Genomic DNA, 229,117 nt, shown 5'->3' with positions numbered 1-229,117 from the left:
TCATCTGCACCAGCGCCGCCTTGCACTGGCGATAGAAGGCCTCGCCGGTCTGGCTCAGGCCCAGGCGGCGGGTACTGCGTTCCACCAGGCGCGCGCCCAGGCGCTCTTCCAGTGCCGCCAGACTGCGGCTGGCCGCAGCATTGGACAGGCCCAGCGCCTCGGCCGCGCGCGAGAGACTGCCCAGCTCGGCGACCTGCACGAAGAGTTCGAATTGTGTCCAGCGGTCCATGGTGGCGGCCTTTCCGGGGAGGGGGACGGTTCCGGGTGGAAAACAGTTTTCCACTTTGGTCATATATCTGCCTGCAGATACGACCTATATTACCGCTCAGCGAAAAAATCAGATCCATACAATTCCCATCGCGAGGAGACCATGCTCAATCTCAACGAAGACACCATCACCCAGGCCGTCCTGGCGCGCCACGGCGGCATGCCCGACGAACGCCTGAGGCAGATCATGACCAGCCTGGTGCAGCACCTGCACGCCTTCGCGCGCGAGGTCAAGCTGACCGAGGCGGAATGGTTCGAGGGCATCCGCTTCCTGACCGAGACCGGCCAGCTGTGCTCGGACAAGCGTCAGGAATTCATCCTCCTCTCCGACACCCTGGGCCTGTCGACCCTGGTGATGGCACAGCAGAACCACAAGCCGGCCGGCTGTACCGAGGCCACCGTGTTCGGTCCTTTCCACGTCGAGAATTCGCCGCTCTATCCGCTGGGGGCAGACATCGCCAACGGCGCCAAGGGCCAGCCCTGCTTCGTCAGCGGCTGTGTGCGCGGGCTGGATGGTCAGCCCGTGCCGCACGCGCGACTGGAGGTGTGGCAGGCCGATGAAGACGGTTTTTATGACGTGCAATATCCCGACCTCGCGCAGTTGCAGGCGCGCGGTACGCTGCATGCCGATGCGCAAGGGCGCTACCACTTTCGCAGCATCCTCGCCAATTCCTATCCGATCCCGCATGACGGCCCGGTGGGCAAGATGCTGGAGACCCTGGGCCGCCATCCCTGGCGTCCGGCGCACCTGCATTTCCGCATCCAGGCCGAGGGTTACGAAACCCTGATCACGCACGTCTTCCGCCGCGGCGATCCCTACCTGGAGTCCGATGCCGTCTTCGGCGTACGCTCCACGCTCATCGCCGACTGGCCGTACCATGCGCCCGGCGTTGCGCCCGATGGCACGCAGTGCGACCAGCCTTTCTACACGCTGGATTATGATTTCATCCTCAATCCCCAGCGCCAATAACGCCACTGAACGCCACTGAACGCTACCGAGCCTGTCATGTCCCTGTCCATTCCAGCACACGGCTTTACCTATACCAGCGCTGCGGCCCGCGTGATCTTCGGTACCGGCAGCCTGCAACATCTGGCGCGCGAGACCGAACTGCTGGGCGCGCGCCGCGCCCTGGTGCTGTGTACGCCCGGCCAGCGTGCCGAGGCCGAGCGCATCGCCGCGCTGATCGGCGAGCGCTGTACCGGGCTGTTCGACCAGGCCGTCATGCACCTGCCCATCGAGACCGTGCGCCACGCCCGCGAGGTGGCGCGTGAACTGGGTGCGGACTGCGCCATCGCCATCGGCGGCGGTTCCACGATGGGACTGGGCAAGGCCATCGCGCTGGAGTCCGACCTGCCCATCCTGGCCATTCCGACCACCTATGCCGGCAGCGAGATGACGCCCATCTACGGCATCACCGAAGCAGGTCTGAAGAAGACCGGGCGCGATGCGCGTGTGCTGCCGCGCACGGTCATCTACGATCCCGAACTGAGCCTGGGCCTGCCGTTGAAGCTGTCGGTGACCAGCGGCATCAATGCCATGGCACACGCGGCCGAAGGGCTCTATGCGCCCGATGCCAACCCCATCATGTCGATGCTGGCCGAAGAGGGCCTGCGCGCCCTCGCCGGGGGACTGCCGCAACTGCAGGTGCGCGCGGATGACCTCGCGGCCCGCAGCCAGTGCCTGTACGGCGCCTGGCTGTGTGGCACGGTGCTGGGCAATGTGGGCATGTCGCTGCATCACAAGCTGTGCCATACGCTGGGCGGCAGCTACAACCTGCCGCACGCGCAGACGCATACGGTGATCCTGCCGCACGCGCTGGCCTACAATGCGCCGGCCGCGCCACAGGCCATGCAGCGCATCGCGCGTGCGCTCGGTGTGGAGGAGGCTGCGCAGGGCGTGCATGCACTGGCGCGTTCGCTGCAGGCACCGCTGTCCTTGCGCGAGCTGGGCATGCCGTATGGCGAGCTGGATCGCTGTACCGACATTGCCTTGCAGAATGCCTATGCCAATCCGCGTCCGCTGGAGCGCACGGCGCTGCGGGCCTTGCTGGAGAATGCCTGGCACGGGCACCCGCCGGGGTGACGTATAGTGTAGCGGTACGCGCGTGAGGCAGAAGACATTCAAACCACGAGGAGACCGCCATGCCAGCAACACCCGTCAGGCCATTGCTACATTCGTTGCATCCGGCCTTGTTTGTCCTATCCCTCATCGCGCTGCTGGCGGCCTGCAGCAGCCTGCCCGACAGCGCGGCGCAGGCGCCACAAAGCTGCACCCAATTGCGCGAGATGAGCATCCCCGCTGCGACCATCGGCTTGCCCACGCGCGGCGCGCGCGTGACCGCCACCGATATGGTGGCCGCCAGCGGTGAGGGGGCCAAGGCGGTCGGCGCCTATTGCAAGCTCAGCGGCGAGATCAGTCCGGTGGATCCGGCCGCACCGGCGATCCGCTTCCAGGTCGATCTGCCGGTGCAGTGGAATGGCCGGGCCCTGATGTTCGGCGGTGGCGGCTATGACGGCAGCATTCCCGACGTGGCCGCCAATGTCCCGGCCGGTGCGGCCACCCAGCCCGGTCCGCTGGGGCGCGGCTATGCCACCTTCGCCAGTGATTCCGGCCACCAGGCCAATGCCACGGGCTCGCGCGATGGTTCTTTCGGCAGCAATGACGAAGCCCTGAGCAATTTCGCCGGAGATGCCCTCAAGAAAACCCGCGACACTGCGCTGGCCATCATCACCGCGCATTACGGGCAGCGACCCGCGCGGACGTATTTTGCCGGCGGCTCCACGGGCGGACGCGAGGCGCTGGCCATGGCCAGCCGCTGGCCGGCCGACGTGGATGGCGTCATCGCGTTGTATCCTGCCTGGAATGCGGTGGCGCTGGACCTGCAGTTCGGCCGCATGACGCAGGCCATGGCGCAGCCCGGTGCCTATCCGGATGCCGCCAGACGCAAGCTGCTGTTCGATGCCGCCATGGCCGCCTGCGACCGGCTCGATGGCGTGGCCGATGGGGTCATCAGCAACATCGATGCCTGCAATGCCAGCTTCGATCCGGCCACTGCCCGCCTCAATGGCAAGCCGCTGCGTTGCGAAGGCGGTGGTGAGGGGGGAGAGGGTGGTGATACTTGCCTGTCGGATGCGCAGATCGCCACCTTCAAGGTCTTCAGTACGCCGCTGGTGTTGAGTTATCCACTGGCCAGCGGCGAGACAAGCTATCCCGGCTTCAATACCTGGGGTACCGATTGGGGAACCGCGACCGGCAGCCCGTTCCAGGCCACCATCCTGACCCTGGGGCTGGGTACGGAGCAGCCCGCTCACCCGATGCCGCCCGTCAGCAACAAGGGCAGCCCGCCGTATCACAGTACCTTCTGGGATCAATGGGTGCGCTACTTCGTCACGCGCGATGTCAGTTTCAATCCGCTTGCGCTCGACCCCGCCAGGCCGGGCATCTACCAGGCGCGTGTGGTGCAGCTCAATGGCTTGCAGGATGTGAACGAGACCGACCTTTCGGCGTTCCGCAACAAGGGTGGCAAGATACTCATCGCTCATGGCACGGCCGATGCGCTGGTCAGCACGCAGGCCACGCGTCAGTATCTGGCGCGGCTGCAAAAGGCTATGGGCGCCGAGAAGCTGGAGAGTTTCGTGCGCTATTACGAGATCCCCGGTTATGGTCACGTGTTCGGCACGGCCTTCAATGCTTCCTGGGATTCGCTCACGGCGCTGGAGCAATGGGTGGAGCAGGGACGGGCCCCGGTGAACCAGATCGTCGTTGATACCACGGCGGTACCGGGCCGCAGCCGGCCCTTGTGCCGCTATCCGGCGTGGCCGCAGTACCGCGGCAGCGGGCCGGTGAATGAGGCGGGGAGTTTTGATTGTGTGATGCGTTAGGGTCTGCCTTGCCGGAGCGCTTTCACGCGCCCAGCAGGCGGCGAGCCAGCACGGATTGCATGTCACGGCGTCCATCTGCAATCAGGTAGATGGTGACCTGATTGCCTGAAACGCGATAGATCACGCGGTATGGCTTGAAAAAGGTCTGACGATATTCTTTGATGCCAAGGCCAACCAGCTCCTTTGGAAAGCTGCCCCGTTCAGGCAAGCTCGACAGGCTTTCCACGACGATCATCAACTGATCCAGGACATGGTTGGCATTGGCCACACAGTCGAATTCACAGAGGTAGTCGTGAAGGGCCTCAAGGTCCTGTTCGGCACCCTCGGTCAGCAGGACTTCGAACTTGCCGGACTTGCGCGTCATCAGTCTGCAGCTCGCTTGGCACGAAGCCGGGCAACGACGTCGGCCACGGGTTTGACCTTGCCTGCAGCCACATCCTGCTGGCCGAGGGCCAGGATCTTCAGCAGGGCCAGGGTTTCTTGCGTTTCCTCGAAGGACGCAACGTCTTGCAGGACAGCCTTCGCTTCGCCATGTTGAGTGATGACCATCGGCTGACGCTGCTCAGCAAGGTGCGTCAACACGTCGGCGGCATTGGCCTTCAGATAGCTGATGGGTTTGACTTGTGACGAGTAGCGCATGACGATGCTCCTGATTGGGCGAGACTTAATATAGTCTTTTTATAGTCTTGTGGCAAGGCGTACGCATTCGCTGCTTGAGCGCTCCGCAGTGAAAGCCGAGTCGTCGCCCAGATGGATGAAGATGCGCCCCTGCGCCTCATCGCCCGTTACCTCCAGCCAACCGCGTCCACTCACCGGATCATTTTCATCTACGCCGGACCAGGAGAATTCAATACGCACCGTGCTTCCATGCTCATGGACACGGGCATCGATGTCGCCTTGTACCAGACCGAACTGGAGTGTACCTGTCAGATCATTCTTGATCGTGATGTGTGCAGGAACCTCCATGTCGAAGTAATCGACATCCCACAGTTCCATGCTGGTGATGCGCCAACTGCCCAGTGCCGCCTTTTCAAGCCTCTTCATTTCTCTTCTTGTCGCCATGTTTTTTAGTCCTTCCCTGCGGCTTGCAGATCCTCGTGATCCATCGCTCAGATGAGCGCTACTCGGCGTCAACCATCAACTTATTCAAGCGAGCCAGTGCGTCCGCGACGATGCGTCCTTGGGTCGAGATATTCTGAATGATTTCATCTGGTGTTCGCTCATCGACTACCGCCAAGACATTGGGGTTGACTGCTTTCAGATCGAACACTGCTGCATCAATGGCAGCGGCCTCGGCCTCAAGGTCACGAATTTCTCTCTCTCGTTGGCGAACAGTTGCTTCCAGCGTCTCGATCTGCTGTTCGTCGGCCTTGTCTTTTTTAAGTTGTTTGAGACGTTCTTTCAGATCAACGACGGCGGCCTTGATGCCCGTCGCCTTTTCCTGGAGTGGCCGCATTTGCTCGCGTGCTTGTTCACGGCGGACGGCGAAATCCATTGTCCAGGAGTAGCGGCTCGCACCTTCAGCTTGGCCGTGGTGTTGCAGCATGCGGGCGTAGCTGGGGAAAGGCTTGCCTGCGTTTTCTTCATCGGCCAGCCAGTCGCTGGTGAGCATGGCGGGCAAGGCATCATCATTGAGCACTTCGCCATCTTTGCCAAAGCCAAAGTGCGCCAGCGTCAGCGGGGTTTTCTTGCCCACCTTTACCCACGACAGATCGTAGTACCAGATGTGTTTGGTCTTCTTGCCCTTGGTGAAGAACAGCAAGTTGGTCTTCACGCCCGCCCCTGCCGTAGAGAACACCCCGCCCGGCAGGCTGACAATTGCCCAGAGATCGCATTCATCGGTGAGCTTGCGCTTGGTTTCCACGAAAGCGCTCTCGTTGGTACGGAACAGCAAGCCCTCGTCCAACACGACGGCGCAGGTGCCACCCGGCGCGAGTTCGGAGAGGATGTCCTGCATGAACAGCACCTGGGTAGAGCTGGTCTCAAACGCAAAATTCTTCTGCGCGTCGCGCCCCTCTTTACCGCCAAACGGCGGATTGGTCAGGATCACATCGAACTGCGCGGGTGCATGGCGGAATAACTCGGCGTAAGTGGCGCGGCGCGTCAGCGAATTGCCGTGCCACAGATTGGGCTGGTCGATGCCGTGCAATACCAGATTGGCCAGGGCGATCGGGAACACCAGGTTCTCTTTTTCGCGCCCGAAAAACGTATCGTGCTTGAGTTTTTCAATGTCGGTAGACGCGGGGGCTTTGCCCAGCTTGCGCTCAATGTGCTCATACGCCACAGCCAAAAAACCACCCGTGCCACAGCAGGGGTCGTACACCGTGTTGCCCAGTGAAGGATTCACGGTATGGACCATGGCGCGAATTACCTCGCGCGGGGTAAAGAACTGTCCGCCGTCCGAATTCTTCTCGCCCATCTTCAACAGCAGGTCTTCATACACCTGCGACAAGGTAAAGAAGTGCTGGTCGTCGATGTGATCGATGCTGATTTCATGCACCCGGTCGAGAATGTCACGCAGGTTGGCCTCATCATCCACGCGCACGCGTTCCACCGCCGTCATGATGCGACCGATGATGCGTTGCTTTGGACTGGCGGCCGGGTTGGGCAGATTCGTGCGCGGGTCTACGTCCAGCGCGTGCAGAGCGGGCAGCAGTTCTTTGTTGATGAAGTCGAACAGCCGGCCATCGCCAGCGGCGAACAACTCCTGGCGCTTCCAGCCTTGTGCTTTGCCATCTGAAGTGGTCGGGTGACCGGTCTTGTCTGACCAGGGCGCGGCCCAATCCTGCCAGCGGAAAGGGCTATGCAGTGCGGGCGAAAAGTCTGCGCCCAGTACCTCGGCTTGTTCCGCCTCGCGCGCCTCCTGCGCATCCAGGATACGCAGGAACAGAATCCAGGTCAGCTCCGGCACGTATTGCAGGGCGCTGGCGCAATTGGAGCGACGCATCACATCGCAGATGCCCTTGACGAAGGCTGAGAGCGACTGGGTGGAGGCAATGGCCTTGGGGGCTTTGTCGGTTTTCTTGGTACGGGCCATGTTCAGGTGTCGAATGCTTTTGCGAGGATGCGTTGCGGCAAGGCATCCAGATCGCGTAATTGTTGTTCCAGTGCGGTACGCAGGGTATCTGCTTCGGCTAATCGTTGTCTCAACTGGGTAGCGATACAGCGTTGCTCGTCAAGCGGCAGTATTGGTATTTCGATAGCCTCAACCTGACCGGGAGAAATATGAGGCACCCCTAGACTCTGGTCATGACCTGAAATGGCATCAATAAATCGCGACGACTGTAAAAATGCATACAAGAAGTCAGCATCAATTTCGGTTGGTTCCAATAAAAATCGTCCAACTCGTTGCAGCAACAGTGCCGGTAAGTCTGATTTGCCAACGCGGGCCACCTTGATGCCGCTTGAGATCAGAGGACGGTCTAGACTGATCAGGATGTCTCTCTCTTTAAGCACATAACTTTGGTATCGACTGGCGTCGTTGGGATCGATATATACGACGTCATCCCAATAAATTTTCCCAGGCAGAATATTGGCATTTCGAAGAAGGCGAATTCCCGAAGGTTTGAAACTCTCACTTTTAAATGCATAGCCAGACTGTACTTTTGCGACTTCGCCAATGGGTTGCCACTCATCAAACTGATTGAACATCGAGTCAACTATTTTTGTACTGAGCAGGCGGGCCTCACGCAACTGCACCTGCGCCGCCTGCCGTGCGGTTTCCACTTCAGCCAGTTGGGATTTCAGGCGAGCGGCGATTTGGCGTTGCAAATTAGGATCAGGTACAGGAATATCCAAGTCTTCCAAGAAGGTCGATGGAACACGTTGCTGACCAACCGAACCGGTGAAAGTCTTTAGCGCTGCATCCAGTGTTTGCTTACGTCGCAGATAATAGTGAATCCACTCTGGAACGATTTGTTCAGAGGCACGAATCACATGAAACTCTGTTGAACCAAATCCGAAGCCATCAATGAGGTTATTCACCACAGCATGCTTTCCATTTTGCATGCAAGGGGTAATCTTAGCGAAGATTACGTCCCCGTTTTCAAAATAGGTGTAACCCTTCTTAACTTTGGAGTAAGGCTGAGTAACTGCTTGCGAAATCTCCCCAAGGATTTCATCTACTGCCTCCATAGGCACGAACGAGGTAGAGACTGAATCGCCCCGTTCGATTGACACCCGCCGAGGATTGATTTGCGTAACCGCTGATAGTTTCTTTGTTGGCCAGTTCATACGCCAAATAACCTCATCTTCGCATCCTGCATAACTTGCGTCGGCGCACCCACCGCGCGCAGCGCATTAATCCCACCGGCCAATTTGATTTCCGGCACTTCCCAAAGCGCATTACTCTCTACTGCCTCAGTGCCATCCAATGCAAACTGACGCCCCAGGCCCCTAAGCACAATGGCCGACTTGGCATCCATGCCCTCAAACCAGGCGCTATTGGTGTTCAGGTATTCCATTGCGCGCTGTTGTCGGGTCAGTGCTCTAGCGTGATAGCCGTGCTTGCTAAAGAAGTCGTAAAGGTCAAAGTCGTTCATGTGTTCGGCATCACGGATCACTTCCGGGCTCAGGTGATCACCCAGCAAGTGGTCGATGAGTTGACGACGCTTTTTCGCTTCCACCCACAGGGCCCGGAAGTCATCAAGGTTATGCGCTTCGGAAAGCACGCGGGACATGACTTCGCGCCGGTATTCATCCACCGGAATCGGCGTGGCCACACCACCCCGGTTGACGAGGATGAAACTACCTTGTGCATTGACTACCACCTTTTGTCCACCGATCACCGGCACGACCGTACCGCCATCATCGCCACCGCCCTCATCTTCTCCGCCGCTTTCCCCACCACTGCCGCCGCCACCCGTTCGAGGCGGATTGGTGATGAAATCCACGCCAAACAGATCGGTGACGCCGGTGTAGTCGTATAGCCAGAATTTATATTTCTGCGTTTCTTCATGGATGCGGGTACCACGCCCGACCATCTGATAAAACTTGATGGCCGATTGCAGGTAGCGGAAGAACACCACCGCATTCAGGCGTTCGATGTCCACCCCCGCCTCCAGCAAGTCCACCGTGCAGGCGATGAAGGCGCGCTCGCCACTGCCACGCATGATGTCGATCTTGTCCGCACCACCATTGGCGGTGCACTTGAATGCGTAATTATCTTTGCGTGTCTTGCCATTCTCCTTACACCAACGCGCATAGAGGTTGTTCATCTGCATGGCTACGCGGTCGGCATGGAGGTCGCGGGTGCAAAAGATGATGACTTTCTGCTCCGGCCCGCCGTTGTTGCACAAGAGCTGGAACAGGTCTTCGCACATCTTGGGCGTGCGCAGGTCGATGAACAGTTCGTCGTCGAAGTCCTTGCCGGTATATTCGGCTTTGGTCAGATCTTCCTCGATCAACGGCTTACCGGTTTTGATGTCCCTGACACCGGCCTTGAGAATTTCTTCGCGCGTGAAAACACGAGCATCGATGTCTGCCTTGCGCTTGATGATTTCGCAGGCAGCGAGGTATCCGTCTTCTTGTGCCTGTGCCAGCGTGTATTCATAGACCGGCTCGCCGAAGTATTCGACATTGTGTGCAGTGATGGCATCGTCTGCGGCAATGGCAGCCTCGACATCCCTGGATTTCTTGTCATGCTTGGGCGGCTTCAGCTTGCGCGGTGTGGCCGTCAGGCCGAGGTGAATGGCGTTGGGGTTGCGGGTGAGCACCTGCGACCATCTGCCCCAGGCCGAACGGTGGCATTCGTCGATGATGATGACGCTGAAGGCATCCTCGCTATAGTGCTCGGTGAGAAAACTGCCGTCGCCGTTTTCGTCGATGCCCAAGGTCTGATAGGTGGCGATGTGGATACGCGCATTCGCAGCGGCGTTCTGGCCGCGCACGGTTTCCACAATGCGCGCGTTACCGCCAAAGGCAGCCTTGAGCTTGGTGTAGGCTTGTTCGCGCAGTTCGTCACGATCACACAAGAACAACGCGGGCTTGGGTAACAGGCCCGCTTGCGCCATGCGCCAGAGCAGGTTGGTAGCGATGACGGTTTTCCCGGCGCCGGTAGCCAGCGTGAGCAGCACGCGCGCAGGATTGCCGGCTTGCCGTTGCAGAATGATCTTTTCGAAGGCGGCGCGGATGGCGGCATCCTGGTAGTAGCGTGTGGCAGACCACGCCGGGCTGTCGGCCTGAAACAGCAGCGCGGCTTCAGGCGAACGCAGATCAATGCCTTTGTCCCGTGCATAACGCGCGCACAGGTCCGGATGCGGCGGGAAATCTTCCAGCGGATGCGGACCAGTCTGGATACCGCTGGGCTTGTCGTAGTCGCCATAAAGATAGCCGTTGGTGGCAAACACATACTGCACGTCAAAGCGCTTGCAGTCCGCGTAACCTTTGGCTTGTTCCATACCCGCGAGCGGGTGGTCGTCCGAGCGCTTGGCTTCCAGCACCGCGACGGGGAGCGGCTTGGGCATGTTGCCGACCTGTACGCACAACAGGTAATCAGTTCGGCCCCCGCGTTTGCTGCGGCGGCCCTTTGGTCCGGTCGGCTCCACCGGGGCAGGTGTTTCCAGGCGAATGCGCTGGGGGTCGTCATAGCCCTTTTTGCGCAGCATCGGATCAATCAGGTGGAAGCGAGTTTCTTCTTCGTTAAATGTCACCGTTACTCCCCTTTTGTTTGATCTTTTTCTTCGGCCGCGCCTCCCGCGCGTACCCAATCGTCGACCTCGGAAAGCTGGAATTTCCACAGTCGCCCAACCCGATGGGCAGGGAGACCCTTGCGCTCGCGCCACCGATAAACGGTGTCCTTGGCCACGCCCAGGTGATGGGCGACATGCTCGGCAGTGACCCACGGTTCGGTATTCATGGCGTTGGCAATCAAGTGGTGTGGTTGACAGTCGATGAAGATCGCCGAGAGTCTATCAGATGAGCATTCTGTCGACTAATTTGCTGCCGCTGCCGTCGGTTTGACCTTAATGGGTGATAATTTGCATGTACACCCAATCCTGGCCATTTTTACCAGCAGGTTGACATTTGCACCTTTAAGGACGCACCCCGCCGAACCACAAAGTCCGCAGGCATCCGCGTGAACCCTCGCAGAAGCGCGAGGGGGCAAGAAAAATGCCCAACTGCATACACAGTTGGGCATCGGTATTGGTGGAGCCGGCGGGAATTGAACCCGCGTCCAGAAGCACTCTACAGACAGTTCTACATGCGTAGTGCAGCCAATTGGTTTTAATCCTGGCGACGCGGACGCACACGCTTCGACAGGACGAGTTACCTTGGATTTAATGACGTATGAAGTAACCCCATACGCCACGATTCCCTGTAAATGACTCTACCGCTGTTGCCAGCACACCCCAGGGAAGAAGTGCTGTAGAGCTAGAAGTTTCTTAGGTTTCTAGGTGCGATTTACGCTGCGAGAGCGTAAGATTCGTCGTTTGCATTTAAGCAGTTCCGGATGGATTAACGAGGTAACCAGTCCTCGGCATGCCCTGTTCCGCTTTGCAACCCCTGTCGAAACCAAGTCGGCCCCGTGGTGTTGAAGCTTCGCAAATCCTGCTGGGCGCATGGACTTGCGTATTACGCTTGCCTCTTGCAACGCTTCCTGAAGAGGCTCCCGCTTTTTCGGCGGGAAGTCGATTATAACCTACTCCCTACTGTATGGGCAGCGCCAGGCTTTTCAAGGCCGGATTGCGCAGCCTCTTCCTCACTGCTCACTGTATCCTCAGATCGACCCGCGCCTTGGGCTCCTTGTCCGGGATGCCGGCGCCATCCAGCCTGGGGGCGATCAGGAAGATGCGTGCCGGTTCGATCACGCTCTGTTCCTGTAAATAATTTCGCACCTGGTCGGCACGGCGCTGGGCCAGCTTGCGCAAGTCATCTTGCGTCACCTCGGTATGCTCCAGGATCATCTTTTCCATGTCGGCATCAGGCATCGCCTTGGTCAGGCCGATCATGTTGCGCGGCTTGTCGAACTTGCCGTCCTTGTAGACGCGCTCCAGATACTTGCTGCGTTCGGCCGCACTGATGCGCACCGGTCCGTCGGGCTGACCCTCCCTGGCGATCAGGTCGGCGCGTTTGAGCGCGCGCATCGCGCGCTCCAGCGCTTCGCGGCGCAGGCCCTGGTCATCCACCTGCGGATCGACCCGGCCGGTGATGTCGAGCTTGATGCCGGGACGCTCATGCAGCACATAGCCCAGCGCATCGAGCTTCTTGCGTACCTCATCGGTTACTTCCGAGGAGCCGGGGGCGAACTCGATATAGCGCAGTTCGCCGATGTGCTCGTCAGGTCGGAACATCGAGCCGATCAGTGCGAACGGTGAGGTGACGGCCTTGACGATCAGGTTCACGAACACGCGCACGATGATGCCGCCCACCGAAAACTGCGGGTCCGACAACGACCCGGAAATCGGCAGGTTCAGGTTGATGTTGCCATCGCGATCCTTGAGCAGCGAGACCGCCAGCATCACCGGCAGATTCGTGGCATCGGGGCTGTCGACGCGTTCGCCGAAGCTCAGTTGTTCGATGCGCAGATCGTTCTGGGCCACCAGCTCATCGTTCTCGATCTTGTAGTGCACATCCATCGACAGCTTGCCCTTGGTGATCGGATAGCCGGCGTACTTGGCCGAGTAGGGCGTCAGGCGCGGCAGTTGCACGCCGTTGGCGCTGGCCTTGAGATCCAGATACATGGGCTTGAAGAGCGGATTGAGGGCGCCCGAGATCTGCAGCGGCGCATCGTTGTCGATCTTGCCGGTGATGTTGACCGGTGCCGGTTGCGGCTTCTCCGAGGAGATCTGGCCGATGCTGCCGGCCAGTCCGGTCATGTTGGCGGTGTAGTTGGGTTTGACGAAGTTGTCGGTGTAGTTGATGTTGCCACCTTCGAGCACCACCTGGCCCACGCGCACCACGGCGGCATCGGCGGCCGGTGCGGTAGGGGTGATGGGCGCGGTGGAGGCCGTCTTGCGGGCGTTGACGGTGTTGGACGGCGCGCTATCCTTGCCGCCCTTCTTGCTGTCGTCGGTGATCGAGCCCTGCTCCTGTGCATCGGCGACCACGATGTCCTGCAGGTTCAGGCGGCCCTTCTCGGAAAGGATGGCACGTGCGTAGAAATTGGACAGCGTGACTTTTTCCAGCGTCACTTGCGGACGTCCACCCAGCTTGGCCTGGATGCCCGCCAGGTCCAGCGTGCGCCAGCGCAGGAAATCGGTGGAGGTCTGCTTGTCCTGCATGCGCAGGTTGGTGATGGCGGCGTTGCCCTTGTAGTCCAGCGCCAGCTTGCGATCCTCAAGCGGCAGGGTCACGTCCAGCTTGCCTTTGGCGCTGGCCAGGCCGCTGCTGATGGTGACATTGAGCACATCGGTGAAATAGTGCTGGAAGGGCATGATGGGCAGATCCTTCACCTCAAGCTCCAGCGCCACGCTCTTGAAGTGCGGTGCAGCCTGGCCGGACAGTTCGGCGCTGCCATTCTTGTCGAAGCGCGCCTGCAGCTTGAAGGGGACCGGCTGGTCCAGCGTATCGGTGAGCGTGGCCGCCTGCAGCGACAGCGATTGCAGGGCCAGTGGCTGGGCGCCCTTGCCCGGCGGCGTCAAACGCAGCTCGGCCAGTTGCAACTTGCTGTCGTCGAGCTTGAGATGGCCATCGCGCAGCTGCAGCGTGGTCTGGCCGGAGAGCTTGCCCGCCACTTCGCTGATGGGGGCGCGCGCCAGGTAGTTCTGGAAGCCTGCGAGGTCGATGTTCTCCAGCGTGATCTTGCCCGTTACCGTCGGCTTGAGCGGCTGGATCTGTCCATTGAAGCCCAGCTTGCCATGGTCGTTTTCCACGGCTGACAGCAGCAGGTGGGCGGGCTTGGCATCGGCGGCGGTGGAGAGTTGGGTGGCGTTGACGTCGATCTTGCCCAGCCTGATGAGCTGGGCAGGTGCGGCGTTGGCTTCGTCGCGCCAGTTGACTTCGCCGCCGTGCACGGTCAGTTGCTGCAGTGTGATGACCGGCACCGGCTGGGCTGCAGTGGCCGCCGGTGTGGCGACCGGCCTGGCGGGCGCGCGGCTGGCGCTCTTGCTTGCAGCGTTGCTGCTACCGGCCAGCGCACGCTGCCAGTTGATCTCACCACGCGCATTCATGCTGGCCCAGACCTGCGGCTGCTCCAGCGTGAGCTGGCTGAGTTCACCGCTGGCCGCCAGCACGTCGAATTGCTTCACCTGCAGCGCCAGCGATCTGGCCTTGAGCAGCGGTGCGCGGGCCTTGTCCTGCAGGGCGAGGTCATCCAGGCGAAGCTCGCCTGCGAGGGTCACGGCCGGTTTGTCATCCTTGCGGGTGAAACCCAGGTCCAGCCTGGTGCTGAGCTTGGCGCTCTGGATCGCCACCGGCAATTCGAGCGGGACGAAGGGCAGGTAGCTCACCAGGTCGAGCTGGTCGATGTCGATGGCGAAGGCCGATTCCTGCGTCGAGGCGAAAGGCTTGCTGCGGCCCTTCAGGTGCAGCGGCGTGCCATTGATGGTGGCCGACAGTTGCGGCTGCACGAAGCTGTCGATATTGCCGGGCAGGTTGGAGATGAAGGGCAGGCCGAGCTGCAGCGCGGCGATGTCGATGTTCTTGCCGGTCACCTTGTCTTCGAAGCGGATCTGGCCATCCTGCAGTTGCACATTGGCCAGCGAGAAGCGCGCCTGCCCTTCGCTCTTGGGCTGGGCCGCCAGCTTGTCGAGGATGTCGGAGAAGTTGTAGTGGCCGATGCCCTGCGCATCCACCCGCACCACGTGCAGTTGCGGCGCGCTTAGTTTGATCTCATCCAGCACCGGTGCCAGGCGCAGCAGCGAAGCGGCGGACAGGTCGGCCAGCAAGCCCTTGGCGCTGAAGAAAGGATGCGTGCCGTCGGCTTCATAGAGCGTGATGTCGGAAGCGCGCAGGGCCAGCTTGAAGGGATTGAAGGCGATCTCCCCAATCTCCAGCTTGCGGCCGGTCTGGGCCTGGGTCTGGTCGATGGCGATCTTGCGCACCAGCGCCGGCAGGGCGGCCCTGCTCAGTGCGGCCAGCGCCAGCAGTACGGCCACGGTCCAGCCGGCCCAGCGCAGCGGACGTTGCAGGCGTTGCCAGTAAGCGTGCTGAGTGAGAGAGGCGCGGTCCGGCTTGCTCATGGGGTTTCCCTTGTCGGTGCCGGTCCGTCCTGGCGCGGTGAATGCGCAGGTGGCCGGTTCTGGTTGTGATTGGGGGTGGTGCTGCGGCGGGTGCCGGCTTGTCGTCATTCTAATGCGAGGCGACATGGCACTGCTAGGAGAGGAAAGATGCGCTCAAGTTTCCGGGAGCGCATCAACAGCAGGGCGGGAGGAGCGAATCAGTCCAGCAGGGTCAGGATCTCCAGCGGCGCATGCAGCAGCGCATCGGCTTGCCAGGCGGCGGGCTCGGTGTGGCCGCAATAGCCCCAGGCGGCGGCAATGGTGGGCATGTTGGCGGCGCGCCCGGCCTGGATGTCGCGCAGGTCGTCGCCGACGTACCAGCAATCCTCGGGCGCCAGCTGCAGGCGCCGGGCCGCTTCCAGCAAGGGGGCCGGATGCGGTTTGGGATGCGGGGTGGTATCGCCCGAAACAATGCAGCCGGCATGGCCCAGACCGATCTGCGGCGCCAGCACGTCGGTGAAACGCGCCGCTTTGTTGGTGACGATGCCCCAGGCGATGCCGCGTGCTTCCAGTTGCGCCAGCAGTGCCGGGATGCCGTCGAAGAGACGGCTGTGGGTGGTCATGTTGGCCTGGTAGCGGTCCAGGAAAATTACGCGCAACTCTTCATATTCAGCATCGCCTGGATGGATGCCCAATGCTGCACCGATGAGCCCGCGGGCACCGGCCGAGGCGACCGGGCGCAAACTTTCATAGGGGGCATTTTCCATGCCTTTTTGGTGACGCAGGAAGTTGGCAGCGGCCGCCAGGTCGGGAGCCGTATCGGCAAGGGTGCCGTCGAGGTCGAACAGGATCGCGCGCGGAGGGCGTAGTGGCATGGTCGTCAGGGCAAGAGAGAAAAACGCCGCAGCGTGAGGGCTGCGGCGGTCAGGTGTGGTCGGACAGTGTGGCTACTCAGGCCAGCTTGGTACAGGCCACCAGATAGTTCACGCTGGTATCTTCGTTGAGTGAATAGATCTTGGTCAGCGGGTTGTAACCCATGCCCTTGAAGGCATCGATCTGCAGGCCGGCTGCGCGCGTGTACTGCGCCAGCTCGGCCGGGGTGATGAACTTGGCGTAGTCGTGCGTGCCTTTGGGCAGCAGGCGCAGCACGTATTCGGCGCCGATGATGGCCATCACGTAGGACTTCATGTTGCGGTTCAGGGTGGAGAAGAACAGCTTGCCGCCCGGTTTGGCCAGGGTGGCGGCGGCGCGCACGATGGCGGCCGGATCGGGCACGTGTTCCAGCATTTCCATGCAGGTCACCACGTCATACTGGCCGGCTTCGCGGGCGGCCATGTCTTCGGCGGCGATCTTTTCGTAGCGCACTTGCACGCCGGATTCCATGCTGTGCAGATCGGCCACTTTCAGGGCCTTGTCGGAGAGGTCGATGCCGCTGACGTCAGCGCCTTTCCTGGCCATCGATTCGGCCAGGATGCCGCCACCGCAGCCGATGTCGATCACCTTCTTGCCGGCCAGCGGGGCGCGGGCGTTGATCCACTCCAGGCGCAGCGGGTTGATTTCGTGCAGGGGACGGAATTCGGAACCCGGGTCCCACCAGCGATGGGCCAGTTCACTGAATTTCTGGATCTCTTGGGGATCGGCGTTCATGGTCGCATTGGTCGTATTCATGGGGCCTAATGATAGCCCAATCCGACGCGGCGGGTGGCCTGTGCCAGGTCAAGATGCGCCGCAATGACGGGACAAGTGCACGCCAAAACGTGCATGACCAGCAAATGAAACAGGAATAAAAAAACCCCGCCGAAGCGGGGTTTTCATCAGAGCCTTGTAGCAGCAATCGATTACTTGCGGGTGCCCACAACTTCGATTTCCACGCGACGGTTCTTGGCGCGGCCGGCAGCGGTCTTGTTGTCGGCGACCGGTTGCGACTTGCCCTTGCCTTCGGTGTAGACGCGGTTGGCTTCAACGCCCTTGGAAACCAGGTAGGCCTTGACGGATTCAGCACGGCGAACCGACAGCTTCTGGTTGTAGGCGACGGAACCGATCGAGTCGGTGTGGCCGACGGCGATGATGACTTCCAGGTTGATCGACTTCAGGTTGCCAACCAGTTCGTCCAGCTTGGCCTTGCCAGCCGGCTTCAGGGTTGCCTTGTCGAAATCGAAGAAGGCGTCAGCAGCGTAGGTGACCTTTTCCGAGGTCGGAGCAGCGGCAGGTGCCGGAGCAGGAGCAGGAGCAGCAGCGGCAACCGGAGCCGGTGCGGGCGGTTCTTCGCACGGACCGTTCACGTAAGCGGTTTGCCAGCACAGACCGAAACCGCTGCGGGTCACGACGTCACGGCCATCTTGCAGGTACAGGCTGCCGGGACGAACCTTGATGTCCTTGGTTTCCTGAGCGGTGGCAGACAGTGCGATGGCTGCGGACGCAGCAGCGAAGACGAGTTTTGCTAATTTGTTCATGTTTCTCCTCTCGGGTGAGATATCCGCAGATAAACTGCGCTACAAGATTACGACATCAAAAAAATGAATAATATCATGTGTTCAGGTCGTCACAGGCCCTTGTTCCATGGGGCTAGTAATGAACTTAGCCGCCATTCTGCCACACGGATTGACCTTCAGCGATGCTTGCCAATTGGTCCAGACAACGTTTTTGGGACTGTGTTGTTTCTTCGCAACGCGATATTTTTGGCCCGTTTTTGTTCCTTTCAGGCCGAAAAAAGCCGGATTTTTTAGAGAAAATCCTTATTTTTCATACAGTTCGCGCATTTTCGCTTGAGCAAGTAGTTGTCATTTTCTCTCGCCCGTCGCCATTCTTGCGGCGTAGGATTTCGCCCGATGGCGCGGACGGCAGAAGTGAGTTTCGGAAATTTTTTCCCGCATTGACGTGCGACGGGCTTGTCGCCATGTCACCCGTCATGGTTCCTGCAGGCAATTGCGGCCGCATTCCGGCGCGGCAGTGATCCGCGCTGGCAGCGCCACTCTAATATATATAGAGAGTCGAGCCAGCAATGGCCGGCCCTGCAGCGGCGAAGCGAGCCGTTGCAGGGGTGAAGAGGGCGGTTGAGGGGCTTTTGACCCTCCCGGCGTGCTAGAATGCACTGTTCTGATCAGTCCAAGGGCCACGCCCGCCCGGCACGATTTTCTGGCCGGGAAACATCTTTCGACTCTCCAATGGATCAATTCGCTAAAGAAACCATCCCCATTTCCCTCGAAGAAGAGATGCGCAAGAGTTACCTCGATTACGCCATGAGCGTGATCGTGGGTCGGGCACTGCCGGATGTGCGCGATGGCTTGAAGCCCGTGCACCGCCGCGTGCTGTATGCGATGCACGAGATGAACAACGTCTGGAACCGCCCGTTCGTGAAGTGCGCGCGCGTGGTCGGCGAAGTCATGGGTAAATACCACCCGCACGGCGACGCCTCCATCTATGACACCCTGGTGCGCATGGCCCAGGACTTCTCGCTGCGCTACACCCTGGTCGACGGCCAGGGCAACTTCGGTTCCATCGACGGCGACGGTGCGGCCGCGATGCGTTACACCGAGTGCCGCCTGGACAAGATCTCCAACGAATTGCTGGCCGATATCGAAAAGGAAACCGTCGATTTCGTGCCCAACTACGACGGCAAGGAAAAGGAACCCTCGGTCCTGCCCACGCGCATTCCCAACCTGCTGGTCAACGGCTCCTCCGGCATCGCCGTGGGCATGGCCACCAACATCCCGCCGCACAACATCACCGAAGTGATCAACGGCGCGCTGCACCTGCTGGCCAACGAACATTGCACCATCGATGAACTGATCGAGCTGGTGCCGGCACCGGACTTCCCGACCGGCGGCATCATCTATGGCGTCTCCGGCGTGCGCGATGGTTACCGCACCGGTCGTGGCCGCGTGGTCATGCGCGCCAAGACCCACTTCGAAGAGTATGGCCGCGAAGGCCGCATCGCCATCATCGTCGATGAGCTGCCCTACCAGGTCAACAAGAAGGCGCTGCTCGAACGCATCGCCGAGCTGGTGCGCGACAAGAAGCTCGAAGGCATCTCCGACCTGCGCGACGAGTCCGACAAGTCGGGCATGCGCGTGGTGATCGAACTCAAGCGCGGTGAAGTGCCGGAAGTGGTGCTGAACAATCTGTACAAACAGACCCAGCTGCAAGACACCTTCGGCATGAACATGGTGGCGCTGGTCGATGGCCAGCCGCGCCTCTTGAACCTGAAGCAATTGCTGGAATGCTTCCTGTCGCACCGCCGCGAAGTGGTCACCCGCCGTACCGTGTTCGAGCTGTGCAAGGCGCGCGAACGTGGTCACGTGCTGGAAGGCCTGGCCGTGGCGCTGGCCAACATCGATGACTTCATCGCCATCATCCGCGCCGCACCGACCCCGCCGATCGCCAAGGCCGAACTGATGACGCGCGCCTGGGATTCGTCCATGGTGCGCGAGATGCTGGCCCGTGCCGGCGAAGCCAACGAAGGCGGCATCGAAGCCTTCCGTCCGGAAAGCCTGCCGGCCCATTACGGCATCCAGTCCGATGGCCTCTACAAGCTCTCCGACGAACAGGCCCAGGAAATCCTGCAGATGCGTCTGCAACGCCTGACCGGTCTGGAGCAGGACAAGATCGTCAACGAATACAAGGACGTGATGGCGCAGATCGCCGACCTGCTGGATATCCTCTCCAAGCCGGCCCGCGTGACCGCCATCATCACCGACGAACTCAACGCCGCCAAGAACGACTTCGGCATCGGCGCCAAGGACGAGCGCCGCTCCACCATCGAGCACAACGCCACCGACCTGGCCACCGAAGACCTGATCACCCCGCAGGACATGGTGGTCACGCTCTCGCACACCGGTTACATGAAGTCGCAGCCGGTCTCCGAGTACCGCGCGCAAAAGCGCGGCGGACGCGGCAAGCAGGCCATGGCGACCAAGGATGACGACTGGATCGACCAGCTCTTCATCGCCAATACGCACGACTACATCCTCTGCTTCTCCAACCGTGGCCGCCTGTACTGGCTGAAGGTATGGGAAGTGCCGCAGGGTTCGCGCAATTCGCGCGGCAAGCCCATCGTCAACATGTTCCCGCTGCAGGATGGCGAGAAGATCACGGTGATCCTGCCGGTGTCGGGCGCCAACCGCAGCTTCCCGGATGACCGTTACGTCTTCATGGCGACCAGCCTGGGCACGGTCAAGAAGACCCCGCTGTCGGACTTCTCCAATCCGCGCAAGGCCGGCATCATCGCGGTCGACCTGGATGAGGGCGACTTCCTGATCGGTGCTGCCCTGACCGATGGCGCGCATGACGTGATGCTGTTCTCCGACGGCGGCAAGGCCGTGCGTTTCGACGAAAACGATGTGCGTCCGATGGGCCGTACCGCCCGTGGCGTGCGCGGCATGAACCTGGAAGAAACGCAGCAGGTCATCGCCCTGCTGGTGGCCGAGAACGAACAGCAGTCCGTGCTCACCGCCACCGAAAATGGCTTCGGCAAGCGTACCCCGATCACCGAGTACACCCGTCACGGCCGTGGCACCAAGGGCATGATCGCCATCCAGACCAGCGAGCGCAACGGCAAGGTCGTGGCCGCCACGCTGGTCGATTCCAGCGATGAGATCATGCTCATCACCACCGGTGGCGTGCTGATCCGCACCCGCGTTTCCGAGATCCGCGAGATGGGCCGCGCCACCCAGGGCGTGACCCTGATTGCAGTGGAAGACGGCACCAAGCTGTCCGGCCTGCAGCGCGTGGTCGAGTCCGATGTGGAAGACGTGATCGGCAGCGAAGGCACCGAGGCCGCCGGCGGCGAGACACCTGCCGCAGGCGAGTAAAGCAAGTCCAGGGCGGCGGGCAACGCGCCTGCCGCCTTTTTTGATGGCGAACGCAGAAATGGTCTATAACTTTTCCGCCGGTCCGGCGGTATTGCCCAAGGAAGTGCTGCAACAGGCAGCCGATGAGATGCTGGACTGGCATGGCAGTGGCATGTCGGTCATGGAGATGAGCCATCGCGGCAAGGAATACATGTCCATCATCGAAGCCGCGCTGGCTGACGTGCGCGCGCTGATGAACATTCCTTCCAACTACAAGGTGCTGTTCCTGCAGGGCGGGGCCATCGCCGAGAACGCCATCATCCCGATGAACCTGGCCGCGCTGCGTTCGCCGGCCGGCAAGCACGAAGCGGGCGTGGCCGACTACATCAACACGGGCTCCTGGTCCACCAAGTCGATCAAGGAAGCGGGACGCTACTGCACCGTGAACGTGGCCGCCTCCTCGGCCGACCGCAAGTTTGCCAGCATCCCTGCGCGTGCCGACTGGAAGCTCTCGCGCAATGCCGCCTACGTGCACATCTGCAGCAACGAGACCATCGATGGCGTCGAGTACCAGTACACGCCGGAAGTTGCGGCCGATACCGATGGCGCACCGCTGGTGGCCGACATGTCCTCGCACATCCTCTCGCGCGAGGTGGATGTGTCGAAATACGGCGTCATCTATGGAGGCGCCCAGAAGAACATCGGCCCGGCCGGCGTGACCATCGTCATCGTGCGCGAAGACCTGCTGGGACACGCGCTGCCGTTCTGCCCCTCGGCCTTCGACTGGAAGATCGTGGCCGACAACGATTCCATGTACAACACCCCGCCGACCTACGCGATCTACATCGCCGGCCTGGTGTTCCAGTGGATCAAGCGCCAGGGTGGTGTGGCCGCGCTGGAAGCGCGCAACATCGCCAAGGCCGAACTGCTCTACGGCTACCTGGACAGCACCGATTTCTACAGCAACCGTATCGCAGCGGATTGCCGTTCCCGCATGAACGTGCCGTTCTTCCTGCGCGACGAGTCGCTCAATGACACCTTCCTGGCCGGCGCCAAAGAGCGCGGCCTGCTGCAGCTGAAAGGCCACAAGTCGGTCGGCGGCATGCGTGCATCGATCTACAACGCGATGCCGATCGAGGGCGTACAAGCCCTGGTCGATTATCTGAAAGACTTCGAACAGCGGCACGGCTGAGGCCGCACCTCCCCGGGCGCGTTGCCCGTGCGGTGCTGGTCTTCTGCCACGCCCTGCCAACGCCACGCCAAACAGCGCCGCAGGCCGGTCTTCGCGCCGGCATGCGGCCTGCAGACACTGAAAGAGCAAGATGAGTGACGACAAGTTGCTGCCCCTGCGCCAGAAGATCGATGCCATCGATGCGCAGATCCTCGACCTGCTGAACCAGCGCGCGCGCGTCGCGCAGGAAGTGGGCCACGTCAAGGCCGAGACCAACGCCCCGGTGTTCCGCCCCGAGCGCGAAGCCCAGGTGCTGCGCCGCGCCGCCGACCGCAATCCCGGTCCCTTGCTGGGTACCGATATCCAGACCATTTTCCGCGAAGTGATGTCGGCCTGCCGCGCGCTGGAAAAGCGCGTGACGGTGGCCTACCTCGGCCCCGAAGGCACCTTCAGCGAACAGGCGGTGTACCAGCAGTTCGGCCATGCCATCGAGGGTTTGCCGTGTGTGTCGATTGATGAAGTGTTCCGCGATGCCGAAGCCGGTACCGCCGATTTCGGCGTGGTGCCCATCGAGAATTCGTCCGAAGGCGTGATCAATCGCACCCTCGATCTGCTGCTGCAAACCACCCTGACCATCAGCGGTGAAGTGGCCATTCCCGTGCATCACAGCCTGATGACGGCCAGCGGCAACATGGACGGCATCACCCGCATCTGCGCCCACTCGCAGGCCCTCGCCCAGTGCAATGCCTGGCTCAATATGAACTATCCTGCCATCGAGCGCCAGGCGGTGGCCTCCAACGCCGAGGCCGCGCGCATGGCAGGTGAAGATAAAAGCGTGGCGGCCATCGCCGGTGAAATCGCCGGCCAGAAGTACAGCCTGCAAACCGTCAATGCCCACATTCAGGACGATCCGCACAACCGTACCCGCTTTGCCGTGATCGGCCGTTTGCGCACGGCGCCGTCGGGCCGTGACCAGACTTCCATCGTGCTGTCGGTGCCCAACAAGGCCGGTGCGGTCTACAACCTGCTGGCGCCGCTGGCGCGTCATGGCGTGTCGATGACGCGCTTCGAGTCGCGTCCGGCCCGCATGGGGGCGTGGGAATATTATTTCTACGTCGATCTGGAAGGTCACGAGCAGGATGAAAAGGTTGCCAAGGCGCTGGAAGAACTGCGCCAGAATGCCGCCTTCTTCAAGCTGCTGGGCTCCTATCCGCTGGGCCTGTGAGCGCCTGTCGTCCTGCCACTCTTCAAGGCTGAATTCAACGTGTTCAAGAAAGTCGTCATCTTCGGCGTGGGTTTGATCGGCGGCTCGTTCGCCCTGGCCCTGCGTCGTGCCGGCCAGGCCGCGCACATCGTCGGCGTGGGCCGCTCGCTGGCCAGCCTGGAGCGTGCGCGCGCGCTGGGCATCATCGATGCCATCGCCACCGATGCGGCCGCTGCCGTCCCCGGCGCCGACCTGATCCTGGTGGCCGCGCCGGTGGCGCAGACCGAAGCCATCCTCGCTTCCATCAAGCCGCATCTGGATGCCCGGGCCATCGTCACCGACGCCGGCAGTACCAAGAGCGATGTGGTGGCTGCCGCCCGCAAGGCGCTGGGGGAGCGCATTGCGCAGTTCGTCCCGGCGCATCCGATTGCGGGCCGTGAAAAACATGGTCCGGAAGCCGCGCTGGCCGAACTGTATGAAGGCAAGAAGGTGGTCATCACCGCCTTGCCCGAGAACCGCGATGCTGACGTCGAGACTGTGGCGCAAGCCTGGCGTGCCTGTGGCGCGATCATCCATCGTCTCTCGCCGCAGGAGCATGATGCGGTGTTCGCTTCAGTGAGCCATCTGCCGCACGTGCTGGCCTTCGCGCTGGTGGACGACATCGCCGCCAAGCCGCATGCCGACACGCTGTTCCAGTACGCTGCCAGCGGTTTCCGCGATTTCACCCGGATTGCCGCTTCCTCGCCGGAGATGTGGCGCGACATCACGCTGGCCAACCGCGATGCGCTGCTCACCGAAGTCGATGCCTACCTGGTGCAATTGCAGGGCATCCGGGAGATGATTGCGGCAGGCGATGGTGCTGCCATCGAGCGGGTCTATGCCAATGCCCAGCATGCGCGGCTGCAGTGGGCGGCGGCCATCGAAGCGGCCGAACGCAAGGCTTCCTGAATCATTCTTCCCGGCAACGATGTGACGGCCGCCCGGGCGGCCGGATTGCTCCACCGACTCATCCACAGAAAAGCAACCAAGATGAAACAAGCTTCCTATCCCCGTCATATCGACCTGGCCCCGGTGCATCACGTGCAAGGCACGGTCAAGCTGCCCGGCTCCAAGAGCATCTCCAACCGCATCCTGCTGCTGGCGGCCCTCTCGGGCGGGACCACCCGCATCTTCGACCTGCTGGCCTCCGACGATACCCTGGTCATGCTGATGGCCCTGCAGACCCTGGGCGTGAAGTGGGAGCAGATCGAAGGCACCCAGGATTACATCGTCCATGGCGTCAACGGCGTGCTGCCGGTGCACCAGGCCGATCTCTTCATGGGCAATGCCGGCACCGCGATCCGCCCGCTGACGGCGGCCCTGGCCGTGCTGGGCGGTGACTACACCCTGCATGGCGTGCCGCGCATGCATGAGCGTCCCATCGGCGATCTGGTGGATGCCTTGAACGCGGTGGGCATGCACATCGACTACACCGGCAATCCGGGCTACCCGCCGCTGCACATCCGCCGTGGCCAGCTGACATCGGCGCGCATGAAGGTGCGCGGCAACGTCTCCAGCCAGTTCCTGACGGCCTTGCTGATGGCGGCTCCCCTGATGGCGCGCGAAGAGGCGATGCAAATCGAGGTGGTTGGCGAACTCATCTCCAAGCCCTACATCGAGATCACCCTGAACCTGATGCGCCGCTTCGGCGTGGAAGTCGAGCGTGACGGCTGGCAACAATTCACCGTCAAGCCGGGCCAGCATTATCGCAGCCCCGGTAGCATCCACGTCGAGGGCGATGCGTCGTCGGCCTCGTATTTCCTGGCGGCGGGTGCCATCACGGGCGGCCCGATCCGGGTCGAGGGCGTGGGTCGCGACAGCATCCAGGGCGACGTGCGCTTCGTCGAAGCGCTGCAACAGATGGGCGCCACCATCACCATGGGCGAGAACTGGATCGAGGCGTCTTCCAATGGCCCGCTGAAGGCCATCGATGCCGACTTCAACCACATTCCGGATGCGGCCATGACCATCGCCGTGGCTGCGCTGTATGCCGACGGTCCCAGCACACTGCGCAACATCGCCAGCTGGCGCGTCAAGGAAACCGACCGCCTTTCGGCTATGGCGACCGAATTGCGCAAGCTGGGCGCGCAGGTGGAGGAGGGCCCTGACTACCTGACGGTGACGCCTCCAGCCGAGATCGGCACGGCCGCCATCGACACCTATGACGACCACCGCATGGCCATGTGCTTCTCGCTGGCGGCGCTGGATGGTGCATTGCGGCAAGGCGCCCGTATCCGCATCAACGACCCCAAGTGTGTGGCCAAGACCTTCCCCGATTACTTCGAGGTCTTCAAAAAGATTGCCGAACAAACCTTGATCTGATAAACCCTGTGTTTAACGGAATTAAGCTAAATTATTCACAGATAAGGGGTTCAGGCTATGGAAAAAGCAAAGATACCGGTCATCACCATCGATGGCCCGACCGCCTCCGGCAAGGGCACGGTGGCACAGAAGGTGGCCCGGGAACTGGGCTTCCATTACCTGGATTCGGGCGCGCTGTACCGCTTGACGGCGCTGTCCGTGTTGCGGCGCGGCGTAGCCCTGGATGATGAACACGCCCTGGCCAAGGCGGCCGAGCACCTGCACTGCCATTTCGATGGCGCCCATATCTTCCTGGCCAATGAAGACGTGACCCAGGCCATCCGCGCAGAAAAGGTCGGCAATACCGCCTCCAAGATCGCCGCGCTGATCACCGTGCGCCAGGCTTTGTATGGCCTGCAGTTGTCATTCAGGAAGCCTCCCGGGCTGGTCGCCGATGGCCGGGATATGGGCACCGTCATCTTTCCGGGCGCCCGTCTGAAGGTATTTTTGACCGCCAGTGTAGAGGCGCGCGCCACAAGGCGCTATAAGCAATTGATTGACAAGGGTTTTTCTGCTAATATCGAAGACCTCTCCAGAGATTTGAAGGAGCGCGACGAACGCGACATGAATCGCTCGTCGGCCCCCTTGAAGGCTGCGGAGGGCGCATATCACCTGGATACATCCGACATGACCGCTGACGAAGCGGTGCAGCAGGTACTCAGCTGGTACGCTGCCCTGGGGCACTGAAGGCCGTTGCAAGCTGCTTGAAACGGTACTTTGCGGCCCCATAACGGGCAAGTCCTTGTTGTACCCGTAGTGCCATTGGTGCCCGGCAGATGCAAAGTCTGACGGGTGTTGATAAACCTAACCCAGTACCCATGTCGTCGGCGGCAACGAAGACGGCAGTGCAAGTCAGCCTGATTGCATCACACGGATACCGGCCAATCTTTCTTACTTTCTTTTATGTCTACCACTACCGTTATCGCTGCAGGTGTTGATACCTCCAGCGAATTTGCTGCTCTGTTCGAAGAATCGCTGTCGCGTCAGGACATGCGTTCGGGTGAAGTCATCTCGGCAGAAGTCGTGCGCCTGGATCACAACTTCGTGATCGTCAACGCCGGCCTGAAGTCCGAAGCGTTCATCCCTGTTGAAGAATTCAAGAACGACAACGGCGAAGTCGAAGTCAACGTCGGCGACTTCATCTCCGTTGCGATCGAATCCCTGGAAAACGGTTTCGGCGACACCATCCTGTCGCGCGACAAGGCCAAGCGTCTGGCATCGTGGCTCTCGCTGGAAAAGGCGATGGAGTCCGGCGAGATCGTCACTGGTACCGTCAATGGCAAGGTCAAGGGCGGCCTGACCGTTCTGACCAACGGCATCCGTGCCTTCCTGCCGGGTTCGCTGGTCGACACCCGTCCGGTCAAGGACACCACCCCGTTCGAAGGCAAGACCCTGGAATTCAAGGTCATCAAGCTGGACCGCAAGCGCAACAACGTCGTTCTGTCGCGCCGTGCCGTGATCGAAGCCTCGATGGGCGAAGAGCGCGCCAAGCTGATGGAAACCCTGAAGGAAGGCACCGTCGTCACCGGTATCGTCAAGAACATCACCGACTACGGTGCGTTCGTTGACCTGGGTGGCATCGACGGCCTGCTGCACATCACCGACCTGGCATGGCGTCGCGTGCGTCACCCGTCGGAAGTGCTGTCGGTTGGCCAGGAAATCACCGCCAAGGTCCTCAAGTACGATCAAGAGAAGAACCGCGTCTCCCTGGGCGTGAAGCAACTGGGCGACGATCCGTGGACCGGCCTGTCGCGTCGCTACCCGCAAGGCACCCGCCTGTTCGGCAAGGTCACCAACCTGACCGACTACGGTGCATTCGTGGAAGTCGAACAAGGCATCGAAGGCCTGGTGCACGTCTCCGAAATGGACTGGACCAACAAGAACGTGGCCCCGAACAAGGTTGTCCAGCTGGGCGACGAAGTGGAAGTCATGGTTCTGGAAATCGACGAAGAGCGTCGTCGTATCTCCCTGGGCATGAAGCAGTGCAAGCCGAACCCGTGGGACGACTTCGCCATGAGCCACAAGAAGGGCGACAAGGTCAAGGGTTCGATCAAGTCGATCACCGACTTCGGCGTGTTCATCGGCCTGCCGGGCAATATCGACGGCCTGGTGCACCTGTCCGACCTGTCCTGGACCGAAGCTGGCGAAGAAGCCGTGCGCAAGTTCAAGAAGGGCGACGAGCTGGAAGCCGTTGTGCTGGCCATCGACGTGGAACGCGAGCGCGTCTCCCTGGGCGTGAAGCAACTGGAAGGCGATCCGTTCAACAACTTCGCCGCCCTGAACGACAAGGGTGCGATCGTGACCGGTACCGTCAAGTCGGTTGAGCCCAAGGGCGCCGTGATCCAGCTGACCGACGAAGTCGAAGGCTACCTGCGCGCTTCCGAAATCTCCCGCGACCGCGTGGAAGATGCCGGTACCCACCTGAAGGTTGGCGATTCCGTCGAAGCCCTGGTCATCAACATCGACCGCAAGGCTCGCAGCATCCAGCTGTCGATCAAGGCCAAGGACAACGCCGAGACCCAGGAAGCCATGCAGAAGATGTCGGCTGACTCCAACGCTGCTTCGGGCACCACCAGCCTGGGCGCGCTGCTGAAGGCCAAGCTCGACAACAAGAACTGATCTTCCGGTCACGATGACGAAGTCGGAGCTGATCGCCCGTCTGGCTGAGCGTTATCCGCAACTTGTCGCCAAGGATGCGGATTACGCGGTCAAAACCATCCTCGATGCCATGGTCGACGCACTCGCGACCGGCCAGCGCATCGAGATCCGTGGCTTTGGCAGCTTCGCGCTCAACCGCCGTCCGCCGCGTATCGGCCGCAATCCCAAGTCCGGCGACAAGGTGATGGTCCCCGAAAAACGGGTCCCCCACTTCAAGCCGGGCAAGGAATTGCGCGAACGCGTCGATGCGATGGTCGGCCAGCCAATCCGCGAGGATTGACCCGGCTGGGCCTGTGACCAGGCAGTTCTTGCGGTGCGCAGATGAAGTTTTCTGCGCCCGCGAGCAGTAACATCGGTTGAAAGCTGCACACTCGCACACTGCGAGGTGAACGGGTGTAAAGGCAGATCAACAAAATGAACGGCATCTTTGGATGCCGTTTTTTTTCACGTACAATCCCGATTTGCCCTGGATTGCCCGGGAATGCGCGTGAAACAGGCGCCATTTTTCCGGCCAGCGTAATAATGCTGCGGAGCGATCGTCCCGCTCGTTCATGCTCAGCGGCAATACCACGACCCGCCAGAAAGGATTACGCCATGAAAATACTGTCCCGATTGATCGCGGCCATCCTGTTCGTGTTCTTCTTTTTCTTCGCGCTGCGCAATACCCAGGAAGTGACCCTGCATTTCTTCCTCGGCTATGAACGTACCGACCCGCTGGTGCTGGTGCTGCTGGCCTTCTTCGTGGTGGGTGCGGTGCTGGGCGTATTGGCCATGGCGCCGCTGGCGCTGCGTCACCGCCGCGAAGCTGCGCGCTACAAGAAGGCGCTGTCGCAAGTCCAGAAGCAGCAGGAAGAGATCGCCCAGGTGCAGGCCCAGCCGCCGCAACCTGACAGCGTGATCACCGCGCAGCACATCCTCTAATTGCCCCTCACTGTTTATGGAATTTGAATTTTGGTGGTTGCTTGGCATCCCGGTCTTCTTCGGCCTGGGATGGATTGCCGCGCGGGTGGATATCAACCAGCTGCTGTCGGAATCCCGCACCCTGCCGCGCGGCTACTTCAAGGGTCTCAATTTCCTGCTCAACGAGCAACCCGACAAGGCTATCGATGCCTTCATCGAAATCGTCAAGCTGGACCCTGAAACGGTGGAACTGCACTTCGCCCTGGGCAATCTGTTCCGCCGCCGCGGCGAAACCGAGCGCGCCATCCGCGTGCACCAGAACCTGCTGGCGCGGCCTGATCTGCCGGCCGAGCACCAGGGCCATGCGCTTTACGAACTGGGCCAGGATTACCTGAAGGCGGGGCTGCTGGACCGCGCCGAAGAAACCTTCAACAAGCTCATCGACACCTCCTTCAGCGCCCAGGCGGGCCGCGCCCTGCTGGAAATCTACCAGCGCGAGAAGGAGTGGGAACGCGCCATCTCCGCCGCCGAAATCCTGCAGGCTACCGGCGCCGGCGGCCGCCAGCGCGAGATCGCCCAGTTCTACTGCGAACTGGCCGCCGACGAACTGGTGCGCACCAATACCGAAGCCGCCATGGCCCTGCTGGACAAGGCCCTGGCCGCCGACCGCAAGAGCGTGCGCGCTACCATGCTGATGGGCGACGCCTTGCGCGCCAAGGGCGACATCGAAGGCGCGCTGGAAACCTGGCGCCGCGTCGAGCACCAGAGCGTGCCGCACACTGCCCTGGTGGCGCAGCGCCTGATGGATGGCTATATCGCCGTAGGCCGTCCCCAGGAGGGTATCAACCTGCTGCGTGCCTACCTCGCCGAGGCGCCCTCGATCGACCTGCTGGAAGTGGTCTTCAAGGCCGTACTGGATGCCGATGGCATCGATCCCGCCAACGTGCTGGTGAGTGACGAATTGCGTCGCACCCCCACGCTGCTGGGTCTGGACAAGTTCCTGGAGGCGCGCATGATGAGTGCGCCCCAGACGGTGCAGCCCGAGCTGGCCGTGGTCAAGACCCTGGTGCATGGCTATACGCAGAAGCTGGCGCGCTACCAGTGCAGCCATTGCGGCTTCAAGGCGCGCCAGTTCTACTGGCAATGCCCGGGCTGCAGCCAGTGGGAGACTTACCCGCCGCGTCGTACCGAAGAATTGAACGTCATGAATTGAGGCCCTTGCGGGCCGTATTTGAACTCTGGATCTACCATGAAAATCACCATCATCGGCACGGGCTATGTCGGCCTCGTGACCGGCGCCTGCCTGGCTGAACTGGGCAACGACGTGTTCTGCCTGGACGTCGACCAGCGCAAGGTCGACATCCTCAACAACGGTGGCATCCCCATCCATGAACCTGGCCTGGAAGAAGTGGTGGCGCGCAACCGCGCCGCCGGCCGCCTGCAGTTCTCCACCGATGTAGCCGCCAGCGTGGCGCATGGCGACATCCAGTTCATCGCCGTCGGTACGCCGCCCGATGAAGATGGCTCGGCCGATCTGCAATACGTGCTGGCCGCAGCCCGCAACATTGGCCGTTACATGGAAGGCTTCAAGGTGGTGGTCGACAAGTCCACCGTGCCGGTCGGTACCGCTGACCGGGTGACGGCGGCGATCAAGGAGGAACTGCTTCAGCGCGGCAAGACCGAGCTGAGTTTTTCGGTCGTCTCCAATCCCGAATTCCTGAAGGAAGGCGCAGCCGTCGAAGACTTCATGCGCCCCGACCGTATCGTCATCGGTCACGACCAGACCGCCGAAGGCTTGCGCGCGCAGACCCTGATGAAGAAGCTCTACGCCCCCTTCAACCGCAATCATGAACGTACCTACTGGATGGACGTGCGCTCGGCCGAGTTCACCAAGTACGCCGCCAACGCCATGTTGGCCACGCGCATTTCCTTCATGAACGAACTGGCCAACCTGGCCGATCGTGTCGGCGCCGACATCGAATCGGTACGCCACGGTATCGGCTCGGACCCGCGTATCGGCCACAGCTTCCTCTATGCCGGCTGCGGCTACGGTGGCTCCTGCTTCCCCAAGGATGTGCAGGCACTGGAACGCACCGCGCGCGACTACGATCAGTCGCTGCTGATCCTGCGTGCCGTCGAGCAGGTCAACGATCTGCAAAAGCACGTGCTGGGCAAGAAGGTCGTCAAGCGTTTCGGCGACGATCTCTCCGGCAAGCACTTCGCCATCTGGGGTCTGGCCTTCAAGCCCAATACCGACGACATGCGTGAGGCTTCCTCGCGCGTGCTCATTGGTGAACTGGTGCGCCGTGGCGCCACCGTGGCAGTCTATGATCCGGTCGCCATGAAGGAAGCTGCGCGCGTGCTGGAGCTGGATTTCGCCGATGACAGCGCCCGCCTGCAGCAGATCCGCTTTGCCGCCTCGCCCATGGATGCCTTGCAAGGTGCCGACGCGCTGGCCATCGTCACCGAATGGAAAGCCTTCCGTAGCCCCGATCTGGAACGCGTCAAGGCGGCGCTGAACAGCCCGGTCATCTTCGACGGCCGCAATCTGTTCGATCCGCAGCTCATGGCCGACAGCGGTATCGAGTACTACGGCATTGGCCGTTCACTGCAAGCCCGCGTGCAATAAGGCGCACGCCAATCTGAACAAGAAGGTAGATAACATCGTGGACAAGAACCTTGCAGCTGCCTGGAATTCGGCGCGCATTCTCATCGTCGGCGACGTCATGCTGGACCGCTACTGGTTCGGTGAAGTCAACCGCATTTCGCCCGAAGCGCCGGTCCCGGTGGTGCGGGTCGAGCGCAAGGAAGAGCGCCTCGGCGGCGCCGCCAACGTTGCCCGCAATACCGCCAGCCTGGGCGCGCAGACGGCCCTGCTGGGCGTGACCGGCGACGATGAGCCGGCGCGCGTGATGCAGAGCATGCTCGGCGAGATGGGCATCCGCAGCCATCTCAACCGCGACGCCAGCATCTCCACCATCGTCAAGCTGCGCGTGATCGGCCGCCAGCAACAGCTGGTGCGCATCGATTTCGAAGAAGCCCCCACCGATACCGTATTGCGCGACAAGCTCACGCAATTCAATTCACTCGTGGCGGACTACGATGTGATCATCTTTTCCGATTATGCCAAGGGCAGTCTGGTCAACGTGGCCGAGATGATTGCCACCGCCAAGAAGCTCGGCAAGCGCATCCTGGTCGATCCCAAGGGGGATGACTTCGCCCGCTATGCCGGTGCCTCCGTCCTCACCCCCAACAAGTCCGAGCTGGTGCGTATCGTCGGCCAGTGGAAGAACGAGGAAGATCTCACCGCCCGGGCCCAGAAGCTGCGTGCCGAGCTGAACCTGGAAGCGCTGCTGCTGACCCGTTCGGAAGAAGGCATGAGCCTGTACCGCGAGGGCGAAGTCACGCACTTCCCGACCATGGCGCGCGAAGTGTATGACGTCTCCGGCGCCGGCGATACCGTCATCGGTACCCTGGCCGTGATGCTGGGCGCGGGCGCTTCGCTGGTCGATGCGGTGACCATGGCCAATCGTGCTGGCGGTATCGTGGTCGGCAAGCTGGGCACGGCGACCGTTACTTGCGAGGAGTTGCTGGCGGGCTGATTTGCAGGGTATTTCTAGCTGGATTTCGGTCAACAGGCTGGTTCGGTTTTCGTTGAGCAAGGGCAGTCCACTTCCGGGGGCTGCCCTTTGTTTTTCCTCCAACCGAACGTTGAAAGTCGAAAGGAAGCATCATGTTGAAGAAAACCCTGTTGTTCATTCTCAGCTTCTTCGCCGCGACCGCCCTGGCCTGGGCCGAAGTGGACGTCAACAAGGCCGACCAGGCCGCCCTGGATGGCGTGCGCGGGATCGGTCCGGCCATGTCCAAACGCATTCTTGAAGAACGCCAGAAGGGCGGCGCCTTCAAGGACTGGAGCGATCTGGAAAAGCGCGTCAAGGGCATCAAGGACAAGGCCGCAGTGAAGCTTTCTGCCAATGGCCTGACGGTCAACGGCCAGCCCAAGGTGGGTGCGGCAGCACCGGTGGCCAAGGAAGGCAAGCCAGCCAAAGCCCCACGCGCTGAGAACAAGGCCGAGGAGAAGGCAGCAGACAAGCCGGCGGCCGGCAAGTGAGCCAAGGCAGGCCAGGGAGCGGGGGAGCCTGCCGTTTTCAATATCGAAAAGACAGGGACAAGCTGGATTTGGGCTTCACATTTTGATACGAAGTTGTGAACAACTTATTCTTGTTTCTCCAAAAAATTGGGATTAAAGTGGGCCGCAGCCTGTCGTTAACGTCGGTAACAATGTCCATTCCGTGCTGATGACCATGAGAATTGCTGAGCTACCCGCCAATGAAGCCGCCCGTATCGACGCCCTGCATTCGCTGCGCATCCTCGATACTCCCCGTGAAGAGCGATTTGACCGGCTGACCCGCCTGGCGCGGCGGCTGTTCGATGTGCCCATGGCGGTGGTGACGCTCATTGACGTGCATCGTCAATGGTTCAAATCCTGCGTGGGAATGGGGGACGCCACCGAGACCTCGCGCGATATTTCCTTCTGTGCCCACGCCATCCTGCATGAAGACTTGACCATCGTGCCCGATGCCCGGCTCGATGCACGCTTTGCCGGGAACCCGCAAGTGACGGGCGAACCCTTCATCCGTTTCTATGCAGGTTGCCCCATCAGGAGCGAAAGCGGCTTCATGCTCGGCACCTTGTGCCTGGTCGATACCGTGCCACGCAGTTTCGATGCCGATGAGCAGTGCCTGTTGAAGGATCTGGCGGCGATGGTCGAGCAAGAAATGGCCGCCGTGAGGCTGGCCTCCATGGATGAGCTTACTGGCATATCCAACCGGCGCGGTTTCGAATCGCTGGTCCGGCATGCCATGGCGGTCAGCAAGCGTACGGGGCGCCCGGCCTGCATGCTGGGTTTCGATCTCAATCATTTCAAACAGATCAACGACCGTTTCGGTCATGCCGCAGGCGACCTGGCATTGCGCGACTTCGCCGGCCTGCTGATGAGCAATCTGCGCGAATCGGATGTCATCGGCCGCCTGGGCGGTGACGAATTCGCGGCGTTCCTGACCAATACCGCCAAGGCTGATGCGGCCATCGTTCTGCAACATCTGCAGCAGGCCGTGGCGGCCTTCAACCAGCGCGGCCAGCGTCAATATCAGCTGGAGTACAGTGTGGGCGTCGCCCAGTACGATGAGGCGCGCCATCCTGATCTGGCCACCCTGATGGGGCAAGCCGATGAGGCGATTTACGAATGCAAGAAGGCGCGCAGCGCGCCAGCCTGACCGGGGCAGAGCAGGGTGGATGCAGGCAAAGGCGTTGGCGGCGGCGAAATAGCTTAAAATGCCCCCCTGAGCCAAAAAGCCGACAGCAGCCACTCCATGTCTTATCAAGTTCTCGCCCGTAAATACCGTCCCCGCAGCTTCGACACCCTGGTCGGCCAGGAGCATGTCGTGCGCGCGCTGACGCACGCGCTTGAACAGCAGCGGCTGCACCACGCCTATCTCTTCACCGGCACCCGTGGCGTGGGCAAGACCACGCTCTCGCGCATCCTGGCCAAGTCGCTCAATTGCGTCGGCCCCGATGGCAGCGGCGGCATCACCGCCGCGCCCTGTGGCGTATGCGAAGCCTGCGTGGCCATCGATGCCGGGCGCTTCGTCGACTACATCGAGATGGACGCCGCCTCCAACCGCGGCGTGGACGAGATGGCGCAACTGCTGGAGCAGGCCATCTATGCGCCCTCAAACGCGCGCTTCAAGGTCTACATGATCGACGAAGTGCACATGCTCACCAACCACGCCTTCAACGCCATGCTGAAGACGCTGGAAGAGCCGCCCGAGCACATCAAGTTCATCCTGGCGACCACCGATCCGCAAAAGATTCCCGTGACCGTGCTCTCGCGCTGCCTGCAGTTCAACCTCAAGCAGATGCCGCCCGGCCACATCATCGGCCATCTCGACAACATCCTGAACCAGGAAGGCATCGAGTTCGATCCGCCCGCGCTGCGCCTGCTGGCGCAGGGCGCTTCCGGTTCCATGCGCGATGCGCTCTCGCTGACCGACCAGGCCATCGCCTATGCCGCCGGCAAGGTCACGCTGGAAGCCGTGCAGGGCATGCTGGGTGCACTCGACCAGTCCTACCTGATCCGCATCCTCGATGCACTGGCGGCGCAGGATGGCGCCGCCTTGCTGGGCGTGGCCGATGACATGGCTACCCGCAGCCTGTCTTACAACGCCGCTTTGCAGGATCTCGGCACCTTGCTGCACCAGATCGCCCTGGCCCAGGCCGTGCCGGCCGCACTCGCCGATGATTTGCCCCACCGCGAAGATATCCTGCGCCTGGCTGGCCAGTTCAGTGCGGAACATGTGCAGTTGTTCTACCAGATCGCCGTGCATGGCCGCAATGAATTGGGCCTGGCCCCTGACGAATATGCAGGTTTCAGCATGACGCTCTTGCGCATGCTGGCCTTCCGCCCGGTCAGTGCCAGCGCCACTGCGCCGGTGCCTGCAGCCCCCGCGCCGGGCGGCGGCCGTGCGGCCACGCCGCGCCAGGCCGCTCCCTTGCTGGCTCCGCAGGCCGCCGTGACCAGCGCACCGGTCAGCCGCGCGCAACCGTCGGCGGTTCCCGCGTCAGCAGCGCCACCGGCCAGAGCCGAAACGGCAGCGCTGGCACCTGCCCCTGCGGCGCCGTCCGCCGCGGATCAACCCGCCGCGCCTGCGGCTCCCACCTCGGCCCGCGAAGCGGCGCTGATGGCCTTGCGCGGTGGCAAGGGCGGCAAGGCAGCAGCGCGGCCCGCAGCGGCTGCGCCTGCCTCTGCACCCTCCGTTGCGTCGGCCATCCCGGCAGCTACGCCCAGCGCGCCCGCCGTGTCAGCCCCGGCAGCAGCACCCGCCAGGACGGGCCGTGCCGCCGCGCCGATGCCCCCCGATATGCCCGAGCCGCCGCCCTTCGACGCCATCCCGCCGTGGGAAGACGACACAGGCTCGGCAGCGATGCCGCCGTCCGCGCCGATGCCCGAGCTGGCTGAAGAAAGAAGAGACACCGTTCCCGCACCTGCCGCCGCCGCAGAGCCGCCCGCTCCCCAGCGCCCGGCCGCCACCCCGGCGCAGCAGCAGGAAACCGCACGCATCGCCGCCGAACTGGGGTGGGATGGTCACTGGCCGACGCTGGCCGCCAGCCTCACCGCGCTGCGCGGCGTGGCGCATCAGATGGCCTTCCAGAGTGAACTGGTGCGCTGCGAAGCACTCAATGGCGGCAATGTCTGCTTCCACCTGCGTATCCCGCTGGAAACCCTGCGTTCTTCCGGCAGCGTGGAAAAACTGGTGGCGGCGCTGTCCGAGCGTTTCGGTAAGGAAATCCGCGTCGAGACCGAGATCGGTGCCGTAGCCGATACCGCCAATGCAGTGGCCGAGGCCCAACGTGCCGAGCGCCAGCGCCGGGCCGAACAGAAGATGAAGAGCGATCCCTTCGTCATGAGCATGATGCGCGAGTTCGGCGCCACCATCGTGCCGGGGTCGATCCAGGCGTTGTGAGACGTGCACGCGAGCGCCGGCCGGCTTGTCGGCAGCTTGCCCAAACGCGATAGAATTCCGTGAATTGAAACAAGGAGCAATGAGCATGATGAAAGGTCAACTGGCAGGTCTGATGAAGCAAGCACAGGCCATGCAGGACAACATGAAGAAGGCCCAGGAGCAACTGGCCAGCATCGAAGTCGAGGGCCAGTCCGGCGCCGGCCTGGTGAAGGTCGTGATGACCTGCAAGAACGATGTCAAGCGCGTCTCCATCGACCCGTCGCTGCTGGCTGACGACAAGGACATGCTGGAAGATCTGGTCGCCGCCGCCTTCAACGACGCCGTGCGCAAGGCCGAAGCCACCGCTCAGGAAAAGATGTCGGGCGTCACCGCCGGCATGCCGCTGCCCCCGGGCTTCAAGATGCCGTTCTGATGCCGTGCGCGCCCGGTGGCCTCGGCCCCGGGCGCGGGCAGCATCGCGCAGGATAGTCTGATTCTGATGGAATGCAGGATTGCTTAGTGGAGGCACCATGTTCATCGTCTCGATCACGTACACCAGGCCGGCAGGCGAAATCGATGCCTTGCTGACCGCGCACAAGAAATTCCTCAACCAGCAATATGCCGAAGGCGTATTCCTGATGTCCGGCCGCAAGGTGCCGCGCACCGGTGGCATCATCATCGCCGACTGTGCCGACCGTGCCGAGATCGAAGCCATCATGGAATCCGATCCCTTCTTCATCGGCGGCGTGGCCGAATACGAGATCATCGAATTCGTCCCCTCCATGACGGCCGAGGCGCTCGAAGCCTTCCGCTATTCCGTAGACCGCAATTGAAAACGCCCTCCAGTCTCACCCTCCTGACCGAATCGCTGCGCCGGCTTCCCGGCATCGGCCCCAAGACCGCGCAGCGCATGGCTTACCACCTGCTGCAGCATGACCGCGACGCCGCCGCTGACCTGAGCCAGTCGCTGGCCAAGGCGCTCGACACCATCCGCCACTGTGCCCTGTGCAATACCTTCACCGAGCAGGTCATCTGCGAGACCTGCCAGGACAGCCAGCGCGACCACACCCAGCTGTGCGTGGTGGAGTCGCCCTCGGACCAGGTGATGATCGAGCAGACCCTGACCTTCAAGGGGTTGTATTTCGTGCTCATGGGCAGGCTCTCGCCGCTGGACGGCATCGGCCCGCGCGACATCCATCTCGAAAAGCTCATCACCCGCGCCACCGATGGCGTGGTCAGCGAAGTGGTCCTGGCCACCAATTTCACCAACGAAGGCGAAGCCACCGCCCACTACATCAGCGAAACCCTCAAGGCCCGTGGCCTGAAGGTCAGCCGCCTGGCGCGGGGCGTGCCGGTCGGCGGTGAACTGGAATACGTCGACGCCGGCACCATCGCCCGTGCCATGCTGGATCGCCGCACCACCTGATCCCGCGCCGGGATCGTTTTCAGATGAAAAACTCGCAGGCAAGGCGTCGCCGATGAAGGTCAAAATGCGCGACATCGCGCGCATGCTGCAATAGAATGTCGGCTGCCGGCTTGCACGTATGACGTCAGGCGAGGGATTGCAAGGTGTCTACCGACCCGCGCAACGTTCATCCCCACAGCCCGCCGCGCAGCATTACCCGAATCCATCGCATTCCAGGACACTGGCCCGTCCACCCACAAGAGCCAGGTCCCGCACCATCGATCAAGAGGAGAACACCGGACTGCCCGCGCAGGCCGCGCCTGCCAGGCATCCGGTGCAAGCACGATGAGCACAGCCACATCCAAGCCCGGCCCGCTGGCCGGCATCAAGGTACTCGAACTGGGCACGCTGATTGCCGGGCCCTTCTGCTCGCGCATGCTGGCCGAGTTCGGGGCCGAGGTCATCAAGATCGAAGCGCCCGGCAATGGCGATCCGCTGCGCCAGTGGCGCGTGCTCAAGGACGGCACGTCGCTGTGGTGGTCGGTCCAGGCGCGCAACAAGAAGAGCATCACCCTGAACATGAAGGATGACCGCGCCCAGGAGATCGCCCGCAAGCTCGCCCTGGAGGCCGACGTCATCATCGAGAATTACCGCCCCGGCGTGCTGGAGAAGTGGAAGCTCGGCTACGAAGACCTCAAGCCGCTGAACCCCGCCACCATCATGGTGCGCCTGTCCGGCTACGGCCAGACCGGCCCGCTGCGCGACTTGCCCGGCTTTGGCGCCATCGGCGAATCGATGGGCGGTATCCGCTACGTCTCCGGCCATCCGGACCGTCCGCCGGTGCGCATCGGCATTTCGATTGGCGACTCCATCGCCGCGCTGCATGGCGTGATCGGCGCCATGATGGCTTTACGCCATCGTGACGCAACAGGCGGGCGCTGGAACGGCAAGGCCGGCGCAGACTGCGTGGCAGGGCAGGGGCAGATGGTGGACGTGGCGTTATATGAAGCTGTTTTCAATATGATGGAATCAATGGTGCCCGAGTTCGATTTCGCCGGCGTGGTCCGCGAACGCACCGGTGGCGCCCTGCCGGGCATCGTGCCTTCCAACACCTATACCACTGGCGATGGCATGAACATCGTCATCGCCGGCAATGGCGATGCCATCTTCAAGCGCCTGATGAGCGCCATCGGCCGCGATGACATGGCCAATGATCCGGGCCTGGCGCGCAATGACGGCCGCGTGCCGCGTACCCAGGAAATCGACGATGCCATCCAGCAGTGGTGCCACACCCAGACCATCGATTCGGCCCTGGCCGCATTGCAGGGGGCCGACGTCCCGGTCGGCAAGATCTATTCGGTCAAGGACATGATGAGCGATCCCCAGTTCCTGGCCCGCGGCATGTTCGAGCAGCATCAGTTTGCCGATGGCACGCCGGTCAAGCTGCCCGGCATCACGCCCAAGCTCTCGGAGACTCCCGGCCAGACCAAATGGCTGGGCCCCGAGCTGGGCGCCCACAGCGATGAAATCCTGCAATCGCTGGGGTATGATGAGGCCCACATCAAGAAGCTGCGGGACGAAGGCGTGGTCTGAAGCAGCATGACAAAGGCAGGCACCTGCACGGGGTCGCCTGCACAAGCTGGACAACAAGCAGTAAGCCCCCATCCATCCACGGAGGAGACATAATGAAATTGAGCTGGAAGCAATTGCTGATCGCCGCAGGCCTGTTCCTGGCCGGCTACTTTTCCTTCAACGGCAGCGCCGGCGCGCAGGCGCTGGAAAAACCCAAGGTCTCCATCGCCGTAGGCGGCAAGAACCTCTTCTACTATCTGCCCCTGACCATTGCCGAGCAGCTCGGCTATTTCAAGGATGAGGGCCTGCAGGTCGAGATCTCCGACTTTGCCGGTGGCGCCAAGGCGCTGCAGGCGATGGTGGGCGGCAGCGCCGATGTGGTCTCCGGCGCCTACGAACACACCATCAACATGCAGGCCAAGAACCAGCCCATCGTGGCCTTCGTGCTGCAGGGCCGGGCGCCGCAGATCGTGCTGGCGGTCAACAACAAGACCATGCCCAACTACAAGACCGTGAGCGACCTCAAGGGCAAGAAGATCGGCGTGACCGCACCGGGCTCCTCCACCAGCATCATGGCCAGCTACGTGCTGGCCAAGGCGGGCCTGAAGCCCACCGATGTTTCCTTCATCGGCGTGGGTGCCGCAGCGGGTGCTATCTCGGCGATCCGCTCGGGCCAGATCGATGCGATTGCCAATCTCGATCCGGTGATCTCCATGCTGGAGCAGCACAACGAGATCAAGACCATCGCCGATACCCGCACCCTGAAGGACACCAATGATGTCTTCGGTGGCCCCATGCCGGCCGCGACCCTGTATGCCCCGGCCGCCTTCGTGCAGAAGTATCCCAACACCACGCAAGCCCTGACCAACGCCATGGTGCGCGCGCTGAAGTGGATCCAGAAGGCCGGTCCCTCCGACATCATCAAGGCCGTCCCGGAAAGCTACCTGCTGGGCGACCGCTCGCTCTACATCGATGCCTTCATGAAGGTGCGCCAGGCCATCTCGCCGGACGGCTACTTCCCGCCGGGCGGTCCGGATACCGCGCTGCGCACCCTGAAGGCCTTCGAGCCCTCGCTGGCCGACAAGCAGATCGACCTGTCCAAGACCTTCACCAATGACTTCGTGCAGAAGGCCAACGCCAAGTACAAGTAATCGCAGCAAGCGCGGCGCTCCCAGCCGATGCGAACGCACCGCAAATGCCCGGCAACGGGCATTTGCGCATCTGGGGGCTGCCATCTTCATCCCGATGATCCATCAGGGCCCCACCGGCCCGCATTGCCATGACGCCAGCCCTCCAGTTCGATAACATCACCTGCACCTTCGTCTCCAAGGACGACCGTTCCCAGCGCTACACCGCCGTGGCCAATACCGATCTCTCCATCGCACCCGGCGAATTCGTCTCCGTGGTCGGCCCCACCGGCTGCGGCAAGTCCACGCTCCTGAACGTCGGTGCCGGCCTGCTGCAACCGTCCTCGGGCAGCGTCAGGGTCTTCGGCGAAGAACTCAAGGGCATCAACCGGCGCGCCGGCTACATGTTCCAGGCCGAGGCGCTGATGCCCTGGCGCAGCGCCTTGCAGAACGTGATCGCCGGCCTGCAGTATCGCGGCCATGACGAGAAGTCGGCAGAAGAACTGGGCGAACAGTGGCTGGCGCGCGTGGGCCTGCAAGGCTTCGGCGACCGCTATCCGCACCAGCTCTCCGGTGGCATGCGCAAGCGCGTGGCGCTGGCGCAGACGCTGATCCTGGACCCCGACATCATCCTGATGGACGAACCTTTTTCGGCCCTCGACATCCAGACCCGCCAGCTGATGGAAAACGAAGTGCTGGACCTGTGGAACGCCAAGAAGAAGGCGGTCCTTTTCATCACCCACGATCTCGATGAAGCCATCGCCATGTCCGATCGCGTGATCGTGCTCGCGGCCGGCCCGGGCACGCACCCCATCGGTGAATTCGGGATCGACCTGCCGCGTCCGCGCGACGTGGCCGAGATTCGCATGCATCCGCGCTTCGTCGAACTGCACCAGCAGATCTGGGATGTGCTGCGCGATGAAGTGCTCAAGGGTTACCAACAACAAAAGCGCGCAGCATAAGCGCTGCACAAGCCGACCGGAAAAGATCAGGGAAGAGAATCAGCACCATGTGGAAATTATTGAAACCGAGTCACAAGAACATCCGTTTCTGGCAACTGATGGTATTGCTCATCGTGCTGCTGGTCTGGCACGTCGCCACACGCAACCCGCAGACCGCCTTCTTCTTTGGCGAACCGCTGAAGGTTGCGCAACGCATCTGGGAATGGTTCACGGTGGGTAGCGGTACGCTGGAGGTGGGCGTGGGCGACACCACCTTCTTCACGCTCAACTTCCCGGCGGAGATTTATTCACACCTGTTGATCACGCTGACCGAAACCGTGCTGGCCTTCCTCATCGGCACCGTCTTCGGCCTGGCCATCGGCCTGTGGCTGGCGCTCTCGCCGACCGCCTCGGCCATCCTCGATCCGTACGTGAAGGCGGCCAACTCCATGCCGCGCGTGATCCTGGCACCGATCTTCGCGATGTGGTTCGGCCTGGGCATCTGGTCCAAGGTGGCGCTGGCGGTGACGCTGGTGTTCTTCATCGTCTTCTTCAACGTCTACCAGGGCGTCAAGGAAGTCAGCCCGGTGGTGCTGGCCAATGCCCGCATGCTGGGCGCCAATGCACGCCAGCTGCTGCGCACGGTCTATCTGCCCTCGGCGACCTCGTGGGTGTTTTCCAGTCTGCACACTTCCATCGGCCTGGCCTTCGTCGGTGCGGTGGTGGGTGAATACCTGGGCTCGGCGCGCGGCGTGGGCTACCTGATCTTGCAGGCAGAGGGCAGCTTCGACATCAACACCGTCTTCGCCGGCATCGTCGTGCTGACCGTCTTCGCGCTGGTACTCGACCTTGCCGTGGGCGTGATCGAAAAGCGCCTGATGAAGTGGCAGCCCAAGAGCGGCGAGACCGAAAAACTCTGACCGCGCTTGCTTACGACACCGCCATCAGTTCTTCCTTGCGTGGTGCGAAGAAGGTGGCAATGAGACGTTCCACATCGATCACCTGGATGGTACTGCCCGGGTTGGCTGTGCGGATCAGGTTGCAGATGTAATGCGGCCCGCTGCCCGACATCCTGAATGCATCATCGATATGGATCTCGCCGAATTCCATCACGTCATGCAGGCTGTCGACCAGCAGGCCGATCGTTCTTCCCGCATGGCGCACGATAACGATTTCCTTGCCCGCGTTGTCTGACGAGCGGCTGCCCAGCAATAGCTGGCGCATGTCCACCACCGGCACGAAGACCGAAGACGCCGTGCTGCCGTCCTGATAATCGAGGGCACCGGCCAGCACCTGCCTGAAGGTCGAGGTCGAGAGCATGCGCTCGGCCCCGATCGATTCCACCACCTGGCTGGCCGCCAGTGCGAAGGTCTCGCCATCGAGCCGGATGCTGGCAAATTCCCGCTTCGCTCCCGTGAAGGGGGCCGCTTCCACACTCAGACTTTCCACCGGTAGTTCCGCATCGGTCTTCTTGCCGATCGGTACGAAGACGCAGGCGATCACGTCGTTGGTGTATTGCCCGTCATTCTTGTATTCGCGATAGCCGGACGAGGTGGTGTATCCCACCACCATATAGGTGTCATCATGAATGCGGATATCCGCCGTGCTGCTGCCATTGGCGGCGGCACTGGCCTTGGCGCCCGGCAGCAGGGTGCTGCCGGGCGGGTAGTCCTTGTGGGTGCTGGCAATGACTTTGCCCTGGCGATCCGTATAGGCGGCGAACGCACCGGGCTGTTCCGGCAGCGCCCCCGTGAGCATGTTGGCGAACTCCGGGGTGGCATCGAAGACCAGCGCGATCCCCCCGGTGACTTGTGCGCGATCCGGATGGAACAGGGCGCTGCAATAGACATAGGTGGCTGCGCCGTCATACAGCGGCGTAGCCGCGAAGGGCGACACGCAATATTGGCTGGCATCGGAAAGACGCAGCGTATCGCGCAGCAATTGCTCATCCACGGAGGAGCCGACCAGTTCGCTGCCATCGGCCAGCGGCGCACTGGTCGCCACGATGCGGCCCTGTGCATCAAATACCACCAGCCTGGCGTAGACCGTGTAGAGCGCATTGATGGCGCTGAGGATGCCGGTCATCTCGGCCAGATCGGCGCTGCTGCGCACCTCCCTGGCCATGATCTGCCGCAGGCGCGGCGTGAGTGACCACCAGCGGCAATCATTGGCGCGTTCATACAGATTGCGGTCCATGATATCGACCATCAGGCGCGAGATGTATTGCCCATCCTGCAGATTGGACGACAGCGCTGTGGCGTACAGGTCGAGGATCGATTTGCGGAACACGTCATTGGTTTCGTCACCGGTCTGGCTGATCTCCTGCAGGATGGCCTTGAGCCGCAACAGGTCGCCGGACTCTCCCGAGGCCATGATCTTGCCGTTCCACACCACGCGCCGCAGCGAATGATTGATGGCGTCGGCCATGGTAGTGACGTCGTGCAGTGGCGGACAAAATGATTTGGCATGGGACATCACCCCCGCCAGCAGCTGCGGATCAAATTGCGCCAGCATCTCCTGGGTCTGCTGACGGAACGCCAGGTCGCACGGCACCATCACATGGCCAAACCAGCCCGGGCCGCTGTAGCCCTGGTAATTGCGGGCCGCACAGGTGCGCGCCAGGTATTGGCGGCCGGCATGGCTGACGATCTGATAGGCGCCTTCCAGCGCCAGCGGAACCGTGCGTCCTACCGGCACGTGTTCGGCATCGCTGCTGGCAATGACACAGCCTTCGCGGTCGAGCATGAGCATGACGGTGTGGTCATGCGGTTTGCGCAGTCCGCTGAAGATGTCATTCATTTCCACCGCCACCGGGAAACACAGGCACAGCACTCCGATGGCCTGGCCATCCGCAGGATCGACGATCTTGTGGGAATAGATCAGCGAACGCTCGCCGCCGCGCAGATCGGACACCTCGAAGCTTTCCACATAGCCGGAAGCGGCCAGGGTCTGCGCCACCAGAGGGTCGCGACAGTACTGGACGTCGTTGTCCTGATCCAGATGCGCCAGCACCCGCCCTTGCGTATCGAGGATGAAGATTTCGTCGTAGACGGTATATTTTTCCCGATAGGCCTGCAGGCGCGCGACGATACCGCGCGCGTCCGCATCCGGTCCCTCCAGGATGAAGGACCGGATGGCTTCATCCATGGAAAGAAAACCGACATCGGCGGTGCGCTCGAACAGGTTGCGCACCACGATGTCGATGATGACCCGGGCCTTGAAATCGAATTCCTGAACTAGCTTGGCAAGGTTCTGCTGTACCAGATTGGCAATGAGCTGCTTTTCCAGCTGGTTGAAGCCTTCCCGCGTGACCTTGATGGTCGGCAGGATGCTCTTGGCTTCTGCCGGACACACCATCTTGGTGGTCGATTCGATCAGGCGCCAGGCGATGCTGAGTTCTCGTAGTGCGCGTTCGCAGTCGACGATGGCCGGCATATAGCGCAGAAAATCATGGTGCTGTTTATCTTTGTTCATTATGGTGTGCAGAGCTGTCTGACGTGTGGATTCCCCATGCTTACACTAGAACCCATTTCATAAATAGGCGTGAGATGCGTTCTGTCCAGAAAGGGCGCTGGCAAGGCGCGCGACGCGTCGTGTGGCGGTGCCACACGCAAGGAGTGCAACGCGGCCAGCGCCCTTTCTGGACAGAACCCGGAGGGAGCGGCCCGTTTGGGCGAATTGCTGCGTTACGAATTTGGGTCAAGACGCCCAGTCTTGACCCAAATTCGCGCCTTGCACTTCATCCCAAACGGGACTCGCTCGCACTCACGCCTATTTATGAAATGGGTTCTAGCAAAGACCAAGCCAGTACTGGCTCGCAGGCTGAAACGATTTCATTCCCGCGAGATGAGGCAATCGCCCGCCCCGATGCTCGCATCACAAACACGACGCACCGCATCGGCACCTTGATGAGACGCATGCCCGGGCCCGTGCCCCGAACAGGGGCCGGGCCGCACCAACATTTACGCGACTACGAACACATCCACCACACTGCTGAGCTTGTGCGCCTGTTCCTGCAGCGCTTGCGATGCCGCAGCTGCCTGTTCCACCAACGCTGCATTCTGCTGGGTCACCTGATCCATCTGCGAAATGGCGTTGTTGATTTCTTCCAGTCCCTTGCTCTGCTCGTTGCTGGCGGCACTGATGGAACTGATCACCGAGACCACGCGCTCCACGCTGGTGACGACCTCACCCATGGTCTGGCCGGCGCGGTTCACCAGGGTGCTGCCGGAAGAGACCTTTTCCACCGAGTCATCAATGAGCGCCTTGATTTCGCGGGCAGCGGTGGAGCTGCGCTGCGCCAGACTGCGCACCTCCGAGGCGACCACCGCGAAGCCCCGGCCTTGTTCACCCGCCCGCGCCGCTTCCACTGCCGCATTCAGGGCCAGGATATTGGTCTGGAAGGAAATGCCGTCGATGACGCTGATGATGTCCACGATCTTCCTGGAGGACTCGTCGATGGCGGTCATGGTCGCCACCACATCCTGCACCAGCTTGCCGCTTTCGGAGGCCACCGCTGAGGCTTGCGCGGCCAGGCGATTGGCCTCGCCGGCGCTGTCGGCGTTGTTCTTGACGGTGGAGGTCAACTGCTCCATGGCCGAGGCAGTTTCTTCCAGCGAGCTGGCCTGTTGCTCGGTGCGGGAGGACAGATCGAGGTTGCCCGCAGCGATCTCGCTGCTGGCCGTGTTGATGGCGTCGGTGCCCGCGCGCACTTCACGCACGATCTGCCTGAGTCCTTCGTTCATGCTCTTCATCGACATCATCAGGCTATCCGGATTGCTGCCGGCGACCCGCACCTCCTTGCGCAGATCGCCCCTGGCGATCAGGGCGGCCAGCTCGGCCGCCTCCGCCGGTTCGCCGCCGAGTTGATGCGATACGCTCCTGATGATGAAGGTGGCGCTGAGCAGTCCCAGCAGGATGGCCAGCACGCCCAGCGTGATGAGCTGACGCTGCGCAGCGTTATAGACCTCCTTGGCTTCCTGCGTAGCATCATGATTGAGCTTGTCCTCGAACTTCGACAGATCGGCGATCATCTGCCGGCGCTGTGCTTGCAGTTTGGCCAGATCACCGAAGGCCAGGGTCTGGATCTCGTTGGCCTTGTTCTGCTTGGCCAGATCGAGTAGCTTCTGCAAGTCGGGAGTCAGCGCTTGCGTCTGCTTCTTGATGCGCACAATCTCCTTCTTTTCGGTGTCTGTAGTGTCCGGTACTTCTGCGAAGATCTTGTCGAGCGCATTTTCTGCTTCGGTGTAGATGCCAATCTGCCGTTGGAGCATGTCGGCATATTGATTGAACTCGGTAGGCGTAGAGGCCATAGCCAAGCTGCGCGAAGCCAGGGACTGTTCATAGCCCGCAGCGCGCATGACGGACAGATGGTAGATCTCAAGGTTGTTGACGTCCGTGATGGCAAGCAATTGCTGATGGACGCTGCTCATCTTGTCCAGTGCTGTGCCGATGGTCAGCAACAGCAATACGAGTACCGTCCCGAAGCCCAGCATGAGCCTGGACGATACTTTGATACGACTGCCCTTCATTACTTGCTCCCCTGTATAAAACGCGGTATTGGCTGATGAACGAGTTCAGCAATGGCGCCATGCGGACTCGCTCCGGGTGCAGAGGCAAGCGCTGCCTGCTCTGTATGGATGCCCCCGTTGACGCTTCCGGTTTTTGGGGCAGAGACGCACTCTAGAGGAATATCGTTTTCTTGATTAGCTTGTCTTCATTAATGAATTCATTCATGAAAACGGCGTAATGAGACTGCTGCCGCACGGATCTACGCTCGTCGCCAGACCTGAAAAACCTTTTCCCGCAAGGGGAAGAGGGCAGGCAGAGTATTAAAAATCCTTGCCCGGTCGGTACGGCGCTGCGCCTAAAAAAATGCTCCTTCGTGAAGGAGCATTGACAACCGTGCCAAGATTTTTTTGATTGATTCCCAGCTGACCGTGGCGTGCAAACCACGTACCCGGCAACCCTCACACGGCAGCGCTTTTTCGCGTCAGTGCTGCATCAGGAAAACGTCAGCAATACGTCAGCAATGTTTTCTTGCCGGGTGCGAAAAGTACCTTGCGTGCTGCGCCAGTCATTGCAACTTTCCGGATAACGCCGGCGCAGCACTGCGACAAGGTGATGCATCCTTGCATCATGTGGTGTGACACTGATGCAGGAATGCATCGCCTCCTCAACGCTTCAATGCAGGTTGCGAACCCTTGCCCAGGATCAGGTTGGCAATGACCGCCACCACCACGTTGAGGGTCAGCGCGATCAGGCCGGTGTAGAGCGTATAGGTGTCGCCACCGATGACGAAGCTGTGCACCGGCTTGATGCCATCGGCAAAGGCCATCCAGCTACCGCCGATGATGCCCACGGCCCAGCCGCACAAGAGCGCGCGTGCGCCGAACCAGCCCACGAAGAGGCCGAACACCAACGCCGGGAAAGTCTGCAGAATCCATACGCCACCCAGCAATTGCAGGTCCAGCGCGAACTTGGTCGGCAGGAACAGGATGAACACCAGCGCGCCGAACTTGACCACCAGCGACACCACCTTGGCCACCTTGGCTTCGCCCTCATGGCTGATGCCAGGATTGACGTAAGGCTTCCAGAAGTTGCGGGTGAAGAGGTTGGAGGCACCGATGGACATCACCGCCGCCGGCACCAGTGCACCGATGGCGATGGCCGCGAAGGCAAAACCGGCGAACCAGCCCGGGAAGAGGCCATTGAACAGCGCCGGCACCACGTCATTGTTGGCCTGCACCTTGATGCCCGCCGCATAGGCCATGTAGCCCAGCAGCGCGATCAGTCCCAGCAGCACCGTATAGGCGGGCAGGAACACGGCGTTCTTGCGGATGGTGTTGGCATCCTTGGCCGCGAAGATGCCGGTCAGGGTATGCGGATACATGAAGGCGGCCATGGCCGAACCCAGCGCCAGCGTGGCGAAGGGCAGGAACTGCGTGGGCTTCAGTGTCAGGCCGGTCGCGCCACCCTTGAGTGCGAAGGCTTCGCGCGCCGAGTTGAACACGGCACCGTAGCCGCCCAGCTTGGCCGGCACCACCACCACTGCCACCAGCACCACGATGTAGATCATGATGTCCTTGACGAAGGCGATCAGTGCCGGTGCCCGCAGGCCGGCCGAGTAGGTGTACAGCGCCAGGATCACGAAGGCCGCCAGCAGCGGCAGCTCACCTGTCAGCCCGAGGGCTTTGATGACCACTTCCATGCCGATCAGCTGCAGCGCGATGTAGGGCATGGTGGCCACTACGCCGGTGAGCGCAATGGCGAACTCCAGCGGACGCGACTGATAGCGGCCCCACACCACGTCGGCTGCCGTGACGTGACCGGCCTTGTGCGCGGCATGCCACAGCCTGGGCATGATCACGAACACGATGGGATAGACCAGGATGGTATAGGGCAGGGCGAAGAAGCCATAAGCCCCGACGGCATACACCAGTGCCGGCACTGCGATGACGGTATAGGCGGTATAGAAGTCGCCGCCCACCAGGAACCAGGTGATCCAGGTTCCGAAGTTGCGGCCACCCAGGCCCCACTCATCGAGGTGGGCGCCCTTGTGGCTGCCGCCGGCCATCCATTTGGAGGCCAGGAACCCCATCACGGTGACCAGGGCGAAGAAGAACAGGAAGACCCAGAGTGCGGTCCAGTGGATGTTGGACGCCTCCATTATTCGACTCCCTTTTTCAGTCCGTCACGATAGACCAGCCAGATGATCAGCGAGGTCAGCGGCACCCAGGCGAACTGGTACCAGTAGAAGAAGGGGAAACCGAACAGGCTGGGCAATTCGGCGTTGTAGAACGGGACCCAGAGCAGGCCGATGAAAGGCAGCAGAAGTAATAGCCGCATGATTGATGCTCCTCGAACTTTTGGCGGAAGAATTTTTATATCGACGCTGGCCCGGCCTTGCGGGCCGGGGGCGCCTTGAAAGTTGCCCGCAGATTATAGGGATAATCCGGCCATCGCGTCCGCCGCGATACTTCAACAGGCGCGCCCGTCGCCACTGCAAGCTCGGCCAAATTCGCGTAGTCTGCCGCATGTGATCTTCCCGCCGAGTTCCGCCATGAGCCAGATCCTGCCCGTTTCGAATGATGTCCTTGCCGCCCCCGACGCCGCTGCAGACCTGTTACCCGCGCTGGCGCAATGGCTGTGCTCGCATCGTCAGGTGCTGGTGCTGACCGGTGCGGGCATCAGCACCGCCTCCGGCATTCCCGATTATCGTGACGACAGCGGCGTGCGGCGCGGCCGCCTGCCCATCCAGGGCAGCGAGTTCCGCCAGTCCGAAGCCGCCCGCAAACGCTACTGGGCGCGCAGCATGCTGGGCTGGCCCCGTCTGGCGCGCGCCACGCCCAATGCGGCGCATCGCGCGCTGGCGCAATTGCAGCAGGCCGGCTACGTGGGGGCCATCCTCACGCAGAACGTCGATGGTCTGCATCAGCAGGCCGGCAGCCGCTCGGTCATTGAACTGCACGGCAGCATTCATGCGGTGCGTTGCCTTTCGTGCGGCACCGTCTGTGCGCGCGCCGACATCCAACAGGAACTGGCGCGCTGCAATCCCGCTTTCGTCCACCTGCAGGCCGAAGCCTTGCCCGACGGTGATGCCCGCCTGGAGCCCGATGCCGACGCGGCCTTTCACGTGCCCGTCTGCATGGCCTGCGGCGGCATGCTGCAACCGGATGTGGTGTTCTTCGGCGACGGCGTGCCCGCCGAGCGCAGCGCCCAGGCCGAGGCGGCGACCCGGGCCTGCGATGCCATGCTGGTGATCGGTTCCTCGCTGATGGTGCTGTCCGGTTTCCGCTTCCCGCGCATGGCGGCAGCAGCGGGCAAACCGGTGGTGGCGATCAATCGTGGCATCACCCGTGCCGATGACTTGCTGGCCTTCAAATTGCGCGACGATGCCGAATCGGTGTTGCCGCGCCTGGCGGCCCTGCTGGGCGCGGGCGCATCCGACCAGAGAATGTAGCGATGTTCTTTCTTCATGTAGCGCCGTTGATCGTGCTGGCCCTGCTCACGGTGGGGCTGGCGGTCTGGGGCGGGTTTGCCCTGTGGTATCAGTTGCCGGTGACCACCTGGCTGCGCATCGCGGTCATCGTGCTGTGGTGCCTGCCGCCGGCAGCGACGCTGGCGCAGGCGGCCGGTCTGTCCCTGTCCTGGGGCTGGAGCCCGCTGGTCTTCGTGCTGGCCGGCATTGTCATGGCGGGCTGGTGGTGCAGCATCCGCCCGCGCCATGACCGTGACTGGGCTGACGATGTGGCGCACATGCTGGTGCCGCAGGTGCAGGGCGATCTCGTGCAGCTGGGCAACGTGCGCAACTTCGCCTGGCGCACCGAGACCGACTACGACATCCGCTGGGAATCGCGCCAGTATGATCTGGCGCAACTGGTCTCGGCCGACCTGCTGCTGTCCTACTGGATGGGGCCGGCCATTGCCCATACGCTGGTGTCGTTCGGGTTCGCCGATGGCCGGCGCCTGGTGTTCTCGCTGGAAATCCGGCGTGAACGTGGCGAAGCCTTCTCGGCGTTGGGCGGCTTCTTTCGCAAGTTCGAGACCGTCATCGTCGCCGCCGACGAGAACGACATCATCCGCACCCGCACCCATGCGCGCGGCGAGGATGTGTATCTGTATCGTCTGCAATTGCGTCCGGACCAGTTGCGCAAGGTCTTCCTCGGTTACCTTGAACGGGCAGCGCAATTACGCGAGCGCCCGCGCTTCTACAACACCCTCACCAGCAACTGCACCACCATCGTCTTCGAACTGGCACGCCGCCTCTCGCCCGCGCTGCCACTGGATTATCGCCTGCTGCTTTCGGGCTATTTCGCCGATTACGTGTTCGACCACGGTGTGCTCACGCCCGGTTACTCCTTCGCGCAATTGCGCCAAAGCGGGCGGATCACGCAACGCGCCTTGCAGAACGACATGCAGGACGACTACAGCAAGCGCATCCGGCAGGGTGTGCCGGGCGTGGACGCGGCCGAGTTGCGCTGAGTCCAAATCCGTTTATCGGATATCCAAACACAAAATCATTCGTATTCCCTCGCCGCGAAGCTGATTACGATTTCCCTCTCTGCGTGACCCGATGCATGCCGGGCGCGCCCACGCTTGACCAGAGAAGGAAATCCCATGCATGAAGCGGTCCATCACTTCCCTCTATCTTCGGCAGCAGCCGAGCTTGTCGCCACGCCCGCCCCGGTGCGCCGCCGCAGCCTGCGCGCGGCGGGTCCGCGTGCGCTGTTGCTGATCTCCTGGGCTGCGCCGCTGCTGTTGCTGCTGGCCTGGGAAGCGCTGGCACGTACCGGCACGCTGTCGCCGCAAGTGCTGCCGGCCCCGAGCAAGGTCTCGCAGACGGCGCTGAACCTGATCGCCCAGGGGCGCCTGCTGTCGGACCTCGGGGCGAGCTTGCTGCGCGCAGCGGCCGGGTTTGTCATTGGCGGCAGTATCGGTTTCGTGCTCGGCACGCTGGTGGGCTTCTCGCGCCTGGCCGAGGCGCTGGTGGACCGCAGTGTCCAGATGGTGCGCGCCGTGCCTTTCCTGGCGGCGCTGCCGCTGGTGATCGTGTGGTTCGGCGTGGGCGAGGGCGGCAAGGTGTTCCTCGTTTCTCTGGGCGTGCTGTTCCCGATCTATATCAACACCGTGCTGGGCATCCGCCAGGTCGATCCCAAGCTGCTGGAGCTGGGCCGCGTGACCGGCTTGTCGAACTGGACCCTGATCCGCCGCATCATCCTGCCGGGTGCCTTGCCCTCGATTCTGGCCGGCGTGCGCTATGCGCTGGCGGTGGCGTGGCTGGCGCTGGTGATCGCCGAAACCATCGCCGCCAATACCGGCATCGGCTCGCTGGCCATGGATGCGCGTGAATTCCTGCAGACCGACGTGATCGTGCTGACCATCGTCATCTATGCCGGCATCGGCGTGGTCTCCGATGGCATCGCCCGCCTGCTGGAGCGCCGCCTGCTGGCCTGGCATCCCAACTACGCCGGCAAGGGGAAATGATGACTCACGCACTGCACGACAGACACACCCTGCACCCGGCCAGCGCCCATGAGCTGGCCGTGAACGTGACAGGCCTCAAGCGCAGTTACGGCCAGCGCGCCGTGATCCACGGCCTGGACCTGCGCATTGCGCGCGGTGAATTCGTGGCGTTGCTGGGCGAGAGCGGCTGCGGCAAGACCACCTTGCTGCGTGCCCTGGCCGGGCTGGACAGTATCGACGGCGGACGCATCGCCGGACCGGCGCAGCCCGCCGTGGTGTTCCAGGAACCGCGCCTGATCCCGTGGGAGCCGCTCTGGCGCAACGTTGCGCTGGGGCTGGATGATCGCCGTGGAAAACCGCTCGCGCAAGCGGCGCTGGCAGAAGTGGGACTGGGCGAACGCCTGCATGACTGGCCGCGCAATCTCTCCGGTGGCCAGGCCCAGCGTGTGGCGCTGGCGCGTGCGCTGGTGCGCGAGCCGCGCCTCTTGCTGCTCGATGAACCCTTTGCCGCCCTCGATGCGCTCACCCGCATCCGCATGCATGCGCTGGTGCGGCAACTGCTGGCGCGGCACCGTCCGGGCGTGTTGCTGGTCACGCACGACGTGGACGAGGCCATCGTGTTGGCCGACCGCATCCTGGTCATGCGCAACGGTGTCATCGCCAGCGATTACCGCGTCGCGCCCGAAGCCGCCCATGACCGCAGCCATCCCGCCGCCGAAGCGCTGCGCGCGCAGTTGCTGGCCGAGCTTGGGGTGGTGGCCTCCGCAGCACCCGTGCTGCAGAGCACGCATTAAATTTTCCTGAATGCTCTTTCCATTCTCATTAAATCCAGATTAATGCCCATGCACCACGATTCCAAGCCTGACAGTCTCCATCGCCGTCAACTGTTGCAAGCTGCGCTGGGAAGCGCGGCCCTCACTGCCAGCGGCCTGCCGCTGCTGTCCCGCGCCGCCGGCAGGTCGCGCAATACCGACACCGTGCGCCTGGCCTGGGGCAAGGGCGGCCTGCCCGGCATTGCGCGCACGCGCGGCGAGTTTGAAAAGATCCTGGCCCGCGATGGCATCAAGGTGCAATGGATCGGCCCCTTCCCCAACCATGCGCCCTCGCTGCAGGCGGTCACCGGCGGCAGTGCCGACTTCGGTTTCGGCGGCAGTACCACCCCGGCACTGGCGGCCATGATCGCCGGCTCGCCGCTGGTGTTTACGCAGTTCGCCGTGGTCGAGCCGCGCAGCACGGCCATCATCGCCAGGGATGGTTCCGGCATCGACAAGGTGAGCGATCTGGTAGGCAAGACCGTGGCGGTCAATCGCTCCGGCCTGGGGGAATTCCTGCTGGTGGCCGCGCTGGAGAAGCACGGCATCGCGCGCGAGAAGGTCAGGTTCGTCTACCTCAATCCACCGGATGCGGGGCCGGCCTTTGCACAGGGCAAGGTCGATGCCTGGTCGATGTGGAGCCCCGGCGTGGATATCGCTCGGGTGGAGTACAAGGCGCATGACGTCTTTTTCGAAGGACGCGACCTGGAATTCCTGATCGACTTCAATTCCTACGTCACCCATCGCAAGTTCGCCGAAGAGAACGCCGACATCGTACGCGCCGTCAATGCGGCCTATCGCGCCGAGGGCGAGTGGATCAGCAAGAACCCGCGTGAAGCCGAACTGCTGGTGCAGAAGGACGCGGGCTATGCGGACGCGGTGCGCGATTCGCTCATCAGGCTGGCGCGCCGCTGGGAGTTTCATGGTGCCGACGACGCCAGATTCATCGCTACCTTCCAGAGCGCGGCGGACTGGCTGGCGGCGCGCAAGATCCTGCCGCAGAAGGTGCAAGTGAGCGATTACATCGTCAAGGTCTGATTCATCTACCGTCTGCCACGGCAGGCCATCAGGAGAGCACACATGAGCGTCAATTTCATCGGCATGGTCACCACCCACAAGAACTCCGAGATCCACCCCTCGGTGGGACCGGCCATCGATACCGACTACCTGCTGCGCTTTGCGCGCGCGCATGAAGAAGCCGGTTTCGACCGGATACTGGTGCCGTATCACTCCAACGGTCCCGATGCCATCCTCACCATCGCGCAGGTGGCTGCGGCCACCCGGCACATCCAGCTGATGCTGGCGCATCGTCCCGGCTTCGTGGCGCCCACGCTGGCGGCGCGCCAGCTGGCCACGCTGGATCATTTCAGCGGCGGGCGGCTGGGCGTGCACATCATCTCCGGCGGTTCCGACATCGAGCAGCGTCGCGATGGCGACTATCTCGATCACGACCAGCGCTATGCCCGCACGGACGAATACCTGCAGATTCTGCGTCAGGTGTGGACGGCGCAGAAGCCTTTCGATCACCAGGGTGCGCACTATCGTTTCGAGCAGGCTTATTCGGAGGTCAAGCCACTGCAGCAGCCACACATTCCCATCTTCTTTGGCGGTGCTTCTGAGGCCGCCATCCCGGTGGCGGGACGGCATGCCGATGTCTATGCGCTGTGGGGCGAATCGCTGGAGCAGGTGCGCGAGCTGACCGGGCGCGTGCGCGCCGAGGCGGCGCGGCATGGACGCGAGATCAGTTTCTCGGTCTCCTTCCGTCCTATCCTGGCGGCCACCGAAGAGCAGGCCTGGGCGCGTGCCGAACGCATCCTCGATGAAACGCGCCGTCTGCGCTCGGGCAATGGCACACGCCATCCGGCCTACACCGGTCCGCAGGAAAGCGAAGGCGCACGCCGCCTGCTGGCCGCCGCCGAAAAAGGCGACCGCGTGGACAAGCGACTGTGGACGGCGATTGCAAAGGAGACCGGTGCGCGCTACAACTCCACCGCGCTGGTCGGTACGCCCGAACAGGTGGCCGAGGCACTGCTGGATTACTACGATCTGGGCGTGACCACTTTCCTCATCCGTGGTTTTGATCCTCTGGAAGATGCCATCGACTATGGCCGTGAACTGATCCCGCGCACGCGCGCGCTGGTGGCGCAGCGGCTGCAGCAACGGGCCGCGCAGAAGCAGGCTGCCTGATTTTTCCACCGCCTGAAACGAAAATGGCTCCGCATGCGGAGCCATCAGGTTGATGACGAACCCCGTGTTTTCGAACACGGGGTTTTGTTTTTCAGGCGCAGGTAATTTGCAGATGGTCGATGGCGCAGAAGCCAAGCAATGCGCTCATTTTTCTCTGTAGCCACTTTTGTACGCTGGCATAGGCGTTCAAGCCCGGTAAAAGCGCGCGCAAGCGCGCCACCAGCAGGGCAATCTTCTTCATGTTCTGGGCCGCCGCCGCCAACAAGCACTGCTCGGCGACCTTGCGCAAGCCGCGCATGCGGGCATAGCGATGTCCGTGCAATTGCTTGGCGTCGGCGAAGCTGCGTTCTACCGTTTCCTTGCGTCGGGCATAGATGCGCTTGCCCCATTCGGTACGACGCCGATCATCCACCTTCTCCTTGGAACGCTCCCACACATGGCGCGTCACCACCTTGACCGCATTGGCGCTATTGGTGCATTGCTCGCGTACCTTGCAGCCCCGGCATTGTTCAGGCTTGGATTTGTATTCCCGATACCCCTGCCGATTGGTGGTGCTGTAGTGCAAGGGCTGGCCCTGCGGGCAGATGTATTCGTCACGGTAGGCGTCGTACTCATACTCCCTTTTAAAGAATGTCCCCGGCTTGTGGTTGGGCGTGCGGTAGCCCATCACGCCGCTGATCTCGCGATTCTCCAGTCCCTGGCAGACGGCCGGTGTGAAATAGCCAGCATCCAGGCCAACGGCCTGCACATCAAATCCGAACGTCTGGCGCTGACGATCCAGGCGTGCCAGATAAGGTTGACTGTCATGGACTGAGGCGGGCGTGACATGGGTATCGGTAATGATGCAATGCTTGGCATCGACGGTGCGGTGATCCAGGTAGAAGAAGCCCTTGGGCTTGTCGTCGCGCACCATGTAGCCGCTCTCGGGATCGGTGCGACTAACCTTGATCTCTTTGGTGGGCGGCTCATCATCATCGTCACGTTTGAGCGGCTTCTTGCCATGCTCGGCACGGTCGATATCCACAGCCGCATCCAGTTCGGCCAGATAGGCCGAGGGTGTCTGGGCAACTTGAACGTAGTCGAACTTGTTCTTGTTGGCGTTGGCCTTGAGGTGGGTGCTGTCGCTGTAGAGCACACGGCCATCGACCATGCCGCGTCCAATGGCCTGGCGCACGATCTCGTCGAAGATGTCTTGATAGACGGTGGTATCAATGAAGCGGCGGCGCCGGTTCTGGGAGAAGGTGGAGGAGTCCGGCACCTTGTCGGTCAGACGGAATCCGGCAAACCAGCGATAGGCCACGTTGACCTGGACCTCGCGGATGAGCTGGCGCTCGCTGCGGATACCGAAGAGGTAGCCGATGAACAAGAGCTTGAAGAGTACCACCGGGTCCAGTGCCGGGCGGCCATTGTCGGCGCAATACAGATGCGCCACCTTCTCGCGGATGAACTCGAAATCCACCGCCGCGTCGATCTTGCGCAGCAGGTGGTCCTTGGGCACGAGCATCTCGATGGTCACCATCTCTAACTCGTGCTGGGCGGCTGTCGGTTTTTTGAGCATGACCGATTAAACAACAAAGCCTTGGCTCTCGCCAGGGCTTTGTCATCAATCTGATGGCTCCGCATGCGGAGCCATTTTCTTGAGCACCAATCAGATCACGCCGACTGCAAGGCCTGTTCCAGATCGGCCAGCAGATCATCGATATGTTCGATGCCGATGGACAGCCGCACCGTGTCTTCGGTCACGCCGGCCTTCTCCAGTTCGGCTGGCGACAACTGCCGGTGCGTAGTGGAAGCGGGATGTGTGGCCAGGGACTTGGCATCACCGATGTTGACCAGCCGCGTGAACAGTTGCAGCGCATCCTGGAAGCGCGCACCGCCCTCGCGGCCATTGGCCACACCGAAGGTCAGCACACCCGAGGCACGGCCCTTGAAATACTTCTGCGCCAGTGCATGGTCGGGATGATCCTCCAGCCCGGCATAGTTGACCCAGCGCACCTTGGGATGGCGCTTCAGGTATTGCGCCACCGCCAGCGTATTGGCGGTGATGCGGTCCAGACGCAGGGCCAGGGTCTCGATACCCTGCAGGATCTGGAAGGCATTGAAGGGGGAGAGCGCAGCGCCCGTATTGCGCAGCGGCACCACGCGCGCGCGGCCGATGTAGGCCGCTTCGCCCAGGGCTTCGGTGTAGACCACGCCGTGATAGCTGACGTCGGGTTCGTTGAGGCGCTTGAAGCGTTCCTTGTGTCTGGCCCAGGGGAACTTGCCCGAGTCCACGATGGCGCCGCCCAGCGTGGTGCCATGACCACCCAGGTACTTGGTCAGCGAGTGCACCACGATGTCGGCACCGTGCTCGAAGGGACGCAGCAGATAGGGCGTGGCCACGGTGTTGTCGACGATGAGCGGGACGCCGTGGCGATGCGCGATCGCGGCCACGGCGGCGATGTCGGTGACGTTGCCCAGCGGGTTGCCGATGGATTCGATATAGACGGCCTTGGTGCGCGCGTCGATCAGCGGCTCGAAGGAAGCCGGCTGGCGCGGATCGGCAAAGCGGGTCTGGATGCCGAACTGCGGCAGCGTGTGGGCGAAGAGATTGTAGGTACCGCCATAGAGGGTGGAGGCCGAGACGATGTTGTCGCCGGCTTCGGCAATGGTCTGGATCGCGTAGGTCACTGCCGCTTGTCCCGAGGCCAGTGCCAGTGCGGCGATGCCGCCTTCGAGCGCGGCCAGACGTTTTTCCAGCACGTCCTGGGTCGGGTTCATGATGCGCGAATAGATGTTGCCCTGGACCTTCAGGTCGAACAGGTCGGCGCCGTGCTGGGTATCGTCGAAGGCAAAGGCCACGGTCTGGTAGATCGGCACGGCCACGGCGCGCGTGGTCGGGTCGGGATCATAACCACCGTGGACGGATACGGTTTCGAATTTCCATTGGGGTTGGTCTGGCATGTCGTCTCTCTTCTTTTCGTGGATGGGATGCGTGAACACTGTCGCATCCCCGACGCTAGCGCGAGCAGACAGGGCGAGCCAAGAAATGATTTCGCATAAGCATATGCACCCCGTGCCGATGAAGACGCACGGATGGATGGCACCGTATCGATACCATTGCCAGGCCAGCCGCAGCGGATTTCGGGTCGAAAGGAGATCAGCGTGCCATACTGCGCGTCTGCTTGGGCAATTCGCCAAACCGCTCGCGATAGTAAGCTGAGAACCGCCCCAGATGCCCGAAGCCGAATTCGAAAGCGGTATCGGTGATGTTGGCACCGGGATGCGTTAGCAGGCGCTCGCGCACGGCATCGAGCCGGATATTGCGCAGCAGGTCCATGGGAGCCACGCCATATTGCTGGTGGCACAGCGCATTGAGCGCACGCACGCTCACTCCGGCCGCACCGGCCAGGTCGGCCAGGGCCAGCGGCGCGCACAGGCGGCTGCGGATGTAGCGCTCCAGCATGTCCAGGCGCTGCAGCTTGCCGGCACCGACCAGGCTGTCGGCCGATTCATTGGCAGCACGTTGACCAGCACTGCAGGCAAGTACGGGTTCCACCGTGGTCGTCAGTTGCGAGAGCAGGAATTGCACAGCACTGCGTTCGAAGTGCTGCACCCATTCACCCTGTCCTGCGCCCTGGCCGGGCAGGGCCAGTACGCGCAGCAGCGACTGGATCAGCAGGTCCCAATAGGGTGCGGCCTGCTGTGGAAGCAGGAACACCGAGGGCACATCCATCGGGCCGCGCTGGCCGAGCGCGCGCAATTGGTCGAACAGGGCCAGCGGCACCTTCAGGATCAGTTGTTCGGAACCCGCCTGCCACCACAGGCGCAGATTCCGTTTTGGTGCGATCAGTGCGGTGTGTCCTTGCGGGATGCACACCTTGCGGCCATCGGATTCGATCTCGGCACTGCCCGAGAGCGTCATGTGGACCAGCGCAAAACCGTTGAACAGGCGCGGACGCACGACGACCTCGGCGCCATACTTGAGCATGAAGATCTGCAACTGCTGGATCGCCGCCTTGAAGAGCACGGTATCGACATCGTCGCCCTTCCAGAACAGGTCATGTTCCGAGAGTTCGTTGGCGACTTGCGCGTGGCAGTCGACCTTGCGGGTGGACTGGAAAACGCGGCGGCGATACAAGGGCTCCAGACTGAGCGCGTGGACAGTGTTGATCATGTTAACCTCTTAACGCTGCCCTTCCGCACGGTGCCGGTGACGGAAGGACGGTGAGACCGGGTAGGGTGCTGCTACGTGCAGACGGCGGCGCTGCCGGTCTGCCCTGCACCTTCATGGACGATGCGAACGGGCTGTGCGCTGGCTGCTTTCCCTCAGCCAGTGCAAGCTGCGTTTGCTAACGCGAAGTTGCAAGTTTCATGCCCGCCAGCGGGCATCGTCGGACGTGGGTGGGGCAGGGCAGGCCTGCACGGGCGGGTGGGTGCATGTTGGTCTCCTCTACGGTCTTCTGGACGGGCCCTGCTGTCGTGGACGCGGACCTCGTTGCTTCGGGGCACGGCTCTGCGGCCGGCTGATCGTCGATTCTATGCGGTCGGCCGATGAACGTACAATATCAAATCAGCATCAAGGTATGCCTCGGAGGTATAGTGGAACTGCGTCATCTCAAGTATTTCAATGCCGTCGCCAGCACGCTCAGTTTCAGCCGTGCGGCCGAACTGCTGCACATCGCCCAGCCGCCCCTGAGCCGGCAGATCCGCCAGCTCGAGGAAATGCTCGGGGCCGAGCTGATCGACCGCGCCTCGCGTCCGATTGCGCTCACCATGGCGGGCAAGTTTTTCTATGAACAGACCTTGCAGGTATTGTCCCGGCTGGAACAGATCGAGGAAGGCACGCGCGTCATCGCCCGTGGGCAGCAGCACTGGTTCAACATCGGTTTCGTGCCCTCGGCGCTGTATGGTTTGCTGCCGGAGATGATCAAGCGTTTTCGCACCGACATGCCGGAAATCGAAATCGGATTTTCCGAGATCGTGACCATGGAACAGATCGAGGCACTCAAGTCAGGACGCATCGATGTGGGCTTCGGACGCCTGCCCATCAGCGACCCCGACATCCTCTGCGAGACCATCGTGGAAGAGCCTCTGGTAGCGGTGTTCCCGCTGGGCCATGCGCTGCTGGCACGCAACAAGGTGACGCTGGCGCAGCTGGCCGAGGAACGTTTCATTCTCTATCCGGCAAAGCCCCGTCCCAGCTACGCGGACCAGGTACTGGACATTTTTTCCAGCCGCGCCCTGCGACCGGCCATCGTCAAGGAAGCCAACGAGATGCAGACCGCCATCGGCCTGGTGGCCGCCGGCGTGGGCGTGACCCTGGTGCCGCGCTCGGTGCAGGGGTTGCATCGCTCGGATGTGGTGTACCGGCCTTTGTCGAACAAGGGCGTGCATTCACCGGTGATCATGAATTTCCGCGCCAATGACCGCTCGCTGCTACTGGAAAAATTGCGTGATACGGCAGCGGCGATTGCGCGCATGCATGCCGAGGAATACACCTGATCGCGGGCCTCCAAAGGGCGAGGTGCAATGAAGACGGGCCATGCAGTCGCATGGCCCGTCGTCGTTCAGATCAGCGCAGGATCAGGCCGCCAGACGCGGACGATTGATGTCGGCCTTGGGCAGGTCGTTCTGTTCCGGCAGCAGGTTGAAGTTGAACTCGATGGCATAGAAGGGTGCGTCGACTTCGTGCTTGCGGATCTCGGCCGGATCGGTGACGTGCTTCAGTTCCGGGACCAGGCCTTCGCGGGTGGCGAAGGCGAAGTCATCCCACAGGTACGGATCGCCGGCGATGTTGATCTGCGTGGTCAGCTTGCGATAGCCCGGTACGGTGACGAAGAAGTGGATGTGCGCAGGACGGCTGCCGTGACGGCCCAGCTTGTTGAGCAGGCGGTCGGTGGCGCCACCCGGCGGCACGCTGTAGCCGACCGGCACGCGGCTGCGGAAGCGATAGCGGCCTTGCTCGTCGGTGCGGATGGAGCAGCGCAGGTTGAACGGGCTCTGCTCCGGATCGAAGAAGGAATAACGGCCCAGGTGGTTGGCGTGCCAGACTTCCACCAGTGCATTGGCCAGCGGCTTGCCGTGTTCGTCGAAGACCTGGCCTTGCATGAAGAGGGTATCGCCCGGTTGCGGATCCTTGTCCATGCGCGCAAAGCCCTTCTGCTCGGGTGCGCCCGAGACGTACAGCGGTCCTTCGATGGTGCGCGGGGTGCCGCCCTGCAAGCCGCGGCGTGCCTCGGCTTCATCCATGCGCAGGTCGAGGAAGTGCTCGAAGCCCAGTCCGGCGGCGATCAGCCCGAACTCGCCCGATTTGCCGGCCGAGGTCAGATAATCCACGGCAGCCCAAAATTCTTCCGGCTGCACATCCAGGTCTTCAATCGTATAAAACATGTCGCGCACGAGGCGGTTGACGATGGTCTTGACACGCTGGTTGCCCTCCGCGATTTCGGTGCTTTCGATTTTTTGCAGTACGGCGTCGATGGCTTTCTTGTCCACGTTGTCTCTCCTGTCTCTGGTTGGATATGTATGGGGGTGGGTGCAGTCGGTCCGGGCCGATGGGTCAGGCTACGGAGACCAGCGGGGTCTTACGGTCGCGCCGCAGCGCGTTGACGCGATCTTCGTCCAGGCTGATGCCCAGACCAGGGCCGCTGGGTAGTTCCAGGGTGAAGTCACGGTAACGCAGCGGCGTGGCCAGGATTTCTTCGGTCAGCAGCAGCGGGCCGAACAGTTCAGTGCCCCAGGCCAGCGTGCCGAAGGTGGCAAACAACTGGGCCGAGGCCATGGTGCCGATGGCGCCTTCCAACATGGTGCCGCCATATAGTTCGACCTGGGCGGCAGCAGCGATGGCGGCCACCTGCTGCGCACCGGCCAGTCCGCCGGACTGATTGATCTTCACGGCGAACACATCGGCTGCGCCGACGCGGGCCAGTTGATAGGCATCCTGCGGGCCATGCAGGCTTTCATCGGCCATGATGGCGATGCGGTTCTTCTGGCGCAGGCGGCCCAGGCCGTCGTGGTTGCCGGCGGCGATGGGCTGCTCCACCAGGTCCACGCCGGCATCGGCCAGCAGCTGCATGCCCAGCATGGCCTCGGTCTCGGTCCAGGCCTGGTTCACGTCCACCCGCACGCTACCGCGATCACCGAGTGCGCGCTTGATGGCGGCCACGTGGGCGCAATCCTGCTGCACGGTGCGTGCGCCGATCTTGAGCTTGAAGATGTTGTGGCGGCGCTGGGCCAGCATTTTCTCGGCCTCCTCGATGTCGCGCGCGGTGTCGCCGCTGGCCAGGGTCCAGGCAATCGGCAGGCTCTCGCGCACCCGGCCGCCGAAGAGCGTGGACAGGGGCACGCCCAGGCGGCGTGCCAGCGCATCCGATAGTGCCGTCTCGATGGCGCATTTGGCGAAGCGGTTGCCTTGTACGTGCTCGGCAATGTGATGCATGCGCGCGGCTACCTGGTTGGCATCGGCACCCAGCAGCAGCGGCGTGATGTAGGTGTCGATGTTGACCTTGATGCTTTCCGGGCTTTCTTCGCCATAGGCCAGGCCGCCGATGGTGGTGGCCTCGCCCCAGCCGGCTACGCCGTCATTGCCGGTGATGCGTACCAGCACCAGGGTCTGGCGGTGCATGGTGGTCATGGACAGGCGGTGTGGGCGGATGGTGGGAACGTCCAGCAGCAAGACCTCGACGGTTTCGATGGAGGTGGCGGGGAGGGTGGAATTCAAGATGCAGTCCGTAGAAAAGAAGAAGGCGAAAGCTGACGATGTCTGACTTGGGAAGGATGATAGGAACAAAGCCGCCCGGGTGTCCAAGACCGATTTAGGCATGCTGCATACCTTTTGGGTATAACGTCGATGTATGCAAAAAACGGACAATACTGCCCCGCAACTATGCAAATGGCGGATATTCGTCCTTGCGCAGCCTGCCTAAGATGGCTCATCGTCCAGGCCCCACCTGGCATTCAACGATGAGGACTTCGCATGAGCACATCCACCCGACTCGAACAGCAAGGCTATGCACCGCTGGTGCAATTCCCCCGCACCGATGGTGCGCGCACGCCCTACAAGGTATTCAGCTCCAGGGAGGTCTATGACCTGGAGCAGGAACGCATCTACCGGGGCGAGACCTGGAGCTTCCTGGCGCTGGAGGCCGAGATTCCCAATAACGGCGATTACAAAAGTACCTTCGTCGGCGACACCCCGGTGGTGGTCACCCGCACCGAAGACGGCGCCCTGGCCGCCTGGGTCAACAAGTGCTCGCACCGTGGCGCCATCGTCTGCCGCACTCCGCGCGGCAATGCCAGTTCGCACAGCTGTGCTTATCACCAGTGGAGTTTCGACGCGCGCGGCAACCTGCTGGGCGTTCCCTTCCGTCGTGGCCAGAAGGGCGCCACCGGCATGGCCAGGGACTTCGATCCCAAATGCCACGGCCTGCGCCAGTTGCGCGTGGACAGCTACAAGGGCCTGGTCTTCGCCACCTTCAGCGAGACCGTGGAATCGCTGCCGGACTACATCGGTCCCGAGATGCGTCCGTGGATCGATCGCATCTTCCACAAGCCCATCGTCTACCTCGGCTGCACGCGCCAGTATTCCAAGTCGAACTGGAAGCTCTACCTGGAAAACGTCAAGGACCCGTATCACGCCAGCCTGCTGCACCTGTTCCATACCACCTTCAACATCTTCCGCGTGGGCATGAAGGCGCGCTCGCTGGCCGACAAACATCACGGCCTGCACAGCATCATCACCGCCACCAAGAATGAAGTGGAGACGGCGGACGCCTACAAGCAGCAGGAGATCCGCTCCTTCGATGAGGGCTTCTCGCTACAGGACCCGTCGGTGCTGGGCCAGATCAAGGAATTCGAGGAACTGACCACCAACCACATTCAGCCCATCTTCCCGCAGCTGGTGGTGCAGCAGATCCATAACACTCTGGTGGCACGCCAGTTGCTGCCCAAGGGCCCGAGCAACTTCGAGCTGGTCTTCCACTTCTTCGGCTACGAGGATGACACCCCCGAGCTGCGCGCCCTGCGCATCAAACAGGCCAACCTGGTGGGCCCGGCCGGTTACATCTCGATGGAAGACACCGAGGCGACCGAACTGGTGCAGCGTGGCACCGCGCGCGATCCCGACCATTGCTCGGTGATAGACATGGCGCGCGACAACCCCGACCAGGACGACACGTTGATTACCGAAAGCCTGATCCGCAAGTTCTGGATGGGCTACCAGAAACTGATGGGTTTCCCGTCCATCGAGAAGGCATGAGCGAGGCAAAGCAGATGCAAAACATGGAACAGATAAGCTTGTGGTTCGAGCTGCACCAACTGCAGGAGCGCTATGTGCATGCGCTCGACAACGACCGCCTGGAACAGTGGCCGGATTTCTTCACCGACGACTGCCTGTATGAAATCGTGCCGCGCGAGAACGCCGATGCCGGCCTGCCCATCGGCATCATCTATTGCGACAGCAAGAAGATGCTGCAGGATCGCGTGCTCTCGCTGCGCCACGCCAACATCTACGAGGCGCACACCTATCGCCACATGACCTCGGGGCTGGTGTTCACGCAGAACGCCGATGGATCGGTGGATGCGCAATCGAGCTATGTGGTGGTGCAGACCTTGCAGAACGGCGAGTCCTTCGTCTACCAGGCCGGCCGCTATGAGGATCGCGTGGTCAGGACCGAGGCTGGCTGGCGTTATGCCCGCCGCCGCGTGGTCTACGACACGCTGCGCGTGTCGACCCTGTTGGCCACTCCGATCTGAGGCGGCCATGAGCGAGTGGTTCGATGTCGGCCATGCCGATGATTTCGCCGAGGGTGAAGTGGCCGCAGCCCGCGCGGGCGGCCAGGCGGTGGCGGTGTTCCGCCTGGGCGAGGAAATCTTTGCGCTCAGGGACTTGTGCACCCATGGCAATGCCAAGCTCTCCGATGGCTATGTGGAGGATGGTTGCGTCGAGTGTCCGTTGCACCAGGGCCTGTTCGACATTCGCAGCGGTGCACCGCGCTGTGCACCGGTGACCGAAGCGGTGCGCAGCTTCCCGGTGCGCGTGGTGGCAGGCCGGGTCGAGATCGGCGTGAGCGGGGAGGGCGATACCGCTGTTGCAGCGAGTACCGCGCCGACATTGCAGCAGGTGCAGGCCACGCTGGAGGGCATCACGCGCGCCGCCCCGGACGTGGCGATCCTGCGCCTGCGCTGCGACGCGCCGCTGTCCTATCGCGCCGGCCAGTACATCGACCTGCTGCTGGAAGACGGCCAGCGCCGCAGCTATTCCATGGCGACCTATGTCGGTGACGGCAGCGATCTGCTGGAACTGCACGTGCGCCACCTGCCCGGCGGACTCTTCACGGACCGCCTCTTCAACGGCATGCAGGCGGGGCAGCAGTTCTCGCTCGAAGGACCTGCCGGCAGCTTCTTCATGCGCGAGGGCAGGCAGCCGGTGATCCTGCTGGCCAGTGGCACAGGATTTGCTCCGGTCAAGGCACTGGTGGAAGAGGCCATCGCCACCGGCAGCACCCGTTCGATGCGCCTTTACTGGGGAGGCCGCCGTGCCGCCGACCTGTATCTGGATGCACTGTGCCGCGACTGGGCGGCGAGCCTGCCGTGGTTCGAGTATGTACCGGTGCTCTCGGAGACCGATGCGGCCAGCGGCTGGAGCGGACGCACCGGCCTGGTCCACCAGGCCGTGATGCAGGATGTACCGGCGATGCAGTCATGCCAGGTCTATGCCTGCGGCGCGCCGGTCGTTGTAGAGTCAGCGCGGCGCGATTTCACGGCCATCTGCGGCCTGCCCGGGACGGCGTTCTTTGCCGATGCCTTCGTCTCGACAGCAGACCTGCGGAAATAGTCGTTCCAGCCGGGGCGCGTGGTGAAATCTGGATTTCACGCGCCGCTGCGTGTTCAGCGTCACACCGAATTCAAACCAAAGAATCTAGAGGGGAATCCAGGCATGAATCGACTCACTCAAGTGGCAGGTGCGGTAATGATGGCGATGGCGGCGGGTGCAAGCTTGTCCGCGCAGGCGTCCGAGGTGGTGAAGGTGGGCTTCCTGACCACCCTGAGCGGCCCGGCCAGCGCACCCGGCGTGGATCAACGCGAAGGTTTCATGCTGGCCATGAAGATGCTGGGCAACAAGCTCGGCGGCGTGCCCGCCGAAGTCATCGTGGTCGATGACCAGTTCAGCCCCGATGCCGCCAAGCAGGGTGCGGACCGCCTCATCAAGCGCGAGAAGGTCGATATCGTGAGCGGCTTCGTCTATTCCAACATCCTGCTGGCCGTGGCACCGGCCGCCTTCGTCAGCAAGACCGTGGTGGTCAGCGCCAATGCCGGCCCGGCGCAACTGGCCGGTGCGGGATGCAATCCGTATTTCTTCAGCGCCAGTTACCAGAACGATGCGACCCACGAGGCAGCGGGCAAGCTGATGGCCGACAAGGGTTACCAGCGCGTGGCCATCATTGCCCCCAATTATCCGGCGGGCAAGGATGCCTCGGCAGGCTTCAAGCGCTTCCTGAAGAAAGACCCTGCGGTCGAACTCTTCCCCAAGCTGGGCCAGCTCGATTTCGCTACTGAAATTGCGCAGTTGCGCGCCGCCAATATCGATGCCCTGTATTTCTTCCTGCCGGGCGGCATGGGCGTCAATTTCGTCAAGCAATATGCGGCCGCCGGCATGGACCCCAAGATCGTGCGCGTGATGCCCGCCTATGATGCGGACCAGCAGATGCTCTCCAACGGCGACCTGATCGCGGGCGTGGCCAACACCGGCCAGTGGTCGGCCGACCTACCCAACGAACAGAACCGCGCCTTCGTGGCCGCCTATGTCAAGGAGTACGGTCATCAGCCTTCGATGTTCGCCTCCCAGGCCTATGACGCGGCCATGCTCATCGACAGCGCCGTCAAGACCATCGGCGGCAAGGTCGAGAATCGCGAGGCCCTCATTGCGGCTATCAAGGCGGCCAACTTCAAATCGGTGCGCGGTGGCTTCAAGTTCGCTGCCAATCACTTCCCGATCCAGAATCAATATGCGCGCGTGGTGACCAAGGGTGCCGACGGCAAGTACGTCAACAACATGACCCAGACGCTCTTGCCCGATCACGTCGACGCCTACGTCAGTCAATGCAAGATGCCTTGAGGACGGTGCATCTTGGGTAATCTGATCTTCGAGCAGGTGCTCAACAGCCTGCAATTCGGCGTCATGCTGTTCCTGATCGCATCGGGATTGACGCTGATCTTTGGCGTGATGAACTTCGTGAACCTGGCGCACGGCAGTTTCTTCATGATCGGCGCCTACGTGGCGGCGGTGGCGGCCGGGGCCAGCGGTTCCTTCTGGCTGGGCCTGCTGGTGGCCCTGCCGGCCACGGCGGCGCTGGGCTTCCTGCTGGAGTGGCTGGTGTTCCGGCGGCTCTACAAGAAGGACCACATGGTGCACGTGCTGGCCACCTTCGCCTTCATCCTGATCTTCAACGATGGCGTGCGCATGATCTGGGGCCCGCAGCCGCTGCCGCTGAACATGCCGGCCGCCTTTGCCGGGCCGGTCAACCTGTTCGGGCTGCCGTATTCCAGCTATCGCCTGCTGGTCATGGCGGTGGGCATGGTGGTGGCCGTGGCGCTGTACTTGCTCATCAATCGCACGCGCATCGGCATGTGGGTGCGCGCCGGGGCCAACAACCTGGAGATGGTCACGGCCATGGGCATCAACATCGGCCTGCTTTTCCGGCTGGTGTTCAGCTTCGGGCTGCTGCTGGCGGCGCTGGCCGGCATCATGCTGGGACCGCTGGTGGCGGTGCAGGCCGGTATGGGCGATGACGTACTGATCCTGGCCTTCGTGGTGGTGGTCATCGGCGGCATCGGCTCGGTGCCGGGCGCGGCCATCGGCGCGCTCATCGTGGGCGTGGTCGATACGCTGGGTCGCAGCCTGCTCCCGCAACTCTTCGCGCTCTTCCTCAGTGCCGATGCGGCCGCCTCGGTCGGTCCGGCGCTGGGCTCGATGATGATCTACCTGGTGATGATCGCGGTGCTGTTCTGGCGCCCCAGCGGTCTGTTCCCTGCGCGTACCTGAGGAGTCTCATGCAACGACTGTTCGTTCCCCTGCTGCTCGTCCTGGCGGTGCTGCTGCCGTTGCTGGCGCAGGCCAGCGGGATGGAGTACTACATCGGCGTGCTCACCCGCATCCTGATCTTCGCGATGGTGGCGGCCAGCCTCAATTTCATTCTTGGCTACGGCGGCATGGTCAGCTTTGGTCATGCGGTGTTCTTCGGGCTGGGCGCGTATGTCACGGCCATCGCCAGTTTCCATGGCGTGACCAGCGCCTGGCTGATCTGGCTGCTGGCCGCGCTGGTGACGGCCCTGGTCGGTCTGGTCATTGGCTTGATTGCACTGCGCACGCGGGCGGTGTATTTCATCATGATCACCATGGCGCTGGCGCAATTGTTCTATTACTTCTTCGTCGGCTTCCGGTATTACGGTGGCGATGATGGCTTGCAGGTGACGGCGCGTCCGCTGCTGGGGCTGGGTCTGGACATGAGCGGCGACAACGCCTTCTACTGGGTCGTGCTGGCCTGGCTGATGGCCAGCTTGGTGCTGCTGCAGCGGCTCCTGAGCTCGCGCTTCGGACTGGCCTTGAATGCGATCCGGCAGAATGAGCGGCGCGCCCAGGCCATCGGCTATCCGGCGCTGCGCTACAAGCTCGCAGCCTTCGTGATCGCTGCCGTCATCGCGGGACTGGCAGGCAGCCTCATCGGCATGAGCAATCTCTTTGCCAGCCCCAAGCTGCTGCACTGGTCGCAGTCCGGCATCCTGCTGGTGATGGTGGCGCTGGGCGGGGTCGGGTATTTTTACGGCGGCCTGCTCGGTGCGGCAGCCTTCCTGTTGCTGGAAGAAGTGCTGTCCACCCATTTCGAATACTGGCAGATCTATGTCGGGCTGATCCTCTTGCTGGTGATCATGGTGGCGCCGCGCGGCGTGAGCTCGCTGGCCACCATCGGCAAGACACTCAGGCAGGGAGAGCAGCATGGGGCGTGAATTGGCGGCGCTGGCCCTCTCGGTCAAGGGCCTGAAGAAAAACTACGGCGGCCTGGCGGCCACGCGCGATGTCGATCTGGAGATCGCGGTCGGCCATGTGCACGCCATCATCGGTCCCAATGGCGCGGGCAAGACGACGTTGCTCTCATTGCTTTCCGGGGCGCTGGCTGCGGATGCGGGCGAGGTCCATCTGTTCGGCCAGCCCATGCATGGCCACGCTGAACAGGCACGCGTGGCAGCGGGGCTGGTGCGCTCGTTCCAGATCACCAGCGTCTTCGATGAATTGAGCGTGCTGGAAAACCTGCAGGTGGCCGTGCAGCGCGGGCAGCATCGCAGCTATGGCTTCTTCCATGCCAGCGCGAGTGATCGCGGCGCACGCGAAGCGGCCATGACGGTGGCGCGCCGCGTCGGACTGGAGAAGCTCGTGCATCAGTTGTCGTCGCAGCTCTCGCATGGTGCGCGGCGCAGACTGGATGTGGGCCTGGCCATCGCCTGCGGCCCGCGCGTACTGTTGATGGATGAACCGATGGCGGGCATGGGCCATGAGGAATCCGGCGACATGATCGCGCTGATCCGGTCGCTCAAAGAGGAACTGACGGTGGTGCTGGTGGAACATGACATGGAGGCCGTCTTCGCCCTGGCCGACCGCATGACGGTGCTGGTGCAGGGGGCGGTGCTGGCCACCGGCAGCGTGGACGAGATCCGCGCCAATGCCGAGGTCAAGCTGGCCTACCTCGGCGAGGAGGAAACGCAATGAGTGCTTTGCTGGAAGTGGAAGGCCTGACCGGTGGCTATGGCGCGAGCCAGGTCCTGTTCGGGATCGACATGCAGGTCAGGGAAGGTGAAGTGGTGACCTTGCTGGGCCGCAATGGCATGGGCAAGACTACTACGCTGCGCACTATCCTGGGATTGAATCGTCCCACCGGCGGCGTGGTGCGCTTTCGTGGCGAAGCCATCCACAGCGCCAGTGCCGATGCAATTGCCCGGCGCGGCATCGCCATCGTGCCGGAGGGGCGGCAGATCTTCAAGAACCTGAGCGTGGAAGAAAACCTTTCCGCCTTCGCGGCGCGCCGCAACGGCCGCGACAATCCGTGGACGCTGGAAAAGATTTACCAGCAGTTCCCGCGCCTGAAGGAGCGGCGCCACAATGGCGGTGGCCAGCTCTCCGGCGGCGAGCAGCAGATGCTGGCCATCGGCCGTGCGCTGATGACCAATCCGCATCTGCTGATCCTCGATGAAGCCACCGAAGGCCTGGCGCCGCTGGTACGGGAAGAGATCTGGACTTGCCTGAAAACCTTGCGCGAGTACGGGCTGACCATCATCGTCATCGACAAGTACATCAAGCGCCTGATCGGCTTTGCCGACCAGCACACCATCCTCGAAAAGGGCAAGGTGGTCTGGCAGGGCGATTCGGCGCAGCTGTCGGTGCAGACGGAATTGTGGGATCAGTATCTGAGCGTGTGAGGCGCTTGCTGCGCGGATATTGATCCATTAACGCAGGTTTAATGCTGTTGCAAATAGCGTTAAGGAAAAGTGAATGCTCCCCGATCAAGTCAAGACCGACGCTCGCCGTGTTCTTTGCCCCATCGCCGAATGCGAAGCGGGCTACAACCTCAAGGCCGCCTTTCCGGATTTTCCGCAGGTGCTGCAGCAGTGGCAGCACGCGACGGCCGCCATTGCCGATACCTTGCTCACCGAAACCGACATCGCCTACGGTGATGCACCGCTGCAGCGTTTTGATTTCTATCGTGCAGCGGGGGCGCAGCGGCCTTTGCTGGTGTTCATCCACGGGGGGTACTGGCAGGGCGGGGACAAGCGCGACATCGGCTTCATCGCCGCGCCCTACGTCAAGGCCGGGATCAGCGTGGCGGTGATCAATTATTCGCTGGCACCCCAGGCGCGCATCGAGGACATGGTGGCAGAGGTACAGGCGTTTCTGGCAACCATTGCGCAGCAGGCGCAGCGGCTGGGCGTCGATCTCAACCGTGTCTCGCTGATGGGGCATTCGGCGGGCGGTCATCTGGCGGCCTTCGTGGCCGCGCAGGCGAGTGCGTTGCAGGTGCAGGCGGTCTTTGCCATCAGCGGAGTGTTCGATCTGATGCCGCTGATCCCGACCTCGCTAAACAAGGCATTGATGCTGGATGAGCAGCGTGCGGATGCACTCTCGCCGGTGCTGCAGGCCGGGCCCGCGGTCACGCGCGTGCGCACCATCATCGGTGAAATGGAGACCGCGCAGTTCCACCTGCAGGCGGCGGTGATGGCCAATTGCTGGCCGCAGGTGGTGGCGCATCACGTGGTGCCGCAGACGCATCACTACACGGTGCTGTTCCCGCTGGCCGATGGGGACAGTCCGGTGTGTCGTGCGGTGATCGCGGAGATCCTGCGCTAAGACTGCTGTCGCGTCATCCCCTTCATCGACCGGTGTACCGGCAAGCTGGCTTGAGTCCGGCTCAGGCAGTGGCGGGCGAAGCCTGGGGCGAGGACAGCATGCGCTCCACATACCGCGCAATCAGATCAATCTCCAGATTGACCTTGCTGCCCGCCTTCAGATGCTTGAGCGTGGTCACTTCCACGGTATGCGGAATGAGGTTGATGGAGAAGCGGCAGGCGTCGGGCAGGTCTTCCACCCGGTTGACCGTCAGCGACACGCCATTGACCACAATCGACCCCTTGTAGGCCAGGTACTTGCCCAGTGACTTGGGGGCATCGATGATCAGTTCGCGCGATTCGCCCACCGGCTCGAAGGAATGCACCTGTCCCAGGCCATCCACGTGGCCGGAGACCAGGTGGCCGCCCAGGCGTTCGGCCAGGGTCAGGGCCTTTTCCAGGTTGACTTCACCGGGGACGTCCAGGCCGGCGGTCAGCCGCAGGCTTTCGCGCGAGACGTCGACGGTGAAGCCGCGCTCGGTCTTGTCGACCACGGTCATGCAGGCGCCATTGAGCGCGATCGAATCGCCCAGGGCAACGTCGGCCATCGGCAGGGTGCCGGCGTCGATGTTCAGGCGCACGCCGGCCTCAGGCCCGGCTGCCAGGGGGGTGACGGAGGTGATGGTGCCGACGGCGGCAACGATTCCAGTAAACATGATTCAGTCCTGATACGAAAATCTGAAAGAAAAAACCAAAAGACGCCTAGGCGAACCGGGCAAGGATACGCAAATCCGGCCCGACCTGCTTGACCTCATGGAAGTGGATGCCGATCTTGCCCGAGAGATCTTCCAGCGGCGGCAATTCGAACATGCTGCGGCCATCGCCGATCAGCGCCGGGGCCAGGTAGACCAGCAGCTCATCCACGCAGCCTTCGCGGATGAGCGCGCCGTTGAGTCTGGCGCCGGCTTCGACGTGCAATTCGTTGATCTGGCGCTGGCCCAGTTCGCGTATCAGGCCGGGCAGGTCGACCTTGCCTTCGGCGTTGGCCAGCAGGATCACCTCGGCGCCTTCGGCCTCCAGAGCGGCACGTTTCTCGCGGTCGTCGGTGGCGGTGAAGACCCAGGTATTGCCGCCCTGGATCACGCGCGCCTCCGGCGAGACGATCAGCTTGCTGTCGACCACGATGCGGCGCGGCTGGCGCGGGGTTTCGATGGCGCGCACGGTCAGTTGCGCGTCGTCCTTCTGGATGGTGCCGATGCCGGCCATGATGGCGCAGGCGCGGGCGCGCCAGATGTGGCCATCGTCACGCGCGGCCTGGCTGGTGATCCACTGGCTCACCCCATTGTGCAGGGCGGTCTTGCCATCCAGGCTGGCGGCGCTCTTCATGCGCACCCAGGGGCGGCCGGTACGCATGCGGTGCAGGAAGCCGATGTTGATCTCCCGCGCCTCTTCTTCCAGCAAGCCGCAGGCCACCTCGATGCCGGCCGCCTGCAGGCGCGCCAGGCCCTGGCCGGCCACCAGCGGGTTGGGGTCGGCGATGGCCGACACCACGCGCGCCACGCCAGCGCGGATGAGCGCATCGGCGCAGGGCGGGGTGCGGCCGAAATGGCTGCAGGGTTCCAGGGTGACGTAGACGGTGGCGCCGCGTACGTCCGCACCGCGTGCGGCGGCATCTGCCATGGCCTGGATCTCGGCATGGTTGCCGCCGGGCGGCTGGGTGAAACCGGCGCCGATGATGCGCCGCTCCTTGACGATGACGCAGCCCACGCGCGGGTTGGGCGTGGTGTCGAGCATGCCGAAGCCGGCCTGCAGCAAGGCCAGGGCCATGGCCTGCTGGTCATTCTCGATGTCGAACTGGTAGAGCGGATCTGCAGTGGAAGTCATGGTGTGCAAAGACGGTAAAGGCGGCAAGGCCTGCCAGGGGCGAGGCCGGATGCCCGTCAATATACACGGCTTTGCGGCATTGCCCGCAAGGCCGGAAGCGCCCGCGCCTCACTCGATGGCGGCCTGGCTGCACTGGCTGTCGATGATCGGGTTGCAGATCCGCACCCGCCCCAGGAAATTGACCACCACCGCCCGCGAGTTGCTGCCGCTGCTGAAATACCAGGTACCGCGCGTGAGCGGTTGCCCGTCCGGCTGATATCCCACCAGTTCACCGCCGGTGGTATAGGCCACGGCAATGCCGTGGTCCAGCGAAGGATGGCGGGAGACCACCTGCTGGCCGACGCGGATTTCCCAGCCGCTTTGCCAGTCGCGGCCGTCGCTGGGCCGCAGTTCGGCGCGGCGGCCGGCCCGCAGCGCTTCGGAACGTGTCAGTTGTACGCTGTGGAAGAAATCGCTGCCGGCCGCCGCCAGCTGGTGCTCGCTGGACAGGTTCTGCAAGGCCGGGATGCCCGCTGCCAGCACCAGCGCCGCAATCAGCAAGACCACCATCAGCTCGATGAGGGTAAATCCTTTTGATTCCATGGGTTCACCAGCAGTCCTTGCCGTCGGCGCGGCGATTGCCACGGCTGTCGGCCTGCAGGACGCCGCACCGGGCATCCTCATAGGCGGTATTGACGCCGCTGCCGCCGGGCGTGGCCGTGACCAGCACGCAACTGGAGAGGTCTTCGTCGTCACACGCACGGGCGGCCAGGGCATAGGCGCTGGCCTGCGGGGTGGCGCCGGAATACCACTTGAAGCCATGCGCCGCGCTGCCCGGCTGGAACGCCTTGTAGCGGTGCTGGTAGGCGTGGTGGCGCTCCTGCTGCATCAACACGTGCAGGAGCGCTGCACGCCCTTCGGCGCGGGCCGCTTTCTGGACGATGTGGCGGTAGCCGTTCCAGCCGAGACCGGCCAGGAGGATCACGATGGCCAGGCTGACCAGAATTTCCAGCAACGTGAAGCCACGTGCCGGCGCGGGCAGAGAGTGGGGAGACATGTTCATTCCTGAGTAGGCAGATAAAGAGGACGCCAGGCCCGCAGCGGGCAACTGGCTGCTGCGCTGTCTGCGGGCGCCGGCAACTGCACCAGCGCCTGCAGCGCGACGATGGCGCCGTGGCGGCCGTAGCCGACGGCGCTGAGGCGATAGAGCGTGGGCGTTGCTTCATCGGCAGCCGTCTTGATGGCCTCCTTGCCGGACCGGGGCGGCAGGCGCTCGATCAGATAACGCGGCACGGCCATGCCGGTCACGCTGCGAAAGCGCCGCCCCGTGAACTGGCCATACGTGGCGGAGATGGCCTGCGCTCCATGCAGTTGCGCAGGCTCCCAGCCGGCACGCTCCTGCTGGCCCAGGCACAGACCGGCACCCGCGGCATCGCTGCGGCATTGCAGCGCGGCGCTGAATTGCTCCGGCTCGATACGGCGCCGATGGCGGATGTCATCGCAGGCATCTTCCAGTGCAGCCTGCGCGGCCAGACGGGCTTGAACATGTTCCCGATGATTGCGGGCGGCGCGTTCTTCCAGCAGGAGCAGCGAGGTGGTGGCGGCCCCCAGCAGCAGCATCAGGCTCAGCAGCATGAGCGCGATCATCAGGGTGGCCCCGCGCTGGCGCGCAGTCAGGATCCTCATGGGCGGGCCTCCGCTACGGCAAGGTTGCGCAACATCACCGTGCCCTGGAATACCGCACGGCGCCGTTGTTCCTGCTCTGGCTCGGTGAAGCGCCAGGCCGGGTCGCTACGTCGTGCGGGCAGGAAGAGATCGTAGCTGCGCGGTATCGCTTCATTGCCGGCAGGGCGCCGCTGAAGTCCCCTGACCAGCAACGCAATACGCACCAGCACCACCTGGCGCCACGCGTGGGCCGGCATGGCCGAGGCATCCGACCAGCGGTCCGGGCGGCCATCGCCATCGCTGTCGATGGCGTAGCGCAGCTGCAGGGCTTCGACGCCACGGGCGATGGCATCCGAGGTCCAGTTGCCGTTCTTGCCCTGGTAGCGGCAGCGCAGTTCCGGTTCACCGCCGCTGCCGGGCGCAATGAAATAGATCACCCACGGCCGCGCCGCTTCCTCCGGCGGGCCTGTCACCGCCTCGGCGCCGCTGCAGTTGCTGACCTGGGCACGGCTGCCGGGCGGGGCGCCGAAGAAACCCAGCATCAGCACATCACTGTGATTGACGCCATCGCCCGTGCTGCTGCCGAAGTTGCCGCTGGCGGGATCGAGCAGCTCGGCCTGGCGGCTGTCATCGAGTCCGCGCAGGCCCGGCACAAGCGAGGGCGCAGCGCCATGTGCGAGCGTTTCCATCGGCAGATGACCGGCCTGGCGCAGCGCCTGCTGCAGGTGATCGAGGGCCAGGCGGCCGGTTTCCTCGACGCGGGCAGCATCGTCCATCTCCTGATAGGCCGCGCGCGCCTGCTGCAACAGCGTGCCGGCCACCAGCACCACCAGCAAGCCCACGGCCAGCGCGATCATCAGCTCGACCATCTTCAGCCCGGTTTGACCAGACCGACGCACGGGGCGAGGGGAACGGGACCGTGCGCGCATCGTCAATGCCCGAGGACCAGGCTAAGCAGCGGGCCTGCTGCGCTCGTGGATGGGCTGGCTGCGCCGAGGCGGCGCCAGCCCAGCTTGAGCATCACCGGGCTGCTGGCCTGGCCATCGCAGGTCCAGTCCACTTGCGGTGTGCGCTGAGCATCACGGCAGACGATCACGCGGGCCTGGGGGAAGTCGCGCACCAGCCGGCCGTTCCAGTCCGCCAGTGCGGACTGGATGAAATCAGACGGATTGCAGGCGGCGGATTCGCAATCGGCCGGGGCCACCGGCGGCCGCTCGGCAGTGAAGGAAAACAGGGTGGGATCGCTGGCGCCGGGCGCTGGCGGCAGGCTGGCCCGCAGTTCGGTCAGCTCTTGCGCCATCAGCGTGGCGCGGGCGTGCAGGCTGCTGTCCTGACTGCTGCGCAGCGCATGCAACTGCAGCATGGCGATGGCCAGGGCGCCGGTGCCGATGACCAGCATGGCCACCAGCACTTCCATCATCGAGAAACCACAGGAGCGAGCACGCATGGCGAATCCTGAAAAGGAAAGCCCGCGAGTCTATGGCAAAAGAAAATGCGTCTCCAGCAAAAGCCGCAATCAGGTTGCCGCTATCGAAAACTTCAGAAGGACGAGCCCGGCTGCTTGAGGAATTCGACTTCTTCCGGCGTGCTGTCGCGCCCGAGGATGCGGTTGCGATGCGGGAAGCGGCCGAAGCGTTCGATCACGGCATGGTGTCGTCGTGCATAGTCGGCATAGCCATCGAAGGCCGGCTTGTCTTCACCGCTGGCCGCCTTGGCCAGGCCACGCATGAGTTGTACGACGTACTCCTGATCGTCCAGGTCTTCGGCGTGTTCCAGCGGCAGGTAGACGAACACCCGGGCCAGCGGCGGCAACTCCGCATCCAGCCCCATGGCCAGCGCCAGGTGGCTGCACTGGCGCGCCAGCTCATCGAAGGCGAAGGCTTGCGGGGTATCGCGGTAGATGTTGCGCGGCATCTGGTCCAGCAGCAGGATCAGGGCCAGCATGCTGCGCGGGGATTCGGTCCAGTCGTCGAGTTCGTTGGCGGCGGCCTGTTGCACCAGCGGCTCGAAGCGGGTGCGGCATTGGGCGTCAACGTCGGGGTGTTTGCTCCACCAGAGTTTTTTCTGGCGCTCCGCGACCTGGTGCGCGGGCAGCGTGTCCCAATCGGGGCCGAACCAGAAGTCCAGTACCTCTTCGGCGCTGGCGTGCGGACTCATTCGGCCAGCACCGTGATCTGTACGTCGCCCAGCGTCACTTTCTGGCCGACGGTGATCTTGCAGGTCTTGCGGGTCTCCAGCTTGCCGTCGACCTTGACCTGGCCATCGGCCACCAGTTGCTTGCCGGCGCCGCCGCTGTCGCACAGGCCGCAGAGTTTGAGCAACTGGTTCAGCTCGACGTAGGGATGGCCTTGCAGCGGGAAGGTGATCTTTTGCATGTTTTCTCTCGGAAATGCCGCCCGCAACAGGCGCGGGGGAGCGGTACGGTACGCCGCTCAGGGCGTTTTGTCCAGACCGTGTTCCACAGCATACACGGCAATCTGCACCCGGCTGCTCAGGTTGAGCTTCTTGAGGATGTTCTGGACATGAATCTTCACCGTGCTTTCGGCCACGTCCAGGCTGCGGGCGATCTCCTTGTTGCTCTGGCCCCGTGCGACGCAGCTCATGGTTTCGCGTTCGCGCGCGGTCAGCTTTTCCTTCATATCGCCTGAAACCGCCGGCCTGGCGGCCCGGAACTGCATCACCAGCTTGGCCGTCATCGCCTCCGAAATCACCGGCTCGCCGGCCGCAGCGCGCTTGATGGCCTGCACCAGATAATCGGCTTCGATGTTCTTGAGCAGGTAACCGGCCGCGCCATTGTGCAGGGCGGTGCTGAGGTCTTCCGCTTCTTCGGAGACCGACAGCATCAACACGGCCGTCTCCGGCAAATCCTCCACGATCAGTTGCATCGCTTCCAGGCCGGACAGGCCGGGCATGTTCAAGTCCATCAGCACCACATCGGGACGCAGCTGGCGGGCGCGCTTGACGCCATCGAGGCCATCGACGGCCTCGCCCACGACCTCGAATTCGGGATGGCGTTGCAGCAGCAGGCGGATACCGCTGCGAAAGAGGGTATGGTCATCGACCAGGAGAATGCGGATGCTCATGCGGCGACTGCTCCATTGAAAATGCGATACGGCGTTCAGGCTACCAGTCGTTCTTCGCGCATCAGCCTGACGGTGATGCGGGTACCGGCACCGGGCTGGCTGGCGATGTCCAGGTGCGCGCCCAGCCGTTCGGCGCGCTCCTGCATGATGCGCAGGCCCACGTGCTGGCTGCCCTTGGCGCGCGCCTGGTCGAGCTGGAAGCCGTGGCCGTCGTCGCTGACCGTGAGGCAGAAGTCGCTGCCATTGTCGACCTCGATCCTGACGTGGCTGGCCTGGGCGTGCTTGCGGATGTTGGAGAGCGCTTCCTGCAGGATGAACAAGACCTGCAGTTGTTGTTCCGGCGCCAGCAGCGGGCCATCCCCGGTGATGTCGAGATGGCCCTGCAAGCCGCTCTGGCGCTGCAGTTTCTCGACGGCCTTGCGCATTTCGGATTCGAGATCACTGTCCTGCAGGCGGCTGCGGAAGTTCAGCAGCAGCTCGCGCACATCTTCGTAATTTTCCTGCACCCCGGCGCGCAGCAGGGGCGCGATGTCGCGGATTTCCCCCAGGTCTTCGCGGGCAAGCGAATCTTCCAGCATCTGCACCTGCAGGTTCAGGAAGTTCAGGCCCTGGGCAATGCTGTCGTGCAGGCCTTGTGCCATCAGGTTGCGTTCGTGGGCGACCGCGAATTCCTTTTCGCGTGCGATCAGGCGCTGGTTTTCGATGGCCGAACCCAGGTGCCGGCCCAGGGTTTCCAGCAGGCGGCGTTCTTCTTCGCTGATCTGGCGTTCGCGCGAGAAATGCAGCGAGAAGCTGCCGATGACCTGTTCGCGCACCTGGATCTGGAAGATGCCCAGCGATACCGCGCCTTCTTCCTGGCAGCGATAGCGGCGCTGCTGGTCCAGTTCGCGGAAGTCGCGGACCAGGATGATGCCCTGCGAGGTCGCGGTGCCGCAGAGGCAATCGCCGACCTTGAGACAGCGTTCTTCATCGATGATGCGTTCGGAAATACCTTCATGCACCGCGATATACAGGTTGCCGCGTTCATCGAGGATGCGCACCGTGCCGCCATCGGCCTGGATGCGTTGCATGATGCGGCGCAGGAAGCCGCTGCACAGCGCCTCGATGGTGTGCGCGCCGGAGAGGAAGTCGGTGATTTCATAGAGCGTGCCGACTTCTTCATTCTGCTCGCGCAGGCGTGCGGTTTTGTCCGCCACCCGGTCTTCCAGCGTGCGGTGCACGCCCTGCACGTGATCGGCCATCTGGTTGAATCCGCGTGCCAGTTGACCGAACTCATCTTCGCTGTCGATGGCCAGCCGCACGTCCAGGTCGTTTTGCGACATGCGCGCAATCCCCGCCTGCAAGCGCCGCACCGGGCCGACGATCCACAGGTAGAGCAGGTACAGCACAGCGATGCTGGCCGCCAGCGCCAGGAAGATCAGCGCGGTCTGGCACAGCCGCAGCCAGGTGGTCTTGCCGGCCAGGTCGGCTTCCACCAGGGCCACCAGCAGGTTGATCTCGTCCACGAAATCCGGCAGTTCCTGCAGGTATTGCGTCAGCGCCTGCTGGCGTTGCCGGTCATCCTCCGCCTGCAACACCTCCCTGGCATGGACTTGCATACGCTGCTGCCACTGGCCTCGTACCTGCAGCAACTGCTCATGGATGGGGCCGCGCGGCGGCACGAAGCTGGGCTGTCCTGCCTGCCCGGTCTGCAGTACGTCGAGGATTTCGCTGAAGCGCTCGATCTCGTGCTGCACGGTGTCGCGCGCCTGCTGGTGTTCCAGCGCCAGACCGAGCTGGTAGGAGCGCATGCGCAGGCTGCCGGCTTCATTGATGACGGTGCCGCCGCCTTCCAGTTGCCAGGACAGCAGCAGGGTATAGCCGATGGCTGTCATGGTCAGGCCCAGGCCGACCAGGGTCATCAGCAGGATGCGGAAGGTCAGCCGCTTGTGCGGCGGCAGGGGCGGCAGGGGCAGCAGCGGGGCGGCAGGAGAGGGCATGGTGGTTCCGGGCGGCAGGCGAGCAGGCAGTCTATGCCTTCGCCGGATGAAAATCACGGGGGCGAAGTCAACTTTCCTTCACTTATCCCTTTGTTCTTGTGCGGTCTTGCTACAGCACGTCAGCCCCCCGTCTGCGACATGAAACGGATGATCTTGTGCGGCTGCTCCTGGAATTCATGGCGTTCCGGCTTCAGTTCGATGGCCAGCCGGATGGCCTCCTCCAGGCCCGCATCATCGATGCCGGCACGCAGCAGCGGACGCAGCTCGACGCGCGCCTCCTGGCCCAGGCACAGGTAGAGCGTGCCATCCACCGACAGGCGCACGCGGTTGCAGGTGGCGCAGAAATGCTGGCTGATGGGCGAGATGAAACCGATGGTGCCGTCGCCATCGGCGCGCTGCCAGTAGCGCGCCGGTCCGCCCCCCAGCTCGGCGGCCAGTGGTTGCAGGCCGAAGCGCGCCACCAGTTGCTCGCGGATAGGGCCGATGGCGACGGTGCCGCTGTCGCGACCGGTCTGGCCCATCGGCATGGCTTCGATCAGGCGCAGGATGAATCCCTGTTTGAAGCAGAACTCGGCCATGCGCGGGATTTCATCTTCATTGACGCCGCGCAGCACCACCATGTTGACCTTGATGGGCGCAAAGCCCGCCGCTTTGGCTGCGGCCAGCCCGGTCATGACGCTCTCCAGGCTGTCGCGCCCGGTGATGCGGGTGACGCAGGCGCGCTCCAGGCTGTCCAGGCTGACGTTGATGCGTGTCACGCCGGCCGCGCGCAAGGCCGCAGCGTGCTTGTGCATCTGCGTGGCATTGGTGGACAGGGACAATTCCTCCACCCCCGGCAATGCCGACAGCTGTGCCGCCAGGACCGGCAGGTGCCGCCGCAACAGCGGCTCGCCGCCGGTCAGCCGCACCCTGCCCACGCCCAGCCGGGCGAAGGCAGCGATGACGCGGCTGATCTCATCGAAACTGAGCCAGTTGGCCGGCTCCTCGAAGCCCTTGAAACTGTTGGGCATGCAGTAGCTGCAGCGCAGGTCGCAGCGGTCGGTGACCGACAGCCGCACATAGCTGATGCGGCGACCGAAGCGGTCCTGCAGGACCGGACGATCGAAAGGCGCGAAGGGGAAGGGCATAGGGTTGAGCCAGTCAGTGTCATTGCACCAGCGGCGTGACCGCGCCCGGCAGATCGATGCCGGAGATGCAGGCACGGCCGACCAGCAATTGCAGGTACTGGCGCACGGCACGGTCGAAGCTGGCGCGCTGCAGGGCCCGGGCGATGTTCTCGCGCACGGCGTCGAAGGGCAGGAGTTCGCCGTCGAACTTGCGGCCGAGCCGGACGATGTGCAAGCCGAAGCGGCTTTCCACCAGGCGCGGCAGGATGGCGTCGGCCTGGGCGGCAAAGACGGCCTTCTCGAACTCGGGCACGCAGGTGCCGCGTGTGATCTGACCCAGGCTGCCGCCCTGGGCACCGGAAGGACAGTTGGAGGCGATCTCTGCCACTTCCGCGAAGCGCTGCGGATGCACCAGCAGCTCGGCCAGGACCGCTTCGGCGTGCAGGCGCAATGCCGCCAGGTCCACCCCTTCCGTGACCTGGAAGAGGATATGGCTGACCTCGGCCAGCGCACCGACACGGAAGCGTTCCGGCGCGGCCTGGTAGTGGCGCCGGCATTGTTCCTCATCAGGCAGGGGGACGTGGACTTCGTGTTGCAGCAGGGCTTCGATGCGGGCGTCTTCGCCGGTTTCTTGCAGGCCCAGTTGCTGCGCCTGTTCCAGCAGCAGCCGGCGTAGTACCAGGGTGGTCATGGCCGCTTGCAGATCCGGCTCCTGCTCATCGCGGGCGGCCAGTTCCTGCGCCATCTCGGCGTCGGTGAGTTCGTAGTCGTTGACGATCACGGGCATGGTGATTCTCCTCGTTCAGCGGGTACGTACCAGTTGCCAGGCGCGGCTCAGGTAGGTGACCGAAGCGAAGCCGCTCCAGACGTGCACCAGCCGGGTGAAGGGGAAGATCACGAACAGCGTCAGTCCCATGAAGAGGTGGAGCTTGAACAGCAGCGGCGCGCCCTCGATGAAGCCGGCGGCGTCGCCCCGCAGGGTGATGATGTGCTGGGCCCAGGTCATCAGCAGCACCATCATGTGACCATCGCGATGCTGGGCCGATTCGGCGATGGTGGACAAGCCCAGTCCCAGCGTGACCAGCAGCCACAGCAACAGGAGCTTGTCGGACGGGCGGGTGACGGCGGCGATACGCGCATCGGTCCAGCGGCGATGGATCAGGATCAGCAGGCCCAGCAGGCAGAGCGTGCCGAACACGCCGCCGGCGCCCATGGCCACGGCCTGCTTGAAGCTGTGCGTCACGCCGAGGGCATCCCACACCGCCACTGGCGTGAGCAAGCCTACCAGGTGACCGAAGAACAGCCCCAGCACACCTGCATGGAACAGGATATTGCCCAGCCGCAGACGGCCGGCGTGCAGCAGTTGCGAGGAATCGCTCTTCCAGGTGTACTGCTCGCGCTCGAAGCGCACCAGGCTGCCCAGCAGGAACACGACCAGCGCGATGTAGGGATAGATCCCGTAGAGGAATTGATGCAGGTAGTTCATGGTGATCTCTCTATGCAGGCGAATCGATGGGCCGGGCTCAGCGGCCGGTCGGGCTGGCCGGGCTGGCTTGGCTGGCCGGTGGCCGGGGATGGAAATGCAGCGGCTGCACCCCGCCCATGGCCGGTCTGAGCAGGGGTTCCACGCCATCGGCACCGGGGCCGAAGACTTCCATGGCTTCATCCATGTCGCGCACCGGTGGTTCATCCTGTTCGCGTGGTTCGACTGCGGTCAGGGTGGTCAGCAGCAGGAACAGCGGGGCGTAGGGATGGTCCCGCTTCTGCAGCCGCATGCCGATGGCGGCCAGCACGTGGATGGCGTCGCCCAGCAGTTTCGCGGCCGTGGCCGGGTCCAGCAGGCTCAGGAATTCCAGGAACAGCGGCACGTAGTCGGGCAGTTCGGTCTCGGCCGGTTCCACGCCATGGGCGCGGTATTCGTCCAGCAGGTCGACCATGGCCTGACCGCGATCGCGGCTTTCGCCATGGATGTGTTCGAACAGGTGCAGCGAGAGCGCATGGCTGCGGTCGAAGGTATCGACGTAGGCTTCCTGCAGTGCAATCAGGGGCGTGCCGGCCAGGTGATCCAGCAGCGGCTGCAAGGCGCTCAGGTGGGCCGGTTCGGCTTGCAGTGCGGCGCCGATCTCGGGCAGTGCCGCGATCAGGTCCGGCTGCGGATAGCTCATCAGCGCCGAGACGATGCGGTAGAGCGGCACGGCCGCAGCGGCAGGGTGAAGGTCATTGGACATGCTGTGGGCTCCGTTCATTCGGTGAGGGCGGTCTTCTTGCGCGACTTGGGCATGTCCACGAAGATCACGCTGCCTTGCGGCTTCTTGCCGAACAGGCTGCCCTCGGAGACGCCGCCCGAGCAGCCATTGCCGAAGGTGAAGCCGCAACTGCCCTTGTCGTTGAAGCTGTCTTCCACCATTTCCTTGTGCGAGGACGGCACCACGAAGCGGTCTTCATAGTTGGCGATGGCCAGGGTCTGGTACATGTCCTCGACCTCGGCCGGGGTCAGGCCGACCTGCTGCAGCACGGCGTCATCTCGCTGGCCGTGCACGGTCTCGGCACGCTTGTGGGCGCGCATGGCCAGCAGGCGTTCGAGGGCGCTCAGGATGGGCGCTTCCTTGCCGGCGGTCAGCAGGTTGGCGAGATAACGCACCGGAATGCGCAGCGACTTCACATCGGGGATGATGCCGGTCATGCCCATGTGACCGGCTTCGGCGGCCTTCTGGATGGGTGACAGCGGTGGTACGTACCAGACCATCGGCAGGGTGCGGTATTCCGGGTGCAGCGGGAAGGCGATCTTCCATTGCATCGCCATCTTGTACACCGGCGATCTGCGGGCCGATTCCAGCCAGCTCTGTGCAATGCCCTGACGTCGTGCCTCGGCCATCACCTCAGGATCGTGCGGATCGAGGAAGCAGTCCAGTTGCGCCTGGTACAGGTCCTGTTCATCGGCCACCGAGGCGGCGGCTTCGATCTTGTCGGCATCGTAGAGCAGCACGCCGAGGTAGCGGATACGGCCCACGCAGGTTTCCGAGCACACGGTGGGCTGACCGGCTTCGATGCGCGGATAGCAGAAGGTGCATTTCTCGGCCTTGCCCGAGCTCCAGTTGTAATAAATTTTCTTGTAGGGGCAACCGGAGATGCACATGCGCCATCCCCGGCACTTGTCCTGGTCCACCAGCACGATGCCGTCATCCTCGCGCTTGTAGATCGAGCCCGAGGGGCAGGACGCCACGCAGGCCGGGTTCAGGCAGTGTTCGCACAGGCGCGGCAGGTACATCATGAAGGTCGATTCAAAGCTGCTGTACATTTCCTTCTGCACGCCTTCGAAGAGCGCATCCTTGCTGCGCGCGCTGAATTCACCACCGAGGTCGTCTTCCCAGTTGGGGCCCCAGGTGATCTTGTCCATCTTCTTGCCGGTCAGCACCGACACCGGTCGCGCCGTCGGCGGCGTCGCCATCAGCGGGGCTTTTTGCAGGTGCTCGTAGTCGTAGGTGAAGGGCTCGTAGTAATCGTCGATGGAGGGCAGGTTGGGGTTGGCAAACAGGTTGGCCAGGATGCGCACGCGCCCGCCCTGTTTCGGTTCCAGCTTGCCGCTGGCATTGCGCAGCCAGCCACCGTTCCACTTCTTCTGGTTTTCCCATTGCTTCGGGTAACCGATGCCGGGCTTGGTTTCGACATTGTTGAACCAGGCGTATTCCACGCCGTCGCGGCTGGTCCAGACGTTCTTGCAGGTCACCGAACAGGTGTGGCAGCCGATGCACTTGTCCAGGTTGAGCACCATGCCCACTTGTGCGCGAATTCTCATGATGCAGTCCTTTCTTGCTTGCGGCCATCGAGCCAGTCCACCTTGTTCATCTTGCGCAGGATGATGAATTCATCGCGGTTGCTGCCGACCGTGCCGTAGTAATTGAAGCCATACGACAGTTGCGCATAGCCGCCGATCATGTGGGTGGGTTTGAGTACCGCCCGCGTGACCGAGTTGTGGATGCCGCCGCGCTTGCCGCTCAACTCGGCGCCGGGGGTGTTCACGATCTTTTCCTGCGCGTGATACATCAGGCACATGCCGCCCGCAATGCGCTGGCTCACCACCACGCGCGCGGTCAGCGTGCCGTTGCTGTTGAAGACTTCCACCCAGTCGTTGTCCACCAGGCCGGCCGTACGGGCGTCGTCTTCCGAGATCCACACGTGCGGCCCGCCGCGACTCAGGGTCAACATGCGCAGGTTGTCCGAATAGGTGGAGTGGATGCCCCACTTCTGGTGCGGTGTCAGGAAATTGAGCACGATTTCCTTTTCGCCATTGGGCTGGCGGTTGAGCATCGGCGCTACCGTCTTGGTATCGACGGCCGGTTTGTAGACGCACAGGCCTTCGCCGAAATCCAGCATCCAGCGGTGATCCTGATAGAACTGCTGGCGGCCGGTGAGGGTGCGCCAGGGGATCAGTTCATGCACGTTGGTATAGCCGGCGTTGTAGCTGACTTCTTCCGATTCCAGTCCGGACCAGGTGGGCGCCGAGATGATCTTGCGCGGCTGCGCCTGCACGTCGCGAAAACGGATCTTGTCGTGTTCGCGGCCTTGCGCCAGGTGGGCGTGATCGCGCCCGGTGATCTTGCCCAGTGCCTCCCAGGCCTTGACGGCGACGTGGCCATTGGTTTCCGGCGCGAAGGACAGGATCATCTCGCAGGCATCGATGGCGCTGTCCAGGCGCGGACGGCCCTGGCTCACGCCGGGTTCGGTGACGCGCTTGTTCAGGGCAGCCAGTTCGTCCACTTCATGGCCGGTCTGCCAGTTGATGCCCTTGCCGCCGTTGCCCAGCTTGTCCAGCAGCGGGCCGACCGAGGTGAACTTCTTGTAGATGTCCTTGTAGTTGCGTTCCACCACCACGAAGTTGGGCGCGGTCTTGCCGGGGATGAGATCGCATTCGCCCTTCTTCCAGTCCTTGGGTTCGAAGGGCTGACCCAGTTCACCCGGGGTGTCATGCATCAGCGGTTGCAGCACGATGTCGCTGCGGGTGCCGAGATAGTCGCCACCGATCTCGCTGAATTTTTTGGCGATGCCCTTGTAGATTTCCCAGTCGGTCTTGCTCTCCCACAGCGGCTGCACGGCTTCGGACAGCGGATGGATGAAGGGATGCATGTCAGAGGTGTTCAGGTCATCCTTTTCATACCAGGTGGCGGTGGGCAGCACGATGTCGGCATACAGGCAGGTGGTGCTCATGCGGAAGTCCAGCGTCACCAGCAGGTCCAGCTTGCCTTCGGCGGCTTGCTCGCGGTACTTCACCTCGCTGGGCCTGATGGCTTGGTCGGGGTTGTCGAACAGGGCGTTCTGGGTGCCCAGCAGGTACTTCAGGAAATACTCATGCCCCTTGCCGGAACTGCCCAGGATGTTGGAGCGCCAGACGAACATGTTGCGCGGGAAGTTCTTCGGGTTGTCGGGGTCGTCGCAGCTCATGTTGACGGTGCCCGACTTGAGCGCCTCCTTCAGATAATCCTGCGGCGTCTGACCCCTGGCTCGGGCGCTGTCGCAGATGTCCAGCGGATTGGTTTCCAGTTGCGGGGCCGAGGGCAGCCAGCCCATGCGTTCTGACCTGGCGTTCATGTCGATCATGCTCATGGAGGACAGCTTGTCCTTGTCCGCCGTGGGCGCGACGATCTCATGGATGCCCAGCTTTTCATGGCGCCACTGGCTGGTATGGGCATAGAAGAAACTGGTGCCATTCATCTGGCGCGGCGGGCGTACCCAGTCGGTGGCGAAGGCCAGCGGAGCCCAGCCGAATTGCGGACGCAGCTTTTCCTGCCCGACGTAATGCGCCCAGCCGCCGCCGGACTTGCCGATGCAGCCGCACATCATCAGCAAATTGATGATGCCGCGATAGATCATGTCGTTGTGGTACCAGTGGTTCAGCGCCGCACCGACGATGACCATGCTCTTGCCTTCGGTGTCGTGGGCATTGCGCGCGAATTCGCGCGCCACCTGGATCACCAGTTCGCGTTTGACGCCGGTATGCTTTTCCTGCCAGGCCGGGGTGTAGGGCACATCGTCATCGTAGCTGTGGGCGATCTCGCCGCCCAGGCCCTGATCGACGCCGTAGTTGGCCATCATCAGGTCGTGCACCGTGGCCACCAGCGCGGTGCTGCCATTGGCCAGGCGCACGTGGCGCACCGGTACCCGGCGCAGCGCCAGCGGCTGCGCATCGTCGCCGCCGAAATAGTTGAAGGCGACCGTGACCACTTCATCGTGCTGCGCCACCAGCGAGAGCAGCGGATCGATCTCGCGGCCGGAATGGCCGTCGCGGCTTTCCAGATTCCAGCGGCCGACCTTGGCGCCGTCATTGACCTGGCCTTCGCCCCAGCGGTAGCCGATGGAACCGTTGGGGGCGACGATCTGGCCGGTGCCGGCATCGATGGCCAGCGACTTCCAGTCGGCATTGTTGGCTTCTTCCAGCTGGCCCGGCAACTGCGAGGCGCGCAGCAGGTGGTCCGGCAGGTAGTGGCCATCACGTTGCACCAGCCGCACCAGCATGGGCATGTCGGTGTATTGCTTGACGTAGGAACGGAAGTAGGCCGAGGGCTGGGCCTGGTGGAATTCCTTGAGCACCACGTGGCCCATGGCCATGGCCAGGGCAGCGTCGGTGCCTTGCCTGGGTGCCAGCCAGATGTCGCCGAACTTGACCATCTCGCCGAAGTCCGAGGACACCGCCACCGTCTTGGTCCCCTTGTAGCGCACCTCGGTATAGAAGTGGGCGTCGGGTGTGCGGGTCTGGGGCACGTTGGAGCCCCATACCATCAGGTAGGTGGAGTTGTACCAGTCGGCCGATTCCGGCACGTCGGTCTGCTCGCCCCAGATCTGCGGACTGGCCGGTGGCAGGTCGCAGTACCAGTCGTAGAAGGACAGCGGCACGCCGCCGATCAGGCTGAGATAACGCGCACCGGCCGCATAGGACACCATCGACATGGCCGGGATGGGCGAGAAGCCGATGATGCGGTCCGGACCATATTGCCTGATGGTGTAGGCATTGGCGGCGGCGATGATCTCGTTGGCGGTATCCCAGTCGGCACGCACGAAGCCGCCCAGGCCGCGTATCGACTTGTAGCTGGCGGCCTTGGCGGCGTCGCTGGTGATGGCGGCCCAGGCCTCGACCGGGCTCAGGGTGCGGCGTGCTTCCTGCCACAACTGCATGAGGCGGCCGCGGATCATCGGGTATTTCACGCGCTGCGCCGAGTAGACGTACCAGCTATAGGACGCTCCACGCGGGCAACCGCGCGGCTCATGGTTGGGCAGGTCGGGGCGGGTGCGCGGATAGTCGGTCTGCTGGGTTTCCCAGGTGATCAGCCCGTTCTTGACGTAGACCTTCCACGAGCAGGAACCGGTGCAGTTGACCCCGTGGGTGGAACGTACCACTTTGTCATGCTGCCAGCGGCTGCGGTAGGCGTTTTCCCATTGGCGGTCTTCGTTGACCACCGCGCCATGTCCATCGGCGAAGGTGGACTTCACCCGCGACATGAACTTCAATCGGTCCAGAAAATGACTCATCGTGAATCCTCGGTTGCGTGGGTGGACATTCCACCTGCGTTGACTGTAGAAAAGTGTAGGCAAGCCGCCCCGCTGCGCCTATTGGCCAGCTTGTACGCCTGCCCCCTGCAGGCGGACTAGTCCGACTAGTTCGAAAGAACTAGACCGGTTCTCAGCAAGGCATCTCCGCACCCCGGCGCGCGTAGTACCACCAGGTGATCAGCATGCAGCTGGCATAGAAGCCCACGAAGATGAACATGGCCATGTCGGGCGCGCCGGTCATGCGAATGGAAGTACCGAAGCTCTGCGGGATGAAGAAACCGCCATAGGCCCCGATGGCCCCCGAGAAGCCCAGCACGGCGGCCGATTCTCTGGCGGCATCCAGGCGCGCCTGCTGCAGGGCGGCTTCGCCCTGACCCTGCACGGCGCGTTCGCGCTCGGTCTGGAAAATCAGCGGGATCATGCAGAAGGTCGAACCATTGCCCAGGCCGGTCAGGATGAACATGACGATGAAGGACACCAGGAACAGCATGAACTGGTGCGTATGCAAGGCCGGCAGGATGCCCAGCAGGATCGCCAGGCCCATGGCCAGGAACACCCACAAGGTCACGCGCGCGCCGCCGATGCGGTCCGACAGCATGCCGCCCAGCGGACGCGCCAGAGCCCCGGCCAGCGGGCCGAGGAAGGCGTATTGCGCCACTGCGATCTCGGGGAATTCGGCCTTGATCAGCATCGCAAAGGCCGCCGAGAAACCGATAAAGGAGCCGAAGGTGCCCACATACAGCCAGCACATGAGCCAGTTGTGCTTGCGCTTGAAGATCACCGCCTGGTCGGCCAGCGAGGCGTGCGCCGAGGCGATGTCATTCATGCCGAACCAGGCCGCCAGCGTGGCCGCGACGATGAAGGGCACCCAGATGAAGCCGGCATTGGCCAGCCAGAAGGTGCTCTGCATGCCGCTCTTGGGATCAAGGAAGACGAAACCCTGACCTGAGATCGAGGCGGCGAACACGGCCGAGGAAATCACCATCGGTGTAACGAACTGCACCACCGACACGCCCAGATTGCCGATGCCGGCATTCATGCCGGTGGCGTAGCCCTTGCGCGCCTTGGGGAAGAAAAAGCTGATGTTGGCCATGCTGGAACTGAAGTTGCCGCCGCCCAGCCCGCACAGCAGCGCCAGTCCCAGCAGGGTGGAATAGCTGGTGCCCGGGTCCTGCAGGGCCAGGCCCATGCCGATGGCCGGGATCAGGAGGCTGGCGGTGGAAATGGCGGTCCACTTGCGGCCGCCGAAGACCGGTACCAGAAAGGAGTAGAAGATGCGCAGCGTGGCGCCCGAGAGGGCCGGCAATGCGGTCAGGAAGAACAGCTGGTCCTTGCTGAAATGAAAGCCCGCCTTGTCCAGGTTGGCCGCCACCACGCTCCACAGCATCCAGACCGCGAAGGCCAGCATCAGGCAGGGGATGGAGATCCACAGATTGCGGCGGGCCACGGCCTGGCCCTGCTTGCGCCAGAACTCGGGGTTTTCCGGTTCCCAGCGTTGTAGTACGTGATTCATGATGAGTCCTTGTCAGAGGAAGGGATCAGTGGGCTTGCGGCGCACTGGCAGTCGTGGTCGCCTCGCGGCGGAACTGGAAATGCATCCACACCAGGGCGCAGCAGACCGTGCCGTAGAGCAGCATGAAGCAGGAGCTGCGCACGCCCGTCACGTCCAGCGCGATGCCAAAGAGGATGGGCAGGATGAAGCCGCCCAGCCCGCCGGCCAGACCGACGATGCCGGAGACGGCGCCGATGTTGCTGCTGTAGTCATCCGAGATGAACTTGAAGACCGAAGCCTTGCCCACCGCCATGGCCACGCCGACCACGAACAGCAGCACCGTGAAGAGCACCGGGTTCAGGCCGAGGTGGAAGCGTTGCGGGCCGTTCACGGTCTGGATGGTGAAGTCGGTCTGCGGATAAGAGAGCAGGAAGAAGGCCACCCAACAGATCCACATCACCCACCAGGTGACCTTGTAGGCGCCGTACTTGTCGGAGAGCCAGCCGCCCATGGCGCGCAGCACGCCGCCCGGCAGCGAGAAGCAGGCGGCCAGCAGGGCGGCGTGCCTGATGTCGAAACCGTATTCGGTGACGTAGTACTTGACCATCCACAGGCTCAGGCCGACGTAGCCGCCGAACACCACCGAGTAATACTGGCAGTAGCGCCACACCCTGGGCTCCTTGAGCATGCGGATCTGATCGATGAAGCGGGTATCGGACGCCACCTGGTGGCCGGGATCGGTGGCGGAGCAGAACCAGAAGATCACGGCGGCCGCCAGCATCAGGCCGGCATAGACCTGTGGCACCAGAGCCCAGCCGCCGGCGGCGATGAGGGCCGGGGCGATGAACTTGTTGACTGCCGCCCCCGAGTTGCCAGCGCCGAACACGCCCATGGCCAGGCCCTGACGCTCCTTCTTGAACCAGCGCGCCACATAGGGTGTACCGACCGAGAAGGAACCGCCGGCCAGTCCCACGAACAGGCCCAGCACCAGGAAATGCCAGAAGGCCGTGGCGTACGAAATCAGCCAGATCGGCAGCACGGTACAGAGCATCAGGATGAAGAACACGATGCGACCGCCGTAGCGGTCGGTCCAGATGCCCAGGGGGACGCGGATGAGCGAACCGGTCAGCACCGGCATGGCGGTGAGCAGGCCGAATTCGGTTTCGTTCAGGTGCAGGGCATTCTTGATGGGAATGCCGATGACCCCGAACATCACCCAGATGGTGAAGCAGACGGTAAAGGCCAGCGTACTGGAACCCAGTACGCCATAGGCCCGGCTTTGGTCGGACATGAAGCCTCCTGCGGATGGTGATCGATGCAGTCCAGCTTATCGGTCACGGCGGGCAGGCAACATTGGTCCGACGGTGAGGAAGGTGAAGGAAGAAGGAGGAGGAGGGCGGCCGGAAGAACTAGTTCTTCCGGCCAGGCAGGTCAGCCCGCCGCCAGCGTCTGCTGTGCCTTGTCCAGCCAGGTGGAGAGGCTGTCGGTGAGATCCTTCTGGCTGAAGGAGCAGCTTTCTTCGGTGAAGAGACTGCCGGCTTCGAGGCGGCCCAGCAGGTCTTCGGCGACCTGGCGATAGCGCGGCGGCAGGGCGTTCATCACTTCCTCGCTGGCGCGCCAGGTGCTGCACAGGCTGGCGATGCTGGTGTGGCCGGCACACAGTTGATCCAGGGCTGCGCGCATGGGGGCCAGTTGCAGGGCGGCGGGGTGGCTCATTGATGGCTCCTGTTTCAGGCGCGTGCGGCAATGACGAACAGCGCAATCACGCTCAGATATCCCACGATCCAGACCGCCGAGCGGGCCGAAGGCTTGTCCGTCAGGTACAGCGCCGTATAAAAGATACGCGCCACGATGAAGACCACTGCGGCAGTATCGATCTGTTCGTGGGGAGCGTCCGCCATCTGCGCCACCAGTACGGCCGCAGCAAAGAAGGGAAAGGCTTCGAAGTGGTTGCGATGCGCGTAGTCGGCGCGGCGGCGCAGCCCGGTCTGCTTGTCCAGCCAGGCGCGTGGTTCGGCATTGTCGAAATCGCGGCGGCCATATTTGGCTATCGCAATGGTCAGCACCGGCATCAGGCCGGCGATCAGGATGCACCAATAAGATAGGGTCATGCGGTGGGTCTCCTCGTAGTGATGTGTTCAGAGTTCCCTGGCGGCGAAGGTATTGCAGGCGCTGACCTTGCCTTGGGCAATGCCGCGCTTGAACCAGGTCACGCGCTGCGCCGAACTGCCGTGGGTGAAGGAGTCCGGTACGACCACGCCGCGCGCCTGGCGTTGCAGGGCATCGTCGCCGATGGCCGAGGCGGCGTGCAGGGCATCCTCGATGTCGCCTTCTTCCAGGATGTGGCGCGCCTGGTTGGCGTGATAGGCCCACACCCCCGCAAAGCAGTCCGCCTGCAACTCCAGCCGCACCGACATGGCATTGGCCTGCTTCTCGGTGGCATTGCGGCGGGCCGCATCCACCTTGTCGGAAATGCCCATCAGGTGCTGTACGTGGTGCCCCACTTCATGCGCAATCACATAAGCCTGGGCAAAATTGCCGGACACCTTGAAGCGCTGTTTCATCAGTTCATAGAACGACAGATCGATGTAGACCTTCTGGTCGCCCGGGCAGTAGAAGGGGCCGGTGGCAGTCTGGCCGGTACCGCAGGCGGTGGGCGTGCTGCCGGAGAAGAGTACCAGCTTGGGCCGCACGTACTGCTTGCCATTGCTGGCGAAGATCTGGCCCCAGGTGTCTTCGGTATCGGCCAGCACGGTGGAGACGAAGCGCGCCATCTGATCGTTGGGTGAAGGCTTGTGCGAGGGTACCTGCTGCTGCACCGGGGCCGGTGCGCCACCGCCGGAGAGCAGATTGAGCATGGTTAGCGGATTGATGCCCAGAAAGTAGGAGGCCACCAGCGCCACCGCCACCGTGCCCAGTCCGATGGAGCGGCCACCGAAGCCAAAGCCGCCACCGCCATCCTCGCCACGGCGGTCTTCCACGTTGTCGCTTTCGCGATTGCCTTCCCATTTCATGATGTCTTCTCCGGTGCTGCTGTCTGCGATGCCGGGATTGTAATGGATGCCATGGGCTGCGGCTTGTCGGGCATTGTCTGACCTGGCAAGGCAATACTGTCCGATTCCACCGGCTGAGCTGGCCCCTTATCGCTGGCTTGTGGCGAGAGGGCCTTTGCACTCACGCCGGTGGTGCAGCAGCTGGAGCATCGTCTCAAGGGCGAGATCAAGGAAGGCAAGCTGCCGCCGATGCCGCAGAACCTGCCGGACGTCCCGGCCTGGAGCGCGCTGGCGCTGCAACGCCAGCTGATCTCGCAGCAGGAGAAGGAAGCCGTTGATGCCTTTGCCCACTATGGCAACCAGAGCGTGCAAGTGGATGATTTCGGGCCGGATTTCGATCGCGCGCAGATTGTGGCGCAGCTGGGTTCATAAGGAGATGAAGGTTTGCGCTATCCTGCCGTTTCCCTCGTATTGCACAGGATGAACCATGACCCCGCAGCCCCGCATCTACCTGGCCGGCCCCGATGTCTTCCAGCGCGACTATGCGCAGCACAAACAGCGGATCAGGCAATGGTGCGCCGACCTCGGACTGGTGGCGCTGTGCCCCGGCGATGATGAAGTCAGCGGCGACAGCAAGGCCGAAGTGGCACGCCGCATCTACGAGATCAACGTGGCCCTGATCGATTCCGCCGATTACGTGGTGGCCAATGTGTGCAATTTTCGCGGGCATGAGCCCGACTCGGGAACGGTCTTCGAGATCGGCTATGCAGTCGGGCGGGGCAAGAAGGTGTGGTGTTACAACACGCCTGCCCAGGACCTGCTGAGCCAGGTGCCGCAGGCTGAACCGGGGTACTGCCATGCGGGCATGCTCATCGAGGACTTCGGCCTGCCGCGCAACCTCATGCTGGTCCATGCCACCGAACTGGTGCAGGGCGATGTCCATACCTGTCTGCAGCGTGTGGCTCGCTGGCATGCAAGCCGGGGCTGAGCGGGGATTTCCGCACGGTCTTGTTCACCGCACGGGCATATGCCCATTTTCCAGCACCTCTTTTAAGACTGCTTCATCATCTCGCTGCATGAGATGGTGAAGCTTTTTGCTTCCTCTTTCCTGTCGGAAATCTGAAAAATATTATTAAGATATATCTTGAAATGCCTGGAATAAAGATATATCTTGGCTATATCGATCGCTCCGCAGCGTGCGTCAGTCGCTGCCTTTGCAACCCGACAAGAAGGAAACACCATGTTCAAGCATTTATTCCATCAACCCGGCCAGCCAGGTCACGGCGCCAAGCACCAGCGCCACGACCGTCCTCACCACGGCGGCGGCTTGTTCGACGACGATGACCAGCGCGGTCCGCGCGGCCATCATGGCCCGCGTGGCCGCGAAGGCGGCGGCGGTCGTGGCGCCCGCATGTTCGAGCAGGGCGCATTGCGCATCGTGATGCTGCATCTGCTGCAGGAAAAACCGCGCCACGGCTATGACATGATCAAGGCCATCGAGCAGTTGGTCGGCGGCGGCTACAGCCCGAGTCCGGGCGTGATCTACCCGACCCTGACGCTGCTGGAAGAAATGGGCCATGCCTCGGTGCAGGGCGAGGAGGGCGGCAAGAAGCTCTACACCATCAGCCCCGAAGGTCAGGCGCATCTGGAAGAGAAGGACAATGCCGAGGTGCTGCAGCAGGTGCTGCGCAAGTTCGAGCTGCGCCGCCAGGAGCGTCCCGACGCCGATTCGCCCGAACTGCGCCGCGCCGTGCAGAACTTCCGTATGGCCCTGCATACGCGCCTGGCCAAGGGCAAGCTGGCCAGGGAAGAACTGCATGCCATCATCGACATCATCGACCGCGCTGCCGTGGCGGTGGAACGCGTCTGATCCGGTGTTACCGGAATCTGGAAAGGAACTTCACATGAGAGAACATCGCTACCGCATCACCCTGGAGCACCTGGCTACGGCCTCGGAGGGACAAGCCTTGCACGCGCCCCTGACTTTCGAGGCGGGCAACCATGACGATCTCTTCAGTATCGTCTCCCGCCTGCGTGGTAAGGGGCAATTCGACAGTGACACCAGCGCGCAGCTGGCGCTGGGGTTGAAGCTGTTCGGGGAAGTGATCCTCAAGAACCGCAAGCATCCGCTGTTCGAGGACATCCAGCCGGCCTTCCGCGACTTCATCATGAAGTTGAAGTCGCAGGGCAAGGCTGCTGCTGCCGAGGACGGTCCTGCCGCCGGCTAGGCCCGCGCGCGCCAGGCATCACTGATTGGCCGGCGCAATCATCTCCGCATAGTCATACAGCGCGCCCAGGATGTCCTGGGTGCGTTCGTCATCGGCCTCTTCCTGCAACTGGTCGATCTGCTCGAACAGTTGCGCGATGGTGCGCGCACCGCCCGCGCCGTCGAACAGGCGCGCGGCGCGGTGTTCTTCCCAGTGCCGGGCTTCTTCCGGGCTCAGGGTGTCGGGGAAATTGCGTGCCCGATAGCGGAACAATATTTCATTCAATCGCATGTCGTCGAAGGCCACGCTGGCACCGGCCAGCGCCTGCGGCGGCAGCGCGCGCAGCTGCGTCAACTGGCGGCGGTCGCCGTTGCCGATGAAGCCGCCGTACAAATCTTCATCTACGTCCGGAGCGGCCTCGTTTTCGCGCTGATAGACCTGGCGCCACAGTGCACCGAGGTCAGGCAGCGTGGCGGCCTTTTCAGCGTGGCGCAGGGCGGTGTCGATATCGATGTTCAGTTGCGCTGCGCGCCCGGCCGAGAGCGTCTTGAGGCTGCCCACCACCATCGGTGACTTGTTCAGGTGAATGCTCTTGACCGGCAGGCGGATCATGCCTTCGGGCAGTTCATCACGCTTGGTGAACATGCGTTCGCGCACCGAGGCCGCATCCAGGGTCGCCAGTTCGGTCGGATCATGGGCGAGATCCCAGGCGATCACTTCATTCTTGTTGGTCGGATGCATGCCCAGCGGCCACATCAGCGCCAGGCAGCCATTGGCCACCGGGAACATGCCCGAGACATGCAGGAAGGGCTTGGCCGCCGGCAAGCCGATCTCGGCCGCGGCCTTGTCCTTCTTGTGCAAGGCCAGGGCGAAGTCGAACAGGCGTGGATTGTTCTGGCGGATCAGGCGCGCCAGCGCAATGGTGGCGCGCACGTCGGAGAGTGCGTCGTGCGCCGCTTCGTGGACCAGGCCATTGGCCCTGGAGAGATCCTCCAGCTTGAAGCTGACGCTGCCGTCTTCCTTGGTCGGCCACCGGATGCCGTCCGGGCGCAGTGCATAGGTCAGGCGTACCACGTCGAGCAGATCCCAGCGGCCGCAGCCGTTGGCCCATTCGCGCGCATAGGGATCGATCAGGTTGCGCCAGAACATGAAGCGCGTGACTTCATCATCGAAACGGATGGTGTTGTAGCCCACGCCGATGGTGCCGGGCTCGCCGAGCACCTGCTCGATGCGGGCGGCGAATTCATGTTCGGGCAGGCCGTGTTCCAGGCAGTGCTGCGGCGTGATGCCGGTGATCAGGCAGGAGACCGGATCGGGCAGGTAGTCCGGCGCCGGCTTGCAATAGATCATCACGGGCTCGCCGATCTCGTTGAGTTCGGCATCGGTGCGCACGGCAGCGAACTGCGCGGGGCGGTCGCGGCGGGGCACGGCGCCAAAGGTTTCGTAGTCGTGCCAGAGGAAGGTGTGATTGGACATCGCGGCAGGCTTCTAAGGGAATCGCGCGATTATAGAGCCTTGCGCGATGGCTGCCGCGATGCCGTCAAGCAGCGGGTGCCAGGAAGCCTGATTTTTTCGAGGCGGCGCAAGAGGGCAAGCGCGTTGCCGCCCTCCCACGCTGACTTATTTTGCCGGTGCCAGGGGCAGCAGCGGCGCCGCATCACGCTTCAAGACCTTGCGCATCGCATCTTGCAGCGTGCCGCTGCGCAGCGGCGCATTGCCGGCGGCATACTGGATGTTGTCGATGACCCAGCCGCGCGCATCGCGGGCGAGCAGGACCGTATCGGTCCATTTGGCGGGCGCGGGCGGCTTGGCCTCGCTCAGGCTCAGTTCCACCGTGCAGCGGGCCTCGCGCTCCTGGGCATCGCAATCGAGCACGCGGAAGGCGGCAGCGCCGTCCGGGTTGCCGGTAAAGAGATCGCCCTGCACCAGCGGCGGCAGCGGATCGGCATCGGGATCGGCAGCCTGGTCCGCCGCCGATTGGGCGGTACGGGCCTCCTCGGCCACCGAGACATCCTTGAGCAAGTCAAACAGCGGCACCGACAGGAAACGGCGGAAGACGATCAGTTCCTTGAGCGACAGCGCGCCCGAGGGACGGTTCGAGGCGTGGGTCTGGTAGAACTCCGTGACCAGTTCCTTGGCCTTGCCCTCTTCATTGGCCGAGCAGGCTGCAAGCAGCATGCTGGCGGCGACGATGAGTGTCTTACCGATCCGCTTCAATCCGATTCTCCCTGAGCCCACCGCAGGCGTGCGGGTGACGTGTTATTCACGATGCAATTGCTGTGTTGGTATTTTTTGCATGCCTGGATGCCTCTGCGCCGAGCGTGCGCAAAAGGACCAGCATGCCATGGCGCAATTTTACGTTGCCAGGCTCAGCCGGAAGACCGGGAACACATCGCCAAAAGGCCACCAATTCCGCCTTGGCGGGCCCAGGGCGAGCCGGACCGGCTCATTCGGCCTGCTGGATGGCGTCGGCGAGGTTGTCGCTCAGGTATTCGCGCTGGGAGGATTGGTCGTTGCCGATGAACTCGATATCGTCGATGCGCCATTGGTGCTCTTCGCGCACCAGCAGGATCTTGTCGTTCCAGGATTCGTCGGCGCCTTCCTTCTGATAACGGAAGGCGACCTGGCAGGAAGCCCGATCAGCCTCGCTGTCGCAGGATTGCACGGCGAAGGAGGTGGCACCCTCGTAGAGCGAGGTGAACAGATCGCCTTCGATCAAGGGTGCCGCCTGCGCACCGGCCACGGTGTGGTAGCGCAGGTCGGCGGCTTCGGCGCGGCTCAGCAGGGAGTACAGCGCGCGGCTCACCAGCGGCTCGAACTGCTTGAGTTCCTCGGCGGAGGGCAGCCCGGGGGCGTGGTTCTTGAGGTGGATGCGGTAGAAGTTGCCGATGACCTCGGCCTGCTGCCGCTCGTCACCGCTGAAATTGTTGCAGCCGCTCAGCGCCAGCAGCATGCCCAGCGCCCAGGCGCGGGCGCGCAGACGGGGGACGCGGGGAGAGAAGAATCGGGGCAGTGTGGTCATTCTGGTGTTCCTGCGCACGGTGCGTACCGGCGCTGTTGTCATGGTGGCGCTTTCTCGGTCATCGTTCATCCACCATCGGGGGCGGCCGGATCGGCCTGCCCCTCCATGGTCTGCCCTTTAGTCAGGGGCAGGCCGCAAACGTTCCGCAGCGCCAGGCTTGGCGGCGCAGCCGGTGGCCGATAGGCGCGGGTCGGCGCAGATCAGGCCGAAGCGCTCAGACCGATTCGGTCAGCAGCGCGAAGTGTTCCACCTGCGGGGCGCCGGCGAAGAAGGGACCGACGATGCCGCGCCATTCGGTAAAGGCGGGCGATTCACGGAAATCCACGGTATGGTTTTCCAGGGTGGCCCAATACACCATGAGGATGTAGCGTTCGGGCGACTCGATGCCTTTTTGTACCTTGTGGCCCAGATAGCCACGGGCCTTGCTGATGGTTTGCGCCAGGCCGCGCTGGATGGCTTCGTCGAATTCTGCCTGCTTGCCGGGTTGGATGCGGATGTCCGCCAGTTCCAGGATCATGTAGGTCTCCAATGCATAGTCGAGGGGTGCCCGCCGGCGGTGATGCTCTGCAATGCCGGCCGGGCGGGTCGATTATCACATGTTCGCCCCATGCCGGCTTTCATTCGGCCAGGATGCCCCGCTGCTCCAGCTTGTGGGCCATGTCTTCCAGGGTGATCTCGATGGCGCGCGTACTGATCATGATTTCCCACAGCGACACCAGCAGCGAGGCCACCAGCAGCATGAGGCTGATGCCGAAGAACACCTCGGCCCAGCGATTGAAGTCCACGAAAATCAGGTACATCGAGATGGCGCACATGATGAAGCTGGACACGCCCAGCGCCTGCATGTAGCGCGTGAGCACGATGCGCTTCCTGAGATTGAGGATCTGCCGGATCACCAGTCCGCGTTCATCATTCTGGCCCTGGTTCTGCAGATTGCGGATCAGTTGCGCCAGCACCAGGAAGCGGTTGGTATAGGCCAGCAGCAACAGCGAGGTCGCGGGGAACAGCAGGGCGGGGGTGGTGAGGTTGATCATCGACATGGCAGGAAGCAATCAGGGACGTGATTCTAACCGCTCCCGCGGCGCAAGAAGCATGCCCAGGCAAGGCGTGCCGCGTTTGCGCAAATGCGCGGTCAGTTTTGGGGCATCGCGCCAGTACAGACGGGTTTTTTGCACCGCCGCGCAGCAGCGTGCCGGGTGGCCGAAATCTTTTACGGATTTTTTTGGCGACGCGGTGCCGCAGCAATTGTTATTTGTGCGGGCGCTCAATACACTAGCCCCCGTTCCACATCCACGTACAAATCAAAACAAATCCACAACGAAAGGGAGCTCCATGTCGGGTTCGTATTTCCCCCAATGGCGACTGCGCCAAAGCACCAACGACGGCCAGGGGGCCGTGATCGCCGCCGATGAGCGCCTGCCCGCGCCGCAGACGCTGGCCATGGGCGTGCAGCACGTGGTGGCCATGTTCGGTTCGACCGTGCTGGCCCCGCTGCTCATGGGTTTCGATCCCAACCTGGCGATCCTGATGTCGGGCGTGGGCACGCTGCTGTTCTTCCTGCTGGTGGGCGGTCGCGTGCCGAGCTACCTGGGTTCGAGCTTTTCCTTCATCGGCCTGGTCATCGCGGTGACCGGTTATGCCGGCTCCGGCCCCAATGCCAACCTGGGCGTGGCGCTGGGCGGCATCATCGCCTGTGGTGCCGTCTATGCGGTCATCGGCCTGATCGTCTCCGGCGTGGGCACGCGCTGGATCGAATCCCTGATGCCGCCGGTGGTGACCGGCGCGGTGGTGGCGGTGATCGGCCTGAACCTGGCGCCCATCGCCGTCAAGGGCGTCTCCGGCAGCAGCTTCGACAGCTGGATGGCGCTGGCCACCATCCTCTGTGTGGGCTTCGTGGCGGTCTTCACGCGCGGCATGCTGCAGCGCCTCTTGATCCTGATCGGCCTGCTGCTGGCCTACGTGCTCTATGCCGTGCTGACCAATGGCCTGGGTCTGGGCAAGCCGATCGACTTTTCCACGGTGGCCAATGCGGCCTGGTTCGGCCTGCCGCACTTCGCCTCCCCGGTCTTCCAGGGTAGCGCCATGGCCCTGCTGGCACCGGTGGCCATCATCCTGGTGGCCGAAAACCTGGGCCACATCAAGGCCGTCTCGGCCATGACCGGCCAGAACCTGGACCGCTATATCGGCCGCGCCTTCATCGGCGATGGTCTGGCGACCATGCTCTCGGGCAGCGTCGGCGGCACCGGTGTGACCACCTACGCCGAGAACATCGGCGTGATGGCCGTCACCAAGATCTACTCCACGCTGGTCTTCGTGGTGGCGGCCGTCATCGCCATCCTGCTGGGCTTTTCGCCCAAGTTCGGCGCGGTGATCCTGACCATTCCCGGCGCGGTGCTGGGCGGCGTGTCGATCGTGGTGTTCGGTCTCATCACCGTCTCGGGTGCGCGCATCTGGGTCGAGAACAAGGTCGATTTCTCCAACAACACCAACCTGATCGTGGCCGCCGTCACGCTGGTGCTGGGCGCGGGCGACTTCACGCTGAAGATGGGCGGCTTCGCCCTGGGCGGCATCGGGACCGCCACCTTCGGTGCCATCATCCTGCACGCCCTGCTCAAGCGGCGCGGATGATTTCATCCTGACAAGACGTTGATGCAACATCTCTAAGGCCGCTCTTCGTGACCGGCCTTTTTGTTCTACCATGGCGTGAGTAAAGTGAAGATTTCCGTTGAGCAATCCTTGGCGGCTGTCTATACTTTGTCGCGTTGCAGCGCCGCGCCGCCGTGACGGCCCCGCCCAGGGGCCGGCCCGGGGCGTACCCTCCGCGCTGCCGTCGCGGGCCCCCCGGCCCGCCTTTCAGGGGAACCACCGCATGAACTCCGCTCTCCGCCTGCCAGCGCTGCTGTGCATCGCCCTGCCTTTGCTTGCGGCCTGTGACGCCGCCACCGGCAGGAAGGATTACGCCTATTTCCGCGCCAATATCGATGAGGCCAAGTCGGTCTCCGACCAGTGCCAGTTGAATGGCACTTCCGGCATGAACCAAGACCAGATCAGGGTGTGCGGTGCGGCCCGCGAAGCCTGGGGCAACCGCAACTTCAACTACTGAGTCCGGCCGGCTGTGCCCAAGCGCCGTCACGGCGCTGTCACAAATCTGTCAAAGACGGTCGTTAGAATGCGGGGTCGCTTAACGTCTTCCTGCCTTCCGCCCCTTTCTGACCTGGCCGCTCATGCACAATCCGCCGGACACCCCGCAAGCCTTGCATCTGCTCTACGAGCCGGCCGGATTCATCTGCGCCTTCCGCTTCGAGCAGGGCCGTGCGCGCCAGATGAACTGGAATGAAGTGGTGGACTACCATCCGACGACGCCCGATTTCACCTGGCTGCACGTCAAGACGGCCGATGTGAAGATCCGGCAATGGATGGAGCATCACAGCGACATTCCCGAGTACATCACTGAATTCCTGCTCAGCAGCGATACCCATCCGGGTTTGCACGCCACCCCCGAAGGGGTCTATGGCACCCTGACCGATATGAAGATGGAGATCGGCGACACCGGCACCGAAAAGGGCGCGCTGCACTTCTACCTGGACCGCACGCGCCTGTTGACGCTGCGCACCCAGCCGCTGATCTCCACCAACATGCTGCGCCAGAAGGTGCTCGATGGCGGCGGCTTCGACAATCCGATGGATCTCTTCGCCGAGCTGCTGCGCTGCCTGGCCGATGGCTTCAATGCGCGTCTGGACAAGCTCAACGACAAGGTGGACGACATCGAATTCTCGGTGCTCTCGGACCGCCGCGCCGAAGACCGTGCCGAGCTCTCCGGCATCCGCCGCCAGCTGGCCGAACTGCGCCGCTTCATTGCGCCGGAACGCCGCATCCTGGCCCAGTTCCAGCGTCTGCGCCCGGCCTGGGTGCCGCGCGAGGCGCTCGAAGACCTCACCCATGCACTGGATGAACTGAACGAACTGCATTCCACCGTGGAGGCGGTCTATGAACGCGCCAAGCTGCTGCAGGAAGAGATTGCCTCGCAGATGTCGGAGCAGATGAACCGCAACCTGATGGCGCTCTCCATCCTGACCGCGCTGCTGATGCCGGCCACGCTGGTGTCAGGGATCTTCGGGATGAACGTGGCGGGTCTGCCGGGCCTGCATGACGAGGCCTCATTCTGGATCGTGATGGGCGTGATGGGCGGCCTCGGTGTGGCTACCGTGGCCTTCCTGAAGTGGATGAAGATTTTCTGAGCGCGCCGGACGGCTGCCCGGCTGGACGGATTCAGTCGCGGGTGGACATGGCTTCTTCGCTTTCGCGGATCAGCTTGTCGATGTCCAGGTTGTCCACCGCTTCCACCTTCAGCGACAGCGGGCGCCACAGCGAATACAGCCACAGCCCGATGCAGCACAGCGTGCCCAGGAAGAGCGTAATGAAGGCCGACAGGAACAGGCCGATGAAGGGCGAGGCGATCAGGCCGTCATAACCGATCAGGTGCTTGCCATCCCAGGTGATGGTTTGCGCGCCGAACAGCGACAGCACACCCATCAGCGTTGAAAACGGCACCAGCGAGAAGCTGGTCCCGAGGGCCAGCAGTTTGTAGATGGATGACATCGACAAGCGCTGGATCTTGATCTGCTCGAACATGAGTTCCCCTAGCTCTGCCGGTGGCCCCTGCCACCAGGCTGCGCCATCCCGTTGGCGCGGGCGGCTGGCGCGCGGCCGCCCGCGTGGCCTTGCGGCCGTTCCCCTGCGCGTGCTTATTTGCCCCAGCTGTCCTTGAGCGTGACGGCCCGGTTGAAGATCGGCTGGCCTGCGGTCGAATCCACCCGGTCAGCCACGAAGTAGCCGTGGCGTTCGAACTGGTAGATGTCGCCAGGCTGGGCGGTCTTCAGGGTCGGCTCCAGGTAGGCGGTGATGACTTCCTTGGAGTTCGGATTCAGGGCTGCCAGGAAGTCCTTGCCGCCGGCGTCCGGATGCGGGTCCGAGAACAGGCGGTCGTACAGGCGCACTTCGGTGGCCAGGGCGTGTTCGGCGCTGACCCAGTGCAGGTTGCCCTTGACCTTGTAGTTGGAGCTGCCTTCGGTGCCGCTCTTGCTGTCTTCGAAGTAGTTGCAGTGCACGGCGATGACGTTGCCGTGTTCATCCTTGTCGCAGCCGGTGCATTCGACCACGTAGCCGTAGCGCAGGCGCACCTTGTTGCCGGGGAAGAGGCGGAAGTAGCCCTTGGTCGGTTCTTCCATGAAGTCTTCGCGCTCGATCCACAGTTCCTTCGTGATGGGGAAGTGGCGGTGCGCGGTGTCGTGTTCCGGATGCGCCGGCGGATAGATCGGGGCGCTGCAATCGATGGAGACGCCTTCGGGGAAGTTGTCGATGATCAGTTTCAAGGGGCGCAGCACGGCCACCGCGCGCGGGGCCTTGGGGTCCAGGTCTTCGCGCAGCGCGCCTTCGAGCACGCTGAAGTCGATCCAGCTGTTGTTCTTGGAGGCGCCGGTACGGTCGCACATCAGGCGGATCGCTTCGGGCGTGTAACCGCGGCGGCGCAGGCCGACGATGGTGGGCATGCGCGGGTCGTCCCAGCCGGAAACGATCTTCTCGTCCACCAGCTGGCGCAGCTTGCGCTTGCTGGTGATGATGTAGGTCAGGTTCAGGCGCGCGAATTCATATTGATGCGGCAGCGGCTTCTTGAAGAAGCCTTCTTCGGCGAGGTGTTCCAGCAGCCAGTCGTAGAACGGGCGCTGGTCTTCGAATTCCAGGGTGCAGATGGAGTGCGAGATGTTTTCCAGCGCATCTTCGATGGGATGCGCGAAGGTGTACATCGGATAGACGCGCCACTTGTCGCCGGTGTTGTGGTGGGTGGCATGGCGGATGCGGTAGATGGCCGGATCGCGCAGGTTCATGTTGGGGCTGGCCATGTCGATCTTGGCGCGCAGGATCATGGAGCCGTCCGGATGCTTGCCCTCGCGCATTTCCTCGAACAGGCGCAGCGATTCTTCCACCGGGCGGTCGCGCCACGGCGAGTTCTTGCCCGGTTCGGTCAGGGTGCCGCGGTTCTCGCGCATCTGCTCGGCATTCTGCTCGTCCACATAGGCCAGGTCCTTGCGGATGAGCGCCTGGGCGCAGGCATACATGACGTCGAAGTAGTTGCTGGCGTAGTACAGGTGCGACTTGCCTTCATGCTCCCAGGAGAAACCCAGCCACTTGACCGAATCGAGGATGGTGTCGACGTATTCCTGTTCTTCCTTCTCGGGATTGGTGTCGTCGAAACGCATGTGGCAGCGGCCGGCGTAGTCCGCAGCCAGGCCGAAGTTCAGGCAGATCGACTTGGCGTGGCCGATGTGCAGGTAGCCGTTGGGCTCGGGCGGAAAACGGGTCACCACCTGCGGCAGGGCCTGGCCATCCTGGCTGCTGCGCTCGGCATAGGTGCCCGAGACCAGATCGGACTCGATGATGCCGCGCAGGAAATTGGTGGAAGGGGCAGGGGTGTGGCCGTTTTTCAGTTCGTTGCTCATGGGATGAATCGGGGGAGGGAATGCCTGTTTATTCAGATGGCAAGCATTTTACCGCAGCTCCCCAGGTTCCACGGGCTTTGCGGCCGTTGCGGCGAGAATTTTTGCCCGCTGGCAAGGCGCCTGGAGCCGATATGAAGGTTTTTTCCTGTTCTTGTTACAGAAGATACGTCCGTGCATTACCTGTGGGGCGGTCCGGCTGGCAATCTGCCTGTGCGTCCAGCCCCGCGCCGGGCGTGGTGAAGGAAAAACCCAAAAACCAAGGAGTGCATCATGAGCCGTTGCATCAAGCTGATCGTCGCCGCCGCCCTGGCGGCCTCCACGCTGTCGGCCTGCGTGATGGTGCCGGTGGGCCCGCCACCGCCGCCGCATTATTACCATCCCTACTATGGCCCGGGTTATTACTATGGCCGCTGAGCGGGGCAGGTGATCTTTACATCTGCCTGAACAGATGGGCGAACAGGCGGCTCACGGCCAGTTTTTCCGGGCGGCCGTGCAGGGTGACGAAGAGCTTGCCGCTTTCCTCCCGCACCGCCGCCTGGATCTGCCGTACCTGCACCACCCTGCCCCGGTGGATCTGCCAGAACTGGCGCGGGTCGAGCTGGGGAATCAGGTCGCGCAGGCTGGTACGGATCAGCGCCTCGCCATCGGCGCTGACCACGTTGACGTACTTGTCGGTGGCTTCGAAATACAGCACCTCTTCCACCGGAATCAGTTTGACCTTGTTGCCGACGGCGGCGCGGATGTAGTCCAGTCGTGGCGGCGTCTCCTGCGGCGCTGGCGTGGCCAGGCTACGCAGTTGCGCCAGCGCGCGCTCCAGGTGGCTTTCCTGGCTGCTGGCGGCGCGCTGCGCCAGCAGGGTTTGCAGGCGCTCCACCGTCACGGCCAGGCGCTCCTGGCTGACCGGCTTGAGCAGGTAATCGATGGCGGCGCGCTCGAAGGCTTGCAGGGCATAGTCGTCATAGGCCGTGACGAAGACGATCAGCGGAAACGGGCGCGTGGCCGGCCATTCCTCGGCCAGTTCGCCCGCCATCTCCAGGCCGCTGCGGCCGGGCATCTTGATATCCAGAAACAGGACGTCCGGCAGCAGCGCCAGCGCCTGCTCCAGCGCTTCGTTGCCATTGGTCGCGACGGGCGGCGCGGGCAGCTCCGGCCAGCAGCGTGCCAGCGCCTGGCGCAGGGCCTGGGCCAGCAGGGGTTCATCTTCGGCGATCAGGGCGGTGGGCGCGGCCATGGGCAAACCTCCGTAAGAGCGGCGGGGCAGGGGGCTCAGGCGTCGAGCAGGCGCGTGTGCTTGCTGCTGCGGTGCGCCGCCTTCAAGGCCTTGAGCGGGATGGTGATCTGCGCCATCGCGCCGGCCGGCACGTTGTGGGTGATGATGAGTTCAGCCAGCGGGCCGTAGAGGGTGCTCAGGCGCTCGCGGATGTTGTCCAGCCCGAAGTGCATGCCGATCACCGGCTCCTTCTGCGCGGGCGGCTGGTTCAGGCTGATGCTGGTGGGCAGGCCTACGCCGGTATCGAGCACGCTCAGCACCAGCATGTCGTTGTGGACTGCCGCGCGCACGGTGCAGTTGCCGCCTTCCACCTTGGGTTCCAGGCCATGCTTGATGGCGTTTTCCACCAGCGGTTGCAGCAGCATCGGCGCCAGCCGCAGGCGGCCCAGGTGTTCCGGCAGTTGCAGGGTATAGGTCAGGCGCAGGCCCATGCGCAGCGACATCAGCCCCAGATAGGCCTTGATCAGGTCGAATTCCTTCTGCAGCGAGGTGCTGTCGGCGCGCGAGGCCGACAGCGTGGTGCGCAGGTATTGCACCAGCTGGTTCAACATCAGCTCGGCCTGCAGGGGATCGGTGCTGATGAGCGATTGCAGGGTGGCCAGGGTGTTGAAGAGCATGTGCGGCTCGATCTGGGCCTGCAGCATCTGCAGTTGCGCCTGCACGGCCTGCTTTTCGATCTGGCTGGCGTGGGCTTGCAGGGCGGCCATCTTCTGCCGGTTCCAGAAGAACAGGGTGGCGCCGAAGCAGACCAGGAAAGTCAGCACGATCACGGCAATGATGTTGTCGCTGTGTTCCGGCACCAGGGTCAGCACCGGCTGACCCATCAACAGGCTGGCCAGGAGCCGCCCCAGCAGCACCGCCAGCGGTGCCATGACCACGATGACCACCAGGAAGCCCAGCTTGTTGGGTTCGCCATCGCCCCAGAGCGCCAGGCGCGTGCCATTGATGAGCAGCATGGCCAAGAGGCCAATGCACATCGACACCTGCAGGTTTTCATAAAAGCTGCCGCCGATGCGCATCAGGTAGGTCACGGCCACTGCGCACAGCAGGTTGATCACCAGCGTGGGCAGCAGGGACAAGCCCAGCTCGCGCAGCAGGACGATCAGGCGGGGCGGGATGGAAGTATCGTGTTGGGTCATGCGTTTGTGGTGATGAGGCAAACAAGCTGCCCGGCGCACCGGGCCTGTCAACGTCGGCGCAGTTCACGCGCGATCATCGCCTGCTTCCAGCCGGCGGGAAAGCGCCCGAATACACGCAAGGCGTGGAATAGTACCCCGATTCCCCAGCCAAGGAGAGGTCCCAGGCTCCACCAGTAGCGGTGCGCACTCATCAGGTTGAGCAGCATCAGGCCGGCGTTGACCGTCAGGTAGAGCGCCAGGTGATGGTAAAAGCCGACCTGGCGCGCCACACGCCGTTCGGCGCGGGCGTAGTCGGCCGGCGTGGCCTCGCTGGCGGAGTCGTTGCACTGGGAAGAACGGTCGGTATCGCGCATGATGGCCTCGCAAGATTGGTTGAACGATGCGGCAAGGATGCGCCGCCGCCCCGGCCCGTGCCAGCGTCTTGCGATCAAGCGGCGCCCGGGCGGCGCCAAATGCTTGTGGCGCGGCGTGAACTGCTCTACCTTATGCGCCGATTGCCTTCCTCCTTCTGCAAGGCCTACCTTCGGAGAAACATCATGTGGCCCTATCCCCGTATCCTCGCCCATCGCGGCGGCGGCACCCTGGCGCCGGAAAACACCCTGGCCGGTTTTCGCTGCGGCCTGCAGCACGGCTACCGCGCCGCCGAATTCGACGTCATGCTCACGCGCGACGAAGTGCCCATGTTGATGCACGACCCGCAGCGCGGGCGCACCCTGCCCGGCACCGGCAAGATCGCCGAGACCGACTGGGCCGACCTGCGCGAACTGGAAGCCGGCGCCTGGCTGGATGCGCGCTTTGCCGGAGAACGCATTTGCACGCTGGAGCAGGGGCTGGATTTCTGCCTGGCCGAGGGCATCTGGATGAACGTCGAGATCAAGCCGGCCGCCGCCGAACATGCCCGCCGCACCGGTGAGCTGACCGCCCGGGCGGTGGCGCGCCGCTTCGACGGCAAGAGCGGGACGGCCTTGCCGGTGCTGTCCTCGTTTTCCTTCGAGGCGCTGCTGGCGGCCAAGGAAGCCGCCCCGGCCCTGCCGCGCGGCTATCTGGTGGACGTGATCCCCGAGGACTGGCAGGCGCGCCTGCAACAACTGCAGGCGGTCGCGCTGCATACCAATCACAAGCACCTCACCCCGGCCCTGGCGGCCGCCGTGAAGGACGCGGGTTACGGACTGTTCTGCTACACCGTCAACGACATGGCGCGTGCCGAGGAAATCCGTCAATGGGGGGTGGATGCCTTCTGTACGGATCGGATCGATCTCATCGCGGCCGATGCCTGGTAAGTCGGGCCTGCACCAGGCTGCCTGCATTGTGCAGCTCGCGCAGCATGGAAATGAATGGAAAAGGGCGCTCTTACCGACGTACTGAATCCTTACGCCATAGTTATGATTTACAGGCGGTTCTCAATAACTGGAGGGCAGTCGACAGTTGTTGTCAACGCGTCGCAAAAATCTTGCGTTAATAGAAGCACAAGGCCGGCGCCCGTGAGCACGCCGGTGGACTTGTGGAAGCACACAACACTGAGAGATAGAGGAAAACGATGAAGATCAATAAACTGCTGGCTGCCGTACTCGTCGCCGCCTTCGCCATGCCGGTCCTGGCCCAGCCCGCACCGGCTCCGGCTGGCGCTCCTGCTGCCGAGGCACCGGCTGCCAAGCCTGCTCACAAGAAGCATAAGAAGCATGCGAAGAAGGCCAAGAAGCACAAGCACAAGAAGGCCAAGAAGACCAATCCGGTGCCGGCCAACAAGGGCGCCTGATTGTCCGGTCTTCTTGTGGCGGTCCGCACGACGCTGCCCGCACACGGTTTTACCGGAAGGTTCGGCTGACACAGTTAAGGTCCGGTGGTGCAGGGTAGCGCGCCATCCCGGGTCAGCCGAGTCTGTAACCCGCCCGGGTTTCCCGGCGGGTTTTTTTTCGTCTGCAGGATGGGGCTGGCCGGCATGCTGGCCAGCCGCAGGGACGTTGCAGCGTGGCGCTCGGGCCTGCGTATCCGCGCCGGGATCACGTATAATCACCGGTTCGCAATCGTTTTTTGCACCGACTCCCATCCGGGCCGGATCTGCGCGTTAGCGGCGGCATCAGGCCCATTTATCCGTCTTCGAACATGAACTCAGCCGAAATTCGCGACAAGTTTCTGAAATTCTTTGAATCCAAAGAACACACCATCGTCCGCTCCTCCAGCCTGGTGCCGGGCAATGATCCGACCTTGCTGTTCACCAATTCCGGCATGGTTCAGTTCAAGGACGTGTTCCTGGGCACCGACAAGCGCAATTACGTGCGCGCGGCCTCCGTGCAGCGCTGCCTGCGCGCCGGCGGCAAGCACAACGACCTGGAAAACGTCGGCTACACCGCGCGCCACCACACCTTCTTCGAGATGCTGGGCAACTGGTCCTTCGGCGACTACTTCAAGCGTGAATCGCTGAAGTGGGCCTGGGAACTGCTGACCCAGGTCTATGGCCTGCCGGCCGACAAACTCTGGGCCACCGTCTACCAGACCGACGATGAAGCCTACGACATCTGGACCAAGGACATCGGCCTGCCGCCCGAGCGCGTGGTGCGCATCGGTGACAACAAGGGCGCACCCTACGCCTCCGACAACTTCTGGCAGATGGCCGAGACCGGCCCTTGCGGTCCCTGTTCCGAAATCTTCTACGACCACGGTCCGGACGTCTGGGGCGGCCCCCCGGGCAGCCCCGACGCCGACGGCGACCGCTACATCGAGATCTGGAACAACGTGTTCATGCAGTTCGACCGCCAGCTCGACCCGGCCACCGGCGAATACACCCTGACCCCGCTGCCGGCGCCCTGCGTGGATACCGGCATGGGCCTGGAGCGTCTGGCCGCGATCCTGCAGCACGTGCACAGCAACTACGAGATCGACCTGTTCCAGGCGCTCATCAAGGCGGCTGCCCGCGAAACCGGCGAGACCGATCTGTCCAATGCCTCGCTGCGCGTGATCGCCGACCACATCCGCGCCACTTCCTTCCTGATCGTCGATGGCGTCATCCCCGGCAATGAAGGCCGTGGCTACGTCCTGCGCCGCATCATCCGCCGCGCGCTGCGTCACGGCCACAAGCTGGGTCAGACCAAGCCCTTCTTCCACAAGCTGGTCAAGGACCTGGTGGTGCAGATGGGCGCGGCCTATCCGGAACTGCCGGAAGCCGCCGAGCGCGTCGAGATGGTCCTGAAGCAGGAAGAAGAACGTTTCGGCGAAACGCTGGAACACGGTATGAAGATTCTGGAAGCCGCGCTGGCTGCCAACACCGGCAAGCTGGATGGCGAAACCGCCTTCACCCTGTATGACACCTACGGCTTCCCGCTGGACCTGACCGCCGACATCTGCCGCGAGCGCAAGGTCGAGCTGGATGAAGCGGGCTTTACCGCCGCCATGGAACGCCAGAAGAGCGCCGCCCGCGCCGCCGGCAAGTTCAAGATGGCCGCGGCCATCGAATACACCGGCGACAAGACCCGCTTCGTCGGCTACGAATCGCTGGCGCAGTCGGCCAAGGTCGTGGCGCTGTACGTGGCCGGCAGCCCGGTGCAGAAGATCGAGGCCGGCCAGGATGCCATCGTGGTGCTGGACACCACCCCGTTCTACGCCGAATCCGGCGGCCAGTCGGGTGATGCCGGTGCCTTGGAAGCAGCCAATGGCCTCTTCGCCGTGGCCGATACGCAAAAGATCCAGGCCGAGGTGTTCGGCCACCACGGTCAACTGATCAAGGGCAGCCTGGCCATCGGCGATGCCGTCGAGGCCAAGGTCGATGCCGATCAGCGCGCCCGCACCATGCGCAACCACTCGGCCACTCACCTGATGCACAAGGCCCTGCGCGAAGTGCTGGGTTCGCACGTGTCGCAGAAGGGTTCGCTGGTGGACGCCGACAAGACCCGTTTCGACTTCAGCCACAACGCCCCGATGACCGCCGAGGAAATCCGCCGCGTGGAAGAGATCGTCAACCGCGAAGTGCTGGCCAACGTCGCCACCGGCGCCCAGCTGATGGGCTACGACGATGCGATTGCTGCCGGCGCCATGGCGCTGTTCGGCGAAAAGTACGGCGACCAGGTGCGCGTGCTGTCCATCGGTACCTCCACCGAATTGTGCGGCGGTACGCACGTGACCCGCACCGGTGACATCGGCCTGTTCAAGATCGTCTCCGAAGGCGGTGTTGCGGCCGGCATCCGCCGCGTCGAAGCGGTCACCGGCGAAGGCGCGCTGGCGCTGGTGCAGTCGCTCTCGACCCGCGTGGCCGAAGCTGCTGCGGCACTCAAGACCCAGCCGGAAGAACTGCTGCCGCGCATCGGCCAGGTGCAGGATCAGGTCAAGGCGCTGGAAAAGGAACTGGCTTCGCTCAAGTCCAAGCTGGCCTCCAGCCAGGGTGACGAACTGGTCAACCAGGCGGTCGACATCAACGGCATCAAGGTGCTGGCAGCCACGCTGGAAGGCGCTGACGTGGCGACCCTGCGCGAGACCATGGACAAGTTGAAGGACAAGCTCAAGACCGCCGCCATCGTGCTGGGCAGCGTCAAGGATGGCAAGGTCAGCCTGATCGCGGGCGTGACGGCCGATGCCACCGCCAAGGTCAAGGCTGGCGAACTGGTCAACTTCGTCGCCCAGCAGGTGGGCGGCAAGGGCGGCGGCCGTCCGGACATGGCCCAGGCTGGCGGTACCGAGCCGGCGGCCCTGCCGGGCGCGCTGCAAGGCGTGGCGGCCTGGGTTCAGGCCAAGCTGTAATCATCTCCATCGGCCCTGGGTCCGGAGCACGCATGAGCCAATTCAAGTTCTGCCCGGTCTGCGCAGCGTCGCTGGTGCTGCGCGCCGATGAAGGCGAGGGGGGCAAGGTTCGGCTGGCCTGTCCCGATGGCCACTGGACGCATTGGGACAACCCCCTGCCGGTGCTGGCAGCACTGGTGGAGATCGACGGCAAGATGCTCACCGCCCGCAACGCCGCCTGGGCCGAAGGGCGTTTTGCGCTCATCACCGGTTTCATGGAACGCGACGAGACCCCCGAGCAGGGGATCGCCCGCGAACTGAAGGAAGAAACCGATCTGGACGCCGAGTACATCGAACTGATCGGCGTCTATGAATTCATGCGCAAGAACGAGCTGATCATCGCCTACTACGTCAAAGCGAGTGGCACGATCAGGCTCTCGCCGGAACTGGTGGAATATCGCCTCAGCGCGCCCGCCGATCTGCGCCCCTGGCCAGCTGGAACCGGCCATGCGGTGGCGGACTGGATGCGCCGGCGTAATCTGCCGATGCAGTATGTGGAGTTTGCCGGATCGAGCACGCCGATCGAGGCGCCGGTGGTGCTGAAGTAGGCGGGCAGACCCGGAGGCTTCGGATCTGGCGGCAGAAATATGATCGTTTTTGCACAAGCATAGTGCGGTGAAAACAACAGAACTTGTGCAATGCATCAAGTCGGCGCGTTTTGCAGTAGAATCGTTTTCGTCGTGATCCATTTTGAGTCGAAGTAATGGCCATCCAATTTCACCGTGAACTTGACGCGCGCGGTCTCAACTGTCCGCTGCCCATCCTCAAGACCAAGAAAGCCCTCGCCGACATGGCCAGTGGTCAGGTGCTCAGGGTGACCGCCACCGATACCGGTTCGGTGCGCGATTTCCAGGCCTTTGCCAAGCAGACCGGCAACGATCTGCTGGAGCAATCGCAGAATGATGAACACGAGTTCATCTTCTTCATGAAACGTAAATAAGCAGCATCCCTGTCCATCCCGGCAAGATCGGGCTGGCAGCAATAAAAAAACCCGCAGTGCGCAGGCACTGCGGGTTTTTTTGTTGTTGTCCGGAAATGAAGTTCTCTTCAAAACTCCGGGTGGAAGCTCTCGGCACGCGCAATCGGCCAGAATTTTTCATACACCCGAGAGCGATAATTGCCTTCCAGTAAGTCATTGGGTTGCAGGTATTTCAGCACGTTGGACATGAGCTGGATCTCATGGTCGTTGATGCGGCGCACGATGTGATGCGGGCGCAAGGCCGAGGTATGCGGCAGGCCCGCCGCCTGCACCAGTTCCTGCAAGGCATGCAGGGTACTCTGGTGGAAACGGTAGACGCGTTCGGCCTTGTCCGGCACCACCAGGGCGCGGGCGCGCTGGGCGTTCTGGGTGGCTACGCCCGTGGGGCAGCGGTCGGTGTGGCAGCTCTGCGACTGGATGCAGCCCAGCGCGAACATGAAGCCGCGCGCCGAATTGCACCAGTCCGCCCCCAGCGCCAGCGTGCGCGCCACATCGAAGGCGGTGACGATCTTGCCGCTGGCGCCGATCTTGACCTTCTCGCGCAGGCCGATGCCGGTCAGCGTGTTGTGCACCATCACCAGCCCCTCCTGCAAGGGCATGCCCACGTGATCGACGAACTCCAGCGGCGCCGCACCCGTGCCGCCTTCGGAGCCATCGACGGTGATGAAGTCGGGCACGATGCCGGTCTTCAACATGGCCTTGGCGATGCCGAAGAATTCCCAGGGGTGGCCCACGCACAGCTTGATGCCCACCGGCTTGCCGCCGGAGAGGCCGCGCAGTTTCTCGATGAATTCCAGCAGGCCGATCGGCGTGGAAAAGGACGAATGTACGGCCGGCGAGATGCAATCCACCCCCATCGGGATGCCACGCGTGGCAGCGATCTCCGGGGTGATCTTGGCGGCCGGCAGCACGCCGCCGTGACCCGGCTTGGCGCCTTGCGAAAGCTTCACCTCGATCATCTTGATCTGGGGAGACTGGGCTTGGGCAGTGAATTTTTCTTCATTGAAGCTGCCATCCGCATTGCGACAGCCGAAGTAGCCCGAGGCGATCTGCCACACCAGGTCACCGCCGAATTCGCGGTGATAGTCCGAGACCGAGCCCTCGCCGGTATCGTGCGCAAAATTGCCCTTTTTGGCGCCCTGGTTGAGCGCCCGGATGGCATTGGCCGAGAGCGCCCCGAAGCTCATCGCCGAGACGTTGAAGACCGACATCGAATAGGGCTGGGCGCGGTCGGCACCGACGACGACCCGGAAGTCATGGCTGGCGATCTTGGTTGGGGACAGCGAATGGCCTATCCATTCGTGCCCGGCCTGCTGCATGTCCAGCTCGGTACCGAAGGGGCGGCTGTCGACTTCGGCCTTGGCGCGCTGGTAGACGATGCTGCGCTTCTTGCGCGAGAACGGACGGCCATCCATTTCATCTTCAAAGAAATACTGGCGCAGTTCCGGCCGGATGGCCTCGAACATGAAACGGAAATGTCCGATCAACGGATAGTTGCGCAAGACCGCATGGCGCCGCTGCACCATGTCGTGGATGCCGATGACGGTCAGCACCAGGGGGATGAGGGCCCAGCCCCAGCCGATGCCATGCGTGGCCGCCAGGATCAGCAAGCCGAAGGTGAGGACCACTACGGCCCAGAAAACGAAATACCGATTAGCCCACATAGAAGAGTCCGCTAGTTGTCAGGATGGAACCGGCACCGGCGCAGCAGCCAGTGGGCGGGGTAGCTGGATTCTACCGCCGAGGTTCAGCCATCCCGCGCGACGAAGTGAAGGGTTTTTCCGGCCGATTTGCCCGGACCGGCGTGGCTCCGGCTTCCCAGGCCCGTTGCTTGCGCAGTGGCATCCTTATTGCTTTGACGAATCATCCAGCCAGCGCCGTGGGGAACCGGCGCCTGACCCAAGGACGAACTCCACTATTACAGCGCGCCTGCACGCCAGAGGCGCGAGACACATGTCGTTATGAAAACTGTTGCAGCACGAGGCGCATTGGCGGCCTCTTCCTCCTCCTCGCGGTCTTCTTCCCGGGCCTTGTGTCGCCACGACAACGGCCAGAATCAGGCCGTGCTCGCCATGGCACGTCCGCCGCGCCTGCTGGAAACCTTGCTGGCCAACCTGGATGGCATGGTCTATCGCTGCCGCGACGATGCCCACTGGACCCTGGAATTCGTCAGCGAGGGTTGCCAGGCCCTGACCGGCTATCCGCCCGAGGACCTGCTGCTCAACAGTCGTATTTCCTTCCTGCAATTGACCCATCCGGAAGACCGCCAGCTGGTCCGCAACCATATCGACACCTGCATGCGTGAACGGCGCCGCATCGATATCGAATATCGCATCGTGCACGCCGACGGCAGCCTGCGCTGGGTGTGGGAGCGCGGAGTAGGGCTGTACAACGCGGCCGGCAAGGTCGAGGCCATGGAAGGCTTCCTGCAGGACGTGACCGAGCGCAAGGAAGCCGCGCACGCCTTGCAGGAGGCCGAGCGCCGCTATCGCAGCATCTTCGAGAACGCCATCGAAGGCGTGTTCCAGACCACCCCCGATGGCACCTACATCGCCGTGAATCCGGCGCTGGCCCGCATCTATGGTTATCACTCGCCGGAAGACCTGATCGTGGGCCTGCGCGACATCAGCCATCAGCTGTATGTGGAGCCGGAGCGGCGTGGAGAATTCATGCGGCTGATGGAGCAGCATGGATCGGTTTCCAATTTCGAGTCGCGCGTGTACCGGCGCGACGGCGACATCATCTGGATTTCAGAGAATGCCCGTGCCGTCTATGACGACGGCGGCAAGCTGGTCTGTTACGAAGGCACGGTCGAGGCCATCACCGAGCGCAAGCTCTACGAGGCCGAGATGCGCCACCAGGCCACGCACGATGCCCTGACCGGCTTGCCCAATCGCAACATGCTGCATGAGCACCTGCAGCGTGCCATCCAGGTGGCGCGCCAGAAGGGCGGGCTGACGGCGGTGGTGTTCGTCGATCTGGACCAGTTCAAGTTCATCAACGACAGCCTGGGCCATACGGTGGGCGATGAACTGCTCAAGACCGTGGCCCAGCGTCTGCAGGCCTGCCTGCGCGAGACCGACATGGTGGCGCGCCAGGGGGGCGATGAATTCGTGCTGGTGCTGCAGAACCAGACGGGCGGCGAGTTGGGCATCGCCGAGGTGATGCAGCGCATCCTGGCGGCCGTGGCCAAGCCCTGGCAGAGCGGGGACCGCGAGTTTCAGGTCACCGCCAGCATCGGCGTGAGCCGCTATCCGGTCGATGGCAAGGATGTCGAGACATTGTTGAAACAAGCCGATTCGGCCATGTACCGGGCCAAGGAGCAGGGGCGCAACAACTTCCAGTTCTTCGCGCCATGGATGGATACCCAGGTCAGCAACCGCCTGGAAATGCTGATCAACCTGCGTCGCGCGCTGGATCAGGAGGAGTTCAAGCTCTACTACCAGCCCAAGCTGAGCCTCAAGGATGGCAGGGTGATCGGCGCCGAGGCACTGATCCGATGGCAGTCGCCGGAGCAGGGCATGGTGCCGCCGGACCGTTTCATTCCCTTTGCCGAAGAGGCCGGACTGATCGTCCCCATCGGAGAATGGGTGCTGCGCACCGCCTGCCACCAGAACAAGCGCTGGCAGGCGGCCGGCTTGCCCCCCATCCCCGTGGCGGTGAACCTGTCGCCACGGCAGTTGAACCAGAGCCTGCCGGAATTCGTCGCCGGCGTGCTGGCCCAGAGCGGGCTGGCGGCTTCCTGCCTGGAGCTGGAGATCACCGAAAACGTGGTCATGAAGGATGCCGAGAAGAGCGTGGCGACCCTGCATGCCCTGAAACGCCTGGGTCTGCAGATTTCGGTGGATGATTTCGGCACGGGCTATTCCAGCCTCTCTTACCTGCGCCGCTTCCCGGTGGATGCGCTCAAGATCGACAAGTCCTTCGTGCGCGACATTGCGCGCGATGCCGACAGCGCTGCCATCGTCAAGGCCATCATATCGCTGGCCCACATCCTGAACCTTCGTGTCATTGCAGAGGGGGTCGAGGACGAGGAGCAACATGATTTCCTGAAGGAAAATGCCTGTGACGAAGTGCAGGGTTACTTCTTCGGCAAGCCCATGGCGGTGGAGGATTTCACGGCCTGGCTGACCCGGCAGACGGGAAACGGTCAGGACGCTTGATGCAAATAATTGTCCGCAGGCTGCAACAGACTGCATTGGCCTAAATCTTTGTGCTACACTTTCGCGCAGTACTTTTGATGCCTTGCGCCCCGACCGCCGCAGCCTGTGCGGCCAACAAAGGCTCCATGACGCAAGGCCGGTAGTTGAAAAGGTGCAGGTCGGCCGTCCGCAACCCAGCGACATGACGGCTTTGCGAAAGCGCGATATCTCCGCGACGCCGATTTGCCCGGGTCTTAGATTCCAGCTCATTCAATCTCCAAATACCGGAAGGCAGCGCCGCCGCATCCAGCACCGCGCAAGACTTGCCGTACCCGGCCTGTGTCAGCTCTGGCTGCGGGCAGGCTGACTGCATCCGTGGCGCCGGAGACCCTGCGCAAGCCGAACTTTGTTAACAACAAGACGCACAAGAGTGGTACATGAATATTGCTGAGGCCAAGAAAGTCCTCGAAACTGCATTGCTTTGCACGCATGAGCCCCTGTCGATCAATGACCTGAAGAAGCTGTACGTCGATCCCGAGAGCGATGAGAGCAGCGACATCAATGCCGAGATGATCCGGCAGATGCTCGATGAGCTGCGCACCGAGTGGGCCGACAAGGGCGTGGAAGTGGTCAGCCTGTCGACCGGCTGGCGTTTCCAGAGTCGCAAGGAGATGAAGGTCTACCTGGAGCGCCTGAATCCGGAGAAACCGCCCAAGTACACCCGCGCCACGCTGGAGACGCTGGCCATCATCGCTTACCGTCAGCCGGTCACGCGCGGCGACATCGAAGAGATTCGCGGCGTGGCGGTCAATACCCAGACCATCCGCATGCTGGAAGACCGGGGCTGGATCGAATCGATCGGTCATCGCGACGTACCGGGCCGGCCGGCACTGTTTGCCACGACCCGCAAGTTCCTGGATGACCTGGGCCTGAGTTCGCTGGAAGAATTGCCGCCGCTGCAGCAGGTCAGCGGCGAAGCCGCCGCCCAGGGCGCGCTGCTGGAATTGCAGGCGCTGGAGGGAGGCGTGGCGGTCCTGGCAGGCGGGGAGCCGGGGGAGGACGAGGCAGAGGAAGCTGAAGTTGAAGCGCAAGCTGCTCAAGCCGCCGAATCTCCTCAATCCCTCGAATCCCCCGGAACCGGAGAGCCTGCGGCCGATGCTGTTGAGCCGCAAGCGCCGGCCCAGGCGGATGAGCCAGTCACCGGGCAAGATGCAGAACATACGGAATTTGCAGCCGCCGCCGGGGAAGAGCGCGCTGCAGGCAGTGAAGACGCTTCCCCAGAAGCGCAAGAACCTTTTGAGCAAGACGATGCCGTAACTGGCACAGACGCCATCGAGGCCGCCGACGAAGCGGCAGGCGAGCACAACGACACCACCGAGCGGGCCGATCAGCGGGGAAATGACGCGCGTCCGCCACATCCAGATTCGAAGAATGAAGCCAACTAGTTCCAAAGACGAGACCCAGGTCGACCTGGTCGCGGCCGATGCCGCCGCATCCGACAAGCCGGTGAAGAAGCGCACCCGCAAGCCTGCGGCCGCTGCCGCGCCGGCCGAGGCAGAAGCCGCCCCGCAAACGGTGGCTGCTGAGGCCGCGCCGAAAAAGCGTGCCACGCGCGCCAAGAAGGTCGTCGCCGACGAGGTGGCTCCGGCGCCGGTCGCGGCTGCCGAGCCCGCTCCCGAAAAGAAACCGCGTGCCACCAAGCCGCGTGCCAAGAAGGCTGATGCGGCTGCTGAAGCCCCGGCCGTGCAGGCGCCGGCCCAGATGAGCCTGGCCATGGAGCCGGCGCCCGCCGCTCCCGCCAAGCCCAAGCGCGCTGCCAAGCCAAAGGCTGCAGCGCCCGAAGTGGCCGCGCCTGCGCCCGCTCCGGCTGCACCCGAGCTGCCCAAGGTCATCGTCACCGTGGGTGAAGAAGTGGTCGCGCCGCCGGTCTTGCTGGATGCGCCGGTCGATCCCAACCGCACCAAGCCCGCCCGCCGTGGTGTGCGCGGCCCGCGTGCACTGCGCAACAACCGCGCTGCCCAGCGCGCCGCTGCTGGTGGCGCTGCCGAGGCGGCACCGGTGCACGGCAAGAGCGAGGGTGATACTGCTGCTGCCACCGAGCGCCCGCCGCGTGGCCAGTTCGGCAAGAACAATGGCCAGCCCGGCCAGCAAGGCAAGAAGAGTTTCGACAAGAACGGCAAGAAGCCCAAGGCTCCCCAACTGGGCCTGCGCTCCGAGCCGGTCGATGACATCTTCTCCTATGTGACCTCCGAGGCGTATGACCGCGACGAAGGGGCCAAGGCCGGTGGCCGCCAGCCCCATCAGATGCGCGGCAAGAATGGCCGCCGCGACCTCACCGCCGAGGACGATGCCCCCAAGCTGCACAAGGTGCTGGCTGACGCCGGCCTGGGTTCGCGTCGCGACATGGAAGAGCTGATCGTCGCCGGCCGCGTCTCGGTCAATGGCGAGCCGGCCCACATCGGCCAGCGCATCCTGCCCACCGACGCCGTGCGCATCAACGGCAAGCTGATCCAGCGCAAGGTGAGCAAGCGCCCGCCGCGCGTGCTGGTCTATCACAAGCCCTCGGGCGAGATCGTCAGCCATGCCGATCCGGAAGGTCGCAGCTCGGTATTCGACCGCCTGCCGACCATGAAGGCCGGCAAGTGGCTGGCCGTGGGGCGCCTCGACTTCAATACCGAAGGCCTGCTGCTCTTTACCACCTCCGGTGACCTGGCCAACCGCCTGATGCACCCGCGCTACAACATCGAGCGTGAATACGCCGTGCGTACCCTGGGCGAACTGGAGGAAGGCATGCGCCAGAAGCTGCTGGCGGGCGTGGAGCTCGACGATGGCCTGGCGCAGTTCTCGCGCATCGCCGACGGCGGCGGCGAGGGTGTGAACAAGTGGTATCGCGTGACCATCGGCGAAGGCCGCAACCGCGAAGTGCGCCGCATGTTCGAAGCGGTCGGCCTGACCGTTTCGCGCCTGATCCGTACCCGCTACGGGGCCATGACCCTGCCGCAAACCTTGAAGCGCGGCCGCTGGGAAGAGCTGGAAGAAAACGCCGTGCGCAACCTGATGGCGGCCTGTGGCCTGGAAAAGCAGGCCGGCGAAGCCAAGTCCGGCAGTCACGGCAATGGCGGCCACGCCGGCAAGAGCCAGAACAACGGCCCGCGCGGCAATGGCATGCAGAACAAGGGACCGCAAAAGGGCCGTCAGGGTGGCAGCTTCGGCAATGGCGGTAATGGTGGCAATGGCGGTGGCAACTATGGCAACGGTGGCAACTATGGTGGCGGCAACCGCGGTGGTCAGCCCAAGAGCCGCCAGCCAGACCCGCTGCAGACCGCGCTGGGTTTCCCGGATGCGGGCAACCAGCGTCGCGGCAATCGTCCGCAGCGCGGCGGCAATACCGCCGCCAACTTCATGCTGGGTGGTTTGCCCGGTATGAACCGCCGTCGCGGCGGCCGTTGATCTGACGCCTTGCCCGCCGGAAAGCTGGCGGGCCGGGCGCCATTGATGTGGCATTGGAGTGCTGCCTGAGTGCGCCAATGACGTTTTTTATGAACGTTTTTGGCGTTTCGATTGCAATTGACACCATTCCGGATTTGCTGTGCATACCTGAATCGGTTATAATATGTTAGTTAAACGCAACCTGCCGCGAATCGCATATGTGATAAGTCATTGAGAGATCCGCCAGCGCCATGAATGATGGAAATGCGGTGGTTCGCGTGATGTGTGATCTCGAGTTGCATGAGATAACAAAAGATGGGCAGATGCCCATTTTTTTTTTGCTGATCAATTTTGGATGTGCGCTCGCCATGATGGCAAAGCGGCATCGTGATGGAGAAATAGTCTTGCAATTGCTGGAGCTGATCGAATCCACCCTCTCGGGCCTGGGCTACGAACTGGTTGAGTTCGAGAAGGCGCCGCGCGGTCTGGTGCGCGTCTTCATCGATTTTCCGTTCGACCCCGAAGCAGAAGAAGCGCGTGCGATCACCGTCGAGGATTGCGAGAAGGCGACGCATCAGTTGCTGCACGTCTTCACCGTGGAGAACGTGCTCTATGAGCGTCTGGAAGTCTCCTCGCCCGGGCTGGACCGCCCCCTGAAGAAGTTTTCCGACTTCGTGCGTTTCGTCGATTGCGAAGCCGTGGTCAAGCTGCGCGTGCCGCTGCCCGGTACGTCCAACCGCAAGACTTATGAAGGTGTGTTGCGCGAACCTGAAGGCGAGGAACTGGTATTGGAATTTGAAGCAAACGATGGGTCGGCTGCCGTGTTGAATTTCACGCTGGCCGATGTGGATAAGGCACACCTGGTGCCGCAGGTCGATTTTAGGAGTCGCAAAGGATGAGTCGCGAAATTTTGTTGTTGGTCGATGCGCTGGCGCGCGAAAAGAACGTCGATAAGGAAGTCGTCTTCGGCGCACTGGAGCATGCGCTTGCGCAGGCTACCAAGAAGCGCTACGAAGGCGAGGTCGACATTCGCGTCTCGATCGACCGTGAAAGCGGCGAGTTCGAATCCTTCCGCCGCTGGCACGTGGTGCCCGACGAAGCCGGCCTGCAACTGCCTGACCAGGAAGTGCTGCTGTTCGAAGCCAAGGAACAGTTCCCCGATATCGAAGTCGACGAATACATCGAAGACCCGATCGAATCCGTCGAATTCGGCCGCCGCTTCGCGCAAGACACCAAGCAGGTCGTCCTGCAGCGCATCCGCGACGCCGAGCGTGAACAGATCCTGGCCGATTTCCTGGCCCGTGGCGATGCCCTGGTGACCGGCACCATCAAGCGCATGGAGCGTGGTGACGCCATCATCGAGTCCGGCAAGATCGAAGCCCGCCTGCCACGCGACCAGATGATCCCCAAGGAAAACCTGCGCATCGGCGACCGCGTGCGTGCCTACATCCTGCGCGTGGACCGCAGTGCCCGTGGCCCGCAGGTGATCCTGTCGCGCACTGCGCCGGAATTCATCATGAAGCTGTTCGAGCTGGAAGTGCCGGAAATCGAACAAGGTTCGCTGGAAATCAAGTCGGCTGCCCGTGACCCGGGTGTGCGCGCCAAGATCGCCGTCTACACCGCCGACAAGCGCATCGACCCCATCGGTACCTGTGTGGGCATGCGCGGTTCGCGCGTTCAGGCCGTCACCGGTGAGCTGGGCGGCGAGCGCGTGGACATCGTGCTGTGGTCCGAAGACCCGGCGCAGTTCGTCATCGGCGCACTGGCCCCGGCCAACGTCACCTCCATCGTCGTCGATGAAGAAAAGCACGCCATGGATGTGGTGGTGGATGAAGAAAACCTCGCCATCGCCATCGGCCGTGGCGGCCAGAACGTGCGCCTGGCAGCCGAGCTGACCCGCTGGCAGATCAACATCATGACGGCCGAGGAATCGGCCGACAAGTCGGCGGCCGAGACCGCGCTGATCCGTACGCTGTTCATGGAAAAGCTCGATGTTGACCAGGAAGTGGCCGACATCCTGGTCGAGGAAGGCTTCTCGACCCTGGAAGAAATCGCCTACGTGCCGATCAACGAGATGCTCGAGATCGAATCGTTCGACGAAGAGACCGTCAATGAGCTGCGCAACCGCGCCCGCGACGCCCTGGTGACCGAAGCGATCGCCTCCGAAGAAGGCCTGGAAGGCATGGATGAGGAGCTGATCAACTTCGAAGGCCTGGACCGTGTGCTGGCCGGCAAGCTGGGCCTGGCTGGCGTGAAGACGCTGCCGGCCTTCGCCGGCCTGGCTTATGACGAATTCGGCGCGATCCTGGCCCTGCCTTCCGAGCGCGCGCGCCAACTGATTGAAAATGCATTTGAAGATGTGACCGACGATGAAATGAAGCTCATCGATTCCAAATACGATGAGCGCGCCAAGGCCCTGCAGGCCAAGGCATGGAGCGCAGTCGAAGGCCGCTGAGAAGCGGAGCGTCTCCACATCATCTGCCGAGCCACATAGAAAAGAGGACTGAATGGCGAGTAACAACGTTGCCCAATTTGCCACCGAGCTTAAGATGCCTGCTGACCTGCTGCTGACCCAGCTGCGTTCGGCCGGCGTCGAGAAGAGCTCTGCATCCGATTCCCTGTCGAAGGAAGACAAGGACCGCCTGCTTGAACACCTGCGCCGTTCGCGCGGGGCCGCGCCGGAAGGCGAGAAGAAAAAGATCACGCTGACCCGCAAGGAAACCACCGAGATCAAGCAGGCCGATGCAACCGGCAAATCGCGCACGATCCAGGTGGAAGTGCGCAAGAAGCGCACCTTCATCAAGCGTGACGAGCCCGGCGTGGAAGAGACCGCAGCACGTGCTGCGGCGCCTCAGCGCGACCCGGCCATCGAAGCGCAGGAACGTGAGCAGGAAGAGGCTCGCCGTCAGGCCGAACTGAAGGCCCAGCAAGAACGCCTGGCCCAGCTGGAGGCTGAACGCGCCGCCCAGGCCAAGGCTGCCGAACTGGAACAGCAGCGTGCCCGCGAAGAAGCCGAAGCCGAAGCCAAGCGCCAGGCCGCTGAAGCCGCCGCCGCGGCTGCCGAAGCCGAAAAGGCCAAGGCCGCTGCCGCTGCTGCACCGGCTGCTGCTGCCGCACCCGCCCCGGCCGTCGATCCGGCTGCGGAAGAAAAGAAGCGCGCTGCTGCCGAAGAAGCGAAGAAAAAGGCCGAAGCTGCCGCCAAGGAAGCCGCCGACCGTGCTGCCGCCGCCGACCGTGCGCGCAAGGCCGTGGAAGACGAAGTGGCCCAGATCAAGGCCATGATGAATGCGCCGCGTCGCGTCATCAAGGCACCGGAACCCGCACCGGCCCCGGCCAAGACCTCGGAAGGCACGCTGCACAAGCCGGCCACCGCTGCCAAGCCGGGCGAAAAGAAGGATGACAAGAAGCCCGCCGTGGCCGCAGACAAGAAGTCGATCAAGTCGGCCAATGTCTCCTCCACCTGGCAGGACGATGCCAAGAAGCGTGGTGCCGGCGGCATGAAGTCGCGTGGCGCCACCGGTGGCGGCGGACGTGACGGCTGGCGTGCCGGCCCCAAGGGCCGCCGTCACTCGCATGGCGACGACCAGCGCGAAAGCAACTTCCAGGTGCCCACCGAAGCCGTGGTGCACGATGTCTACGTGCCCGAAACCATCACCGTGGCCGAAGTGGCCCACAAGATGGCGGTCAAGGCTTCCGAAGTCATCAAGCACCTGATGAAGCTGGGCCAGATGGTCACCATCAACCAGGTGCTGGACCAGGAAACCGCGATGATCGTGGTGGAAGAAATGGGCCACCGCGCCCATGCCGCCAAGCTGGACGATCCGGAAGCCCTGCTGGTCGAAGGCGAAGAACACGCCGACGCCGAAGCCACCCCGCGTGCCCCGGTGGTCACCGTCATGGGTCACGTCGACCACGGCAAGACCTCGCTGCTGGACTACATCCGCCGCACCAAGGTGGCCTCGGGTGAAGCCGGCGGCATTACCCAGCACATTGGTGCCTACCACGTGGAAACCCCGCGCGGCATGATCACCTTCCTGGATACCCCGGGCCACGAGGCGTTTACCGCCATGCGTGCCCGCGGTGCCAAGGCAACCGACATCGTGATCCTGGTGGTGGCCGCCGACGACGGCGTGATGCCTCAGACCAAGGAAGCGATTGCCCACGCCAAGGCCGGCGGTGTACCGCTGGTGGTGGCGATCAACAAGATCGACAAGCCGGGTGCCAACCCTGATCGCGTCAAGCAGGAACTGATCGCCGAAGAAGTGGTGCCGGAAGAATACGGTGGCGACGCCCCGTTCATCCCCGTCTCCGCCAAGACCGGCGAAGGCATCGACTCGCTGCTGGAAAACGTCCTGCTGCAAGCCGAAGTGCTGGAACTGAAGGCGCCGGTCGATGTGCCGGCCCGAGGCCTGGTGATCGAAGCCAAGCTGGACAAGGGCCGCGGCCCGGTGGCCACGATCCTGGTGCAGTCCGGTACCTTGAAGCGCGGCGACGTCGTGCTGGCCGGTTCGGCCTACGGCCGTGTGCGTGCGATGCTGGACGAAAACGGCAAGAACATCGCCGAGGCCGGCCCGTCGCTGCCGGTGGAAATCCAGGGCCTGACCGAAGTGCCCTCCGCCGGTGAAGAAGTGGTGGTCATGACCGACGAGCGCAAGGCGCGCGAAATCGGCCTGTTCCGCCAGGGCAAGTTCCGCGACGTGAAGCTGGCCAAGCAACAGGCCGCCAAGCTGGAAAACATGTTCGACCAGATGACCGAAGGCGAGGTCAAGAACCTGCCGATGATCATCAAGACCGACGTGCAAGGTTCCCAGGAAGCCCTGGTGCAGTCGCTGCAGAAGCTGTCGACGGCCGAAGTGCGCGTCCAGGTGGTGCACGCTGCCGTGGGCGGCATCAGCGAAAACGACGTCAACCTGGCCGTCGCTTCGAAGGCCGTCATCATCGGCTTCAACACCCGTGCCGATGCGTCGGCCCGCAAGCTGGCCGAAGCCGCTGGCGTGGACATCCGTTACTACAACATCATCTATGATGCGGTGGACGAGGTGAAGGCCGCGATGTCGGGCATGCTATCGCCGGAGAAGCGCGAACAGGCGCTGGGCCTGGTGGAAATCCGCCAGGTGTTCGTGGTCAGCAAGATCGGTTCGATCGCCGGCTGCTACGTGCTCGAAGGTCTGGTCAAGCGTGGCTCGCAAGTACGCCTGCTGCGCAACAACGTGGTGGTGTGGACCGGCGAACTGGACTCGCTCAAGCGCTTCAAGGACGACGTCAAGGAAGTCAAGTCGGGCTTCGAGTGCGGCCTGTCCCTCAAGGGCTACAACGACATCGAAGTGGGCGATCAGCTCGAAATCTTCGAAGTCCAGGAAGTCGCCCGTACCCTGTAATGCAATACGCCGGCGTATCGTTCGCGATGCGCCGGCTTCACTGGCAAGATCCGTCGCAGCAACGCGGGAATCCTCCCGCCACGCCCCCGGCGGATTGTTTTTTTAAAGCATGGCAAAACACAGCAAATCCATTCCCGGACGCGGCTTGCGCGTCGCCGACCAGATCCAGCGCGATCTGTCGGAGTTGATCGCCTTCGAGCTGAAGGATCCGCGGGTGGGCATGATCACCATTACCGAAGTGCAGGTCACGCCGGACTACGCGCACGCCAAGGTCTTCTTCACCACGCTGGTGGACAATCCTGACGCGATCAAGAACACCCTGGCCGGCCTGCGCAAGGCGGGCGGTTACCTGCGCACCCAGCTGGGCCGCAGGCTGACCATCCACACCCTGCCGGAACTGCATTTCGTGCATGACAACTCGACCGCACGCGGCATTGAAATGTCGCGCCTGATCGACGAAGCCAACGCCACCCGCGCCAAGGATTCGGACGACGAGGCTTGAAGACGGGCGCTTCTTTTCCCGTCGCATTGCAGTTTTCTTCATACTTTTCATACCGGTCTGCGTTTCCCTTCAACGGGGCGTGGGCCGGTCTTGCATTTCATGGCCGACGATACGACGGCGGATACCGTGTCCGCTTCTCCCGAAACTCCGCAACCGCGCGTCAAGCGCGGCCAACAGGCGCGTCCGCCACGTCCTCCGCGCGTGCCGGTGCATGGCGTCCTGTTGCTGGACAAGCCGGTCGGCCTGTCTTCCAACGACGCCCTGATCCGCGCCAAGCGCATGCTCAACGCGCCCAAGGCGGGGCACACCGGCACGCTGGACCCGTTTGCCACGGGCCTGTTGCCGCTGTGCTTCGGCGAGGCCACCAAGTTCTCGCAAGACCTGCTGGAAGCTGACAAGACCTACGAAGCCCTGGTCCACCTGGGCGTGCGTACCGACACCGGCGACACCGAAGGCCAGGTCATCAGCGAGCGCCCCGTCGAGGCCAGCCTGGAGCAGATCGAAGCCGCGCTGGCGCAATTCCGCGGCCCCATCAGCCAGGTGCCGCCCATGCACTCGGCCCTCAAGCGCGACGGCAAGCCGCTCTACGAATACGCCCGCGCCGGCATCACGCTGGAACGCGAAGCCCGCAACGTCACCATCCACGCCCTGGAACTGCTGGACTACCAGGCCCCCATGCTGCGCATCCGCGTGATTTGCAGCAAAGGGACATATATCCGCGTGCTAGGTGAAGATATTGGCGAAGTACTTGGCTGCGGAGCCCACCTCAATGCCCTGAGACGCACCGGGGTCGGCGCTCTCACGCTGGACGGTGCGGTCACCCTGGAGACCTTCGACGCCGCCGGCGAACTGGAAGCCCGCAAGGCCCTGCTGCTGCCGGTGGACGGCCTCTTGCGGACCTTCCCGGCGGTGCAGCTCAGCGATGAGCTGGCGCGCCGCTTCCTGCACGGCCAGCGCCTGCCGCTGGGCAAGGAAGGCGTGGCGGTGCCGGAGCAGACCGGCCGCGTGCGCGTTTATCGCAGTTCGGACGCCGCCCTGCTGGGCACCGGACTGTTGCAGGAATACGCCATCCTGGCCCCCGAAAGGCTGGTGTCCACCGCCTGAGGACAGATAGCGTCAAAGCGGCTTGCGGCGCGACTTCCGGAGGAGCCCGGAAGCAGCGGCAAGCCGTTGAAAACACAGGTTTTTCCAAAGTTCATGCGTCGCAACATGCTATAATGCGCGCCTCCCGAGATTCGGCATTCCCAACCACATTCACCATGTCAAACAATATCCGCGCAATTCGCAACATCGCCATCATCGCCCACGTTGACCACGGCAAGACCACCCTGGTGGACCAGCTGCTGCGCCAGTCCGGCACCTTCCGCGACAACCAGCAAGTGGACAACCGCGTGATGGACTCCAACGACATCGAAAAGGAACGCGGCATCACCATCCTGTCGAAGAACTGCGCGGTGGAATACAAGGGCACCCACATCAACATCGTCGACACCCCGGGCCACGCCGACTTCGGCGGTGAGGTCGAGCGCGTGCTGTCGATGGTGGACTCGGTGCTGCTGCTGGTGGATGCACAGGAAGGCCCGATGCCGCAGACCCGCTTCGTGACCCGCAAGGCGCTGGCCCTGGGCCTGAAGCCCATCGTGGTCCTGAACAAGATCGACCGTCCGGGCGCACGCGCCGAGTGGGCCATCAACGCCACCTTCGAACTGTTCGACAAGCTGGGCGCCACCGAAGAACAGCTGGACTTCCCCGTGATCTACGCTTCGGGCCTGAACGGCTACGCCAGCCTGGATCCGGAAGCGCGCGAGGGCAACATGGAGCCGCTGTTCGACGCCATCCTGAAGTACGTCCCGGCCCGCAAGGATGACCCGGACGCACCGCTGCAACTGCAGATCACCTCGCTGGAATACTCTTCCTACGTCGGCAAGATCGGCGTGGGCCGCATCCTGGCCGGCCGCGTCAAGGGCGGTCAGGACGTGGTGTGGATGAATGGTCCGGACGACAAGCCGACCAAGGCCCGCATCAACCAGGTGCTGACCTTCAAGGGCCTGGAGCGCGTGCTGGTCGATGAAGCCCTGGCTGGCGACATCGTGCTGATCAACGGTATCGAGGAAATCGGCATCGGCTCCACCATCTGCTCCCCGGACGCGCCCAACGGCCTGCCGATGCTGAAGGTGGACGAACCGACCCTGACCATGAACTTCATGGTCAACACCTCGCCGCTGGCCGGCCGCGAAGGCAAGTTCGTCACCACCCGCCAGATCCGCGACCGTCTGGAAAAGGAACTGAAGTCCAACATGGCCCTGCGCGTGGTGCAGGCCGAGAACGACGACTCGACCTACGAAGTGTCGGGCCGTGGTGAATTGCACCTGACCATCCTGATCGAAAACATGCGTCGCGAAGGCTTCGAACTGGCCGTCTCGCGTCCGCGCGTGGTGTTCCGCATGGTCAACGGCGTGCGCGAAGAGCCCTACGAAAACCTGACCGTGGACGTCGAAGAAACCCACCAGGGCGGCGTCATGGAAGAACTGGGCCGTCGTCGTGGCGACCTGCAGAACATGGAACCGGACGGCAAGGGCCGTGTGCGCCTGGAATACCACATCCCGGCCCGTGGCCTGATCGGTTTCCAGGGTGAATTCATGACCCTGACCCGCGGTACCGGCCTGATGAGCCACGTCTTCGACGACTACAAGCCGGTCGACACCACCAAGGGCGAACTGGCCGGCCGTCGCAACGGCGTGCTGATCTCCCAGGACGACGGCGCTGCCGTGGCCTACGCACTGTGGAAGCTGCAGGATCGCGGCCGCATGTTCGTCAGCCACAACGACCCGGTGTATGAAGGCATGATCATCGGCATCCACTCGCGTGACAACGACCTGGTGGTCAACCCGATCAAGGGCAAGCAGCTGACCAACGTGCGCGCTTCCGGCACCGACGAAGCCGTGCGCCTGGTGCCGCCGATCGAACTGTCGCTGGAATACGCGGTGGAATTCATCGAGGACGACGAGCTGGTTGAAGTGACGCCGAAGAGCATCCGCCTGCGCAAGCGTTACCTGAAGGAACACGAGCGCAAGAAGGCATCGCGCGAAGAATCCATCTGAATCGAATAGCGGGGAAGGCAGTTCCGGCTGGGGCTGCCTGTTGTGAGGTTGGGGTGTGGCAGGCTGGTCTGGTGCTGATATGGGTTTTGTGAATAACTGATATCAGCATAAAAAAGCAGACAGTCATGATGCAGTGCCATATAGTTACACCTGTCTCCTCCAATTTCCTCCTAAAGAATTGGATTCAAGCCCGCAACTTCGGTTGTGGGCTTTTTTTTTGTCATTCAGCCCGAAGTCGCGCTGCTGTTGGTTTCCGCGCCTGCCGGACAGGTGCCATGTGAAAGTCTTTACTTCCGTTTATCGTTGCGTGAGATGAACGTTTGTCCAAAATAGTTTGTACTGCGCTGTTTTTGTGCATTGCGAAATGACGGCTGCCGGATTGTGGTGCAAAATCGTGTCCGCTGTACGAAAAATCCTATCTCGAAGAGGATAGAGGGGACACCAGCCCGCAACGCGCAAGCCTTGCGGGCTTTCTATTTGCTGCAGCGGCTGATCCGGGGTGCTAAAACGGGCAAATGAAGGTTTGTTCATCGCCGGCGCTTGTTGTCTGGTTTTCCGGCATCCCGTCCAGAAATTTAATGAAGCATTTCGTCAGTTTATGAAGAAATCCCTGCCTGCGCGTACCTTGTCGGTCGCCCCGATGATGGACTGGACCGACCGCCACTGCCGCGTCTTCCATCGCCAGATCACGCGCCACACCTGGCTCTACACCGAGATGGTCACCACCGGTGCGCTGCTGCATGGCGACGTGCCGCGTCACCTGGATTTTGATGAGCAGGAACACCCGGTCGCCCTGCAACTGGGCGGCAGCGAGCCGGCCGACCTCGCTCACAGCGCGAAGCTGGGCGAGCAGTGGGGCTATGACGAGATCAACCTGAACTGCGGGTGTCCCTCCGAGCGCGTCCAGAAGGGCGCTTTCGGCGCTTGCCTGATGGGCGAACCGGCGCTGGTGGCCGATTGCGTCAAGGCCATGCGCGATGCGGTGTCCATCGATGTGACCGTGAAGCACCGCATCGGTATCGATAACGTGCAATCCTATGATTTCGTGCGTGATTTCGTCGGCCAGATCGCCGAGGCCGGCTGCAAGACCTTCATCGTCCACGCCCGCAATGCCATCCTCAAGGGCCTGAGCCCCAAGGAAAACCGCGAAATCCCGCCGCTGAAATACCACTACGCCTATCAACTGAAGCAGGATTTTCCTGACCTGGAAATCCTCATCAACGGCGGTATCAAGACGCTGCCCGAGATCGACGAGCATCTGAAGCATGTGGATGGCGTCATGCTCGGCCGCGAGGCCTATCACAACCCCTACCTGATGGCCAGTTTCGACGCCCGCTACTATGGCGATCTGGAGGGCGGCCGCCAGCCCAGCCGGGCTGAGGTGATCGAGGCCATGTTGCCCTATATCAAGCGCCAGCTGGAATTGCATGGCGACAATGGCCGCGGCCTGCGCCTCAACAGCATCACCCGCCATATGCTGGGCCTTTTGACCGGCATGCCCGGTGCGCGTGCCTTCCGGCAAACCTTGTCGGATTCCAAACGGCTGGCGCTGGGGGATCCGGCGCTGCTGGTGGAAGCCTTGCAACGTACCCAGGCCGCACAGGCTGCGCAAATGGCGTAATTGGTCAGCGGAGCAGGCCCGCAATCCTTTAAAATAGCGGGTTCCAATTGGGAAAAGAGCGTGAACATGCCACTTGCTACAACCGAAGAAATCGTCGCCGAACTCCGTGCCGGACGCATGGTGATCCTGGTCGACGAAGAAGACCGTGAAAACGAAGGCGACCTGGTGCTGGCCACCGACTTCGTGACGCCCGAAGCCATCAATTTCATGGTCACGCATGCGCGCGGCCTGGTCTGCCTGACCCTTACCGAAGAGCACGTCGACCAGCTCGACCTGCCGCTCATGGCCACCCGCAACGGTACGGCCTATGGCACCAATTTCACCGTCTCCATCGAAGCCGCCGAAGGCGTGACCACCGGGATCTCCGCCGCCGACCGCGCGCGTACCATCCAGGTGGCCGCCTCCAAGGGCGCCAAGCCCTCCGACCTGGTGCAGCCGGGCCACATCTTCCCGCTGCGTGCGCAGAAGGGCGGGGTGCTCATGCGCGCCGGTCACACCGAAGCCGGTTGCGACCTGACCGCCATGGCCGGACTCACCCCCGCCTCGGTGATCTGCGAAATCCTGAAGGAAGACGGCACCATGGCGCGTCTGCCGGACCTGCTGGAGTTTGCTGAAAAGCACAAGCTGAAGATCGGTACCATCGCCGACCTGATCCACTACCGCAGCCGCAACGAAAGCATCATCGAACGCGTGGCCGAGCGCCAGATGCAGACCGCCCACGGCAGCTTCAAGGCGATTGCCTATCGCGATACGCCCTCGGGCGGCGCGCACCTGGCGCTGGTACACGGCGACGTCCAGCCCGGCCGCGAAACCCTGGTGCGCGTGCACCAGCCGGTCTCCATCCTGGATCTGCTGGAAGCTGGCGTCACCACTCACTCCTGGAACCTGGCTGCGGCGATGCAGGCGGTGCAGGCAGCCGAATCCGGCGTGATCGTGCTGCTCAATTGTGAAGAATCGGCGCAGCAGATGTTCGACCAGTTCGGCGCGCTCAACAAGGTGGGCACGCCCGCCGCGGCCAAGCCTTCCCGCGCCGAACGCATGGACCTGCGCACCTACGGTATCGGCGCGCAGATCCTGAAGGATCTGGGCGTGTGCAAGATGAAGCTCCTGGCCAGCCCGCGCAAGATGCCCTCGATGACCGGCTTCCAGCTGGAAGTCACCGGTTACCAGGCGCGCGAGGGCGCTTGAGCGTCCCGCCGACGTATGAAGAATTACGCAAGTCAACCTATCAAGAAGGAAAAGCCATGACCATCGGAACCTATGAACCAGACCTCAATGGCGAAAGCTTGCGCATCGGTATCGTCCAGGCGCGCTTCAACGAAGACGTCTGCCACGGCCTGCTGGCGTCCTGCCTGGCCGAACTGAAGCACCTGGGCGTGGCCGACGAGGATATCCTGCACGTGACCGTGCCGGGTGCCCTGGAAATCCCGCTGGCGCTGCAGAAGATGGCCGAGACCGAGCAGTTCGATGCCCTCATCGCGCTGGGCGCCGTCATCCGTGGCGAGACCTATCACTTCGAACTGGTCTCCAATGAATCCGGGGCCGGCATCACCCGCATCGGTCTGGATTTCGGCCTGCCCATCGCCAACGCCGTGCTGACCACCGAAAACGACGAGCAAGCCGAAGTCCGCATGGCCGAGAAGGGCGCCGATGCGGCGCGCGTGGCAGTGGAAATGGCCAACCTGTCGATCGTGCTGGAAGAACTCGGCCAGGCCACCGAAGAAGAATAATTCACCGGCAGCGGCGGGGCATGCGTCCTGCCGCCCGCCTCGTCGGCCTGTACCGACACTCGCATTCATTTGTTTCAGTTATCCAAGGCCCCGGCCGCATTCATCATGTCGAACAAAACTCAACACGCCAATTCGAACAAGAACCGCACCCCGCGCCACCGCGCGCGCGAGTTCGCGTTGCAGGGCTTGTACCAGTGGCTGCTCAACCACGAGGACGCGGGCGCCATCGAAGCCCACATCCGCGAAGCCCACGGTTTCGACAAGGCCGACGCCGAACACTTCGATACCCTGCTCACCGGTGCCATCCGCGACGCCGAGAAGCTGCGCGCAGGCCTGGCGCCGCTGATCGACCGTCCGCTCAAGGAGCTTTCGCCGGTGGAGCACGCAGCCCTGCTCATTGGTGCTTACGAGCTGCAGAACCATATCGAGATTCCCTACAAGGTGGTCATCAACGAGGCCGTTGAACTGACCAAATCCTTTGGCGGTATCGATGGTCACAAGTACGTCAACGGCGTGCTGGATCGTTTCGCCGCCCAGGCCCGCGCCACCGAAGTGGAAGCGGCCGGCCGCCGCTGAGCCACTGCCGGCGGCTCTATCAGCTCGCTTTCGGACGGCGCCGTGGTAACAGGCGCCGTCTTGTCGTTTTTGCCCATGTTGTCTGGAATTAGCGCATGAACCTGAACCAACTTGCTTCACGTCTGCAGCACATCGCTCCCTTCCACGTGATGGAATTGTCCAAGAAGGCCGACATATTGGCCGCGCAGGGCCGCGACCTGATCCACATGGGCATCGGCGAACCCGATTTCACGGCACCGCCCGCCGTGGTCGAGGCCGCTACCCGCGCCATGAGCGAGGGCAAGATGCAATACACCTCGGCCACCGGCCTGCCGGCATTGCGCACGGCCATCTCGGACCACTACCGCAGCGTCTACGGCCTGGAGATCGCGCCGGAACGCATCGTCATCACCGCAGGCGCCTCGGCAGCCCTGCTGCTGGCCTGTGCGGCGCTGGTCGAGCGCGACAGTGAAGTGTTGATGCCTGATCCCAGCTATCCCTGTAACCGCCATTTCGTGGCGGCCTTCGAGGGCCGCGCCAAGCTCATCGCCAGCGGCCCGGAACATCGCTTCCAGCTCTCGGCCCAGATGGTGCGCGAGCACTGGGGAGAACAGACGCGCGGCGTGCTGCTGGCTTCGCCCTCCAATCCCACCGGTACTTCCATCGCGCCCGATGAATTGCAGGCCATTCTTGGCGAAGTCCGCCAGCGTGGCGGCTTCACCATCGTCGATGAGATCTACCAGGGCTTGTCGTATGAAGGCGCGCCGTTCTCGGCGCTGTCGCTGGGCGAGGATGTGGTGGTCATCAACAGCTTCTCCAAGTATTTCAACATGACCGGCTGGCGCCTGGGCTGGCTGGTGTTGCCGCCGGCGCTGGTGCCTCAGGTGGAGAAGCTGGCGCAGAACCTGTTGATCTGTGCGTCCTCGATTGCCCAGCATGCGGCCGTGGCCTGCTTCACGCCCGAGACCATCGCCGTGTATGAAGCGCGCAAGGCCGAGTTCAAGCGCCGCCGCGATTACATCGTGCCGGCGCTGGAAAGCCTGGGCTTCACGGTGCCGGTTGTCCCCGACGGTGCGTTCTATGTTTACGCGGATTGCAGCGCGCTGTGCGACGACGCCGACCAGCTGAGCCTGGACATGCTCTACGAAGCCGGCGTGGTACTGGTGCCGGGGCTGGATTTCGGACCCTTCACGGCGCGCCGCTACATCCGCCTGTCCTATGCGACCTCGATGGAAAAGTTGCAGGAAGCGGTCGCCCGTCTGCGTGTCTTCTTCGACGCACGGCGTCAGGCGGCATGAAGCCCTGATCCTCTGTGCAGGCAAAAAAAAGGAGCCCGAGGGCTCCTTTTTTCATGCGTTCTGAATACCGGTAATATTCACATCGCAACACGCTTTGCTGTATTTACAGGGCAGCGAGTTGTTCTTCCGTCTTGGGCTTGGCAGCCGCGGCCACATTGTTGCTGGCCGGCTTGGGCTGCTCGGCGCTGGCCGAGACGCCCGAGGCTGGCGGCATCTTGACGGTCGCGGTGGTATAGATGGAGACGTTCTTGCCCATCGCCACTTCCTTCAGGTTCTGGTACTCCGAGAGCACCTTGATGCCATAGCCGCCATCATTGGCCATGTCCGCCGCGCCCACGTAGCTCTTCAGGCCGGCTTCCACCGAACCGCCACGGGTGACGTATTCCTTCAGGATCTGCGAACCGACGCGGATGTTGGCCACCGGATTCAGGGCTGCCTTGATGCCGCCCAGTTCCTGGAATTTATCGTGATGCACCTTGGCCATCACCTGCATCAGCCCCTGCGCGCCCATCGGGCTTTCGGCGAAGGGGTTGAAGCGCGATTCGATGGCGATCACCGACAGGATCAGCAGCGGATCGAGCTTGATGTCGCGGGCCGTCAGGTAGGCGGCCGAGACCAGCATGTCCGCCGCATCGCTGGCCACGCGATAGCGCTTGGCCAGCCAGTTGGTGACCAGCTTCTGCTGGCGCGGATTGCCAAGGAACTGGCGTTCTTCGGGCGACAGCGCCTGCGGGGCCGGATGGGCCGGCGCCTGCTGCACCGAGCTGGCTGCCGCTGCGCCGGCAATGGCGCTGACGGTGGCTACCGGTGCGGCAGGTGCCATCAGGTCGCCCAGCGCGGGTGCGGCGGGTGCTTCGGCTTCCTGGACCTCTTCGGTGGCGTCCGAGAAGGGCGACATGCTGATCAGCTTGTCGGCCAGCTCGGGATTGAAGAACATCAGGCCCAGAACGAACAGCGCGGCAAGGCCAAGAATCGTCAGCAGACGATGGGCGATACCGAAAAATTGAGCAATGCGTGCGTTCCCGGAGAGATTCCGGAAATTCACGCGGCGAACCATCTGCGGGGCGCCCGCTAAAGGCGCCTCGGAAGCTTGGTTGGACATTGAACCTCCTGCGTTATTGCGGCAAAAACAGGGCGCGCCTGGCCAAGAAGTGAAGACCAAACGGCTGAACTGTCGCTGCTGCAATCTCTTACGTTACCGTCGCAAGGCGTTACGGCAAGGCCATCCGCGAGGCCTGCTGGCCCTGCCGTCGGATGGCATGTTTCGGGGGGTAGGGCTGACGCCCTGGACACACTTCTTGAGTTGCTGGGACCCCGGATCCCTGGATACCTTGCTTGGCTCGACTGTTTTCGATCAAGCCTCTACGAGCCCACGGCTCACCTCTTCGGTTTAGAGTGGGCGAATTGTAGAAGCCACTTTATATCGAGTCAATACTATGAAAATAGTTCTTTATAACTTTTGTGTATCATATTGCGCATGGCCTTCCGTCAAAAATCAATAGAATCAAGCGTTTGCCGGGGTTACTTGAGCCGGCTGTGATGCAAAAAGAAATTTGTTAAAAAGTATGAAATACACCGATTTACGCGACTTTATTTCCCAATTGCAACAAAAAGGTGAGCTCAAGTGTGTCTCGCATCCCGTTTCCTCGCACCTGGAGATGACTGAAATCGCCGACCGTACCCTCCGGGCGGAAGGTCCGGCGCTCCTTTTTGAGCAGGTCGACCAAAAAAATATCCCGGTTTTAGCGAATCTTTTCGGTACTCCTCACCGTGTCGCCCTCGGCATGGGCGCCGAAAGCATCAGTGAATTGCGTCGCATCGGCCATCTGCTGGCGCGGCTGAAGGAGCCGGAGCCGCCCAAGGGCATCAAGGATGTGCTGGACCTGGGCGGGCTGGTGAAGTCGCTGTGGGACATGGCCCCGAAGGAGCGCGGTTCTGCCCCTTGCCAGGATGTGGTGTGGGAGGGCAAGGATGTGGACCTGTCGCGCCTGCCGATCCAGCACTGCTGGCCGGGGGACATTGCTCCGTTGATTACCTGGGGCCTGGTCGTCACGAAGGGGCCGCACAAGAAGCGCCAGAATTTGGGCATCTATCGCCAGCAGGTGTTGAGCCCCAACAAGGTCATCATGCGCTGGCTGGCCCATCGCGGCGGCGCGCTGGATTTCCGCGAGCACTGCATCGCCAATCCGGGCAAGCCGTATCCCGTGGTGGTGGCATTGGGGGCTGATCCCGCCACTATATTAGGGGCGGTCACCCCGGTGCCGGACAGCCTCTCCGAATACCAGTTCGCGGGCCTGCTGCGGGGCAGCCGCACCGAGCTGGTCAAGGCCGTGGGCAGTGATTTGCGCGTGCCGGCGTCGGCCGAGATCGTGCTGGAAGGGCATATCTATCCGGATGAAAAACATGCGTCGGGATTCGAGCATGCGCTCGAAGGTCCGTATGGCGATCACACCGGTTACTACAACGAGCAGGACTGGTTCCCGGTCTTCACCATCGATCGCATCACCATGCGGCGCGACGCCATCTATCACTCCACCTACACCGGCAAACCGCCCGATGAGCCGGCCGTGCTGGGTGTGGCGTTGAATGAAGTTTTCGTCCCCTTGTTGCAGAAGCAGTTTGCCGAAATCACTGATTTCTACTTGCCTCCCGAGGGATGCAGCTATCGCATGGCGGTGGTGCAGATGAAGAAATCTTACGCCGGCCATGCCAAGCGGGTCATGTTCGGGGTGTGGAGTTTCCTGCGCCAGTTCATGTACACCAAGTTCATCGTGGTGGTGGATGAGGACGTGGACATCCGCGACTGGAAGGAAGTGATCTGGGCCATCACCACCCGTGTGGATCCGGTGCGCGATACCGTGCTGGTGGATAACACGCCCATCGATTATCTGGACTTCGCCTCGCCCATCAGCGGCCTGGGCAGCAAGATGGGTATCGATGCCACCAACAAGTGGCCCGGTGAAACCAGCCGTGAATGGGGCACGCCCATCGTGATGAGTGACGATGTGAAGAAGCGTGTCGATGCGATCTGGAAAGACCTCGGTATCTAAGCAGGTCGGACGAGTAGGGCTGAGAGGCCCATCGCCCCAAGTGAAGCTTCAGGTAAAAAGCCGCGTAAATTGTTTAGGCAATTTGCGCGGCTTTTCACTTTCTGATGCACTGCAATGATTTCTCTGGCGGCCAGTGTGTGATCTGGGATACAATGCACCCCGGCGGGCCCCTGCGCATTGTGGCATGGTCAACCTGGTCAGGTCGGGAACGAAGCAGCCACAGCCATTTCCCGCAAGTGCCGCAGACAAGGCTCGCCTCTATTCTCTTTCTCTTCTGTTGTTCCGGCAGTTCTCTCCCCTTCTTGTTGTCTCGGTTTGATGCCTCAGCGTTTGCGCTTGTCATGGCCATCAAAAAAGGCTGAGGCGAACCCGTCGCATCAGCCTTCGCAATTTAGTTGCGGCAGAGCTTACTCATGCGGATCCAGCCGGTCCGCCAGGATCGCCGAGACACCCGTGAAGGCCGGATATTGCGCCGTGATGACATAGGTCGGAATGGCCTTGGTCAGCACCGACATGCGGCCCTTGTTTTCAAAACGCGTGCGGAAGGGCGAGCGCGCGAAATAGTCACCCAGATGCGGCACCACGCCGCCACCGATGTAGACGCCGCCCAGCGCACCGAGAGTCAACGCCAGGTCGGCCGCGACGGTGCCCAGCATGCTGCAGAACAGGTCCAGCGTTTCCTGGCAGACGGCATCGCCTTGTTTCAACGCGCCGTCCACGATCTCGGCGGCCTTCAGTTCGGCAGCCGGATGGCCATCGATGGCCAGCAGCGCGCGGTGGATGAATTCCAGCCCAGGACCGGAGACCAGACGTTCGGCCGAGACATGCTCATGGAACTGCCAGGCATAGGCCAATACCGCCGCTTCGCGTGCGTTGGCCGGGGCGAAGGCGACATGGCCGCCTTCGCTGGCCAGCGGCAGCCAGTGCCCATCGCCGCGCACCAGTCCGCCTACCCCCAACCCGGTGCCAGCGCCGACCAGTCCGACCGGTTGGCCCGATTTGGGTGCGCCGCCGCCGATCTGCTGCAGCTCATCGGCGCGCAATTGCGGTACCGCCATCGACAGCGCCGTGAAGTCATTGACCACCAGCAGCAGATCAAAGCCCAGCAGCTGGCGTGCCGCTTCGATGGAGAAGGCCCAGTCGTGGTTGGTCATCTTGATCTGGTCGCCTTGTACCGGATTGGCGATGGCCACTGCGGCATGCCTGACCGGGGGCTGTCCGGCCAGCTTCAGGTAGGCCTGGACGGCATCGGTAAATTGCGGGTAGTCGGCACCGCGCAGAACCTTCACTTGTTCTATATGCCCAGCTGAAGTTTCCAGCGCGAAACGGGCGTTGGTGCCACCGATGTCGGCCAGCAGGCGCGGACCGCCGGCGTGGGGCGGCTTGTTCGGGGAGGGCGTCGGGGCTTGCATGGTCTGTCCTTGTTTTCTTCATGCCGGCAGGCGGCAGGGCGCGTGGCCGTGCCGCCTGTGCAATTGCAATGGAGTTGGGCTGCTTCTGCTTATGCGCTACAGGATATGAGGCAGGTCGGCGCGCCAGGTTCCGGCGGATGAGCTGATCATCCGCATCGGCGCGCATGGTACCAGCATCAGGCCAACTGTTGTAGCAAGGCGCTGCGCACCTCGGCGATCACGTCGCTCCAGTCCCCGCTCTGGCTCTGGCGGAACAGGCGCATGGACGGATACCAAGGCGTATCGCTGCGCTCAAGCTGCCAGCGCCAGCAGGTGTTGACGCGGTTGAGCAACCACACCGGCTTGCCCAGCGCGCCGGCCAGGTGGCAGACCGCCGTGTCCACGCTGATGAGCAGATCGAGATTGGCGATCAGGCCGGAGGTGTCGGCAAAGTCCCGCAATTGGCCAGAACAATCCTGCACATGCGCCGCCAGCGGATCGGCGCGCAGCTGCGCCAGGGCCGCCTCGCCGACCTGCACCGAATAGAACTCCAGTTGCGCGTGCTCGCGCGCCAGCTCCACCACCGGGGCCAGCGCATGGAAGGGCAGGGAACGTTCGCCATCGATGCGCACCGCATCCGGATGCGTCTGGGCGGAGCTGCCAGCCCAGACCAGGCCGACCCGCAAGGCGCGGTTGTGCGGCAGGCGCTGCAGCCAGCCGGCCCAGGCGCCGGCTTCCGGCAGCAGATAGGGGGCACGCGGGATATCGGCTTCGCTGAAGGACTTGCAGGCCAGCGGCAGGCTCATCAGCGGGCAGTGATAGTCAAAGCCGGGCAGCATGAAATGGTCGCTGCCGATGACTTCGGCGGCGCCCGGCACCTTGGCCAGCAGGCGCACCAGCGCCGGCTGGACTTCGAGGATGACGCGCGCGCCCATGGCCGCCACCAGCGGCAGATAGCGCACGAACTGCAGGGTATCGCCAAAGCCTTGCTCGGCATGGACCAGCAGGGTCTTGCCCTGCAGCGATTGTTCACCCAGCCACAGGGGCTGCAGGAACTGGCGCGCCTGGGAGCGCATCTGTTCGGTGGCCCAGCGGCTTTCATAGGCGGGCCAGCCTTGCGCGAAGTCACCCTGGCGCAGTTTCACCAGCGCCTCGTTCCAGGCGGCCGAATTCGTATCGGGCTTGAGTGCGCGGGCGCGGCGATAGCATTCGGTGGCCTCGTCGAAGCGATACAGCTGCTCCAGCGTGGAGCCGCGATTGAACCACAGGTCCGGTGAGCTATCGTCCAGTTCCAGGGCGCGGTCATAGGCGGCCAGGGCCTCGACGGGCCTGAGCATCTTGAAAAGCACGAAGCCGCGGTTGGAGTGGGCTTCGAAGAAGTCCGGTTGTACCTCCACGGCGCGGTCATAGGCGCGCAGCGCCTGGTCGAGCTGGTAGCTGTCCTTGCAGGTATTGCCGAGGTTGAACCAGGCTTCGATGAAATCGGGACGCAGTGCCACGGCGCGCTCGTAGCTCTCGCGTGCATCACCATAGGCGTAGCGCTCGTGCTGCAGATTGCCCAGCTGGAACCAGGCATCGGCATTGTCGGGGGCCAGCGTCACGGCCCGTTCCAGATCGGCCTGCGCTTCTGCGTTCAGCTGGAGACGCCGCAAGGCGGCGCCACGGGCCAACAGGGCCTCGGGGAAGGCCGGGTTGTGCGCCAGGATCTGGGTGTAGCGCTCCACGGCTTCGGCATCGCGGCCCAGGTGGACCAGGGCGCCGGCGTGGTCGAAATAGGTATCGGCATGTTCGGGATTGAGTTCGATCGCCTTGGCCAGTTGGGCTTCGGCTGCTTCCCAGTCTTCCTGGTGCAGCTTGAGCATGCCATAGAGATAATTGGCCTCGAAATGGCGCGGCAGCTTCACCAGCACCTTCTTGTAGAGATCCTCCGCCGGTCCCAGCTTGCCTTTCTGATGAAGTGCCAGGGCTTTTTGCAACAAGATGAGTGACGCGTTTGCTTGCGGATGCATGGAAGTAGTCGATGTGAGAGAGAAGTGCCGACAGGATCGGAGTGTGGCAAGTGTCCCAAATTCGCGCCGTTTCTGTCAGCGGATTACCGGGGCAATCGCCCTCCAATTGCGCGCTATGACTGGGCGGCCGGCCTGCGGGAAGGGCGCCAGCGGGGCCGGCGCTTTTCTTTTACACTACCGTGACATCAGACAACTGATGCGCCAAGCCGGCACCGACCGGTTCTTCATCCACCGCATGCAGGCTGCATGCATGTCGCCACCACGGAGTCTTCCCGATGAGTTTCGCCATTCCCGCCCCCGCCCAGGCCACTGTTGCCGTGCTTGGCGGTGCGCCCTTCCCGGTTCGCCGCATCTATTGCGTGGGCCGCAACTATGCTGCCCACGCCCGCGAAATGGGCCATGACCCTGACCGCGAGCCGCCGTTCTTCTTCATGAAGCCGGCCGATGCCGTCGTGCCCACCGATACCGTGCTGCCTTACCCGACCGCCACCGCCGACTACCACCACGAGATCGAACTGGTGGTGGCGCTGGCCAAGGGCGGCCGCGACATCCCGGTGGAACAGGCGCTGGACACGGTCTATGGCTATGCCGTCGGCCTGGACATGACCCGCCGCGACCTGCAGGCGCAGGCCAAGAAGCTGGGCCGTCCCTGGGACATGGCCAAGGGCTTCGACCAGTCCGCCCCCTGCGCACCGCTGGTGCCGGTGGCCCAGGCCGGGCATCCGGACAAGGGCGCCATCTGGCTCAAGGTCAACGGCGAAGTGCGCCAGCAGGGCGATCTCTCAGACCTGATCTGGAACGTGGCCGAGACCATTTCCTACCTGTCCGGCCTGGTCGAGCTGTTCCCCGGCGACCTGATCTATACCGGCACCCCCGAAGGCGTGGGGGCGGTGGTCAAGGGCGACCACCTGCAGGGCCACGTGGATGGCTTGCCGGACCTCAACATCACCATCGGCTGACCTGGCCGGCGAGCAGGGCGCCGCAGCCGGTTGCTGCAGCGCCCGCCGGCCTGTCATTCCGGGCGGAAACCAAACTGTCATGAAGCCGGCAGCGATGCGGCGTATAATACGGAGTTCCGGGCAGTGTTTGTGCCGGCCCGGTCAGCATCGTTGGCATCATCCGAAGCGCCCGGCCGAGCAGGTTTGGCCGGTTCGCCCGTAACACCTCAACACAGAAAGCAATCAGAACCCGTGCGCATGCACGCCATGCACCGGAGCCGCCTGGCGGCTGCCGCGGCGCTGTCGCACCGTTCGCAATAAACCATGTCCGACACCACGTCCGCGTCCGCAGCACCGGCTGCACCTGCCGTCCGCTTCGAAGATTTCGGCCTTTCGCCCGATATCCTCAAAGCCCTGGCCGAACAAGGCTACGTCCACCCGACTCCGATCCAGGCCCAGGCCATTCCCGTGGTGCTGCAAGGCCGCGATGTGATGGGGGCGGCCCAGACCGGCACCGGCAAGACCGCCGGCTTCTCGCTGCCGATCATCCAGCGCCTGCTGGCGCACGCCAGCCACAGCGCTTCGCCGGCCCGCCATCCGGTGCGCGCCCTGATCCTGACCCCGACGCGCGAACTGGCCGACCAGGTGGCGGACAATGTGAAGGCTTATTCACGCTTCACCCCGCTGCGCTCTACCGTCGTCTTCGGCGGCGTGGACATGGCTCCGCAAACCGCGACCCTGCGCGCCGGCGTTGAAATCGTCATCGCCACCCCGGGCCGCCTGCTGGATCACGTGCAGCAAAAGACCGTGAACCTGTCGCAGACCCAGATCCTGGTCATGGACGAAGCCGACCGCATGCTGGACATGGGTTTCCTGCCGGACCTGCAGCGCATCATCAACCTGCTGCCCAAGCAGCGCCAGAACCTGCTGTTCTCGGCCACCTTCTCGCCCGAGATCAAGAAGCTGGCCGCCAGCTTCCAGAACAACCCTGTGACCATCGAGGTGGCGCGCAGCAACGCCACCGCCGAAAACGTCACCCAGACCATCTACAAGGTGGAGGAAGCCGCCAAGGCCGATGCAGTCAGCTTCATCATTCGCCAGCGCGAACTGAAGCAAGTGATCGTTTTCTCCAATACCAAGATCGGCGCTTCGCGCCTGGCGCGCACATTGTTGGCCGAGGGTGTGAAGGCTTCTGCCATCCACGGCGACAAAACCCAGTCCGAGCGCATGGCCGCACTGGAGTCCTTCAAGCAAGGTCAGATCGAAGTGCTGGTCGCCACCGACGTGGCCGCACGCGGGCTGGACATCGCCGAGCTGCCCTGCGTGATCAACTATGACCTGCCCTACAACGCCGAAGATTATGTGCACCGCATCGGTCGCACCGGCCGTGCCGGTGCCTCGGGTGATGCCATCTCGCTGTTCTGTGACAAGGATGAGCGTCTGCTGGTCGATATCGAAAAGCTGATCAAGAAGAAATTCGAGCGCGCGGAACTGGCCGGCTTTGCACCGCGCATGCGGGCCGATCGTGGTGAACGTGGCGAGCGTGGTGAGCGTTCGGAACGCGGCGAGCGCGCTGAGCGTGGCGACCGTAGTGATCGCGGTGAGCGCAGCCGTGGCAGCCGCGACGGGGCCGCGCCGTCGGGCCGACGTGAAAAGGTCGATCCCTGGTTCCTCAAGCCCTATGAGCCCAGCGCCACCGAGACCGTCTCCACCAAGCCGGAGTTACCCAAGAACAACCGTCCCAAGCCCAAGGTCGCAGCCTTGCTGGGCGGCATCCCCAAGCGCTGATCCCGCGCTGTCAGTGAGGACCGAAACGCGCTCGCCAGGCGGTGAGCGCCAGGGTCCAGAAGCCCTCGCGGTCCTGCGCCGCGCCCGTCTCCAGTCCCAGGAAAGCGGCCGCCTGCTGCAAGGCCAGCAGCGGCTGGCTCAGGTCCAGTGCCTGGGCGCCGTTCTGCTTGGAAAACTTCTCCCCCATCGCATTCATCAAGAGCGGCACGTGCAGGTAGCGCGGTGTCGGATAGCCCAGCAATCCTTGCAGATAGATCTGCCGCGCCGTCGAGTCCAGCAGGTCGGCGCCGCGTACGATGTCGGTCACGCCCTGCTCGGCGTCATCCACCACCACCGCCAGCTGATAGGCCCAGAAGCCATCGGCCCGCTGCAGCACGAAATCTCCCACTTCCGTGGCCAGGTGCTGAGCTTGCGGTCCCAGCCAGCGATCCGTGAATCGCACCAGCTCGCCCGCTTCGCCAGATTCCGGCACGCGCAGCCGCAGCGTGCGTGCCTGCTTGCCGGGCGCCAGGCCGTGACGGCAGGTGCCGGGATAGAGCGCGGCGCCATCGCTGGCCGTTCCGACCCGTGAATCGGCGATTTCCTTGCGGCTGCAGCCGCAGGGGTAGGCCAGCGCGCCTAAACGCTCGCGGGCCAGCTGGTAGCGCGCCTTGCGCTGGCTCTGCACCAGGATAGGACCGTCCGAGTGCATGTCCAGCGCCGCCAGGGTGGCGATGATGTCATCGGCCGCGCCGGCAACGGTGCGGGTCTCATCAATATCTTCGATGCGCAGCAGCCAGCGGCCCGCGTGCACGCGCGCATCCAGGTAGCTGGCCAGCGCCGCCACCAGCGAGCCGGCATGCAGGGGCCCGGAAGGCGAGGGTGCAAAGCGGCCAACGTAGGCGGAGCGGCTCACGGCTGCTCCCGCAGCGGGACCGGACCGATCAGCGACTGCCGCACATGCGGCAGCGCCAGGTGCTGGATGAACCATTTGAGCGACTTGCCCAGTTCGGCCTTGGGCCAGGCGACCATGAAGTTGTCGCTGGGTTTGGTCGCCAGGGTCTGCTTTTCCACCAGCGCGCCCGTGGCCAGGTAGGGCTCGGCCCAGATGCGCGGCAGGTGGCCGCAACCCAGGCCGGCCAGCTGGGCTTGCAGCTTGTCGGCCACGGTGGCCACCGTCAGCGTTTCCTGGCCCGACAGCAGGCCCATGGTCAAGGTGGGCAGGGACTGGCTGTTGTCTCCCACGGCAATGGCGCGGTGGCTGCGCACCAGTTCGGCCGACAGCGGTTCGGTGGCCGAGGCCAGCGGGTGCTGCGGTGCCACTGCAAAGACCCACTCCACCGCCCCCAGCTCCTGCATCTGGAAGCGCCCGCTGGTGCGCACCACTTCCGGCCCGTCCAGCGTCACCCCGATGACCAGGTTGGCGCGGCCTTCAATGAGTTTTTCCCAGGCACCGGTCAGCACCCCGGGCGTAAAGCGCAGCCGGGTGCCGGATTGTTCGCGGTCGAAGGCCTCGATGACCGGCAGCATCTTGTCAAAGGGAATCAGGCTGTTGAGCACGATGTGCAGCTCGGTCTCGCGCCCGGTGGCGGTGCGCTTGACGCGCTGCTCCAGGTCGTTGGCGGCCAGCAGCAGATGGCGGCCTTCCTGCAACAATTGCAGGCCCGCCGGTGTCAACTGAGCCCGGTGGCCGCGCCGGTCGAACAGGAGCACGTCCAGGTCATCTTCCAGCTTGCGCACGCTGTAGGTCAGGGCCGAGGGCACCCGGTCCAGCGCCACGGCGGCCGCGGCAAAGCTGCCCTTGCGGTCGATCATGTCGAGGATCAGCAGGGATTCCAGGGTCAGATTCACGTCTTGCTCCGCTTGTTTAAATTTTTTGAATGAACACTACGGATTTTAGACCTTATCTGTCCAAAAGTTAGCCTCTATAGTGACGCCATCGACAAACATTTTGACTAAATCAATTCCGGTTTGGTCTCACTCAAGAAAGAGGTGTTGACATGATGGAACTTCGCAAAGCGAACGATCGTGGCCACGCCAACCACGGTTGGCTGGATTCGTATCACAGCTTTTCCTTCGCGGACTACTATGATCCCAAGCATATGGGCTTCGGCCCCTTGCGCGTGATCAATGAAGACCGCGTTGCTGCTGGCCAGGGCTTCGGTACGCACGGCCACCGTGACATGGAGATCATTTCCTATGTGCTCGAAGGTGAACTTGCGCACAAGGACAGCATGGGCAATGGCAGCGTGATCCGCCCCGGTGACGTGCAGCGCATGAGTGCCGGCACGGGCGTGCGCCATTCGGAGTACAACCATTCCCAGGACGGCACCACCCATTTCCTGCAGATCTGGATCATGCCGGACCGCGCCGGCGCCGAGCCGGGTTACCAGGAAGCGCATTTCTCGGCCGCCGACAAGGACGGCAAGTTGCGCCTGGTGGCCTCGCGGGACGGCCGTGATGGCTCGGTCAGCATGAATCAGGATGCCCAGTTGTATGCCGGCCTGTTCGACGGCGCCCAGCGCGCCAGCTATACCCTGCCGCAAGGCCGCCTGGGCTATGTGCACGTGGCCCGAGGCAAGGTCAGCGTCAATGGCCAGGCGCTGGAAGCGGGCGATGCCGTCAAGCTCAGTGCGGTCGACCGCATCGAGATCGGCAGCGGCGAGAAGGCTGAGGTTCTCTTGTTCGATCTGCCGCGCTGAGCACTTCAGGGCCGGCAGGACAGTTTGCAGTTGCCAGTAGCAGGTCCGCCGGTACCGATCACACCGGCGGTTTTTCCGCATCACTTCACTCTCTAGAGAAGGAAATTCGTCATGACCAAAGTTGCCATCGTCTACCACTCCGGCTACGGCCACACCAAGAAGCTGGCTGAAGCCGTGCAGGCCGGCGCTGCCGGCGTCGCCGGCGCCAATGTCGAGCTGATCGCCATCAGCGCCGAAGGCACCATCACCGATGAACAATGGGCCAGCCTGGATGCGGCCGACGCCATCATCTTCGGCTCGCCGACTTACATGGGCAGCGTGTCCTGGCAGTTCAAGAAATTCGCCGACGCCTCCTCCAAGCCCTGGTTCAGCCAGAAGTGGAAGGACAAGATCGGCGCCGCCTTCACCAACTCGGCCACCATGAACGGCGACAAGCTCTCGACCCTGCACTACCTGTTCACGCTGGGCATGCAGCACAGCATGATCTGGGTCGGCACCGGCCTGATGCCTTCCAACAGCAAGGCTGCCCAGCGCAATGACATCAACTTCGTCGGTTCCTTCTCGGGCCTGATGGCGCAAAGCCCGTCGGACTCCTCGCCGGAAGAAGGCCCGCTGCCGGGCGACCTGGAAACGGCCAAGCTGTTTGGCGCCCGCGTGGTGGAAACCGCAGCCAGGTTCAAGAAGTAAGCTTCACTTATTTTGCTGCAGATGTGAAAAAGCCGGCCTCACAAGGGCCGGCTTTTCTCGTTGCCAGGACGCTGTGCCGCTCAGGCCGCAGCAGAGCTGGCTTCTTGCGCTGCACGCTGCCGGGGCGCGCAATGCGGGCAGGATTTGCCCGGCACGTAATCCGGCGACAGCTGTTCGCGTGGGGTGACCACGGCGCGGCAGGCGAAGCATTGTGCGGTCTGGGTTTCCTTCAACTCCGGGCTCAGGGCGGTGCGATAGTCGAAGACGAAGCAGTCGCCGTTGTAGTGCGCGCCGCCGACGTCCTCGAAATACTTCAAGATGCCGCCTTCGAGCTGGTAAACATGGTCATAGCCGATGTTCTGCATGTGAATGGCGGCCTTTTCGCAGCGGATGCCGCCGGTGCAGAAAGTCACCACGGTCTTGCCCTCGAAATCGGCCTTGTGTTCTTCGATCACCTGCGGGAATTCCGTGAACTTGCTGATGCGGTAATCCACCGTATTTTCAAACGTTCCCACATCGACTTCGAAGCCGTTGCGGGTATCCACCATCACCACCGGACGGCCTTCGTCGTCATGGCCCTGATCCAGCCAGCGCTTGAGTTCCTTCGGTTCCACGAAAGGCGCGCGGCCCAGCTCCGGCTTGATCAGCGGATGCTTCATGGTGATGATCTCAGGCTTCAGTTTGACCAGCATGCGGGTGAAGGGCTGCTTCTCGGAATAGCTTTCCTTGACGGTGATGTCGGCAAAGCGCGCATCGGCGCGCAGCCAGGCCAGGAAGGCGTCGATTTCATGGCGCAGTCCGGCCAGGAACAGGTTGATGCCTTCCGGACTCAGGATCACGGTGCCACGAAGATTGTTCTTTTGGCAAATTTCCAGAAAAGCGGGACGCTTTTCGGCGGTGTCATCGAAGCTGACGAATTTGTAGGCGGCGATGTTGACGTAGGGGGTATCGGGGGACTGCATGATGTCGTGCTCAACTCTAAGTCTTTGAATCGTCAGCATTATAACCGTGCGGTCCGGCTGGCCGCAGTTATTTGGCGGGTGCGTGAGGCTTCTCTGATGCAGATCAAGGCAAGTTCGCGGGAGCACGCGTTCGCGGCAGGTGTAAAGTCTTTGCAATCCCCCACAAATTGCCATCAATCGGAATCGGTCAGGCTCGCAAGCTCCGGTAAAATGGCGCCCTATGACTACCCCGCAATTTGTACACCTCCGTATGCACTCGGAGTATTCCATCGTGGACGGCCTGGTGCGTATCGACGACATCGTGAAGGCTGCCGCCAAAGATGGACAGGCCGCCCTGGCGGTGACCGACCTCGCCAACCTGTTCTGCATGGTGCGTTTTTACAAGGAAGCGCGTGGCAAGGGGGTCAAGCCCATCGCCGGCTGCGATCTGTGGATCACCAACGATGCCGACCGCGAAAAACCCTTCCGCTTGCTCGTATTGATCAAGAACCGTCATGGTTACTTGCAGTTATGTGAAGTATTGTCCCAAGCCTGGCTGAGCAACCAATACAAAGGCCGCGCTGAAGTACGCATGGAATGGCTGGACGCACTGCGCCACCAGGACGGTGGCAACGGCCTGATCGCCCTGTCCGGGGCCGGCATGGGCGACATCGGGCAGGCCATCGACAATGGCAACCTGGCCCAGGCCGAAGCCTGCGCGCGCCGCTGGTCCGAGATCTTCCCGGGTGCCTTCTACCTGGAGCTGCAACGCGCCGGCCAGGCCAACATGGAACTGCAGGTGCGCCAGAGTGTCGCCCTGGGCGCCAAGTTGGGCCTGCCTTGCGTGGCCACGCACCCGATCCAGTTCCAGCGTCCTGAAGAATTCATCGCCCACGAAGCCCGCACCTGCATCGCCGAAGGCGAGATCATGGCCAACGCGCGTCGCGTGCGCCGTTTCAACGAGCAGCAATACTTCAAGTCGCAGGCCGAGATGGCCGAGCTGTTCGCCGACCTGCCCGGTGCGCTGGCCAATTCGGTGGAAATCGCCAAGCGCTGCAACCTGGTACTGCAACTGGGCAAGCCGCAATTGCCGGACTTCCCCACGCCCGACGACATGAGCATCGACGAGTTCCTGGTCGCCCAGACCAAGGCCGGGCTGGAAGTGCGCCTGAAGGAACTGTTCCCCGACGAAGCCGAACGCGAGAAGCAGCGCCCGCGCTATGAAGCGCGCCTGGAGTTCGAGAACAACACCATCATCAAGATGAAGTTCCCGGGCTACTTCCTGATCGTGGCCGACTTCATCCAGTGGGCCAAGAACAATGGCGTGCCGGTCGGTCCCGGCCGGGGTTCCGGTGCCGGCTCCCTGGTGGCTTACTGCCTGCTCATTACCGATCTGGACCCGCTGCGCTACAACCTGCTGTTCGAACGTTTCCTGAACCCGGAACGCGTCTCGATGCCCGACTTCGACATCGACTTTTGCCAGGAAGGCCGCGACCGCGTGATCCAGTACGTGAAGGATCGCTACGGCAAGGATGCGGTCTCGCAGATCGCCACCTTCGGTACCATGGCCGCCAAGGGCGCGGTGCGCGACGTGGGCCGGGTGCTGGACCTGGGCTACAACTTCTGCGATGGCATTTCCAAGCTGATCCCCTTCAAGCCGGGCAAGCTGGTCACCCTGGCCGACGCCATCGAGGAAGAGCCTCTGTTGAAGGAGCGCCTGGAAAACGAGGAAGAGGTCAAGCAACTGATGGGCCTGGCCCAGCAGGTCGAAGGCATTGCCCGCAACATCGGCATGCACGCCGGTGGCGTGCTGATCGCGCCCGGCAAGCTCACCGATTTCTGCCCGCTCTACACCCAGGGTGGCGATTCCGGCGTGGTCTCGCAATACGACAAGGACGACGTGGAAGCCGTCGGCCTGGTCAAGTTCGACTTCTTGGGCTTGACCACGCTGACCATCCTCGACCGGGCGGTGCGCTACATCCGCATGCTCGATCCGGCCATGGCCGATTTCGACCTGGCCAAGCTGCCGCTGGATGACCGGCCTTCTTACGAACTGCTGACCAAGGCCAAGACGGTCGCCGTGTTCCAGCTGGAAAGCCGCGGCATGCAAGGCATGCTCAAGGATGCGCGTCCCGACCGCTTCGAGGACATCATCGCCCTGGTGGCGCTGTATCGTCCCGGCCCGATGGACCTGATCCCCGACTTCTGCAAGCGCAAGCACGGCGAAGCCTTCGACTATCCTGACCCGCGTACCGAGGGCATCCTCTCCGAGACCTACGGCATCATGGTCTATCAGGAGCAGGTGATGCAGATGGCGCAGGTGATCGGTGGCTATTCGCTGGGCGGCGCCGACCTGCTGCGCCGGGCGATGGGCAAGAAGAAGGCCGAGGAAATGGCCAAGCACCGTGAATTGTTCCGCGAAGGCGCGGCCAAGAACGGGCTGGATCAGACCAAGGCCGACGAGATCTTCGACTTGATGGAAAAGTTTGCCGGCTACGGCTTCAACAAGTCGCACGCGGCCGCCTATGCGCTGCTGTCCTATTACACCGCCTACCTCAAGGCCCATCACCCCGCCGCGTTCATGGCCGCCAACTTGTCGCTGGCCATGGAAGACACGGACAAGGTGAAGATCCTGATCGAGGACTCGATCGATATCTGCAAGCTGGCCATCCTGCCGCCGGACATCAACAAGTCCGACTACCGCTTCATGCCGGTGGGCGAGCCGGGCAAGAAGGCCACCCAGATCCGCTATGGCCTGGGCGCCGTCAAGGGGGCAGGGCAGAACGCCATCGAAGCCATCCTGGAAGCGCGCAAGAGCGGCCCCTTCAAGGATCTGTTCGACTTTGCCAAGCGCGTGGACAAGAAGCAGATCAACCGCCGCACCATCGATTCGCTGATCCGCGCGGGCGCCTTCGATTGCTTCAAGGTCGATCGCGCCATCCTGCAGGCCTCGGTCAACCTGGCCTGGGAAAGCGCCGAGCAGGCCGAGAAATCGGCCAATCAGGTCAGTCTCTTCGGTGGCGACGACAGCGATCTGGAAGCACCGCTGGAATACGTGCAGGTGCCGGCCTGGAGCGACAAGCAGCGCCTGACCGAAGAGAAGGGCGCACTCGGCTTCTATCTGTCCGGCCACCTGTTCTCGGCTTACGAAAAGGAAGTGCGCCGCTTCGTGCGCACCAAGATTGCCAGCCTGGAACCCTCCTGGGAACCGCGCAGCCTGGCTGGCATCATCACCGGCGTGCGGGTGCAGATGACCCAGCGCGGCAAGCTGGTGATCTGCACGCTGGACGATGGCACGGGCGTGATCGAGGCCACGATCTACAACGAGCTGTTCGAACCCTTCAAGCACCTCATCAAGGAAGATGAATTGCTGGTGGTGTCGGGCAAGGTGTCGGAAGACCGCTTCAATGGCGGCCTGCGCGTGGCGGCCGACAAGGTGATGGACCTGGGCGCGGCGCGCATCCAGTACGGTGTGCGCATGGTGGTGTCGATCAACAAGGCGGTCGATCCCAATCACCTGCGCGACACGCTGGCCGCACATCGTCAGGAGCAGGGCCTGCCCTTCGTGATGAAGTATCGCCAGGCCGATGCCGCGTGTGAGGTGATGCTGGGCGACGCCTGGCGTGTCAATCCCAGCGACAGCCTGCAATCGACGCTGGTGGCTTCCTTCGGCAAGGAAGCGGTAGTGGTCGAATACTGACGCAATCTCTCATGACTAATAAATTCATTACTATTCGGGGTCGACATCAATGGCAGTAAGCAGAATGGAGATCGTGGTCATTTCGCTGGTCGAATGCCACGAACGCCGGCGTCATGTCAGCGAGCAATTGGCGCGGGTGGGCGCCGAGTTCAGGTTCTTTGCGGTGGAACGCTTCAAAGAATATCCGGCCAGCTATGATCGTGCCGCGCGCTGGAGGATTCATGGCAATGACCTCAATCTCTCCGAGGTTGGCTGTTACGACAGTCATTACCGGGTCTGGAAAGCGTTGCTCGCTTCGCAGGATCAGATGTGGTGCGTGCTGGAAGACGACGTGGATATCCATGAGCATTTTGTCCCGACGCTGCAGGCTATCGCCAGCAGCTCCGTACCATTCGGCTTCATGCGACTTGCCGATGATGGTGCGGAGGATTCCTGGCAGATCGCGCGCTTGCCCAACGGCAGTATCATCAAGGATCATCGGAAGCAGCCCTTTGGCATGCAAGGCTATGTGATCCATCGGGATGCCGCAGCTGTCCTGGTGGAGCATGGTCGCAACATCATCTATGCCGTCGATGACATGGTCAGCCGTACCTGGGAGCATGGCGTCAGGGCGCTGTCGGTGACGCCTTCCGTGGTACATCATCGAAACGATCTGCTGGGTACAACGATCGGCAGAATAAAAGCAAAACGTACTCTCTTGCAAAAACTCAAGCGCGAGTTCTACATGGCCCGCGACAGCCTGAACAGCCATCTGCATGCCTGGCGGCGGCGCAGCGCGCAGCCTGGGAATGATGCGCCCCCTCGGGCCTGAGGCGGTGGCGTATATGCTGCGCTGACATCCGGCGACGGCGTTTTTCTTTTATTGGATTTGGTTTCGCATGAAGGTTTCACCCTACATCAAACGGCTGATCGAGTATCACCGTCCCTATCAGAATCGCCTCATCCTGGCGTTTCTCGGCATGCTCGTCACCGCCGCGACGGAGCCGGTCGTCGCCTACATCTTCAAGATTTTGCTGGATCATGGCTTTGTCGAAAGACCGACTTTCCCCTTGTGGCTGGTCCCGGTTGCCGTCATTGGTGCCTTTGTGGCGCGCGGGGCCTCGACCTTCCTGACCACCTACATGATGAGCTGGGTCTCGACCCGCGTTCTCAACGAGCTGCGGCAGACCATGTTCGATCGCATCCTGCATGTCGGTATCGATTTCACCTCGGTGAAGTCCACCGGCAGTACGATCAATTCGATCATGTTCGAAGTGCAGCAGATCATCGACATGGTGACCAAGATATTCATCTCCATGATCCGCTGCACGCTGACCATCGCCGGGCTGCTGGCGTATATGCTCTACATCAGCTGGTCGCTGACGATCATCGCCCTGGTGCTCATGCCGCTGATGACCTTCCTGGTGCGCCTGACCGGCAAGCGGCTCAAGCGGCTGAACAAGGATTCCCTCGTGGTCAATGCCGAACTGACGCAAGTCATCGAGGAAACCACGCGGGCCCAGCAAGTCGTGAAGATTTTCGGCGGGCAAGCCTATGAGCGGCGCCGCTTCCACGAGCGCGCCGAAAAGCTGCGCCGCTACAGCATGCGCATGGTGAGCGTGTTTGCGGCGACGGTTCCTCTGACCCAGATCATGACGGCCTGCGCCATGTCGGTGATGATCATGCTGGCGCTGATCCAGGCCAGCCACAACCAGATTACCGTAGGCGGTTTCATTTCCTTCTTCACGGCCATGATTGCCTTGCTGGCGCCGCTGAAGCAGCTGGCCGAAGTCAACGGCCCGCTGCAGCGGGGCATGGCGGCGGCCGAGGCGGTCTTCACGCTCATCGACAGCCCTGTCGAGCGCACCACCGGTCGCGAACTGGCTGCACGTTCGGAAGGCAACCTGCGCTTCGAGAAGGTCGGATTCCACTATCGGGAACAGGAACGCGCGGCACTGTCCGATATCAACCTCGACATTGCCGCTGGTCAGACGGTGGCCTTCGTGGGCATGTCCGGCGGTGGCAAGACGACGCTGGTGAACCTGATCCCCGGCTTCTACACGGCGACGTCGGGCCGCATCCTGCTGGACGGGGTGTGTATCGACGACATTTCCCTGACCAGCCTGCGTCGGCAGATCGCCATGGTCAGCCAGCACGTCGTCCTGTTCGACGACACCGTGGTCGCCAATATCGCCTACGGCGATGCCACTCCGGACCTGGAACGGGTGCAGGCAGCCATCAAGGCGGCCTATCTGGATGACGTGGTGGCCGGTCTGCCGCAAGGTGTGGAGACCCCGCTGGGCGACAATGGCAGCCGTCTGTCGGGCGGCCAGCGCCAGCGCATGGCCATTGCCCGGGCGATTTACAAGAATGCCCCGATCCTGATCCTGGACGAGGCGACGTCGGCCTTAGATACCGAATCCGAGCGGGCCGTGCAGGCAGCGCTGGATCAGTTGATGAAGAACCGCACGACGCTCGTGATCGCGCACCGCCTCTCGACCATCGAACGGGCTGACCGCATCGTGGTGCTCGCCGAGGGCCGCATCGTCGAATCCGGCAGCCACCAGGAGTTGCTGGAGCGGCAGGGGGCCTACGCCAATCTCTATCGCATGCAATTTGCCGGAGAGTGAAGTGAACATCAGCACTCTCATCCCAGCGCCTGCCAGCCGTCCCGGCCACTGCCCGTTGGCACCATCCTTTTTCCGGTGTCGCCATGATGACGACCACGCCCTGCCCGAGGACATGACATGCCATTGATTCCCCAGGAACAGCTGGCCAAGGCCGACAAGATCCTGTTCATCGCCCATCTGGCCATCGGCGACTTTACCTATCTGCAAAACGGTTTCAAGGCGTTTTCCGAGGCTTATCCCCATCTGCGCATTCATCTCTGGATCGACGAGGTAAGGCGCACCAACGACCGCAGCAAATGGGGCTACCTGAAAAACTACGCACTCTACGACTGGGCAGAGAGCTGTCCCTTCTTCGAGAAGGTATATCGCCGCACCTACAGCCCGGACTTGCTGGCCGAGTCGATCACGCAGGCGCAGGCGGAGGCCTATCCGATCGTGATCTCCCTGGCCACGTTGCGGCGGCCCCAGTATGCCCGGCTGGCGCGCGCCTGCGGTCCGCAGGCCTGGGTGGTGGGGATGCGTGGCAAGGCCCGCTGGTACGTGCCGTCGGACTTTGCGGCCTATCGGAAGCTCGACGCCAGTTTTGCCGCGTTCCAGACTTTTCCCGGGTACCACATCACTGACGAATACGCCGACTGGTTCATGCAACTGGCCAACGTGCGCATGGACCGCCAGCAGCGTTTCCCCTATATCGACATTCCTGCGCACTGGCAGCAGCAGGCGCGTGAGCAACTGGCCAGCTGGGGCATCCCTGCACGCCGGGAGGACGCGCCGCTGGTCTTCATCAATCCGTTTGCCAAGACGCGCAAGCGCTGCTGGCCGGTCGGCCGCGTCGCCGACCTGATCGGCTTGCTGCAGGCACAAGGCAAGTGGCGCCATGCCCACTTCATCATCAATGCCACACCCCAGGAGATCGAGCAGGCCCGGCAGGAGATCGCCGACCGGCTACCGGCGCGCACCTTCTGGTTCAGCGCGGACCAGAACTTTTACCAGTTGCCGGCCCTGCTGCAATGCTGTGACCTGGTGGTGTCGGTCGAAACCGCCGTCATGCACCTGGCCAATGCCGTCCATGTGCCGGTGGTGGCGCTGATGCGGCGCAAAAATCCTGAGTGGGCGCCTTTCGACAAGGCCAACAGCCGGGTCGTCATGGCCGCCCGGCGCTCAGACTGGGTGGACGCCATACCTGCCGAGCAGGTACGCGCGGTGATGGAGGCGCTGTGATGGCTGAGCTGCCCGAACCTGTTCTCCAGAGTGGCTACGCTGGCGGTGATGATTCTTTTCATATCGTGTTCTGCGTGGATGACCGCTATTTCCGCTGCATGGGCGCGACCATCGCCTCCATCCTCGAACATAATCCGCTACGCCATTTCACCTTCCACGTGCTGGCCACCAAGGTGTCCGATGACAATCGTCGCCTCTTCGAGGGCCTGGCGCAACGCCCCGGGGTGCGCTGTCACGTCCATCTGCTCGATGCGGGTCTGTTCGATCGTTTCGAGCAATACACGCGTTCGTCCTACTATTCCTCGGCCATTTTTGCCCGCCTGGTCATTCCCGACCTGCTCAAGTCCTATACCGACCGGGTGCTTTACCTGGATGCCGACATCCTCTGCGTGGGCAGCATCGATGCGCTGGATGCGCTGGACCTCACCCAGGATATCGTGGCCGTGGTGCCTGACGCGATTGCAACCACGCAACGCCGGGTCGCCGCGCTGCAACTCAAGCATGGGCGCTATTTCAACTCCGGCATGTTGTTCATCAACATTGCGCGCTGGCTGGAGGCAGGGATCAGCCAGCAGACGATCAGCGCCATCCTGCAGCAGGGAGAGCGTTTCCGCTTTCCCGACCAGGATGCGCTCAATGTGGTGCTGGATGGCCGGGCGCGCTACATCGACATCCGCTGGAATTATCTCTACGGCCTGGTGGGCGACCTGGAAGGCAATCGTCCGGCACTGGACATTGCGCCAGGTGCTGCGACCTTCATCCATTTCGCCGGCTCGGTCAAGCCTTGGGGTGCATGGTGCGGGCATGATGCTGTCAAATTGTTCGAACACTGCCACCGGCAGTCGGCATGGGCTGCCGTGCCGCTCGATATGGCGCCGCAGAACTACAAGGAAGCACGCATGCATTCCCGCTTCCTGTGGGCGCGCGGCCAGCGCCTGGAAAGCCTGCGCTGGTATCTGCGCTACCTGCGCATGCGCCGCAGGCGCTGACCTGCCGCTGTCGCCGCCCAGTCCAGTAGCCGTCGGCTTCTGCTCCCTTTGAATTGCTTTCGATACCATGTCCCAACAACTGATCTCTCCCGAACTGCTGAAGAAATCTGACAAGATCCTGTTTGTCGCTCACTTGGCGCTGGGGGATTTCACCTATATGCAGAATTGTTTCCGGGCCTTCAAGCGCGCCTACCCGCATATCCGCATGCACCTCTGGGTCGACGAGGTGCGCCGTACCTCGGATGCGTCGAAATGGCCGCACCTGAAGAAATATTCCCTGTACGACTGGGTGGGGGCTACCGGCCTGTTTGATCGCATCTACGACCAGACCTACAGCCCGCAGCTGTATCAGCAATCGATTGTGCAGGCGCAGGCCGAGCAGTACCCGATCGTGGTCTCGTTCGCCGTGCTGGCACGTCACCTGTACGCGGAACTGGTGCGCAAGATCAGTCCGAAAGGCTTTGTTGTAGCGCAGAAGAAGCGGGTGCGCCTGCTGGATATCCGCAAGTATCTTGCCTATCGCAAGCTGGACGCGTTCATTCCCGCCTACAAGTCCTCGGAACTGCAGGGGGAACATATCAGTGCGCTCTATGCGTCCTGGTTCGAGCAGCTCTTCGGCATCACCACCACGCCAGAGGAGCGCTTCCCCTTCGTGGAGATTCCCCCGCAGTGGCAGCAGCGCGCGCGCGAGGATCTGGCGGCGCAGGGCGTGCCGGCCGGGGCGCAGCTGGCATTCCTCAATGCGTTTTCCAAATCCGAAGAGCGCAGCTGGCCGCTGGAGCGCATGCTGGAGCTGGCGCAGCGCATGCAGCAGCTGCCGGCCTGGCGCGATGGATGGTTCGTGCTCAACGTCGTCCCTGAGCGCCTGGAACAGGCGCGCGCGTTGCTGGCGAAGTCCGATGTCCGCAACATCCTGCTCTTCAGCGCAGAAGAAAACTTCTTCCAGCTGCCGGCCTTGCTGGCGTTGTGTCAGCTCATCATTTCCGTGGAGACGGCCGTCATGCATCTGGCCAATGCCGTGCATGTCCCGGTGATTGCCCTGATGCGGCAGACGAGTCCGGAGTGGGTGCCTATCGATGCTGCCAATAGCAAGATCGTCAGCGTCAAGAGCCGCAAGGGATGGATCACCGAGATCGGAGTGGAGGAAGTCCTGGCCCATGTCCGGGCCATTGGGATGGTTGCCGCCTGAACGGGAGTCCGGCGGCCCTGCCGGGGTCAGCGGACGCTGAAGCGTCCGTGATGCAGCAGATGATAGATTTTCAGCCAGAGCGGGCGTAGCGGCATGTTCCAGCCCTGGTGGCCATGATGGCCGAAGGCCTCTTCCAGACGCCCTTCACAGCTGAATCGGGCGGCCAGCTCCACCGGTGCAAAGCGGAAACCGGCCTGTTCCAGATACGGGCGCAGATACTGGCAGATCACCACGTCTTCATTGTCCGTCACTTCGACGGCCGGATCCTCGGCCAGAAACTGTTGCAGACGGCGGCTGCGCAGGGAAAAGCCGCCGTTGCCGACGCGATGCTCGCGATGGGCTTCACCGCGGGTGAGGTGCGCCGGCCAGGGCGCGCCTACATAGTCGTATTCAAGGAAGGCCGGATCCCACATCCGGTACTTCCATACGAAGCCGTCCCATTGCGCCACCAGCACGTATTCGGTATCGACATACCGGTAAAGATCCTTGACGACGAAGCGGGAATATTCCTCGATGGAGCGCAGCGGCGCGATCTGCACCACGCCGGGATCTTCCGACGCGAAATGGGTCAGCAGTTTGGCCGCACCAAAATCACAGTAGAACTGGCAATGGTCGAAGGCACGCCGTGCGCGCTCGTAGTTGACGCAATCGATCACGACCAGGGTGACTTGGGGCAGCGCAATGCGGTTGACCTTGCCGAACAGCGGGAAGCCGAATTTGAATTGCTTGTTGCGCAGCTTTTGCTGTAACCAGGAAGACATGGGCATGGTTTTCGGGAAAGGTGGACAAGGTGTGATGCAAGGCGCAGCGATCAGGCTGCCGGGTGGGCCCGCTGCGTCTGCCTGCGGTAGCAATGGGCAAAGAGGATGGCCATGAAGATCGCATAGAAATTGTCGCTGGCACCCCACATGAAGGTCACGTCGGTCAGACCGAAGATGAAGAAACCCACGGCGGTCATCAGACCCATGCTGGCCACGGCACGGACCTCGGCATCGGCATCGCGCATCTTGCGGGCAAAGCAGACGCCCGGCACCAGGTACAGCGCCAGCAGGCCGGCCAGCCCGAAAGTACCCAGGGTGGCCATGTTGTAGAAGATCTCGTTGTGGGAATGGATCTGGCGTGCGATCACGGGCGAGATCTTGCCTTGCTGTCCGAGCCCCTGCAGTGTCGAGTGGAAGTTTTCGCGGCCAACGCCGATGAGGGGATGCTCGAGGAAGAGCTCATAGGACGTTTTCCACAGGCCCAGGCGCGTGCCCACAGAGGTATCCGAGCTGGCATCCTTGGAATAGGTGGTGATGTCTTGCTGGGCCGCCTCGACCCGGTGCTGCACTTGTGGATTGAGCACGAACAGGCTGATCAATCCCAATACACCCGCCAGCGCCAGCAAGATCTGCTTGCGCTGCTCAAAACGGTCGAACAGGATCCTCGAGGCAATCGCAGCCAGCACTGGAATGGCTAGCCATGTTCCGCGCGTGCCCGAAATGTAGGCCGCATAGAGCGTACCCAGGAAGGCCACGATCTTCAGCAGGTTGAGCAGATGCAGCAGGTTTCCGCGACCGGGCGTGTAACGGATCGACACCAGGGTGTAGAAACCCATCAGCAGCGTCATGTCGGCAAATTCGATGATGGGCATGAAGTCCACATGTCCTGCGCGCGTTGTCCCACCATCGGTGATGATGTACATCTTGACAGTGCATAGCAATGCGCCCAGCACATAGCTCCATTGCAGCCAGCCCAGCATGCTCGCGCTGCACTGCAGACAAGCCCAGGCCAGCAGGACGAACAAGGCCATGCGCGACGGATAGTCAAAGCTGCGCGCGGCGAAGTCGCCCGAGATGAGCTGGTTGAGCAGGATGGCCAGCAGCATGCCTGCCATCGCCAGATGCCACGGCCAGAACCGGCGAACGAAGGTACCGAACCGCAGATCGGCATGCTGGCTGCGCAAGACCAGCGACAGCAAGGCGGCCAGGAGCAATGCATAAAAGCCGAGATTGCCGGCCCTGCGGCCGATCAGCAACAGGCTTGAAGTAGAAAACAGGACGAAAAAGACGACCCAGCGGAGCGACGTGATGCGATTCTTCATGATGGACGAGGCGTATTGTTCTATGCGGCCAGATTGTTCGATGGACTTGGCTTGAACTCGTTCATGCCCCCCCTCCAACGACCAATCTATTTTTATCAGCTTGTTTTAAGTTGCCAAGTCATCCTCGACTTCAGCGGACCTTCATATTGCTATTACGGTCAGTTAGTTCCCGTCTTGATTCCGTGAAGTGTAAATTCTGAATTCACACTGTCCCCACGGTAATCATTTACGCCGATTTACATGAGGATGATGTCGTACTGCTCCTGCTGGTAATCACTCTGCACCTGCAGCGACACCGGCTTGCCAATGAAATCGCCCAGCATGGCCAGGTGTTGAGATTCTTCTTCCAGGAACATGTCCACCACCACCTGCGAGGCCAGGATGCGGAATTCGCGCGGATTGAACTGCTTGGCTTCGCGCATGACCTCGCGCAGGATCTCGTAGCACACCGTGCGCGGCGTCTTGACCTGGCCACGACCCTTGCAGGCCGGGCAGGTCTCGCAGAGGATGTGGGCCAGCGATTCGCGGGTGCGCTTGCGGGTCATTTCCACCAGGCCCAGCGTGGAAAAGCCCGACACCGAAATCTTGGTACGGTCGCGCTGCAAAGCCTTGCCCAGCTCGGCCAGCACGGCCTGGCGATGCTCCGTGCTCTCCATATCGATGAAGTCCAGGATGATGATGCCGCCCAGGTTGCGCAGCCGCAGCTGGCGGGCGATGGCGTGCGCTGCTTCGAGGTTGGTCTTGAAGATGGTGTCGTCGAAGTTGCGGCCGTTGACGAAGCTGCCGGTGTTGACGTCAATGGTGGTCATCGCCTCGGTCTGGTCGACGATCAGGTAGCCACCCGACTTCAGGTCCACACGGCGGCCCAGGGCACGCTCGATTTCTTCTTCCACCCCATACAGGTCGAACAGCGGGCGTTCGCCGCGATAATGCATCAGCTTGGGCAGCACCGAGGGCGTATAGATGGCGCCGAACTCCTGCAGCATGTGGAAGTTTTCGCGCGAATCGACCTGGATGGTGGCGGTGTGGTCGGAGACGAAATCACGCAGCACCCGCTGCGCCAGCGACAGATCCTGATGCAGCAGCGTGGGCGCCGGCTTGGTCTTGGCCTGCTTGATGATGGTGGCCCAGGTGGTGCGCAGGTATTCCACGTCCATCTGCAGGTCGGTGTCCGAGGCATCCTCGGCCATGGTGCGGATGATGAAGCCGCCTTTTTCTTCCGGCGGCAGCAGCGCCTGCACCTTGCTGCGCAAGAGTTCGCGCTCGGCTTCATTCTCGATGCGCTGGGAGATGCCGATGTGCTTGTCCTGCGGCAGGTAGACCAGCATGCGCCCGGCAATGGAGATCTGCGTGGAAAGCCGCGCTCCCTTGGTGCCGATGGGGTCCTTGATGACCTGCACCGTGATGGTCTGGCCATCGTGCAGCAGTTTCTCGATGGGAATGGCCGGCGTGTTCTGGCCGTCGTGCGGACGGGCTTCCCAGATGTCGGCCACGTGCAGGAAGGCGGCACGCTCCAGACCGATGTCGATGAAGGCTGATTGCATGCCCGGCAGAACCCGTACCACCTTGCCCAGGTAGATGTTGCCGGCCAGGCCGCGCGAGAGCGTGCGCTCGATGTGCAGTTCCTGCACGGCACCTTGCAGGATCAGCGCCACGCGCGTCTCCTGCGGCGTGATGTTGATGAGGATGTCTTCGCTCATAGGATGCGGACCCCCGCTTGTTGTAATAGTTGAGCCGTCTCGAAGAGCGGCAGCCCCATGATACCGGAATGGCTGCCCACGATATGACTGATGAAGACCGAAGCCAGGCCCTGGATGCCATAGGCACCGGCCTTGTCGTAGGGTTCCACCGTATTGCAGTAGGCCGCGATGGCCTGCTCGGCAAGCGGCGCGAAGCTGACGTCGGATTGCTGCACGATCTGCCAGACGTCAGTATCCACCCCGTGCGTCACGCCTACCGCCACGCTGGTCAGTACCTGGTGCGTGCGGCCGGAGAGCAGGGAGATCATGCGCACGGCTTCATCGTGATCGGCCGGCTTGCCCAGGATCATGTCATCGACCACCACGGTGGTATCGGCCGCGAGCAGCGGGCGGTGCGGCAGCTGGCGCAGGATCATGGTCTGCTGGGCGCTGTCGAGCTTGGCGCGGGTGACGCGGGCAACGTAGTCCAGCGGGGCTTCGCCGGGCAGCACGCTTTCGTCGACTTCCTTGTCCGAGAGCAGCAGTTCGAAATCGATGCCGATCTGGCGCAGCAGTTCGCGGCGGCGCGGGCTTTTCGAGGCGAGATAGATTTTGTGGTCCGCTTGTTTCATTGAGCCATGGATGTCAAAGACCGGATCCAGCGCGGCTGGCCGGCGGTGGACGGATTCAGGCGCGGTGGTAGGGATGGTTCTGCGTGATCGACCAGGCCCGGTACAACTGCTCGGCCAGCATCACCCGCACCATGCCGTGCGGCAAGGTCATGCTGGAGATGCGGATGAGCGTATCGGCACCGGCCTTGAAGCCCGGATCGAGGCCATCGGCCCCCCCGATGACGAAGGCCACGTCGCGTCCATCCTGTTGCCACTGCACCAGTTGCTGCGACAGCTGCACCGAGGTCCAGTCGCGGCCGCGCTCGTCCAGCGCGATCACGCGCGCACCCTTGGGCAGCGCCGCTTCGATCTTCTCGCGCTCCTGCGCCATCACGGTTTCTGCCGTGCGGCTGCCGGAGCGTTCGACGGGTTTGATTTCCTTGAGGATGATCCGGCATTCCGGTGGCATGCGCTTGGCATACTCCTGAAAGCCGGTCTCGATCCACGCCGGCATCTTGTGGCCGACGGCAGCGATCACCAGCTGCATCAAGCCTTGCTGGTACGCTTGGCGGCCGGCTTCTTGGCGGTCTCGCTCTTGGCGGGCGCCACGCGCACGGTCTTGCCGGTCGGGGTCTTGGGCGCAGCCGCCTTGCGGGTAGTGCCGGCCTTGGTGGTAGTGGTCTTGCTGCCGGCAGCGGTGCCACGGGTGGTGGTGGTCTTGGCTGCGGTGGTCTTGGTGCCGGTGGTACGGGTGGTGCGGGTCGTGCCTGCGGCAGCGCGGGTACCGGTGGTGCTGGTGGCAGTTGCGCGCGGCTTGCGGGCCGGCTTCTTCGGTGCGTCCTCGTCGTCATCCAGGGCCTGGCTGGCTTCGACGGCTTCCGCCTGGGCGCGGGTGCGGCGGGTCTTGGGGGCCGGGGCTTCGTCGGCCGCGGCGCGCTTGGCGGCAGCCGAGGTGCCGGTGCGCTTGGCCGCGCCCAGCTTGACTTCCTTGTCGCCCCAGATTTCTTCCAGGCGGTAGTAGGTGCGGATGGCCGGCTGCATGATGTGCACGATCATGTCACCCAGGTCGACCAGCACCCATTCACCGGTGTCTTCGCCTTCGACGCTGACGACGTTGCCGCCCTTGGCCTTCACCTTGTCGCGCACGGACGCGGCCAGCGCCTTGGTCTGGCGGTTCGAGGTACCGGAGGCGATGGCCACGCGGTCGAACAGGCTGGTCAGGTGCGAGGTGTCATAGATGCGGATTTCTTGGGCCTTGACGTCTTCCAGGGCGTCCACGACCAGGGTTTGCAGTTTTTTGATGTCCATTATTGAGTTCGGTACAGATGTTGTTGTTCGATATAGTCTAGCACCCTGCCCGGGATCAGCGAATCGGGTCGGATGCCGCGTTGCAGCTGGGCACGGATTTCAGTCGATGAGATATCGACCGCCAGCCCGAGGGCCAGGTAGCCGTATCCGTGCGGGGTGCTGCGGATCTCTTGCGGCGCAGCGCTGCGCCGCTTGAATTCTTCGCGCACGGCCGGCGGCACGTGCGCATCGGCCAGCGCGAAGCCGGGCCGCGAGGCCGCGCACAGATGCGCGTACTCGAACAGTTCCTGCCAGTGCTGCCAGGTATCCAGATGCTGCAGCTGGTCGGCGCCCATCAGGAAAACGATGGAGACCTCCGGTCCCAGCTCGGCGCGCAAGGCGCGCAGGGTATCGATGGTGTAGGTCGCGCTGGCACGGCGGATTTCCTGTTCATCGATGACCACCGGCACCTGCTGGCGGTCGAAAGCCAGCCTGACCATTTCCACGCGATCGGCCGGTGTGGCCTGCAAGCCATGCTTCTGCCACGGATTGCCGGTGGGAATCACGCGCAGCTCGTCAGGCTGCAGCAGTTGCACGAAATGCTCGGCCAGCAGGACGTGGCCATTGTGCACCGGATCGAAGCTGCCGCCGAGCACGGCAATGCAGCGTTGCGCCGCAGGCGGCGCCATTACAGCCATTCCTTGTGCACCAGGAAGTCCGAATACAGCGCAGCTTCCGGGCTGCCCGGTTGCGGATGCCAGTCATAGCGCCACTTCACCAGCGGCGGCATGGACATCAGGATGGATTCGGTGCGTCCGCCCGACTGCAGTCCGAATAGCGTGCCCCGGTCGAAGACCAGGTTGAATTCCACATAGCGGCCCCGGCGATAGGCCTGGAAGTCGCGTTCACGCTCGCCATAGGGCGTATCGCGGCGCGCCGCCACGATGGGCAGGTAAGCCTCCAGGAAGGCATCGCCCACGCTGCGTTGCATGGCAAAGGCCTGCTCGAAGGGCAGGGCGTTGAAGTCATCGAAGAAGATACCGCCCACCCCGCGCGGCTCCTTGCGGTGCTTCAGGTAGAAATAGTCATCGCACCACTTCTTGAAGCGCGGATACAGGTCTTCGCCATAGGGCTGCAGCGCATCGCGGCAGGTGCGGTGGAAGTGGACTGCATCTTCCTTCACACCGTAGTAGGGCGTGAGGTCCATGCCGCCGCCGAACCACCAGACGGCTTCTTCGCCTTCCGCATGGGTGGTGAAGAAGCGCACGTTCATGTGCACCGTCGGCACGTAGGGATTGCGCGGATGCAGCACCAGCGACACGCCCATCGCTTCCCACGCACGCCCGGCCAGGTGCGGACGGTTGGCCGCAGCCGAGGGTGGCAGGTTCTTGCCCATCACGTGCGAGAAACCGACGCCGCCGCGTTCCAGCAGCTTGCCTTCTTCCAGCAGGCGCGAGGTGCCCCCACCGCCTTCGGGGCGTTCCCAGGAGTCCGACAGGAAGGATTTGCCATCGGCGGCTTCCAGGGCCGCGACGATGCGCTGTTGCAGGTCCTGCAGATAAGCCTTGACGGCAGCGGTGTTGGTGGAAGCGTTGGAATGGATGGTCACGGCGGGTCGCTCTGATGCACGGTTACTGGACGGAAATGCGTTCCAACCCGCCATTGTACCTTGAGCGCCCCGGCCTGGGGCGCCAAAAGCCGGTCCGTGCACTGTGCCGGACCGGCCTTGTGGGGCATTGGCCTCAGTTTTGCGGCGGTTGAGCCAGCGGCACGGCCACCTGATAGGTCGCGGGGGCCGGCCAGCCTTCCTTCAGGCAGACCTCGGCGATGGCGTTTTGCACGTCGTTGTAGACCTGGCCGAAATTGGGCGTGGGCGCGTGCACGCGCAGGGCGATCAGGGTGCCGGTGGCGTTGAACTCCTGGATCACGATGCCCGGCGCCGGCGTCTGCAATACGTTGGGGATGGCATTGATGCGCTCGCTGAGCTTGGCGATGGCCTGCTGCGGATCGACGCTGTAGGCAATCTGGCAACGCAGGTCGGTGCGGCGGGTGGCGTTGACGTTGTAGTTGATGATGTTTTCCGAGAACAGCTTGTTGTTGCCGATGATCACGCGCAGGTTGTTGTCGGTGGTGATGATGGTGGTCACGAGACCAATGTCGGAGACGGTACCGGTCTGGCCGGCGGCGGTGATGTAGTCGCCCACCTTGAAGGGGCGCAGCACCACCAGGAAGATGCCGGCCGCGAAGTTCGACAGCAGGCCCGACCAGGCCACACCCAGCGCCACGCCGACCGCGCCGATCATGGCGGCAAAGGAAGTCGTGGGGATGCCGCACACTTCCAGGATGCCCATCACCAGCAGGATGCGCAGGATGACGTGCATGGCCGAGCTGGCATAGTTGACCAGGGTAGTCTCGAACTGGCGCGCGGTCAGCACCCGGCGCACGACCTTGGACAAGGTATTGATGAGCATGCCGCCGACCACCCAGATGGCGATGGCGGCGATCACCTTCAGGCCGAAGGGAACCAGGTAAAGGTTGATCAAAGTTTCAAAATTGAGCAGGTGGCTTGGCATCGATATGTCCTTTTTTTCTGAGAATGCGGGTTCCGGGGTGGCATGCTGCCCTGAAACACCCGTCGAGCTTAGGCTACGCAGGTGCCATTTTGTTGCAGCAAGGCGCCACGTTGCCACCAGCGTCCAAAAATGAAATCCCCCGCAACACGCGCGGCGTTGCGGGGGACAAGGTGCAGCTGAAGCATCGGCCCGGCTTAGCGCTTGAGTGCGCGCCAGCCGATATCACGGCGCATCTGCGAGCCGGCGAAGTGGATCAGGTCGGCAGCGTCATAGGCGTGCTTCTGCGCCACCTTCACGCTGTCGCCCAGGCCCACCACGCACAGCACGCGGCCACCGTTGGTGGTGAGCTTGTCGCCGTTGAGGACGGTGCCGGCGTGGAAGGTCACGCAATCGGCGGTCTCGGCCGGGATGTCGGTGATCAGGTCACCCTTGCGCGGTTCGTCCGGATAGCCATGGGCAGCCATCACCACGCCCAGCGCGGTGCGGCGGTCCCATTCCAGTTCGATCTTGTCCAGGGTGCCGGTCACGGCGTGTTCGAACACCGTCAGCAGATCGGTTTTCAGGCGCGCCATGATCGGCTGGGTTTCGGGATCGCCCATGCGGCAGTTGAATTCCAGCGTCTTGGGATTGCCCTCGGCGTCGATCATCAGGCCCGCATACAGGAAGCCGGAGAAGGGGATGCCATCCTTGGCCATGCCCTGCACGGTCGGGATGATGATCTCGCGCATCACGCGTGCATGCAGCGCCGGGGTGACGATGGGGGCGGGGGAATAGGCGCCCATGCCGCCGGTGTTGGGGCCCCGGTCGTGATCCTGCAGGCGCTTGTGGTCCTGGCTGGTGGCCAGCGGCAGGATGTTCTTGCCGTCGACCATGACGATGAAGGAAGCTTCTTCACCCGCCAGGAATTCCTCGATCACCACGCGCGCACCGGCGTCGCCCAGCTTGTTGTCAGAGAGCATCATGTCCACGGCCGTATGCGCTTCTTCCAGCGTCATGGCGACCACCACGCCCTTGCCGGCGGCCAGGCCATCGGCCTTGATGACGATGGGCGCGCCCTTCTGGGCGATGTAGTCATGCGCGGCGGCCACGTCCGAGAAGGTCTGGTACTCGGCGGTGGGGATCGCGTGACGCTGCATGAAGGCCTTGGCGAAGTCCTTGGAGCTTTCCAGTTGCGCCGCTTCCTTGGTGGGGCCGAAGATCTTCAGGCCACGGGCGCGGAAGACGTTGACGATGCCGGCGGCCAGCGGGCCTTCCGGGCCGACCACGGTCAGCGCCACGTGCTCCTGCTCGACGAAATCGGCCAGGGCCACGGGATCGGTGATGGCGATGTTCTGCAGGCGCTCGTCGAGCGCGGTGCCGCCATTGCCGGGGGCAACATAGACCGTCTGGATGCGCGGCGACTTGGCAATGGCCCAGGCCAGCGCATGTTCACGGCCACCGGAGCCAACAACTAGGATTTTCATGGGATAGGAAGATAAAAGTGGCGAATGGGGCGGAAAGTGTCGTGTTGTCCGAGTCGTTTCAATGCGTGTGAATCATTCTTCGATCACGGCATTGGTATAGAGCTGCTGGGTATCGTCCAGGTTCTCCAGCGCATCCAGCAGCTTCTGCATCTTCACGCCATCCTCGCCCGCGAACACGGTCTCGGTGGAGGGCTTCATGGTGATCTCGGCGACCTCGGCCTTGAAGCCGGCGGCTTCCATGGCCGATTTCACGGCGGCGAAGTCGTTCGGGCCGGTCAGCACTTCGATGCCACCTTCGTCGTCGGTGATGACGTCTTCGGCACCGGCTTCCAGGGCGGCTTCCATGACGGCATTTTCATCGGTGCCGGGCGCGTACATCAGCTGGCCACAGTGCTTGAACATGAAGGCTACCGAACCTTCGGTACCCATGTTGCCGCCGAACTTGGAGAAGGCGTGGCGCACTTCGGCCACGGTCCGCACGCGGTTGTCGGTCATGCAATCGACGATGATGGCCGCGCCGTTGATGCCATAGCCTTCGTAGCGCACTTCTTCATAGTTCACGCCATCCAGGGCGCCGGTCCCGCGCTGGATGGCGCGGGTCACGTTGTCCTTGGGCATGTTGGCGTCGGAGGCGCGGTCCACCGCCAGGCGCAGGCGCGGGTTGGTGTCCGGATCGCCCCCGCCCATGCGGGCAGCGACGGTGATTTCCTTGATCAGTCGGGTCCAGACGCGACCACGCTTTTCATCCTGACGGCCTTTACGGTGCTGAATATTGGCCCATTTGCTGTGTCCAGCCATGTTGAATCTTTCCTGCGAGATGGTGAGGCCAGAACCGCCCGGTCTGCGCAAGTCAATGTTGCGCTCCGGCAAGACCGGCGGGCGCGGGCAAGGCATCGCTGCAGAAGGGGACCAGGCTCAGGCAGGACCGATAATGCATTTCCTGCCGCCATGTTCTGACTATAATCGGGCGGGCATTTTACCATACCGCCACCCCGTGATTTTCGCCTTCAAGGCTGAGTTGACATGATTAATCCGCTCCCCATCGCCACCCATTCAGGCGGGCCACTGTGCCTGCTGCCGCAACTGGCCAACCGCCACGGCTGCATCACCGGCGCCACCGGCACCGGCAAGACGGTCACGCTGCAGGTGCTGGCCCAGGCGCTTTCCGACATCGGCGTGCCGGTCTTCATGGCCGACGTCAAGGGTGATCTCTCCGGCCTGGGCAAGGCCGGCAGCGCCTCACCCAAGACCGCCGCACGCCTGGCCCAGCTGGGCCTGCCAGAGCCGGCCTGGGCGGCTGCACCCGTGGCCTTCTGGGATGTCTACGGCGAGCAGGGCCATCCGGTGCGCGCCACCGTTTCGGACATGGGGCCGCTGATGCTGGCCCGCATGCTCAATCTGAACGATACCCAGCAGGGCGTGCTGCAGCTGGTCTTCAAGATTGCCGACGATCATGGCCTGCTGCTGCTCGACACCAAAGACCTGCGCGCCATGCTGCAGCACGTGGGCGAGAACGCGGCCCAGTTCAAGACCGAATACGGCAACATCTCGGCCGCCAGCGTGGGCGCCATCCAGCGCGGGCTGATTGCCATCGATGAACAGGGCGGCGACCGCTTCTTCGGCGAACCCATGCTCAACATCGAGGACTGGATGCAGACCGATGCCCAGGGGCGCGGCATCATCAACATCCTCGCCGCCGACAGGCTCATGAACGCGCCGCGCCTGTATTCCACCTTCCTGCTGTGGATGCTCTCGGAACTCTTCGAGCACCTGCCCGAGGTAGGCGACCTGGACAAGCCCAAGATGGCCTTCTTCTTCGATGAGGCGCACCTGCTCTTCGATGAGGCCCCCAAGCCGCTCCTGCAGAAGATCGAGCAGGTGGTGCGCCTGATCCGCTCCAAGGGTGTGGGCATCTACTTCGTCACCCAGAATCCGCTGGACATCCCCGACACCGTGCTGGGCCAGCTGGGCAACCGCGTGCAGCACGCCCTGCGCGCCTACACCCCGCGCGACCAGAAGGCGGTGCAGGCGGCCGCTGAAACCTTCCGTCCCAATCCCCTGGTCAATACCGCCCAGGCCATTACCGAGCTGGGTGTGGGCGAGGCGCTGGTGTCCTTCCTCGATGAGAAGGGCCGCCCCAACATGGTCGAACGCGGCTACGTGCTGACCCCGGCGTCGCAGATCGGTCCGCTCAGTGAGCAGGAGCGGCGTGCTTTGATTGCTTCCTCGCTGGTGGCCGGGGTGTATGAACAGGCCATCGACCGGGAATCGGCCTATGAACGCCTGAAAGGCCGTGCCGTGCAGCAGCCGCAGGCCCCGGCGCCGCAAACGGCGCCCGCGCCCGTGGATGACAATGCCTGGGGCGCCTCGGCCGGCCGCAATGTCCCCGCCCCGGCCAGCACGTCGCGCCCGAGCGGCGGCACGCGCATGCCGCCGCCTCAGCCGCAACCCTCTGCGCCACAACAAGGCGAGGGCGGCGGGCTGGGTGATCTGCTCAAGGATGCCGCAGGCGGCATTTTTGGCAGCGGTGGCGGCAACCGCCGCAGCGATTCGCCGCTGCAGGCCATGGTCAAGTCGGCCGCGCGCAGCATCGGTTCACAGGTCGGACGTGAACTGATCCGTGGCGTGCTCGGCTCGCTGATGAAGAAGCGCTGAAGCCATCGCCCGCGCGCCCCCGCATCCGGGCGGCGCGCGGGCAGTCCAGGGTTTACAATCGCGGCCATGACTGCCGCTCACTCCCCCCTTCACGCCACCCCGCGCCAGGCCTTCCTGGGCGGACTGCTGCTGGCCATCGTCGGCGCCGTCTTCTTTTCCGCCAAGGCCATCGTGGCCAAGCTGATGTACCGCTACCAGGTCGATGCGGTCATGGTGATCACGCTGCGCATGCTGTTTTCCTTCCCCATGTTCGCCGCCGTGGCGCTCTGGAAGGCCCGCACCCAGCCGCCGCTGGCGCGTGCCGACGTGCTGCGCATCGTGGTGCTGGGGCTGATGGGCTATTACCTGTCGAGCTTTCTCGATTTCCTCGGCCTGCAATACATCTCGGCCGGGCTGGAACGGTTGATCCTGTTCCTGACGCCTTCCTTCGTCATGCTGATCGCCTTTTTCTTCTTCAAGCGCAAGGTCGGGCTGATCGAATGGGCGGCGCTGCTGGTGTCCTACTTCGGCACGGTGCTGGTGCTGCAGCATGATCTGCATACCGGCGGCAGCAACGTCATCCTCGGCAGCGCCCTGGTGCTGGGCTCGGCCTTGAGCTATTCGATCTACCTGATTTCTTCCGGCGAACTGGTGCGCCGGGTTGGTGCGGTGCGGCTGGTGGCGTATGCCATGTGCGTCTCCAGCGTGGCCTGCGTGATCCAGTTCTTCGTGCTGCGCGCGCCCTCCGAGCTGATCACGCAGGTGGCACCGGTGTACCAGCTCTCGCTCTTCAATGCGGTCTTTTGCACCGTGCTGCCGGTGTTCCTGACCATGGTGGCGGTGGCCCGCATCGGCGCGCCCACCGCTGCCCAGGCGGGCCTGGTGGGGCCGGTCTCGACGCTCTTCATGGGCGCCGTGCTGCTGGATGAGCCCATTACCGGTATCCAATTGGCCGGGACCGCGCTGGTGCTGGCGGGCATGTGGCTGCTGTCACGCAAGAAGCGCTGAGGCGTTCTATACTGGCCCTCGACATATGAATATTCAGGCTTGATATCCACCCAATACAAGGAGACCCAGATGGCAAAAGCAATCCGCATGAGCAAGACCGGCGGCCCCGAGGTGATGGAATACGTGGACGTGGAAGTGGGCGAGCCCGGTCCCGGCGAAGTGCGCATCCGCCATGCTGCAGTCGGTCTGAACTTCATCGATTGCTATTTCCGTGCGGGTCTGTATCCGCAACCGCTGCCCGCTGGCCTGGGCCAGGAAGGCGCGGGTACCATCGAAGCGGTCGGCCCCGGTGTCACCCACGTCCAGGTCGGCGACCGCGTGGCCTACGCCGGCCGTCCCAATGGCGCCTATGCCGAGGCGCGCGTGATGCCGGCCGATATCCTGGTCAAGCTGCCCGATGCCATCAGTTTCGACACCGCTGCAGCCATGATGCTGCAGGGCATGACCGTGCAATACCTGCTGCGCCAGACCTATGCCGTGCAGCCCGGCGAGACCATCCTGTTCCACGCGGCGGCAGGCGGCATCGGGCTCATTGCCTGCCAGTGGGCGCGTGCGCTGGGCGTGAACCTGATCGGCACCGTCAGCAGCGACGAGAAGGCCGCCCTGGCCCGGCAGCACGGTGCGGCCCACGTGATCAACTACAAGACCGAGAACTTCGTCGAGCGCGTCAAGGAAATCACCGGGGGCAAAGGCGTCCCGGTTGTCTATGACTCCATCGGCAAGGACACCTTCATCGGCTCGCTGGACTGCCTGCGGCCGCGCGGCATGATGGTCAGCTTCGGCAATGCCTCCGGTCCGGTGGCGCCGTTCGGCGTGTCCGAGCTGGCTTCGCGCGGCTCACTGTTCCTGACCCGTCCGTCCCTGGGCAACTACATTGCCACCCGCGCCGAACTCGATGCCACTGCGGGCGACCTGTTCGACATGGTGCAGAGCGGCAAGATCACTATCGAGATCAACCAGCGCTATGCCTTGAAGGACGTCGCCCAGGCCCATGCCGACCTGGAAGGCCGCAAGACCACCGGTTCGACCATCCTGATCCCCTGATGGCCGCCTGATGCAATGATCCCCTGATCGCCTGCCCGAAGAGGAACCATCATGGACCAGCCCCCGCGCGAAAGCGGCCTCGACAATCCCATGGGCCATCCGCCCGAGCAGGCGGCCGGCGCCGACGGCTCGCCCAAGTTCGGGCGACTGTTGGCGGTGCTGATCTGCGCGGTGCTGATGATCGTGGTCATCACCTTCGCCAGCGAAGCCTACTTTTCGTAGCGATATCGAAATTTTTCGGTACGAATCTCGCAAGATATCGGTATTTGCCCACGACTATGCGTGGATAACGCATTTTTCCCCGTCTTGATCGTCAAATGCAGCCTTTGGCGTTTGGGTGTTTTCCTTCACCCCAACGCATCCAGGGAAAACATTGTTGGCGGGAGAGGGAGATGGGACGGAGCTGGCGTGTGGCCGCCTTGTGGTGTGGCTGCCTGGCATGGTGGGTGGCAGGGGCGCTGAAGCCGGCGGCGGCCGCCGAGAATGGCGTGACGCCCCAGGAGATCGTACTGGGCCAGTCCGCGCCTTTTACGTGGCCGGCCGCCGAGATCGGGCGGGATTTTCAGGAAGGCGCGCGCAGCTATTTCGCCCAGGTCAATGCCAAGGGCGGCGTGCATGGCCGTCGTGTCCGGCTGCTGAGCCTGGATGACCGTTACGAACCCGAACGCACCCTGGCCAATACCCAGCAACTGATCTGGCGCGACAAGGTATTTGCGCTGTTCGGCTTTTCCGGCACGCCCACCGTCCTGGCGGCGTTGCCGGCCATCCGCGAGGCCGGCATCCCGCTGATCGCCCCGCATACGGGGGCGGCGGTGCTGCGCGAACCCTTCAATCGCCTGATCTTCCACGTGCGCGCCGGCTACGAGCAGGAGACCGACTTCCTGCTGCGCCAGTTGCAGGGCACCGGGCGGCTGCGGGTGGCGGTGTTCTACCAGAACGATGAACTGGGCAAGGGCCTGCTGGACAATCTGCGTCGCCGCGCGGCCGTCTATGGGCTGACCGTGGTGGGCAGCCTGCCCATCGAGCGCAACAGCGATGCCGTCGCCGCCGCTGCCGAACAGTTCATGCAGATGCGGCCGGATGTGGTGATTCAGGCAGTTTCCTACCAGCCGGCGGCGGCGCTCATCATGCGCATGCGTGCGGCGGGCTACCTGGGCGGTTTTTCCAACTATTCCTTCGTCGGCAGCCAGTCGCTGGTAGCGCGCCTGCAGCAGGCCGGCGTCGGCACCGAGATCACCCAGGTCGTCCCGTTCCCCAACAAGGCCAGGCTGCCCATCGTCTACGAGTACCAGAAAGCCATGGAAGGCAACCCGGGCGCCGGCTGCAACTTCATCGGCCTGGAAGGCTATATCGCCGCCCGCGTGCTGGTCGAGGGCCTGCGCCGTGCCGGTCCGCAGCTCACCCGCGCGGGCCTGATCCGGGCACTCGAAAGCATCACCCCCGCCAACTACGATGGCGGCGGCTTCAGCCTGCACTTCAGCCGCACCGACCACAGCGGTTCGGATTTCGTCGACCTCACCGCCATCGGCGCCGGTGGCCGCTTCATCAACTAGTGGCTGGCGCCTTACTCCACCGGCTGGCCGTTCTTGTCTACCTTGATGCGGATATGCCGGGTCACCCCGCTGGGGCCGGGGAAGTCGTCGAAGGCCGCGCGCACCATGGCCGGCATGGCCGCCGTCAGACCGGCGCTCTGGCCCTCGCTGTCCACCACCACGTCGAACAGTTTCTTGCCGTCGGCCTGGCTGATGCCGATCTGCAGCCGCCGCAGGAAGACCGGATAGCTGGTCGTCTGCATCGGACCGCCATACCAGAACGGATCATAGAACGGTCCATAGGGCCCGTAGAAGCCGAACGGGCGCGGCCCGAAACGGCCCCAGCCGGGCCCGTAGAAGAAGGGATCGTAGGCCGGCTGGGTGACCACGACCTGCCCGGTATTCATGCCGTAGCTGAAGCTGACCTGCAATTGCGCCGCCTTCAGGTCGGGCGCTTCGGTAAAGCCCAGGAACTGCAGCTCCTGACGGATCAGCCCGGCGTAGTTCTGGTATTGCAGGTCGTTTTCCTGCTCCTTGGCCGGGGCGAAGGCATAGGCCTTCTGGTTGTAGTCGGGCGACCAGGCGTGGAAGGACGTGACGTTGCTCTCGATCACCGAGGCGCAACCGGACAGCAGCAGGCTGGCCGCTGCGAGCAAGAGATAAAGCCAGCGTTTCATGAACAGACTCCATTGAAAAAAGCCAGGCGCCGGGCGTAAGGCTGGGCTGACGGGGGGATCAGGGCGCATCGGCAGACTGCCCCATGCCGGGGCAGGTGCCGGGTCCGCCATTGTAGTGCGAGATGGTGCGCCCGGTCCCGCGATGACTCATGCCGTGCACGAGCGCTCCGTGAGGGGCGGCACGAGCGCATTTCCGGCCGATTCCGTTCGCGCTATGCGGGATGATTGGTAAAATCGGGTTTTTGCTGCACTTGAACAGGCTTTTGACCGAATTAGTCTTCAGCTTTAGCCTTCACGTTTGGTTTCACTTTTTTACCTCCAATTTCCCTTCCCGGACAGGCCTCCATGCGCACCGATACGCCCCAGACGATCTACCGTAAAGACTACGCCGCTCCCAACTACCTGGCCGATATCGTCGAGATGGGTTTCGATCTCGACCCCGCCAACACCCGCATCGCCACCCGCATCACCCTGACCCGCAACCCGGCCGCCAGGGGCCGCGACCTGGTGCTCTTCGGCGAAGAGCTGGAGCTGGTGGCCCTGCGCCTGAACGGCAAGACGCTCACGCAGGCCAAGGGTGACTTCCGTATCGCCGGCGGCGTGCTGACCATCCCCGCCGCTCCGGCCAAGGTGACGCTGGAGATCGAGACCCTGGTGCATCCGGAGCGCAATACCTCGCTCATGGGCCTGTACGTGTCCAACGGCAACTTCTTCACCCAGTGCGAAGCCGAGGGCTTCCGCAAGATCACCTACTTCCCGGACCGTCCGGACGTGATGGCGAAATTCACCGTCATGCTGCGCGCCGACAAGTCGCGTTACCCGGTGCTGCTGTCCAACGGCAACCTGATCGAAGAGGGCGATCTGCCCGATGGACGTCACTACGCCAAGTGGGAAGATCCGTTCAAGAAGCCCTCCTACCTGTTCGCCCTGGTGGCCGGCAACCTGGTCTGCCAGGAAGAAACCGTGCGCCTGCACTCGGGCCGCGATGCGCTGCTGCAGGTGTGGGTGGAAGAGGGCAACCTCGACAAGACCCAGCACGCCATGGAGTCGCTGAAGAACAGCATCACCTGGGACGTCGAACGCTTCGGCCTGGACCTCGACCTGGACCGCTTCATGATCGTCGCCGTGGGCGACTTCAACATGGGCGCCATGGAAAACAAGGGTTTGAACATCTTCAACACCAAGTACGTGCTGGCCAATCCGCGCATTGCCACCGATGTGGATTTCGCCAACATCGAAGCGGTGGTCGGCCACGAATATTTCCACAACTGGACCGGCAACCGCGTGACCTGCCGCGACTGGTTCCAGCTGTCTCTCAAGGAAGGCCTGACCGTCTTCCGCGACCAGGAATTCTCGGCCGACATGATCGGCAGCGACAGCGGCCGTGCCGTCAAGCGCATCGACGACGTGCGCGTGCTGCGCCAGGCGCAGTTCCCGGAAGATGCCGGCCCGATGGCCCATCCGGTGCGGCCCGATTCCTATGTCGAGATCAACAATTTCTACACCGTCACCGTCTATGAAAAAGGCGCGGAAGTGGTGCGCATGTATCAGACCCTGCTGGGCCGTGAGGGCTTCCGCAAGGGCATGGATCTCTACTTCAAGCGCCACGATGGACAGGCCGTGACCTGCGACGATTTCCGCGCCGCCATGGCCGACGCCAATGGCCGCGACCTGTCGCAATTCGAACGCTGGTACAGCCAGGCCGGCACGCCCCTGGTGCAGGCCAGCGCCGATTACGATGCCAAGCGCAAGACCCTGACCCTGACGCTGGAACAAAGCTGCCCCGTCACGCCCGGCCAGAAGAAGAAACAACCCTTCCACATCCCCGTGGCCGTGGGCCTGCTGGATGCGCAGGGCCACGACCTGGCGCTTACGCTGCAAGGCGAGAAGAAGGCCGGTGCCACCACCCGCGTGCTGGAACTGACCAAGGCCAGGCAAAGCTTCACCTTCATCAACGTCGATGAAAAACCGGTGCCGTCGCTGCTGCGTGGTTTCTCCGCGCCGGTGGTCCTGCAGTTCGACTACAGCGATGCCGAACTGGCCTTCCTGATGGCCCATGACAGCGATGCCTTCAACCGCTGGGAAGCCGGCCAGCGCCTGTCCACGCGCCGTCTGCTCACGCTCACCGTGGCGGTGCAGGCGGCGCGCCAGTCCGGTCATGTGGTGGCGGTCGATACCGTGCTCAACAACATCGAGCACGACGGTGCCCTGGCCGAGGCCCTGCGCGCCACGCTCAAGGACGAGTCGCTGGACCCGGCCTTCCGCGAGCTGGTGCTGACCCTGCCCTCGGAAACCATGATCGCCGAACAGATGGAAGTCATCGATCCGCACGCCATCCATGTGGCGCGCCAGTTCCTGCGCCGCTCGCTGGCGCGCGAACTGCGTGATGACCTGCTGGCGGCGTACCACGCCCACCAGACTCCGGGCGCCTACAGCCCCGACGCCGCCTCCGCCGGCCACCGGGCCCTGAAGAACGTGGCCCTGTCCTACCTGGCCGAACTGGATGACGAAGAAGCCATGGCCCTGGCCCGGCAGCAGGACCAGGATGCCAACAACATGACCGACCGCCTGGCCGCGCTGTCGGCCGTATTGAACAGTGCCGCGCCCGGCAAGAGCGAAGCCCTGCAGCGCTTCTATGCCGAGTTCGAAGACGAAGCCCTGGTCATCGACAAGTGGTTCACCCTGCAGGCCACGGCCCGCAATGCCGATGTGAACACCGTGCGCACCCTGACCGAGCATCCGGCCTTCACGCTCAAGAACCCCAATCGTGCACGCAGCCTGATCTTCAGCTTCTGCAACGGCAACCCCTCGGCCTTCCATGCGCTCGATGGCAATGGTTATGCCTTCTGGGCTGAACAGGTGATCGCCCTGAATGCCAGCAATCCGCAAGTGGCGGCCCGCCTGGCGCGTAGCCTCGATCGCTGGCGCAAGTACACCCCGGCGCTGCAGGAAAAGATGCGCCTGGCGCTGCAACAGGTCGCGGCCACGCCCAATCTCTCGCGCGACGTGGCCGAAGTGGTCACCAAGGCACTGGCCAACTGATCATTGAAAAAACATATTAAAGCGCCGCTTATCCATTCGATTCATTCATCATAAAAACCACTGCAAGGAAGACCACCATGAAACGCATCAGCCTCACGCAACACCTGATCGAGCAGCAGCGTCTGCACAACAAGATCCCGTCCGAACTGCGCCTGCTGATCGAAGTCGTCGGCCGTGCATGCAAGTCGATCTCGCATGCGGTCGGCAAGGGCGCGCTGGGCGAAGTGCTGGGCAGCGCCGGCAGCGAGAACGTGCAGGGCGAAGTGCAGAAGAAGCTGGACGTGATCTCCAACGAAATCCTGCTGGAAGCCAATGAATGGGGCGGCCACCTGGCGGCCATGGCCTCGGAGGAAATGGAGACCATCCACCGCATTCCCAACCGCTATCCCAAGGGCGAATACCTGCTGATGTTCGATCCGCTGGATGGCTCTTCCAACATCGACGTGAACGTCTCCATCGGTACCATCTTCTCGGTGCTGAAGGCCCCCGAAGGCATGACCGAACCCAGCGAGCAGGACTTCATGCAGCCGGGTACCAAGCAGGTCGCCGCCGGCTATGCCGTCTATGGTCCGCAGACCGTGCTGGTGCTGACCACCGGCGACGGCGTGCACTGCTTCACCCTGGACCGCGAAATGGGTGCCTGGGTGCTGACCCAGAAGGACATCAAGATTCCCGAAGACACCAAGGAATTCGCCATCAACGCCTCCAACCAGCGTCACTGGTTCCCGCCGGTCAAGCGCTACGTCGATGAAATGCTGGCCGGCGTCACCGGCCCGCGCGGCAAGGATTTCAACATGCGCTGGATCGCTTCCATGGTGGCCGATGTGCATCGCATCCTCAACCGTGGCGGCATCTTCATGTACCCGGCCGATGCGCGTGAGCCGGGCAAGCCGGGCAAGCTGCGCCTGATGTACGAAGCCAATCCGATGGCCTTCATCGTCGAGCAGGCAGGGGGCGCGGCCACCGATGGCCAGCAGCGCATCCTCGACATCCAGCCGGAAAAGCTGCACCAGCGCGTGGCCGTGTTCCTGGGATCGAAGAATGAAGTGGAGCGCGTGACGTCCTACCATCAGGAGTAAGCCGATACGCAGCCTTCGTCCAGGACGAAGGCTGTCATCCGTTCTTTGCAAAAAAAGATGCCGCCCGGTTTGCGCCGGGCGGCATCTTTTTTGCGCAGAGGATGGCGTTCGCTCAGTGCGGCGCGGCCGGCATGGCGGCTTGCGCCAGCCGCACCTGGTTGCGGCCGCCATGCTTGGCTTCGTAGAGCGCGGCATCGGCGCGGCCCAACAGGTCTTCCAGCGAGCGCTCGCCCGGGGGGAGCAATTCCATCGCACACACGCCGGCGCTGGCCGTCACCACCCCGCGCGGATTGCCGCGATGGGGCAGGTCCAGTGCCTGGATGCCGGCCCTGATCTTTTCGGCCACCTGCATGGCTCCGGTGGCATCGGTCTCGGGCAGCAGCATCACCATTTCCTCGCCGCCATAGCGCGCCGCCAGGTCGCCGGGACGGCGCTGGCGTTCCTTCAACACGGCGGCGATGCGGCGCAGGCATTCGTCGCCAGCCTGATGACCATAGAGATCGTTGTACTGCTTGAAGAAATCCACGTCGATCATGATCAGCGACAGCGCCGAGCCACTGCGCAAGGCACGACGGAACTCGGCCTGCATGACGGTATCGAGATGACGCCGGTTGGCCAGGCCCGTCAGGCCATCCTGGTGCGCCAGCAATTCCAGGCGCTGGTTGACCTGGTGCAGTTCGCCCATGACCTGCAACGCGCGATCCTCGGCGACCAGGCGCAGTTCGATCTGGCCGATCAGGCGCCAGCCGAACAGGCCGATGATGATCAACAACAGCAGTACGCCAGAGCCATAGACGATGGTCTGCTGGCGCCAGGGGGCCAGGGCTTCATCTTTGGAGACGGCTACGGTCACCAGCAACGGGAAGCCGGTCACTGGCTGATAGGCGATATAGCGGTCGATGTGGTCCAGCGGTGAAACGATTTCCGCATGGCCGCTCTGCTGGCTGGCCAGCACCGCCTGCATGCCGGGGTCCTGGTTGAGATCGCGGCTGATGTAGGCCGGCTCGAAGGGCTGGCGGGTGAGCACGATGCCGGGGCGCAGAATGAGGACGATGGAACTGTCGCGACCGATGTCCACCGTCTGGTACAGCGCATTGAAGTGATCCAGCCGCAAGGTCGCCAGCAGCACGCCGGCAAAGCGGCCATCCGGATGAGTCAGGCGGCGCGACATGGGGATGACCCACTGGCCGGTGCTGCGGCTGATCAGGCTCGGATGAATGCGCGGCTCGGGATCGTCGTGGTCGCGGTGGTAGATGAAATAGTTGCGGTCGGCATTGTTGGCGTCGTTCTGCCGTGGCGGCGACGAACTGGCCACGCGGTTGCCCTGGGCATCGTAGATGTAGAGCCCGTCCAGTTGCGGCATCTCGCTGGCCAGCCTGCGCAGGATCGGGCTCATCGCATGGATCTGTGCCCCGCTCGCCCCGCTTTCGTCGATGCGGTCGCTGATATTGATCAGCGTGCCATGGGTCGCCTGGAACACGTCATAGGCATGGCGCGCCAGGGCGCGTGCGATGTTGCTGGAATAGGTGCGGGAATTTTCCACCTGCCCCGCCCGTGCGGCCAGACTCTGCCACAGGTGGCCTGCAGCGATGGCCGCGCAGATCAGCACGACGAACAGACGCGCCCGCCGCGCTACCGAATGGCGCGCAACCCGTCCTGCCTTTGCCAGCATTGGCCGCATAGGTGATCTCCCCCTCCCGCCGGCCTGATCCCTCCCCAGGGTTGACCGATGGCATCAGTATAAGGAGAAGCTCCGGTTCTGCTGGCTCCGATCAGTCCGCAAAAAAGCCCTCAATTCATGGGCTCAGGCGCCGGCTGGCGCATCAGCCTGATGCTGTGCATTGCGGTCAGCAGTACCGACAGCCAGATCGGCACGTAGGTGCCCAGTTGCGCCACGTGCAGGCTCTCGCCCAGCACCACCATGGCCACCAGCACCAGCAGCACCGGTTCCACATAGCCCAGGATACCGAACAGGCTCATGGGCAGCAGCTTGCCGGCGCGCAGGTAGCTGGTCAGGGCGATCATGCTGAGCACCCCCAGGCCCGGCAGCAGCAACCACATGGCCGGCGTGTGCAAGATGGATACCGAGGCGGGACTCAATATCAGGTCCACCAGCGAAGGCAGGGCCAGCACCATCATTTCCACCGCGAAGATGAGCATGGAATCGAGGCGGATACGCCGGCGCAGGATGAAGTAGGGGGGATAGCCCAGCGCCACCGTCAGCGTCGGCCAGGAAAAGGCGCGCGTCATCCACAGCTCGTGCGCCACGCCGATGCAGGCGCACAGCACCGCCAGGCGTTGCAGCAGGTCCATCTTCTCGCCATAGTAGAAACGCCCTACCAACACCATCGACAAGGGCAGCATGAAATAGCCCAGCGAAATCTCCAGCGCCCGGCCATTGACCGATCCCCACAGGAAGATCCACTGCTGCAAGCCCAGCAAGGCCGACATCAGCAAGAGCAGCAGCACGCTTGCCGGACTGCCCAGCAGTTCGGCCATGGCCGCACGCAGGCGCGGCAGCTCGCCGCGCCAGGCCAGCAGGCCCAGCACGCAGAGCAGCGTGATGACGATGCGCCAGGAAAAGATGTCCGTACCATCCAGTGGCGCCAGCAGACGGGTGTACCCGGAAAGGAAAGCAAACAGGGAAGAGGCCAGCACGGACAGGCCGATGCCCCGGCCGAGAAGTTGAGGATTCATCGCAGGATCAGGTGCATCCGGCGCAAAGGAGAGGCACCGGCAAAAGCGCGATTCTACGGCAAGCCGGGCCAGCGGGTACGCAGGCAAACAAAACGCCCCGGCCGGGGCCGGAGCGCTGAGGTCGACGCGAGAGAAAAGTTATGCCGAGCCTTATGCACCCGGAGAAGTGCCCAGCGGGCCGTCCTTCTGTTCACGCGCATAGTTGTTGGGACGGCCGTTGGGAACCTCATAGCTCTTGGGGTCGGTGTACTGCCCGTTCTGGCCGCTTTCCTGCACGGCAGCCGGCGAGCTAGTCTGGTCGCCCTGATAGTTGTAGTACTGCGAAGACGAGGAAGAGGACGACGGCGCAGCATCATATTGCTGCTGCGGTGTGCCCTGCATGGCGCCGCTGCTCTGGTCATACGACTGGGCATAGGCGCCGCCGGCGAAGGTGGTAGCGGCGAGCACGGTGGCGGTGAGGAAGGTCTTGGTCATGGCTGTTCTCCTTTATCCTGGGTTGTGCATTCGATGCGACGTGAATGCAGTCGGAACGTCCGAACTTCAGTGGCGTCAGTGGTAAAAGCATCTGCGCACTCGGCGGGGTTGGCCTTCGTTTTCCGCAAGGCAGGCAAACAGATGGCGGATGCCTGCAATGCCTGAAAACTTGGCTTCATCTTAAAAAGCGCAAAGCGCTGCGACAGTCGGAAAGGCCTGCATGTTCTTGTCGGATTTTTCGCGCGTGTCTGACAGCGGCGCCAAGGGCGCACGCCCGTCCTCCCGTGGTTTATGGCAGTGATGCAGAACCGAGTTGCGTAAAGCTCATCCATGCGCGAGGGGCGCCGGTGAAGGCATCCGGAACATCTCGGCTGCGAGTGAAAAAACCTGTGCAAGGCGAAACCGGCGTCAGTGTGAAAGCTGACACGGCGGCCCCATTTCGTTACAAGACGTATCGTTGCGTGAACACGGGGCGCACGTCACTCCCGCAGGCAGTGGCAAGAACGAGTTTGTGTGAGGATGTGATCGTGCGGCTTCATCTGCGTCGATGGCCGCACCGATGGAACGCGGCGAATACGTCAGTGCGTGTTGACCTGGAACAGATTTGCGCGCCATACCTGTCGCAAAAAATGCGTATCTGTCCCGGAGGGTGCGAAATGCATTTTGGTGTAGGCACCCGTCGGGTTATCCTCAAGACGACATGATCTGCTCGCAGCTGCCTGCACAGGATGGCTGACGAAGCCAGCAAAAAGGGGGAACCATGCACATCACATCTTGCGCTGCCAGGCTTGCCGCGCTGGCGTTGATGATCGCGCCGCTCGGCGTTGGGGCGGCCGATTGCCGCAAGGTCGTCATCTCGGCCGATTCGGATTACGCGCCCCTGCACTGGTATGACGGCAAGCGTCTCACGGGCGCCAGTATCGAGATCGCCACGCGCGCGTTGAGCGCCCTCAACATTGCCTATGAGGTGCGCTATGTCGGCCCGTTCAGCCGCGTGCTCAAGGAAGCCGAGAGCGGCGAAGTGGCCATGGTGGCCTCGCTCAAGAACACGCCGGAGCGCCAGCAATATCTGGCCTTTGCCTCGGTGCCCTTGTTTCCCAATCCGATTGCGGTCTTCGTGGCACGCGACCAGCGCTTTGCTTATGCCGGGTGGAAGGACCTGATCGGCAAGCGCGGCGCCATTACGGTGGGCAACCAGTTCGGTGGCGGCTTCGATGAATTCATGCGCGACCATCTCACCATCGAGACGGCGCAAAAGTTTTACATGAATTTCAGCAAGCTTGATTCGGGCCGTATCGATTACCTCATTACCGGTTACTACAACGGCGTGATCTACCTGAACCAGTCAGGGCAGGCCGATCGCTTCGTCCCGCTGCGTCCCTTCGTCACCGAGACCGACAACTACATCGCCATGAGCCGCGCCAATCCCTGCGTGAAACTGCTGCCGCGGATCAACGCGCAGCTGGAGGCGATGCAAAAGCGCGGCGAACTGCGCGCCGTGCTGCAAAGTTTCGAAACTGACCTGCGCATCGATGCGGTGGGCCCGGAGGAAAGCGGCCGCGCCAGGTAACGGCGCGCATTCTCAGGATGGCTTTTCCCTTTCCCGGATAGCTGGTGATGTGTGGTGAGTATGCGTGAGGTCTGGTGAGACTTAGCGCGTGGATGGTCTCTATTTCTTGGCTTGAGGAACTCTGCCAGATCAGCCTTGGTCTAGCCTTGACTCGTGTTAACCACGAGTTACGCGGTGAGATGAGAAAGTCGACATTCAACAACGAAAACTCACCGAACCAAAAATTCAATTTGTCGGGACCGCGAATTTCATTAGAATTTCCCAAATGCAAAAGCCCCGACTAGCGGGCTTTCGGCGCAACGGAGCGTCTCGCGCAGCAGCGCAAGCGGCCAACGACGGCCCTATCCTCCACATCAACACCAATAACCTCATGCGCGCCTGGATCAATCATCTTAATTACTCACGTAAGTTCGTCCTCATCGGGACACTCGCTTTCATGCTGTTCATCGTGCCCACCACGCTGCTGGTGCGCACCAATCTCGAAGAGCTGGTCACTGCCCAGCGCGAAGGTCTGGCCATCGAGCCCGCCCGTGAACTGCTGTTGCTGCTCAAACAGGTGCAACAGCATCGCGGCCTCTCGGCCCTCTATCTGGCCGATGGCGACGGCGCTGCCGCCACCCGCATGGAGCGCCAGAAGGAAGTCGATGCCACCTTTGAGCGCGTGCGCACCAGCCTGCTGCCGCTCAAGGACAAGACACTCAACGACACCCTGGACGGTCTTGCCGCCGACTGGCGCGCGCTCGCGCAAAGCATCGCCGCCAAGTCCATCAGCGGTGCCCAGAGCAACCTGCAGCACGCCGCACTGATCAAGCGCGAACTGGATCTCATTGATGACGTCGCCAACAGTTCCGGTCTGGCGCTGGAAGCGGAAGCCTCACTGTTCTACATCCAGCGTGCCGTCATGAGCGAACTGCCGCAACTGACCGAGGCATTGGGTCAGGCCCGTGCACGTGGCGCGGTGATGCTGGGCCGCGGTCAGGCCGATGCCGAAGAACGCGCCCGCATGGAAAACCTCTCCGACCGCGCCCGCCGCAGCTATGAAAGTGCGCGTCGTTCGCTGGCCCTGGCGGCCGGCCGTCAGGCTCTGCCGACTGAGGTGGAGAGTGCGCGCACGGCGGCCGTCGCGGCCGCTGACGAAGCCTTCAAAATGGCCGACAGCGCCATCGTGCGCGCCGACCAGCTCACCATGCCGGCCCCCCAGTGGGTGAGCACGATGACGCGCATCATCGATACGCAATTCACTCTGGTCAACGCGTCCTTTGACATGATGCGCGGTGAGTTGCAGGCCAAGATCCCGCGTCTGCGCAATGAGCTGATCCTGCTGTGCGTGTCGCTGGCGGCGCTGGCACTGGCCGCGCTGTGGGTGATGGTGGCCATCACCCGTGCCACCACGAGCGCCATCGGTGAGGCAGTGCGCCTGACCGAAGCCGTCTCGGCGGGCGACCTGACCCAGCATGTGGAGGTCAGGGGCAGCGATGAAGTGGCGCGCCTGCTGCAGGCCATGCAGGCCATGACGGCACAACTGAGCAAGGTGGTCGGCAGCGTGCGCAGCAATTCCGAAAGCGTGGCCACGGCCAGCGCCCAGATTGCCCAGGGCAATGCGGACCTGAGCAAGCGCACCGAAGAGCAGGCCAGCGCCTTGCAGCAGACCGCTGCGTCGATGGAAGAACTGGGTTCGACCGTACAGCAGAATGCCGATAGCGCACGCCAGGCCGGCCAGCTGGCGCGCGATGCCGCCGATGTGGCCAGCCAGGGGGGCACGGTGGTGCAGCAGGTGGTGCAGACCATGCAAGGCATCCACGCCAGCTCGGACCGTATCAGCGACATCATCGGCGTGATCGATGGCATCGCCTTCCAGACCAACATCCTGGCGCTCAATGCGGCGGTAGAAGCGGCCCGTGCCGGCGAGCAGGGACGTGGCTTTGCGGTGGTGGCCACCGAGGTGCGCAGCCTGGCCCAGCGTTCGGCCACGGCCGCGCGCGAGATCAAGGAACTGATTACCGCCAGCGTCGATCAGGTGGGTCAGGGTACGCAACTGGCGGACCAGGCCGGCAAGACCATGGAAGAGGTGGTCAATTCGATTCGCCGCGTCAGCGACATCATGGTCTCCATCAACGCCGCCACGGCCGAGCAGAATACCGGCATCGCCCAGGTCGGGCAGGCGGTGGCGCAGATGGATAGCACCACGCAGCAGAATGCGGCGCTGGTGGAAGAAAGTGCCGCGGCGGCCATCAGTCTGTCCGGCCAGGCGCGCGAACTGGTGCAGGCAGTGGCCGTGTTCCGGGTCGGACGGGCGGCGTTGGAGGGGTAAGCCGACGTAGCCGCGTCATCCAAAAAAACAGAAGGCCCGCAGCATTGCTGCGGGCCTTCTTGTATCCGGAAAAGGAAATGGGTTCAGTAACCGATGCAGGCCCTCAACGATAGAAAGGCTCGACCCGCCCCTTCAGCTTGGTCAGCATGGGCTGGCCCTTGCGGTCCAGTGCGCGGCCGGCGGGAACCTTGATCCAGCCTTCGCTGATGCAGTACTCGCTGACGTTGTTGAATTCCTTGTCGTTGAGCTTGATGCCGATGTCGTGCTCGAAAATGGCCGCATCGTAATGCGGGCTGCGGGGATCGATGCTGAGGCGATCGGGGAGGGCGGGGCGTTGTGCGGTATCGTTCATGGCCGCGATTATCGGACATAAAAACCGCCAAGACAATGGCTGGCCGGCCCCCCGTGCTGCAACGTCCTACCGCGCGCCGGGCTTTCTCCGACACCAATGCTGGCCGCCCGCTGATAGCGCTGCCGTGCCGCGCATCGCATGCTGCAAGCATCTGACTATGCGCGAGGATGTATGCGATCTACCGTCGAGGAAATGCAGGCCGCCCGCTCGGCCGCCCAGGCCTACCGCCACCAGCCCGGCAGCTTGCAGGCTGCCCACGTGTATGCGCAGCTGTTCGTGCCGGTGCCCGACGAGGCGGCCCTGGCGATGGGGCAGGACTACCTGCTGCAACAGATGGAGCAGGCGGCCGGCCTGCCCTGCGATCTGCCTGGCCATCCTGCTGCGCTGGCCGGATGGATGGAGGGGCGCACCGGCGAAGTCGCCCGCGCTTACGAAAGCTACCTGAAGGAGCGCCAGCAAGGCGCGCCACGCCGCTACTTCAGCGGCAAGGCCCATGCCCTCAATTTCCTGCGCCGCGTCGCGCCCACCAAAATGGTCGATGGCGCCTGGCTTTACAGTGCGGTCAAGCGCTGGCGCGATCCGCTCTACCGCCCCTTGATCCTCACTTATCTGGAAGAGCTGGGCGATGGCGATGCCGCCATGAATCACGTGACCCTCTACCGCAGCCTGCTGGCCGCCCACGGCTGCGAGCACGGCCCTGCGCTGTCTGATGAGCATTATGTCCAGGGCGCCATCCAGCTGGGCCTGGCGCATCACGGCGAGCAGTTCGCGGCCGAGGTGTTCGGCTTCAACCTCGGCTACGAACAATTGCCGTTGCATCTTCTCATCACCGCCTACGAACTCAATGAACTGGGCATCGATCCCTATTACTTCACCCTGCACGTGACCATCGACAACGCTGCCAGCGGTCATGCACGCAAGGCCGCCGAAGCGGTTGCGCAGGCCGCGGCACAGGCGTCTGATACGCCAGCTTTCATGGAGGGCGTCAGGCGCGGCTATCTGCTCAATGAACTGGGTGCCAGCACGTTGGGCGTGATCCGGTCGTTCTCGCTGCAGGACGAAGTGGTGCAGGTGCTGACCAGCAAGGCTCCGTTCGGCCGCATGATGCATTCGGACTATTGCCGCATCGGCGGCAAGACCGTCAACCAGTGGCTGGAACAGCCCGAGGGCATGGCGCGCTTCCTGGAGGAGATGCAAAAGGCCAACTGGATCACACGCGGCAAGGAGGCCAGCCAGAGCCGCTTCTGGCGCCTGATCGATGCGGCCGGGGGCCAGATGTTCGGGGTCTTCGACGGTTACGAAAAGCAGGTCATCCGCGAATGGATCGAAGAGGGCTGGAGCGATGGCCGTCGCCAGCCGACTTTCCGCGCCTTGGCCCGAGGCCGTGAAAACGCCGCTGCCGAAGCTCCCGCCGTGCCGGCGGTCGCCTTGCGCGAGGTGGATCTGGATGCCCTGGTGGCCGACCTGGCACCGGGCCGCCACCACATCGTGCCCGGCCTGGAGGCCACCCGGCTCTACAGCCAACGGTATCGCCGGGCTTGCGTGGCGTGAGGTCGTGGCGCGCCGGTCGGCTATAATGTCGGGCCTCGGCCGTTGGACACCCGCCTGGAGGCCGTATGAAGCTTCAGGCGCGTTCACGGCGGTTCAACCCGTCAACTCGCCGGCCCAGCGCCGGCTGCTGGAGAAACCATGAACAATCGTGCAAGAAAACGCCTGATCTACCGTCGTCACCGCATCGGCATGCTGATCGCCGCGATCGAATCCCTGATCGCCCTGGAAGAATCGATGCTGGAAGCCAAGCAGGCTGCCTGAGTCCATCTCTGCCAGCACACTGCCCACAAAAAAAACCGACCCATGCAGGTCGGTTTTTTTGTGGGCAGTGCTTGCGCGCAGAGCGGATGAATCAGCCCTTCAGCGCAAGCAACACCTCATCGAGCATCTTCTTGGCATCGCCAAACAGCATCCGCGTGTTGTCCCGGTAGAACAGCGGATTGTCCACACCGGCATAGCCCGAAGCCATCGAGCGCTTCATGACGATGGCGCACCTGGCTTTCCAGACCTGCAGCACCGGCATGCCGGCGATGGGGCTGGCGGGATCGTCTTCGGCGGCCGGATTGACGATATCGTTGGCGCCGATCACGATGGCCACGTCGGTCTCCGGGAAGTCGTGGTTGATCTCATCCATTTCCATCACGATGTCGTAGGGCACCTTGGCCTCGGCCAGCAGCACGTTCATGTGACCAGGCATGCGGCCGGCGACCGGGTGGATGCCGAAGCGCACCTGGACACCGCGTTCGCGCAGCCATGCCGTGATTTCCCACACGGTGTGCTGGGCCTGGGCCACCGCCATGCCGTAGCCCGGCACGATGATGACGCTCCTGGCTTCTTTGAGCATGGCCGCCGTGTCCTCGGCGCTGATGGCGGTGACCTCGCCGGCGATGGCCGCCTGAGCGCCCTTGAGCGCCGCACCACCGGTGCCGAAGCCACCGGCAATCACGCTCAGGAAGTTGCGGTTCATGGCCTTGCACATGATCGAGGAGAGGATGGCCCCGGACGACCCCACCAGCGCGCCGGTCACGATGAGCAGGTCGTTGGAGAGGATGAAGCCGGTCGCCGTCGCGGCCCAGCCGGAATAGGAGTTGAGCATCGACACCACCACCGGCATGTCGGCGCCCCCGATGGCCATCACCATGTGGATGCCAAAGAGCAGGGCCAGTCCCGTCATGATGAGCAAGGGAAGCAGTCCTTGTGCGGTACTGGCCGCGCCCACGAAGTCGACCGCCAGCCAGATCATCAGCAGCAGACAGGCCAGGTTGAGCCAGTGACGTGCGGGCAGCATCAGGGGCTTGCCGCCGATCTTGCCGGCCAGCTTGCCGAAGGCGATCAGCGAGCCGGAGAAGGTGACCGCGCCGATCAGCACGCCGATATAAATTTCCACCTTCAGGATGATGCTGCCGGCGCCTGCGGCGGAACCGGCATGGCTGAAGTAGGACACGAAACCGATCAGGCTGGCCGCCAGGCCCACCAGGCTGTGCATCAACGCCACCAGTTCCGGCATCTGGGTCATCTTGATGCGCCGGGCGGCGATCAGTCCGATGCTGCCGCCGACCAGGATGGCGCAGATCAGGTAGGGCAGGCCGCGCATCGTCACGTGCGGACCGAAGATCGTCGCCAGGATCGCCACGGCCATGCCGATGATTCCGTAGACGTTGCCGCGCCGTGCGGTTTCCGGGTTGGACAGGCCGCCCAGGCTCATGATGAACAGGACGATGGCACCGATGTAGCTGGTGGTCACAAGAGAGGAGGGATTCATGATTATCCTTGTTTGCGGAACATCGCCAGCATGCGGCCCGTCACGGCGAAGCCACCGAACATGTTCACCGCCGTCAGCACGATGCCGGCAATGGCCAGGGCGAACAGCAGATAGGAGGCGGGCGTGCCTGACGATCCCAGTGCCGGGCTGACCTGGGTCATGGCGCCGATGGCGATGATGCTGGAGATCGCATTGGTCACGCTCATCAATGGGGTATGCAGGGAAGCGGTCACGTTCCACACCACCATGTAGCCGACGAAGCAGGCCAGGATGAAGACGGTGAAGTGTTCCAGAAACTCGGTCGGCGCATAGCTACCCACCAGCCACAGCAGTACGGCGGCGACGCCCCCGAAGATCAGCGGGCCCCAGCGTGAGGCGGGTTTCTTCACCGCAGCCGTCGTGGCTTGCGGGGCGGTTGCGGGTGGACTGGCGGCGGGCTTGGCCGGAGCTGCCGCCGGCTTGATCGCTGGCGGTGGCCAGGTCACCGTACCGTCCTTGAGCACGGTGGCACCGCGGATCATGTCGTCCTCCATATTGACCAGCAGGGTGCCGTCCTTGGCCTTGCAGAGTTCTTCGGTCAGACGCAGCAGGTTGGTCGCGTAAAGCGTGCTGGATTGCCTGGCCAGGCGCGAGGGCAGATCGGTGTAGCCGATGATCGTGACGTCGTGGCGCACCACGACTTGGCCTGGTACCGTCAGTGCGCAATTGCCGCCCTGTTCGGCGGCCAGGTCGACGATCACGCTGCCGGGACGCATGCTCTGCACCATCTCGTCGGTAATCAGCTTGGGCGCCGGTTTGCCCGGCACCAGCGCAGTGGTGATGATGATGTCGATGTCCTTGGCCTGCCCGGCGAAGACCTGGCGCTGGGCTTGTTGATAGCCTTCGCTCATCACCCTGGCATAGCCGCCGCCACCGGAGCCTTCTTCCTCATAGTTGACGCCGACGAACTCGGCACCCATGGACTTGATCTGGTCGGCCACCTCCTGGCGTGTATCGTTGGCGCGCACCACGGCGCCCAGCGAAACCGATGTTCCCAGCGCAGCCAGGCCTGCCACGCCGGCGCCGATGACGAACACCTTGGCCGGCGGCACCTTGCCTGCCGCCGTGATCTGTCCGGTGAAGAAGCGGCCGAAATGATTGGCCGCTTCGATCACGGCACGGTAGCCGGCGATGTTGGCCATCGAGGAGAGCGCATCGCACTTTTGTGCGCGCGAAATGCGGGGAATGCAATCCATGGCCAGCACCGTCGCACGCCGGGCCGCCAGTGCGGTCATCAGTTCGGCGTTTTGTGCCGGCCAGATGAAACTGATGAGCGTGGCGCCTTTCTTCATCAGGGCGACTTCGGCCAGGGAGGGGGCGCGCACTTTGAAAATGAGGTCGGCTTCCTGCCAGACCTGTTGCGGGGAAGCGGCGATGGTCGCGCCGGCTGCGTGGAAAGCTTCATCGGGCATGCTGGCCGGGGTACCCGCCTGGGTTTCGATCAGCACCGGGAAACCCAGCGCAATCAGTTTGGTGACCATCTCGGGCGATGCCGCCACGCGTTTTTCTTCAGGAAATATCTCTTTGGGTATTCCAACCGTGAGCGCCATGTTCATTTCCTTTGTGAGGCTTGCGCAAGAGCGCCCGGGACGGGCGGCTCTTGCGAGAGTGATGCGTAGTGCTTAGTAAAGACCGAGCTTGGCCTCATCCATGCTGATGAAGATGTTCTTGCACTGCGAATAGTGCTCCAGCATCATCTTGTGGTTTTCGCGCCCGATACCGGACTTCTTGTAGCCGCCGAACGGTGCGTGTGCCGGCAACTGGTTGTAGGTGTTGACCCACATGCGTCCGGTCTCCACGCCCGAGGCCACCCGCAGGGCGGTATTGAGGGTCTTGGTCCACACCGCGCCACCCAGACCGAAATCGCTGTCATTGGCCATGGCGATGACTTCCTCTTCATCCTCGAAAGCAATGACCGCACCGACCGGGCCAAAGATTTCTTCTCGCGCAATGCGCGAGTTGTTGGTGGTCGCAATCAGGGTGGGTTCCATGAAATTGCCGTTGAGCAGTTCAGAGCGGCCAACGCGATTGCCGCCGATGAGGACTTCGCCTTCCTGGCGGCCGATATCCACATAGCCCAGCACCGTCTTGAGTTGGTGCGCGTTCACCAGCGGCCCCATCTGCGTGTTGGCCAGCCAGGGCAGGTTGACGTTGACCTTCGAGAAGGCCTTGCCGGCTTCCTCGACGAAGCGGTGGTAGATGCTCTTGTGCACGAAGATACGTGAGCCCGCGCAGCAGACCTGCCCCTGGTTGAAGAGGATGCCCAGCTGCACGCCTTCGATCATCTTTTCCCAGGGGGCATCGGCGAAGATGATGTTGGCCGACTTGCCGCCCAGCTCGAGGGTGGAGGGGATGAGTTTCTTGGCGGCGGCTTCGGCGACCGTATAACCGATATCGGTGGAGCCGGTGAAGGCCAGTTTGCGGAAGCCTTCGTGCTCCAGCATGTAATTGCCGGTGGTGGAACCCTTGCCGGTAACGATGTTGACCACGCCCTTGGGCAGGATGTCCTTGAGCACCTTGCCCAGTTCCAGCAGGCTCAACGATGTATCCGAAGACGGCTTGATCACCACGCAGTTGCCGGCGGCCAGTGCGGGCGCCAGTTTCCAGGCGGCCATCAGGAAGGGGAAATTCCATGGAATGATCTGGCCGACCACGCCGATGGGTTCGCGCAGGATCAGGCTCAGGGTGTTCTTGTCCAGGCGCGTGGCGCTGCCTTCATCGGTACGGATGGCGGCGGCGAAATAACGGAAGTGATCGATGCCCGAGGGGATGTCCACGGCCAGGGTTTCGCGGATGGGCTTGCCGTTGTCCAGCGTTTCGACCATGGCGAAATGCTGCGCCCTGGCCTCGATGGCGTCGGCGATCCGGTTCAGGAAGCCGGCGCGCTCAGCCGGGCTGGTGTCCTTCCAGGTTTTGTAGGCCGACCACGCGGCCTGCACGGCGGCATCGACGTCTTCGCGGTCGGCATTGGCGCAGTGCGCCAGCAGTTCGCCGGAAGCCGGGTTGATGGACGTGAATTCATTGCCGGAACGGGCGGGAACCCATTCGCCATTGATGAGCAACTTGTACTGCTGGTCGATATGTTCGGTATGCAAGGCGTTCATGATGATGACCTTTCGGAAAACAAACGGGCTCAGCCCTGATGGGCCTGGCGGAAGATGGCGACCACCTGCTCCAGCGTGGCCGTGCGTGGATTGGTGAGCTGGCAGGCGTCCTTCTTGGCATTGGCGGCCATCAGTTCGAAGTCGCTCTCCTTGACGCCCAGCACAGCCAGATTCGGAGGAATGGCCACATCGCGGGCCAGTTGCCGGATCGCCTTGATGGCCTTGTCGGCCGCCTCCATCACCGGGAGATTGGCGATTTTTTCACCGAGGGCATCGGCGATGTCGGCGTAGCGTTGCGGGCAGGCGATGAGGTTGAAGCTGCACACCTCGGGCAGCAGGATGGCATTGCACACGCCGTGCGGCAGATTGTAGAAACCGCCCAGCTGGTGTGCCATCGCGTGGACGTAGCCGAGCGAGGCATTGTTGAATGCCATGCCGGCCAGGTATTCGGCATAGGCCATCTGGTCGCGCGCTTGCATGTGCTGGGCGTTAGCCACGGCCGGACGCAGCCATTGCGCGATCAGCCGGATCGCCTGCAGGGCGCACGCATCGGTGATGGGCGTGGCCGCCGTGGAGACGTAGGCTTCGATGGCATGGGTGAGCGCATCCATGCCGGTGGCGGCGGTGAGGGAGGCCGGCATGTCCTTCATCAGCAGCGGATCGTTGATGGCCACGTTGGGCGTGCAGCGCCAGTCCACCAGGGCCATCTTCACGTGATTGTCGGTATTGGTGATGATGCAGAAACGCGTCATCTCGCTGGCCGTGCCGGCCGTGGTGTTGATGGCCAGGAAGGGCGGCATGGGCTTGCTGGTCTTGTTCAGCCCTTCGTAGTCACGGATGTTGCCACCGTTGCTGACCACCATGCCGATGCCCTTGGCGCAGTCGTGGGCGCTGCCCCCTCCGAGGGACACGATCGCATCGCAATCCGAAGCGCGGTAGAGCTGCACACCCGCTTCCACATTCTTGTCGGTCGGATTCGGGTCGGAGCCGTCATAAACGGTGACGGCCAGGGCGGCGCTCTCGAGGATGGCCTTGATCTTGTCTGCCGTGCCCAGCCTGACCATGCCGACGTCAGTGCACAGGAACACGCGTCGCGCGCCCAATGCCCTGGCCTGCAAGCCGACTTCCTCGGCGCAACCCACACCCATCAGCGATACGTTTGGCATGTAGAAGCCAAAGGTCTGATTTGCCATTGCCATAGTGTTCTCCTGATTGCAAAACAACGGCGCCGGGCCGAGACGGTCCGTGTCTGTTCGCGTGAGGAGATACTAGGCTTCCCGATGGGGGCTACATTGACCTATCGCAAAACCGAAACGTAAGGAGTCGTAAGCTTTTTTATTGTTGAGCTGTATTTGATTCTGCACCGTTCATGCAAAAACATCTGTCTTGGTTTTTACCGACGATGCGCGCAAAAGGGCGGTCGATGCTGACAAATCGCTGTCGCCACGCCGCCGGAGAAATGCGCAATCTCATCATCATGCCCTCCTGCGCATGACAGCCATGCAAGCGGACTGCTCAACACGCCGTAAGTCGGTCCGTGCATTGAGATGTAAAGAAGTGTTGACGCCCTGGACGGTTTTCCGCGAAATTGCGTCGCAGCATCGTCCTCCGGGGCGAGATGGATGACAGCCTGGTGACAAGAGAGGCGATAAGCGCGGCAATCGGCAGCGCTTCTCGCCGCCCGCAGTGACTGCGGCCTCACAACAGCAAAGGAAACGGGCATGAGTATCACAAGGGCAGGGTGCGCGCGCATGGCGTTGCGGATAGGCGGCTGGGGGCTGGCCGCCGCCATGCTGTTGACCCAGGGCAGTGTGTCAGCGCAGGAGAGTACAGCCAGCCAGGCCGGCATCATCAAGGTTCTGCAAGGCGATGTGCGCGCCGAGCGCAACGGCAAGAGCCGACCGCTGGCCGTGGGCGAGCGTCTTTATGCGGGGGATCGTGTGGTGACGGCAGCCTCCGGCGAGGTCGGCTTCACCTTGCGCGACGACACGCTCATTTCGCTGGGGCCCAACAGTGATTTCCTGCTGGAGCGATTTGCCTACAACGACAAGACCGATGAGGGCGGCATCGCCGCGCGCCTGGCCAAGGGCACGCTGCGCTACGTGTCGGGACTGATCGGCAAGCGGGCACCGGAGAGCCAGTCGCTGTCCACACCGACGGCCACCATCGGCATCCGCGGCACCGACTTCATCGTGGAGGTGGGCAGTGAATAAGCATCTGAATAAGCTGAATAAGCATCTGACGCTTTGTGCAACGATCTCCCTGCTCCTGCTGACGGCGGGATGCGCCGGTCGCACGGAGCGTTTCGTGCTGCTGCCGCAACCCGATGGTTCGGCCAGCAGCATCGTGGTCAAGACCGCCAGTGGCGAGACGACGTTGAATGCGCCCTATGCAGCGGTCGAGACGCGCGGGGGCAAGGCCGGGCCGGCCCAGACGATTTCCGCCGCCGAGGTGGAGCGTCGCTATGTCGAGGTCATGCGCAGCCTGCCCGCACGTCCGCGCAGCTATGACCTCCTGTTCGAACTGGGCACGGACCGCCTGACCCCCGCGTCGCAGGATCTGTTGAAGAAGGCCGTGGCCGAGATCAAGGAATTTCCGGCAGGCGAGTTCATCCTCACGGGCCATGCCGACAACATCGGCAGCGATGCCATCAATGATGCCTTGTCACTGCGGCGTGCGCGCCTGATCGAGCGCGAGTTGCAACGTGCGGAAGTGAAGGCGTTGAGCATCGAGGTTATCGGCAAAGGCGCGCGCGATCCACGCGTACCGCAGAAACGCGGTGTGCCTGAACCGCGCAATCGCTTCGTCGAGATCAAGATCCGCTGAGTGATCCGATGCTGGCCTGTGCGGGTGGGATGAAGCTGCGGCGAGGAAGAGGAGAGCAGGCGCACCGCCCCTGATGGCAGAGGCGGGCGCGCGCACCTGCCGCGAAGGCAGGCGCATCCGCGATATCAGCTGTTCTTGTGGCTTTGCTGGCCGGCCTTCACGTGCTGCTCATGCGTGCCGCCACGGGTGGAGTCACCCTGCTGCTGACCGGAGCCGCTGCTGCTCTGGTTCTGCTGGTCGTTCTTGTGGCTCTGCTGCCCGGCTTGCACGTGCTGTTCGTGCGATCCACCACGCGTGCCGCCACCTTGCTGCTGACCGGAGCCGCTGCTGCTCTGGTTCTGCTGGTCATTCTTGTGGCTTTGCTGTCCGGCCTGAACGTGCTGCTCGTGGGAACCGCCGCGGGTACCGCCTTGATTCTGGTTCGACATGATTTCACTCCTTGATGGATGCCCTGCGCTCATGCGCAGTCATTGCATGATCGCGCCGGCTGCGCGCGACAGGCATCGGTGAAGCTCCCTTGATGGTGTCAGCGTCGGCTGTCGGACGGGTATCGTCTTCGTTACCCGCTGCTGCCTACTGTACGGCTTCGATGGTGGAGAGCAGCTGATCGAACGAGCAGGGTTTGGTGAGCAGGGCCGAGAACACCTCCAGTGCCTGCCACGAATTGACCATGGGCGTGGCACTGAGCAGCACCACCGGAATGGCGCACAGGCGCGCATCACCTTTGATCCGCGTGGCCAGTTCCAGGCCATCCATGACCGGCATGCGCAGATCGGTCAGTACCACATCGACCACTTCATGCACATCGGCCATCCGGGCCAGGGCATCTTCGCCGTTACCGGCTTCCACCACCTGATAGCCCACGCTCTGAAAAACTTCCGCAAAAATACTGCGGACATCCTTGTTGTCTTCGACGATCAGCAAGGTACGAGCGCGAGGGCGCGGATTCATGAGGCGGTCTCCGGGTGGATGGGCTACGTCCTGACACCAGAACGAACGGCTTCGCGATTATGTGGCCGGGACCGACGTGCGTGCATCAGTCAATTCCTGATTTGCAGGAAAGCCGGGCTGACAGCATCGTAAGAATATGCGCGTCACCTCTGCGTCATCGCGTGAGCCCCCGGGGAGCAGGCCATCCTCGTCCGGACGACACTGTTGCGCAGGCGCATGAATGAGGGAAACTATTTATATAATTTTTCTGACCCGGATGCGGTCGGCCGTATCAGGAAAAACTCAATTCCAGACCCAGCATCCGGGAGATGAAAAAGGTCGCGGCCCCCAGCACCACCAGCGACACCACGAAGAGCAGCGCCACCTTGCCGCTCGCGCGCAGCACGGCGCGCCGTTCTGCCTGCTTGCCTTTCCTGCCCTGATCGTAGTGCCACTTGATGGCATAGAACATGCCGATGCCAAGCACGGCAACCTTGAAGATGATGAAGACGATTGGAACCCAATCCATGATGTTGACCATTCGATTCGCTGGGAGAAAAATCCGGTGCCAGCTTTGCGAATCTGAAAGTAGCAGAGGTAAGCCACTGTCTCCGTAACAGTGTTCGCTGCATTCTAACCAGAGCGGCGCAGGTCGGTCCAGCAGACAAGATCCATACAAGCCCATGTGCTGTGCGGGTTGCGTGCACGCAATCTGCCGCCGCGGCGTTAGGAGTGTCCTGTCCTCCTTCCGGATACACCGACATGCCTCTCAAACGACCTTCTGCGGGACTTGCCCGTCTACTTTTTCCCGAAGCCAGCCGGCAAGGGCATCCGCGACGCCCCGACCATTGGCTCCTGATCGTCACGGCTGCGTTGCTGACCCTGGTGCCGCTCCATGGATGGGCCCAAGCGTCCTGCAACCCGCCGTCGCCGGCGCAACTGGGCGCGCTGCGCCGTGCAGTGGACAAGAACCTGGCGCCGCAGCCGCGTGCGATTGCGCACGTCCATACCGAAGGAACCTTGCCGCATCAAGGTATCCGGGATGCCAGTATCGAGGCCGAGCACGACTGGCCGCTGATGCGCCAGCTCGCGCAATTATGGCAGGCCCGCCATGATCCCGAAGACGCCCGGCAACTTTCGCGTCTGATGAGCGCCTGGGCCGAGGTCTATCAGCCTGACTTCAACCCCATCGACGAGACCGCTCTGGATGCCTACATCGATGCGTATGCCATGGCCCGTGACGCCCTGGATGCGGACAGCCGCAAGCTCGCCGGCCAGTTCATCCGCACCCTGGCCGAAGGGTATCTGCAGCAGATGGAGAGCGGCTTCCGGCCCCGCGACGGGCGCTGGGTGAACAACTGGAATTCGCATCGCGTCAAGCTGGCAGTGCTGGCGGCAGCTGCACTGGGCGACGAGAACTTATGGGGCCGTGCGCGCCGGGCCTTCGCCACACAGATCGGCCGCAACATCCTGGACGATGGCAGCACCCTCGATATGGAGGAGCGCGATGCCCTGCATTATGTGGTCTATGACCTGGAGCCACTGGTGCGTGCAGCTCAGACCGCCCAGGCGAGGGGAGAGCATTGGCTGACGCTCAAGGGCAGCGGCGGCCGCAGCCTGGCTGACGCGCTGAACTGGCTGATGCCGTATGCGGAAGGTAGCAGAACCCATGAGGAATTCATCCATTCCAGGGTTCCCTTCGATGCCAGGCGCAGGGATGCCGGCTTGCCCGGCTATGCCGGACAATGGGAGCCGAAGGGCGCGGCCCGTCTGTATGCGATGGCGGCCACGCTGGATGATCGTTATGCAGCGCTGGCGCGGCAATTAGATCCGGATGGTCGATTGCTGCTCACCTGCTGGGGCATGCCGTAGCGGGGGGGGCGTTGCCTCCGGATCTGTTACCACTCCGTGGCTGTATCGGCCCGGCCGATGAGAAACCCCTCGAGCCTCTCCTGCTGAGCTGGCACTGATCCGCGCGGCAAGTTACCATGCGGCCAGCATGGTAACAAGACAGAAAAAGGCAGCACCCCGCAAGCGTGCCACCCCTAGAAAAAGCAAGCAGAAGCAGTCGGGCAGTTTCCGTCGCTTTCTGATTTCATTCACCAGCACGACGATCGTTGTCTTCGGCATTGCCAGTTGCGTCCTCAATCCGCAACTGACCGAAGGCTTGCGCGATACGCTCAGTCTCGATCGTTACGCCACCACGTGGACAGGCGCAGAAGACCCGCCCGCTCCTGTCCGGCACGCCGGGCCGGGCGCTACCGTCGCGCGCTTTGCGCAATGCCCGCAGTTCTTCCCCGGCGCACATCCGGCGCAATTGCCGGCCGGCTCTCATTTGCGGGAATTGTGTTTCAGCGCGTTTGCGGTGCTCTACAACACGCAGACCAAGACGCCCTTTGTGGTGGTGGAACGTCTGAACCGATCCGCACTCTTGCATGCGCGGGAGCAGCATCGCACTGACAGGTTCTACCCTGAGGCAAGGCTGCCGCGCGCCGACCGCGCCGAGCTGGAGGACTATCGCGGATCAGGCTACGCGCGCGGGCACATGGCACCGGCGGGCGACATGTCCACGCCTGAGGCGATGGCACAGAGTTTTTCGCTGGCCAACATGGTCCCGCAGAATCAGCGTCACAATGCCGGCGCGTGGTCCAGGATCGAACGGGATACGCGCAAGTACGTCATGCGGGCGCGCGGGGATGTCTTCGTCTTTACGGGCCCCTTGTTCGATGCCGCCCCCAGTACCATAGGCAGGGGCCACATCGCGGTACCGGCGCGCCTTTTCAAGCTGGTCTATGACGCCGACAGCGGCAGGTCCTGGGCGTATGTGCAAGCCAACCGCGCCGATACCGTGGTGGGAGCGCCCGTTGATTATGATGCTTTTGTGCGCATGACCGGACTCCGCTTGCTGGGTCAGGTGGGGGCACGTAGCTGATGGAAAGAGCCGCCTCAAGCGGTAACACTGTGGCCCGTGCATGAGCGCACGGGCCACACGTGCTTAACGCACGAGGGCTACCGGTGTGAGTGCGCGCTCATGCCTGGTGCCGCTGATCACAGGTTTTTTTGCACCCGGTGCATGGGCGCCGTCGAGCTTGAACGTGGCGACCAGTCCGGACAAGGTACCCGCCTGTTCCTGCATTGAATTCGCTGCTGCGGCAGCTTCCTCGACCAATGCGGAGTTTTGCTGGGTCGCTTCATCCATCTGCGTGATCGCGGTATTGACCTGGATGATGCCGTTGCTTTGCTCCTGGCTCGCCATGGAAATCTCGGCCACCACGTCGGTCACGCGCTTGACGCTGCTGACGACGTTTTCCATCGTTTGACCAGCTTGCTCCACCAGGCTGCTGCCGCGCTCGATCTGGCTCACCGAATCGTTGATCAGTTCGGTGATTTCCTTGGCGGCCGTGGCGCTGCGCTGTGCCAGGTTGCGCACTTCGGAGGCCACCACCGCAAAGCCACGCCCCTGCTCGCCAGCGCGTGCGGCTTCCACCGCTGCATTGAGAGCCAGAATGTTGGTCTGGAAGGCGATGCCGTCAATGACGCTGATGATGTCTACGATCTTGCGCGAAGAAGAATTGATGCCGTCCATGGTCGTGACGACCTGAGCCACCACCTCGCCACCCTGGCTGGCCACCTCGGAAGCGGAGTTCGCCAGCTGGCTTGCCTGCTTTGCGTTGTCGGCATTCTGTTTGACGGTGGTCATTATCTCTTCCATGGCCGATGCGGTTTCCTCAAGGGAGCTGGCCTGCTGCTCGGTGCGGGAAGAGAGATCGAGGTTGCCGGAGGCGATTTCCGACGAAGCCTGTTCGATCATGAAGGTGCCCTGGCGGACTTGCGTCACGATGGATACGAGGCTGTTGCGCATGTTCTTGATGGCAAAGAGGAGACTGGTACTGTCGCCCTCTTTGGTCTGTACATCGGTGGTCAGATCGCCGTTGGCAATCTGCTGAGCGATCTGCGTGGCGTAAGCAGGCTCGCCGCCGAGTTGTTTCAACAGGCCTCGCGTGATGAGCACGGCAATCAGCGCCGAAATGGCAGCCACTACCAGCGTCAGCACTGCCACCGTGATTCCGGCAGTGCTGGCCATATCGTTCGTATCTTGTTGGGCCTGCTTGTTTTCCGCTTCGACCTGCACAATCAGCTTGCCAATGTCCAGCACGATCTGGCGTCGCAGGGGGCTGCATTCATTGACCAGGAAGTCACGAAACTCGTCAGACTTTCCGCTTTCGCGGTAGAGCCGGGGGCGCTTGAGTTCGTCGGCCATCTTCAACATGTCGGCGCGCACCTTGTCAAAAAGCTGGTTGCCCGCGAACTCTGACTCGAGATCCTTGATGGCCTTCAGATAGATCTGTTTCTGCTCGTCCACGATGGCCAGTTCTTTTTGCGCATCTGCATCGCTACGGAACAGATAGGCGTTGCGAGCGGCAATCCCGGTCTGATCCAGTGCCTCACGGGCGTTGTACAGGGGCGTCAACTTCTGCGTTTGTACGGCGTCGCCCGCCTTGATGGAACTGGTCAGCGTGCGGATGCTGATCAGCGATATCCCCGCGACGAGGACAGTCAGTGCCAGCAAGGCCGCGAAGCCCAGTGCCAGTTTTGTCCCGATTTTCATGCTTTGAAACACGGTAACCCCCTTGTGTGGTTGGGATTGAATACGAATCATCTTGTTGTTATGAGATGGAATGTGGCGGTTCTGCGCTGCGCCGAACCATACCTCCCCTGGCGTCTTGTCGCCATCGGGAATTTCCCTACGCGCAGAACCGCTGTTTTTAGAAATCAAAATCATCATATCTGATAATTTGTTCAGGCATCCAACGATATTTCTGCGATGAAATTGCCTCGCGATTTTAATTTTCACCTGATTCTGCGCGCTGTTTGCTTCAGTTTATGAGCGCGATGCACGGTGGAAAAAATAGCTCGAAGCCAAGTTTATAAAAGCGTTCCAGCGGTTTTCGGCATGTCTGATGTTGCCCCCCGTTCCGCTGTTCAACGACCATCGTGCCGGTGATGCTAAATTCCAACAATTAAATCAAATAAAATGAATTAATTGATTTTGTGGCGTATAGTTTCCCCGAGTGATCAATGACCGCGCTCCAACATGTGATGTGCCCGTTCAATCGAGCCTCCTGGAGGAGGCAATCAAGGGGAGGCAATATGAAAATGTCCGATATCAAGATCAGCGTGAGACTTGGCGCCTGTTTCGCTGCGCTGATCGTGGTGATGTGCGTGATTGCGGGCGTCGGGGTGAAGAACCTGCAGGCGGTCAGCGATGCCACCGATGAAATCGTCGATGACCGCTACGTGAAGGTCGCACTGGTGAACCAGATCACGGATAAGGTCAACACCGCTGCGCGTGCCCTGCGCAACGCCATCATTGCTCCCGACCCGGCGACGGCCGAAAAGTACCTGGACAGGGCGGCGAACAATACCCGCGAGGTCACCGAGCATATGGCCGATCTGGAGAAGCGCCTCAATACGCCCAAGGGCAAGGAGCTGTTTGGCAAGATCAGGGATGCCCGCGCCGAGTATGCCAAACCGCGTGACCGCGTACTTGAGCTGATTCGCCAGCGAAAGATGGCTGAGGCCAGCGAATACCTCTTCAATGAGGTGATCCCGGCGCAAGACAAGTACTTCGCTGCGCTCAAGGACATGATCGCCTTCCAGGTATCGCTGATGGAAAAGAGTGTGGCCAAGAGTGATGCAGCGGCGGCCGATGCCATCAATCTGATGGTGGTTCTCTCAGGCCTGGCCATCTTGCTCTCGGTGGCATGCGCCGTGCTGATCACGCGTTCCATCACCCGTCCTCTCAATGAAGCCGTTGAAGTGGCCAGCGCCGTTGCATCAGGTGACCTTACCGTGCAGATCGCCGCGACCTCACGGGATGAAACGGGCGCACTGCTGTCTTCACTCAAGACCATGAACGAGAATCTGCATCGCATCGTCACCGAGGTCCGCCTGGGTACCGATACGATTGCCACCGCATCGGGCCAGATTGCGACCGGCAACCTCGATCTGTCCTCGCGCACCGAACAGCAGGCCGGTGCGCTGGAAGAAACCGCCTCGGCGATGGAAGAACTCACCTCCACCGTCAGGCAGAATGCCGACAATGCCCGTCAGGCCAACGCCCTGGCCGCAAGCGCCTCGCAGGTGGCGACCCAGGGCGGCAGCGTGGTCGGTGAAGTCGTTCAGACCATGGGCCAGATCAATGATGCTTCGCGCAAGATCGTGGACATCATCACGGTCATCGATGGCATTGCGTTCCAGACCAACATCCTGGCCCTGAACGCTGCGGTGGAAGCAGCGCGGGCGGGTGAGCAAGGGCGTGGCTTTGCAGTGGTGGCTTCCGAAGTGCGCACCCTGGCCCAGCGTAGTGCTGCCGCTGCGAAGGAAATCAAATCGCTGATCGATACCTCGGTCGAACGTGTGGAAAACGGTAGCCGTCTGGTCGAACAGGCGGGTGCGACCATGAGCGAGGTGGTGGCCAGCGTCAGGCGCGTCACCGATGTGGTGGCTGAGATCACGGCTGCCAGCGGAGAACAGAGCGATGGCATCGAGCAGATCAACCAGGCGATCGTGCAGATGGACGAAGTGACGCAACAGAACGCCGCCCTGGTGGAGCAAGCTGCTGCGGCGGCGCAATCCCTGCAGGAACAATCCGGTCGTCTGCAGGAAACCGTCGGCATCTTCAAGCTCAGTAGCAACGACTTGCGCCGCACCTGCTCAGGTGCGGCGAGCATGATGCGCCAGAGCGTGGATATCACGCCCCAGCCGGCAGGATTGCCGCGCTAGCGTATCGCTGAAAGCCCCTGGCCAGCGCAGATTTTCCGCTGGCCTTTCGCCCCGCCTCGTGCGGGGCTTTTTCGTGTTGAGGGGCGTTTGCTTCAACGTATTAACAAGTCTCGTAAAAAATAGCTCACTAATAAAAATAGTTCGCCTTCTATATATTCCACGCGACTTCGACATCGAAGCTGCTACCGGACGCTCAGGTCTTCAAATGGGCATGAGGCACATGCTTATCCGCCGGTAGCAAGATGTCCCTCCATTCGTGCAGGCATGCGGTATCGTCAATGTGTACGAGTTTTCTTGCTTTTACAAAAACGATATATGAGCTTTACGATCGCCAAACGTCTTTATGCATTGGTTCTCGCCCTGTTCGGCACAGCCGCCAGATGCGGTCGCCCGGATCACTGCCGCTGGCGGCGAACAGAGCCAGGACATTTAGAACCCATTTCATCAATAGGCGTGAGTGCGAGCGAGTCCCGTTTGGGATGAAGTGCAAGGCGCGAATTTGGGTCAAGACTGGGCGTCTTGACCCAAATTCGTAACGCAGCAATTCGCCCAAACGGGCCGCTCCCTCCGGGTTCTGTCCAGAAAGGGCGCTGGCCGCGTTGCACTCCTTGCGTGTGGCACCGCCACACGACGCGTCGCGCGCCTTGCCAGCGCCCTTTCTGGACAGAACGCATCTCACGCCTATTGATGAAATGGGTTCTACTTCCGAGGAGTTGATCACATGAAGAAAACACTGCTGGTTCTGGCTGTCTTGGGCACATATTCCGTCTTCGCGTCCGCCCAAAGCAACGTCACCATTTATGGCGTGCTCGACGCAGGAATTACACGTGAAAGCGGCACGGCGGGTTCGGTCCTCAAACTGGCGACCGGCGTTCAATCGGGCAACCGTATCGGATTCAAGGGCTCGGAAGATCTGGGCGGTGGCTTGAAAGCCAACTTCCAGCTTGAGAACGGATTCAACGGCGACACCGGGACGATTCGCCAGGGGGGCGCACTGTTCGGTCGCCAGGCCTATGTCGGTCTCTCCGGCAATTTTGGCGCGGTCAATGCCGGTCGCCAGTACAACCCGGTATTCATCACCTTGGATTCGATTGATCCATTCGGCACCGGCTTGACCGGCTCGGCAGGCAACCTCATGGCCAGCGGTGCCAACGGCGATGTACGTACCAATAACTCCTTTACCTACAACACGCCGGAGATGGGCGGCCTCGTCTTCAACGGCATGTACGGGCTGGGCGAAGTAGCAGGCGATGCGTCCAGGTCACGCTACTACGCACTGTCGGTGGGATACGCGAACGGGCCGCTGGGCATTGCCCTGGCCTACGACAATGCCAATGACGCCACCGGCACGAATACCACCAGGCTCATGATCCTCGGTGGTACGTACAACTTTGGCGCTGCAACCATGCATCTGGCCTATGAGACTGAAAAGGACAACGCGGGAATGAATTACCGTGACTGGCTGGTCGGCCTATCGGCACCTGTCGGCGCGGGCAGCGTGATGGCGTCCTATATCAGGAAGAGCGACCGGTCGGGTGCTTCGCTCGGCACCGGTGCAAAGCAGTTTGCGCTGGGCTATTCCTACCCCTTGTCCAAGCGGACCAATCTCTACACCTCTTACGGCCGTATCAACAATGATGCTGGCGGAAAGTGGGTCGTCAGTGATGCGTCCAGCGGCGGCACTGCTGTCACGTCCGGTGATTCATCGACTGCGATCACGTTCGGTATGCGTCACAGGTTCTGATTTTTTCCGGCGCACAATCGACGAGAACGCATTTCAGCCTCGCTTGAAATTCGGGTGGGTTGAGACCGTGATGTTAGAGCTGACTGCCGGAGTCAACGGCGCGTGAAGGCCGGAACGGATAAAACCGGTTCTCAAGGGGGGAGGGCTGGCGCAAGGGCAGCTCGGGCGCATAAATGAGAAAATTGCGGAGCTATAAAAGCGGCCTGCATCGCTGCAGGCCGCTTCTGTTCTGGTGCTGATGGGCGGAATCGAACCGTCGACCTACTGATTACGAATCAGTTGCTCTACCAACTGAGCTACATCAGCTGAAGGAGCGCGATTATAACCTTTTCTTGTTTCTTCTTCTAGTGCAAGACATTCCAACATTTGTTCGGCTGAAACTCCGGCCGCCTCAGCGATTGCCTTCGCGGCCTTAAAACTCGGCAAACGCTCGCCCCGAGCGTACTTGTCTAGGGTCGGCTGGGGGATTCCCCACTGCTTAGCGAGCGAATTCACCGACTTGCCATCCAGCGCCATTTTCAAAATTTCTGCGTAGCTCATCGATTTTCCTCTTGCGCAATTAATCCAAATGAAGTAACTTTGAGTTAATTCGAATGGATTAACTCTTTTTGGGGTTACTCTGTTTGGACCAACAATACCACAAATTGAGGGGAATCTCAGTGGCGTATCAGATCGGCGTCTTGCTAGCGGCAATTGTTCCAGTGACTTGGTTCTGGCCGATCTTGAACTCTGTCTTCAAGACTTCGATGTCTGGGATGCTGTTATATCTGATCACTCGATATCCGGCGTTTGTCAGAAGTGCTTGTCGTTCGGCATCTTGTCTTTCTCTTCCTTTGTGGCTTGAGTCGTCTAGCTCAATTATCGCCAGTACTTCAAATGATCTGTTCATCACTACGAAGTCGGCCACTTTCCTATCAAACCGGTTTCTATCTGGCCGGTTATGGGTTTTAAGCAGCGCGGAAAAAGCTACTTGTGCCAAAACGATATGTCCGTGCAGCGCTTCAGTGAGCCTGAAATACATCACTTGTTCGCGGTTCGTTAGAGCGCTTCGTTTCATTACTAGAACGCTTGCGCTAAGACGTCCTCTCGATCTCGTTTTTCTTTTGATGGCCGCTAGGCTTATTGCAACCACCACTGCCAATAGTACGAACAGCATCGTTTGCATATGTCCCCCGTTAAGTTTTGGTGAGGCTCATCGTAACTCCGTATTTTTTTGAGTTTCTCTTTTTGTGAGCATTCTTGAGTAACTAGTTCTTGTAGTAACTGCCCGTAAAGGGTCCGCTTCGGCCGCTTTGGCCTTTCCCTACCTTAAGGAGTCATCATGTCCGCAATTGATAACAAGCATCTGATTGAAATCGTCTCCGTCCAAGAATCCTCCGGCGTCAGCCGCAAGACCGGCAATCCCTGGAAGATGTACCGCGCTCAATGCGTCGTCACTGGTGGCGATAATGGCGCGAAGGTTGGTGAACTGCTGTTGCCTGATTCGCTGAAGGACACGACGCCCGGCAAGTACCTCGCAGAATTCCAACTCGATGTGAGCTTCGAGCGCCTCGTTGTTCCTCGCATCACTGCTCTTCATCCGCACGGTGGTGGCGCTGCCCGTCCGCAAGCCAAGCCCGCTGCTTCTGCCGCTGTACCGGCCTGACCATGAAACAGGCGGCGGATAAATTCACGGCGGATTTGTTTAGTAGTCCCCGCCGTGGCCGCCCGCCGAAGCTCGCACCTAAAACGAATGCACAACGTCAGCGCGAGTTTCGCCAGCGGCGCAAGTTCGATTTCTTAATTTCCGTTACGCGTAACGATAAATCCGATGCCTAAGTACGTCCTGTACTGCTCGCAAGATGCCGCGCCTACGGTGTCAGTAGACGGCAAACTTTCGTGCGATGGCGGCACAGCGGCGCTACAGGTCGGACTGTTGGAAACAACGTTGGATACGCCTGATACCTCGTCGGTCGCCAGTGTTTGGACTGCGGGTTTCTCTCTGGTGATGGTGTGTTTTCTGATCGGGCGGGCCATCGGCGCGTTATTGCAAATGATTCGGGAGGGGTGATGTCAAGAGACGCGATCACGGGTGTATTGGCGGCTGGCGTTGCCGCTCTCTGGGTTCTGGATTTCGTTCTGATCTTCCGGACCTTCTGCTAAAGATTTGCCTATGTTGGGCAAGCGCTGCCGGACGTCTCCGGCGTTTTATAGGGGTAAAACCATGCAAGTGTTCTCCAAGCTCCAGAAGAGGGCCGCTTTGGCGGCTGCGGGTGTGGCGTCGGTCGTTGCTTTGCCTGCGCGTGCTGCGTCGTCCGTCGATCTGACGCCGATCACCAGTTCGATCAGCGCCAGCGATATCACTACTGGCGTTATGGCCATCGGTGCAGTGCTGGCCGTCGTGTACGTGACCATCAAGGCCGCCAAGATCGTCATCAGCTATCTGAAGTCGGCGTAAGTGCAGTCGCAGTGACCGGGGGCGATGTAGCGCTGCATCGTCCTTTTTTTACGTCTGTTCAATGGGGGATGACGTGGATTATTCCAATCTCTGGTACTTGTTTTCCTTTGCCTGGGGCATTGTCTGTGCATGGGCGGTGATTGCTGGTTTGGAGTCAAGGTAATCATGCGCATCTTTATCGCTCTCTTCCTTTTTCTCACTGCGCATTGCTCGCTATCATTTGCAGCAGCGGTCCCCGTGACCAGAATGCAAAATTCTATGTCTGGCGTCGTGCAGGCGAAAATGCAGAGTCGTGGCTTTGCATCGAATGATCCGCGTTGGGTTAGCACGTTGAGCAACGTCAGCAGTTCTATTGCTGGTGGATTGGCTAGTGCTGCTACTGTGACGCTCCTGGGTGTTACGGCGCCAGCATGGGTGACCGTTGCCGCACCGATTGTCGCTGGCGTCGCAGTCGCGCTCACTGTCGATGCCGCCATCAAATGGATTTTTAAACCGGATGGGACTGTGCAAGTTGGAGACAATCCAGCCTCTGTCAATACTCCGGCTGGATTAAAGCCCCCTTCAGTCGTCTACATTTTCTCCAATGCGGTCGCCGGTTCCCCGCAAGCTGCATGCAGTGGCGCTGTCTATACTGATTTCACAGCGCCGGGTGGTCACGGTACTCAACATGCTGAGCTAAAGTCGGACGGGAATTGCCATCTGATCCGCGTCTATACCTACGATAGCGGGGCGAGTGAGACCATTGATATGGGTTCGCTTAATGCACCAACAAAATCGAGTAATAACACTACGCTTTGCCCGGGCGTTAAACTCACTGCTAGCGCTGGCGTATGTCCCGCCTCCAACTTCCCGGAGCCACCGCAAGCGCCCGTCAAAACCGTTTCTGATGCTGCTGCCGGCCTCTCCGATGCTCAAAAGGCACAGCCATTGAATCCGCAAGTCATCGCTGATTTGGCTAATGATTTTTGGAAAGCTGCCGCGTCTTCACCCGGATACAACGGCTTGCCGTTCGACGCCACCAATCCGATCACAGCAGCCGATGCAGCGGCTTGGCAATCTGCGAACCCATCGTCTTGGCCGACAGTTGGAGACTTCGTTGCACCTCAAGCTGCGCCTAGTGGCGGCACGGCTGCAACGCCTTTTACGCTCCCTACGGCCTCATCACCTGTGGCTACTGCTGATCCTTCGGCTACGCCTTCAACTGGCACGAATCCATCTAATCAGCCACTTGAAAACCTCGGCCCTGATCCCGGCATCGGTGCGCCATCGCTGGAACCTACGCCTACGGCGCAGCAAATTCTGCAACCCATCTTGAATCTGTTTCCGACGCTGACTAATTTTGTTGTTCCGGGACATAGCGCTGCTTGTCCGACCTGGACGATTCAAGTGTTCAACAAAGATATTGCGATGACGCAGCACTGCGTCTTGCTGGAGAAAATCCGTCCGACCTTGTATGCCGCAATGGCCCTTGTATGGGTGCTTGTGGCGCTGTTTATCGTGCTGGCTGCGTAAGGGGAAATGCGATGTTCGGGATTGTGTTGTCGGCCCTCAATGTGGTGCTCGGATTTGTCTTCCGCTCCATCTTGGTCAAGTTCGTGCTGTATTTTGGCTTGTTCTTCGTGACGACTGAATTTATCGCGATTCTCACCAATATTTTGCCGACCGGCGCGGCGCTGACATCTGCCTTTGGCGGACTTCCTAGTGAGGTCTGGTACTTCCTCGATCTGTGCAATGTCACGGCGGGTGTACCGATCTTGCTTACTGCCTGGGTCACGCGATTCATCATCCGCCGTATTCCGCTGATCGGCTAATCATGGGGATCAATGTCTATACCGGCCTCATGGGTTCTGGAAAGAGTTATGAGGTTGTCGCTGAGGTCATTGTCCCAGCCATTGCGCAAGGTCGGCGCGTTGTGACGAACGTAGACGGGATCGATGGGGAGAAGATTCACGCCTACATTGAAAAGCATTACAAGCCAGTGCCTGAAGAATTGGGCGAGGTCGTCCACGTTACGAACGGCGACGTTTCACAGCCCAAGTTCTTCCCCTATTACGATGATAAAAAAGGGGCACATACCGATACCATCGTCCAGCCGGGCGACTTGGTGTGCATCGATGAGGCGTGGCGCTTCTGGCCCGCGACCGGTGCCAATCTGCTTCAAGAGCATAAAAGCTTCTTTCTAGAGCATCGGCACTTCACCAATGAAAAAACGGGCGTGGCCTGCGATCTGGTCTTGATGATTCAAGACATGTCCACGCTCAATCGTTTTTTGAAAAACGTTGTTGCCTTCCACATTCGCACGCACAAGAAAATTTCGCTGGGCATGTCCAGCCATTACAGCGTATCGATTTTCGAGGGGAATAAGCAGACCAAGGCGGCGCGCATCAGTGTCGATCTGCGCAAGTATCGCAAAGAGATTTTTCCGCTGTATTCCTCGTTCAAAGGCGGAGCCACCGGGAAAATCGTGAATGTCGATAAGCGTCAGAACATGATGGCGCGTAAGCAGATTTGGGTGCTTGCGGCAATACTACTCGTCGCATTTTCTGTTGGCTTGTACGCGACGATCCATTTCTTTAGCCCCAAAACTGCCGCCCAAAAGAATACAACTGAAAGTGCGAAAGAGGGGGCTCAAGCCAATTCAAACAAGGCCCCGATAGTGCCTCAAAAGCCAACCTTCTCCGATGTTTGGCGCATCGCTGGCACAGCAAAATTCGGGGCTGTTAGCTATGTCGTTATCGTCGATGAGAACGGGCGTTTCCGTTATGAATCTCCCTCGATGTTTGTGCAGATGGGGCCGCAAACCATCGGGGAAATAGACGGCGCGAAGGTCACGCGCTATTCCGGCGCGGTAGTTCATCCGGTTCAAATGGAGGGGAAGAAATGAAACATATCCTGGCTGCGCTGATGATGATCTACAGCGCTCTTTCTTACGCGGCTCCTGCAACGCCGTTGCTGCCTGCTATGGGCCTGTCTATGCCGCTTCCTGGGGGCGTTCCTCAGCCCGTCGATAGCGCCTTAGAATTCTCCCGTGTGCGTGTCGCTGAGGCGGTCGAGCTGATGTATACGCAGATCCTCAAAACGCCCTACCTGATACAGCCTGATGTCGTTGCAGATGAGCGGCTTGTTTCGTTCCGCTTCGCTACTGGCGCTTCTGCGCGCTCCGAAGTCTCTCGATTCATGGGGCTGCTTGGATTGTCAGTCCGCACCGTGAACGGCGTTGATATCGTCGGCATCGTTAAGGAGCCAGAACCGAACAAAGAAGCGTTCGTCTATCGGCCGAAGTATCGCGATGTGACCTACCTTGTTGAGCTATTGCGTGGCCTTTTTCCGAAGGGGGAATTCACTTCTACGCGGTCTATTCATGGCGCGCCACAAGCGATAACGGCAGATGCGTCCACCGGCCAATCGAAAGCGCCTACTCCTGCAGGGTCTGCCGCCTCGCTGCTCGATACTGATCCCGATGCCCTTGTTTTCAATGGCACAGAAGCTGATATTAAAAAGCTGTCCGCGCTGCTTGCGCAACTGGATACACGGCAAGGCGAGGTGATGGTGCGCGGCCAGGTGTTTGAGGTCGCGTCTAATGGGGCTGAAGGCTCGGCGTTTTCTCTTGCGCTGCATCTGCTTGGCGGCACCGTCTCAGCTGGTGTTTCTTCGCCTTCCACGCTCGATGGTTTTGTCCGCCTCAAGAATGCGTCCATTGACGCCGTATTTGCCGCGCTCTCCAGTGACAGCCGCTTCAAGACGATATCTGCGCCGTCATTACGTGTGCGTTCTGGTGCCGCTGGCCGCTTTGCGGTTGGGCAAGATGTGCCTGTGCTCGGCGCGATCAGTTATCCGGGGAATGGAAGCGCTCCGGTGCAGTCGGTGGAGTATCGCAGTTCAGGCGTTATCTTCGATCTGAAGCCGATTGTGCGAGAGTCAGTAGTGGATCTGACAGTCGGCCAGCAGCTATCAAACTTCGTCGTCACGCAAACTGGCGTCAACAATTCGCCCACGTTGACCAAGCGTGAAGTGAGCACTTCATTGTCGGTCGCCGATGGCGATATCGTCATCATCGGGGGTCTTGCGGAGAACCGGGAAAGCTCCGGCCGCATTGGCTTCTCGTTCCTGCCTGATTGGATGCGCTCCAATACCGGCCAGAACAGCAAGACGGAAATTCTTCTCGTCCTTCAGGTGTCACGCCTATAAATCAGGTACGGATCAAACGCCCGTTCTTGTACTGGAAAATCGTATGCAGGATATAGCCATCGTAGTCCATGATCCGCGCCACCAGTTGGCGCATGGTCTTGCAGAAGAATTGACGTCCATCCGGTCGCGTCCAGATGAAGGCCGCGCCCTTGCGCATCAGATTGCGGACATACAGCGTCAGTCGCAGTTGCTTCCACGGCGGGACAAAGTTGGAAGGGGCCAGCGCCTTACGCGTGCGCTTGAAATGCGCGAAGTAGGGTTGATACGGGAAATGCAGCAGGGGCAGTTCTGGTTGTTCCATGATCGCGCCTTCGAGGTGGTGTTAAAGCTGACCGGGTTCCTAGATTCGGAGCCCTCCGTAAGACCGGCGGTTTTGGTCGTTTCGACTCCACCGCCTGCCGCCGTTTTCCTGAGTTCTTCGCCCGATGATCGAATAGACGGCGCATGAGGCTTTTGCCGCAAGGGGGAAGGTTTGTAAAAGCGCGGTTGCTGGCGCTTTTATGAATACCCCCTTGCGGCAAAAGACGCGCCGGCTATCGTTCATCGAAAAGGCGGAGAACTCTGGAAAACGGTGGCGGGTTGATCGGAGAAACGGCCTCAGCTGCCCATGAGTGCGTAGCACTCACAAGCCAGGCTTTATGCGGTTGATCAAGGGCGCTGCGGCGCTGAATAAGGACAGAGAATTTCCGTTACGCGTAACGAAAAAGAGGCGTAGCAAGATCGCGCCGACCGCAGCTTGCGAGGACGGCGCGAGCGAAGCGAGCGCCTAGACTTGTACCTAGAACACTTAAGGAAAACAGAGAAAGAACAGCCTTTTCGGCGAGTTGGAAAAGTGGTTTTGATGGACGTAAAAATACCCGGATCAGCGCGCCAACGCTGCCGGGCTCACACAACGCTACCAAGGAAAAATTGTGCTTACAGCGAGTATAGATAAGGTTGCGGCTAACGCCAATCTGAACGCTTCATTGGGTTCATATTTTGCGGGAACAGATGTACAACGTTGGAAAACGCTGACAGTGACTGAATTCCCGAATGGGATCGAGGTGTTTCTCGATGAGAACCGCGAGACCTATAGCGATGGACAGATTTTCGATTACTCAACGGAATGCGAAGAGCCAACGAAGCGTGGTGATGGCGATCATGAGAGGGCTCGGATTGTGGCCGCACGGCGGGCGAAGACGAAGGTGCGAAGGCTGGCGAAGATGCTCCAGGCAGATTGCTTGCTGACGCTGACCTATCGAGAGTGCGTGACTGATTACGCACGCGTTGAGGCGGATTTCAAAGCGTTCCGAGAACGTCTGCGGAGTGTTGGCGACTTCCATTACGTTGCGACTCTGGAAGTGCAAAAGCGAGGCGCATTACATGTTCATATCGCTTGCCAGCAATTTCCTGCGTGGCTCAAAAATGAACATGGAATACGTGTGAGAAGCTGGAACCTGATCCGCTCTATGTGGCGGCGTGTGGTGGGAAAGGACAATGGCAATGTTGATTTCACTAGACCGCGTGGCCGTAACTCGGCGCATCGCATCGCCAGCTACATCAGCAAATATGTCTCCAAAAATTTGGAAGAGGCACGCTTTAACAAAAAGAGCTATTGGGCCTCACGTGGGATTCCGAAACCGAGTCAATACAAAATCTACTTCAAGGCTGACACTGACAGTTTCGACATTGTGGTGCTCGTGGCACAGGAGTTCGCGATGCGCGGTTTTGACGATATTGCGCAATACCATGATCGGCTCAATTCGTTTTACTGGTTCTCGGCTAGCAAAAGCTAGGGTTTCAGTGTTGAGGAATGTTGAGGGTTTCCGGGCGTCAAGGGCGGTTAGTATTTTCCCGTTGCATGAGAGGTTAGGGGGCAAATAGTGGTAGCTAATAAAACCTGGGATGACGCTGTTGAACGGTGGCTTGCAGATAAGGCTGATAAGCGTTCGTTGAAATCTGATCAGTCAAATATTCGTTGGCTTAATGAGGTTCTTCGCGGGATTCCGCTTGCAAATATTGATCTCGCGATTGTAGATTCTTTGCGCACGAAAAAGATCGCTAGCGGCGCATCGAACGCAACGGTTAATCGTATGCTTGCGTTACTTCGAGCAATTTTACGTATGTCTGTCGTTGAGTGGGAGTGGATGCCGTCGGCTCCTCACGTACGTCTACTGCGCGAGCCGACTCGCCGCGTGCGGTTCTTGTCTCCCAAACAAGCTGTTCGATTGCTTTCTGAGCTTCCGCCACATTTGGCCGCAATGGCTGCCTTCTCACTCGCTACCGGTCTACGTAGAGCGAATGTGACCGGATTGCGCTGGGAGCAAGTGGACATGAAACGACGCTTAGCGTGGTTCGACGGGCAGGATATGAAAAATGGTAACCCGCAAGCCATTCCGCTGAACGATGATGCGATGCGAGTACTGCTATCGAGGCGCGGTGTGCATCCAATTTACGTTTTCACATATAAAGGCAACAAAATTGTTCAAGCGAGTACGGCAGCTTGGTATAAAGCTTTGGTACGTGCAGGAATTCAAGACTTCCGTTGGCACGATTTGCGCCATACGTGGGCGAGTTGGCATGTCCAGAGCGGAACGCCGCTTCTCGCCCTTCAAGAACTTGGCGGGTGGGAGTCTGCAGAGATGGTACGCAGATATGCCCATTTTTCTCACTTGAACTTATCGACGTTCGTTTCAAATCTCCCGTCTGTTGTTATCTCAACATAATTTTTCAATCCGCACTCAGAATTTTTCTTTTTGGAAACATTTTTGAGTGCTGTCGGACGGCTTAAACATTCTTCGGGTGTATCATGACGGCTGAAAGTTTCAATATCATCCAAAAAAATGCGAGCAAGTAAGATTTCTAAGCCTGGATATTTGGCGCTTAACGATTCAAGTATCTTTGAAGGGGATGCGCTGACGATTCTTCGCCGCTTGCCCACCGAATCCGTTCAATGCATCGTCACCTCTCCCCCTTATTGGGGACTGAGGGATTACAACGTTGCTGATCAGATTGGCCTTGAGCCCACGCTTCCGCAATTTATTCATCGGCTGCAATCTGTTTTTGCAGAGGCACGCAGAGTGTTAAAGAATGATGGCGTTTTGTGGCTCAATATCGGAGACGGCTATACCAGCGGAAATCGTGGTTGGCGAGCGCCCGATAAAAAAAACCCCGCCCGTGCTATGGGTGTGCGCCCAAATACACCAGAAGGTCTAAAACCGAAGGATCTGATGGGGGTGCCTTGGCGCTTGGCCTTCGCTCTTCAGGACGACGGGTGGTTCTTACGCGCCGACATAGTTTGGAACAAGCCAAACGCTATGCCAGAAAGCGTGAAGGACAGACCGACGCGGGCACATGAGTACATATTCATGTTTACCAAGTCCGAGCAGTACTACTATGACCGAGAAGCGGTTTTAGACCCCAATGGGCGCAATTGTAGGACTGTTTGGAATATTCATACTTCACCCTTCGCCGGTGCTCACTTCGCCACGTTCCCACCTAAATTGGTTGAGCCGTGCATCAGAGCGGCCTCAAGGCCCGGCGATTTTGTTCTGGATCCATTTTTTGGCTCCGGCACAGTTGGTTTGGTTGCTGAGCAGCTGGGGCGTCGATATGTTGGTCTGGAACTTCATCCAGAATATGTTTCACTTGCAGTATCTCGGCTTTCGGCCGATGAATTGTCAGTTATTCGTGTGGCAGCATAAGAGGAAAAACATTGTCGCAATTTAATTTACCTGATCCGACTTTACAAATATCGTTTGCGGCTTCGTTAGCAGAAATTAGGTCGCTCCATCTTCAGGATGCTCTTCTGGCGACGGTTCGGGAATTGGAAATCCCTGCTATTGATTTGGAGCTCGGAGATTTTGTCCCAGCCCATTGTCTTTCTTTGTTGGCTGGTCACGGTTTGAGAGGCGAGGTCTTATTTCCGGTCCCTTCCATTCTGAGAGCCTCTCCTAATTTGCTTGGTTATTACCGAATGCTGTATGGTTTCAGCCAAAAAGAGTTCTATACAAAAGCTACAGGGTTCGCGCCACTTAAAGCGCTCGAGGTGCGTGGCGTTATAACTGCAAAGAACTCGGCGTTGTTGCAGGAGGCTTGCGAGTCTTTATGCGAAGCAGGGGTTCTTTTGTTAGCAGGAATTGGTACGCAGCAGTTGAGCTTGGAGTTGCTCAGTGATTTGACGCTGCTAACTCTAGGTCCTCAATTGCGGGGCGGGGCCAATGTTCGGCGCGGAGCCGCTGGAATTCGGATTGTTTTTAATTCGATATTTGAAATTGTTGAGTCGCATGTAACGAATAGCGATATAAATTCTATCGAGCTTAAAAATGCGGCGGGGCGGACTGTACTTATCCAATTCGCTGCTGATCCCGACATTATCATTCAAGAAGAAGTTAGCGCCAATTTACGGCGTCAGTTAATCGCCATTGAAGTGAAAGCGGGCCGAGACTTTTCAAATATCCATAATCGGCTCGGGGAGGCGGAGAAGAGCCATCAAAAGGCCCGAGCCGAAGGCTATGCTGAATGTTGGACCGTTGTGAATGTAGATAAAATGGATTTGGCTTTGGCGCGCCAGGAATCACCTTCCACTAATAGGTTCTATAAGATATCTGATCTGACGAAGGCGACCGGCTCAGATTATTCTGATTTTCGGGATCGCATTATTTCTTTAACAGGCATCCCTACTTGAAATCAAGAAATGAAAAAAGCTCGCTTAGGCGAGCTTTTTTTGCCCGTTCTGGATTTCTTATAGAAATGGCCTCACCTGGTCTATAGTAGGTTTCAAAAGATATTGCGATGGATCAGTTCCGTATAAATTTGGCGAAGCATGTAAAGCCAAAATGAAATTAAAATTAATTGCCAGATCAGCATGTCAATGGTGATGTCAGGGGTTAGAAAAGGGCGCCATAAATTTCAAAGGGGGGATCGTGAATAATAGATCGAAGTTGGTGCGTATCTCAGTACGCAATATTGGGTGTGTGGGGCCTGAGGGCGTGGAAGTCGCGTTAGACGATGTGGTCTGTTTGGTCGGGCGTAACAACGCCGGTAAGTCAACCATCTTAAGGTCTTATGAGCTGGCAAAGGGAACGCTTCCTTTTACAGTAGCTAGAGACAGGTACCAGCACGCTCCTGACGATGAGCCATCTGAAATCTTTCTCGACGTGCATATCCCCGATGGTATTGGTAATGTCGACCCTAAGTGGAAAGAAGACGTTGATGGCTTGCGTATAGTACGCAGTCGCTGGCAGTGGTTTGCGCCCAGTTTTTCCCAAATTCGCTCTACTTGGGACCCTTCTGCAAATGGTGGTTCAGGTGGCTGGGCCGAGGACGCGAAGGCAGGGGGGGCTGATCCTGTTTTCCTATCTAGATTGCCGAGGCCTATACGTATTGGCTCGCTAGATGACACGGCAAAGATGGAGGAGACTCTTTTGCAGCTTGTTTTGGCACCGTTGATTAGAAGGGTCGAAGAAGAACGGTTGAATAAAGAGTCCCGGCTCGCGCACGCTATATCTGATATTGCTAGTCAAATAGCTACGCTGAGTGCTGAGCATACCGAGCATTTCCAAAAAGTTTCAGATCGTGTTACTAACGGGTTTCAGAGTATTTTTCCTTCGCTACATGTTCAGTTGAACGTTAGCACCCTCCCCCTATCACCTAAGCTTGGCGATTTATTGAAAAATGGATCAACGTTAGACGTATCCGACGATAGGACGAAGACATCTCTTCATCATCAGGGCACTGGTGCTCGGCGTGCTTTATTTTGGGCGATGGTGCAAGTACATAACGAACTCAGCAGGGATGGTGAATTGAGAGCTGAATATCGCGATTCTCTGTTGAAAGGCATTAAAGACTGTGAAGCCAAAAAAAAGAAGAAAGGTGAAGATGTTGCCGCTCAAGACAGTAAAATTGAGGAGCTGCAAGCAAAATTGCGTGCTCATGATGCAGGTGGGGCGATTCCGGTAAGTGACGACGATCCTGCATTCCCAGGTTATCTTCTTCTTATAGATGAGCCAGAGAACGCGTTGCATCCGATTGCTGCACGGGCGGCGCAGCGGCATCTGTATCAGCTTGCGAGTAACCCTGACTGGCAAGTAATGCTTACTACGCACTCCCCCTACTTCATTAATCCGTTCGAGGACCATACTACGATTGTGCGTCTCGAGCGATCTGGTGGTTCGGATGGGGGCGTCACGCATCGGACCTATCGTTCCGACTTGATTGGATTCAATACTGAGGATAAGCGTCGCCTTGCAGCCCTCCAACATATTGATCCCAGTTTTTCGGAAGTTTTTTTTGGTTCTTACCCAATTCTCGTCGAGGGAGATACCGAACATGCCGCGTTTATATCTTCTATCGTCGAGACCGACCACGCTCTTTTGAACCAGATAACTATCGTACGAGCCCGAGGGAAGGCTATTCTTGCGCCGCTAATCTCAGTTTTAACTCATTTTAAAATCAATTTTGGTTTGCTTCATGATGTGGATCCGCCGTATAAGAAGGACGGTTCTGCGAATGGCATGTGGACAGAGAATATAAAGATTTTGCAGGCTGTTCAGCTAGCTCGAGAGAGTGGCGTGGAAGTTCGTCATCGAGTGAGTGTTCCAGACTTTGAACGCTTTTTAGGAGGGGAGGAGGAGAACAAAGACAAGCCTTTGAGTGCCTATCTTGCTATAGCTGGCAGTAAAGAGCTGCAAGCGAAGGTTCAGCATTTGCTTACGGAATTAATGTCATCTTCTGATCTTGAGCCATTCAGTAGCGAAGATCCGCAGTGTGTGGATTATGATGGTTGGTTACGAACGAAGATTGCTGCCTGGGCCAAGGGCCATGGACTTGGTGAAGAAATTCGTTTTGCTGGAAAAGGTGATGCGTGAGGATTTAATGCAGTAAGCGCCAGTTTCTTCTGCAGGCGTTTGTGTTTGTAATTCACGCATGAAAAAGCCCGCTTGCGCGGGCTTTTCAATTAGTGAAATTTTTACGTCGTAACTGCCTAAGGCGTTGCCGGGATTTACTGATTCGTGCGATTTGATTACGAATCAGTTGCTCTACCAACTGAGCTACATCAGCTGAAGGAGCGCGATTATATCCTTTTCTTTTCTCTTCTTCTAGTGCAAGTATTTCAAACATTTCTCCGTAGCTGACTCCAGCCTCGTCCGCCATCTTCTTTGCTGTCGTGTAATCCGGCAAGCGTTGCCCCTTCACATATCTATCTAACGTCGCCTGCGGCAAGCCCCACTGCTTCGCGGTTGCGTTCACGGTGCGCCCTTTGAGTGCGCGAGCGACGATTTCTTGATAACTCATGGCAATTTCCTCTCGCAAAGTTAAACCGTCCGGATTAGCCTGACTAAACCATTTTGGGTAACACCGTCTGGAGTTACTCTATTTGGCGTAACAATACCACACTCCGTTCCTTCCTCCATTTGTCGAGTAATGGATAGAGGTAGGGCGCAATAAGTGCAGTTAGGGAAATAATTTCCGGTCACTAACTTTTTATCCCGCCCGCTAAGGATTCCTCGGCCTAGTGGTCATCTCCTTGAAGAGAATTACCGTGACCTGAGACGAATTTTGTAGCCACCGGATAAGTGAGTTCTTTATGCTAACGCCAAGGAGAACTCAATGAAGAAGAGATTTACGGACGAACAGATCATCAGCATCTTGCGGGAGGCGGAGAGCAAGGAGATTGCGACGGTAGATCTGTGCAAGCGCCACAACATTACTGAGCAGACCTTTTACCGCTGGAGAAACAAGTTTGGCGGTATGGATGTCTCGGACGCCCGGCGGCTCAGAGAGCTTGAGTCCGAGAACGACAAGCTCAAACGCATGGTGGCGGAACAACTGCTGGTGATTGATGGCTTGAAGGAGTTAAGCCGAAAAAAATGAAGACCTTCGCGGGCCGGCGCGAAGCGCTGGAAGTCCTTACTCGTCGGGGGCTGTCGCAACGCAAGGCATGTCGTTATCTGGAGCTGAGCCGGCGGGTAGCAGGTTATCAGTTGCTACAACCCGAAAAGGATCGGAGCCTGACGCAGCAGCTCATCGCGGCGTCGCAAGAGGTCCCTCGCTTCGGCTACCGGCGTATGTCTGCCTAGCTGGCCTTGGGCGAGTCCCGAGTGCGACGGCTCTGGAGCGCTCTAAAACTGGGCATTCCACGAAAGCGGCCTCGCAGGCGTCGATGCGGCAACGATATTCGGTTGCCTGCAGCAACCAAGCCTAATTCAGTCTGGAGCTACGACTTTGTTCATGACCAGATGGTGGATGGACGCTCGTTGAAGATGCTGTGCGTGATCGATGAATACACCCGGGAATGCCTGGCCATCGAAGTTGCTGCCAGTTTGCGTTCCCAGGACGTCATCCTGACGCTCTCGCGATTGATGCGGTTACATGGAAAGCCGGCCTACGTAAGGTCGGACAACGGCGCAGAGTTCACAGCGGCCAAGGTCATGCGATGGCTGCGGGACGCCTCAGTTGGTCCGGCCTTCATTGCGCCAGGCAGTCCATGGCAGAACGGATTCGAGGAAAGCTTCAATGGCAAGCTGCGTGACGAACTGCTTAACCGGGAGTGGTTCCGCAGCCGGGCAGAAGCGAAGGTGCTGATTGAAAGATGGCGTCAGTTCTACAACGAGCGCAGACCGCATAGCGCACATAACTACCAACCTCCAGCTACGGTTCGTCGAGCCTGGTTGGAATCGAATATGATCGACAACCGACTCACTGCCTGACTGGCTACAAATTACCGACGCAGGTCAGCTATATGAAATCTGGTAGGAAAAGAATCAGAAATTTTGAAACCCGATGCGACGTCTACGTCGCCTAGGATCTGATGTTGGCTCATCCACGATAACAGGCATTGCGGACATTGTGTTATCCGTTTCAACGACGTTCTGCCCTGCATTTTGGCTTGCGGTTCCCGACCAACCTAGTCTAACCATTTCTTGTTCTAACTCGGTGCGAAGCGAGGCCCATTCTGCTGCCAGACGTGTCATATGTTCGTCAAGAGTACTCGGTTCTAATCGCAGTTGCTGATGATGTTCGCACTGTCGGATTAGGTCTTGGGTCTGATTAAACAGGTTCCGCTGAAGGACGGAAATCCATGTGGAAGCACCTTGTGATACAAACGCCTGCTGTTCCTCTGTCAATCCGATTTCAGATGTCCGAAAGGTCACTAAACGTGCCTGAAATTCCTGTGCGGTTATTTCTCGGTGGGCGTCGGAATTTGGTTCATAAGTTGCGCCACTTGAGCTGCCAACGCAAAGATTTCCCATCTGTTTTCTCTCCAAAAAAATACATCTGTATAGACGCTGGAGATATGTCGCAGGGAAACGCGCGATGGTTCCAATGATCACCTTGTATCTTGATTGACTATTTGCTGTCTGCTGCTGCGCATGGAAAAACAGCGGTCTTGTAGTTGCCCCCGCAATTCAGGACACTCAGACATCGTTAAGTTACTGATGCTGCAGCCCGTCTGAACTCGCGAGGCGAGCGGTATTTCAGGGCCTTGTGCGGATGGCGCTCATTGTATTGCTCGAAGGCAGAGGCCAGATGCGTGAGCGCCGTAGGCACATCGGGCTTGTCCATGAAGGCGATGTAATCATGCTTCATCGTTTTTACGAACCGCTCCGCCATGCCGTTACTCTGTGGCGAGCGCACGGGCGTGGTCAAGGGCTCCAATCCCAGCTCGCGAGCGAAGCTGCGTGTGCGATGGTCGATGTAGGCCGAGCCGTTGTCGCTGAGCCATTCAATCACCTGTGGAGTCTGCGTGCTTCCAAACCTCTGCTCCACGGCGGCCAGCATCACGTCGCGCACGACATCCCCGCTATGCCCACCGGTAGTGGCCGCCCAGCTGATGGCTTCACGGTCACAACAATCCAGTGCAAACGTCACTCTCAATGCAGCCCCGTCATCACAACGGAATTCGAAGCCGTCCGAACACCAGCGCGCATTACTTTGCTTGACCGCTACGCGACCATCGTGGCGTCGATTGTCGCGTCTCACACCAGGTCGGCGCAGCAGCAACGCGTGCTCTCGCATGACGCGATAGACCCGCTTATGGTTCACGCACGCTTGCCCCAGAGATTCCCGGCTACGTCGCAGCAAAGCCCAGATGCGGCGATAGCCATAGCTCGGCAAGCTCGCGACATACAGCTCAATCTCTTCGAGCAAGCCGCTGTCGCCGACTTTGCGAGCACTACGGCCATCTCGCCATTCCGGGCTCCGGGCTCGTTTTACTGCCACTGCAGAGCGCGCCACACCGAGAACGTCACAGACCACTTTCATTGGTCGTCCTCCGGCAGCAAGGGCGAGCGCGCAATCAGGTTTTTTGACCGGCCCCATTCGACGGCCTCGCGCAGAATCTCGTTCTCCATGGTCTTCTTGCCCAACAGCCGCTGCAGTTCTTTGATTTCCTTGATGGCCGCGGCCAGCTCCGAGGCCGGGACTACCGTCTCGCCAGCCTTGACGGCGGTCAGACTGCCTTCCTGGTACTGCTTGCGCCAACCAAACACCTGGTTCGCGTTCACCCCGTGTCGCCTGGCAACGGCTGATACGGAAGCTCCAGGAGCCAAGGTCTCCTGGACGATGGCTATTTTTTCTTGGGGCGTGCGTCTTCTGCGACGCTCCGGCTCGGTCAGAATCTCGATGTGCTCCACGGTTTGCCTAGTCGTAAAACTGGTCATAAGACTATCCTCTATTTTAAGAGAGTCTTCGTGTCCTGAGATTCAAGGGGCTATTCCAGGTCTGACTATTCGTGATACCTGATCCTCATTTTTAGCCTGTCATGGCCTTATCTTTGTTCGCACGAGCGACAAGGTGCTTTTGCCGTGTTTCTTCTATATTGTTCTTGGCAGTAAAGTTTGGCGTCGGCAGATTTTTTGTAATTTCCCTTCGATCTTTTAATTGCTCAGGCAGAAAAGCCCGCTTCTGCGGGCTTTAATTATTGGAATCCTGAACGATTGAATTGTCTGAGGCGCTGCCATCTGATTGAAATCGTCTCCGTCCAAGAATCCTCCGGCGTGAGCCGCAAGACCGGTAATCCCTGGAAGATGTACCGCGCCCAATGCGTCGTCACTGGCGGCGACAACGGCGCAAAGGTTGGCGAACTGGTGCTACCTGATTCGCTGAAAGACACAATCCCCAGGGTGGATCAGAGTTTGATTACCGGTACCGTCGCGTCCGGCGACATCCGGACCGACGTTCTGGCCATCGGTACGTGTGCGCTCTGGTGCCGCTGGCCGCTTCGCAGTTGGTCAGAATATGCCTGTGCTGGGCGCGATCAGTTGTTTGGAGAATGGAAGCGCTCCGGTTCAGTCGGCGGAGTATCGAAGTTCGGGCCCTATCTTTGATCTGAAACCGATTGTGCGGGAATCGGTAGTGGATTTGACAGTCGGCCAGCAGCTATCAAATTTCATCGTCACGCAAACCGGCGTCAACAATGCGCCCACGCTGACCAACCGCGAAGTCTGCACTTCATTGTCGGTCGCGGACGGTGATGTCGTCATTATCGGCGGGCTGGCGGAGAACCGGGAAAGCTCCGGTCGCGCGGGCTTTCCGTTCCTGCCCGGTTGGATGCGCTTCAATACCGGCCAGAATGAAAAGACGGAAATTATTCTTATGTTGCAAGTTAAAAAGCTGTAAAGCGCCCGTAGTTAACAGGCACTTTACAGGGACTAAGCTGTGAAGCTAAGGTTTTAGCGGTCGTTCATGGTGTCCTTGTAGCGCTTTAGAACCTCTGGTACATCTAGTTCATCAAGTTTGTATTCTTTAAAAATGCGAGGAGGGACTTCGCCTTTGTCTACGTATTGTTTGATCATTGAGGAGTAGCCTTGTCGCGCGAGTTTTGCCATTTCGCCGGCGGCCTGCCTGATATGCAGTTTTGCTTTATTTAGTTCCTGCTCCAAGGAGTAGACCTCAATTGGCTCAGGTGCTCGGCTGGCGTAGCTACGCTGAAGCGTGGGTTCAGTTGGAACTTCGAAGCGAACTCGACGATTGGTGTCAGGGATGCGAGTGCTCGGCTGCCAACTGCTGCTGCTCGATTCGCCTCGCGGCGATTGTGCCTTCTTGCTTTCATTGTCACTGTCACTGCTGTCGTAGAACTCAAAAGTGGGTTTTGGATAAATGCGATCCATTTTTTCTCTCATTAGTAAATGTGGGCATTTTCAATTCGAATGCCAACGTGTAAAACGGCAGGCGTTGTTCACTGCCGCAACCTATACGTTCAGTGACAGGCAGTAGTGCGACAGTTCCGTACAGAATGGACAGAAGAGATGCACGGTGAATCTGTCGGTAGGAAGAAGGGGGGCTAAATCATATTTGAATATGCCATCCAATGAGTATTCTCTTATTTGAGGAAGAGTAATGTTAAAAAAGTTAGTCTCGATGCCGTTTGACAGTGCTGAGATGCCGCTTGGATACTATGTATTTTTGATGTCCTTAATATCCGTGCCGCTATCATATTTGGCATCTTATTTGGCGGTCAGTTTTTGCACTTGGCTTGGTGTAGATACTTATCCCCTTCTTCCTCACTTTACTTGGTCAAGCCAATATTGGTTGTGGGTAGCGTGTCTTTTCGGTCCTATGATCGAGACTCTTCTTTTAGCACTAGGGGTCTCAGTTATTTCCCGCTTTGTCGAAAACAGCGTGTTAGTCGCAGCGATTTCAGCCATGGTATGGGGTGTGCTGCATGGTCTAAGTGCACCCCTGCGGTTTATTGGTACAGCGTGGTCTTTTTACGTTTTTTCCGCAAGTTACATTGCTCGTCGCGGCAGCTCCTTCGTTGTCGCATTTGCCGCTGCGGCTGTCCCGCATATGATTCAGAATTTCTCAGTTTTTGCCTTGCGATAATCTGCTCTCTGCCAAACGGTATCGTGCCGGGTAATTCCATCGTGTCATGTTGACCGATGTGTGTTCGCTATCGGCCAGCAGAGGTAAAAAAGCCCGCTTCTGCAGCCCGCTTCTGCGGGCTTTAGTTTTTGAAATCTGCATCGATTGAATTGCCTGTATCACCGCTTGGCTTCCCAAGAACTGCCCGCTCGTAGGGCAATCGCGCACGGATGCGCAGATTGTGTTCACCCGGTCCGAGCAGCTCCGTCATGGTCTTGCTTGCCTGCGCGGGCAGCGCCTTGAGCATCTCGGCATAGCGGGTAGCGGTCTGTGCGTCAGGCGCATGCTCTTCGCCACGCAGATAGGAAATCGACGGGCGCGCGACGGCCATGCCCGCAGAGACCGCCCATTCCACGGCGGTGCCGGCGCTGGCGCCGACATACTGTCCTGCCGTGGAGAGCCATTCCCCCGTGCGGGACGCCAGATGACGAACCCCGTCGGGCATGGTCGCGCCGATGCGCGACGGCAGATCGGCCAGTGCACGCAGCCCGATCCGCCCGCCATTCCTGAGATGGCTTGCGCCCTCATAGACCGGATGGATCATGGCACCACCCAACATCGCCACAGTCTGTTGCTGCCATTGGCGCAAGCCTTCTTCCGAGATCAGCCGGTTATCCAGCAGGAACTGCACCGCCATGCGTCGGCTCCGGACTCCGCCGGGGCTGTCCTGCGAACACGATTGCATCACTTCCGCCAGGCGGGTCCGCAGCTCCTGTTCGTTGGCGCGGTTGGAAATGGCGCCTGTGATGGTCATCCAGAGAAGTTCACCCGGGCCGAAGAAGACCGTATCGAGCGCAAACGAAATCGCCTGATTCATCCCGGGAATGAGCGAAATACCTCCCTGCACGACGCCCGAAAGAAACTCCATCGGCACCGACAGGCGTACCGCCAGCGCATCAGGCTCGTTGTTGAGCTGTTCCTGGGTCATATCCCAGACCGCCCGCTTGACCTGCTCCATGTCGCTGCGATCGAAGGCCTGAGTGGCATCGAAAGGATTGTGCTGTGGCCAGGCCAGTTGCCGCTGTTCGAGTGCTTGCAGAACGGCTGCCTCGGTCTCGGCCGCCACCTCGCCCATCTTGAGGAAGAATCCTGAACTGCACGCGAGGCTGGATACGGGAGATGTCACCGCGACCTTGAAGCCTGCCTTGAAGGCATTCACGGCACCGGCTGGCTTCCAGATCTCGATGGCCTTGTCGGGCCAGGAGAAGATGCCCGAGATGATCCCGGCCGGCACTGCGAACGAAGCAGAAGAGGCCATCTGCCCCATCATTGCAGAGGCTTTCGCAGCGACCGTGCTGAGCCCTGACTTCAGATTGGCAGCAGTCAGCTCTGCCAGACCCTGTTCTATCCTCTGTTGCGACGCCACCAGCGCCCCGGCCAGCAAGACAGTACCAGCCTCGGCACCGGCGTTCTCGCCAGCCTGCGCAGAGACCTGATCAGTGGCATCACTGGCCCTGGCTTGCAGCGGCGGCTCATCGTCGGAATCATCGTCGGAGTCATCATCACCCAGCACGGCATCGAGGATGGCGTTGTCGAAGATTTCCCAGCTACCCAGTTGCCAGCTGGGATCGAATGTCATCAGGAATTTTTGCCAGGGTGTGGCGACCGACAGGAGGTCTTCGGATACGTCCGAAAACAGTTTCTGTGCCGTGTTCTGACGATCGAGCCCGCTTTCGCGCTGCACTTCTGCGGGGATCATGCTGCGGTTGATGACATTGTTGAGCATCATCATTCCCAGCGAATAGACCGCGCCGCCGATCATGCTGCCGCCCAGCGCCCCCCAGCTGTGCTCGATCCGGCCCGCCTGATAGCGCGCATGAATCAGCGCCTGACCTGCGCGAAAGTCAGCATGGGAAGGATCGGCCAGTTCCAGACGGATGGCCTCACCGAGTGCGTCGAGCGCGACGTCATCGGCTGTCGCATGCACCGAGATATCAGGTATCACACTCGAGAGGCGGGCGTAATCGTCATGACCAGTTTTCTCGTCCCAGAGTGCCCCTTGCTGGCGCATACCTGCGAGGGCGGCACTGAAAACGCTGATGCCCTTGAGGTCGAGCACAACGAAGTCCTCTTCAGCGCCGCTCGAAGGCGCATGTTCGGTCGCTGCCGCCAGCACTTCGTCGCGACGACGCGCTGCATGGTCGCCATCCTTCCATACCAGCACCTGTTTGACTTTGAAGCGTGATTGCAGGTGACGATATTGCGCATCCATTGACGCGCCCATGCTGTAGCGCAATTCAAGCGTCTGTTCTGGTGCGAGTTCCTGGTACAGATGCTTCATCCGCTCCAGAAATGCCGGAGAGCGGTTCAGCTCTTCGACCAGACTGCTCAGGGCCGCGACATCACCGGCCGCGCCGGTGCGCGCAGCCGCCAGGCGGCCGCTGGCGGGATCGATCACCAACTGGCAACGCAGCACAGGCCACTGCAGCGGTTCATGTTGGCCATCGATGTCGATATGCGCGGCGACCTGTTCGTTATCGGCCCGGGCCAGCGTGATTTCCGTGCTGGAGCTGAGCTGCTGCGCGCGGATGCGCTGTTCGTGACTACGATCCAACATGGCCGCAGCAGTTGGCAGCGAGGCCTGTGCAGGCGCATCGGCAGCACCACGCTGATGTGCGGCAATATCGTCGAGCAACGGATCCAGGAGGATATTGTTGCCGGCGCTTGAAGGAAGAATGTGGTTGTTCATTAAATGGTCCAATAATATTTTTATGGGAAGCTCCGCCTTTGCAATCTGGCTCACTAACCGGATCGGATGCGGACTACTCTGCAGTTCAGATCACTGCTGTAAGAGGGCAGGTCACGAATCTATATCGTGCTTGCAGGGGGAGGCTAGTGGTCAGTCCGGACAAGCACGCGTCTGCGGCGAACGGGAAAGATTCGCCGGCATGAGCACATCTGAGCGCAAAAATGGGTCAAGGGGGGCATTCCCTTTTTTTGCTGTCGACGTCGCGAGGCTTGCAGGACTTATCGATGAAATCGACGTCGCCCTGAGCGAGGATATGTAGACAGCGGAAGACTGCTGGTTCCACAGATCAATACCGTCGCCGAAGCAACCGTATGGGCGAACGAAAAATTTTCCGTAAAAATAAGAAGCGTTTGAAGGCAGAAAATGCGATAGCGATCCGCCTCGTCGATCAAGACTTGCTTCCCCGTTTTTCAAACTTTTAAGTATATTGATCCTGCTATGCAGGACGAAGAAGTGCCCGATCTGCGGGCTTTTTTATGGAAATGGGGGGTAATTGAATTACCTGAGGCGCTGACGGGATTTGCTGATTCGCAGGATTTGATTACGAATTGGATGTCATGCTGCTTCACCAGGATTTCTTGGAACTCCAGTTGCATTAGCTGCGACAGATATCCCGAAAGAAGTTTCTTTTTCCCGTCTCGGGCGTGTCTGATCTGGCGAAAGGTTTGGTATGGGTAATTGTATTGGTGGTTCGCATATGTCTGCTTCCGTTGATGCGACGAATGCCGGTAATACTTCTGAGTTGTCTGATGCTGATCGTTTAGGTGGTGCGCTGGAGCGCTTTCAACGGGTGATCGGGCTCACTCCCGAGCAGCAGGCATTCATGGAGAGCGGAGCGGAACCTCGCCTCAGCATTTCGTTTGGTCGGCTTCATCGTGCCACTAACATCTTGTTGGTGCAGGTGCGAAGCCATCATCATTTTTTGGTGAACGGAGGTATTCATCCCGGAACAAATCCTGGGCAGCTTGCTGCGGAGATGGAAGGGCAAACCAGGGAGTGGGAGCGGATGAGGGAGGAAGTGGAAGCTGCAATGAATAATCCGCAGCAGCCTTCTGTTATCGTGATCAATCCCTCTGAAACCTTCGACCCTCGCAATATATCTCGTCGGATTGGCAATCAAACATTTTGACAAAGGAAATGGCCCGCTAGCGCGGGCGTTCTTATTGAATTCTGGATTGCCACAACTGTCTGAATCGCAGTAAATGCGATAGAGCTCCGCCTTGCCGACCAAGGCTTACGTCCACGATTTTCG

The 229,117-nt window shown here is 61.8% G+C and carries 205 protein-coding genes, 1 tRNA gene, 2 other RNA genes and 1 pseudogene (1 of these 209 only partly in view); 116 read left to right on the top strand and 93 right to left on the bottom strand.

The genetic code is table 11. From position 1 onward, the window contains the following. Window positions 1-229, bottom strand: the start of a protein-coding gene (locus AACH55_RS19240; protein ID WP_338716245.1) for a LysR substrate-binding domain-containing protein. Its footprint begins 689 nt before the window's first position; the window shows 229 of its 918 coding nt (coding positions 1-229); it begins with the start codon at window positions 227-229; the stop codon falls past the left edge of the window. A gap of 141 nt (window positions 230-370) precedes the next feature. Here AACH55_RS19240 and AACH55_RS19235 point away from each other — a divergent pair, with 141 nt between their 5' ends. The 3 genes from AACH55_RS19235 to AACH55_RS19225 are packed head-to-tail and all read left to right on the top strand — an operon-like array spanning window position 371 to window position 4,149. Next, window positions 371-1,237: an intradiol ring-cleavage dioxygenase gene (locus tag AACH55_RS19235; protein WP_338716244.1), complete on the top strand. Its 867-nt coding sequence runs from the start codon at window positions 371-373 to the stop codon at window positions 1,235-1,237. A gap of 36 nt (window positions 1,238-1,273) precedes the next feature. Continuing rightward, window positions 1,274-2,350: a maleylacetate reductase gene (locus AACH55_RS19230; RefSeq protein WP_338716243.1), complete on the top strand. Its 1,077-nt coding sequence runs from the start codon at window positions 1,274-1,276 to the stop codon at window positions 2,348-2,350. Between the two features lie 59 nt (window positions 2,351-2,409). Beyond that, window positions 2,410-4,149: a tannase/feruloyl esterase family alpha/beta hydrolase gene (locus tag AACH55_RS19225; protein ID WP_338716242.1), complete on the top strand. Its 1,740-nt coding sequence runs from the start codon at window positions 2,410-2,412 to the stop codon at window positions 4,147-4,149. A gap of 22 nt (window positions 4,150-4,171) precedes the next feature. Here the strand turns inward: AACH55_RS19225 and AACH55_RS19220 are convergent, their stop codons facing one another. The 12 genes from AACH55_RS19220 to ompA all read right to left on the bottom strand — a co-directional run bounded on the left by AACH55_RS19220 (window position 4,172) and on the right by ompA (window position 17,701). Continuing rightward, window positions 4,172-4,513 carry a type II toxin-antitoxin system RelE/ParE family toxin gene (locus tag AACH55_RS19220; protein ID WP_338716241.1) on the bottom strand — a complete coding sequence of 114 codons (342 nt, stop codon included), beginning with the start codon at window positions 4,511-4,513 and terminating at the stop codon, window positions 4,172-4,174. Continuing rightward, window positions 4,513-4,788: a type II toxin-antitoxin system Phd/YefM family antitoxin gene (locus tag AACH55_RS19215; protein WP_338716240.1), complete on the bottom strand. Its 276-nt coding sequence runs from the start codon at window positions 4,786-4,788 to the stop codon at window positions 4,513-4,515. The genes AACH55_RS19220 and AACH55_RS19215 overlap by 1 nt, the downstream gene beginning before the upstream one ends. A gap of 39 nt (window positions 4,789-4,827) precedes the next feature. Next, complete coding sequence (locus tag AACH55_RS19210; protein ID WP_338716239.1) at window positions 4,828-5,211, bottom strand: hypothetical protein; 384 nt, start codon at window positions 5,209-5,211, stop codon at window positions 4,828-4,830. A gap of 58 nt (window positions 5,212-5,269) precedes the next feature. Further along, the gene (locus AACH55_RS19205; RefSeq protein ID WP_338716238.1) at window positions 5,270-7,186 is read right to left on the bottom strand and encodes an N-6 DNA methylase; all 1,917 of its coding nucleotides are present in this window, start codon (window positions 7,184-7,186) and stop codon (window positions 5,270-5,272) included. 2 nt (window positions 7,187-7,188) lie between these two features. Next, window positions 7,189-8,382 carry a restriction endonuclease subunit S gene (locus AACH55_RS19200; protein WP_338716237.1) on the bottom strand — a complete coding sequence of 398 codons (1,194 nt, stop codon included), beginning with the start codon at window positions 8,380-8,382 and terminating at the stop codon, window positions 7,189-7,191. Then, on the bottom strand, window positions 8,379-10,799 hold the full coding sequence (locus tag AACH55_RS19195; RefSeq protein ID WP_338716236.1) for a DEAD/DEAH box helicase family protein: 2,421 nt from the start codon (window positions 10,797-10,799) through the stop codon (window positions 8,379-8,381). The genes AACH55_RS19200 and AACH55_RS19195 overlap by 4 nt, the downstream gene beginning before the upstream one ends. Window positions 10,800-10,801: 2 nt before the next feature. Further along, window positions 10,802-11,005: a helix-turn-helix domain-containing protein gene (locus AACH55_RS19190; RefSeq protein WP_338716235.1), complete on the bottom strand. Its 204-nt coding sequence runs from the start codon at window positions 11,003-11,005 to the stop codon at window positions 10,802-10,804. A 288-nt stretch (window positions 11,006-11,293) separates the two neighbouring features. Next, window positions 11,294-11,674: a transfer-messenger RNA gene (gene ssrA / locus AACH55_RS19185) on the bottom strand. Window positions 11,675-11,855: 181 nt separating this feature from the next. Beyond that, window positions 11,856-15,269: a DUF748 domain-containing protein gene (locus AACH55_RS19180; protein WP_338716234.1), complete on the bottom strand. Its 3,414-nt coding sequence runs from the start codon at window positions 15,267-15,269 to the stop codon at window positions 11,856-11,858. Between the two features lie 197 nt (window positions 15,270-15,466). After that, entirely contained in the window at window positions 15,467-16,123 is a 657-nt protein-coding gene (locus tag AACH55_RS19175; RefSeq protein WP_338716233.1) for an HAD-IA family hydrolase, read from the bottom strand. Window positions 16,124-16,199: 76 nt separating this feature from the next. Continuing rightward, complete coding sequence (gene ubiG / locus AACH55_RS19170) at window positions 16,200-16,916, bottom strand: bifunctional 2-polyprenyl-6-hydroxyphenol methylase/3-demethylubiquinol 3-O-methyltransferase UbiG (RefSeq protein WP_338716232.1); 717 nt, start codon at window positions 16,914-16,916, stop codon at window positions 16,200-16,202. Between the two features lie 170 nt (window positions 16,917-17,086). Continuing rightward, complete coding sequence (gene ompA / locus AACH55_RS19165) at window positions 17,087-17,701, bottom strand: outer membrane protein OmpA (protein WP_338716231.1); 615 nt, start codon at window positions 17,699-17,701, stop codon at window positions 17,087-17,089. Between the two features lie 161 nt (window positions 17,702-17,862). Here ompA and AACH55_RS19160 point away from each other — a divergent pair, with 161 nt between their 5' ends. The 23 genes from AACH55_RS19160 to AACH55_RS19050 all read left to right on the top strand — a co-directional run bounded on the left by AACH55_RS19160 (window position 17,863) and on the right by AACH55_RS19050 (window position 42,837). After that, a complete protein-coding gene (locus AACH55_RS19160) occupies window positions 17,863-18,201 on the top strand; it encodes a hypothetical protein (protein ID WP_338716230.1) in 339 nt (112 codons plus the stop codon). Window positions 18,202-18,412: 211 nt separating this feature from the next. Continuing rightward, window positions 18,413-21,058 carry a DNA gyrase subunit A gene (gene gyrA, locus AACH55_RS19155; protein WP_338716229.1) on the top strand — a complete coding sequence of 882 codons (2,646 nt, stop codon included), beginning with the start codon at window positions 18,413-18,415 and terminating at the stop codon, window positions 21,056-21,058. Between the two features lie 58 nt (window positions 21,059-21,116). Continuing rightward, on the top strand, window positions 21,117-22,229 hold the full coding sequence (serC, locus tag AACH55_RS19150; RefSeq protein ID WP_338716228.1) for a 3-phosphoserine/phosphohydroxythreonine transaminase: 1,113 nt from the start codon (window positions 21,117-21,119) through the stop codon (window positions 22,227-22,229). Window positions 22,230-22,359: 130 nt separating this feature from the next. Then, a complete protein-coding gene (gene pheA, locus AACH55_RS19145) occupies window positions 22,360-23,433 on the top strand; it encodes a prephenate dehydratase (RefSeq protein WP_338716227.1) in 1,074 nt (357 codons plus the stop codon). Window positions 23,434-23,472: 39 nt separating this feature from the next. Next, complete coding sequence (locus tag AACH55_RS19140) at window positions 23,473-24,360, top strand: prephenate dehydrogenase/arogenate dehydrogenase family protein (protein WP_338716226.1); 888 nt, start codon at window positions 23,473-23,475, stop codon at window positions 24,358-24,360. An 81-nt stretch (window positions 24,361-24,441) separates the two neighbouring features. Next, a complete protein-coding gene (aroA, locus tag AACH55_RS19135) occupies window positions 24,442-25,773 on the top strand; it encodes a 3-phosphoshikimate 1-carboxyvinyltransferase (protein ID WP_338716225.1) in 1,332 nt (443 codons plus the stop codon). 57 nt (window positions 25,774-25,830) lie between these two features. Beyond that, window positions 25,831-26,499 (top strand): (d)CMP kinase, encoded by a 669-nt coding sequence (cmk, locus tag AACH55_RS19130; RefSeq protein WP_338716224.1) that lies wholly within the window; start codon window positions 25,831-25,833, stop codon window positions 26,497-26,499. A gap of 216 nt (window positions 26,500-26,715) precedes the next feature. After that, complete coding sequence (rpsA, locus tag AACH55_RS19125; protein WP_081441923.1) at window positions 26,716-28,431, top strand: 30S ribosomal protein S1; 1,716 nt, start codon at window positions 26,716-26,718, stop codon at window positions 28,429-28,431. Between the two features lie 13 nt (window positions 28,432-28,444). Then, window positions 28,445-28,750, top strand: coding sequence for an integration host factor subunit beta (locus tag AACH55_RS19120; protein ID WP_006462119.1), 306 nt, complete (start codon window positions 28,445-28,447; stop codon window positions 28,748-28,750). A gap of 314 nt (window positions 28,751-29,064) precedes the next feature. Further along, window positions 29,065-29,391, top strand: coding sequence for a LapA family protein (locus AACH55_RS19115; RefSeq protein WP_338716223.1), 327 nt, complete (start codon window positions 29,065-29,067; stop codon window positions 29,389-29,391). A gap of 16 nt (window positions 29,392-29,407) precedes the next feature. Beyond that, window positions 29,408-30,583: a lipopolysaccharide assembly protein LapB gene (gene lapB / locus AACH55_RS19110; RefSeq protein WP_338716222.1), complete on the top strand. Its 1,176-nt coding sequence runs from the start codon at window positions 29,408-29,410 to the stop codon at window positions 30,581-30,583. 36 nt (window positions 30,584-30,619) lie between these two features. Continuing rightward, window positions 30,620-31,999 carry a UDP-glucose/GDP-mannose dehydrogenase family protein gene (locus tag AACH55_RS19105; protein ID WP_338716221.1) on the top strand — a complete coding sequence of 460 codons (1,380 nt, stop codon included), beginning with the start codon at window positions 30,620-30,622 and terminating at the stop codon, window positions 31,997-31,999. Between the two features lie 37 nt (window positions 32,000-32,036). Next, on the top strand, window positions 32,037-32,972 hold the full coding sequence (rfaE1, locus tag AACH55_RS19100) for a D-glycero-beta-D-manno-heptose-7-phosphate kinase (RefSeq protein ID WP_338716220.1): 936 nt from the start codon (window positions 32,037-32,039) through the stop codon (window positions 32,970-32,972). A gap of 131 nt (window positions 32,973-33,103) precedes the next feature. Next, on the top strand, window positions 33,104-33,481 hold the full coding sequence (locus tag AACH55_RS19095) for a helix-hairpin-helix domain-containing protein (RefSeq protein WP_338716219.1): 378 nt from the start codon (window positions 33,104-33,106) through the stop codon (window positions 33,479-33,481). Between the two features lie 193 nt (window positions 33,482-33,674). Continuing rightward, the gene (locus tag AACH55_RS19090) at window positions 33,675-34,646 is read left to right on the top strand and encodes a sensor domain-containing diguanylate cyclase (RefSeq protein WP_338716218.1); all 972 of its coding nucleotides are present in this window, start codon (window positions 33,675-33,677) and stop codon (window positions 34,644-34,646) included. A 96-nt stretch (window positions 34,647-34,742) separates the two neighbouring features. Beyond that, window positions 34,743-36,893 carry a DNA polymerase III subunit gamma/tau gene (locus AACH55_RS19085; protein ID WP_338716217.1) on the top strand — a complete coding sequence of 717 codons (2,151 nt, stop codon included), beginning with the start codon at window positions 34,743-34,745 and terminating at the stop codon, window positions 36,891-36,893. 85 nt (window positions 36,894-36,978) lie between these two features. Continuing rightward, a complete protein-coding gene (locus AACH55_RS19080) occupies window positions 36,979-37,305 on the top strand; it encodes a YbaB/EbfC family nucleoid-associated protein (RefSeq protein WP_008331542.1) in 327 nt (108 codons plus the stop codon). 97 nt (window positions 37,306-37,402) lie between these two features. Then, window positions 37,403-37,705, top strand: a complete 303-nt coding sequence (locus AACH55_RS19075) for a YciI family protein (protein ID WP_338716216.1) — start codon at window positions 37,403-37,405, stop codon at window positions 37,703-37,705. Next, the gene (gene recR, locus AACH55_RS19070; protein WP_338716215.1) at window positions 37,702-38,298 is read left to right on the top strand and encodes a recombination mediator RecR; all 597 of its coding nucleotides are present in this window, start codon (window positions 37,702-37,704) and stop codon (window positions 38,296-38,298) included. Before AACH55_RS19075 ends, recR begins: the two co-directional genes overlap by 4 nt. 324 nt (window positions 38,299-38,622) lie before the next feature. Next, window positions 38,623-39,870, top strand: a complete 1,248-nt coding sequence (locus AACH55_RS19065; RefSeq protein ID WP_338716214.1) for a CaiB/BaiF CoA-transferase family protein — start codon at window positions 38,623-38,625, stop codon at window positions 39,868-39,870. A gap of 92 nt (window positions 39,871-39,962) precedes the next feature. Further along, the gene (locus tag AACH55_RS19060; RefSeq protein WP_338716213.1) at window positions 39,963-41,000 is read left to right on the top strand and encodes an ABC transporter substrate-binding protein; all 1,038 of its coding nucleotides are present in this window, start codon (window positions 39,963-39,965) and stop codon (window positions 40,998-41,000) included. Between the two features lie 128 nt (window positions 41,001-41,128). Next, window positions 41,129-41,938, top strand: coding sequence for an ABC transporter ATP-binding protein (locus AACH55_RS19055; protein WP_338716212.1), 810 nt, complete (start codon window positions 41,129-41,131; stop codon window positions 41,936-41,938). 47 nt (window positions 41,939-41,985) lie between these two features. Further along, window positions 41,986-42,837: an ABC transporter permease gene (locus AACH55_RS19050; protein WP_338716211.1), complete on the top strand. Its 852-nt coding sequence runs from the start codon at window positions 41,986-41,988 to the stop codon at window positions 42,835-42,837. A gap of 10 nt (window positions 42,838-42,847) precedes the next feature. Here the strand turns inward: AACH55_RS19050 and AACH55_RS19045 are convergent, their stop codons facing one another. From AACH55_RS19045 to AACH55_RS19030, 4 genes are all read right to left on the bottom strand, one after another. Beyond that, entirely contained in the window at window positions 42,848-45,391 is a 2,544-nt protein-coding gene (locus AACH55_RS19045; protein ID WP_338716210.1) for a chemotaxis protein CheW, read from the bottom strand. 488 nt (window positions 45,392-45,879) lie between these two features. Then, window positions 45,880-47,448, bottom strand: coding sequence for a methyl-accepting chemotaxis protein (locus tag AACH55_RS19040; protein WP_338716209.1), 1,569 nt, complete (start codon window positions 47,446-47,448; stop codon window positions 45,880-45,882). 644 nt (window positions 47,449-48,092) lie between these two features. Continuing rightward, the gene (locus AACH55_RS19035; RefSeq protein ID WP_338716208.1) at window positions 48,093-49,586 is read right to left on the bottom strand and encodes a sodium:solute symporter family protein; all 1,494 of its coding nucleotides are present in this window, start codon (window positions 49,584-49,586) and stop codon (window positions 48,093-48,095) included. Then, window positions 49,586-49,765 (bottom strand): DUF3311 domain-containing protein, encoded by a 180-nt coding sequence (locus tag AACH55_RS19030; protein WP_034332747.1) that lies wholly within the window; start codon window positions 49,763-49,765, stop codon window positions 49,586-49,588. Before AACH55_RS19030 ends, AACH55_RS19035 begins: the two co-directional genes overlap by 1 nt. Window positions 49,766-49,979: 214 nt before the next feature. On the opposite strand from AACH55_RS19030, the gene AACH55_RS19025 reads away from it, so the two are divergent. The 6 genes from AACH55_RS19025 to AACH55_RS19000 all read left to right on the top strand — a co-directional run bounded on the left by AACH55_RS19025 (window position 49,980) and on the right by AACH55_RS19000 (window position 55,881). After that, a complete protein-coding gene (locus AACH55_RS19025; RefSeq protein WP_338716207.1) occupies window positions 49,980-50,879 on the top strand; it encodes an NAD-dependent protein deacetylase in 900 nt (299 codons plus the stop codon). Between the two features lie 2 nt (window positions 50,880-50,881). Then, window positions 50,882-51,901, top strand: a complete 1,020-nt coding sequence (locus AACH55_RS19020) for a DUF4105 domain-containing protein (protein ID WP_338716206.1) — start codon at window positions 50,882-50,884, stop codon at window positions 51,899-51,901. Window positions 51,902-52,036: 135 nt separating this feature from the next. Then, window positions 52,037-52,903: an ABC transporter permease subunit gene (locus AACH55_RS19015; RefSeq protein WP_338716205.1), complete on the top strand. Its 867-nt coding sequence runs from the start codon at window positions 52,037-52,039 to the stop codon at window positions 52,901-52,903. After that, window positions 52,900-53,676: an ABC transporter ATP-binding protein gene (locus AACH55_RS19010; protein ID WP_338716204.1), complete on the top strand. Its 777-nt coding sequence runs from the start codon at window positions 52,900-52,902 to the stop codon at window positions 53,674-53,676. The genes AACH55_RS19015 and AACH55_RS19010 overlap by 4 nt, the downstream gene beginning before the upstream one ends. A gap of 48 nt (window positions 53,677-53,724) precedes the next feature. After that, on the top strand, window positions 53,725-54,732 hold the full coding sequence (locus AACH55_RS19005) for an NrtA/SsuA/CpmA family ABC transporter substrate-binding protein (RefSeq protein ID WP_338716203.1): 1,008 nt from the start codon (window positions 53,725-53,727) through the stop codon (window positions 54,730-54,732). Window positions 54,733-54,774: 42 nt separating this feature from the next. Beyond that, window positions 54,775-55,881: an LLM class flavin-dependent oxidoreductase gene (locus AACH55_RS19000; protein WP_338716202.1), complete on the top strand. Its 1,107-nt coding sequence runs from the start codon at window positions 54,775-54,777 to the stop codon at window positions 55,879-55,881. Window positions 55,882-55,972: 91 nt separating this feature from the next. On the opposite strand, the gene AACH55_RS18995 is transcribed toward AACH55_RS19000, so the two are convergent. The 3 genes from AACH55_RS18995 to AACH55_RS18985 form a co-directional block, all read right to left on the bottom strand. Next, window positions 55,973-57,439: an IS1182 family transposase gene (locus AACH55_RS18995; RefSeq protein WP_338716201.1), complete on the bottom strand. Its 1,467-nt coding sequence runs from the start codon at window positions 57,437-57,439 to the stop codon at window positions 55,973-55,975. A 95-nt stretch (window positions 57,440-57,534) separates the two neighbouring features. Then, the gene (locus AACH55_RS18990) at window positions 57,535-58,824 is read right to left on the bottom strand and encodes an aminotransferase class I/II-fold pyridoxal phosphate-dependent enzyme (protein ID WP_338716200.1); all 1,290 of its coding nucleotides are present in this window, start codon (window positions 58,822-58,824) and stop codon (window positions 57,535-57,537) included. A gap of 196 nt (window positions 58,825-59,020) precedes the next feature. Next, window positions 59,021-60,037 carry an AraC family transcriptional regulator gene (locus AACH55_RS18985; protein ID WP_338716199.1) on the bottom strand — a complete coding sequence of 339 codons (1,017 nt, stop codon included), beginning with the start codon at window positions 60,035-60,037 and terminating at the stop codon, window positions 59,021-59,023. Between the two features lie 425 nt (window positions 60,038-60,462). Here AACH55_RS18985 and AACH55_RS18980 point away from each other — a divergent pair, with 425 nt between their 5' ends. Continuing rightward, window positions 60,463-61,365, top strand: a complete 903-nt coding sequence (locus AACH55_RS18980) for a LysR family transcriptional regulator (protein ID WP_338716198.1) — start codon at window positions 60,463-60,465, stop codon at window positions 61,363-61,365. Window positions 61,366-61,446: 81 nt separating this feature from the next. Here the strand turns inward: AACH55_RS18980 and catA are convergent, their stop codons facing one another. Together catA and AACH55_RS18970 are read right to left on the bottom strand one after the other, a co-directional pair. Then, entirely contained in the window at window positions 61,447-62,358 is a 912-nt protein-coding gene (gene catA, locus AACH55_RS18975; protein ID WP_338716197.1) for a catechol 1,2-dioxygenase, read from the bottom strand. A 64-nt stretch (window positions 62,359-62,422) separates the two neighbouring features. After that, a complete protein-coding gene (locus AACH55_RS18970) occupies window positions 62,423-63,583 on the bottom strand; it encodes a muconate/chloromuconate family cycloisomerase (RefSeq protein ID WP_338716196.1) in 1,161 nt (386 codons plus the stop codon). Window positions 63,584-63,838: 255 nt separating this feature from the next. On the opposite strand from AACH55_RS18970, the gene andAc reads away from it, so the two are divergent. From andAc to AACH55_RS18925, 9 genes are all read left to right on the top strand, one after another. Next, entirely contained in the window at window positions 63,839-65,119 is a 1,281-nt protein-coding gene (andAc, locus tag AACH55_RS18965) for an anthranilate 1,2-dioxygenase large subunit AndAc (RefSeq protein WP_338716195.1), read from the top strand. After that, complete coding sequence (andAd, locus tag AACH55_RS18960) at window positions 65,116-65,616, top strand: anthranilate 1,2-dioxygenase small subunit AndAd (protein ID WP_338716194.1); 501 nt, start codon at window positions 65,116-65,118, stop codon at window positions 65,614-65,616. Before andAc ends, andAd begins: the two co-directional genes overlap by 4 nt. A gap of 7 nt (window positions 65,617-65,623) precedes the next feature. After that, a complete protein-coding gene (gene andAb, locus AACH55_RS18955) occupies window positions 65,624-66,697 on the top strand; it encodes an anthranilate 1,2-dioxygenase ferredoxin subunit AndAb (RefSeq protein WP_338716193.1) in 1,074 nt (357 codons plus the stop codon). A 102-nt stretch (window positions 66,698-66,799) separates the two neighbouring features. Beyond that, window positions 66,800-67,978, top strand: coding sequence for an ABC transporter substrate-binding protein (locus AACH55_RS18950; protein WP_338716192.1), 1,179 nt, complete (start codon window positions 66,800-66,802; stop codon window positions 67,976-67,978). A gap of 12 nt (window positions 67,979-67,990) precedes the next feature. Continuing rightward, window positions 67,991-68,905 carry a branched-chain amino acid ABC transporter permease gene (locus AACH55_RS18945; protein WP_338716191.1) on the top strand — a complete coding sequence of 305 codons (915 nt, stop codon included), beginning with the start codon at window positions 67,991-67,993 and terminating at the stop codon, window positions 68,903-68,905. Between the two features lie 8 nt (window positions 68,906-68,913). Next, window positions 68,914-69,867, top strand: a complete 954-nt coding sequence (locus AACH55_RS18940) for a branched-chain amino acid ABC transporter permease (protein ID WP_338716190.1) — start codon at window positions 68,914-68,916, stop codon at window positions 69,865-69,867. Continuing rightward, complete coding sequence (locus tag AACH55_RS18935) at window positions 69,857-70,624, top strand: ABC transporter ATP-binding protein (protein ID WP_338716189.1); 768 nt, start codon at window positions 69,857-69,859, stop codon at window positions 70,622-70,624. The genes AACH55_RS18940 and AACH55_RS18935 overlap by 11 nt, the downstream gene beginning before the upstream one ends. After that, the gene (locus AACH55_RS18930) at window positions 70,621-71,331 is read left to right on the top strand and encodes an ABC transporter ATP-binding protein (protein WP_338716188.1); all 711 of its coding nucleotides are present in this window, start codon (window positions 70,621-70,623) and stop codon (window positions 71,329-71,331) included. The genes AACH55_RS18935 and AACH55_RS18930 overlap by 4 nt, the downstream gene beginning before the upstream one ends. 73 nt (window positions 71,332-71,404) lie before the next feature. Then, entirely contained in the window at window positions 71,405-72,256 is an 852-nt protein-coding gene (locus tag AACH55_RS18925; RefSeq protein WP_338716187.1) for an alpha/beta hydrolase, read from the top strand. Window positions 72,257-72,317: 61 nt separating this feature from the next. Here AACH55_RS18925 and AACH55_RS18920 read toward each other — a convergent pair whose 3' ends face one another. The 22 genes from AACH55_RS18920 to AACH55_RS18815 form a co-directional block, all read right to left on the bottom strand. After that, entirely contained in the window at window positions 72,318-72,950 is a 633-nt protein-coding gene (locus tag AACH55_RS18920; RefSeq protein WP_338716186.1) for a riboflavin synthase, read from the bottom strand. A gap of 46 nt (window positions 72,951-72,996) precedes the next feature. Continuing rightward, a complete protein-coding gene (gene ribD / locus AACH55_RS18915) occupies window positions 72,997-74,118 on the bottom strand; it encodes a bifunctional diaminohydroxyphosphoribosylaminopyrimidine deaminase/5-amino-6-(5-phosphoribosylamino)uracil reductase RibD (protein ID WP_338716185.1) in 1,122 nt (373 codons plus the stop codon). Between the two features lie 108 nt (window positions 74,119-74,226). Beyond that, on the bottom strand, window positions 74,227-74,700 hold the full coding sequence (locus AACH55_RS18910; RefSeq protein WP_338716184.1) for a GspH/FimT family pseudopilin: 474 nt from the start codon (window positions 74,698-74,700) through the stop codon (window positions 74,227-74,229). Window positions 74,701-74,704: 4 nt separating this feature from the next. Further along, window positions 74,705-75,154 (bottom strand): type IV pilin protein, encoded by a 450-nt coding sequence (locus AACH55_RS18905; RefSeq protein ID WP_338716183.1) that lies wholly within the window; start codon window positions 75,152-75,154, stop codon window positions 74,705-74,707. 2 nt (window positions 75,155-75,156) lie between these two features. After that, window positions 75,157-75,783: a pilus assembly protein gene (locus AACH55_RS18900; protein ID WP_338716182.1), complete on the bottom strand. Its 627-nt coding sequence runs from the start codon at window positions 75,781-75,783 to the stop codon at window positions 75,157-75,159. Beyond that, window positions 75,780-76,631: a PilW family protein gene (locus AACH55_RS18895; protein ID WP_338716181.1), complete on the bottom strand. Its 852-nt coding sequence runs from the start codon at window positions 76,629-76,631 to the stop codon at window positions 75,780-75,782. The genes AACH55_RS18900 and AACH55_RS18895 overlap by 4 nt, the downstream gene beginning before the upstream one ends. Window positions 76,632-76,693: 62 nt before the next feature. Next, window positions 76,694-77,209, bottom strand: a complete 516-nt coding sequence (gene pilV, locus AACH55_RS18890; protein WP_338716180.1) for a type IV pilus modification protein PilV — start codon at window positions 77,207-77,209, stop codon at window positions 76,694-76,696. Window positions 77,210-77,301: 92 nt separating this feature from the next. Further along, complete coding sequence (locus tag AACH55_RS18885) at window positions 77,302-77,919, bottom strand: DUF924 family protein (protein WP_338716179.1); 618 nt, start codon at window positions 77,917-77,919, stop codon at window positions 77,302-77,304. Next, entirely contained in the window at window positions 77,916-78,137 is a 222-nt protein-coding gene (locus AACH55_RS18880; RefSeq protein WP_034335781.1) for an RNA-binding S4 domain-containing protein, read from the bottom strand. Before AACH55_RS18880 ends, AACH55_RS18885 begins: the two co-directional genes overlap by 4 nt. 57 nt (window positions 78,138-78,194) lie before the next feature. Continuing rightward, window positions 78,195-78,845 (bottom strand): response regulator transcription factor, encoded by a 651-nt coding sequence (locus AACH55_RS18875; protein WP_338716178.1) that lies wholly within the window; start codon window positions 78,843-78,845, stop codon window positions 78,195-78,197. Between the two features lie 35 nt (window positions 78,846-78,880). Then, window positions 78,881-80,824, bottom strand: a complete 1,944-nt coding sequence (locus AACH55_RS18870; RefSeq protein ID WP_338716177.1) for a type IV pili methyl-accepting chemotaxis transducer N-terminal domain-containing protein — start codon at window positions 80,822-80,824, stop codon at window positions 78,881-78,883. Window positions 80,825-80,943: 119 nt separating this feature from the next. Next, window positions 80,944-81,951: a GTP 3',8-cyclase MoaA gene (gene moaA, locus AACH55_RS18865; protein WP_338716176.1), complete on the bottom strand. Its 1,008-nt coding sequence runs from the start codon at window positions 81,949-81,951 to the stop codon at window positions 80,944-80,946. 19 nt (window positions 81,952-81,970) lie between these two features. Further along, on the bottom strand, window positions 81,971-82,717 hold the full coding sequence (locus AACH55_RS18860) for a peptidylprolyl isomerase (RefSeq protein WP_338716175.1): 747 nt from the start codon (window positions 82,715-82,717) through the stop codon (window positions 81,971-81,973). A gap of 15 nt (window positions 82,718-82,732) precedes the next feature. Further along, a complete protein-coding gene (gene narI / locus AACH55_RS18855; RefSeq protein ID WP_338716174.1) occupies window positions 82,733-83,416 on the bottom strand; it encodes a respiratory nitrate reductase subunit gamma in 684 nt (227 codons plus the stop codon). A 37-nt stretch (window positions 83,417-83,453) separates the two neighbouring features. Further along, the gene (narJ, locus tag AACH55_RS18850) at window positions 83,454-84,158 is read right to left on the bottom strand and encodes a nitrate reductase molybdenum cofactor assembly chaperone (protein WP_338716173.1); all 705 of its coding nucleotides are present in this window, start codon (window positions 84,156-84,158) and stop codon (window positions 83,454-83,456) included. 14 nt (window positions 84,159-84,172) lie between these two features. Continuing rightward, entirely contained in the window at window positions 84,173-85,726 is a 1,554-nt protein-coding gene (narH, locus tag AACH55_RS18845; RefSeq protein ID WP_338716172.1) for a nitrate reductase subunit beta, read from the bottom strand. Beyond that, window positions 85,723-89,451, bottom strand: a complete 3,729-nt coding sequence (locus AACH55_RS18840; RefSeq protein WP_338716171.1) for a nitrate reductase subunit alpha — start codon at window positions 89,449-89,451, stop codon at window positions 85,723-85,725. Before AACH55_RS18840 ends, narH begins: the two co-directional genes overlap by 4 nt. Before the next feature lie 151 nt (window positions 89,452-89,602). Further along, on the bottom strand, window positions 89,603-90,988 hold the full coding sequence (locus tag AACH55_RS18835; protein ID WP_338720354.1) for a NarK family nitrate/nitrite MFS transporter: 1,386 nt from the start codon (window positions 90,986-90,988) through the stop codon (window positions 89,603-89,605). Between the two features lie 22 nt (window positions 90,989-91,010). After that, window positions 91,011-92,255: a nitrate/nitrite transporter gene (locus AACH55_RS18830; protein ID WP_338716170.1), complete on the bottom strand. Its 1,245-nt coding sequence runs from the start codon at window positions 92,253-92,255 to the stop codon at window positions 91,011-91,013. 140 nt (window positions 92,256-92,395) lie between these two features. Next, window positions 92,396-92,680, bottom strand: a complete 285-nt coding sequence (locus tag AACH55_RS18825) for a hypothetical protein (RefSeq protein WP_338716169.1) — start codon at window positions 92,678-92,680, stop codon at window positions 92,396-92,398. 14 nt (window positions 92,681-92,694) lie between these two features. Further along, window positions 92,695-93,075 carry an MAPEG family protein gene (locus tag AACH55_RS18820; RefSeq protein WP_338716168.1) on the bottom strand — a complete coding sequence of 127 codons (381 nt, stop codon included), beginning with the start codon at window positions 93,073-93,075 and terminating at the stop codon, window positions 92,695-92,697. Window positions 93,076-93,102: 27 nt separating this feature from the next. Further along, window positions 93,103-93,978: a neutral zinc metallopeptidase gene (locus tag AACH55_RS18815; RefSeq protein ID WP_338716167.1), complete on the bottom strand. Its 876-nt coding sequence runs from the start codon at window positions 93,976-93,978 to the stop codon at window positions 93,103-93,105. Between the two features lie 132 nt (window positions 93,979-94,110). Between AACH55_RS18815 and AACH55_RS18810 the strand changes: the two genes are divergently transcribed. From AACH55_RS18810 to AACH55_RS18795, 4 genes are all read left to right on the top strand, one after another. After that, window positions 94,111-94,389: an acyl-CoA dehydrogenase domain-containing protein gene (locus AACH55_RS18810; RefSeq protein WP_338720352.1), complete on the top strand. Its 279-nt coding sequence runs from the start codon at window positions 94,111-94,113 to the stop codon at window positions 94,387-94,389. A 55-nt stretch (window positions 94,390-94,444) separates the two neighbouring features. Next, on the top strand, window positions 94,445-94,945 hold the full coding sequence (locus tag AACH55_RS18805) for a nucleoside 2-deoxyribosyltransferase (protein ID WP_338716166.1): 501 nt from the start codon (window positions 94,445-94,447) through the stop codon (window positions 94,943-94,945). A gap of 252 nt (window positions 94,946-95,197) precedes the next feature. Continuing rightward, the gene (locus AACH55_RS18800; RefSeq protein ID WP_338716165.1) at window positions 95,198-95,827 is read left to right on the top strand and encodes a PadR family transcriptional regulator; all 630 of its coding nucleotides are present in this window, start codon (window positions 95,198-95,200) and stop codon (window positions 95,825-95,827) included. 34 nt (window positions 95,828-95,861) lie between these two features. Continuing rightward, on the top strand, window positions 95,862-96,185 hold the full coding sequence (locus AACH55_RS18795) for a DUF3861 domain-containing protein (protein WP_338716164.1): 324 nt from the start codon (window positions 95,862-95,864) through the stop codon (window positions 96,183-96,185). 18 nt (window positions 96,186-96,203) lie between these two features. Here AACH55_RS18795 and sbcB read toward each other — a convergent pair whose 3' ends face one another. The 5 genes from sbcB to AACH55_RS18770 all read right to left on the bottom strand — a co-directional run bounded on the left by sbcB (window position 96,204) and on the right by AACH55_RS18770 (window position 100,220). Beyond that, window positions 96,204-97,640, bottom strand: coding sequence for an exodeoxyribonuclease I (gene sbcB, locus AACH55_RS18790; protein WP_338716163.1), 1,437 nt, complete (start codon window positions 97,638-97,640; stop codon window positions 96,204-96,206). 144 nt (window positions 97,641-97,784) lie between these two features. Next, window positions 97,785-98,381: a hypothetical protein gene (locus AACH55_RS18785; RefSeq protein WP_338716162.1), complete on the bottom strand. Its 597-nt coding sequence runs from the start codon at window positions 98,379-98,381 to the stop codon at window positions 97,785-97,787. A 229-nt stretch (window positions 98,382-98,610) separates the two neighbouring features. Beyond that, window positions 98,611-99,186 carry a DUF3828 domain-containing protein gene (locus AACH55_RS18780; RefSeq protein WP_338716161.1) on the bottom strand — a complete coding sequence of 192 codons (576 nt, stop codon included), beginning with the start codon at window positions 99,184-99,186 and terminating at the stop codon, window positions 98,611-98,613. A 214-nt stretch (window positions 99,187-99,400) separates the two neighbouring features. Next, on the bottom strand, window positions 99,401-99,703 hold the full coding sequence (locus tag AACH55_RS18775; RefSeq protein ID WP_338716160.1) for an antibiotic biosynthesis monooxygenase: 303 nt from the start codon (window positions 99,701-99,703) through the stop codon (window positions 99,401-99,403). Window positions 99,704-99,803: 100 nt separating this feature from the next. Further along, the gene (locus tag AACH55_RS18770) at window positions 99,804-100,220 is read right to left on the bottom strand and encodes a DUF2721 domain-containing protein (RefSeq protein WP_338720350.1); all 417 of its coding nucleotides are present in this window, start codon (window positions 100,218-100,220) and stop codon (window positions 99,804-99,806) included. 298 nt (window positions 100,221-100,518) lie between these two features. Here AACH55_RS18770 and AACH55_RS18765 point away from each other — a divergent pair, with 298 nt between their 5' ends. From AACH55_RS18765 to AACH55_RS18755, 3 genes are all read left to right on the top strand, one after another. Continuing rightward, on the top strand, window positions 100,519-101,814 hold the full coding sequence (locus AACH55_RS18765; protein ID WP_338716159.1) for a solute carrier family 23 protein: 1,296 nt from the start codon (window positions 100,519-100,521) through the stop codon (window positions 101,812-101,814). Window positions 101,815-102,055: 241 nt separating this feature from the next. Further along, window positions 102,056-102,289, top strand: coding sequence for a hypothetical protein (locus tag AACH55_RS18760; RefSeq protein ID WP_338716158.1), 234 nt, complete (start codon window positions 102,056-102,058; stop codon window positions 102,287-102,289). 121 nt (window positions 102,290-102,410) lie between these two features. Continuing rightward, a complete protein-coding gene (locus AACH55_RS18755; RefSeq protein WP_338716157.1) occupies window positions 102,411-103,424 on the top strand; it encodes a transporter in 1,014 nt (337 codons plus the stop codon). A 31-nt stretch (window positions 103,425-103,455) separates the two neighbouring features. Here AACH55_RS18755 and AACH55_RS18750 read toward each other — a convergent pair whose 3' ends face one another. Together AACH55_RS18750 and AACH55_RS18745 are read right to left on the bottom strand one after the other, a co-directional pair. After that, window positions 103,456-103,818, bottom strand: a complete 363-nt coding sequence (locus tag AACH55_RS18750; protein WP_338716156.1) for a hypothetical protein — start codon at window positions 103,816-103,818, stop codon at window positions 103,456-103,458. Window positions 103,819-103,931: 113 nt separating this feature from the next. Beyond that, window positions 103,932-105,683, bottom strand: a complete 1,752-nt coding sequence (locus AACH55_RS18745; RefSeq protein WP_338716155.1) for a glutamine--tRNA ligase/YqeY domain fusion protein — start codon at window positions 105,681-105,683, stop codon at window positions 103,932-103,934. A gap of 270 nt (window positions 105,684-105,953) precedes the next feature. Between AACH55_RS18745 and AACH55_RS18740 the strand changes: the two genes are divergently transcribed. Then, window positions 105,954-106,097: a hypothetical protein gene (locus AACH55_RS18740; RefSeq protein WP_338716154.1), complete on the top strand. Its 144-nt coding sequence runs from the start codon at window positions 105,954-105,956 to the stop codon at window positions 106,095-106,097. A 16-nt stretch (window positions 106,098-106,113) separates the two neighbouring features. Here AACH55_RS18740 and AACH55_RS18735 read toward each other — a convergent pair whose 3' ends face one another. The 3 genes from AACH55_RS18735 to AACH55_RS18725 are packed head-to-tail and all read right to left on the bottom strand — an operon-like array spanning window position 106,114 to window position 108,445. Beyond that, on the bottom strand, window positions 106,114-106,914 hold the full coding sequence (locus tag AACH55_RS18735; protein ID WP_338716153.1) for a LytTR family DNA-binding domain-containing protein: 801 nt from the start codon (window positions 106,912-106,914) through the stop codon (window positions 106,114-106,116). A gap of 35 nt (window positions 106,915-106,949) precedes the next feature. Next, window positions 106,950-108,092: a histidine kinase gene (locus AACH55_RS18730; protein WP_338716152.1), complete on the bottom strand. Its 1,143-nt coding sequence runs from the start codon at window positions 108,090-108,092 to the stop codon at window positions 106,950-106,952. 47 nt (window positions 108,093-108,139) lie between these two features. Then, entirely contained in the window at window positions 108,140-108,445 is a 306-nt protein-coding gene (locus AACH55_RS18725; RefSeq protein ID WP_338716151.1) for a 2TM domain-containing protein, read from the bottom strand. Between the two features lie 183 nt (window positions 108,446-108,628). On the opposite strand from AACH55_RS18725, the gene ugpQ reads away from it, so the two are divergent. From ugpQ to AACH55_RS18700, 5 genes are all read left to right on the top strand, one after another. Beyond that, window positions 108,629-109,372, top strand: coding sequence for a glycerophosphodiester phosphodiesterase (gene ugpQ, locus AACH55_RS18720; RefSeq protein WP_338716150.1), 744 nt, complete (start codon window positions 108,629-108,631; stop codon window positions 109,370-109,372). Between the two features lie 257 nt (window positions 109,373-109,629). Continuing rightward, window positions 109,630-109,848 carry a hypothetical protein gene (locus tag AACH55_RS18715; protein WP_034334461.1) on the top strand — a complete coding sequence of 73 codons (219 nt, stop codon included), beginning with the start codon at window positions 109,630-109,632 and terminating at the stop codon, window positions 109,846-109,848. A 347-nt stretch (window positions 109,849-110,195) separates the two neighbouring features. Next, complete coding sequence (gene alaS / locus AACH55_RS18710) at window positions 110,196-112,820, top strand: alanine--tRNA ligase (RefSeq protein WP_338716149.1); 2,625 nt, start codon at window positions 110,196-110,198, stop codon at window positions 112,818-112,820. A gap of 32 nt (window positions 112,821-112,852) precedes the next feature. Further along, window positions 112,853-113,407 carry an NUDIX domain-containing protein gene (locus tag AACH55_RS18705; RefSeq protein WP_338716148.1) on the top strand — a complete coding sequence of 185 codons (555 nt, stop codon included), beginning with the start codon at window positions 112,853-112,855 and terminating at the stop codon, window positions 113,405-113,407. 155 nt (window positions 113,408-113,562) lie between these two features. Next, entirely contained in the window at window positions 113,563-113,799 is a 237-nt protein-coding gene (locus tag AACH55_RS18700) for a sulfurtransferase TusA family protein (protein ID WP_013235553.1), read from the top strand. 107 nt (window positions 113,800-113,906) lie between these two features. Here AACH55_RS18700 and AACH55_RS18695 read toward each other — a convergent pair whose 3' ends face one another. Next, window positions 113,907-115,502: an FMN-binding glutamate synthase family protein gene (locus AACH55_RS18695; RefSeq protein WP_338716147.1), complete on the bottom strand. Its 1,596-nt coding sequence runs from the start codon at window positions 115,500-115,502 to the stop codon at window positions 113,907-113,909. A 408-nt stretch (window positions 115,503-115,910) separates the two neighbouring features. Here AACH55_RS18695 and AACH55_RS18690 point away from each other — a divergent pair, with 408 nt between their 5' ends. The 14 genes from AACH55_RS18690 (at window position 115,911) to AACH55_RS18625 (ending at window position 135,594) form a co-directional block, all read left to right on the top strand. Then, complete coding sequence (locus AACH55_RS18690) at window positions 115,911-118,001, top strand: EAL domain-containing protein (protein WP_338716146.1); 2,091 nt, start codon at window positions 115,911-115,913, stop codon at window positions 117,999-118,001. 416 nt (window positions 118,002-118,417) lie between these two features. Then, window positions 118,418-119,425, top strand: a complete 1,008-nt coding sequence (gene scpB / locus AACH55_RS18685) for an SMC-Scp complex subunit ScpB (RefSeq protein ID WP_338716145.1) — start codon at window positions 118,418-118,420, stop codon at window positions 119,423-119,425. Next, complete coding sequence (gene rluB / locus AACH55_RS18680; protein WP_338716144.1) at window positions 119,412-121,430, top strand: 23S rRNA pseudouridine(2605) synthase RluB; 2,019 nt, start codon at window positions 119,412-119,414, stop codon at window positions 121,428-121,430. The genes scpB and rluB overlap by 14 nt, the downstream gene beginning before the upstream one ends. A 383-nt stretch (window positions 121,431-121,813) precedes the next feature. Then, window positions 121,814-122,308 (top strand): ribosome maturation factor RimP, encoded by a 495-nt coding sequence (gene rimP / locus AACH55_RS18675; RefSeq protein ID WP_338720348.1) that lies wholly within the window; start codon window positions 121,814-121,816, stop codon window positions 122,306-122,308. Further along, the gene (gene nusA, locus AACH55_RS18670) at window positions 122,305-123,864 is read left to right on the top strand and encodes a transcription termination factor NusA (RefSeq protein ID WP_139971846.1); all 1,560 of its coding nucleotides are present in this window, start codon (window positions 122,305-122,307) and stop codon (window positions 123,862-123,864) included. The genes rimP and nusA overlap by 4 nt, the downstream gene beginning before the upstream one ends. A gap of 52 nt (window positions 123,865-123,916) precedes the next feature. Further along, window positions 123,917-126,787 (top strand): translation initiation factor IF-2, encoded by a 2,871-nt coding sequence (gene infB / locus AACH55_RS18665; protein ID WP_338716143.1) that lies wholly within the window; start codon window positions 123,917-123,919, stop codon window positions 126,785-126,787. 109 nt (window positions 126,788-126,896) lie between these two features. Continuing rightward, complete coding sequence (rbfA, locus tag AACH55_RS18660) at window positions 126,897-127,289, top strand: 30S ribosome-binding factor RbfA (RefSeq protein ID WP_006464329.1); 393 nt, start codon at window positions 126,897-126,899, stop codon at window positions 127,287-127,289. 99 nt (window positions 127,290-127,388) lie between these two features. Continuing rightward, window positions 127,389-128,393: a tRNA pseudouridine(55) synthase TruB gene (gene truB, locus AACH55_RS18655; RefSeq protein WP_338716142.1), complete on the top strand. Its 1,005-nt coding sequence runs from the start codon at window positions 127,389-127,391 to the stop codon at window positions 128,391-128,393. A 155-nt stretch (window positions 128,394-128,548) separates the two neighbouring features. Next, the gene (gene typA / locus AACH55_RS18650; protein WP_338716141.1) at window positions 128,549-130,390 is read left to right on the top strand and encodes a translational GTPase TypA; all 1,842 of its coding nucleotides are present in this window, start codon (window positions 128,549-128,551) and stop codon (window positions 130,388-130,390) included. 598 nt (window positions 130,391-130,988) lie between these two features. Beyond that, on the top strand, window positions 130,989-132,011 hold the full coding sequence (dusA, locus tag AACH55_RS18645; protein ID WP_338716140.1) for a tRNA dihydrouridine(20/20a) synthase DusA: 1,023 nt from the start codon (window positions 130,989-130,991) through the stop codon (window positions 132,009-132,011). Between the two features lie 66 nt (window positions 132,012-132,077). After that, window positions 132,078-133,199, top strand: a complete 1,122-nt coding sequence (gene ribBA, locus AACH55_RS18640; protein WP_338716139.1) for a bifunctional 3,4-dihydroxy-2-butanone-4-phosphate synthase/GTP cyclohydrolase II — start codon at window positions 132,078-132,080, stop codon at window positions 133,197-133,199. Window positions 133,200-133,255: 56 nt separating this feature from the next. Next, window positions 133,256-133,741, top strand: a complete 486-nt coding sequence (ribH, locus tag AACH55_RS18635) for a 6,7-dimethyl-8-ribityllumazine synthase (protein WP_008331356.1) — start codon at window positions 133,256-133,258, stop codon at window positions 133,739-133,741. Between the two features lie 105 nt (window positions 133,742-133,846). After that, the gene (gene nusB / locus AACH55_RS18630) at window positions 133,847-134,317 is read left to right on the top strand and encodes a transcription antitermination factor NusB (protein ID WP_338716138.1); all 471 of its coding nucleotides are present in this window, start codon (window positions 133,847-133,849) and stop codon (window positions 134,315-134,317) included. 95 nt (window positions 134,318-134,412) lie between these two features. Beyond that, window positions 134,413-135,594, top strand: coding sequence for a pyridoxal phosphate-dependent aminotransferase (locus AACH55_RS18625; protein WP_338716137.1), 1,182 nt, complete (start codon window positions 134,413-134,415; stop codon window positions 135,592-135,594). A gap of 103 nt (window positions 135,595-135,697) precedes the next feature. On the opposite strand, the gene AACH55_RS18620 is transcribed toward AACH55_RS18625, so the two are convergent. Next, on the bottom strand, window positions 135,698-136,696 hold the full coding sequence (locus AACH55_RS18620; RefSeq protein WP_338716136.1) for a lytic transglycosylase domain-containing protein: 999 nt from the start codon (window positions 136,694-136,696) through the stop codon (window positions 135,698-135,700). A 463-nt stretch (window positions 136,697-137,159) separates the two neighbouring features. On the opposite strand from AACH55_RS18620, the gene ubiD reads away from it, so the two are divergent. Further along, window positions 137,160-138,644: a 4-hydroxy-3-polyprenylbenzoate decarboxylase gene (ubiD, locus tag AACH55_RS18615; RefSeq protein WP_338716135.1), complete on the top strand. Its 1,485-nt coding sequence runs from the start codon at window positions 137,160-137,162 to the stop codon at window positions 138,642-138,644. 161 nt (window positions 138,645-138,805) lie between these two features. Continuing rightward, window positions 138,806-138,904: signal recognition particle sRNA small type (gene ffs, locus AACH55_RS18610), an RNA gene on the top strand. 147 nt (window positions 138,905-139,051) lie between these two features. Here ffs and AACH55_RS18605 read toward each other — a convergent pair. Together AACH55_RS18605 and AACH55_RS18600 are read right to left on the bottom strand one after the other, a co-directional pair. Further along, on the bottom strand, window positions 139,052-140,056 hold the full coding sequence (locus AACH55_RS18605; RefSeq protein ID WP_338716134.1) for a glucokinase: 1,005 nt from the start codon (window positions 140,054-140,056) through the stop codon (window positions 139,052-139,054). Window positions 140,057-140,232: 176 nt separating this feature from the next. Beyond that, complete coding sequence (locus AACH55_RS18600; protein WP_338716133.1) at window positions 140,233-142,014, bottom strand: tetratricopeptide repeat protein; 1,782 nt, start codon at window positions 142,012-142,014, stop codon at window positions 140,233-140,235. A 305-nt stretch (window positions 142,015-142,319) separates the two neighbouring features. Between AACH55_RS18600 and AACH55_RS18595 the strand changes: the two genes are divergently transcribed. Further along, window positions 142,320-143,003: a fumarylacetoacetate hydrolase family protein gene (locus tag AACH55_RS18595; RefSeq protein ID WP_338716132.1), complete on the top strand. Its 684-nt coding sequence runs from the start codon at window positions 142,320-142,322 to the stop codon at window positions 143,001-143,003. Between the two features lie 303 nt (window positions 143,004-143,306). Further along, complete coding sequence (locus tag AACH55_RS18590; RefSeq protein WP_338716131.1) at window positions 143,307-144,770, top strand: DEAD/DEAH box helicase; 1,464 nt, start codon at window positions 143,307-143,309, stop codon at window positions 144,768-144,770. A 10-nt stretch (window positions 144,771-144,780) separates the two neighbouring features. On the opposite strand, the gene gluQRS is transcribed toward AACH55_RS18590, so the two are convergent. Together gluQRS and AACH55_RS18580 are read right to left on the bottom strand one after the other, a co-directional pair. After that, on the bottom strand, window positions 144,781-145,665 hold the full coding sequence (gluQRS, locus tag AACH55_RS18585; RefSeq protein ID WP_338716130.1) for a tRNA glutamyl-Q(34) synthetase GluQRS: 885 nt from the start codon (window positions 145,663-145,665) through the stop codon (window positions 144,781-144,783). Beyond that, window positions 145,662-146,600 carry a LysR family transcriptional regulator gene (locus AACH55_RS18580; RefSeq protein WP_338716129.1) on the bottom strand — a complete coding sequence of 313 codons (939 nt, stop codon included), beginning with the start codon at window positions 146,598-146,600 and terminating at the stop codon, window positions 145,662-145,664. Before AACH55_RS18580 ends, gluQRS begins: the two co-directional genes overlap by 4 nt. Before the next feature lie 149 nt (window positions 146,601-146,749). Here AACH55_RS18580 and AACH55_RS18575 point away from each other — a divergent pair, with 149 nt between their 5' ends. Together AACH55_RS18575 and AACH55_RS18570 are read left to right on the top strand one after the other, a co-directional pair. Further along, a complete protein-coding gene (locus AACH55_RS18575) occupies window positions 146,750-147,451 on the top strand; it encodes a pirin family protein (protein ID WP_338716128.1) in 702 nt (233 codons plus the stop codon). A gap of 111 nt (window positions 147,452-147,562) precedes the next feature. Beyond that, window positions 147,563-148,138: a flavodoxin family protein gene (locus tag AACH55_RS18570; RefSeq protein ID WP_338716127.1), complete on the top strand. Its 576-nt coding sequence runs from the start codon at window positions 147,563-147,565 to the stop codon at window positions 148,136-148,138. An 80-nt stretch (window positions 148,139-148,218) separates the two neighbouring features. Here the strand turns inward: AACH55_RS18570 and AACH55_RS18565 are convergent, their stop codons facing one another. Beyond that, a complete protein-coding gene (locus AACH55_RS18565) occupies window positions 148,219-149,100 on the bottom strand; it encodes a sulfurtransferase (RefSeq protein ID WP_338716126.1) in 882 nt (293 codons plus the stop codon). A gap of 220 nt (window positions 149,101-149,320) precedes the next feature. Between AACH55_RS18565 and dnaE the strand changes: the two genes are divergently transcribed. From dnaE to AACH55_RS18535, 6 genes are all read left to right on the top strand, one after another. Beyond that, window positions 149,321-152,779, top strand: a complete 3,459-nt coding sequence (gene dnaE, locus AACH55_RS18560; protein WP_338716125.1) for a DNA polymerase III subunit alpha — start codon at window positions 149,321-149,323, stop codon at window positions 152,777-152,779. 64 nt (window positions 152,780-152,843) lie between these two features. Beyond that, entirely contained in the window at window positions 152,844-153,590 is a 747-nt protein-coding gene (locus AACH55_RS18555) for a glycosyltransferase family 25 protein (RefSeq protein WP_338716124.1), read from the top strand. Between the two features lie 67 nt (window positions 153,591-153,657). Then, window positions 153,658-155,388 carry a lipid A export permease/ATP-binding protein MsbA gene (gene msbA, locus AACH55_RS18550; protein ID WP_338716123.1) on the top strand — a complete coding sequence of 577 codons (1,731 nt, stop codon included), beginning with the start codon at window positions 153,658-153,660 and terminating at the stop codon, window positions 155,386-155,388. A gap of 117 nt (window positions 155,389-155,505) precedes the next feature. Then, entirely contained in the window at window positions 155,506-156,609 is a 1,104-nt protein-coding gene (locus AACH55_RS18545; RefSeq protein WP_338716122.1) for a glycosyltransferase family 9 protein, read from the top strand. Next, a complete protein-coding gene (locus AACH55_RS18540; RefSeq protein ID WP_338716121.1) occupies window positions 156,609-157,598 on the top strand; it encodes a glycosyltransferase in 990 nt (329 codons plus the stop codon). Before AACH55_RS18545 ends, AACH55_RS18540 begins: the two co-directional genes overlap by 1 nt. Window positions 157,599-157,665: 67 nt before the next feature. Continuing rightward, entirely contained in the window at window positions 157,666-158,787 is a 1,122-nt protein-coding gene (locus tag AACH55_RS18535; protein ID WP_338716120.1) for a glycosyltransferase family 9 protein, read from the top strand. Between the two features lie 26 nt (window positions 158,788-158,813). Here the strand turns inward: AACH55_RS18535 and AACH55_RS18530 are convergent, their stop codons facing one another. From AACH55_RS18530 to AACH55_RS18480, 11 genes are all read right to left on the bottom strand, one after another. Then, entirely contained in the window at window positions 158,814-159,548 is a 735-nt protein-coding gene (locus tag AACH55_RS18530) for a DUF5672 family protein (RefSeq protein WP_338716119.1), read from the bottom strand. A gap of 50 nt (window positions 159,549-159,598) precedes the next feature. Next, window positions 159,599-160,870, bottom strand: coding sequence for an O-antigen ligase family protein (locus tag AACH55_RS18525; RefSeq protein ID WP_338716118.1), 1,272 nt, complete (start codon window positions 160,868-160,870; stop codon window positions 159,599-159,601). A 236-nt stretch (window positions 160,871-161,106) separates the two neighbouring features. After that, on the bottom strand, window positions 161,107-162,570 hold the full coding sequence (gene rng / locus AACH55_RS18520) for a ribonuclease G (protein ID WP_338716117.1): 1,464 nt from the start codon (window positions 162,568-162,570) through the stop codon (window positions 161,107-161,109). Beyond that, window positions 162,567-163,181, bottom strand: a complete 615-nt coding sequence (locus AACH55_RS18515; RefSeq protein WP_338716116.1) for a Maf family protein — start codon at window positions 163,179-163,181, stop codon at window positions 162,567-162,569. The genes rng and AACH55_RS18515 overlap by 4 nt, the downstream gene beginning before the upstream one ends. Before the next feature lie 55 nt (window positions 163,182-163,236). After that, window positions 163,237-163,707, bottom strand: coding sequence for a 23S rRNA (pseudouridine(1915)-N(3))-methyltransferase RlmH (rlmH, locus tag AACH55_RS18510; protein WP_006464668.1), 471 nt, complete (start codon window positions 163,705-163,707; stop codon window positions 163,237-163,239). Further along, window positions 163,707-164,468: a ribosome silencing factor gene (gene rsfS / locus AACH55_RS18505; RefSeq protein WP_338716115.1), complete on the bottom strand. Its 762-nt coding sequence runs from the start codon at window positions 164,466-164,468 to the stop codon at window positions 163,707-163,709. The genes rlmH and rsfS overlap by 1 nt, the downstream gene beginning before the upstream one ends. Next, the gene (locus AACH55_RS18500; RefSeq protein ID WP_338716114.1) at window positions 164,468-165,136 is read right to left on the bottom strand and encodes a nicotinate-nucleotide adenylyltransferase; all 669 of its coding nucleotides are present in this window, start codon (window positions 165,134-165,136) and stop codon (window positions 164,468-164,470) included. Before AACH55_RS18500 ends, rsfS begins: the two co-directional genes overlap by 1 nt. Beyond that, window positions 165,136-166,056 (bottom strand): oxygen-dependent coproporphyrinogen oxidase, encoded by a 921-nt coding sequence (gene hemF / locus AACH55_RS18495; RefSeq protein WP_338716113.1) that lies wholly within the window; start codon window positions 166,054-166,056, stop codon window positions 165,136-165,138. The genes AACH55_RS18500 and hemF overlap by 1 nt, the downstream gene beginning before the upstream one ends. Window positions 166,057-166,189: 133 nt before the next feature. Beyond that, window positions 166,190-167,020, bottom strand: a complete 831-nt coding sequence (locus AACH55_RS18490; RefSeq protein ID WP_338716112.1) for a mechanosensitive ion channel family protein — start codon at window positions 167,018-167,020, stop codon at window positions 166,190-166,192. A gap of 194 nt (window positions 167,021-167,214) precedes the next feature. Continuing rightward, window positions 167,215-168,483: a phosphoribosylamine--glycine ligase gene (gene purD / locus AACH55_RS18485; protein ID WP_338716111.1), complete on the bottom strand. Its 1,269-nt coding sequence runs from the start codon at window positions 168,481-168,483 to the stop codon at window positions 167,215-167,217. Window positions 168,484-168,555: 72 nt separating this feature from the next. Then, complete coding sequence (locus AACH55_RS18480) at window positions 168,556-169,281, bottom strand: YebC/PmpR family DNA-binding transcriptional regulator (protein WP_338716110.1); 726 nt, start codon at window positions 169,279-169,281, stop codon at window positions 168,556-168,558. Between the two features lie 225 nt (window positions 169,282-169,506). Here AACH55_RS18480 and AACH55_RS18475 point away from each other — a divergent pair, with 225 nt between their 5' ends. The 5 genes from AACH55_RS18475 to AACH55_RS18455 all read left to right on the top strand — a co-directional run bounded on the left by AACH55_RS18475 (window position 169,507) and on the right by AACH55_RS18455 (window position 174,722). Further along, a complete protein-coding gene (locus tag AACH55_RS18475; RefSeq protein ID WP_338716109.1) occupies window positions 169,507-171,138 on the top strand; it encodes a helicase HerA-like C-terminal domain-containing protein in 1,632 nt (543 codons plus the stop codon). 66 nt (window positions 171,139-171,204) lie between these two features. Beyond that, window positions 171,205-172,125 carry a DMT family transporter gene (locus AACH55_RS18470; protein WP_338716108.1) on the top strand — a complete coding sequence of 307 codons (921 nt, stop codon included), beginning with the start codon at window positions 171,205-171,207 and terminating at the stop codon, window positions 172,123-172,125. Window positions 172,126-172,194: 69 nt separating this feature from the next. Next, window positions 172,195-173,169 carry a quinone oxidoreductase gene (locus AACH55_RS18465; RefSeq protein ID WP_338716107.1) on the top strand — a complete coding sequence of 325 codons (975 nt, stop codon included), beginning with the start codon at window positions 172,195-172,197 and terminating at the stop codon, window positions 173,167-173,169. Window positions 173,170-173,220: 51 nt separating this feature from the next. Next, window positions 173,221-173,391 (top strand): hypothetical protein, encoded by a 171-nt coding sequence (locus tag AACH55_RS18460; protein ID WP_338716106.1) that lies wholly within the window; start codon window positions 173,221-173,223, stop codon window positions 173,389-173,391. Between the two features lie 170 nt (window positions 173,392-173,561). After that, window positions 173,562-174,722 (top strand): ABC transporter substrate-binding protein, encoded by a 1,161-nt coding sequence (locus tag AACH55_RS18455; protein ID WP_338716105.1) that lies wholly within the window; start codon window positions 173,562-173,564, stop codon window positions 174,720-174,722. Between the two features lie 11 nt (window positions 174,723-174,733). Here AACH55_RS18455 and AACH55_RS18450 read toward each other — a convergent pair whose 3' ends face one another. Further along, the gene (locus AACH55_RS18450; RefSeq protein ID WP_338716104.1) at window positions 174,734-175,378 is read right to left on the bottom strand and encodes a DUF4136 domain-containing protein; all 645 of its coding nucleotides are present in this window, start codon (window positions 175,376-175,378) and stop codon (window positions 174,734-174,736) included. A 345-nt stretch (window positions 175,379-175,723) separates the two neighbouring features. Between AACH55_RS18450 and pepN the strand changes: the two genes are divergently transcribed. Continuing rightward, window positions 175,724-178,420, top strand: a complete 2,697-nt coding sequence (gene pepN / locus AACH55_RS18445; RefSeq protein WP_338716103.1) for an aminopeptidase N — start codon at window positions 175,724-175,726, stop codon at window positions 178,418-178,420. Window positions 178,421-178,497: 77 nt separating this feature from the next. Beyond that, the gene (locus AACH55_RS18440; protein ID WP_338716102.1) at window positions 178,498-179,499 is read left to right on the top strand and encodes a class 1 fructose-bisphosphatase; all 1,002 of its coding nucleotides are present in this window, start codon (window positions 178,498-178,500) and stop codon (window positions 179,497-179,499) included. A 112-nt stretch (window positions 179,500-179,611) separates the two neighbouring features. Here AACH55_RS18440 and AACH55_RS18435 read toward each other — a convergent pair whose 3' ends face one another. The 3 genes from AACH55_RS18435 to AACH55_RS18425 form a co-directional block, all read right to left on the bottom strand. Further along, window positions 179,612-181,171 carry a sensor domain-containing diguanylate cyclase gene (locus tag AACH55_RS18435; protein WP_338716101.1) on the bottom strand — a complete coding sequence of 520 codons (1,560 nt, stop codon included), beginning with the start codon at window positions 181,169-181,171 and terminating at the stop codon, window positions 179,612-179,614. Between the two features lie 119 nt (window positions 181,172-181,290). Then, window positions 181,291-182,196, bottom strand: a complete 906-nt coding sequence (gene rarD / locus AACH55_RS18430; protein WP_338716100.1) for an EamA family transporter RarD — start codon at window positions 182,194-182,196, stop codon at window positions 181,291-181,293. Window positions 182,197-182,346: 150 nt separating this feature from the next. Beyond that, window positions 182,347-182,670 (bottom strand): hypothetical protein, encoded by a 324-nt coding sequence (locus AACH55_RS18425; protein WP_338716099.1) that lies wholly within the window; start codon window positions 182,668-182,670, stop codon window positions 182,347-182,349. A gap of 760 nt (window positions 182,671-183,430) precedes the next feature. Here AACH55_RS18425 and AACH55_RS18420 point away from each other — a divergent pair. Continuing rightward, window positions 183,431-184,240 (top strand): transporter substrate-binding domain-containing protein, encoded by an 810-nt coding sequence (locus tag AACH55_RS18420; protein WP_338716098.1) that lies wholly within the window; start codon window positions 183,431-183,433, stop codon window positions 184,238-184,240. 436 nt (window positions 184,241-184,676) lie between these two features. Then, window positions 184,677-186,551: a methyl-accepting chemotaxis protein gene (locus tag AACH55_RS18415; protein WP_338716097.1), complete on the top strand. Its 1,875-nt coding sequence runs from the start codon at window positions 184,677-184,679 to the stop codon at window positions 186,549-186,551. A 103-nt stretch (window positions 186,552-186,654) separates the two neighbouring features. Here AACH55_RS18415 and AACH55_RS18410 read toward each other — a convergent pair whose 3' ends face one another. After that, a complete protein-coding gene (locus AACH55_RS18410; RefSeq protein WP_338716096.1) occupies window positions 186,655-186,903 on the bottom strand; it encodes a DUF3297 family protein in 249 nt (82 codons plus the stop codon). Between the two features lie 171 nt (window positions 186,904-187,074). On the opposite strand from AACH55_RS18410, the gene AACH55_RS18405 reads away from it, so the two are divergent. Then, on the top strand, window positions 187,075-188,454 hold the full coding sequence (locus AACH55_RS18405) for an iron-containing redox enzyme family protein (protein ID WP_338716095.1): 1,380 nt from the start codon (window positions 187,075-187,077) through the stop codon (window positions 188,452-188,454). Between the two features lie 138 nt (window positions 188,455-188,592). Then, on the top strand, window positions 188,593-188,715 hold the full coding sequence (locus tag AACH55_RS18400) for a hypothetical protein (RefSeq protein WP_338716094.1): 123 nt from the start codon (window positions 188,593-188,595) through the stop codon (window positions 188,713-188,715). 91 nt (window positions 188,716-188,806) lie between these two features. On the opposite strand, the gene pntB is transcribed toward AACH55_RS18400, so the two are convergent. The 4 genes from pntB to AACH55_RS18380 all read right to left on the bottom strand — a co-directional run bounded on the left by pntB (window position 188,807) and on the right by AACH55_RS18380 (window position 194,558). Continuing rightward, window positions 188,807-190,216, bottom strand: a complete 1,410-nt coding sequence (gene pntB / locus AACH55_RS18395) for a Re/Si-specific NAD(P)(+) transhydrogenase subunit beta (RefSeq protein WP_338716093.1) — start codon at window positions 190,214-190,216, stop codon at window positions 188,807-188,809. A gap of 2 nt (window positions 190,217-190,218) precedes the next feature. Next, window positions 190,219-191,805, bottom strand: a complete 1,587-nt coding sequence (locus tag AACH55_RS18390; RefSeq protein WP_338716092.1) for a Re/Si-specific NAD(P)(+) transhydrogenase subunit alpha — start codon at window positions 191,803-191,805, stop codon at window positions 190,219-190,221. 72 nt (window positions 191,806-191,877) lie between these two features. Further along, window positions 191,878-193,359, bottom strand: a complete 1,482-nt coding sequence (locus AACH55_RS18385; RefSeq protein ID WP_338716091.1) for an aldehyde dehydrogenase family protein — start codon at window positions 193,357-193,359, stop codon at window positions 191,878-191,880. A gap of 29 nt (window positions 193,360-193,388) precedes the next feature. Beyond that, window positions 193,389-194,558: an iron-containing alcohol dehydrogenase gene (locus tag AACH55_RS18380; RefSeq protein ID WP_338716090.1), complete on the bottom strand. Its 1,170-nt coding sequence runs from the start codon at window positions 194,556-194,558 to the stop codon at window positions 193,389-193,391. A gap of 522 nt (window positions 194,559-195,080) precedes the next feature. Between AACH55_RS18380 and AACH55_RS18375 the strand changes: the two genes are divergently transcribed. Then, window positions 195,081-195,572 (top strand): FecR domain-containing protein, encoded by a 492-nt coding sequence (locus AACH55_RS18375; RefSeq protein WP_338716089.1) that lies wholly within the window; start codon window positions 195,081-195,083, stop codon window positions 195,570-195,572. Between the two features lie 94 nt (window positions 195,573-195,666). After that, window positions 195,667-196,185 (top strand): phosphate ABC transporter substrate-binding/OmpA family protein, encoded by a 519-nt coding sequence (locus tag AACH55_RS18370; RefSeq protein ID WP_338716088.1) that lies wholly within the window; start codon window positions 195,667-195,669, stop codon window positions 196,183-196,185. Window positions 196,186-196,310: 125 nt separating this feature from the next. On the opposite strand, the gene AACH55_RS18365 is transcribed toward AACH55_RS18370, so the two are convergent. From AACH55_RS18365 to AACH55_RS18355, 3 genes are all read right to left on the bottom strand, one after another. Beyond that, complete coding sequence (locus AACH55_RS18365; RefSeq protein ID WP_338716087.1) at window positions 196,311-196,613, bottom strand: hypothetical protein; 303 nt, start codon at window positions 196,611-196,613, stop codon at window positions 196,311-196,313. A gap of 145 nt (window positions 196,614-196,758) precedes the next feature. Further along, window positions 196,759-197,136, bottom strand: a complete 378-nt coding sequence (locus tag AACH55_RS18360) for a response regulator (protein ID WP_338716086.1) — start codon at window positions 197,134-197,136, stop codon at window positions 196,759-196,761. A gap of 271 nt (window positions 197,137-197,407) precedes the next feature. Then, the gene (locus AACH55_RS18355) at window positions 197,408-197,656 is read right to left on the bottom strand and encodes a hypothetical protein (RefSeq protein ID WP_338716085.1); all 249 of its coding nucleotides are present in this window, start codon (window positions 197,654-197,656) and stop codon (window positions 197,408-197,410) included. Window positions 197,657-197,877: 221 nt separating this feature from the next. Here AACH55_RS18355 and AACH55_RS18350 point away from each other — a divergent pair, with 221 nt between their 5' ends. Then, the gene (locus AACH55_RS18350) at window positions 197,878-198,987 is read left to right on the top strand and encodes an alginate lyase family protein (protein ID WP_338716084.1); all 1,110 of its coding nucleotides are present in this window, start codon (window positions 197,878-197,880) and stop codon (window positions 198,985-198,987) included. A gap of 127 nt (window positions 198,988-199,114) precedes the next feature. Beyond that, a complete protein-coding gene (locus AACH55_RS18345) occupies window positions 199,115-200,047 on the top strand; it encodes a DNA/RNA non-specific endonuclease (RefSeq protein ID WP_338716083.1) in 933 nt (310 codons plus the stop codon). 63 nt (window positions 200,048-200,110) lie between these two features. On the opposite strand, the gene AACH55_RS18340 is transcribed toward AACH55_RS18345, so the two are convergent. Further along, the gene (locus AACH55_RS18340; RefSeq protein ID WP_338720346.1) at window positions 200,111-201,724 is read right to left on the bottom strand and encodes a methyl-accepting chemotaxis protein; all 1,614 of its coding nucleotides are present in this window, start codon (window positions 201,722-201,724) and stop codon (window positions 200,111-200,113) included. Window positions 201,725-202,266: 542 nt separating this feature from the next. Here AACH55_RS18340 and AACH55_RS18335 point away from each other — a divergent pair. Both AACH55_RS18335 and AACH55_RS18330 read left to right on the top strand, forming a co-directional pair. Continuing rightward, window positions 202,267-203,901: a methyl-accepting chemotaxis protein gene (locus AACH55_RS18335; protein ID WP_338716082.1), complete on the top strand. Its 1,635-nt coding sequence runs from the start codon at window positions 202,267-202,269 to the stop codon at window positions 203,899-203,901. Between the two features lie 721 nt (window positions 203,902-204,622). Next, window positions 204,623-205,645, top strand: a complete 1,023-nt coding sequence (locus AACH55_RS18330) for a porin (RefSeq protein WP_338716081.1) — start codon at window positions 204,623-204,625, stop codon at window positions 205,643-205,645. 230 nt (window positions 205,646-205,875) lie between these two features. Here the strand turns inward: AACH55_RS18330 and AACH55_RS18325 are convergent. Both AACH55_RS18325 and AACH55_RS18320 read right to left on the bottom strand, forming a co-directional pair. Next, window positions 205,876-205,951: transfer RNA gene (locus AACH55_RS18325), tRNA-Thr, on the bottom strand. Window positions 205,952-206,312: 361 nt separating this feature from the next. Then, entirely contained in the window at window positions 206,313-206,702 is a 390-nt protein-coding gene (locus AACH55_RS18320) for a DUF2726 domain-containing protein (RefSeq protein WP_081584706.1), read from the bottom strand. 264 nt (window positions 206,703-206,966) lie between these two features. On the opposite strand from AACH55_RS18320, the gene AACH55_RS18315 reads away from it, so the two are divergent. The 8 genes from AACH55_RS18315 to AACH55_RS18280 all read left to right on the top strand — a co-directional run bounded on the left by AACH55_RS18315 (window position 206,967) and on the right by AACH55_RS18280 (window position 212,270). Further along, window positions 206,967-207,290, top strand: coding sequence for a hypothetical protein (locus AACH55_RS18315; RefSeq protein WP_017453677.1), 324 nt, complete (start codon window positions 206,967-206,969; stop codon window positions 207,288-207,290). A gap of 2 nt (window positions 207,291-207,292) precedes the next feature. Further along, window positions 207,293-207,463 carry a hypothetical protein gene (locus AACH55_RS18310; RefSeq protein WP_338716080.1) on the top strand — a complete coding sequence of 57 codons (171 nt, stop codon included), beginning with the start codon at window positions 207,293-207,295 and terminating at the stop codon, window positions 207,461-207,463. Next, the gene (locus tag AACH55_RS18305; protein WP_044530458.1) at window positions 207,456-207,695 is read left to right on the top strand and encodes a hypothetical protein; all 240 of its coding nucleotides are present in this window, start codon (window positions 207,456-207,458) and stop codon (window positions 207,693-207,695) included. Before AACH55_RS18310 ends, AACH55_RS18305 begins: the two co-directional genes overlap by 8 nt. A gap of 153 nt (window positions 207,696-207,848) precedes the next feature. Beyond that, window positions 207,849-208,082: a major capsid protein gene (locus AACH55_RS18300; RefSeq protein ID WP_044530457.1), complete on the top strand. Its 234-nt coding sequence runs from the start codon at window positions 207,849-207,851 to the stop codon at window positions 208,080-208,082. A gap of 165 nt (window positions 208,083-208,247) precedes the next feature. After that, the gene (locus AACH55_RS18295) at window positions 208,248-209,594 is read left to right on the top strand and encodes a hypothetical protein (protein WP_148289151.1); all 1,347 of its coding nucleotides are present in this window, start codon (window positions 208,248-208,250) and stop codon (window positions 209,592-209,594) included. Window positions 209,595-209,605: 11 nt separating this feature from the next. Next, window positions 209,606-209,893, top strand: coding sequence for a DUF2523 family protein (locus AACH55_RS18290; protein ID WP_338716079.1), 288 nt, complete (start codon window positions 209,606-209,608; stop codon window positions 209,891-209,893). Window positions 209,894-209,895: 2 nt separating this feature from the next. Next, entirely contained in the window at window positions 209,896-210,966 is a 1,071-nt protein-coding gene (locus tag AACH55_RS18285) for a zonular occludens toxin domain-containing protein (RefSeq protein WP_338716078.1), read from the top strand. Continuing rightward, on the top strand, window positions 210,963-212,270 hold the full coding sequence (locus AACH55_RS18280) for a type II secretory pathway, component PulD (RefSeq protein WP_338716077.1): 1,308 nt from the start codon (window positions 210,963-210,965) through the stop codon (window positions 212,268-212,270). The genes AACH55_RS18285 and AACH55_RS18280 overlap by 4 nt, the downstream gene beginning before the upstream one ends. Before the next feature lies 1 nt (window position 212,271). Here AACH55_RS18280 and AACH55_RS18275 read toward each other — a convergent pair whose 3' ends face one another. Continuing rightward, on the bottom strand, window positions 212,272-212,571 hold the full coding sequence (locus tag AACH55_RS18275; RefSeq protein WP_044529394.1) for a hypothetical protein: 300 nt from the start codon (window positions 212,569-212,571) through the stop codon (window positions 212,272-212,274). Between the two features lie 610 nt (window positions 212,572-213,181). On the opposite strand from AACH55_RS18275, the gene AACH55_RS18270 reads away from it, so the two are divergent. The 5 genes from AACH55_RS18270 (at window position 213,182) to AACH55_RS18250 (ending at window position 219,118) form a co-directional block, all read left to right on the top strand. After that, window positions 213,182-214,045: a hypothetical protein gene (locus tag AACH55_RS18270; protein ID WP_181464901.1), complete on the top strand. Its 864-nt coding sequence runs from the start codon at window positions 213,182-213,184 to the stop codon at window positions 214,043-214,045. Window positions 214,046-214,132: 87 nt separating this feature from the next. Further along, window positions 214,133-214,975, top strand: coding sequence for a tyrosine-type recombinase/integrase (locus AACH55_RS18265; protein ID WP_258398672.1), 843 nt, complete (start codon window positions 214,133-214,135; stop codon window positions 214,973-214,975). Window positions 214,976-215,092: 117 nt separating this feature from the next. Beyond that, complete coding sequence (locus AACH55_RS18260) at window positions 215,093-215,953, top strand: site-specific DNA-methyltransferase (RefSeq protein WP_112068488.1); 861 nt, start codon at window positions 215,093-215,095, stop codon at window positions 215,951-215,953. Between the two features lie 11 nt (window positions 215,954-215,964). Next, on the top strand, window positions 215,965-216,936 hold the full coding sequence (locus AACH55_RS18255) for an XcyI family restriction endonuclease (RefSeq protein ID WP_338716076.1): 972 nt from the start codon (window positions 215,965-215,967) through the stop codon (window positions 216,934-216,936). A gap of 238 nt (window positions 216,937-217,174) precedes the next feature. Then, window positions 217,175-219,118, top strand: a complete 1,944-nt coding sequence (locus AACH55_RS18250; RefSeq protein WP_220087884.1) for an AAA family ATPase — start codon at window positions 217,175-217,177, stop codon at window positions 219,116-219,118. Between the two features lie 85 nt (window positions 219,119-219,203). Here the strand turns inward: AACH55_RS18250 and AACH55_RS18245 are convergent, their stop codons facing one another. Beyond that, entirely contained in the window at window positions 219,204-219,545 is a 342-nt protein-coding gene (locus AACH55_RS18245; RefSeq protein WP_338716075.1) for a helix-turn-helix transcriptional regulator, read from the bottom strand. A gap of 315 nt (window positions 219,546-219,860) precedes the next feature. On the opposite strand from AACH55_RS18245, the pseudogene AACH55_RS18240 reads away from it, so the two are divergent. After that, window positions 219,861-220,960 (top strand): annotated as a pseudogene (locus AACH55_RS18240) (IS3 family transposase). Between the two features lie 54 nt (window positions 220,961-221,014). On the opposite strand, the gene AACH55_RS18235 reads toward AACH55_RS18240, so the two are convergent. Continuing rightward, window positions 221,015-221,584 (bottom strand): hypothetical protein, encoded by a 570-nt coding sequence (locus AACH55_RS18235; protein ID WP_338716074.1) that lies wholly within the window; start codon window positions 221,582-221,584, stop codon window positions 221,015-221,017. A gap of 94 nt (window positions 221,585-221,678) precedes the next feature. Further along, a protein-coding gene (locus AACH55_RS18230; protein ID WP_338715475.1) for an IS3 family transposase occupies window positions 221,679-222,913 on the bottom strand; the annotation gives its coding sequence in 2 pieces (ribosomal slippage) (window positions 221,679-222,553 and window positions 222,553-222,913; 1,236 coding nt in all). A 336-nt stretch (window positions 222,914-223,249) separates the two neighbouring features. Here AACH55_RS18230 and AACH55_RS18225 point away from each other — a divergent pair. Beyond that, window positions 223,250-223,579, top strand: a complete 330-nt coding sequence (locus tag AACH55_RS18225; protein ID WP_338716073.1) for a hypothetical protein — start codon at window positions 223,250-223,252, stop codon at window positions 223,577-223,579. Continuing rightward, window positions 223,491-223,871, top strand: a complete 381-nt coding sequence (locus AACH55_RS18220) for a hypothetical protein (protein ID WP_338720344.1) — start codon at window positions 223,491-223,493, stop codon at window positions 223,869-223,871. Before AACH55_RS18225 ends, AACH55_RS18220 begins: the two co-directional genes overlap by 89 nt. 53 nt (window positions 223,872-223,924) lie before the next feature. Here AACH55_RS18220 and AACH55_RS18215 read toward each other — a convergent pair whose 3' ends face one another. Next, the gene (locus AACH55_RS18215) at window positions 223,925-224,362 is read right to left on the bottom strand and encodes a hypothetical protein (protein WP_338716072.1); all 438 of its coding nucleotides are present in this window, start codon (window positions 224,360-224,362) and stop codon (window positions 223,925-223,927) included. 229 nt (window positions 224,363-224,591) lie between these two features. On the opposite strand from AACH55_RS18215, the gene AACH55_RS18210 reads away from it, so the two are divergent. Further along, on the top strand, window positions 224,592-225,077 hold the full coding sequence (locus tag AACH55_RS18210; RefSeq protein ID WP_338716071.1) for a hypothetical protein: 486 nt from the start codon (window positions 224,592-224,594) through the stop codon (window positions 225,075-225,077). 121 nt (window positions 225,078-225,198) lie between these two features. Here AACH55_RS18210 and AACH55_RS18205 read toward each other — a convergent pair whose 3' ends face one another. Beyond that, entirely contained in the window at window positions 225,199-227,805 is a 2,607-nt protein-coding gene (locus AACH55_RS18205; RefSeq protein ID WP_338716070.1) for a hypothetical protein, read from the bottom strand. A 757-nt stretch (window positions 227,806-228,562) separates the two neighbouring features. Here AACH55_RS18205 and AACH55_RS18200 point away from each other — a divergent pair. Beyond that, window positions 228,563-228,994 (top strand): hypothetical protein, encoded by a 432-nt coding sequence (locus tag AACH55_RS18200; RefSeq protein WP_338716069.1) that lies wholly within the window; start codon window positions 228,563-228,565, stop codon window positions 228,992-228,994. Window positions 228,995-229,117: the final 123 nt, after the last annotated feature.

It is taken from the genome of Herbaspirillum sp. DW155 (genome assembly GCF_037076565.1).
Taxonomy (GTDB): Bacteria; Pseudomonadota; Gammaproteobacteria; order Burkholderiales; family Burkholderiaceae_D; genus Herbaspirillum.
Note: the sequence above shows the minus strand (reverse complement) of the source record. Positions and strands in the feature narration are given on the sequence as shown.

What these genes read in the sequence shown, in the direction of transcription:
- AACH55_RS19235 (WP_338716244.1), top strand. Translation starts at nt 371, where the DNA reads ATGCTCAATCTCAACGAAGACACCATCACCCAGGCCGTCCTGGCGCGC.
- AACH55_RS19230 (WP_338716243.1), top strand. Translation starts at nt 1,274, where the DNA reads ATGTCCCTGTCCATTCCAGCACACGGCTTTACCTATACCAGCGCTGCG.
- AACH55_RS19225 (WP_338716242.1), top strand. Translation starts at nt 2,410, where the DNA reads ATGCCAGCAACACCCGTCAGGCCATTGCTACATTCGTTGCATCCGGCC.
- AACH55_RS19220 (WP_338716241.1), bottom strand. Translation starts at nt 4,513, where the DNA reads ATGACGCGCAAGTCCGGCAAGTTCGAAGTCCTGCTGACCGAGGGTGCC.
- AACH55_RS19215 (WP_338716240.1), bottom strand. Translation starts at nt 4,788, where the DNA reads ATGCGCTACTCGTCACAAGTCAAACCCATCAGCTATCTGAAGGCCAAT.
- AACH55_RS19210 (WP_338716239.1), bottom strand. Translation starts at nt 5,211, where the DNA reads ATGGCGACAAGAAGAGAAATGAAGAGGCTTGAAAAGGCGGCACTGGGC.
- AACH55_RS19205 (WP_338716238.1), bottom strand. Translation starts at nt 7,186, where the DNA reads ATGGCCCGTACCAAGAAAACCGACAAAGCCCCCAAGGCCATTGCCTCC.
- AACH55_RS19200 (WP_338716237.1), bottom strand. Translation starts at nt 8,382, where the DNA reads ATGAACTGGCCAACAAAGAAACTATCAGCGGTTACGCAAATCAATCCT.
- AACH55_RS19190 (WP_338716235.1), bottom strand. Translation starts at nt 11,005, where the DNA reads ATGAATACCGAACCGTGGGTCACTGCCGAGCATGTCGCCCATCACCTG.
- AACH55_RS19180 (WP_338716234.1), bottom strand. Translation starts at nt 15,269, where the DNA reads ATGAGCAAGCCGGACCGCGCCTCTCTCACTCAGCACGCTTACTGGCAA.
- AACH55_RS19175 (WP_338716233.1), bottom strand. Translation starts at nt 16,123, where the DNA reads ATGCCACTACGCCCTCCGCGCGCGATCCTGTTCGACCTCGACGGCACC.
- ubiG (WP_338716232.1), bottom strand. Translation starts at nt 16,916, where the DNA reads ATGAATACGACCAATGCGACCATGAACGCCGATCCCCAAGAGATCCAG.
- ompA (WP_338716231.1), bottom strand. Translation starts at nt 17,701, where the DNA reads ATGAACAAATTAGCAAAACTCGTCTTCGCTGCTGCGTCCGCAGCCATC.
- AACH55_RS19160 (WP_338716230.1), top strand. Translation starts at nt 17,863, where the DNA reads ATGCTTGCCAATTGGTCCAGACAACGTTTTTGGGACTGTGTTGTTTCT.
- gyrA (WP_338716229.1), top strand. Translation starts at nt 18,413, where the DNA reads ATGGATCAATTCGCTAAAGAAACCATCCCCATTTCCCTCGAAGAAGAG.
- serC (WP_338716228.1), top strand. Translation starts at nt 21,117, where the DNA reads ATGGTCTATAACTTTTCCGCCGGTCCGGCGGTATTGCCCAAGGAAGTG.
- pheA (WP_338716227.1), top strand. Translation starts at nt 22,360, where the DNA reads ATGAGTGACGACAAGTTGCTGCCCCTGCGCCAGAAGATCGATGCCATC.
- aroA (WP_338716225.1), top strand. Translation starts at nt 24,442, where the DNA reads ATGAAACAAGCTTCCTATCCCCGTCATATCGACCTGGCCCCGGTGCAT.
- cmk (WP_338716224.1), top strand. Translation starts at nt 25,831, where the DNA reads ATGGAAAAAGCAAAGATACCGGTCATCACCATCGATGGCCCGACCGCC.
- rpsA (WP_081441923.1), top strand. Translation starts at nt 26,716, where the DNA reads ATGTCTACCACTACCGTTATCGCTGCAGGTGTTGATACCTCCAGCGAA.
- AACH55_RS19120 (WP_006462119.1), top strand. Translation starts at nt 28,445, where the DNA reads ATGACGAAGTCGGAGCTGATCGCCCGTCTGGCTGAGCGTTATCCGCAA.
- AACH55_RS19115 (WP_338716223.1), top strand. Translation starts at nt 29,065, where the DNA reads ATGAAAATACTGTCCCGATTGATCGCGGCCATCCTGTTCGTGTTCTTC.
- lapB (WP_338716222.1), top strand. Translation starts at nt 29,408, where the DNA reads ATGGAATTTGAATTTTGGTGGTTGCTTGGCATCCCGGTCTTCTTCGGC.
- AACH55_RS19105 (WP_338716221.1), top strand. Translation starts at nt 30,620, where the DNA reads ATGAAAATCACCATCATCGGCACGGGCTATGTCGGCCTCGTGACCGGC.
- AACH55_RS19095 (WP_338716219.1), top strand. Translation starts at nt 33,104, where the DNA reads ATGTTGAAGAAAACCCTGTTGTTCATTCTCAGCTTCTTCGCCGCGACC.
- AACH55_RS19090 (WP_338716218.1), top strand. Translation starts at nt 33,675, where the DNA reads ATGAGAATTGCTGAGCTACCCGCCAATGAAGCCGCCCGTATCGACGCC.
- AACH55_RS19085 (WP_338716217.1), top strand. Translation starts at nt 34,743, where the DNA reads ATGTCTTATCAAGTTCTCGCCCGTAAATACCGTCCCCGCAGCTTCGAC.
- AACH55_RS19080 (WP_008331542.1), top strand. Translation starts at nt 36,979, where the DNA reads ATGATGAAAGGTCAACTGGCAGGTCTGATGAAGCAAGCACAGGCCATG.
- AACH55_RS19075 (WP_338716216.1), top strand. Translation starts at nt 37,403, where the DNA reads ATGTTCATCGTCTCGATCACGTACACCAGGCCGGCAGGCGAAATCGAT.
- AACH55_RS19065 (WP_338716214.1), top strand. Translation starts at nt 38,623, where the DNA reads ATGAGCACAGCCACATCCAAGCCCGGCCCGCTGGCCGGCATCAAGGTA.
- AACH55_RS19060 (WP_338716213.1), top strand. Translation starts at nt 39,963, where the DNA reads ATGAAATTGAGCTGGAAGCAATTGCTGATCGCCGCAGGCCTGTTCCTG.
- AACH55_RS19055 (WP_338716212.1), top strand. Translation starts at nt 41,129, where the DNA reads ATGACGCCAGCCCTCCAGTTCGATAACATCACCTGCACCTTCGTCTCC.
- AACH55_RS19050 (WP_338716211.1), top strand. Translation starts at nt 41,986, where the DNA reads ATGTGGAAATTATTGAAACCGAGTCACAAGAACATCCGTTTCTGGCAA.
- AACH55_RS19045 (WP_338716210.1), bottom strand. Translation starts at nt 45,391, where the DNA reads ATGAACAAAGATAAACAGCACCATGATTTTCTGCGCTATATGCCGGCC.
- AACH55_RS19040 (WP_338716209.1), bottom strand. Translation starts at nt 47,448, where the DNA reads ATGAAGGGCAGTCGTATCAAAGTATCGTCCAGGCTCATGCTGGGCTTC.
- AACH55_RS19035 (WP_338716208.1), bottom strand. Translation starts at nt 49,586, where the DNA reads ATGGAGGCGTCCAACATCCACTGGACCGCACTCTGGGTCTTCCTGTTC.
- AACH55_RS19030 (WP_034332747.1), bottom strand. Translation starts at nt 49,765, where the DNA reads ATGCGGCTATTACTTCTGCTGCCTTTCATCGGCCTGCTCTGGGTCCCG.
- AACH55_RS19025 (WP_338716207.1), top strand. Translation starts at nt 49,980, where the DNA reads ATGAGCCAGATCCTGCCCGTTTCGAATGATGTCCTTGCCGCCCCCGAC.
- AACH55_RS19020 (WP_338716206.1), top strand. Translation starts at nt 50,882, where the DNA reads ATGTTCTTTCTTCATGTAGCGCCGTTGATCGTGCTGGCCCTGCTCACG.
- AACH55_RS19015 (WP_338716205.1), top strand. Translation starts at nt 52,037, where the DNA reads ATGCATGAAGCGGTCCATCACTTCCCTCTATCTTCGGCAGCAGCCGAG.
- AACH55_RS19010 (WP_338716204.1), top strand. Translation starts at nt 52,900, where the DNA reads ATGATGACTCACGCACTGCACGACAGACACACCCTGCACCCGGCCAGC.
- AACH55_RS19005 (WP_338716203.1), top strand. Translation starts at nt 53,725, where the DNA reads ATGCACCACGATTCCAAGCCTGACAGTCTCCATCGCCGTCAACTGTTG.
- AACH55_RS19000 (WP_338716202.1), top strand. Translation starts at nt 54,775, where the DNA reads ATGAGCGTCAATTTCATCGGCATGGTCACCACCCACAAGAACTCCGAG.
- AACH55_RS18995 (WP_338716201.1), bottom strand. Translation starts at nt 57,439, where the DNA reads ATGCTCAAAAAACCGACAGCCGCCCAGCACGAGTTAGAGATGGTGACC.
- AACH55_RS18990 (WP_338716200.1), bottom strand. Translation starts at nt 58,824, where the DNA reads ATGCCAGACCAACCCCAATGGAAATTCGAAACCGTATCCGTCCACGGT.
- AACH55_RS18985 (WP_338716199.1), bottom strand. Translation starts at nt 60,037, where the DNA reads ATGATCAACACTGTCCACGCGCTCAGTCTGGAGCCCTTGTATCGCCGC.
- andAc (WP_338716195.1), top strand. Translation starts at nt 63,839, where the DNA reads ATGAGCACATCCACCCGACTCGAACAGCAAGGCTATGCACCGCTGGTG.
- andAd (WP_338716194.1), top strand. Translation starts at nt 65,116, where the DNA reads ATGAGCGAGGCAAAGCAGATGCAAAACATGGAACAGATAAGCTTGTGG.
- andAb (WP_338716193.1), top strand. Translation starts at nt 65,624, where the DNA reads ATGAGCGAGTGGTTCGATGTCGGCCATGCCGATGATTTCGCCGAGGGT.
- AACH55_RS18950 (WP_338716192.1), top strand. Translation starts at nt 66,800, where the DNA reads ATGAATCGACTCACTCAAGTGGCAGGTGCGGTAATGATGGCGATGGCG.
- AACH55_RS18940 (WP_338716190.1), top strand. Translation starts at nt 68,914, where the DNA reads ATGCAACGACTGTTCGTTCCCCTGCTGCTCGTCCTGGCGGTGCTGCTG.
- AACH55_RS18935 (WP_338716189.1), top strand. Translation starts at nt 69,857, where the DNA reads ATGGGGCGTGAATTGGCGGCGCTGGCCCTCTCGGTCAAGGGCCTGAAG.
- AACH55_RS18930 (WP_338716188.1), top strand. Translation starts at nt 70,621, where the DNA reads ATGAGTGCTTTGCTGGAAGTGGAAGGCCTGACCGGTGGCTATGGCGCG.
- AACH55_RS18925 (WP_338716187.1), top strand. Translation starts at nt 71,405, where the DNA reads ATGCTCCCCGATCAAGTCAAGACCGACGCTCGCCGTGTTCTTTGCCCC.
- AACH55_RS18920 (WP_338716186.1), bottom strand. Translation starts at nt 72,950, where the DNA reads ATGTTTACTGGAATCGTTGCCGCCGTCGGCACCATCACCTCCGTCACC.
- ribD (WP_338716185.1), bottom strand. Translation starts at nt 74,118, where the DNA reads ATGACTTCCACTGCAGATCCGCTCTACCAGTTCGACATCGAGAATGAC.
- AACH55_RS18910 (WP_338716184.1), bottom strand. Translation starts at nt 74,700, where the DNA reads ATGGAATCAAAAGGATTTACCCTCATCGAGCTGATGGTGGTCTTGCTG.
- AACH55_RS18905 (WP_338716183.1), bottom strand. Translation starts at nt 75,154, where the DNA reads ATGTCTCCCCACTCTCTGCCCGCGCCGGCACGTGGCTTCACGTTGCTG.
- AACH55_RS18900 (WP_338716182.1), bottom strand. Translation starts at nt 75,783, where the DNA reads ATGAGGATCCTGACTGCGCGCCAGCGCGGGGCCACCCTGATGATCGCG.
- AACH55_RS18895 (WP_338716181.1), bottom strand. Translation starts at nt 76,631, where the DNA reads ATGGTCGAGCTGATGATCGCGCTGGCCGTGGGCTTGCTGGTGGTGCTG.
- pilV (WP_338716180.1), bottom strand. Translation starts at nt 77,209, where the DNA reads ATGCGTGCTCGCTCCTGTGGTTTCTCGATGATGGAAGTGCTGGTGGCC.
- AACH55_RS18885 (WP_338716179.1), bottom strand. Translation starts at nt 77,919, where the DNA reads ATGAGTCCGCACGCCAGCGCCGAAGAGGTACTGGACTTCTGGTTCGGC.
- AACH55_RS18880 (WP_034335781.1), bottom strand. Translation starts at nt 78,137, where the DNA reads ATGCAAAAGATCACCTTCCCGCTGCAAGGCCATCCCTACGTCGAGCTG.
- AACH55_RS18875 (WP_338716178.1), bottom strand. Translation starts at nt 78,845, where the DNA reads ATGAGCATCCGCATTCTCCTGGTCGATGACCATACCCTCTTTCGCAGC.
- AACH55_RS18870 (WP_338716177.1), bottom strand. Translation starts at nt 80,824, where the DNA reads ATGCCCTCTCCTGCCGCCCCGCTGCTGCCCCTGCCGCCCCTGCCGCCG.
- moaA (WP_338716176.1), bottom strand. Translation starts at nt 81,951, where the DNA reads ATGCCCTTCCCCTTCGCGCCTTTCGATCGTCCGGTCCTGCAGGACCGC.
- AACH55_RS18860 (WP_338716175.1), bottom strand. Translation starts at nt 82,717, where the DNA reads ATGCCCGTGATCGTCAACGACTACGAACTCACCGACGCCGAGATGGCG.
- narI (WP_338716174.1), bottom strand. Translation starts at nt 83,416, where the DNA reads ATGAACTACCTGCATCAATTCCTCTACGGGATCTATCCCTACATCGCG.
- narJ (WP_338716173.1), bottom strand. Translation starts at nt 84,158, where the DNA reads ATGTCCAATGACCTTCACCCTGCCGCTGCGGCCGTGCCGCTCTACCGC.
- narH (WP_338716172.1), bottom strand. Translation starts at nt 85,726, where the DNA reads ATGAGAATTCGCGCACAAGTGGGCATGGTGCTCAACCTGGACAAGTGC.
- AACH55_RS18840 (WP_338716171.1), bottom strand. Translation starts at nt 89,451, where the DNA reads ATGAGTCATTTTCTGGACCGATTGAAGTTCATGTCGCGGGTGAAGTCC.
- AACH55_RS18830 (WP_338716170.1), bottom strand. Translation starts at nt 92,255, where the DNA reads ATGTCCGACCAAAGCCGGGCCTATGGCGTACTGGGTTCCAGTACGCTG.
- AACH55_RS18825 (WP_338716169.1), bottom strand. Translation starts at nt 92,680, where the DNA reads ATGAGCCACCCCGCCGCCCTGCAACTGGCCCCCATGCGCGCAGCCCTG.
- AACH55_RS18820 (WP_338716168.1), bottom strand. Translation starts at nt 93,075, where the DNA reads ATGACCCTATCTTATTGGTGCATCCTGATCGCCGGCCTGATGCCGGTG.
- AACH55_RS18815 (WP_338716167.1), bottom strand. Translation starts at nt 93,978, where the DNA reads ATGAAATGGGAAGGCAATCGCGAAAGCGACAACGTGGAAGACCGCCGT.
- AACH55_RS18805 (WP_338716166.1), top strand. Translation starts at nt 94,445, where the DNA reads ATGACCCCGCAGCCCCGCATCTACCTGGCCGGCCCCGATGTCTTCCAG.
- AACH55_RS18800 (WP_338716165.1), top strand. Translation starts at nt 95,198, where the DNA reads ATGTTCAAGCATTTATTCCATCAACCCGGCCAGCCAGGTCACGGCGCC.
- AACH55_RS18795 (WP_338716164.1), top strand. Translation starts at nt 95,862, where the DNA reads ATGAGAGAACATCGCTACCGCATCACCCTGGAGCACCTGGCTACGGCC.
- sbcB (WP_338716163.1), bottom strand. Translation starts at nt 97,640, where the DNA reads ATGTCCAATCACACCTTCCTCTGGCACGACTACGAAACCTTTGGCGCC.
- AACH55_RS18780 (WP_338716161.1), bottom strand. Translation starts at nt 99,186, where the DNA reads ATGACCACACTGCCCCGATTCTTCTCTCCCCGCGTCCCCCGTCTGCGC.
- AACH55_RS18775 (WP_338716160.1), bottom strand. Translation starts at nt 99,703, where the DNA reads ATGATCCTGGAACTGGCGGACATCCGCATCCAACCCGGCAAGCAGGCA.
- AACH55_RS18770 (WP_338720350.1), bottom strand. Translation starts at nt 100,220, where the DNA reads ATGATCAACCTCACCACCCCCGCCCTGCTGTTCCCCGCGACCTCGCTG.
- AACH55_RS18765 (WP_338716159.1), top strand. Translation starts at nt 100,519, where the DNA reads ATGTCGGGTTCGTATTTCCCCCAATGGCGACTGCGCCAAAGCACCAAC.
- AACH55_RS18760 (WP_338716158.1), top strand. Translation starts at nt 102,056, where the DNA reads ATGAACTCCGCTCTCCGCCTGCCAGCGCTGCTGTGCATCGCCCTGCCT.
- AACH55_RS18755 (WP_338716157.1), top strand. Translation starts at nt 102,411, where the DNA reads ATGCACAATCCGCCGGACACCCCGCAAGCCTTGCATCTGCTCTACGAG.
- AACH55_RS18750 (WP_338716156.1), bottom strand. Translation starts at nt 103,818, where the DNA reads ATGTTCGAGCAGATCAAGATCCAGCGCTTGTCGATGTCATCCATCTAC.
- AACH55_RS18745 (WP_338716155.1), bottom strand. Translation starts at nt 105,683, where the DNA reads ATGAGCAACGAACTGAAAAACGGCCACACCCCTGCCCCTTCCACCAAT.
- AACH55_RS18740 (WP_338716154.1), top strand. Translation starts at nt 105,954, where the DNA reads ATGAGCCGTTGCATCAAGCTGATCGTCGCCGCCGCCCTGGCGGCCTCC.
- AACH55_RS18735 (WP_338716153.1), bottom strand. Translation starts at nt 106,914, where the DNA reads ATGGCCGCGCCCACCGCCCTGATCGCCGAAGATGAACCCCTGCTGGCC.
- AACH55_RS18730 (WP_338716152.1), bottom strand. Translation starts at nt 108,092, where the DNA reads ATGACCCAACACGATACTTCCATCCCGCCCCGCCTGATCGTCCTGCTG.
- AACH55_RS18725 (WP_338716151.1), bottom strand. Translation starts at nt 108,445, where the DNA reads ATGCGCGATACCGACCGTTCTTCCCAGTGCAACGACTCCGCCAGCGAG.
- ugpQ (WP_338716150.1), top strand. Translation starts at nt 108,629, where the DNA reads ATGTGGCCCTATCCCCGTATCCTCGCCCATCGCGGCGGCGGCACCCTG.
- AACH55_RS18715 (WP_034334461.1), top strand. Translation starts at nt 109,630, where the DNA reads ATGAAGATCAATAAACTGCTGGCTGCCGTACTCGTCGCCGCCTTCGCC.
- alaS (WP_338716149.1), top strand. Translation starts at nt 110,196, where the DNA reads ATGAACTCAGCCGAAATTCGCGACAAGTTTCTGAAATTCTTTGAATCC.
- AACH55_RS18705 (WP_338716148.1), top strand. Translation starts at nt 112,853, where the DNA reads ATGAGCCAATTCAAGTTCTGCCCGGTCTGCGCAGCGTCGCTGGTGCTG.
- AACH55_RS18700 (WP_013235553.1), top strand. Translation starts at nt 113,563, where the DNA reads ATGGCCATCCAATTTCACCGTGAACTTGACGCGCGCGGTCTCAACTGT.
- AACH55_RS18695 (WP_338716147.1), bottom strand. Translation starts at nt 115,502, where the DNA reads ATGTGGGCTAATCGGTATTTCGTTTTCTGGGCCGTAGTGGTCCTCACC.
- AACH55_RS18690 (WP_338716146.1), top strand. Translation starts at nt 115,911, where the DNA reads ATGGCACGTCCGCCGCGCCTGCTGGAAACCTTGCTGGCCAACCTGGAT.
- scpB (WP_338716145.1), top strand. Translation starts at nt 118,418, where the DNA reads ATGAATATTGCTGAGGCCAAGAAAGTCCTCGAAACTGCATTGCTTTGC.
- rluB (WP_338716144.1), top strand. Translation starts at nt 119,412, where the DNA reads ATGAAGCCAACTAGTTCCAAAGACGAGACCCAGGTCGACCTGGTCGCG.
- nusA (WP_139971846.1), top strand. Translation starts at nt 122,305, where the DNA reads ATGAGTCGCGAAATTTTGTTGTTGGTCGATGCGCTGGCGCGCGAAAAG.
- infB (WP_338716143.1), top strand. Translation starts at nt 123,917, where the DNA reads ATGGCGAGTAACAACGTTGCCCAATTTGCCACCGAGCTTAAGATGCCT.
- rbfA (WP_006464329.1), top strand. Translation starts at nt 126,897, where the DNA reads ATGGCAAAACACAGCAAATCCATTCCCGGACGCGGCTTGCGCGTCGCC.
- truB (WP_338716142.1), top strand. Translation starts at nt 127,389, where the DNA reads ATGGCCGACGATACGACGGCGGATACCGTGTCCGCTTCTCCCGAAACT.
- typA (WP_338716141.1), top strand. Translation starts at nt 128,549, where the DNA reads ATGTCAAACAATATCCGCGCAATTCGCAACATCGCCATCATCGCCCAC.
- dusA (WP_338716140.1), top strand. Translation starts at nt 130,989, where the DNA reads ATGAAGAAATCCCTGCCTGCGCGTACCTTGTCGGTCGCCCCGATGATG.
- ribBA (WP_338716139.1), top strand. Translation starts at nt 132,078, where the DNA reads ATGCCACTTGCTACAACCGAAGAAATCGTCGCCGAACTCCGTGCCGGA.
- ribH (WP_008331356.1), top strand. Translation starts at nt 133,256, where the DNA reads ATGACCATCGGAACCTATGAACCAGACCTCAATGGCGAAAGCTTGCGC.
- nusB (WP_338716138.1), top strand. Translation starts at nt 133,847, where the DNA reads ATGTCGAACAAAACTCAACACGCCAATTCGAACAAGAACCGCACCCCG.
- AACH55_RS18625 (WP_338716137.1), top strand. Translation starts at nt 134,413, where the DNA reads ATGAACCTGAACCAACTTGCTTCACGTCTGCAGCACATCGCTCCCTTC.
- AACH55_RS18620 (WP_338716136.1), bottom strand. Translation starts at nt 136,696, where the DNA reads ATGTCCAACCAAGCTTCCGAGGCGCCTTTAGCGGGCGCCCCGCAGATG.
- ubiD (WP_338716135.1), top strand. Translation starts at nt 137,160, where the DNA reads ATGAAATACACCGATTTACGCGACTTTATTTCCCAATTGCAACAAAAA.
- AACH55_RS18605 (WP_338716134.1), bottom strand. Translation starts at nt 140,056, where the DNA reads ATGCAAGCCCCGACGCCCTCCCCGAACAAGCCGCCCCACGCCGGCGGT.
- AACH55_RS18595 (WP_338716132.1), top strand. Translation starts at nt 142,320, where the DNA reads ATGAGTTTCGCCATTCCCGCCCCCGCCCAGGCCACTGTTGCCGTGCTT.
- AACH55_RS18590 (WP_338716131.1), top strand. Translation starts at nt 143,307, where the DNA reads ATGTCCGACACCACGTCCGCGTCCGCAGCACCGGCTGCACCTGCCGTC.
- AACH55_RS18575 (WP_338716128.1), top strand. Translation starts at nt 146,750, where the DNA reads ATGATGGAACTTCGCAAAGCGAACGATCGTGGCCACGCCAACCACGGT.
- AACH55_RS18570 (WP_338716127.1), top strand. Translation starts at nt 147,563, where the DNA reads ATGACCAAAGTTGCCATCGTCTACCACTCCGGCTACGGCCACACCAAG.
- AACH55_RS18565 (WP_338716126.1), bottom strand. Translation starts at nt 149,100, where the DNA reads ATGCAGTCCCCCGATACCCCCTACGTCAACATCGCCGCCTACAAATTC.
- dnaE (WP_338716125.1), top strand. Translation starts at nt 149,321, where the DNA reads ATGACTACCCCGCAATTTGTACACCTCCGTATGCACTCGGAGTATTCC.
- AACH55_RS18555 (WP_338716124.1), top strand. Translation starts at nt 152,844, where the DNA reads ATGGAGATCGTGGTCATTTCGCTGGTCGAATGCCACGAACGCCGGCGT.
- msbA (WP_338716123.1), top strand. Translation starts at nt 153,658, where the DNA reads ATGAAGGTTTCACCCTACATCAAACGGCTGATCGAGTATCACCGTCCC.
- AACH55_RS18545 (WP_338716122.1), top strand. Translation starts at nt 155,506, where the DNA reads ATGCCATTGATTCCCCAGGAACAGCTGGCCAAGGCCGACAAGATCCTG.
- AACH55_RS18540 (WP_338716121.1), top strand. Translation starts at nt 156,609, where the DNA reads ATGGCTGAGCTGCCCGAACCTGTTCTCCAGAGTGGCTACGCTGGCGGT.
- AACH55_RS18535 (WP_338716120.1), top strand. Translation starts at nt 157,666, where the DNA reads ATGTCCCAACAACTGATCTCTCCCGAACTGCTGAAGAAATCTGACAAG.
- AACH55_RS18530 (WP_338716119.1), bottom strand. Translation starts at nt 159,548, where the DNA reads ATGTCTTCCTGGTTACAGCAAAAGCTGCGCAACAAGCAATTCAAATTC.
- AACH55_RS18525 (WP_338716118.1), bottom strand. Translation starts at nt 160,870, where the DNA reads ATGAAGAATCGCATCACGTCGCTCCGCTGGGTCGTCTTTTTCGTCCTG.
- rng (WP_338716117.1), bottom strand. Translation starts at nt 162,570, where the DNA reads ATGAGCGAAGACATCCTCATCAACATCACGCCGCAGGAGACGCGCGTG.
- AACH55_RS18515 (WP_338716116.1), bottom strand. Translation starts at nt 163,181, where the DNA reads ATGAAACAAGCGGACCACAAAATCTATCTCGCCTCGAAAAGCCCGCGC.
- rlmH (WP_006464668.1), bottom strand. Translation starts at nt 163,707, where the DNA reads ATGCAGCTGGTGATCGCTGCCGTCGGCCACAAGATGCCGGCGTGGATC.
- rsfS (WP_338716115.1), bottom strand. Translation starts at nt 164,468, where the DNA reads ATGGACATCAAAAAACTGCAAACCCTGGTCGTGGACGCCCTGGAAGAC.
- AACH55_RS18500 (WP_338716114.1), bottom strand. Translation starts at nt 165,136, where the DNA reads ATGGCGCCGCCTGCGGCGCAACGCTGCATTGCCGTGCTCGGCGGCAGC.
- AACH55_RS18490 (WP_338716112.1), bottom strand. Translation starts at nt 167,020, where the DNA reads ATGCCAAGCCACCTGCTCAATTTTGAAACTTTGATCAACCTTTACCTG.
- purD (WP_338716111.1), bottom strand. Translation starts at nt 168,483, where the DNA reads ATGAAAATCCTAGTTGTTGGCTCCGGTGGCCGTGAACATGCGCTGGCC.
- AACH55_RS18480 (WP_338716110.1), bottom strand. Translation starts at nt 169,281, where the DNA reads ATGGCTGGACACAGCAAATGGGCCAATATTCAGCACCGTAAAGGCCGT.
- AACH55_RS18475 (WP_338716109.1), top strand. Translation starts at nt 169,507, where the DNA reads ATGATTAATCCGCTCCCCATCGCCACCCATTCAGGCGGGCCACTGTGC.
- AACH55_RS18470 (WP_338716108.1), top strand. Translation starts at nt 171,205, where the DNA reads ATGACTGCCGCTCACTCCCCCCTTCACGCCACCCCGCGCCAGGCCTTC.
- AACH55_RS18465 (WP_338716107.1), top strand. Translation starts at nt 172,195, where the DNA reads ATGGCAAAAGCAATCCGCATGAGCAAGACCGGCGGCCCCGAGGTGATG.
- AACH55_RS18460 (WP_338716106.1), top strand. Translation starts at nt 173,221, where the DNA reads ATGGACCAGCCCCCGCGCGAAAGCGGCCTCGACAATCCCATGGGCCAT.
- AACH55_RS18455 (WP_338716105.1), top strand. Translation starts at nt 173,562, where the DNA reads ATGGGACGGAGCTGGCGTGTGGCCGCCTTGTGGTGTGGCTGCCTGGCA.
- AACH55_RS18450 (WP_338716104.1), bottom strand. Translation starts at nt 175,378, where the DNA reads ATGAAACGCTGGCTTTATCTCTTGCTCGCAGCGGCCAGCCTGCTGCTG.
- pepN (WP_338716103.1), top strand. Translation starts at nt 175,724, where the DNA reads ATGCGCACCGATACGCCCCAGACGATCTACCGTAAAGACTACGCCGCT.
- AACH55_RS18440 (WP_338716102.1), top strand. Translation starts at nt 178,498, where the DNA reads ATGAAACGCATCAGCCTCACGCAACACCTGATCGAGCAGCAGCGTCTG.
- AACH55_RS18435 (WP_338716101.1), bottom strand. Translation starts at nt 181,171, where the DNA reads ATGCTGGCAAAGGCAGGACGGGTTGCGCGCCATTCGGTAGCGCGGCGG.
- rarD (WP_338716100.1), bottom strand. Translation starts at nt 182,196, where the DNA reads ATGAATCCTCAACTTCTCGGCCGGGGCATCGGCCTGTCCGTGCTGGCC.
- AACH55_RS18425 (WP_338716099.1), bottom strand. Translation starts at nt 182,670, where the DNA reads ATGACCAAGACCTTCCTCACCGCCACCGTGCTCGCCGCTACCACCTTC.
- AACH55_RS18420 (WP_338716098.1), top strand. Translation starts at nt 183,431, where the DNA reads ATGCACATCACATCTTGCGCTGCCAGGCTTGCCGCGCTGGCGTTGATG.
- AACH55_RS18415 (WP_338716097.1), top strand. Translation starts at nt 184,677, where the DNA reads ATGCTGTTCATCGTGCCCACCACGCTGCTGGTGCGCACCAATCTCGAA.
- AACH55_RS18410 (WP_338716096.1), bottom strand. Translation starts at nt 186,903, where the DNA reads ATGAACGATACCGCACAACGCCCCGCCCTCCCCGATCGCCTCAGCATC.
- AACH55_RS18405 (WP_338716095.1), top strand. Translation starts at nt 187,075, where the DNA reads ATGCGATCTACCGTCGAGGAAATGCAGGCCGCCCGCTCGGCCGCCCAG.
- AACH55_RS18400 (WP_338716094.1), top strand. Translation starts at nt 188,593, where the DNA reads ATGAACAATCGTGCAAGAAAACGCCTGATCTACCGTCGTCACCGCATC.
- pntB (WP_338716093.1), bottom strand. Translation starts at nt 190,216, where the DNA reads ATGAATCCCTCCTCTCTTGTGACCACCAGCTACATCGGTGCCATCGTC.
- AACH55_RS18390 (WP_338716092.1), bottom strand. Translation starts at nt 191,805, where the DNA reads ATGGCGCTCACGGTTGGAATACCCAAAGAGATATTTCCTGAAGAAAAA.
- AACH55_RS18385 (WP_338716091.1), bottom strand. Translation starts at nt 193,359, where the DNA reads ATGAACGCCTTGCATACCGAACATATCGACCAGCAGTACAAGTTGCTC.
- AACH55_RS18380 (WP_338716090.1), bottom strand. Translation starts at nt 194,558, where the DNA reads ATGGCAATGGCAAATCAGACCTTTGGCTTCTACATGCCAAACGTATCG.
- AACH55_RS18375 (WP_338716089.1), top strand. Translation starts at nt 195,081, where the DNA reads ATGAGTATCACAAGGGCAGGGTGCGCGCGCATGGCGTTGCGGATAGGC.
- AACH55_RS18365 (WP_338716087.1), bottom strand. Translation starts at nt 196,613, where the DNA reads ATGTCGAACCAGAATCAAGGCGGTACCCGCGGCGGTTCCCACGAGCAG.
- AACH55_RS18360 (WP_338716086.1), bottom strand. Translation starts at nt 197,136, where the DNA reads ATGAATCCGCGCCCTCGCGCTCGTACCTTGCTGATCGTCGAAGACAAC.
- AACH55_RS18355 (WP_338716085.1), bottom strand. Translation starts at nt 197,656, where the DNA reads ATGGTCAACATCATGGATTGGGTTCCAATCGTCTTCATCATCTTCAAG.
- AACH55_RS18350 (WP_338716084.1), top strand. Translation starts at nt 197,878, where the DNA reads ATGCCTCTCAAACGACCTTCTGCGGGACTTGCCCGTCTACTTTTTCCC.
- AACH55_RS18345 (WP_338716083.1), top strand. Translation starts at nt 199,115, where the DNA reads ATGGTAACAAGACAGAAAAAGGCAGCACCCCGCAAGCGTGCCACCCCT.
- AACH55_RS18340 (WP_338720346.1), bottom strand. Translation starts at nt 201,724, where the DNA reads ATGAAAATCGGGACAAAACTGGCACTGGGCTTCGCGGCCTTGCTGGCA.
- AACH55_RS18335 (WP_338716082.1), top strand. Translation starts at nt 202,267, where the DNA reads ATGAAAATGTCCGATATCAAGATCAGCGTGAGACTTGGCGCCTGTTTC.
- AACH55_RS18330 (WP_338716081.1), top strand. Translation starts at nt 204,623, where the DNA reads ATGAAGAAAACACTGCTGGTTCTGGCTGTCTTGGGCACATATTCCGTC.
- AACH55_RS18320 (WP_081584706.1), bottom strand. Translation starts at nt 206,702, where the DNA reads ATGAAACGAAGCGCTCTAACGAACCGCGAACAAGTGATGTATTTCAGG.
- AACH55_RS18315 (WP_017453677.1), top strand. Translation starts at nt 206,967, where the DNA reads ATGTCCGCAATTGATAACAAGCATCTGATTGAAATCGTCTCCGTCCAA.
- AACH55_RS18310 (WP_338716080.1), top strand. Translation starts at nt 207,293, where the DNA reads ATGAAACAGGCGGCGGATAAATTCACGGCGGATTTGTTTAGTAGTCCC.
- AACH55_RS18305 (WP_044530458.1), top strand. Translation starts at nt 207,456, where the DNA reads ATGCCTAAGTACGTCCTGTACTGCTCGCAAGATGCCGCGCCTACGGTG.
- AACH55_RS18300 (WP_044530457.1), top strand. Translation starts at nt 207,849, where the DNA reads ATGCAAGTGTTCTCCAAGCTCCAGAAGAGGGCCGCTTTGGCGGCTGCG.
- AACH55_RS18295 (WP_148289151.1), top strand. Translation starts at nt 208,248, where the DNA reads ATGCGCATCTTTATCGCTCTCTTCCTTTTTCTCACTGCGCATTGCTCG.
- AACH55_RS18290 (WP_338716079.1), top strand. Translation starts at nt 209,606, where the DNA reads ATGTTCGGGATTGTGTTGTCGGCCCTCAATGTGGTGCTCGGATTTGTC.
- AACH55_RS18285 (WP_338716078.1), top strand. Translation starts at nt 209,896, where the DNA reads ATGGGGATCAATGTCTATACCGGCCTCATGGGTTCTGGAAAGAGTTAT.
- AACH55_RS18280 (WP_338716077.1), top strand. Translation starts at nt 210,963, where the DNA reads ATGAAACATATCCTGGCTGCGCTGATGATGATCTACAGCGCTCTTTCT.
- AACH55_RS18275 (WP_044529394.1), bottom strand. Translation starts at nt 212,571, where the DNA reads ATGGAACAACCAGAACTGCCCCTGCTGCATTTCCCGTATCAACCCTAC.
- AACH55_RS18260 (WP_112068488.1), top strand. Translation starts at nt 215,093, where the DNA reads ATGCGAGCAAGTAAGATTTCTAAGCCTGGATATTTGGCGCTTAACGAT.
- AACH55_RS18245 (WP_338716075.1), bottom strand. Translation starts at nt 219,545, where the DNA reads ATGAGTTATCAAGAAATCGTCGCTCGCGCACTCAAAGGGCGCACCGTG.
- AACH55_RS18220 (WP_338720344.1), top strand. Translation starts at nt 223,491, where the DNA reads ATGCCTGTGCTGGGCGCGATCAGTTGTTTGGAGAATGGAAGCGCTCCG.
- AACH55_RS18215 (WP_338716072.1), bottom strand. Translation starts at nt 224,362, where the DNA reads ATGGATCGCATTTATCCAAAACCCACTTTTGAGTTCTACGACAGCAGT.
- AACH55_RS18210 (WP_338716071.1), top strand. Translation starts at nt 224,592, where the DNA reads ATGTTAAAAAAGTTAGTCTCGATGCCGTTTGACAGTGCTGAGATGCCG.
- AACH55_RS18205 (WP_338716070.1), bottom strand. Translation starts at nt 227,805, where the DNA reads ATGAACAACCACATTCTTCCTTCAAGCGCCGGCAACAATATCCTCCTG.
- AACH55_RS18200 (WP_338716069.1), top strand. Translation starts at nt 228,563, where the DNA reads ATGTCTGCTTCCGTTGATGCGACGAATGCCGGTAATACTTCTGAGTTG.